Annotated in this window: 225 protein-coding genes, 10 tRNA genes, 2 pseudogenes and 1 riboswitch (1 of these 238 running past the window's edge); of the genes and pseudogenes, 140 read left to right on the forward strand and 97 right to left on the reverse strand. The window is 60.3% G+C overall.

Annotated features, from left to right (window positions below; all coding sequences use genetic code 11):
* From hupB to RLCC275e_RS06745, 3 genes are all read left to right on the forward strand, one after another.
* Positions 1–26, forward strand: partial view of a DNA-binding protein HupB gene (gene hupB / locus RLCC275e_RS06735; RefSeq protein WP_003558438.1) — the 3' portion only. 250 nt of this gene lie to the left of the window's left edge; 26 of the gene's 276 nt are visible here — the last part of the coding sequence; the start codon falls outside the window, past its left edge; it ends in the stop codon at positions 24–26.
* A gap of 122 nt (positions 27–148) precedes the next feature.
* Positions 149–303: riboswitch (FMN riboswitch) on the forward strand.
* 84 nt (positions 304–387) lie between these two features.
* Positions 388–1,296 (forward strand): riboflavin transporter RibN, encoded by a 909-nt coding sequence (gene ribN, locus RLCC275e_RS06740; RefSeq protein ID WP_033180341.1) that lies wholly within the window; start codon positions 388–390, stop codon positions 1,294–1,296.
* A gap of 83 nt (positions 1,297–1,379) precedes the next feature.
* Positions 1,380–3,590 carry an esterase-like activity of phytase family protein gene (locus RLCC275e_RS06745; RefSeq protein WP_171816900.1) on the forward strand — a complete coding sequence of 737 codons (2,211 nt, stop codon included), beginning with the start codon at positions 1,380–1,382 and terminating at the stop codon, positions 3,588–3,590.
* Between the two features lie 84 nt (positions 3,591–3,674).
* On the opposite strand, the gene RLCC275e_RS06750 is transcribed toward RLCC275e_RS06745, so the two are convergent.
* Positions 3,675–4,661: an aldo/keto reductase gene (locus RLCC275e_RS06750; RefSeq protein WP_033180340.1), complete on the reverse strand. Its 987-nt coding sequence runs from the start codon at positions 4,659–4,661 to the stop codon at positions 3,675–3,677.
* 237 nt (positions 4,662–4,898) lie between these two features.
* On the opposite strand from RLCC275e_RS06750, the gene RLCC275e_RS06755 reads away from it, so the two are divergent.
* Positions 4,899–5,300, forward strand: a complete 402-nt coding sequence (locus tag RLCC275e_RS06755) for a (R)-mandelonitrile lyase (RefSeq protein ID WP_171816899.1) — start codon at positions 4,899–4,901, stop codon at positions 5,298–5,300.
* A gap of 5 nt (positions 5,301–5,305) precedes the next feature.
* Here the strand turns inward: RLCC275e_RS06755 and RLCC275e_RS06760 are convergent, their stop codons facing one another.
* Positions 5,306–5,911: a class I SAM-dependent methyltransferase gene (locus tag RLCC275e_RS06760; RefSeq protein WP_033180338.1), complete on the reverse strand. Its 606-nt coding sequence runs from the start codon at positions 5,909–5,911 to the stop codon at positions 5,306–5,308.
* Positions 5,912–6,079: 168 nt separating this feature from the next.
* On the opposite strand from RLCC275e_RS06760, the gene RLCC275e_RS06765 reads away from it, so the two are divergent.
* Both RLCC275e_RS06765 and RLCC275e_RS06770 read left to right on the forward strand, forming a co-directional pair.
* Positions 6,080–6,433, forward strand: coding sequence for a hypothetical protein (locus tag RLCC275e_RS06765; protein WP_033180337.1), 354 nt, complete (start codon positions 6,080–6,082; stop codon positions 6,431–6,433).
* Positions 6,434–6,565: 132 nt separating this feature from the next.
* A complete protein-coding gene (locus RLCC275e_RS06770) occupies positions 6,566–7,114 on the forward strand; it encodes a glutathione peroxidase (protein WP_033180678.1) in 549 nt (182 codons plus the stop codon).
* Between the two features lie 111 nt (positions 7,115–7,225).
* Here RLCC275e_RS06770 and RLCC275e_RS06775 read toward each other — a convergent pair whose 3' ends face one another.
* The 3 genes from RLCC275e_RS06775 to RLCC275e_RS06785 form a co-directional block, all read right to left on the reverse strand.
* Positions 7,226–7,438: a hypothetical protein gene (locus RLCC275e_RS06775; protein WP_033180336.1), complete on the reverse strand. Its 213-nt coding sequence runs from the start codon at positions 7,436–7,438 to the stop codon at positions 7,226–7,228.
* Positions 7,439–7,915: 477 nt separating this feature from the next.
* A complete protein-coding gene (locus RLCC275e_RS06780; RefSeq protein WP_033180335.1) occupies positions 7,916–8,314 on the reverse strand; it encodes a hypothetical protein in 399 nt (132 codons plus the stop codon).
* Positions 8,315–8,415: 101 nt separating this feature from the next.
* Positions 8,416–8,491 (reverse strand) — tRNA-Val (locus RLCC275e_RS06785).
* 404 nt (positions 8,492–8,895) lie between these two features.
* Here RLCC275e_RS06785 and RLCC275e_RS06790 point away from each other — a divergent pair.
* The 25 genes from RLCC275e_RS06790 to RLCC275e_RS06910 all read left to right on the forward strand — a co-directional run bounded on the left by RLCC275e_RS06790 (position 8,896) and on the right by RLCC275e_RS06910 (position 32,792).
* A tRNA-Asp gene (locus tag RLCC275e_RS06790) sits at positions 8,896–8,972 on the forward strand.
* Positions 8,973–9,056: 84 nt separating this feature from the next.
* Positions 9,057–9,133 (forward strand) — tRNA-Asp (locus RLCC275e_RS06795).
* Between the two features lie 246 nt (positions 9,134–9,379).
* On the forward strand, positions 9,380–9,745 hold the full coding sequence (locus tag RLCC275e_RS06800) for an NADH-quinone oxidoreductase subunit A (protein WP_010055493.1): 366 nt from the start codon (positions 9,380–9,382) through the stop codon (positions 9,743–9,745).
* Positions 9,736–10,320 (forward strand): NuoB/complex I 20 kDa subunit family protein, encoded by a 585-nt coding sequence (locus RLCC275e_RS06805; RefSeq protein ID WP_003547368.1) that lies wholly within the window; start codon positions 9,736–9,738, stop codon positions 10,318–10,320. The genes RLCC275e_RS06800 and RLCC275e_RS06805 overlap by 10 nt, the downstream gene beginning before the upstream one ends.
* A gap of 19 nt (positions 10,321–10,339) precedes the next feature.
* Positions 10,340–10,942, forward strand: coding sequence for an NADH-quinone oxidoreductase subunit C (locus RLCC275e_RS06810; RefSeq protein WP_027665364.1), 603 nt, complete (start codon positions 10,340–10,342; stop codon positions 10,940–10,942).
* Between the two features lie 65 nt (positions 10,943–11,007).
* Complete coding sequence (locus RLCC275e_RS06815; protein WP_003547372.1) at positions 11,008–12,198, forward strand: NADH-quinone oxidoreductase subunit D; 1,191 nt, start codon at positions 11,008–11,010, stop codon at positions 12,196–12,198.
* Positions 12,198–12,470 (forward strand): hypothetical protein, encoded by a 273-nt coding sequence (locus RLCC275e_RS06820; RefSeq protein WP_012756961.1) that lies wholly within the window; start codon positions 12,198–12,200, stop codon positions 12,468–12,470. The genes RLCC275e_RS06815 and RLCC275e_RS06820 overlap by 1 nt, the downstream gene beginning before the upstream one ends.
* A gap of 16 nt (positions 12,471–12,486) precedes the next feature.
* Entirely contained in the window at positions 12,487–13,653 is a 1,167-nt protein-coding gene (locus RLCC275e_RS06825; protein WP_033180334.1) for an NADH-quinone oxidoreductase subunit E, read from the forward strand.
* A 10-nt stretch (positions 13,654–13,663) separates the two neighbouring features.
* Entirely contained in the window at positions 13,664–14,968 is a 1,305-nt protein-coding gene (nuoF, locus tag RLCC275e_RS06830; RefSeq protein WP_003547378.1) for an NADH-quinone oxidoreductase subunit NuoF, read from the forward strand.
* 2 nt (positions 14,969–14,970) lie between these two features.
* On the forward strand, positions 14,971–15,651 hold the full coding sequence (locus RLCC275e_RS06835) for a helix-hairpin-helix domain-containing protein (protein WP_033180333.1): 681 nt from the start codon (positions 14,971–14,973) through the stop codon (positions 15,649–15,651).
* A gap of 218 nt (positions 15,652–15,869) precedes the next feature.
* On the forward strand, positions 15,870–17,951 hold the full coding sequence (gene nuoG / locus RLCC275e_RS06840; RefSeq protein ID WP_033180332.1) for an NADH-quinone oxidoreductase subunit NuoG: 2,082 nt from the start codon (positions 15,870–15,872) through the stop codon (positions 17,949–17,951).
* Positions 17,952–17,963: 12 nt separating this feature from the next.
* Positions 17,964–19,007, forward strand: a complete 1,044-nt coding sequence (gene nuoH / locus RLCC275e_RS06845; RefSeq protein WP_012756965.1) for an NADH-quinone oxidoreductase subunit NuoH — start codon at positions 17,964–17,966, stop codon at positions 19,005–19,007.
* 40 nt (positions 19,008–19,047) lie between these two features.
* Entirely contained in the window at positions 19,048–19,539 is a 492-nt protein-coding gene (nuoI, locus tag RLCC275e_RS06850) for an NADH-quinone oxidoreductase subunit NuoI (RefSeq protein ID WP_033180331.1), read from the forward strand.
* A gap of 144 nt (positions 19,540–19,683) precedes the next feature.
* Complete coding sequence (locus RLCC275e_RS06855) at positions 19,684–20,298, forward strand: NADH-quinone oxidoreductase subunit J (protein ID WP_033180330.1); 615 nt, start codon at positions 19,684–19,686, stop codon at positions 20,296–20,298.
* Between the two features lie 23 nt (positions 20,299–20,321).
* Positions 20,322–20,630, forward strand: a complete 309-nt coding sequence (nuoK, locus tag RLCC275e_RS06860; RefSeq protein WP_027685143.1) for an NADH-quinone oxidoreductase subunit NuoK — start codon at positions 20,322–20,324, stop codon at positions 20,628–20,630.
* 7 nt (positions 20,631–20,637) lie between these two features.
* Positions 20,638–22,638, forward strand: coding sequence for an NADH-quinone oxidoreductase subunit L (nuoL, locus tag RLCC275e_RS06865; protein ID WP_033180329.1), 2,001 nt, complete (start codon positions 20,638–20,640; stop codon positions 22,636–22,638).
* Positions 22,638–24,149: an NADH-quinone oxidoreductase subunit M gene (locus RLCC275e_RS06870; RefSeq protein ID WP_033180328.1), complete on the forward strand. Its 1,512-nt coding sequence runs from the start codon at positions 22,638–22,640 to the stop codon at positions 24,147–24,149. Before nuoL ends, RLCC275e_RS06870 begins: the two co-directional genes overlap by 1 nt.
* A gap of 18 nt (positions 24,150–24,167) precedes the next feature.
* On the forward strand, positions 24,168–25,613 hold the full coding sequence (gene nuoN / locus RLCC275e_RS06875) for an NADH-quinone oxidoreductase subunit NuoN (RefSeq protein ID WP_033180327.1): 1,446 nt from the start codon (positions 24,168–24,170) through the stop codon (positions 25,611–25,613).
* Positions 25,613–26,377, forward strand: a complete 765-nt coding sequence (locus tag RLCC275e_RS06880; RefSeq protein ID WP_033180326.1) for a biotin--[acetyl-CoA-carboxylase] ligase — start codon at positions 25,613–25,615, stop codon at positions 26,375–26,377. Before nuoN ends, RLCC275e_RS06880 begins: the two co-directional genes overlap by 1 nt.
* Before the next feature lie 17 nt (positions 26,378–26,394).
* Positions 26,395–28,065 carry a ribonuclease J gene (locus RLCC275e_RS06885; RefSeq protein ID WP_033180325.1) on the forward strand — a complete coding sequence of 557 codons (1,671 nt, stop codon included), beginning with the start codon at positions 26,395–26,397 and terminating at the stop codon, positions 28,063–28,065.
* A 2-nt stretch (positions 28,066–28,067) separates the two neighbouring features.
* A complete protein-coding gene (gene mce / locus RLCC275e_RS06890) occupies positions 28,068–28,472 on the forward strand; it encodes a methylmalonyl-CoA epimerase (protein ID WP_033180324.1) in 405 nt (134 codons plus the stop codon).
* 113 nt (positions 28,473–28,585) lie between these two features.
* Positions 28,586–28,861, forward strand: a complete 276-nt coding sequence (locus RLCC275e_RS06895) for a DUF1467 family protein (protein ID WP_033180323.1) — start codon at positions 28,586–28,588, stop codon at positions 28,859–28,861.
* A gap of 590 nt (positions 28,862–29,451) precedes the next feature.
* Positions 29,452–30,774: a proline--tRNA ligase gene (proS, locus tag RLCC275e_RS06900; RefSeq protein ID WP_033180322.1), complete on the forward strand. Its 1,323-nt coding sequence runs from the start codon at positions 29,452–29,454 to the stop codon at positions 30,772–30,774.
* Between the two features lie 15 nt (positions 30,775–30,789).
* Positions 30,790–32,094, forward strand: coding sequence for a lipoprotein-releasing ABC transporter permease subunit (locus RLCC275e_RS06905; protein WP_033180321.1), 1,305 nt, complete (start codon positions 30,790–30,792; stop codon positions 32,092–32,094).
* 14 nt (positions 32,095–32,108) lie between these two features.
* Entirely contained in the window at positions 32,109–32,792 is a 684-nt protein-coding gene (locus tag RLCC275e_RS06910; RefSeq protein WP_033180320.1) for an ABC transporter ATP-binding protein, read from the forward strand.
* A 111-nt stretch (positions 32,793–32,903) separates the two neighbouring features.
* Here RLCC275e_RS06910 and RLCC275e_RS06915 read toward each other — a convergent pair whose 3' ends face one another.
* Entirely contained in the window at positions 32,904–33,368 is a 465-nt protein-coding gene (locus RLCC275e_RS06915) for a DUF5680 domain-containing protein (RefSeq protein ID WP_033180319.1), read from the reverse strand.
* Positions 33,369–33,838: 470 nt separating this feature from the next.
* Here RLCC275e_RS06915 and dnaE point away from each other — a divergent pair, with 470 nt between their 5' ends.
* Positions 33,839–37,336 carry a DNA polymerase III subunit alpha gene (gene dnaE, locus RLCC275e_RS06920; protein ID WP_033180318.1) on the forward strand — a complete coding sequence of 1,166 codons (3,498 nt, stop codon included), beginning with the start codon at positions 33,839–33,841 and terminating at the stop codon, positions 37,334–37,336.
* On the opposite strand, the gene RLCC275e_RS06925 is transcribed toward dnaE, so the two are convergent.
* On the reverse strand, positions 37,337–38,596 hold the full coding sequence (locus RLCC275e_RS06925; protein ID WP_033180317.1) for a L,D-transpeptidase family protein: 1,260 nt from the start codon (positions 38,594–38,596) through the stop codon (positions 37,337–37,339).
* Positions 38,597–38,688: 92 nt separating this feature from the next.
* Entirely contained in the window at positions 38,689–39,981 is a 1,293-nt protein-coding gene (locus RLCC275e_RS06930) for a DNA polymerase IV (RefSeq protein ID WP_033180316.1), read from the reverse strand.
* A gap of 76 nt (positions 39,982–40,057) precedes the next feature.
* Here RLCC275e_RS06930 and RLCC275e_RS06935 point away from each other — a divergent pair, with 76 nt between their 5' ends.
* Entirely contained in the window at positions 40,058–40,645 is a 588-nt protein-coding gene (locus tag RLCC275e_RS06935; protein WP_033180315.1) for a hypothetical protein, read from the forward strand.
* On the opposite strand, the gene RLCC275e_RS06940 is transcribed toward RLCC275e_RS06935, so the two are convergent.
* Both RLCC275e_RS06940 and RLCC275e_RS06945 read right to left on the reverse strand, forming a co-directional pair.
* Positions 40,620–41,294, reverse strand: coding sequence for a hypothetical protein (locus RLCC275e_RS06940; RefSeq protein ID WP_033180314.1), 675 nt, complete (start codon positions 41,292–41,294; stop codon positions 40,620–40,622). The two genes, RLCC275e_RS06935 and RLCC275e_RS06940, sit on opposite strands and share 26 nt — an antisense overlap.
* A 2-nt stretch (positions 41,295–41,296) precedes the next feature.
* Positions 41,297–41,605: a DUF3572 domain-containing protein gene (locus RLCC275e_RS06945; protein ID WP_003558471.1), complete on the reverse strand. Its 309-nt coding sequence runs from the start codon at positions 41,603–41,605 to the stop codon at positions 41,297–41,299.
* 132 nt (positions 41,606–41,737) lie between these two features.
* Between RLCC275e_RS06945 and RLCC275e_RS06950 the strand changes: the two genes are divergently transcribed.
* Positions 41,738–42,109: a response regulator gene (locus tag RLCC275e_RS06950; protein ID WP_003547430.1), complete on the forward strand. Its 372-nt coding sequence runs from the start codon at positions 41,738–41,740 to the stop codon at positions 42,107–42,109.
* Between the two features lie 18 nt (positions 42,110–42,127).
* Positions 42,128–43,501, forward strand: coding sequence for a PleD family two-component system response regulator (locus RLCC275e_RS06955; RefSeq protein WP_033180313.1), 1,374 nt, complete (start codon positions 42,128–42,130; stop codon positions 43,499–43,501).
* Between the two features lie 738 nt (positions 43,502–44,239).
* Here the strand turns inward: RLCC275e_RS06955 and rpmG are convergent.
* From rpmG to RLCC275e_RS07000, 9 genes are all read right to left on the reverse strand, one after another.
* On the reverse strand, positions 44,240–44,407 hold the full coding sequence (rpmG, locus tag RLCC275e_RS06960; protein ID WP_003547442.1) for a 50S ribosomal protein L33: 168 nt from the start codon (positions 44,405–44,407) through the stop codon (positions 44,240–44,242).
* Between the two features lie 92 nt (positions 44,408–44,499).
* Positions 44,500–45,684 (reverse strand): MFS transporter, encoded by a 1,185-nt coding sequence (locus RLCC275e_RS06965; RefSeq protein ID WP_003558476.1) that lies wholly within the window; start codon positions 45,682–45,684, stop codon positions 44,500–44,502.
* Between the two features lie 254 nt (positions 45,685–45,938).
* Positions 45,939–46,391, reverse strand: a complete 453-nt coding sequence (locus tag RLCC275e_RS06970; RefSeq protein ID WP_033180312.1) for a DUF983 domain-containing protein — start codon at positions 46,389–46,391, stop codon at positions 45,939–45,941.
* A 123-nt stretch (positions 46,392–46,514) separates the two neighbouring features.
* Complete coding sequence (rnr, locus tag RLCC275e_RS06975) at positions 46,515–48,887, reverse strand: ribonuclease R (protein ID WP_033180311.1); 2,373 nt, start codon at positions 48,885–48,887, stop codon at positions 46,515–46,517.
* A 1-nt stretch (position 48,888) separates the two neighbouring features.
* A complete protein-coding gene (gene topA, locus RLCC275e_RS06980) occupies positions 48,889–51,543 on the reverse strand; it encodes a type I DNA topoisomerase (protein ID WP_033180310.1) in 2,655 nt (884 codons plus the stop codon).
* A gap of 248 nt (positions 51,544–51,791) precedes the next feature.
* Entirely contained in the window at positions 51,792–52,934 is a 1,143-nt protein-coding gene (dprA, locus tag RLCC275e_RS06985; protein WP_033180309.1) for a DNA-processing protein DprA, read from the reverse strand.
* Positions 52,934–53,554, reverse strand: a complete 621-nt coding sequence (gene plsY, locus RLCC275e_RS06990; protein ID WP_003558484.1) for a glycerol-3-phosphate 1-O-acyltransferase PlsY — start codon at positions 53,552–53,554, stop codon at positions 52,934–52,936. The genes dprA and plsY overlap by 1 nt, the downstream gene beginning before the upstream one ends.
* Before the next feature lie 71 nt (positions 53,555–53,625).
* Positions 53,626–54,915, reverse strand: coding sequence for a dihydroorotase (locus tag RLCC275e_RS06995; RefSeq protein WP_033180308.1), 1,290 nt, complete (start codon positions 54,913–54,915; stop codon positions 53,626–53,628).
* Positions 54,912–55,868 (reverse strand): aspartate carbamoyltransferase catalytic subunit, encoded by a 957-nt coding sequence (locus RLCC275e_RS07000; RefSeq protein WP_018241622.1) that lies wholly within the window; start codon positions 55,866–55,868, stop codon positions 54,912–54,914. The genes RLCC275e_RS06995 and RLCC275e_RS07000 overlap by 4 nt, the downstream gene beginning before the upstream one ends.
* Before the next feature lie 179 nt (positions 55,869–56,047).
* Between RLCC275e_RS07000 and RLCC275e_RS07005 the strand changes: the two genes are divergently transcribed.
* Complete coding sequence (locus tag RLCC275e_RS07005; protein ID WP_003558489.1) at positions 56,048–57,706, forward strand: acyl-CoA dehydrogenase family protein; 1,659 nt, start codon at positions 56,048–56,050, stop codon at positions 57,704–57,706.
* 63 nt (positions 57,707–57,769) lie between these two features.
* Here RLCC275e_RS07005 and RLCC275e_RS07010 read toward each other — a convergent pair whose 3' ends face one another.
* Both RLCC275e_RS07010 and RLCC275e_RS07015 read right to left on the reverse strand, forming a co-directional pair.
* Positions 57,770–57,970 carry a type II toxin-antitoxin system VapB family antitoxin gene (locus RLCC275e_RS07010; protein ID WP_033180307.1) on the reverse strand — a complete coding sequence of 67 codons (201 nt, stop codon included), beginning with the start codon at positions 57,968–57,970 and terminating at the stop codon, positions 57,770–57,772.
* A gap of 144 nt (positions 57,971–58,114) precedes the next feature.
* Entirely contained in the window at positions 58,115–60,976 is a 2,862-nt protein-coding gene (locus RLCC275e_RS07015) for an Rne/Rng family ribonuclease (protein ID WP_033180306.1), read from the reverse strand.
* 624 nt (positions 60,977–61,600) lie between these two features.
* Here RLCC275e_RS07015 and RLCC275e_RS07020 point away from each other — a divergent pair.
* The 3 genes from RLCC275e_RS07020 to prfB all read left to right on the forward strand — a co-directional run bounded on the left by RLCC275e_RS07020 (position 61,601) and on the right by prfB (position 66,909).
* On the forward strand, positions 61,601–62,857 hold the full coding sequence (locus RLCC275e_RS07020) for an N-acetylmuramoyl-L-alanine amidase (RefSeq protein ID WP_033180305.1): 1,257 nt from the start codon (positions 61,601–61,603) through the stop codon (positions 62,855–62,857).
* Positions 62,858–63,216: 359 nt separating this feature from the next.
* On the forward strand, positions 63,217–65,676 hold the full coding sequence (locus RLCC275e_RS07025) for a penicillin-binding protein 1A (protein ID WP_033180303.1): 2,460 nt from the start codon (positions 63,217–63,219) through the stop codon (positions 65,674–65,676).
* 101 nt (positions 65,677–65,777) lie between these two features.
* A protein-coding gene (gene prfB / locus RLCC275e_RS07030) for a peptide chain release factor 2 (RefSeq protein WP_003558502.1) occupies positions 65,778–66,909 on the forward strand; the annotation gives its coding sequence in 2 pieces (ribosomal slippage) (positions 65,778–65,846 and positions 65,848–66,909; 1,131 coding nt in all).
* A gap of 55 nt (positions 66,910–66,964) precedes the next feature.
* Here the strand turns inward: prfB and RLCC275e_RS07035 are convergent.
* The 3 genes from RLCC275e_RS07035 to RLCC275e_RS07045 are packed head-to-tail and all read right to left on the reverse strand — an operon-like array spanning position 66,965 to position 69,309.
* Positions 66,965–67,981: an alpha/beta hydrolase family protein gene (locus tag RLCC275e_RS07035; protein WP_033180301.1), complete on the reverse strand. Its 1,017-nt coding sequence runs from the start codon at positions 67,979–67,981 to the stop codon at positions 66,965–66,967.
* 34 nt (positions 67,982–68,015) lie between these two features.
* On the reverse strand, positions 68,016–68,531 hold the full coding sequence (locus RLCC275e_RS07040; protein WP_033180300.1) for a hypothetical protein: 516 nt from the start codon (positions 68,529–68,531) through the stop codon (positions 68,016–68,018).
* Between the two features lie 4 nt (positions 68,532–68,535).
* Complete coding sequence (locus tag RLCC275e_RS07045) at positions 68,536–69,309, reverse strand: NAD kinase (RefSeq protein ID WP_033180299.1); 774 nt, start codon at positions 69,307–69,309, stop codon at positions 68,536–68,538.
* Positions 69,310–69,467: 158 nt separating this feature from the next.
* On the opposite strand from RLCC275e_RS07045, the gene RLCC275e_RS07050 reads away from it, so the two are divergent.
* A tRNA-Thr gene (locus RLCC275e_RS07050) sits at positions 69,468–69,543 on the forward strand.
* A 160-nt stretch (positions 69,544–69,703) separates the two neighbouring features.
* Positions 69,704–70,243 (forward strand): hypothetical protein, encoded by a 540-nt coding sequence (locus tag RLCC275e_RS07055; RefSeq protein WP_141653412.1) that lies wholly within the window; start codon positions 69,704–69,706, stop codon positions 70,241–70,243.
* 253 nt (positions 70,244–70,496) lie between these two features.
* Here RLCC275e_RS07055 and RLCC275e_RS07060 read toward each other — a convergent pair.
* Positions 70,497–70,574 (reverse strand) — tRNA-OTHER (locus RLCC275e_RS07060).
* Positions 70,575–70,581: 7 nt separating this feature from the next.
* Entirely contained in the window at positions 70,582–70,989 is a 408-nt protein-coding gene (locus RLCC275e_RS07065; protein WP_033180297.1) for a hypothetical protein, read from the reverse strand.
* Positions 70,990–71,084: 95 nt separating this feature from the next.
* On the opposite strand from RLCC275e_RS07065, the gene RLCC275e_RS07070 reads away from it, so the two are divergent.
* Positions 71,085–71,312, forward strand: coding sequence for a helix-turn-helix domain-containing protein (locus RLCC275e_RS07070; protein ID WP_171816897.1), 228 nt, complete (start codon positions 71,085–71,087; stop codon positions 71,310–71,312).
* A 52-nt stretch (positions 71,313–71,364) separates the two neighbouring features.
* Positions 71,365–71,769 carry a hypothetical protein gene (locus tag RLCC275e_RS07075; RefSeq protein ID WP_171891355.1) on the forward strand — a complete coding sequence of 135 codons (405 nt, stop codon included), beginning with the start codon at positions 71,365–71,367 and terminating at the stop codon, positions 71,767–71,769.
* 556 nt (positions 71,770–72,325) lie between these two features.
* Here RLCC275e_RS07075 and RLCC275e_RS07080 read toward each other — a convergent pair.
* The 5 genes from RLCC275e_RS07080 to RLCC275e_RS07100 form a co-directional block, all read right to left on the reverse strand.
* The gene (locus tag RLCC275e_RS07080) at positions 72,326–73,186 is read right to left on the reverse strand and encodes a sialate O-acetylesterase (RefSeq protein WP_033184452.1); all 861 of its coding nucleotides are present in this window, start codon (positions 73,184–73,186) and stop codon (positions 72,326–72,328) included.
* Positions 73,187–74,014: a hypothetical protein gene (locus RLCC275e_RS07085; RefSeq protein WP_141653439.1), complete on the reverse strand. Its 828-nt coding sequence runs from the start codon at positions 74,012–74,014 to the stop codon at positions 73,187–73,189.
* A gap of 1 nt (position 74,015) precedes the next feature.
* On the reverse strand, positions 74,016–75,776 hold the full coding sequence (locus RLCC275e_RS07090) for a hypothetical protein (RefSeq protein ID WP_033184454.1): 1,761 nt from the start codon (positions 75,774–75,776) through the stop codon (positions 74,016–74,018).
* A gap of 69 nt (positions 75,777–75,845) precedes the next feature.
* Positions 75,846–76,571 (reverse strand): hypothetical protein, encoded by a 726-nt coding sequence (locus RLCC275e_RS07095; RefSeq protein WP_033184455.1) that lies wholly within the window; start codon positions 76,569–76,571, stop codon positions 75,846–75,848.
* A complete protein-coding gene (locus RLCC275e_RS07100; protein ID WP_033184456.1) occupies positions 76,568–77,974 on the reverse strand; it encodes a tape measure protein in 1,407 nt (468 codons plus the stop codon). The genes RLCC275e_RS07095 and RLCC275e_RS07100 overlap by 4 nt, the downstream gene beginning before the upstream one ends.
* Before the next feature lie 204 nt (positions 77,975–78,178).
* On the opposite strand from RLCC275e_RS07100, the gene RLCC275e_RS07105 reads away from it, so the two are divergent.
* Entirely contained in the window at positions 78,179–78,553 is a 375-nt protein-coding gene (locus tag RLCC275e_RS07105; protein WP_050516881.1) for a PadR family transcriptional regulator, read from the forward strand.
* A 362-nt stretch (positions 78,554–78,915) separates the two neighbouring features.
* Here the strand turns inward: RLCC275e_RS07105 and RLCC275e_RS07110 are convergent, their stop codons facing one another.
* From RLCC275e_RS07110 to RLCC275e_RS07130, 5 genes are all read right to left on the reverse strand, one after another.
* Positions 78,916–79,122: a hypothetical protein gene (locus RLCC275e_RS07110; protein ID WP_033184458.1), complete on the reverse strand. Its 207-nt coding sequence runs from the start codon at positions 79,120–79,122 to the stop codon at positions 78,916–78,918.
* A complete protein-coding gene (locus RLCC275e_RS07115) occupies positions 79,122–79,745 on the reverse strand; it encodes a hypothetical protein (RefSeq protein ID WP_246723425.1) in 624 nt (207 codons plus the stop codon). Before RLCC275e_RS07115 ends, RLCC275e_RS07110 begins: the two co-directional genes overlap by 1 nt.
* A complete protein-coding gene (locus tag RLCC275e_RS07120) occupies positions 79,742–80,095 on the reverse strand; it encodes a hypothetical protein (protein ID WP_246723426.1) in 354 nt (117 codons plus the stop codon). Before RLCC275e_RS07120 ends, RLCC275e_RS07115 begins: the two co-directional genes overlap by 4 nt.
* A gap of 160 nt (positions 80,096–80,255) precedes the next feature.
* Positions 80,256–80,570, reverse strand: a complete 315-nt coding sequence (locus tag RLCC275e_RS07125) for a hypothetical protein (protein ID WP_033184460.1) — start codon at positions 80,568–80,570, stop codon at positions 80,256–80,258.
* 235 nt (positions 80,571–80,805) lie between these two features.
* Entirely contained in the window at positions 80,806–81,534 is a 729-nt protein-coding gene (locus RLCC275e_RS07130) for a hypothetical protein (protein WP_033184461.1), read from the reverse strand.
* 772 nt (positions 81,535–82,306) lie between these two features.
* Between RLCC275e_RS07130 and RLCC275e_RS07135 the strand changes: the two genes are divergently transcribed.
* Positions 82,307–83,671 (forward strand): AAA family ATPase, encoded by a 1,365-nt coding sequence (locus tag RLCC275e_RS07135; protein WP_141653440.1) that lies wholly within the window; start codon positions 82,307–82,309, stop codon positions 83,669–83,671.
* Between the two features lie 219 nt (positions 83,672–83,890).
* On the opposite strand, the gene RLCC275e_RS07140 is transcribed toward RLCC275e_RS07135, so the two are convergent.
* Genes RLCC275e_RS07140 through RLCC275e_RS07155 form a run of 4 tightly spaced genes read right to left on the reverse strand, consistent with a single transcriptional unit; the run spans position 83,891 to position 86,145 of the window.
* Positions 83,891–85,483, reverse strand: coding sequence for an AAA family ATPase (locus tag RLCC275e_RS07140; RefSeq protein WP_050516883.1), 1,593 nt, complete (start codon positions 85,481–85,483; stop codon positions 83,891–83,893).
* A complete protein-coding gene (locus tag RLCC275e_RS07145; protein ID WP_050516884.1) occupies positions 85,461–85,712 on the reverse strand; it encodes a hypothetical protein in 252 nt (83 codons plus the stop codon). Before RLCC275e_RS07145 ends, RLCC275e_RS07140 begins: the two co-directional genes overlap by 23 nt.
* A gap of 20 nt (positions 85,713–85,732) precedes the next feature.
* Positions 85,733–85,942, reverse strand: coding sequence for a hypothetical protein (locus RLCC275e_RS07150; RefSeq protein WP_027689771.1), 210 nt, complete (start codon positions 85,940–85,942; stop codon positions 85,733–85,735).
* The gene (locus tag RLCC275e_RS07155; protein WP_033184462.1) at positions 85,939–86,145 is read right to left on the reverse strand and encodes a helix-turn-helix domain-containing protein; all 207 of its coding nucleotides are present in this window, start codon (positions 86,143–86,145) and stop codon (positions 85,939–85,941) included. Before RLCC275e_RS07155 ends, RLCC275e_RS07150 begins: the two co-directional genes overlap by 4 nt.
* A 176-nt stretch (positions 86,146–86,321) precedes the next feature.
* On the opposite strand from RLCC275e_RS07155, the gene RLCC275e_RS07160 reads away from it, so the two are divergent.
* From RLCC275e_RS07160 to RLCC275e_RS07170, 3 genes are all read left to right on the forward strand, one after another.
* The gene (locus RLCC275e_RS07160) at positions 86,322–87,560 is read left to right on the forward strand and encodes a tyrosine-type recombinase/integrase (protein ID WP_050516885.1); all 1,239 of its coding nucleotides are present in this window, start codon (positions 86,322–86,324) and stop codon (positions 87,558–87,560) included.
* A tRNA-Thr gene (locus tag RLCC275e_RS07165) sits at positions 87,543–87,625 on the forward strand. Before RLCC275e_RS07160 ends, RLCC275e_RS07165 begins: the two co-directional genes overlap by 18 nt.
* 231 nt (positions 87,626–87,856) lie before the next feature.
* Positions 87,857–88,243, forward strand: coding sequence for a hypothetical protein (locus tag RLCC275e_RS07170; RefSeq protein ID WP_171816998.1), 387 nt, complete (start codon positions 87,857–87,859; stop codon positions 88,241–88,243).
* A gap of 32 nt (positions 88,244–88,275) precedes the next feature.
* Here the strand turns inward: RLCC275e_RS07170 and RLCC275e_RS07175 are convergent, their stop codons facing one another.
* The 4 genes from RLCC275e_RS07175 to rlmB form a co-directional block, all read right to left on the reverse strand.
* Positions 88,276–88,413 (reverse strand): hypothetical protein, encoded by a 138-nt coding sequence (locus RLCC275e_RS07175; protein ID WP_003558511.1) that lies wholly within the window; start codon positions 88,411–88,413, stop codon positions 88,276–88,278.
* Positions 88,414–88,477: 64 nt separating this feature from the next.
* The gene (locus tag RLCC275e_RS07180; protein WP_003558513.1) at positions 88,478–88,636 is read right to left on the reverse strand and encodes a hypothetical protein; all 159 of its coding nucleotides are present in this window, start codon (positions 88,634–88,636) and stop codon (positions 88,478–88,480) included.
* A gap of 125 nt (positions 88,637–88,761) precedes the next feature.
* A complete protein-coding gene (locus RLCC275e_RS07185; RefSeq protein ID WP_033184465.1) occupies positions 88,762–89,454 on the reverse strand; it encodes a protease inhibitor Inh/omp19 family protein in 693 nt (230 codons plus the stop codon).
* A gap of 93 nt (positions 89,455–89,547) precedes the next feature.
* The gene (gene rlmB / locus RLCC275e_RS07190) at positions 89,548–90,438 is read right to left on the reverse strand and encodes a 23S rRNA (guanosine(2251)-2'-O)-methyltransferase RlmB (RefSeq protein WP_033184466.1); all 891 of its coding nucleotides are present in this window, start codon (positions 90,436–90,438) and stop codon (positions 89,548–89,550) included.
* A gap of 203 nt (positions 90,439–90,641) precedes the next feature.
* Between rlmB and RLCC275e_RS07195 the strand changes: the two genes are divergently transcribed.
* The 13 genes from RLCC275e_RS07195 to rpoC all read left to right on the forward strand — a co-directional run bounded on the left by RLCC275e_RS07195 (position 90,642) and on the right by rpoC (position 106,338).
* Positions 90,642–90,726, forward strand: a tRNA-Tyr gene (locus RLCC275e_RS07195).
* A 24-nt stretch (positions 90,727–90,750) separates the two neighbouring features.
* Positions 90,751–90,824 (forward strand) — tRNA-Gly (locus RLCC275e_RS07200).
* A 347-nt stretch (positions 90,825–91,171) separates the two neighbouring features.
* Positions 91,172–92,347, forward strand: coding sequence for an elongation factor Tu (gene tuf, locus RLCC275e_RS07205; RefSeq protein WP_020049533.1), 1,176 nt, complete (start codon positions 91,172–91,174; stop codon positions 92,345–92,347).
* A gap of 508 nt (positions 92,348–92,855) precedes the next feature.
* Complete coding sequence (locus RLCC275e_RS07210) at positions 92,856–93,749, forward strand: NAD-dependent epimerase/dehydratase family protein (protein ID WP_033179557.1); 894 nt, start codon at positions 92,856–92,858, stop codon at positions 93,747–93,749.
* Positions 93,750–93,917: 168 nt separating this feature from the next.
* Positions 93,918–93,993, forward strand: a tRNA-Trp gene (locus RLCC275e_RS07215).
* Between the two features lie 195 nt (positions 93,994–94,188).
* The gene (secE, locus tag RLCC275e_RS07220) at positions 94,189–94,389 is read left to right on the forward strand and encodes a preprotein translocase subunit SecE (RefSeq protein ID WP_003558522.1); all 201 of its coding nucleotides are present in this window, start codon (positions 94,189–94,191) and stop codon (positions 94,387–94,389) included.
* Between the two features lie 17 nt (positions 94,390–94,406).
* Complete coding sequence (gene nusG, locus RLCC275e_RS07225) at positions 94,407–94,937, forward strand: transcription termination/antitermination protein NusG (protein ID WP_003547516.1); 531 nt, start codon at positions 94,407–94,409, stop codon at positions 94,935–94,937.
* Between the two features lie 177 nt (positions 94,938–95,114).
* On the forward strand, positions 95,115–95,546 hold the full coding sequence (gene rplK, locus RLCC275e_RS07230; RefSeq protein WP_003547518.1) for a 50S ribosomal protein L11: 432 nt from the start codon (positions 95,115–95,117) through the stop codon (positions 95,544–95,546).
* Between the two features lie 4 nt (positions 95,547–95,550).
* Positions 95,551–96,252 (forward strand): 50S ribosomal protein L1, encoded by a 702-nt coding sequence (gene rplA / locus RLCC275e_RS07235; RefSeq protein WP_003558525.1) that lies wholly within the window; start codon positions 95,551–95,553, stop codon positions 96,250–96,252.
* Positions 96,253–96,581: 329 nt separating this feature from the next.
* Positions 96,582–97,100, forward strand: a complete 519-nt coding sequence (gene rplJ, locus RLCC275e_RS07240; RefSeq protein WP_003547522.1) for a 50S ribosomal protein L10 — start codon at positions 96,582–96,584, stop codon at positions 97,098–97,100.
* 58 nt (positions 97,101–97,158) lie between these two features.
* Positions 97,159–97,536 carry a 50S ribosomal protein L7/L12 gene (gene rplL / locus RLCC275e_RS07245; protein WP_020049535.1) on the forward strand — a complete coding sequence of 126 codons (378 nt, stop codon included), beginning with the start codon at positions 97,159–97,161 and terminating at the stop codon, positions 97,534–97,536.
* A gap of 263 nt (positions 97,537–97,799) precedes the next feature.
* A complete protein-coding gene (gene rpoB, locus RLCC275e_RS07250; RefSeq protein ID WP_003547525.1) occupies positions 97,800–101,939 on the forward strand; it encodes a DNA-directed RNA polymerase subunit beta in 4,140 nt (1,379 codons plus the stop codon).
* 190 nt (positions 101,940–102,129) lie between these two features.
* A complete protein-coding gene (gene rpoC, locus RLCC275e_RS07255) occupies positions 102,130–106,338 on the forward strand; it encodes a DNA-directed RNA polymerase subunit beta' (RefSeq protein WP_003558528.1) in 4,209 nt (1,402 codons plus the stop codon).
* A gap of 141 nt (positions 106,339–106,479) precedes the next feature.
* On the opposite strand, the gene RLCC275e_RS07260 is transcribed toward rpoC, so the two are convergent.
* Complete coding sequence (locus tag RLCC275e_RS07260; protein WP_012757018.1) at positions 106,480–106,773, reverse strand: hypothetical protein; 294 nt, start codon at positions 106,771–106,773, stop codon at positions 106,480–106,482.
* 497 nt (positions 106,774–107,270) lie between these two features.
* Here RLCC275e_RS07260 and rpsL point away from each other — a divergent pair, with 497 nt between their 5' ends.
* From rpsL to RLCC275e_RS07420, 32 genes are all read left to right on the forward strand, one after another.
* On the forward strand, positions 107,271–107,642 hold the full coding sequence (gene rpsL / locus RLCC275e_RS07265) for a 30S ribosomal protein S12 (protein ID WP_003547537.1): 372 nt from the start codon (positions 107,271–107,273) through the stop codon (positions 107,640–107,642).
* Positions 107,643–107,718: 76 nt separating this feature from the next.
* Entirely contained in the window at positions 107,719–108,189 is a 471-nt protein-coding gene (gene rpsG / locus RLCC275e_RS07270; protein WP_003547538.1) for a 30S ribosomal protein S7, read from the forward strand.
* 29 nt (positions 108,190–108,218) lie between these two features.
* Positions 108,219–110,318, forward strand: coding sequence for an elongation factor G (fusA, locus tag RLCC275e_RS07275; RefSeq protein WP_012757019.1), 2,100 nt, complete (start codon positions 108,219–108,221; stop codon positions 110,316–110,318).
* A 68-nt stretch (positions 110,319–110,386) separates the two neighbouring features.
* A complete protein-coding gene (tuf, locus tag RLCC275e_RS07280) occupies positions 110,387–111,562 on the forward strand; it encodes an elongation factor Tu (RefSeq protein WP_020049533.1) in 1,176 nt (391 codons plus the stop codon).
* A gap of 154 nt (positions 111,563–111,716) precedes the next feature.
* Entirely contained in the window at positions 111,717–112,025 is a 309-nt protein-coding gene (gene rpsJ / locus RLCC275e_RS07285) for a 30S ribosomal protein S10 (protein ID WP_003547547.1), read from the forward strand.
* A 39-nt stretch (positions 112,026–112,064) separates the two neighbouring features.
* A complete protein-coding gene (gene rplC / locus RLCC275e_RS07290; protein WP_003558542.1) occupies positions 112,065–112,706 on the forward strand; it encodes a 50S ribosomal protein L3 in 642 nt (213 codons plus the stop codon).
* 13 nt (positions 112,707–112,719) lie between these two features.
* Entirely contained in the window at positions 112,720–113,340 is a 621-nt protein-coding gene (rplD, locus tag RLCC275e_RS07295) for a 50S ribosomal protein L4 (protein WP_003547549.1), read from the forward strand.
* Positions 113,337–113,630, forward strand: coding sequence for a 50S ribosomal protein L23 (locus tag RLCC275e_RS07300; protein ID WP_003547550.1), 294 nt, complete (start codon positions 113,337–113,339; stop codon positions 113,628–113,630). The genes rplD and RLCC275e_RS07300 overlap by 4 nt, the downstream gene beginning before the upstream one ends.
* Before the next feature lie 11 nt (positions 113,631–113,641).
* The gene (gene rplB, locus RLCC275e_RS07305; RefSeq protein WP_003547551.1) at positions 113,642–114,478 is read left to right on the forward strand and encodes a 50S ribosomal protein L2; all 837 of its coding nucleotides are present in this window, start codon (positions 113,642–113,644) and stop codon (positions 114,476–114,478) included.
* Positions 114,479–114,493: 15 nt separating this feature from the next.
* Positions 114,494–114,772 carry a 30S ribosomal protein S19 gene (gene rpsS / locus RLCC275e_RS07310; protein ID WP_003547552.1) on the forward strand — a complete coding sequence of 93 codons (279 nt, stop codon included), beginning with the start codon at positions 114,494–114,496 and terminating at the stop codon, positions 114,770–114,772.
* Positions 114,773–114,774: 2 nt separating this feature from the next.
* Positions 114,775–115,164: a 50S ribosomal protein L22 gene (gene rplV, locus RLCC275e_RS07315; protein WP_003547553.1), complete on the forward strand. Its 390-nt coding sequence runs from the start codon at positions 114,775–114,777 to the stop codon at positions 115,162–115,164.
* On the forward strand, positions 115,164–115,895 hold the full coding sequence (gene rpsC / locus RLCC275e_RS07320) for a 30S ribosomal protein S3 (protein WP_003547554.1): 732 nt from the start codon (positions 115,164–115,166) through the stop codon (positions 115,893–115,895). Before rplV ends, rpsC begins: the two co-directional genes overlap by 1 nt.
* Positions 115,896–115,931: 36 nt before the next feature.
* Entirely contained in the window at positions 115,932–116,345 is a 414-nt protein-coding gene (gene rplP / locus RLCC275e_RS07325) for a 50S ribosomal protein L16 (RefSeq protein WP_003547555.1), read from the forward strand.
* A gap of 11 nt (positions 116,346–116,356) precedes the next feature.
* A complete protein-coding gene (gene rpmC / locus RLCC275e_RS07330; RefSeq protein ID WP_003558545.1) occupies positions 116,357–116,557 on the forward strand; it encodes a 50S ribosomal protein L29 in 201 nt (66 codons plus the stop codon).
* Positions 116,558–116,569: 12 nt separating this feature from the next.
* Positions 116,570–116,809: a 30S ribosomal protein S17 gene (gene rpsQ, locus RLCC275e_RS07335; RefSeq protein ID WP_003547557.1), complete on the forward strand. Its 240-nt coding sequence runs from the start codon at positions 116,570–116,572 to the stop codon at positions 116,807–116,809.
* Between the two features lie 258 nt (positions 116,810–117,067).
* Positions 117,068–117,436 carry a 50S ribosomal protein L14 gene (rplN, locus tag RLCC275e_RS07340; RefSeq protein WP_003547558.1) on the forward strand — a complete coding sequence of 123 codons (369 nt, stop codon included), beginning with the start codon at positions 117,068–117,070 and terminating at the stop codon, positions 117,434–117,436.
* 11 nt (positions 117,437–117,447) lie between these two features.
* On the forward strand, positions 117,448–117,756 hold the full coding sequence (gene rplX, locus RLCC275e_RS07345) for a 50S ribosomal protein L24 (protein ID WP_003547559.1): 309 nt from the start codon (positions 117,448–117,450) through the stop codon (positions 117,754–117,756).
* Positions 117,749–118,306: a 50S ribosomal protein L5 gene (rplE, locus tag RLCC275e_RS07350; protein ID WP_003547560.1), complete on the forward strand. Its 558-nt coding sequence runs from the start codon at positions 117,749–117,751 to the stop codon at positions 118,304–118,306. Before rplX ends, rplE begins: the two co-directional genes overlap by 8 nt.
* 32 nt (positions 118,307–118,338) lie before the next feature.
* The gene (rpsN, locus tag RLCC275e_RS07355; protein WP_003547561.1) at positions 118,339–118,644 is read left to right on the forward strand and encodes a 30S ribosomal protein S14; all 306 of its coding nucleotides are present in this window, start codon (positions 118,339–118,341) and stop codon (positions 118,642–118,644) included.
* Between the two features lie 12 nt (positions 118,645–118,656).
* A complete protein-coding gene (gene rpsH / locus RLCC275e_RS07360) occupies positions 118,657–119,055 on the forward strand; it encodes a 30S ribosomal protein S8 (RefSeq protein WP_003547562.1) in 399 nt (132 codons plus the stop codon).
* Between the two features lie 42 nt (positions 119,056–119,097).
* Positions 119,098–119,631: a 50S ribosomal protein L6 gene (gene rplF / locus RLCC275e_RS07365; protein ID WP_003547563.1), complete on the forward strand. Its 534-nt coding sequence runs from the start codon at positions 119,098–119,100 to the stop codon at positions 119,629–119,631.
* A 12-nt stretch (positions 119,632–119,643) separates the two neighbouring features.
* Positions 119,644–120,006 (forward strand): 50S ribosomal protein L18, encoded by a 363-nt coding sequence (rplR, locus tag RLCC275e_RS07370; RefSeq protein WP_003547564.1) that lies wholly within the window; start codon positions 119,644–119,646, stop codon positions 120,004–120,006.
* A gap of 131 nt (positions 120,007–120,137) precedes the next feature.
* The gene (gene rpsE / locus RLCC275e_RS07375) at positions 120,138–120,707 is read left to right on the forward strand and encodes a 30S ribosomal protein S5 (RefSeq protein ID WP_003547565.1); all 570 of its coding nucleotides are present in this window, start codon (positions 120,138–120,140) and stop codon (positions 120,705–120,707) included.
* Between the two features lie 14 nt (positions 120,708–120,721).
* A complete protein-coding gene (gene rpmD / locus RLCC275e_RS07380) occupies positions 120,722–120,931 on the forward strand; it encodes a 50S ribosomal protein L30 (protein WP_003547566.1) in 210 nt (69 codons plus the stop codon).
* Positions 120,932–120,947: 16 nt separating this feature from the next.
* Positions 120,948–121,424: a 50S ribosomal protein L15 gene (gene rplO / locus RLCC275e_RS07385; protein WP_003547567.1), complete on the forward strand. Its 477-nt coding sequence runs from the start codon at positions 120,948–120,950 to the stop codon at positions 121,422–121,424.
* A 235-nt stretch (positions 121,425–121,659) separates the two neighbouring features.
* On the forward strand, positions 121,660–123,000 hold the full coding sequence (gene secY, locus RLCC275e_RS07390; protein ID WP_003558551.1) for a preprotein translocase subunit SecY: 1,341 nt from the start codon (positions 121,660–121,662) through the stop codon (positions 122,998–123,000).
* Positions 122,997–123,647, forward strand: a complete 651-nt coding sequence (locus tag RLCC275e_RS07395) for an adenylate kinase (RefSeq protein ID WP_033179506.1) — start codon at positions 122,997–122,999, stop codon at positions 123,645–123,647. Before secY ends, RLCC275e_RS07395 begins: the two co-directional genes overlap by 4 nt.
* Positions 123,648–123,868: 221 nt before the next feature.
* On the forward strand, positions 123,869–124,237 hold the full coding sequence (gene rpsM / locus RLCC275e_RS07400; protein WP_003547573.1) for a 30S ribosomal protein S13: 369 nt from the start codon (positions 123,869–123,871) through the stop codon (positions 124,235–124,237).
* A 133-nt stretch (positions 124,238–124,370) separates the two neighbouring features.
* Entirely contained in the window at positions 124,371–124,760 is a 390-nt protein-coding gene (gene rpsK, locus RLCC275e_RS07405; RefSeq protein ID WP_003547577.1) for a 30S ribosomal protein S11, read from the forward strand.
* Positions 124,761–124,857: 97 nt separating this feature from the next.
* Entirely contained in the window at positions 124,858–125,868 is a 1,011-nt protein-coding gene (locus RLCC275e_RS07410; RefSeq protein ID WP_003547579.1) for a DNA-directed RNA polymerase subunit alpha, read from the forward strand.
* Between the two features lie 123 nt (positions 125,869–125,991).
* On the forward strand, positions 125,992–126,414 hold the full coding sequence (rplQ, locus tag RLCC275e_RS07415; protein WP_003558556.1) for a 50S ribosomal protein L17: 423 nt from the start codon (positions 125,992–125,994) through the stop codon (positions 126,412–126,414).
* An 84-nt stretch (positions 126,415–126,498) separates the two neighbouring features.
* Complete coding sequence (locus RLCC275e_RS07420; protein WP_033179528.1) at positions 126,499–126,915, forward strand: ribosomal maturation YjgA family protein; 417 nt, start codon at positions 126,499–126,501, stop codon at positions 126,913–126,915.
* A gap of 99 nt (positions 126,916–127,014) precedes the next feature.
* Here the strand turns inward: RLCC275e_RS07420 and msrQ are convergent, their stop codons facing one another.
* Both msrQ and msrP read right to left on the reverse strand, forming a co-directional pair.
* Complete coding sequence (gene msrQ / locus RLCC275e_RS07425; RefSeq protein WP_033179507.1) at positions 127,015–127,683, reverse strand: protein-methionine-sulfoxide reductase heme-binding subunit MsrQ; 669 nt, start codon at positions 127,681–127,683, stop codon at positions 127,015–127,017.
* Positions 127,683–128,630 (reverse strand): protein-methionine-sulfoxide reductase catalytic subunit MsrP, encoded by a 948-nt coding sequence (gene msrP / locus RLCC275e_RS07430; RefSeq protein ID WP_033179508.1) that lies wholly within the window; start codon positions 128,628–128,630, stop codon positions 127,683–127,685. The genes msrQ and msrP overlap by 1 nt, the downstream gene beginning before the upstream one ends.
* 335 nt (positions 128,631–128,965) lie before the next feature.
* Between msrP and ilvD the strand changes: the two genes are divergently transcribed.
* Positions 128,966–130,804, forward strand: coding sequence for a dihydroxy-acid dehydratase (gene ilvD, locus RLCC275e_RS07435; RefSeq protein ID WP_033179509.1), 1,839 nt, complete (start codon positions 128,966–128,968; stop codon positions 130,802–130,804).
* 51 nt (positions 130,805–130,855) lie between these two features.
* On the opposite strand, the gene RLCC275e_RS07440 is transcribed toward ilvD, so the two are convergent.
* On the reverse strand, positions 130,856–131,209 hold the full coding sequence (locus tag RLCC275e_RS07440) for a lysozyme inhibitor LprI family protein (protein ID WP_033179510.1): 354 nt from the start codon (positions 131,207–131,209) through the stop codon (positions 130,856–130,858).
* A 23-nt stretch (positions 131,210–131,232) separates the two neighbouring features.
* Positions 131,233–131,613 (reverse strand): YkvA family protein, encoded by a 381-nt coding sequence (locus RLCC275e_RS07445; RefSeq protein WP_033179511.1) that lies wholly within the window; start codon positions 131,611–131,613, stop codon positions 131,233–131,235.
* A gap of 254 nt (positions 131,614–131,867) precedes the next feature.
* Between RLCC275e_RS07445 and RLCC275e_RS07450 the strand changes: the two genes are divergently transcribed.
* Positions 131,868–133,271 (forward strand): DegQ family serine endoprotease, encoded by a 1,404-nt coding sequence (locus tag RLCC275e_RS07450; protein ID WP_033179512.1) that lies wholly within the window; start codon positions 131,868–131,870, stop codon positions 133,269–133,271.
* Positions 133,268–134,584, forward strand: a complete 1,317-nt coding sequence (locus RLCC275e_RS07455) for a replication-associated recombination protein A (protein ID WP_003558572.1) — start codon at positions 133,268–133,270, stop codon at positions 134,582–134,584. The genes RLCC275e_RS07450 and RLCC275e_RS07455 overlap by 4 nt, the downstream gene beginning before the upstream one ends.
* Positions 134,585–134,597: 13 nt before the next feature.
* On the opposite strand, the gene RLCC275e_RS07460 is transcribed toward RLCC275e_RS07455, so the two are convergent.
* From RLCC275e_RS07460 to RLCC275e_RS07480, 5 genes are all read right to left on the reverse strand, one after another.
* Positions 134,598–134,909, reverse strand: coding sequence for a DUF1883 domain-containing protein (locus RLCC275e_RS07460; RefSeq protein ID WP_003547605.1), 312 nt, complete (start codon positions 134,907–134,909; stop codon positions 134,598–134,600).
* 132 nt (positions 134,910–135,041) lie between these two features.
* On the reverse strand, positions 135,042–135,305 hold the full coding sequence (locus RLCC275e_RS07465; protein ID WP_033179513.1) for a hypothetical protein: 264 nt from the start codon (positions 135,303–135,305) through the stop codon (positions 135,042–135,044).
* A 26-nt stretch (positions 135,306–135,331) separates the two neighbouring features.
* Entirely contained in the window at positions 135,332–135,514 is a 183-nt protein-coding gene (locus tag RLCC275e_RS07470; RefSeq protein ID WP_033179514.1) for a hypothetical protein, read from the reverse strand.
* Positions 135,515–135,631: 117 nt separating this feature from the next.
* A complete protein-coding gene (gene dapA, locus RLCC275e_RS07475; protein WP_033179515.1) occupies positions 135,632–136,552 on the reverse strand; it encodes a 4-hydroxy-tetrahydrodipicolinate synthase in 921 nt (306 codons plus the stop codon).
* Between the two features lie 9 nt (positions 136,553–136,561).
* Positions 136,562–136,708, reverse strand: coding sequence for a hypothetical protein (locus RLCC275e_RS07480; protein WP_164902883.1), 147 nt, complete (start codon positions 136,706–136,708; stop codon positions 136,562–136,564).
* A gap of 196 nt (positions 136,709–136,904) precedes the next feature.
* Here RLCC275e_RS07480 and RLCC275e_RS07485 point away from each other — a divergent pair, with 196 nt between their 5' ends.
* The gene (locus RLCC275e_RS07485; RefSeq protein ID WP_033179516.1) at positions 136,905–137,852 is read left to right on the forward strand and encodes an alpha/beta fold hydrolase; all 948 of its coding nucleotides are present in this window, start codon (positions 136,905–136,907) and stop codon (positions 137,850–137,852) included.
* Between the two features lie 43 nt (positions 137,853–137,895).
* Here RLCC275e_RS07485 and RLCC275e_RS07490 read toward each other — a convergent pair whose 3' ends face one another.
* Both RLCC275e_RS07490 and RLCC275e_RS07495 read right to left on the reverse strand, forming a co-directional pair.
* Positions 137,896–138,900, reverse strand: a complete 1,005-nt coding sequence (locus RLCC275e_RS07490; RefSeq protein WP_033179517.1) for a ketopantoate reductase family protein — start codon at positions 138,898–138,900, stop codon at positions 137,896–137,898.
* A 148-nt stretch (positions 138,901–139,048) separates the two neighbouring features.
* Complete coding sequence (locus RLCC275e_RS07495; protein WP_033179518.1) at positions 139,049–139,900, reverse strand: oxidoreductase; 852 nt, start codon at positions 139,898–139,900, stop codon at positions 139,049–139,051.
* Between the two features lie 126 nt (positions 139,901–140,026).
* On the opposite strand from RLCC275e_RS07495, the gene RLCC275e_RS07500 reads away from it, so the two are divergent.
* Positions 140,027–140,914, forward strand: a complete 888-nt coding sequence (locus tag RLCC275e_RS07500; protein WP_033179519.1) for a LysR family transcriptional regulator — start codon at positions 140,027–140,029, stop codon at positions 140,912–140,914.
* On the opposite strand, the gene RLCC275e_RS07505 is transcribed toward RLCC275e_RS07500, so the two are convergent.
* The gene (locus RLCC275e_RS07505) at positions 140,889–141,479 is read right to left on the reverse strand and encodes a nucleoside 2-deoxyribosyltransferase (RefSeq protein WP_033179520.1); all 591 of its coding nucleotides are present in this window, start codon (positions 141,477–141,479) and stop codon (positions 140,889–140,891) included. The two genes, RLCC275e_RS07500 and RLCC275e_RS07505, sit on opposite strands and share 26 nt — an antisense overlap.
* A 469-nt stretch (positions 141,480–141,948) precedes the next feature.
* Between RLCC275e_RS07505 and RLCC275e_RS07510 the strand changes: the two genes are divergently transcribed.
* Entirely contained in the window at positions 141,949–142,923 is a 975-nt protein-coding gene (locus tag RLCC275e_RS07510; protein WP_171816877.1) for an alpha/beta hydrolase, read from the forward strand.
* A 40-nt stretch (positions 142,924–142,963) separates the two neighbouring features.
* On the opposite strand, the gene RLCC275e_RS07515 is transcribed toward RLCC275e_RS07510, so the two are convergent.
* Positions 142,964–143,581, reverse strand: coding sequence for a carboxymuconolactone decarboxylase family protein (locus RLCC275e_RS07515; protein ID WP_033179522.1), 618 nt, complete (start codon positions 143,579–143,581; stop codon positions 142,964–142,966).
* Positions 143,582–143,644: 63 nt separating this feature from the next.
* Positions 143,645–145,180: a sensor histidine kinase gene (locus tag RLCC275e_RS07520; RefSeq protein WP_033179523.1), complete on the reverse strand. Its 1,536-nt coding sequence runs from the start codon at positions 145,178–145,180 to the stop codon at positions 143,645–143,647.
* Positions 145,181–145,769: 589 nt separating this feature from the next.
* Between RLCC275e_RS07520 and RLCC275e_RS07525 the strand changes: the two genes are divergently transcribed.
* From RLCC275e_RS07525 to RLCC275e_RS07580, 12 genes are all read left to right on the forward strand, one after another.
* Positions 145,770–146,816 (forward strand): LacI family DNA-binding transcriptional regulator, encoded by a 1,047-nt coding sequence (locus RLCC275e_RS07525; RefSeq protein ID WP_012757046.1) that lies wholly within the window; start codon positions 145,770–145,772, stop codon positions 146,814–146,816.
* 9 nt (positions 146,817–146,825) lie between these two features.
* On the forward strand, positions 146,826–148,439 hold the full coding sequence (locus RLCC275e_RS07530) for an acyl CoA:acetate/3-ketoacid CoA transferase (RefSeq protein WP_033179525.1): 1,614 nt from the start codon (positions 146,826–146,828) through the stop codon (positions 148,437–148,439).
* Positions 148,432–149,211, forward strand: coding sequence for an enoyl-CoA hydratase/isomerase family protein (locus tag RLCC275e_RS07535; RefSeq protein WP_012757048.1), 780 nt, complete (start codon positions 148,432–148,434; stop codon positions 149,209–149,211). Before RLCC275e_RS07530 ends, RLCC275e_RS07535 begins: the two co-directional genes overlap by 8 nt.
* Complete coding sequence (locus RLCC275e_RS07540) at positions 149,211–150,731, forward strand: aldehyde dehydrogenase family protein (RefSeq protein ID WP_033179526.1); 1,521 nt, start codon at positions 149,211–149,213, stop codon at positions 150,729–150,731. Before RLCC275e_RS07535 ends, RLCC275e_RS07540 begins: the two co-directional genes overlap by 1 nt.
* Before the next feature lie 88 nt (positions 150,732–150,819).
* Positions 150,820–152,082 carry an ABC transporter substrate-binding protein gene (locus tag RLCC275e_RS07545; protein WP_012757050.1) on the forward strand — a complete coding sequence of 421 codons (1,263 nt, stop codon included), beginning with the start codon at positions 150,820–150,822 and terminating at the stop codon, positions 152,080–152,082.
* 142 nt (positions 152,083–152,224) lie between these two features.
* Positions 152,225–153,178, forward strand: coding sequence for a carbohydrate ABC transporter permease (locus RLCC275e_RS07550; RefSeq protein ID WP_033179813.1), 954 nt, complete (start codon positions 152,225–152,227; stop codon positions 153,176–153,178).
* Entirely contained in the window at positions 153,175–154,119 is a 945-nt protein-coding gene (locus tag RLCC275e_RS07555; protein ID WP_171891356.1) for a carbohydrate ABC transporter permease, read from the forward strand. Before RLCC275e_RS07550 ends, RLCC275e_RS07555 begins: the two co-directional genes overlap by 4 nt.
* Positions 154,120–154,122: 3 nt before the next feature.
* The gene (locus tag RLCC275e_RS07560; protein ID WP_130711973.1) at positions 154,123–155,238 is read left to right on the forward strand and encodes an ABC transporter ATP-binding protein; all 1,116 of its coding nucleotides are present in this window, start codon (positions 154,123–154,125) and stop codon (positions 155,236–155,238) included.
* A 15-nt stretch (positions 155,239–155,253) separates the two neighbouring features.
* Entirely contained in the window at positions 155,254–156,804 is a 1,551-nt protein-coding gene (locus RLCC275e_RS07565) for a GMC oxidoreductase (protein WP_033179815.1), read from the forward strand.
* A 1-nt stretch (position 156,805) separates the two neighbouring features.
* Positions 156,806–158,461 carry a GMC family oxidoreductase gene (locus tag RLCC275e_RS07570; RefSeq protein WP_033179816.1) on the forward strand — a complete coding sequence of 552 codons (1,656 nt, stop codon included), beginning with the start codon at positions 156,806–156,808 and terminating at the stop codon, positions 158,459–158,461.
* Between the two features lie 24 nt (positions 158,462–158,485).
* Positions 158,486–159,655: a Gfo/Idh/MocA family protein gene (locus RLCC275e_RS07575; RefSeq protein ID WP_033179817.1), complete on the forward strand. Its 1,170-nt coding sequence runs from the start codon at positions 158,486–158,488 to the stop codon at positions 159,653–159,655.
* 5 nt (positions 159,656–159,660) lie between these two features.
* Positions 159,661–161,745 (forward strand): FAD-dependent oxidoreductase, encoded by a 2,085-nt coding sequence (locus RLCC275e_RS07580; RefSeq protein WP_033179818.1) that lies wholly within the window; start codon positions 159,661–159,663, stop codon positions 161,743–161,745.
* Positions 161,746–161,792: 47 nt separating this feature from the next.
* Here the strand turns inward: RLCC275e_RS07580 and RLCC275e_RS07585 are convergent, their stop codons facing one another.
* The 3 genes from RLCC275e_RS07585 to RLCC275e_RS07595 all read right to left on the reverse strand — a co-directional run bounded on the left by RLCC275e_RS07585 (position 161,793) and on the right by RLCC275e_RS07595 (position 163,551).
* Entirely contained in the window at positions 161,793–161,975 is a 183-nt protein-coding gene (locus RLCC275e_RS07585; protein ID WP_033180633.1) for a hypothetical protein, read from the reverse strand.
* A 122-nt stretch (positions 161,976–162,097) separates the two neighbouring features.
* Positions 162,098–162,892 (reverse strand): exodeoxyribonuclease III, encoded by a 795-nt coding sequence (gene xth, locus RLCC275e_RS07590; protein ID WP_033179819.1) that lies wholly within the window; start codon positions 162,890–162,892, stop codon positions 162,098–162,100.
* A 161-nt stretch (positions 162,893–163,053) separates the two neighbouring features.
* Entirely contained in the window at positions 163,054–163,551 is a 498-nt protein-coding gene (locus RLCC275e_RS07595) for a hypothetical protein (protein WP_033179820.1), read from the reverse strand.
* A gap of 288 nt (positions 163,552–163,839) precedes the next feature.
* Here RLCC275e_RS07595 and RLCC275e_RS07600 point away from each other — a divergent pair, with 288 nt between their 5' ends.
* Positions 163,840–164,346 (forward strand): hypothetical protein, encoded by a 507-nt coding sequence (locus RLCC275e_RS07600; protein ID WP_082229710.1) that lies wholly within the window; start codon positions 163,840–163,842, stop codon positions 164,344–164,346.
* Between the two features lie 6 nt (positions 164,347–164,352).
* Here the strand turns inward: RLCC275e_RS07600 and RLCC275e_RS07605 are convergent, their stop codons facing one another.
* The 3 genes from RLCC275e_RS07605 to RLCC275e_RS07615 all read right to left on the reverse strand — a co-directional run bounded on the left by RLCC275e_RS07605 (position 164,353) and on the right by RLCC275e_RS07615 (position 166,606).
* Positions 164,353–164,976: a response regulator gene (locus tag RLCC275e_RS07605; protein WP_033179821.1), complete on the reverse strand. Its 624-nt coding sequence runs from the start codon at positions 164,974–164,976 to the stop codon at positions 164,353–164,355.
* 2 nt (positions 164,977–164,978) lie between these two features.
* Positions 164,979–166,367: a sensor histidine kinase gene (locus RLCC275e_RS07610; protein ID WP_033179822.1), complete on the reverse strand. Its 1,389-nt coding sequence runs from the start codon at positions 166,365–166,367 to the stop codon at positions 164,979–164,981.
* A gap of 62 nt (positions 166,368–166,429) precedes the next feature.
* Positions 166,430–166,606 (reverse strand): hypothetical protein, encoded by a 177-nt coding sequence (locus tag RLCC275e_RS07615; RefSeq protein WP_033179823.1) that lies wholly within the window; start codon positions 166,604–166,606, stop codon positions 166,430–166,432.
* A gap of 166 nt (positions 166,607–166,772) precedes the next feature.
* On the opposite strand from RLCC275e_RS07615, the pseudogene RLCC275e_RS07620 reads away from it, so the two are divergent.
* Positions 166,773–166,925, forward strand: a pseudogene (locus RLCC275e_RS07620) (ubiquinone biosynthesis methyltransferase UbiE); the annotation flags it as partial.
* Positions 166,926–166,998: 73 nt separating this feature from the next.
* Here RLCC275e_RS07620 and RLCC275e_RS07625 read toward each other — a convergent pair.
* Positions 166,999–167,265 (reverse strand): hypothetical protein, encoded by a 267-nt coding sequence (locus RLCC275e_RS07625; RefSeq protein ID WP_033179824.1) that lies wholly within the window; start codon positions 167,263–167,265, stop codon positions 166,999–167,001.
* 298 nt (positions 167,266–167,563) lie between these two features.
* On the opposite strand from RLCC275e_RS07625, the gene RLCC275e_RS07630 reads away from it, so the two are divergent.
* The 4 genes from RLCC275e_RS07630 (at position 167,564) to RLCC275e_RS07645 (ending at position 169,305) form a co-directional block, all read left to right on the forward strand.
* Positions 167,564–167,962 carry a DUF1236 domain-containing protein gene (locus tag RLCC275e_RS07630; RefSeq protein ID WP_033180634.1) on the forward strand — a complete coding sequence of 133 codons (399 nt, stop codon included), beginning with the start codon at positions 167,564–167,566 and terminating at the stop codon, positions 167,960–167,962.
* 161 nt (positions 167,963–168,123) lie between these two features.
* On the forward strand, positions 168,124–168,291 hold the full coding sequence (locus RLCC275e_RS07635) for a hypothetical protein (protein WP_165402792.1): 168 nt from the start codon (positions 168,124–168,126) through the stop codon (positions 168,289–168,291).
* Positions 168,288–168,869, forward strand: a complete 582-nt coding sequence (locus RLCC275e_RS07640; RefSeq protein WP_033179826.1) for a BA14K family protein — start codon at positions 168,288–168,290, stop codon at positions 168,867–168,869. Before RLCC275e_RS07635 ends, RLCC275e_RS07640 begins: the two co-directional genes overlap by 4 nt.
* Positions 168,870–168,990: 121 nt before the next feature.
* Positions 168,991–169,305 (forward strand): hypothetical protein, encoded by a 315-nt coding sequence (locus RLCC275e_RS07645; protein ID WP_003558640.1) that lies wholly within the window; start codon positions 168,991–168,993, stop codon positions 169,303–169,305.
* Positions 169,306–169,439: 134 nt separating this feature from the next.
* Here the strand turns inward: RLCC275e_RS07645 and RLCC275e_RS07650 are convergent, their stop codons facing one another.
* Positions 169,440–170,333: a LysR family transcriptional regulator gene (locus tag RLCC275e_RS07650; protein WP_033179827.1), complete on the reverse strand. Its 894-nt coding sequence runs from the start codon at positions 170,331–170,333 to the stop codon at positions 169,440–169,442.
* A gap of 119 nt (positions 170,334–170,452) precedes the next feature.
* Here RLCC275e_RS07650 and RLCC275e_RS07655 point away from each other — a divergent pair, with 119 nt between their 5' ends.
* Entirely contained in the window at positions 170,453–171,466 is a 1,014-nt protein-coding gene (locus RLCC275e_RS07655; RefSeq protein WP_033179828.1) for a L,D-transpeptidase family protein, read from the forward strand.
* A 108-nt stretch (positions 171,467–171,574) separates the two neighbouring features.
* Here RLCC275e_RS07655 and RLCC275e_RS07660 read toward each other — a convergent pair whose 3' ends face one another.
* Entirely contained in the window at positions 171,575–172,231 is a 657-nt protein-coding gene (locus RLCC275e_RS07660; protein WP_033179829.1) for a response regulator transcription factor, read from the reverse strand.
* A 273-nt stretch (positions 172,232–172,504) separates the two neighbouring features.
* On the opposite strand from RLCC275e_RS07660, the gene RLCC275e_RS07665 reads away from it, so the two are divergent.
* Positions 172,505–175,351 (forward strand): ATP-binding protein, encoded by a 2,847-nt coding sequence (locus RLCC275e_RS07665; RefSeq protein ID WP_033179830.1) that lies wholly within the window; start codon positions 172,505–172,507, stop codon positions 175,349–175,351.
* Positions 175,352–175,447: 96 nt separating this feature from the next.
* On the opposite strand, the pseudogene RLCC275e_RS07670 reads toward RLCC275e_RS07665, so the two are convergent.
* The 7 genes and pseudogenes from RLCC275e_RS07670 to RLCC275e_RS07700 all read right to left on the reverse strand — a co-directional run.
* Positions 175,448–176,137: pseudogene (locus tag RLCC275e_RS07670) on the reverse strand (epoxide hydrolase); the annotation flags it as partial.
* A gap of 164 nt (positions 176,138–176,301) precedes the next feature.
* A complete protein-coding gene (locus RLCC275e_RS07675; protein ID WP_033179831.1) occupies positions 176,302–176,973 on the reverse strand; it encodes a VOC family protein in 672 nt (223 codons plus the stop codon).
* Positions 176,974–177,153: 180 nt separating this feature from the next.
* The gene (locus RLCC275e_RS07680; protein ID WP_033179832.1) at positions 177,154–177,777 is read right to left on the reverse strand and encodes a cysteine hydrolase family protein; all 624 of its coding nucleotides are present in this window, start codon (positions 177,775–177,777) and stop codon (positions 177,154–177,156) included.
* Between the two features lie 34 nt (positions 177,778–177,811).
* A complete protein-coding gene (locus RLCC275e_RS07685; RefSeq protein WP_033179833.1) occupies positions 177,812–178,345 on the reverse strand; it encodes a hypothetical protein in 534 nt (177 codons plus the stop codon).
* Between the two features lie 154 nt (positions 178,346–178,499).
* Complete coding sequence (locus tag RLCC275e_RS07690) at positions 178,500–179,510, reverse strand: enoyl-CoA hydratase/isomerase family protein (protein ID WP_033179834.1); 1,011 nt, start codon at positions 179,508–179,510, stop codon at positions 178,500–178,502.
* Between the two features lie 153 nt (positions 179,511–179,663).
* Entirely contained in the window at positions 179,664–180,134 is a 471-nt protein-coding gene (locus RLCC275e_RS07695) for a RidA family protein (protein WP_003558658.1), read from the reverse strand.
* Positions 180,128–180,853, reverse strand: a complete 726-nt coding sequence (locus RLCC275e_RS07700; protein ID WP_033179835.1) for an SDR family NAD(P)-dependent oxidoreductase — start codon at positions 180,851–180,853, stop codon at positions 180,128–180,130. The genes RLCC275e_RS07695 and RLCC275e_RS07700 overlap by 7 nt, the downstream gene beginning before the upstream one ends.
* A 356-nt stretch (positions 180,854–181,209) precedes the next feature.
* On the opposite strand from RLCC275e_RS07700, the gene RLCC275e_RS07705 reads away from it, so the two are divergent.
* Together RLCC275e_RS07705 and RLCC275e_RS07710 are read left to right on the forward strand one after the other, a co-directional pair.
* Entirely contained in the window at positions 181,210–181,683 is a 474-nt protein-coding gene (locus tag RLCC275e_RS07705) for a YybH family protein (RefSeq protein WP_033179836.1), read from the forward strand.
* A 225-nt stretch (positions 181,684–181,908) separates the two neighbouring features.
* Positions 181,909–182,613, forward strand: a complete 705-nt coding sequence (locus tag RLCC275e_RS07710) for a type 1 glutamine amidotransferase domain-containing protein (RefSeq protein WP_033179837.1) — start codon at positions 181,909–181,911, stop codon at positions 182,611–182,613.
* A gap of 116 nt (positions 182,614–182,729) precedes the next feature.
* Here RLCC275e_RS07710 and RLCC275e_RS07715 read toward each other — a convergent pair whose 3' ends face one another.
* Positions 182,730–183,521 carry a phenylalanine 4-monooxygenase gene (locus tag RLCC275e_RS07715; RefSeq protein WP_033179838.1) on the reverse strand — a complete coding sequence of 264 codons (792 nt, stop codon included), beginning with the start codon at positions 183,519–183,521 and terminating at the stop codon, positions 182,730–182,732.
* Positions 183,522–183,644: 123 nt separating this feature from the next.
* Here RLCC275e_RS07715 and RLCC275e_RS07720 point away from each other — a divergent pair, with 123 nt between their 5' ends.
* Entirely contained in the window at positions 183,645–184,106 is a 462-nt protein-coding gene (locus tag RLCC275e_RS07720; RefSeq protein ID WP_003558669.1) for an Lrp/AsnC family transcriptional regulator, read from the forward strand.
* 111 nt (positions 184,107–184,217) lie between these two features.
* Here RLCC275e_RS07720 and RLCC275e_RS07725 read toward each other — a convergent pair whose 3' ends face one another.
* Positions 184,218–184,697, reverse strand: a complete 480-nt coding sequence (locus RLCC275e_RS07725) for an Lrp/AsnC family transcriptional regulator (protein WP_003558671.1) — start codon at positions 184,695–184,697, stop codon at positions 184,218–184,220.
* Between the two features lie 130 nt (positions 184,698–184,827).
* On the opposite strand from RLCC275e_RS07725, the gene hppD reads away from it, so the two are divergent.
* The 4 genes from hppD (at position 184,828) to maiA (ending at position 189,052) form a co-directional block, all read left to right on the forward strand.
* On the forward strand, positions 184,828–185,937 hold the full coding sequence (gene hppD / locus RLCC275e_RS07730) for a 4-hydroxyphenylpyruvate dioxygenase (RefSeq protein ID WP_033179839.1): 1,110 nt from the start codon (positions 184,828–184,830) through the stop codon (positions 185,935–185,937).
* Between the two features lie 61 nt (positions 185,938–185,998).
* Positions 185,999–187,360, forward strand: a complete 1,362-nt coding sequence (gene hmgA, locus RLCC275e_RS07735; protein ID WP_033179840.1) for a homogentisate 1,2-dioxygenase — start codon at positions 185,999–186,001, stop codon at positions 187,358–187,360.
* 40 nt (positions 187,361–187,400) lie between these two features.
* Positions 187,401–188,426, forward strand: coding sequence for a fumarylacetoacetate hydrolase family protein (locus tag RLCC275e_RS07740; RefSeq protein WP_033179841.1), 1,026 nt, complete (start codon positions 187,401–187,403; stop codon positions 188,424–188,426).
* Positions 188,423–189,052, forward strand: a complete 630-nt coding sequence (gene maiA / locus RLCC275e_RS07745) for a maleylacetoacetate isomerase (RefSeq protein ID WP_033179842.1) — start codon at positions 188,423–188,425, stop codon at positions 189,050–189,052. The genes RLCC275e_RS07740 and maiA overlap by 4 nt, the downstream gene beginning before the upstream one ends.
* Positions 189,053–189,816: 764 nt before the next feature.
* Here the strand turns inward: maiA and RLCC275e_RS07750 are convergent.
* Positions 189,817–191,421, reverse strand: coding sequence for an anti-phage dCTP deaminase (locus RLCC275e_RS07750; RefSeq protein WP_082229711.1), 1,605 nt, complete (start codon positions 191,419–191,421; stop codon positions 189,817–189,819).
* A gap of 103 nt (positions 191,422–191,524) precedes the next feature.
* On the opposite strand from RLCC275e_RS07750, the gene RLCC275e_RS07755 reads away from it, so the two are divergent.
* Positions 191,525–191,692 (forward strand): hypothetical protein, encoded by a 168-nt coding sequence (locus tag RLCC275e_RS07755; protein ID WP_165418915.1) that lies wholly within the window; start codon positions 191,525–191,527, stop codon positions 191,690–191,692.
* Positions 191,693–192,257: 565 nt separating this feature from the next.
* On the opposite strand, the gene RLCC275e_RS07760 is transcribed toward RLCC275e_RS07755, so the two are convergent.
* The 3 genes from RLCC275e_RS07760 to RLCC275e_RS07770 form a co-directional block, all read right to left on the reverse strand.
* Positions 192,258–193,898: a tetratricopeptide repeat protein gene (locus RLCC275e_RS07760; RefSeq protein WP_141653410.1), complete on the reverse strand. Its 1,641-nt coding sequence runs from the start codon at positions 193,896–193,898 to the stop codon at positions 192,258–192,260.
* Complete coding sequence (locus tag RLCC275e_RS07765) at positions 193,899–194,993, reverse strand: protein kinase domain-containing protein (RefSeq protein WP_130668023.1); 1,095 nt, start codon at positions 194,991–194,993, stop codon at positions 193,899–193,901. It abuts the gene before it with no gap.
* A gap of 227 nt (positions 194,994–195,220) precedes the next feature.
* Complete coding sequence (locus RLCC275e_RS07770) at positions 195,221–199,036, reverse strand: vitamin B12-dependent ribonucleotide reductase (protein WP_130707538.1); 3,816 nt, start codon at positions 199,034–199,036, stop codon at positions 195,221–195,223.
* A 121-nt stretch (positions 199,037–199,157) separates the two neighbouring features.
* On the opposite strand from RLCC275e_RS07770, the gene RLCC275e_RS07775 reads away from it, so the two are divergent.
* Positions 199,158–199,439 (forward strand): hypothetical protein, encoded by a 282-nt coding sequence (locus RLCC275e_RS07775; protein ID WP_171816884.1) that lies wholly within the window; start codon positions 199,158–199,160, stop codon positions 199,437–199,439.
* A gap of 235 nt (positions 199,440–199,674) precedes the next feature.
* Here RLCC275e_RS07775 and RLCC275e_RS07780 read toward each other — a convergent pair whose 3' ends face one another.
* The 4 genes from RLCC275e_RS07780 to RLCC275e_RS07795 all read right to left on the reverse strand — a co-directional run bounded on the left by RLCC275e_RS07780 (position 199,675) and on the right by RLCC275e_RS07795 (position 202,861).
* On the reverse strand, positions 199,675–200,265 hold the full coding sequence (locus tag RLCC275e_RS07780) for a hypothetical protein (RefSeq protein ID WP_033179846.1): 591 nt from the start codon (positions 200,263–200,265) through the stop codon (positions 199,675–199,677).
* Between the two features lie 193 nt (positions 200,266–200,458).
* Positions 200,459–200,953 carry a xanthine phosphoribosyltransferase gene (gene gpt / locus RLCC275e_RS07785; protein ID WP_033179847.1) on the reverse strand — a complete coding sequence of 165 codons (495 nt, stop codon included), beginning with the start codon at positions 200,951–200,953 and terminating at the stop codon, positions 200,459–200,461.
* 181 nt (positions 200,954–201,134) lie between these two features.
* Positions 201,135–201,977 carry a universal stress protein gene (locus tag RLCC275e_RS07790; protein WP_003558693.1) on the reverse strand — a complete coding sequence of 281 codons (843 nt, stop codon included), beginning with the start codon at positions 201,975–201,977 and terminating at the stop codon, positions 201,135–201,137.
* A gap of 107 nt (positions 201,978–202,084) precedes the next feature.
* A complete protein-coding gene (locus tag RLCC275e_RS07795) occupies positions 202,085–202,861 on the reverse strand; it encodes a competence/damage-inducible protein A (protein ID WP_033179848.1) in 777 nt (258 codons plus the stop codon).
* 223 nt (positions 202,862–203,084) lie between these two features.
* On the opposite strand from RLCC275e_RS07795, the gene wrbA reads away from it, so the two are divergent.
* Together wrbA and RLCC275e_RS07805 are read left to right on the forward strand one after the other, a co-directional pair.
* Entirely contained in the window at positions 203,085–203,681 is a 597-nt protein-coding gene (gene wrbA, locus RLCC275e_RS07800; RefSeq protein WP_003558697.1) for an NAD(P)H:quinone oxidoreductase type IV, read from the forward strand.
* Between the two features lie 151 nt (positions 203,682–203,832).
* Positions 203,833–203,917 (forward strand) — tRNA-Leu (locus RLCC275e_RS07805).
* 282 nt (positions 203,918–204,199) lie between these two features.
* Here the strand turns inward: RLCC275e_RS07805 and RLCC275e_RS07810 are convergent.
* On the reverse strand, positions 204,200–204,634 hold the full coding sequence (locus tag RLCC275e_RS07810) for a VanZ family protein (RefSeq protein ID WP_171816908.1): 435 nt from the start codon (positions 204,632–204,634) through the stop codon (positions 204,200–204,202).
* A 137-nt stretch (positions 204,635–204,771) separates the two neighbouring features.
* Here RLCC275e_RS07810 and ilvA point away from each other — a divergent pair, with 137 nt between their 5' ends.
* From ilvA to RLCC275e_RS07830, 4 genes are all read left to right on the forward strand, one after another.
* Positions 204,772–206,022: a threonine ammonia-lyase gene (gene ilvA, locus RLCC275e_RS07815; protein ID WP_033179849.1), complete on the forward strand. Its 1,251-nt coding sequence runs from the start codon at positions 204,772–204,774 to the stop codon at positions 206,020–206,022.
* 37 nt (positions 206,023–206,059) lie between these two features.
* Positions 206,060–206,386, forward strand: a complete 327-nt coding sequence (locus RLCC275e_RS07820; protein ID WP_033179850.1) for an HlyU family transcriptional regulator — start codon at positions 206,060–206,062, stop codon at positions 206,384–206,386.
* Between the two features lie 234 nt (positions 206,387–206,620).
* The gene (locus tag RLCC275e_RS07825; protein WP_033179851.1) at positions 206,621–207,892 is read left to right on the forward strand and encodes a GGDEF domain-containing protein; all 1,272 of its coding nucleotides are present in this window, start codon (positions 206,621–206,623) and stop codon (positions 207,890–207,892) included.
* Between the two features lie 197 nt (positions 207,893–208,089).
* Positions 208,090–209,319 (forward strand): MFS transporter, encoded by a 1,230-nt coding sequence (locus tag RLCC275e_RS07830; RefSeq protein ID WP_033180638.1) that lies wholly within the window; start codon positions 208,090–208,092, stop codon positions 209,317–209,319.
* Between the two features lie 58 nt (positions 209,320–209,377).
* Here the strand turns inward: RLCC275e_RS07830 and RLCC275e_RS07835 are convergent, their stop codons facing one another.
* Positions 209,378–210,154 (reverse strand): SDR family oxidoreductase, encoded by a 777-nt coding sequence (locus tag RLCC275e_RS07835; protein WP_033179852.1) that lies wholly within the window; start codon positions 210,152–210,154, stop codon positions 209,378–209,380.
* Positions 210,155–210,262: 108 nt separating this feature from the next.
* Here RLCC275e_RS07835 and RLCC275e_RS07840 point away from each other — a divergent pair, with 108 nt between their 5' ends.
* Positions 210,263–210,838 carry a TetR/AcrR family transcriptional regulator gene (locus RLCC275e_RS07840; protein ID WP_033179853.1) on the forward strand — a complete coding sequence of 192 codons (576 nt, stop codon included), beginning with the start codon at positions 210,263–210,265 and terminating at the stop codon, positions 210,836–210,838.
* A gap of 48 nt (positions 210,839–210,886) precedes the next feature.
* Here the strand turns inward: RLCC275e_RS07840 and RLCC275e_RS07845 are convergent, their stop codons facing one another.
* Positions 210,887–211,501, reverse strand: coding sequence for an FMN-dependent NADH-azoreductase (locus RLCC275e_RS07845; RefSeq protein ID WP_003558716.1), 615 nt, complete (start codon positions 211,499–211,501; stop codon positions 210,887–210,889).
* Positions 211,502–211,640: 139 nt separating this feature from the next.
* On the opposite strand from RLCC275e_RS07845, the gene RLCC275e_RS07850 reads away from it, so the two are divergent.
* On the forward strand, positions 211,641–212,609 hold the full coding sequence (locus tag RLCC275e_RS07850) for a LysR family transcriptional regulator (RefSeq protein WP_033179854.1): 969 nt from the start codon (positions 211,641–211,643) through the stop codon (positions 212,607–212,609).
* 42 nt (positions 212,610–212,651) lie between these two features.
* Here the strand turns inward: RLCC275e_RS07850 and RLCC275e_RS07855 are convergent, their stop codons facing one another.
* The 4 genes from RLCC275e_RS07855 to RLCC275e_RS07870 all read right to left on the reverse strand — a co-directional run bounded on the left by RLCC275e_RS07855 (position 212,652) and on the right by RLCC275e_RS07870 (position 216,798).
* The gene (locus RLCC275e_RS07855) at positions 212,652–214,640 is read right to left on the reverse strand and encodes a bifunctional 2',3'-cyclic-nucleotide 2'-phosphodiesterase/3'-nucleotidase (RefSeq protein ID WP_033179855.1); all 1,989 of its coding nucleotides are present in this window, start codon (positions 214,638–214,640) and stop codon (positions 212,652–212,654) included.
* Positions 214,641–214,892: 252 nt separating this feature from the next.
* On the reverse strand, positions 214,893–215,297 hold the full coding sequence (locus RLCC275e_RS07860; protein WP_033179856.1) for a PilZ domain-containing protein: 405 nt from the start codon (positions 215,295–215,297) through the stop codon (positions 214,893–214,895).
* Positions 215,298–215,382: 85 nt separating this feature from the next.
* Entirely contained in the window at positions 215,383–216,264 is an 882-nt protein-coding gene (locus tag RLCC275e_RS07865; protein WP_033179857.1) for a DMT family transporter, read from the reverse strand.
* Between the two features lie 72 nt (positions 216,265–216,336).
* On the reverse strand, positions 216,337–216,798 hold the full coding sequence (locus RLCC275e_RS07870) for an Lrp/AsnC family transcriptional regulator (RefSeq protein WP_033179858.1): 462 nt from the start codon (positions 216,796–216,798) through the stop codon (positions 216,337–216,339).
* A 157-nt stretch (positions 216,799–216,955) separates the two neighbouring features.
* On the opposite strand from RLCC275e_RS07870, the gene ald reads away from it, so the two are divergent.
* Positions 216,956–218,074 carry an alanine dehydrogenase gene (gene ald / locus RLCC275e_RS07875; RefSeq protein ID WP_020049625.1) on the forward strand — a complete coding sequence of 373 codons (1,119 nt, stop codon included), beginning with the start codon at positions 216,956–216,958 and terminating at the stop codon, positions 218,072–218,074.
* A gap of 16 nt (positions 218,075–218,090) precedes the next feature.
* On the opposite strand, the gene RLCC275e_RS07880 is transcribed toward ald, so the two are convergent.
* Positions 218,091–218,594: a DUF1203 domain-containing protein gene (locus RLCC275e_RS07880; protein WP_033179859.1), complete on the reverse strand. Its 504-nt coding sequence runs from the start codon at positions 218,592–218,594 to the stop codon at positions 218,091–218,093.
* A 288-nt stretch (positions 218,595–218,882) separates the two neighbouring features.
* Between RLCC275e_RS07880 and RLCC275e_RS07885 the strand changes: the two genes are divergently transcribed.
* Together RLCC275e_RS07885 and RLCC275e_RS07890 are read left to right on the forward strand one after the other, a co-directional pair.
* On the forward strand, positions 218,883–219,692 hold the full coding sequence (locus RLCC275e_RS07885) for a class I SAM-dependent methyltransferase (RefSeq protein WP_130670283.1): 810 nt from the start codon (positions 218,883–218,885) through the stop codon (positions 219,690–219,692).
* Between the two features lie 96 nt (positions 219,693–219,788).
* Complete coding sequence (locus tag RLCC275e_RS07890) at positions 219,789–219,956, forward strand: hypothetical protein (RefSeq protein ID WP_165402020.1); 168 nt, start codon at positions 219,789–219,791, stop codon at positions 219,954–219,956.
* A 29-nt stretch (positions 219,957–219,985) separates the two neighbouring features.
* On the opposite strand, the gene RLCC275e_RS07895 is transcribed toward RLCC275e_RS07890, so the two are convergent.
* The 4 genes from RLCC275e_RS07895 to RLCC275e_RS07910 are packed head-to-tail and all read right to left on the reverse strand — an operon-like array spanning position 219,986 to position 223,221.
* Positions 219,986–220,546, reverse strand: coding sequence for a GNAT family N-acetyltransferase (locus RLCC275e_RS07895; protein ID WP_011651594.1), 561 nt, complete (start codon positions 220,544–220,546; stop codon positions 219,986–219,988).
* A gap of 5 nt (positions 220,547–220,551) precedes the next feature.
* The gene (sseA, locus tag RLCC275e_RS07900) at positions 220,552–221,421 is read right to left on the reverse strand and encodes a 3-mercaptopyruvate sulfurtransferase (RefSeq protein ID WP_033179860.1); all 870 of its coding nucleotides are present in this window, start codon (positions 221,419–221,421) and stop codon (positions 220,552–220,554) included.
* Positions 221,422–221,439: 18 nt separating this feature from the next.
* Positions 221,440–222,177 carry an alanyl-tRNA editing protein gene (locus RLCC275e_RS07905; protein ID WP_033179861.1) on the reverse strand — a complete coding sequence of 246 codons (738 nt, stop codon included), beginning with the start codon at positions 222,175–222,177 and terminating at the stop codon, positions 221,440–221,442.
* A gap of 6 nt (positions 222,178–222,183) precedes the next feature.
* Positions 222,184–223,221 (reverse strand): cysteine synthase A, encoded by a 1,038-nt coding sequence (locus tag RLCC275e_RS07910; protein WP_033179862.1) that lies wholly within the window; start codon positions 223,219–223,221, stop codon positions 222,184–222,186.
* Positions 223,222–223,446: 225 nt separating this feature from the next.
* On the opposite strand from RLCC275e_RS07910, the gene RLCC275e_RS07915 reads away from it, so the two are divergent.
* Positions 223,447–224,106, forward strand: coding sequence for a ChrR family anti-sigma-E factor (locus tag RLCC275e_RS07915; RefSeq protein ID WP_171816885.1), 660 nt, complete (start codon positions 223,447–223,449; stop codon positions 224,104–224,106).
* Positions 224,107–224,154 lie beyond the last annotated feature (48 nt).

Here is a 224,154-nt window from a genome sequence, read left to right on the forward strand (position 1 = left end):
GCCTGAAGGACGCCGTCAACGGTTGATCTGAGATTATCCACCAGCCGGAAACGAGACCGGCTGTGCAGGATTTGAGAGGGGTTCGGCTTTGCCGAACCCCTTTTGTTTAGGCGGATCTTGCCGTCGCCGGGGCTTTGATCTACGACAGTTCTGTTCTCAGGGCGGGGTGAAACTCCCCACCGGCGGTAAGGGTTTCGGCCTGAGCCCGCGAGCGCCTTCTTTCGCGCCGATGCGGAGGAGGGGTCAGCAGATCCGGTGTGATTCCGGAGCCGACGGTTAAAGTCCGGATGGAAGAGAATGAGTGTTCGGTCGTGCGAAGGGCGGGGTCCGCCGTGTCGCTCGTGTCCGTGCCTCATGCGTCCTGATTTATGTTGGTCCCTGTTATGGATGAAAGACATGAATCAGACTTCCCTTGCCGTCGAGCCGTCCCGCGCCGTTGTCGGTGCCATCTGGATGGTCCTTGCCGGCATTGCCTTTTCGCTTCTCAACGTCGTCACCCAATGGCTGACGATGAAGCTTGCCTTTCCCTCGGCGTCGGCAGCCTTCTGGCAATATGGCTTCGCCTTCCTGTTTTCGCTGCCGTTCCTGAAGAGGCTCGGCATTGCGGCGATGCGCACGCACTATCCCTGGCGTCACCTCGCGCGCGTCGCGCTTGCCGCGCTCGGCGTCGAGGCTTGGGTCGCCGGCCTTGCCGCGGTGCCGATCTGGCAGGCGATCGCACTGGTGATGACCTCGCCCTTCTTCATCATTCTGGGCGCCCGGCTTTTCCTCGGTGAGCGCGTCGGCCCGGCCCGCTGGGCTGCGACGGCGGCGGGCTTCACCGGAGCGATGATCATTTTGCAGCCATGGTCTGATGGTTTTGGCTGGGCGGCTCTCTTGCCTGTGCTTTCGGCGCTGCTGTGGGGCGCCTCGTCGCTGATCACCAAGAGCCTGACGGGCATCGAACGACCGGAGACGATCACCGTCTGGCTGCTCGTTCTGCTGACGCCGATAAATGGCGGGCTGGCGCTCGCGGCAGGTTTTGCAGTGCCGACGGGTGCAACCCTTGCCCTGTTCCTGCTGGCGGGGCTGCTGACCGCTGCAGCGCAGTATTTCCTGACGCTTGCCTATGCCGCAGCGGATGCCGCCTACGTCCAGCCGTTCGACGATCTGAAGCTGCCGTTGAACGTGCTGGCCGGTTGGCTGTTCTTTGGTTATGCGCCGGCGGGTTACCTGTGGTTGGGAGCGGCTCTCATCCTGTCTGCTTCGCTGTTCATCATGCGAAACGAGATGCGCCGGGAGCGCAAACCAGCCTGACATGATCTGGCGCAAAATGCCGAATCTGTCATGCCTCTGTCATGCCGCTCGCGCAGAAAACTCATGTTTCGAATGTTCGACACATGGGGGACTTCATGACAATTTCATCGCGCAAGGCAGCGCTCGCTGCCGTGCTTCTCGCGTCCGTCGCCTTTCCGGCTGCGGCCGAGCCGGTTTTCAACCGCATCGCGTCCTTCCCGGTCGCAGAGAACCTGCCTGTTGATAAGGACAAGCTTTCGGTGAGCTCCGCCGAAATCATCACCGCGACCGACGACGGCAACACGCTGATCTATAGCGACAGCCCGCTCGGCGCGATCGGCTTCATCGACATTACTGATGCCAAGGCTCCGAAGGCCGGCGGCGCGGTGATGATGGACGGCGAGCCGACATCAGTCACCTCGAGCGCCGGCAAGGCGCTCGTTGCCGTCAACACCTCCGAAAGCAAGGCGAAGCCCTCGGGTCGTCTGGCGATCGTCGACGTGGCGACCAAGAAGATCGAGAACAGCTGCGATCTCGGCGGCCAGCCGGATTCGATCGCCCTCAACAAGGACAAGACGATCGGCGCCATCGCAATCGAAAACGAGCGCGACGAAGACGTCAATGACGGCAAGATCCCACAAATGCCGGTCGGCGACCTCGTCGTCTTCCAGGTCAAGAACGGCACCGTCGATTGCGGCACTATCAAGCATGTGGCGCTGACCGGGCTTGCCGGCGTCGCCCCTGAAGATCCGGAGCCTGAATTCGTCGCCTTCAACGGCCTGAACGAGATTGCCCTGACACTGCAGGAAAACAATGAGATCGTCATCATCGACGCCAACACGGCTGAAGTGAAGACGCATTTCTCCGCCGGCAGCGTCGATCTCATGGGTATCGACACCAAGCGTGACGGCGCCCTGAAATTCTCAGGCGAAGCCAAGGGCGTGCTGCGCGAACCGGACGCCGTGAAGTGGCTGGACGACAACCGCCTGGTCGTCGCCAATGAAGGCGACTACCAGGGCGGCTCGCGCGGCTTCACCATCTTCGACAAGACGGGTAAGCTTCTCTACGAATCGGGCGCATCCTTCGAACGCGCCGTCGCCCATATCGGCCACTATCCGGAAAGCCGCTCGGGATCGAAGGGCGTCGAGCCGGAAGGCCTCGAAGCCGCCAAGTTCGGCGACGACAAGTATTTCTTCCTGCTCGCCGAGCGCGCCTCGGTCGTCGGCGTTTTCAAGGATACCGGCGCCGATCCCGAACTCGTCCAGCTGCTGCCATCAGGCATTTCGCCGGAAGGCGCGATCGCCATTCCCGCCCGCAATCTCTTTGCGACCGCCAACGAGCTCGACCTCGGCAAGGATGGCGGCGCGCGCTCGCATGTGATGATCTACGAGCGCTCGGAAGGCGAAAAGGCCTATCCGCAGATCGTTTCCGCCGAGAAGGACGGTAATCCGATCGGCTTTGCAGCCCTTTCGGGTCTCGCCGCCGTTCCAGGCAAGCCGGGCATGCTCTACGCCGTCAGCGACAGCGTTCTGGGTTCGCAGCCGACGATCTACACGATCGATGCCAGCAAGAAGCCGGCCGTCATCACCGACGCCCTCGTCGTCAAGCGTGACGGCGCCCCGGCCCAGAAGCTCGACATTGAAGGCATCGCGGCTGCCGCCGACGGCTCCTTCTGGCTCGCCTCGGAAGGTTACAGCGAGCGTCTTGTCCCGCACGCCCTCTACAACGTCAATGCCAAGGGCGACATCAAGGCCGAGATCGCCCTGCCGAAGGAGCTCGTCGCCAACGAAATCCGCTACGGCTTCGAAGGCGTGACCATTGTCGGCACCGGCGACGATGCAACGCTGTGGATGGCGGTCCAGCGTGAGTGGAGCGATGACGAGAAGGGCTTCGTCAAGCTCGTCTCCTATAATCCGAAGAAGAAGGAATGGGGTGCTGTGCGCTATCCGCTCGACAAGACAGAAAGCGGCTGGGTCGGCCTGTCGGAAATTTCCGCCCAGGGCGACAGCGTCTACATCATCGAGCGCGACAACCTTGTCGGTGACGCCGCCAGGCTGAAGAAGCTCTACAAGGTCGCGATTTCGGAGCTGAAGCCGGCCAAGCTCGGCGGCGAGCTGCCGGTCGTCAAGAAGACCGAGGCCCACGACTTCCTCGGTGAGCTGAAGTCTGCGACCAACGGTTACGTGCTGGACAAGCTTGAAGGCTTCACCTTCGACGCATCGGGCAAGCCCTATGCGGTCACCGATAATGACGGCGTCAGCGACTCCTCCGGCGAGACCCTGTTCTTTGCGGTCGATCTCGTCGGCACCAACTGAGCCCACCAACTGACCTTGACGGATCGCTGATATGAAAATGGCCGGGCGAAAACCCGGCCATTTGCATTTTGGAGTGTTGGACGCCTACCAGCGCTGATGCACATGCGGCGCGATCAGCCGCTCGTAGATCTGGCGCGTTGCGGCCATGACATCGGCCGAAAGCGGCGCAAGGTCGGCGGCGGCCGCATTGCCCTTGGCCTGCTCGGCGTTACGCGCGCCGGGGATGACGACGGTGACGGCGTCGCTCATCAGGATCCACCGGAGCGCGAAGGCGGCCATCGTGGCGCCCCCGGGCACCAGCTTGCGCACCTCTTCCACCGCCTGCAGGCCGACCTCGAAGGGCACGCCGGCAAAGGTCTCGCCGACATCGAAGGCTTCGCCGTTGCGGTTGAAATTGCGGTGGTCGTCGCTGGCGAAATGCGTGTCCCGGGTGATCTTGCCGGAGAGAAGACCGCTTGCGAGCGGCACACGGGCGATGATCGCCACATTCCTGCGGCGTGCTTCCTGGAAGAACAGGTGATCGGGGCGCTGGCGGAAGATGTTGTAGATGATCTGGATGCTGACGACGCCGGGATATTCGATCGCCTTCAGCGCGTCTTCGACCTTTTCGACGCTGACGCCGTAACCCTTGATCTTGCCGGCCTTCTGCAGCGCGTCCAGAGCCCCGAAGACCTCCGGCTGGTAAAGCACGTCGCGCGGCGGGCAGTGGAGCTGCACGAGGTCGAGGCTGTCGACGGCAAGATTCGTCAGGCTGCGGTCGATAAAGCCTTCGAGATTAACTTTTGTGTAGCCTTCGGCGACATGCGGGTTGAGACGGCGGCCCGCCTTGGTGGCGACCATCGGCCGTTCACCGCCACGCGTCTTCAGCACGTCGGCAATGATCTTTTCCGAGCGGCCGTCGCCATAGACATCCGCCGTGTCGATGAATGTCATGCCGGCATCGAGTGCGGCATTCAGCGCCGCGCGTCCGTCCGCCTCGCTGATATCGCCCCAGGAGCCGCCGATCTGCCAGGCGCCGAAGCCGACATTGGTGACGGTGAAGGGCATGCGGCCAAAAGCATGGTGTTTCATGAAAAATCCTCCCTACTGCATGTCGCCCGGAAGTGTGCGGGGAACAACGACATGCATAAAAACAAAGAGCCAAAGCGCGTCGCATGATTCAAGCAAGGTGCGACGCGCTGATGAAAGACAATGGCACTATCAGCCGGGTGACTTTGCGGCAATTGTCGATCCGGCTTTGATTGGTCGCTCCGATGAAATATCGTTCTGCTACAAGGCTTCAACCGCATGGATGGAAAAGGACAGATCATGGAGATCAAACCCGTCGGCTCTCGCCCCTCGACGAAGCCACCGGCCGACTATTTCACCGGCGCCGTTCGCCAGGATCCGCTGATGGAGACGCCGCCGCCGGCACGGGCGAGGGCGGTCTCCGTCACCTTCGAGCCTGGCGCCCGCACGGCCTGGCATACGCATCCGCTGGGACAGACGCTGATCGTGACATCAGGCAAGGGCATCGCCCAGAGCTGGGGCGGGGGCATTCGCGAGATCCGCGCCGGCGATACCGTCTGGTTCTCGCCGGGCGAAAAACATTGGCACGGTGCTGCCCCGGATACGGCGATGACGCATATCGCCATCCATGAGGCGCTGGACGGCAACCACGTCGACTGGATGGAAAAGGTCAGCGACGAGCAATATTCCGGTAAAGTGTGAGCTGATCAGAGCCGCTTCAGGCAATAGGAAAAATGCGCGTGCGATTCGACTGTCAGAAACTCGAATTGCCAGCCGTAATCCCTGCAGAACTTGGTGACCGCCTCGACGACGCCATAGACGATCGGCTTGACCGTATTGCCGGTGCAGAAATCATGCCCGGCAATGCGCCCCGTCCGCTTCACCTTCTTTTCGCAGAGCAGCAGTTCCTGCCAGGTGAGATCGAAGGAATGATCGGTATCGATATAGGCCCAGTCGAGGAAATCGTCTTCGAATTCGGCAAGCTTTTCGAGTGAGGTGCCTTGCATCAGGTGCAGTCGGCCGGCCTCGATCTCGGCCGCGAAATTCGTGTGGATCGAGTCGAGCCCGGAGCTGTAGCGATCCATCGACCAGGGATCGATGAGATAGAGCTGCGCCGGTCGGTTCTTTTCCAGGATCTCGGCCGTATATTCGCCGAAGGCTGCTCCCACCTCGACGCCGATGCCGCCGTTCGGAATCCGATAAAGCAGCTCGCCGCGATCCGGCAGCAGACGGGCATTTTCCATGTGGTGGGCGCTGAGCGGGGTGCGCGGCATGCTCGCCCGGAGCGCCTGCCTTTCTTCACGTGTCTTCATCTCTGATCTCGGGATTGCGGGCGACTGACGGCGGCCCTGATGCGGTTTGACGGGAAGGTAGGAGCAGCCGGCACCGATGACAACCGCATGACAGGAATTTGCTTCTTTCGAACAAACCGCTAAGTTCCATCTGTGAACTGACGAAAAAGCCTCGGGAGGAGCGATTTCATGAAACGCATGTGGCCTGAAGAATTCAACGCCATCATCAGCGGAGCTGAGGAGGTGATGTTGGAAACACCAGCCGAGGCCGGCGAAGCGCCGCTGCAGCGCAAGGCGCTGAAGGCGCGAATCACCATGCAGGATTACGAGCGGATCTGGCCGCTCGCCGAGATGCGCTTCCGGCTTGGCGAAAGAGATGGCAAGGCCATCACGCTGATCACCACCAACCCCCACTATCATCCCTGGCACCCGAAGGACGGCGGCAGTGTCGATTCCGTGTCGGACAGTGGCCGCCATTACAAGACGGAATATCTCGTCGTGCACTTCTTGCTCGACGACGTGAAGGAAACGTCTCCCGCCTGAGGTGCTGAGGCCCGGTGCGGCCGGAAGCCGCACCGGCGTCCTGTGGAAGCCAAGTTGATCCCGACGCTGATGACAACAGCGGCGATATCGCTAAGCTTGGCGAAACATATCCTTACGAAATCGGAGGTTCCCGTGACGGGCAATGTGCTGGATATCCCGGTCAAGACTGTGGATGGTCGTGAGACCACGCTCAACGAATACAAGGGCAGGGTGCTCTTGGTCGTCAATGTCGCCTCGAAATGTGGGCTCACCGTCCAATATGGGGGGCTGGAAAAGCTCTATGGGGAAAAGCGCGAGCGCGGCTTCGTCATCGCCGCCTTTCCCGCCAACGACTTCAAGGGCCAGGAGCCCGGCACCGACGCCGAGATTCTCGATTTCTGCACCAGCACCTACGACGTCACCTTCCCGATCTTCTCGAAGATCTCGGTCAAGGGCGAGGCCCAACACCCGCTTTACCGGCAGCTGACCAAGTCGGGTGTCGCGACGACGGGCGACGGCCCGATGCGCGAACGCCTGAAATCCCATGGCATGACCGGCGGCGATGAGGACGACATCCTCTGGAACTTCGAAAAATTCCTGATCGGCCGCGACGGCAAAGTCGCCGCCCGATTCGCGCCGGATGTGACGGCGGACGATTCGCGGCTGGTTTCCGCTGTGGATAAAGAACTGGCGAAGGGATGAATGGTGGGCGATGAGCACCCCACGGACAGCGGGATGCTCATTACCCCGATCACGCTCTCACATCTCAGTCGGAGAAAATGAGAAAGCGCATCCGGTGCCGTTCCAAGATCCTCAGATCCCGAGCACGGTCACAAGCGGGGGCGTAAAGTCCTTGAAGCCCACTCTGGGCCAGTCGCACCTCTTGTCGAATTTCGTCTTTGCTTCGTGGCGCTGGCATTGCGGATGCGTCTTGAATGCATATCCGGGCAGGGTGACATACCGTGCACTTGTGGTGCAAAGGGCAATCGCGATGCACAGCGTCAATGCGGAGCGCAGGGTCCTCATGGCACACCTCCAGGCGTGATGAACCTTCGAGCGCGGAGACTTTCCGGGCGGCGAATTCTCCCACTTTTGCCGGCCCCTATCCATTCGCCCAATAGGAGGTGGCGCGGCGGTTGGGAGTAGTCCGTTTTATGGAGCGCTGGCTTTCTGACGGCGCTCATCTGCCGGATGTAACGCCTTGCTGCGCCGGAACGTTTCGCCGAATCCACCTGGAGAACGCAGACCTGCCCACAACTCGGACCGTGGGGTGCCGCCGAGCGGAGCATCGGCCAGCCGATTGCACCGGGCACGGAGAGTCGTGACGAACCGATAGGCGGCGGGTGGGTTTTAGCAATGATCACCGCTTCGCTTTGCGTCGGATCTAGCGGCGGACGATTCGCGGCTGGTGTCGGCGGTGAATCCAGAACTGGCGAAGCGATGAGATGGTGGCGATGAGTGCCCGCCAGACGGCAAGGCGTGCCCATCACCCCAATCACATGGTCACATCTGCGTCAGAGAAAATGAGAAGGCGCATCGGGCGCCGCTCATAAACGAAACGCGGTTTTGGAAAAACGAAAACGTATATTCATCGCCGCTTTGACCGCTGTCTTTGAAAGATGCGGGGAATCGGCTGATTGTGCTTAAGACGCCGCGCTGGCTGGTTTTCTTGATTTCTAGGCTGCAGGCTGAATTGTCGGCATCGACCGACAAATTAATCGGCAGATCTGACGGCATTTTCAGGAGATAGGTCCTGGCTTCACGCGCCGGGGTTTCTCCTGAGGTCGTCATCGTCTGGTCCCCAGTAGATAGGAAAACCTCTTGCGCCGGCTCTCTGGCAATGCACGGCGGCGCAGCCACGCTGGCGAGAAGCAGCGTAGAGATGATCGCAACGGTTTTCATGAGGTGTCTCCTGACGAAACACCTTGCGCAGATCGTGACCGGATTAGCGAGCTAATTCGGGAGCCTAAGTCTGATGAACAAGCAGCAGGAAGGTTTGGAAATGGTGGGCGATGACGGACTCGAACCGCCGACATCCTCGGTGTAAACGAGGCGCTCTACCAACTGAGCTAATCGCCCATCGCAAACGAAGCCGGATCGGCCTGCCGCGTTGGTGGCCGTGATCTATGCGGATCGCGGCAAAACCGCAAGAGTGTTTGTGAAGATTTTTTGATTTTTTTGGTGGTGGTCCCGTGTCTTGCAATGCCGCTTAGGTTCGGCTCGGTTGTGGAAAAGTGAGGGGAGGGTGGAGAGCATCTCTGTTTCGAAGGCGCTGCGTCTGCGCCTGAGCATCGCTGCGGAAGACGGAAGTGCCGGCTTTTGTTCGTCTGGCACCCAACCCGCCGAAACAATTCGCGAACTGTCATGGTTTTGTCTCCAAACCTGCTTGACACTAAAAGGCGAACCCCGTAGTTAGCCGCTCATCGAAACGGGCAGCCGTTTTGGAGAGGGTGCTAGGGCATCCGGACTGCTTGAAATGAATTGCGGGTGTAGCTCAGTTGGTTAGAGTGCCGGCCTGTCACGCCGGAGGTCGCGGGTTCGAGCCCCGTCACTCGCGCCATTTCAAGTCTTGTAAAACGCAAATGCGATTTGTCGTTTGTCCGGTTGTCTTTATTCTCGCGGCCGCAAAATGGCCGATCAATGCGCGGGTGTAGCTCAGTCGGTTAGAGTGCCGGCCTGTCACGCCGGAGGTCGCGGGTTCGAGCCCCGTCACTCGCGCCATTTCTTCCGAAAGCCATGCAGTTTCCAATGGTCAGGCATGCAGGTTCAAACGGCTTGCACGGATTTGTCGCGACATCGTTGCATCTGCTTGATAATGTCCGCGCGACACGCGTCGAATTGCCTCTGTAAAAGTCTTGCGCCGGGGCCTCGGCTGCGCTAACCACGGCTTGTTGCAACGCACGTTCGCTTGTCGGGCATTTGCCCAAATGCGCCGCCTGGCGTCACCGGCAAGCAGGGATGAACATGATGACTGAACTGCTCAGTTCTTATATTCCGATCGCTATCTTCATTGCTATTGCGCTCGTCATCGGCCTGGCTCTGCTCATTGCGCCGTTCGCCGTGGCTTTCAAAGCGCCTGATTCGGAAAAGCTCTCGGCTTACGAATGCGGCTTCAACGCTTTCGACGACGCCCGCATGAAGTTCGACATCCGCTTCTACCTCGTGTCGATTCTCTTCATCATCTTCGATCTCGAAGTCGCCTTCCTCTTCCCTTGGGCCGTTTCCTTCGGCGCCATCGGCTGGTTCGGCTTCTGGTCCATGATGGTCTTCCTTCTCGTGCTGACCATCGGCTTTATCTATGAATGGAAGAAGGGAGCCCTGGAATGGGAGTAGCCCCTGTGAGCAATCAGCCGCTTGTCGCCCAGCAGCCGAAGGGGATCATCGATCCCTCGACCGGCAAGCCGATCGGCAGCAACGACCCATTTTTCGGCGAGATCAACAATGAGCTCGCCGACAAGGGTTTCCTCGTCACTTCGACCGACGAGCTGATCAACTGGGCCCGCACCGGCTCGCTGATGTGGATGACTTTCGGTCTTGCCTGCTGCGCCGTCGAAATGATGCAGCTGTCCATGCCGCGTTATGATGTCGAGCGCTTCGGCTTTGCGCCGCGCGCCTCGCCGCGCCAATCCGACGTGATGATCGTCGCCGGCACGCTCACCAACAAGATGGCGCCCGCTCTACGCAAGGTCTACGACCAGATGCCTGAGCCGCGCTACGTCATCTCGATGGGCTCCTGCGCCAATGGCGGCGGCTATTATCACTATTCCTATTCGGTGGTACGCGGCTGTGACCGCATCGTGCCGATCGACATCTACGTGCCGGGCTGTCCCCCCACGGCAGAGGCGCTGCTTTACGGCGTGCTTCTGCTGCAGAAGAAGATCCGGCGTACCGGCACGATCGAACGCTAAGGGTTAAGGACAAGGCAATATGAGTGAAGCCCTGACTGAGCTTGCGTCCTACCTTGGCGAAGCGCGCGGCAACTTGATCGCCGCATCGCAGATGAAGTATGGCGAACTGACGCTGACGACGACGGGTGAAAACCTGGTCGCGCTTCTGACTTTCCTGCGCGACGACGCCAAATGCGGTTTCGTCAACCTGATCGATATTTGCGGGGTCGATTGGCCGCAGCGCGAGCTGCGTTTCGACGTCGTCTACCACCTGCTGTCGCCGAAGAAGAACCTGCGCATCCGCATCAAGGTCGCAACGGATGAAGATACGCCGGTTCCGTCTGCCTGCCCCGTCTATCCCGGTGCCGACTGGTTCGAGCGCGAGACCTGGGACATGTACGGCGTGCTCTTCACCGGTCATCCGGACCTGCGCCGCATCCTGACCGACTACGGCTTTGAAGGTCATCCGCTGCGCAAGGATTTCCCGACCACCGGCTTCGTTGAAGTGCGCTACGACGACGCGGCAAAGCGCGTCGTCTACGAGCCAGTCGAGCTGAAGCAGGAATTCCGTAACTTCGACTTTATGTCGCCATGGGAAGGCACGGAGTATGTGCTGCCGGGCGACGAGAAAGCGAAGCAATAAATTCAAGGTGGTTAGTGGGCTTAGCCCGCCATTCACTAGTTATCTGAGAACGCGAGCCCATCGCCATGACAGAACATAACGTCCGCAACTTCAATATCAATTTCGGACCGCAGCATCCGGCGGCGCACGGCGTTCTTCGTCTTGTCCTGGAGCTTGACGGCGAAATTGTGGAGCGGGTCGATCCGCATATCGGCCTTTTGCATCGCGGCACCGAAAAGCTGATCGAGACCAAGACCTATCTTCAGGCCGTGCCCTATTTCGATCGCCTCGACTACGTCGCGCCGATGAACCAGGAACATGCCTATGCGATGGCCGTCGAAAAGCTGCTCGGCATCGAGATCCCGATTCGCGGCCAGCTGATCCGCGTTCTCTATTCGGAAATCGGTCGCATCCTGTCGCACCTCCTGAACGTCACGACGCAGGCCATGGACGTCGGCGCGCTGACGCCGCCGCTCTGGGGCTTCGAAGAGCGTGAAAAGCTGATGGTGTTCTACGAGCGCGCCAGCGGCTCACGCATGCATGCCGCTTATATCCGTCCGGGCGGCGTCCACCAGGATCTGCCCGAACAGCTCGTGCAGGATATCGGCGCCTGGTGCGACCCGTTCCTGAAGGCGCTTGACGACATCGACAACCTGTTGACCGGCAACCGCATCTTCAAGCAGCGCAACGTCGATATCGGCGTCGTCTCGCTGGAGGAATGCTGGGCCTGGGGCTTCTCCGGCGTCATGGTGCGCGGTTCCGGTGCGGCCTGGGATCTGCGTCGCGCCCAGCCCTATGAATGTTATTCCGATCTCGAATTCGATATCCCGATCGGCAAGAATGGCGACAACTACGACCGTTATCTGATCCGCATGATCGAGATGCGCGAATCGGTCCGCATCATGAAGCAATGCGTCAACCGTCTGCTCTCGGATGCGAAGACCGGTCCTTTCTCGTCGATCGACGGCAAGGTCGTGCCGCCGAAGCGCGGCGAGATGAAGCGCTCGATGGAAGCGCTGATCCACCACTTCAAGCTCTATACCGAAGGCTATCATGTGCCGGCCGGCGAGGTTTATGCCGCCGTCGAAGCGCCGAAGGGCGAATTCGGCGTCTATCTCGTCTCCGACGGCACCAACAAGCCCTATCGCTGCAAGATCCGCGCCCCCGGTTATGCCCATCTGCAGGCGATGGACTTCATGTGCCGCGGCCACCAGCTTGCCGACGTCGCGGCCGTCCTCGGCTCGCTCGACATCGTCTTCGGCGAGGTGGATCGCTGATGCAGCTTCTGCCGCTGGCCGTCGTTATTCTTCTTTCGGCATCCGGGGTTTCGGCTCAGGAATCCGATAGCCTCGGCACGCCGCTCGGCCATAAGGAAGAGACGCCGCCGGCGCAGCAATCGTCCATGGGTGAGCTTTTGTCCAAGGGCTATCAGATCAAGGCTGCCATTCCGAACGGCAGCAAATTCGTAGTGTTTATGCAAAAAGACCAGTCGGCCTATGCCTGCGAAATGCAGTCTTTGACCGCTTCGCGGTGTGGAACCCTAAACTGACAAGGCGTGAGAAAGAATGTCCGTTCGTCGATTAGCCGAAGATCAATTTCAGCCTGCCGCATTCGCCTTCAGCGATGAGAATGCGGTCTGGGCGGACAAGACGATCCAGAAATACCCCGCCGGCCGCCAGCAATCGGCGGTCATTCCGCTGTTGATGCGGGCGCAGGAGCAGGACGGCTGGGTCACGCGCGCGGCGATCGAAAAGATCGCCGACATGCTTGATATGGCCTATATCCGCGTGCTCGAGGTCGCGACCTTCTATACGCAGTTTCAGCTGCATCCTGTGGGTACCCGCGCCCATGTCCAGGTCTGCGGCACGACGCCCTGCATGCTGCGCGGCTCGGAAGCGCTGATGTCGGTCTGCAAGAGCAAGATCCATGCCCATGCCTTCGAGCGCAATGCCGAAGGTACGCTATCCTGGGAAGAGGTCGAATGTCTCGGGGCCTGCGTCAACGCCCCGATGGTGATGATCGGCAAGGACACCTATGAAGACCTGACGCCCGCGCGTCTTGAAGAGATCATCGACGTCTTTGCCGCCGGCAATGGCGCCAGCATCAAGCCCGGCACCCAAATCGACCGGGTGTTTTCGGCGCCCGAAGGCGGCCTGACCTCGCTGACGACGGAAGAGCCGAAGGCAAGGACCCGCTCCAAGAAGGCCGATGCCGAAACCGTATCGGCTCCAGTCGACGCCGCGCCGGTTCCGCCCTCCGAGGCCGCCCGCCCGAAGAGCACCGATGCCGAGACCAATGCTGCCCTGAAGACGCCGGCAACGGCGCCGAAGGCGGCTGCGAAAAACGCAAAGGCAGCCGAGCAGCAGCCGATATCAGGCACTGCGGCTGCCGAACCGGCGCCGAAAGCTGCCGTCACGGCTGAAGTCGCCCCGGCGGCAAAGCCTGCTCTGACCGACAAAAATCGGCCGGCCGGCATCGAAAAGCCCGCCGCACCGGATGATCTGAAGATGATCTCGGGTGTCGGCCCGAAGATCGAGGCGACGTTGAACGAAATCGGCATCTTCACCTTCGCGCAGGTCGCAGGCTGGAAGAAGGCCGAACGCGAATGGGTCGACGGCTATTTGAATTTCCGCGGCCGCATCGAGCGCGATGACTGGGTCAAGCAGGCCAAGGCGCTCGCCAAGGGCGGGGAAGCGGAATATATCAAGGTCTTCGGCAAGAAGCCGCGGTAAGAGGTGAAGCATGTTACAAGATAAAGACCGCATCTTTACCAACATCTACGGCCTCAAGGACAAATCCCTGAAGGGCGCGATGAGCCGCGGCCACTGGGACGGCACCAAGCAGATCCTCGAAAAGGGCCGCGACTGGATCATCAACGAGATGAAGGCGTCTGGCCTTCGCGGTCGTGGCGGCGCCGGTTTCCCGACCGGCCTCAAATGGTCCTTCATGCCGAAGGAAAGCGACGGCCGGCCGCATTACCTCGTCGTCAACGCCGACGAATCCGAGCCCGGCACCTGTAAAGACCGCGACATCATGCGCCACGATCCGCATACGCTGATCGAAGGCTGCGTCATCGCGAGTTTCGCGATGGGCGCCAATGCGGCTTACATCTACGTGCGCGGCGAATATATCCGCGAGCGCGAAGCGCTGCAGGCGGCGATCGACGAATGCTATGATTACGGCCTGCTCGGCAAGAACAACAAGCTCGGCTGGGACATGGATATCTTCGTCCATCACGGCGCCGGCGCCTATATTTGCGGCGAAGAAACCGCGCTGCTCGAAAGCCTTGAAGGCAAGAAGGGCCAGCCGCGCCTGAAGCCGCCGTTCCCGGCCAATATGGGCCTCTACGGCTGCCCGACGACGGTCAACAACGTCGAATCGATCGCTGTTGCGCCGACCATCCTGCGCCGCGGCGCCGGCTGGTTCTCGGCCATCGGCCGTCCGAACAATGTCGGCACCAAGCTGTTCATGCTCTCCGGCCACGTCAACAAGCCGTGCACGGTTGAAGAGGAAATGGGCATCACCTTCCGCGAACTGGTCGACCGCCATGCCGGCGGCATTCGCGGCGGCTGGGACAACCTGCTTGCCGTCATTCCGGGCGGGGCATCCTGCCCGATCGTTCCGGCCAAGGACATCATCGATTGCCCGATGGATTTCGACGGCCTGCGCGGCGTCGGCTCTTCCTTCGGTACGGCCGCCGCGATCGTCATGGACAAGTCCACCGACGTCATCAAGGCGATCGCTCGTATCTCCGCCTTCTTCAAGCATGAGAGCTGCGGCCAGTGCACGCCCTGCCGCGAAGGCACGGGCTGGATGTGGCGCGTGATGGAGCGCATGGCCAAGGGCAATGCCCAGAAGCGCGAAATCGACATGCTGTTCCAGGTAACGAAGCAGATCGAAGGCCACACCATCTGTGCGCTCGGCGATGCCGCAGCATGGCCGGTGCAGGGTCTGATCCGTAACTTCCGTCCCGAGATCGAAAAGCGCATCGACCAGTATACGGCGAGCGCGCTTGATCACGGAGCGGTTCTGGAGGCGGCTGAATAATCATGGCGGACAACGCATCCAAGAGTGGGAAGAAGGAAGACGCCGCCGATTTCGCGGCCGGTTTCGGCCGTCTAGCCGCCGAGATGCTGGAAAATGCACGGGCGATGCCGGTGCATCCGCTGATGGCGCAGCCCGCGGCAGCCTTTGCCGCCGCAACGGCGATCGGCTTTGGTTTCTCGACCCAGATGGCCGGCGCTTTCTTCGGTGCCTGGCAGAGCGCCCTGGAAACGACCGGCAAGGTCGCCGCCGCCCTCGATGACACGCCGCCGGACGAACTGAAGCCCGATGTCGATATCCGGCCGGAGAATATTCGCTCGGAGGTCAAGGCTTTCACCAAGCCGCCGGCTGAGAAGAAGGCAAGGCCGACATTGACTGTCGTCAGGCCGGTCAGCGAGCCGATCCCACCCAGCCAAACGAAGGCCAGCCAGCCAAAGCCGGCGGTGAAGGCAAAAACGGTTGCGCGGGGGAAGGCCGACGATCTCAAGTTGATTGCCGGCATCGGCCCGAAGCTGGAGCAGGTGCTGAACGACAAAGGCATCCGCAGCTTCGCCGACATCGCTGCCTGGACCGACGAGGAAATCGCCCGGTTCGACGCTGAACTCGGCTTCGACGGCCGCATCGGCCGTGACGATTGGACCGGCCAGGCGAAAGTTCTGGCAGGGCGGGGCCGCAGAAAGAAATGAACTGTCCGGCCGTGTCGATCGGCCGGAAAGACGGGCAGGTCGGCGGACGGGCGGGGGCCTGAAGATGCCGGTGCGGGTTCCTGATCTGGAATGCGCGACAGAGAATTTGGGCGACATCAAATGTCGGCAGGACGAAAGATCCGGCTTGGCAATGAGAGTGTTGCAAAAATAGGTTTGTTTGCCGTCATCAGGCAAACGGGAAACAGGACTGAGCGACGATGGCAAAACTGAGGATTGACGGCAACGAGATCGAAGTTCCGGATCATTTCACGCTATTGCAGGCGTGTGAGGATGCCGGTGCCGAGGTTCCGCGCTTCTGCTTCCATGAGCGCCTGTCGGTTGCCGGCAATTGCCGCATGTGCCTTGTCGAGGTGAAGGGCGGCCCGCCGAAGCCGCAGGCTTCCTGCGCCATGAGCGTGCGCGACATCCGCGGCGGCCCGAACGGCGAACTGCCCGAGGTCTTCACCAACACGCCCATGGTCAAGAAGGCCCGCGAAGGCGTGATGGAATTTCTGCTGATCAACCATCCGCTCGATTGCCCGATCTGCGACCAGGGCGGCGAATGCGACCTGCAGGACCAGGCGATGGCCTTCGGCATCGACACCTCGCGCTATCAGGAGGACAAGCGTGCCGTCGAGGACAAGTATATCGGCCCGCTCGTCAAGACGGTGATGAACCGCTGCATCCACTGCACGCGCTGCGTCCGCTTCACCACCGAGGTCGCCGGCATTTCCGAACTCGGCCTGATCGGCCGCGGCGAGGATGCCGAGATCACCACCTATCTCGAACAGGCGATGACCTCAGAATTGCAGGGCAACGTCGTCGACCTTTGCCCGGTCGGCGCGCTGACCTCGAAGCCCTTCGCCTTCACCGCGCGTCCGTGGGAATTGAACAAGACCGAATCGATCGACGTCATGGATGCCGTCGGTTCGGCGATCCGCGTCGACACCCGTGGCCGCGAAGTCATGCGCATCCTGCCGCGCGTCAATGAGGCGATCAACGAGGAGTGGATTTCCGACAAGAGCCGCTTCATCTGGGACGGCCTGAAGACCCAGCGCCTCGACCGGCCCTATGTTCGCCGCGACGGCCGCCTGCAGCCCGCCACCTGGGCCGAAGCCTTCGGCGCCATCAAGGCCGCCGTCGGCACCACCTCGGGCGACAAGATAGGCGCGATATCAGGCGACCTCGCTTCCGTCGAGGAAATGTTTGCACTCTCTGAACTGGTGAAGTCGCTAGGGTCGGTCAATCTCGACTGTCGCCAGGATGGGGCGGCACTCGATCCGTCGCTCGGCCGTTCTAGCTACCTGTTCAACCCGACGATCTCGGGCATCGACCAGGCCGACGCGCTGTTGATCATCGGCGCCAATCCGCGCTTCGAGGCAGCCATCCTCAACGCCCGCATCCGCAAGCGCTGGCGCCGCGGCAAGTTCCCGATCGGCGTCATCGGCGAGCGTGCTGAACTGCGCTACAGCTATGATTACCTCGGCGGCGGTCCCGACACGCTGAAGGATCTGGTCGACGGCACCCACGCCTTCGCGGACGTGCTGAAGAATGCCGCCAAGCCGATGATCATCATCGGCCAGGGCGCGCTGTCGCGCACCGACGGCGCCGGCGTTCTCGCCAGTGCTGCCAAGCTTGCCGGTTCGGTCGGTGCGGTCGCCGACGGCTGGAACGGCTTTGCCGTCCTCCACACCGCGGCCTCGCGTGTCGGCGGCCTCGACCTCGGCTTCGTGCCGGGCGCCAAGGGCGTCAATGCCGCCGAGATGCTGACCGCGATGGACGTGCTCTTCCTGCTCGGCGCCGACGAACTCGACTTCACCGCCAAGAAGGCCAAGCTCACCGTCTATATCGGCTCGCATGGCGACAACGGCGCGCACCATGCCGACGTCATCCTGCCGGCCGCAGCCTATACCGAAAAGTCCGGCACCTGGGTCAACACCGAAGGCCGCGTCCAGATGGGCAACCGAGCAGGTTTTGCGCCGGGTGATGCCCGCGAGGACTGGGCGATCATCCGTGCCCTTTCCGACGTGCTCGGCAAGAAGCTTCCCTTCGATTCGCTCAGTGAATTGCGTGTCCGGCTCTATGCCGCTTTCCCGCATTTCGCTGCCATCGACGAGATCGCTGAAACCGATAGCGCCCAAATTGCCGCAGTAGCGAAAAAAGCCGGCAAGATGAACAAATCCGGGTTTGCGTCGCCGGTGAAAGACTTCTATTTGACGAACCCGATAGCGCGTGCCTCGGCTGTCATGGCGGAGTGCTCGGCATTGGCCCGCAACAACTTCAAAGTCGCGGCAGAGTAAGGGCAGGGGACTATGGATTCTTTCTTTTCGACCTATGTCTGGCCGGCGATCATCATGATCGGTCAGTCGCTGCTGCTTCTCGTCTGCCTGCTCGTCTTCATCGCCTACGTGCTGCTCGCCGATCGCAAGATCTGGGCGGCCGTGCAGCTGCGCCGCGGCCCGAACGTCGTCGGTCCCTTCGGCCTGTTCCAGTCCTTCGCCGATCTTTTGAAGTTCGTCTTCAAGGAACCGGTCATTCCGGCTGGCGCCAACAAGGCGGTGTTCCTGCTTGCCCCGCTGGTGACGGTGCTTCTGGCGCTGTCCACCTGGGCGGTTGTGCCGCTGGCCGACGGATGGGTGATCGCCAACATCAATGTCGGCATCCTCTATATTTTCGCGATCTCCTCGCTCGAGGTTTACGGCATCATCATGGGCGGCTGGGCTTCGAACTCGAAGTATCCGTTCCTCGGCGCGCTACGCTCGGCGGCGCAGATGGTGTCCTATGAAGTCTCGATCGGCTTCGTCATCGTCACCGTGCTTCTCTGCGTCGGCTCGTTGAACCTGACCGATATCGTCAATGCGCAGCATACCGGCCTCGGCACCATGCTCGGCCTGCCGGCGTCGTTCCTCGACTGGCACTGGCTGTCGCTCTTCCCGATGTTCATCATCTTCTTCATTTCGGCGCTCGCCGAAACGAACCGCCCGCCCTTCGACCTTCCGGAAGCCGAATCGGAACTCGTCGCCGGCTTCATGGTCGAATACGGCTCCTCGCCATACATGATGTTCATGCTCGGCGAATATGCGGCCGTCTGCCTGATGTGCGCGCTGACGACGATCCTCTTCCTCGGCGGCTGGCTGCCCCCGGTCGATATCTGGATCCTCAACTGGGTCCCAGGCATCATCTGGTTCACGCTGAAGGCCTGCCTGGTGTTCTTCATGTTCGCGATGGTCAAGGCCTTCGTTCCGCGCTACCGCTACGATCAGCTCATGCGCCTCGGCTGGAAGGTATTCCTGCCGCTGTCGCTCGCCATGGTCGTCATCGTTGCATTCGTGCTGAAACTGATGGGTTGGGCATGATTATGCCCGCTCTCGTTTCCGGCAAAATTGGAGGTTGAAGATGGCAAGCTTGTCCGGCTCCATCAGCTCGCTGTTTCTCAAGGAATTCATCGGCGCGTTCTTTCTGTCGATGCGCTATTTCTTCCGCCAGAAGGCGACGATCAACTATCCCTTCGAAAAGGGTCCGGTATCCCCGCGTTTCCGCGGCGAGCATGCGTTGCGCCGTTATCCGAACGGCGAGGAACGCTGCATCGCCTGCAAGCTCTGCGAGGCGATCTGTCCTGCCCAGGCGATCACCATCGAGGCCGGTCCGCGCCGCAATGACGGCACGCGCCGTACGGTGCGCTACGACATCGACATGGTGAAGTGCATCTATTGCGGCTTCTGCCAGGAAGCCTGCCCGGTCGACGCGATCGTCGAAGGCCCGAATTTCGAATTTGCGACGGAAACCCGCGAAGAGCTCTACTTCGACAAGGCGCGGCTTCTGGATAACGGAGACCGGTGGGAGCGCGAAATCGCCCGCAACATCGCGATCGACTCGCCGTACCGCTGATTGAGATTTTGAAATGCCGCGATGGAGCGCAGGTGCTCCTGTCGCGGTCAATATGCACAGGAGCTTTGCCGGTTAGCGCCAGCGAAAGCTCCATCGGGCAGGGAAACTCCCGGCTGCCCGGGGGAAGATGAAAAAGGCACCAACATGGGTCTGCAGGCTCTATTTTTCTATCTTTTCGCCTTTGTCGCGGTGGCGTCGGCGTTCATGGTCATCTGGGCGAAGAACCCGGTTCACTCGGTTCTCTTCCTGATCCTGGTGTTCTTCAACGCGGCCGGCCTCTTCCTGCTGGCCGGTGCCGAATTCCTGGCGATGATCCTGCTCGTCGTCTATGTCGGCGCCGTCGCCGTTCTCTTCCTCTTCGTGGTGATGATGCTCGATATCGACTTCACCGAACTGAGGGCAGGGGTTCTCGAATATGCGCCGATCGGCGGGCTGATCGGGGTGATCCTGGCGGCCGAACTGATCGTCGTCATCGGCGGCAGCGTCATCTCGCCTGAGATCGCCAAATCAGTCGCCATGCCGATCCCGGCGCTGAGCGAGCGCACCAATACCGCCGCTCTCGGCGACGTGCTCTATACCAACTACGTCTATTTCTTCCAGATCGCTGGTCTGGTGCTCCTGGTCGCCATGATCGGCGCGATCGTGCTGACGTTGAGACACCGCACCAACATCAAGCGGCAGAATATTCCCAGGCAGGTTGCCCGCACGCCCGCCACCGCCGTCGAGGTGGTTTCGGTCAAGCCCGGGCAGGGCGTCTAAAGGTAGGTCAAGGAACAAAGAACATGGTCATCGGACTTTCCCACTACCTGACGGTCAGCGCCATCCTCTTCACGCTCGGCGTCTTCGGCATCTTCCTGAACCGGAAGAACGTCATCGTCATCCTGATGTCGATCGAACTGATCCTGCTTGCCGTCAACATCAACATGGTCGCCTTCTCCCATTTCCTGAACGACATCGTCGGCCAGGTCTTCGCGCTGTTCATCCTGACGGTCGCGGCTGCCGAAGCGGCGATCGGTCTTGCAATTCTCGTTGTCTTCTACCGCAACCGCGGCTCGATCGCGGTCGAAGACGTCAATATGATGAAGGGCTGAGTGGCTCATGTTCCTCTATAAGGCTATCGTCTTTCTTCCCTTGATCGGTGCGATCGTCGCCGGCCTTTTCGGCCGCGCCATCGGCGCCAAGGCTTCGGAATATGTCACCAGCGGCCTGATGATCATCGCCGCCATCTTGTCCTGGGTCGTCTTCTTCACCGTCGGCATGGGCCATGCCGAAGGCGGTCCGATCAAGGTCGAGGTGCTGCGCTGGATCCAGTCCGGCGGCATCGACGTCTCCTGGTCGCTGCGCGTGGATACGCTGACATCAGTCATGCTGATCGTCGTCAACACGGTCTCGACGCTGGTGCATGTCTATTCGATCGGTTACATGCATACCGATCCGCATCGCCCGCGCTTCTTCGCCTATCTCTCGCTCTTCACCTTCGCCATGCTGATGCTGGTGACCGCCGACAACCTTGCCCAGATGTTCTTCGGCTGGGAAGGCGTCGGTCTCGCCTCCTATCTGCTGATCGGCTTCTGGTTCAAGAAACCGTCGGCGACGGCCGCAGCGATGAAGGCCTTCATCGTCAACCGCGTCGGCGACTTCGGCTTCGTGCTCGGCATTGCCGGCGTGTTCGTGCTGTTCGGCTCGATCAACTTCGACACGATCTTCGCCAATGCCTCGAACTTCGCCCCGCATGAAGGCGGCGGCGAGGCGAGCGAGGTGATCCTCAACCTCTTCGGCATGCAGCTCGACAAGGCGCATGCGCTGACCGGCATCTGCCTGCTGCTCTTCATGGGCGCGATGGGCAAGTCGGCGCAGTTCCTGCTGCACACCTGGCTGCCGGACGCCATGGAAGGCCCGACCCCGGTCTCGGCCCTCATCCATGCCGCCACCATGGTCACCGCCGGCGTCTTCCTCGTCGCGCGCATGTCGCCGCTCTTCGAACTGTCGCACGATGCGCTTGTCGTCGTCACCGTGATCGGCGCCATCACTGCCTTCTTCGCGGCAACCGTCGGCCTCGTGCAGAACGACATCAAGCGCGTCATCGCCTATTCCACCTGTTCGCAGCTCGGTTACATGTTCGTGGCGCTCGGGGTAGGGGCCTATGGCGCGGCGATCTTCCATCTCTTCACGCACGCCTTCTTCAAGGCGCTGCTCTTCCTTTGCGCCGGCTCGGTCATCCATGCCGTCGATGGCGAGCAGGACATGCGCTACATGGGCGGCCTGCGGCCGCATATTAAGTGGACGTTCCGTATGATGATTGTCGGTACGCTGGCGATCACCGGCGTCGGCATTCCCTTCACGCCGATCGGTTTTGCCGGCTTCTTCTCCAAGGACGTGATTATCGAGGCGACCTACGCTTCGCATTCGCCGGTCTCGGGCTTTGCCTTCTCGCTGCTGGTCATTGCGGCTCTGTTCACCAGCTTCTATTCCTGGCGCCTGATATTCATGACCTTCTTCGGCAAGCCGCGCGCTTCCCACGAGGTGATGCACCATGTCCACGAGTCGCCGCAGGTCATGCTGGTGCCGCTCTATCTGCTGGCGATCGGCGCGGTGCTTGCCGGCTACTTCTTCGAAGGCCGGTTCTATGGCGAGGAATATGCCGAGTTCTGGAAGGGGGCGCTCTTTACCGGCGCCGAGAACGAACTGGTCGAAGAGTTCCACCATGTTCCGGCGCTCGTGGCTTTGAGCCCGTTCATCGCCATGGTGCTCGGCTTCGTCACCGCCTGGTACATGTATATCCGCTCGCCGCAGACGCCGCGCATCCTGGCGCAGCAGCACCGCGTGCTCTACCAGTTCCTGTTGAACAAGTGGTATTTCGACGAACTCTACGACTTCCTCTTCGTCCGCTCCGCCAAGGCGCTCGGTCGCTTCCTGTGGAAGAAGGGTGATGTCGGCGTCATCGACACCTACGGCCCGAACGGCGTCGCCGCTCGTGTCGTCGCCGTCACCGATCGCGTGGTTCGACTGCAGACCGGTTACCTCTATCACTACGCCTTCGCCATGCTGATCGGCATAGCGGCGCTCGTTACCTGGATGATGCTCGGGAGTTCCTTCTGATGACCGATTGGCCTATTCTTTCAACGGTCACCTTCCTGCCGCTCGTCGGCGTGGTGCTCCTGCTGCTGATGAACGGCGAGAGCGAAACCGGCCGCAAGAACGTGCTGTGGATCTCGCTGATCACCACCGTCTTCACCTTCGTCGTCTCGCTCTTCATCTGGACCGGCTTCGACAATGCCAATCCGGGCTTCCAGATGATCCAGAAGCTTGACTGGCTCGGCACCGGCATCGGCTACCACGTCGGCGTCGACGGTATCTCGATGCTGTTCGTCATCCTGTCGACCTTCCTCATGCCCTTCTGCGTGCTGGCGAGCTGGCTCTCGATCGAGAAGCGCCTGAAGGAATATATGATCGCCTTCCTCATCCTTGAAACGATGATGATCGGCGTCTTCGTCTCGCTCGATATCGTGCTCTTCTACGTCTTCTTCGAGGCGGGCCTCATTCCGATGTTCCTGATCATCGGTGTCTGGGGTGGCAAGGACCGCGTCTATGCGAGCTACAAGTTCTTCCTCTACACGCTGCTCGGCTCGGTGCTGATGCTGCTTGCCATCATGGCGATGTACTGGCAGGCCGGCACGACCGACATCACCGCGCTGCTCGCCTACAAGTTCCCGCCGGCGCTGCAGACCTGGTTATGGCTTGCCTTCTTCGCCTCCTTTGCGGTGAAGATGCCGATGTGGCCGGTCCATACCTGGCTTCCCGATGCCCACGTTCAGGCGCCGACGGCTGGCTCGGTGATCCTGGCCGGCGTGCTGCTGAAGCTCGGCGGCTACGGTCTCATCCGCTTCTCGCTCGGCATGTTCCCGGTCGCGTCCGATTATTTCGCGCCGCTCGTCTTTGCCATGTCCGTCATCGCCATCATCTACACCTCTCTGGTGGCGATGATGCAGGACGATATCAAGAAGCTGATCGCCTATTCCTCCGTGGCCCACATGGGCTATGTGACCATGGGCATCTTTGCCGCCAACATGCAGGGTGTTCAGGGGTCGATCTTCCAGATGCTCTCGCACGGTATCGTCTCCGGCGCGCTCTTCCTCTGCGTCGGCGTCGTCTACGATCGCACCCATACCCGCGAGATCAACGCCTATGGCGGCCTCGTCAACAACATGCCGAAATATGCCGTGGCGATGATGGTCTTCACCATGGCCAATGTCGGGCTTCCCGGCACGTCGGGCTTCGTCGGCGAATTCCTGACGCTGATCGGTGTCTTCCGGGTCAATACCTGGGTAGCGCTCTTTGCCGCCACCGGCGTCATCCTCTCGGCCGCCTACGCGCTCTGGCTTTATCGCCGGGTGATCTTCGGCGCGCTGGAGAAGGAAAAGCTGAAGGCGCTGCTTGATCTTTCTCCGCGCGAGCAGCTGATCCTTTACCCGCTGGTCGCGCTGACCATCTTCTTCGGCGTTTACCCGGCTCCGGTCTTCGACGCGACGGCCGCCTCGGTGGATCTGCTGGTCAACAACTACACGGCCGCCGTGCACGCAGCGCAGAATGTTGCGCTGTCTATGAAATGATGACGGGACTTATTGGACATGACCGCTGAAACAATTCTCCTCAGTCTGCATCTTTCCGCGCCGGAGCTCATCCTCGCGGTCGGCGCCCTTGTCCTGTTGATGGTCGGCGTCTTCTCAGGCGAGCGGTCGGGCCTTGTCGTCACCGGCCTGGCGATCGTCCTGCTGCTGGCCTCCGGCCTGTGGCTGCTCTTCGTGCCCGCAGAAGGCCTTGCCTATGGCGGCGTCTACATGGCCGACGGCTTCTCGCGCTTCATGAAGCTGGTGGCGCTGATCGGTTCGCTAGTCGCCATATTCATGTCGATCGGCCACGCCCGTGAAAATCAGCTCGACAAGTTCGAGTTCCCGGTTCTCCTGGTGCTTGCGACCCTTGGCATCCTGCTGATGATCTCGGCCAACGACCTGATCTCGCTCTATCTCGCGCTGGAACTGCAGTCGCTGGCGCTCTATGTCGTCGCAGCGATCAACCGTGACAGCCTGAAGTCGACCGAAGCCGGTCTGAAATATTTCGTCCTCGGCGCGCTTTCCTCCGGCATGCTGCTCTACGGCATGTCGCTGGTCTACGGTTTCACCGGCCACACCCACTTTCCCGAAATCGCCCAGGCGCTGTCCGTCGAGGGCGCGCGTTCGCTTGGTTTGATCTTCGGCCTGGTCTTCATCCTCGCCGGCATCGCCTTCAAGATCTCGGCCGTTCCCTTCCATATGTGGACGCCGGATGTTTATGAAGGCGCGCCGACGCCGGTCACCGCCTTCCTTGCCGCAGCACCCAAGGTCGCCGCCATGGCGATGATGACCCGCATCGTCATCACCGCTTTCCAGCCGGTTCTGGCAGACTGGCAGCAGGTCGTCGTCTTCATCTCGATCGCCTCGATGCTGCTCGGTTCGTTTGCCGCGATCGGCCAGAAGAATATTAAGCGACTGATGGCCTATTCCTCGATCGGCCACATGGGTTATGCGCTGGTCGGCCTTGCCGCCGGCAACCAGACCGGCGTCACCGGCGTCATGCTTTACATGGTCATCTACATGGTCATGACGCTTGGCACCTTTGCGATCATCATGTCGATGCGCCGAAAGGACGGCACCGTCGTCGAAAATGTCGACGATCTCGCCGGCCTCTCCACAACGAACCCGTTCATGGCCGTGGTGCTGACGGCGCTGATGTTCTCGCTCGCCGGCATCCCGCCGCTCGCCGGCTTCTTCGCGAAGTACTTCGTCTTCGTTGCCGCCATCGAGGCCAAGCTCTATGCGCTCGCCATCATCGGCGTTCTCGCCTCGGTCGTCGGCGCTTACTATTATCTGCGTGTCATCAAGCTGATGTGGTTCGATGAGGCGACCGGCGAATTCGCCCGTGTCTCTGGAGCGCTGCGTCTGGTCTTCGGTCTCTCCGGTCTCTTCGTCACCGCCTATGTCCTCATCGGCGGCCCGATCGGCGGCGCGGCAGAGCTTGCCGCTGCGACGCTCTTCTGATGGCTTCCGACGGACGGCGCCGGATATCGCTCGGCGATTTCAGGCACGAGGCTCTGTCGGAAACATCGTCTACCAACAGCGAATGCCTCGCCCGGGCTCGGGCGGGCGATGGCGGTAATCTCTGGGTGACCGCCGAGAAGCAGACGGGCGGTCGCGGCCGCCGCGGCAGGCTCTGGGTTTCCGAGCGCGGCAATCTCTACGCTTCTCTTCTCCTGATCGACCCGGCGCCGATGGAGCGGCTGGGCTCGCTGCCGCTGGCGATCGCCGTTGCCGTGCACCAGGCGATCCGCAGGGTGTTGCCACTGGGCGCCGAACCGCTCGAGGTCAAATGGCCGAACGATATCCTCATCGGCCGAAAGAAGACCTGCGGTATTCTCGTCGAAGGCGAGGGGCTCCCGGATGGCCATTACGCGCTGATCGTCGGCATCGGCATCAATATCTCGGTAATGCCCGACAATCCGCTCTACCCCGTTACCTGTCTGCGTCAGCAGGGAAGTGCGGCTTCGCCGGAAGAACTCTTCGCGCATCTCTTCGCCGCCGCGGCGGAAGTGCTTGAAATATGGGACCAGGGCCGTGGCGTCGGCGAGATCACGACGCTCTGGCGCGCCATCGCCTGCGGCATCGGCGAAAAGATTACGGTCAATTTGCCCGACCGATCGATTTCCGGACAATTCGCCGGAATTGATGATAATGGCTTGTTGATGCTCGATACCGGCGCTGGCAGGATAATGCCCATTGCTGCCGGTGATGTGTTTTTTGGATAGCGGAAAAAACGAAAATTATGGCGAAACAGGACGAACTGGTATTCCTGCCTCTGGGCGGCGTCGGTGAGATTGGCATGAATCTCGCTCTCTACGGCTACGGCCCGCCCGAGCATCGCCAGTGGATCATGGTCGATTGTGGCGTCACTTTTCCCGGGCCTGACCTGCCGGGCGTCGACCTCGTATTGCCCGATATCCGCTTCCTCGCCAGCGAACGAAAGAACCTCAAGGCGATCATCATCACCCATGCGCATGAAGACCATTATGGTGCGCTCGCCGACCTCTGGCCCGGCCTCAACGTGCCGGTCTATGCCTCTGGTTTTACATCAGGTCTGCTCGAAGCCAAGCGCAATTTCGAGAAGGCTAAGATCGGCGAAGTGCCGGTGACGCCGTTCAAGGCCGGCGATACGATCAATGTCGGCCCCTTCAGCATCGAAGGCGTCGCCGTCAACCATTCGATCCCCGAGCCGATGTCGCTGATGATCCGCACGCCGGTCGGCAATGTCATCCATACCGGCGACTGGAAGATCGACCACGAGCCTTCGCTCGGGCCGCTGACCGACGAGACACGTTTCCGCCAGCTCGGCGATGAGGGCGTGCTAGCGCTGATGTGCGATTCCACCAATGCGCTACGCGACGGTGTTTCGCCCTCCGAGAAGGATGTGTCGGAAAGCCTGCGCAAGATCATCGAGAATGCCGAGGGCCGGGTGGCGATCACCACCTTCTCTTCGAATGTCGGGCGTATCCGCACCGTTGCCGAAGCTGCCGAGGCGGCAGGCCGCGAAGTGCTGCTGCTCGGCAGTTCGCTCAAGCGCGTCGTCAACGTCGCCCAGGATATCGGCCTGATGGAAGGCGTGAAGCCCTTCATCTCCGAGGACGAATACGGCTACATCCCGCGTGACAAGGTCGTCGTCATCCTGACCGGCAGCCAGGGCGAGGCGCGGGCTGCCCTTGCCAAGCTCTCGCGCGACGAGATGCGCAATGTGGCGTTTGCGGCGGGCGATATCGTCGTCTTTTCCTCGCGCGCCATTCCCGGCAACGAGAAGGCGATCCAGGACATCAAGAACGGCCTCGTCGAGCAGGGTGTGCACATCATCACGGATACCGAGGCGCTGGTCCACGTTTCCGGTCATCCGCGCCGCAACGAGTTGCAGCGGATGTATGAGTGGACGCGGCCGAAGATCGTCGTGCCGGTGCATGGCGAGGCAACACATCTGACGGCGCATAAGGAACTTGCCGAGCAATCCGGCATCGCACTGGTGCCGCGGGTGCGCAACGGCGATATCCTGCGGCTGGCGCCGGGTCCCGTCGAGGTGATCGGCGAGGCGCCGCATGGCCGGATTTATAAGGATGGCACGCTGATCGGCGATTTCGACGAGATGGGCATCGGCGAGCGCAAGAAGCTCTCCTATGTCGGCCATGTCGCGGTCAACGTCGTGCTCGACGCCCGCTATGACATCGTCGGCGAACCAGACCTCATTTCGATCGGCCTGCCGACCTACGATGACGAGGGCGAGGATATGGAGGATACGCTCTTCGACGCGGCGGTCAGCGCCATCGAGAGCATTCCGCGCGCCCGCCGCAAGGATATCGACATGCTGCAGGAGGCCGTGCGCCGCGCCATCCGCTCGGCCGCGAACAACACCTGGGGCAAGAAACCTCTTGTCACCGCCTTCGTCACCAAGGTTTGACCATGCTCGGCCGGGTCAACCATATCGCCATCGCAGTGCCCGATCTGGCCGCGGCGACGGCCGCCTATCGCGATACGCTGGGCGCTGCCGTATCGCAGCCGCAGGCTCTGCCGGAACACGGCGTTACCGTCGTCTTCGTCGAATTGCCGAACACCAAGGTCGAATTGCTGCAACCGCTCGGCGATACTTCGCCGATCGCAGCCTTCCTCGAAAAGAACCCATCCGGCGGCATGCATCACATCTGCTACGAGGTGGACGATATCCTTCTTGCCCGTGACCGGCTGGTCGCGGCGGGCGCAAGGGTGCTTGGCGATGGCCAGCCGAAGATCGGCGCGCATGGCAAGCCGGTACTCTTTCTGCACCCCAAGGATTTCTTCGGCACGCTGATCGAACTCGAACAGGCCTGAGCCCTGCTGCGGCAGAGTGACCCGAGGGCGGCTAAACGTTTCGCCGGCTTTGAATTGGTCGCCATTCCGCCGTATAAGGACGCGATATCAGCGCGGCATCAACGGGAACCATAATGCTCCAGATCGTTCTTCAGGGATTTGCCGTCTACTTCATCATCTGGTGGATGACGCTTTTTGCCGTCCTGCCGATCGGCCTGCGCACCCAGGCGGACGACAATGATGTCGTGCTCGGCACCGTTCCGAGCGCGCCTACCCGGTTTCGCGCCGCTTTCGTGTTTTCGCTGACGACGCTGATTTCGGCCCTGGTCTACGGCCTGTGGTACGTCTGCGACACCTATTTCGGCTGGGGCTTCGATGCCCTGCCACAACTCGGCCCCAGCTTCTATTGAGCGTGGCTTTTGCTCAAACTTTGAGCAGATGTAAACCTATTGAAAGTGAATTTTGTCATACCGGCGTCATACTGTTGCGGCAAAGAGCTCTCGTAACGGAATGATGGCCATCCCCTTACGGAAGCCGGCTTGATTTCTGGATGGGGTGGAGGCCGAAAAGCCAAAAAAAAACAAGGCTAAAAGCCTTGTTTTAAGTATCGCGTGATCTGTAACCGTTGCCGGGGCTGCGACGAGCGCGCCTAAGATCTGATCCTCCCAAGACTTGACCGCGAATTCGGCAAGAATTTAACTTCCTGCCTGTTTTGTGAGCTAAAACTAGCTCAAAGATTGGGCTTTGTCATCAGCTTTTTTTGCATTTTTGCTACACTCTAGCAAAATTTTTCTGTTGACAAGATTTTCGTTCAAGTCCTTATAAACACGCGCTTTTTCAGCCCCTTTCATTTTGCGGGTGCGAACATGCGCTTCCGGGAGGTTGCCGGCATCCGTTGCGGGTTTCCTTCCTGCCGCGAAGCGGCTATGAACGCTCCCGACATTAACAATGGTCTTTCGATTCCGCCTACTGCGGGATCTCAACCGCTCCGGAATCCGCCATGCGTCTGTCCCGCTATTTCATGCCCATCCTCAAGGAAAACCCCAAGGAAGCGGAAATCGTCTCCCACCGGCTGATGCTGCGCGCCGGCATGATCCGCCAGCAGTCGCAGGGCATCTATTCCTGGCTGCCGCTCGGCAAGCGCGTGCTCGACAAGGTCAACGCGATTATCCGCGACGAGCAGAACCGCGCCGGCGCCATCGAGCTGTCGATGCCGACGTTGCAATCGGCCGAACTCTGGCAGGAAAGCGGCCGCTACGACGCCTATGGCAAGGAGATGCTGCGCATCAAGGACCGTCAGGATCGGCCGATGCTTTACGGCCCGACCAACGAAGAGATGGTGACGGATATTTTCCGCTCCTCCGTCAAGTCCTACAAGGACCTGCCGCTCAATCTCTATCATATCCAGCTGAAGTTCCGTGACGAGATCCGTCCGCGCTTCGGCACCATGCGCTCGCGCGAATTCATGATGAAGGATGCCTATTCCTTCGATCTGACGCGCGAAGGGGCGGAGCATTCCTATAACAAGATGTTCGCCGCCTATCTCAGAACCTTCGACCGGCTCGGCCTGCGCGCCATCCCGATGCGCGCCGACACCGGCCCGATCGGCGGCAAGCTCAGCCATGAATTCATCATCCTCGCCGATACCGGCGAATCCGAAGTCTTCTGCCACAAGGATTTCGTCGATTTCGATATTCCTGGCGAACACACCGATTTCGACAGTGTCGAGGGCCTGCAGGCGATCTTCGATAAATGGACCTCGCTCTACGCGGCGACCTCGGAAATGCACGACGAGGCGGCTTTCAACGCCGTTCCGGAAGGCGACCGCCTGTCGGCGCGCGGCATCGAAGTCGGCCACATCTTCTATTTTGGCACGAAATATTCCGAGCCGATGGGCGCGAAAGTGCAGGGACCTGACGGCAAGGAACACTTCGTTCATATGGGTTCCTACGGTATCGGCCCGACACGCCTTGTTCCCGCCATCATCGAAGCATCGCATGATGATAACGGAATCATTTGGCCGGCATCGGTCGCGCCCTTCGATGTCGTCGTGATCAACATGAAGGCGGGCGATCAGGCCTGTGACGATACTTGCGAGCTGATCTATGCCGCGCTGACCAGGGCCGGCAAGGATGTGCTCTATGACGATACCGACGATCGGGCCGGCACGAAATTCGCGACCGCCGACCTGATCGGTGTGCCCGTCCAGATCATCGCCGGCCCGCGCGCGGTCGCGAGCGGCGAAGTGGAAGTGAAAGACCGCAAGACCGGCGCCCGCGAAACGATGACCATCGAAGCGGCGATCAACAGGTTCGTGGCTTAAGGAGACGGAGGCAAAATGGCGGAGGCAGCAGTGGACCGGAGTTCAAAATCCGGCTTGGGTCCGGCTAGCAAGCCATTTTCCACCTTCGAGCGCCTCGTGGCGTGGCGCTATCTGCGGGCCCGCCGCAAGGAGGCTTTCATATCGGTCATCGCCGGGTTCTCCTTCGTCGGCATCATGCTCGGCGTTGCGACGCTGATCATCGTCATGGCCGTCATGAACGGCTTCCGTACAGAGCTCGTCTCGCGCATCCTCGGCATCAACGGCCATATGATCGTCCAGCCGGTCGACGGCCCCTTCACCGATTATCCTATCCTCAGCAGCAAACTCGCCGCCGTACCGGGCGTCAAGATGGCGCTACCCCTGGTGGAAGGTCAGGTGCTCGCCTCGGCCCAGGCCGGCGGCAGCACCGGCGCTCTGGTGCGCGGCGCCCGCGCCGAGGACCTGACCAAGCTCAAAACGATCTCCGACAACATCAAATCCGGCGACATGGTGGGTTATGCCTCCGGCCAGGGCGTGCTGATCGGAACCCGCATGGCCGATCAGCTCGGTCTGCGCGTCGGCGACCTCATTACGTTGACGTCGCCAGATGGTGACATTACGCCGATGGGGGTCAGCCCGCGCATCAAGTCCTACAAGATTTCCGGCCTCTTCGAGATCGGCATGTCGGAATATGATTCCTCGATCATCTTCATGCCGCTCGAGGAAGCGCAGCTCTATTTCAATGCCGAGGGACTGGTGCAGTCGATCGAGCTCTTCGTCGATGACCCCGACGATATCGACAATCTCAGGCCCAAGGTGGAAGAGGCGGCCGGCCGCCAGATCGCCATCACCGACTGGCGCCAGCGCAACCAGACCTTCTTCTCGGCGCTGCAGGTCGAGCGCAACGTCATGTTCATGATCCTGACGCTGATCGTGCTCGTCGCGGCGCTGAACATCATCTCCGGCCTCATCATGCTGGTGAAGGACAAGGGCAGCGATATCGCCATCCTGCGCACCATGGGTGCCAGCGCCGGCGCAATCATGCGCATCTTCTTCATGACCGGCGCGGCGATCGGCATCGTCGGCACCATTGCCGGTGTGCTGCTCGGCGTTCTCGTCTGCGTCAACATCGAATCCGTCCGCCAGTTCTTCTCCTGGATTTCAGGCACCGTGCTCTTCAATCCGCAGGTCTATTTCCTCAGCCAGCTGCCGGCCGAGATGGATCTCAGCGAAACGATCTCGATCGTCGCCATGGCGCTGACGCTCTCCTTCATCGCGACCATCTTCCCGGCCTGGCGTGCCTCCAGGCTCGATCCGGTGCAGGCCCTGCGCTACGAATAAGGAATGCCGCCTTCATGAAACGCAACGTCGTTCTCAAGCTTACCGGCGTCGAGCGCCATTACGGGCAGGGCGATACGCTGCTCTCGATCCTCAAGGGCGCAGATTTTTCGATATCGAAGGGGGAGACTGTCGCTCTCGTCGCCCCTTCCGGCACCGGCAAGTCGACACTGCTGCATATCGCCGGCCTGCTGGAGCATCCGGACGGCGGTGAAGTCAACATCAACGGCCATGCCTGCGACGGCCTGAGCGATGACAAACGCACCGCCATCCGCCGTGGCGAAATCGGCTTCGTCTACCAGTTCCATCACCTGCTGCCGGAATTTTCGGCACTCGAAAATATCATGATGCCGCAGCTGATCGCCGGGCTGTCCTGGAAGGAAGCCGGAGAGCGGGCCGGCCAGCTTCTCGATTATATGCGCATCGGCCATCGTGGCTCGCATCGCCCCGGCGAGCTTTCCGGCGGCGAGCAGCAGCGCGTTGCGATTGCCCGCGCCGTCGCCAATGCGCCGACCCTGCTTCTTGCCGACGAGCCGACCGGCAATCTCGACCCGGAAACGGCGAGCTACGTCTTCGAGGCGCTGGAAGCGCTGGTGCGCCAGTCCGGCCTTGCTGCCCTCATCGCCACCCATAACCACGAGCTCGCCCGCCGCATGGATCGGCGTGTGACGATCTCCGACGGCAAGATCGTCGATTTCTGATGCATATCGCCCAAAAGTGTGCAGCGGTTTCGGGATAACGACACGCATAAATCAAAGACCTAAAGCGCGTCGCATGAATCCAGATTGACGCGATGCGCTTTAAGGCTGCGATCAGGGAACGATCAGTCCGCCGCGATAGTCGAGCATATAGGCTTTCTGGTTATCGACCATGATGCATTCGCTGCCGCTGAACCGCTCGCAGGCGCCTTCGCTGCGGTCGATATAGCGGCCGGACGGATGGTCGAATTCCATTCCGCCAAGAAACCGGCCGTCTCGATACATTGCCGAAAGTGCAGCCTTGATCACCGCTCCGGCTGCTGTGCCGTCGATGAGCTCAGGCCTAATGACGCAGCCGAAATAATTCATCGCCCAGACGGGCTCGTCGGCAAGCCACACCACTTCCTGTCCGGCGAAATCGGTCCCGCCGAAATAGCTGTCGAGATAGCGCCAATCGCCGCGTTCGTAACCGATATCGTGGGAACTCGGCCGGCAGGGCGCGCGCGCCGCGCCGCCGCCCACATAGGTCGTAGCCTTCGCCTCCACGATGAATTCGTTCAGCATCGCAATATCGAGCATGTCATTCTCCTCTCGGCCCGATGTTGGCAAACATACCCTGGCATGTAAAGAACATAAAGTGAACGAAGGCCGGCAGTAATTAGAGTCGCCCTGCGGCGGATCGAGAAAGGGCAAGGCTGCTGCCGATCACATCGAACGACGGCCCTTTAGCCGATTCCTCGCCTAGTTCCTGTGATTTTCAAACGCAAGAAAGGAGGAAAAGATTCCTGTTGACAATGGAACATACATGGAACAAATTGAAAACATAACGAGTAAAGGAGAGCCCGATGACTGACATGATCCGTGATATCGCAGCATTCACCTCCATCGCAATGTTCGTTGCCAGCTTCTCGCTCATCGTCATGGCGCTCTAAAGTTTTCAGGGGACCGCATGGAAATCATGCGGTCCGGACGCGGGACTTCTTCTGGACATCATCGCCCTCTATGCCGACAATGCGTCCGATTCATTCGGATGATTGGGAAGGCATGTCATGGCGGATACGGCAAAGGGTTCAACGGGTGAGGCGATCGGCGGTACGCCGGGTTTCATCCACCTGAGGGTCCATTCCGCCTATTCGCTTCTCGAGGGCGCGCTGCCGCTGAAGAAGATCCTCTACAAGGCGACCGGCGACAGCCAGCCGGCGATTGCGATTACCGACACCAACAACCTGTTCGTCGCCCTCGAATTCTCCCAGAAGGCGATGGAGGAAGGCCTGCAGCCGATCATCGGCTGTCAGGTCTCGATCGATATGGGAGACGGGTTGGAAACGGAAAAGCGCGGCGGCCAGCAGGCCCTGGTCAAGCTGCCGGCGATCGTTCTTCTTGCCGCGACGGATGCCGGTTACGAACGGCTGGTCGATCTTGTCAGCCGGGCCTATCTCGGCGGCGAGAGCAACCAGGCTGTTCATATCAGTGCCTCCTGGCTGGAGGAGGCAGGCACGGAAGGGCTGATCGCATTGACCGGCGCGCTGACCGGGCCGGTCGACGTGGCCATCAAGGAAGGCCATCCCGCTCAGGCGGAAGCCCGGCTGCTCACGCTGAAGCGCCTCTTCGGCGACAGGCTCTATGTCGAACTGCAGCGGCACGGCACCTATGACAAGCGGCACGAGCAGAAGATTATCGGGCTCGCCTATGCCCACGACCTGCCGCTGGTTGCGACCAACGAGGCCTTCTTTCCGACCCGCGACGATTACGACGCCCATGATGCGCTCATGGCGGTCGCGCACAACGCCATCGTCTCCGACGACAGCCGCTTTCGCCTGACGCCGGATCACTATCTGAAGAGCCGGGCCGAGATGGTCAAGCTCTTCGCCGACCTGCCGGAAGCGCTGGAAAATACGATCGAGATCGCCACGCGCTGCTCCTTCGTGCTGAAGACCAGAAAGCCGATCCTGCCACGCTTCACCGGTGCGACCGACGATGCCGAGGAGGCCGAACGCGCCGAGGCGAGCGAGCTGCGCCGCCAGGCGGTCGAAGGGCTGGACATGCGACTTTCAACGCTCGGCATGTCGGCGGGTTACGAGGAAAAGGATTATCGCGAACGGCTGGATTTCGAACTCAGCGTCATCGAGCGCATGCGTTTCCCCGGTTACTTTCTGATCGTTGCCGACTTCATCAAATGGGCCAAGCAGCATGACATTCCGGTCGGTCCCGGCCGTGGTTCGGGCGCCGGTTCGCTGGTCGCCTATGCCTTGACGATCACCGACGTCGATCCCTTGCGTTTTTCGCTGCTCTTCGAGCGCTTCCTCAATCCGGAACGCGTCTCGATGCCGGACTTCGACATCGATTTCTGCCAGGACCGCCGCGAAGAGGTGATCCGCTACGTCCAGGCCAAGTATGGCCGCGAGCAGGTGGCGCAGATCATCACTTTCGGTTCGCTGCAGGCGCGCGCCGCCCTTCGTGACGTCGGCCGTGTGCTGGAAATGCCCTACGGCCAGGTCGACAAGATCTGCAAACTCGTGCCGAACAACCCGGCCAATCCGACGCCGCTGTCCAAAGCGATCGAGGAGGAGCCGAAGCTGCAGGAGGAGGCGGCGAAGGAACCCGTTGTCGCGCGCCTGCTCGATATCGCCCAGAAGATCGAGGGGCTTTACCGCCACGCCTCGACTCACGCCGCCGGTATCGTCATCGGCGACCGGCCGCTTTCCAAGCTGGTGCCGATGTATCGCGATCCGCGCTCCGATATGCCGGTCACCCAGTTCAACATGAAATGGGTCGAGCAGGCGGGCTTGGTCAAATTCGACTTCCTCGGCCTGAAGACGCTGACGGTGCTGAAGGTCGCGGTCGATTTCGTCGCCAAGCTCGGCGTCAAGGTCGATCTCGCGGCCATTCCTCTCGATGACAAGAAGACCTACGAGATGCTGTCGCGCGGTGAGACGGTCGGCGTGTTCCAGGTGGAAAGTGCCGGCATGCGCAAGGCGCTGATCGGCATGAAGCCGGACTGCATCGAGGACATCATCGCGCTGGTGGCGCTCTACCGTCCCGGCCCGATGGAGAATATCCCGACCTACAATGCCCGCAAGCACGGCGACGAAGAGCTGGAATCGATCCATCCGATGATCGACCACCTGCTCAAGGAAACCCAGGGCGTCATCGTCTATCAGGAACAGGTGATGCAGATCGCCCAGGTGCTGTCTGGCTATTCGCTGGGGGAAGCCGACCTTCTGCGTCGCGCCATGGGTAAGAAGATCAAGGCTGAGATGGACCAGCAGCGCGAACGCTTCGTCGTTGGCGCCGTCAAGAATGGCGTATCGAAGCCGCAGGCCGACAATATCTTCGAACTGCTGGCGAAGTTCGCCAATTACGGCTTCAACAAGTCGCATGCCGCCGCCTATGCCATCGTCTCTTACCAGACGGCCTACATGAAGGCGCATTATCCGGTCGAATTCCTCGCTGCATCGATGACGCTCGACATGTCCAACACCGAAAAGGTCAATGATTTCCGCCAGGATGCCAAGCGCCTCGGCATCGAAGTGATCGCACCCTCGGTGCAGAGCTCCTTCCGCCATTTCGAGACCGGCGACAACCGCATCTATTACGCGCTCGCCGCCCTCAAGGGCGTCGGGGAATCCGCCGTCGACCATATCGTCGAGGTGCGTGGCAACAAGCCCTTTGCCAGCATCGAGGATTTCTGCCTGCGCATCGATCCGCGTCAGGTCAATCGTCGCGTGCTCGAAAGCCTGATCTATGCCGGCGCCTTCGATTGTTTCGACATGGACCGCGCCCAGCTGGCAGCCGGCCTCGACCGTGTTCTCGGTTATGCCCAGCGCGCCCAGGAGAACAAGCTGAGCGGCCAGTCGGACATTTTCGGCAGCACGCTGACGTCGGGGCCTGAGAAGATCTCCCTGCCGCCGTTCTCGCCCTGGCTCCCCTCCGAGCGGCTGCTCAAGGAATTCCAGGTGCTGGGCTTCTATCTCACAGCCCACCCGCTCGATTCCTACAACAACATCCTGCAGAAGATGCGGGTGCAGACCTTTGCCGAGTTTTCCGCCGCCATCAAACAGGGCGCGGCCAATGCGCGACTTGCCGGTACCGTCATCTCGAAGCAGGAGCGCAAGACCCGCACCGGCAACAAGATGGGCATCATCGTCTTCTCCGATTCTTCGGGCCAGTTCGAAGCTGTGCTGTTTTCGGAAATGCTGAACCAGTATCGCGACGTGCTCGAGTCGGGAAAATCCTTCGTGCTGACCGCGACGGGCGAGGAGCGGCCGGAGGGCATCGGCCTGCGCATCCAGACGATCCAGTCGCTGGAGGAAAAGTCGCTGCAGATGCAGAAGGCACTACGCGTCTATGTCCGTGACTCCGGACCGCTGCGGATGGTTGCCGGCCATCTGAACGCCAAGGGCGACGGCCTGGTTTCCTTCATCGTCATCAAGGAGGATGGCAAACGCGAGGTGGAAGTGGCGCTGTCGGAGAAATACCGCATCACGCCGGAGATTGCCGCCGCCCTTCGCGCCGCTCCTGGCGTCGTCGACGTCGAGCTCGTCTGATTACCCGCGGGTGATTGTGATGAAATCCGTGCCTTCGCCGGTCTCCCGGCCGAGGCCGGTATCGGAGATCGTCAGCGTCGAGCCGGGCGCGATGAGGGCGTCGATCTTGCGGCGGGTCTCATCGGGGATGGTAATCCGGCTGAGCGAACGGGCGATCGGCTTGCCTGTAATGATTGAGCTTTCCTGATTGCTGATGCCGAGCCGCTTCATCGTCTCGCGGGAGAGATTGTTCTCGAGCGTGATGCCGAGCCAGTCCGCCGTGCCGGCTTTTTCATCGATCGCATGCAGCGTGAAGAAATGTGTGCCGAGCGCCAGTCCCGGATCGGCGATCGTCACCGGCGCTTCGAAGATCGGCTTGAAGGACTGCCGCACCATGATAACGCCGTTGGGCGGCTCTCCCTTGCCAGCCGCGGCATAGGCTTCTCTGAGGAGCGTGTCGGAAACCAGGCTCCTGTCGGCGGCAAATTCCGCCGGCCGCAGCGTCTTGAAAGCCTTGATCGCCTGCACCGTCGACGGACCGAGCAAGCCGTCCGGACTGCCGGCGGAAAAGCCGAGCTGGTTGAGCAGGGTTTGGATGTCGATCACCGTCTCGCGCAGCGTCCGGCGCGTGACGAGCATGCTGATCGGCTCGGACGGCGGCTCTGGTTCTGTCGCTGCAATCGGCTGCACTGCCGGCATCGGCATCGCAGCGGTATCGTTCATCGCCACCTGGACCGGCTTCTCGGGGCTGTCGAGCATCGAGGGCCGCAGTTCGACATCCGAAAGCAGCGGCATTGCCGTCGGCGTATCTGGACGGAAAAGGGTCGGATGGTCGATTGGCCGCGGCACCAGCTCACCGTCGCTGATGATGACGGGGACACTGAGGTCGGTCATGCCATAGAGCATTTTTGCGAAGGAGCCGGGCATGCGCACGCAGCCATGCGAGGCTGGATAACGCGGCACGGAATTGGATTCATGCAGCGCGATGCCGGACCAGGTCAGCCTTTGCATGAACGGCATCGGGGCTGCCGAGTAGAGATTGGATTCGTGGTATTTCTGCTTTTCCAGCACCGAGAAGATGCCACTCGGCGTCGTGTGGCCGTCCTTGCCGGTCGAGACCTTCGAGGTCGCGACGACCTCGGTGCCATCATAGACCGCAAGCGACTGCTTGTCCTTCGAGACGAAGATCTGCAGCGTGCGCGCAGCATCCGCGGCAAGAGCGGGGTGCACGAGTGCGGTGGCCGACAGCAAGCCGAGGCCGAAGACGAGACGCGAGAACATGAGACCCAACCATACGCAATACTTGCCCGGCACATTATGGGACGAAGTTTAAGGAAGATTTTATGGGCCGCCTGGCTGGCAGGCCTCACGCGTTAGTGATCGCGCTTGCTGTTGCCGAACGTATAGCCGGTCTCGACCGTCCGCTTGCCGAATTTGTCGCGCAGCTTGTCCATCGCCGCTTCGGCCGCCGCCCGCCGGCCCGACTGCTGGTCGATCAGATCGGGCGGATCGGCGCGGGCGGCATCGCCGAGATCGGTGACCCCGATGCCGATCAGACGGAACTTCGTGCCATCAGTCTCTTTTTCGAGAAGCTCGAGCCCGGTGCGGAAGATCTTGTCGGCAAGCTGGGTCGGGTCTTCGAGCTTGCGGTTGCGGGTGCGCGATTTGAAATCGGCGCTCTTCATCTTCAGAACCACGGTCTGGCCGGCAATGCCGTTTTTCTTCAGCCGCCAGGAGACCTTTTCGGAGAGGTTGCGCAGGATCGGCACCAGATCGTCATAACGCGAGATGTCATCGAAGAAGGTGGTCTCCGACGAAACGCTCTTGGCGGCATCGTTGAGATGCACTTCTCGGTCGTCGATGCCGCGCGACAGCCGTGCGAGCCGTTGGCCGATGCTGCCGTAGCGGCGCATCAGGTCGTTTTCTTCCATCTGCTGCAACTGGCTGATGGTGCGGATGCCGTCCGCCTCCAGCGTCGCCGCAAAGGCCTTGCCGACGCCCCAGATCGTAGTGACGGGACGCGGCGCCAGGAACTCGACCGCTTCCTCGCGGCCGATGACCGAAAAGCCGCGCGGCTTCTGCAGATCGGAGGCGACCTTGGCGAGGAATTTGCAATAGGAAAGCCCGACCGAAACGGTGATGCCGATCTCCTTTTCGATGCGACGGGCGAATTTGGCCAGCGTGCGCGCCGGCGGATCGTGATGCAGCCTCTCGGTGCCGCCGAGCTCCAGGAAGGCCTCGTCGATCGATAGCGGCTGCACCAGCGGCGTCAGATCCTGCATCATGGTGCGCACCTGGCGCCCAACCCGGACATATTTCTCCATGTCCGGACGGATGACGATCGCTTGAGGGCAGGCCTCCAGCGCCTTGAACATCGGCATGGCCGAACGCACGCCGTGGATACGGGCGATATAGCAGGCGGTGGAAACCACACCGCGTTTGCCGCCGCCGATGATGACAGGTTTGTCGGCAAGATCAGGATTGTCGCGTTTCTCCACGGCTGCGTAGAAGGCGTCGCAATCGATATGCGCAAGCGTCAATGCGTAGAGTTCGCGATGGCGCACGAGACGGGGGCTGCCGCAGGAAACGCAACGGCGCGCCTCGCCCTTCTGCTCGGCAAGGCAGTCGCGACAGAAGCCGGGTGTCTTGTCAGGCGCGGGCGTCATGATGAGAACAAAGATTGAACGTCGTGAAGTTACGCCTTATGCTTCCGAGTCACAAGAGAGGGTGGGAGCTTTGCCTTTGGATAACGACCTTCTTTTCGAGCCGGTGAAGGCGGGACGCTGGGAAGACTTCGAAACCTTGTTCGGTCCGCAAGGGGCCTTCTACAATTGCTGGTGCGTCGCGCTGCGCCTGCCTCATGCGGTGAGGACGAAGATGGCGGCAGACGAGCGCAAGGCGCATATGCGGGAGCGGATCAAGGCCGGCCCGCCGCCTGGTATCCTCTGTTATGCCGGCGGCGCGCCGGTCGCCTGGGTGCAGGTCGGGCCGCGCCACGACGTGCCGCAGTTCAATTCGCCGCGCACCGTCTCGCGGCCACTGGAGGAGGGCGATGCGCATGATCCATCAATCTGGGCCGTCAGTTGCTTTTTCCTGCTGCCCAAACTGCGCGGCACGGGAATGAGCCATCGGCTGCGCGCCGGCGCGATCGACCATGCGCGGCGCCAGGGAGCGCGGCTGCTCGAAGCCTGTCCGATCGATCATGTGACGCAGTCGAAATCCGTAACGCTTTGCATCGGCTCGACGGCGATCTTCGATGCCGCCGGTTTCGAAACGGTAGCTCGGCGCAAGGACGGCCGTCCGCTCATGCGGCTGGAACTGCGTGCGTGACAGTGCCGGAAACAAAATGCGCCTCGATCAGCTCGGCCGCATGCGTCCAGTCGGTGGCGCGGGTGATGTCGTCGGCGGCGGCCGGTGCGAAACGATGGACGGGCGAGTTCGGCATCAGGTGAATCAGCAGACAATCGGCGACGTGATCCCTGACGGAATGCAGATTGCGCGCCATATCATCGATGAAGACGACGGGAAGGGAGCGGCTGGCATGCAATGCGTGAACGATCGGCCCCTTGGGTTGTTCGGTGGCAAGCAGCGGAAAGACGAGACCCATCCTGTCCAGCAGGCGTCGGCGCTGGTCCTGGAAACGCGGCCTCATGGCTGTGAGGAAAAGCACATCGGCCTCTTCGGAAAGTCGGTCGAGCGTTTCGACCACGCGGTCGAGCGGCGTCTGCCACAGCTCTTGGGCCTCGAAGAATTCCTCGATCAGCCGGCTAACCTCTCGATCTTCGATCTCCACGCCGTCGGCCTGCGAGACGATATTGCCGTGAAGCCGGAACGATCGCGGCAGAAACGCGTGACCCTGGCTCTGAAGGAAAAGCTGGAAGGGACCGATGAACTGCAGCACGACGTCGTCGACGTCACAGACGATCAACGGCCGTTCGCCAAGGCGGATATGCGAGATATCGAATTCTTCGGAGGCCACGATCAGTATTCTCCGGAATCGAGGCCCGGCGAAGAAAAATGCCGCCAGGCGGCTGTCACCGTCTCCGGGCTTATGCCGCTCGCCGCGCAGAAAGCCATGGCCGTCGGTTCGTGGTTCATCAGAAAATCCATCAAGCCGGCAAGGAATCCCGGATCGTTGACGGCGTTGCGCACCTGGCCGGGCGCCACACCCGTCAGGGCGAGAAAGCGGCCGAACATGTCGGGATCGTCGGCAAGCCAGCCGAGCACAGCGATCGCCGTCTCGTGCGGATCGGCAGCCTGTTGTTTCGAAGTCTTGAAGTTGCTTTGCATTTCGCTGGGTAAGTTACCTTTTCTTCAACCAAATACCGGTAGCGTGCGCTATCGGTTTCACGAGCTATTTGTCCGCATGTGCCTTTCTCATGGGACGAACCGCTGCGCGAACGGACGTAGGGACAGCTTGTCATGCCCAAACAGGTGATGATTGTAGAAGATAACGAGCTCAACATGAAGCTCTTTCGCGACCTCATCGAGGCGTCCGGTTATACGACGATCCAGACCCGAAACGGTATGGAGGCGCTCGATCTGGCGCGCAAGCATCGCCCCGACCTCATCCTGATGGATATTCAGCTTCCCGAGGTCTCCGGCCTCGAAGTTACCAAATGGCTGAAGGAAGACGACGAGCTGCATGTGATTCCCGTCATCGCCGTTACGGCTTTCGCGATGAAGGGCGACGAGGAGCGGATCCGCCAGGGCGGCTGCGAGGCCTATGTTTCCAAGCCGATCTCGGTTCCGAAATTCATCGAGACGATCAAGACCTATCTGGGCGATGCCTGACGCATCGGAAAGACGCTGATGACTGCGCGAATACTGGTGGTTGACGATATTCCGGCCAACGTAAAGCTGCTCGAAGCGCGGCTGCTTGCGGAGTATTTCGACGTGATGACCGCGGCCGATGGTTACACGGCCCTGGCGATCTGCGAGCGCAACCAGGTCGATCTCATCCTGCTCGATATCATGATGCCCGGCATAGACGGTTTCGAGGTCTGCGAGCGGCTGAAGGCCAGCCAGAAGACCGCCCATATTCCAGTCGTCATGGTCACCGCGCTCGACCAGCCGACCGATCGTGTGCGCGGCCTGAAGGCGGGTGCCGACGATTTTCTCACCAAGCCGGTCAACGATCTGCAGCTGATCTCACGGGTGAAGAGCCTGCTACGGCTGAAGACGTTGAGCGATGAGCTGCGCATCCGAGCCGACACCGCCCATACGATGGGCATCGACGACCTCACGCGGGCAGGCGAGGGCCGTGCCGACGAGACGGCTCAGGTCCTGCTCGTCGACGGCCGCGCCAATTCGCAGGAGCGCATCATCAAGGCGCTGAAGCCCGTCGCCGACGTGCTTGCCCTCTCCGATCCGCAGGCCGCCCTCTTCGAAGCGGCCGAAAGCGCGTTCGATCTCGTTATCGTCAACGCCAACTTCGACGATTACGATCCGCTTCGCCTCTGCTCACAGCTGCGCTCGCTGGAGCGCACACGCTTCCTGCCGATCCTGATCATCACCGAGCAGGGCGCTGACGACATGGTCGTGCGCGCGCTCGATCTCGGCGTCAACGACTACATTATCCGCCCGGTCGATCCCAACGAACTGGTCGCCCGCAGCCTGACGCAGATCCGCCGCAAGCGCTACAACGACCGCCTGCGCGCCAGCGTCAAGCAGACGATCGAGCTTGCCGTGACCGATCCGCTGACCGGCCTTTATAACCGGCGCTATCTCGACAATCACCTGAACGTGCTCTTCAACCGTTCGATGGCGCGCGGCCGGCCGCTTTCGGTGCTGATCACCGATATCGACCGCTTCAAGCATGTGAACGACACCTATGGCCATGACGGCGGCGACGAGGTGCTGCGGGAATTTTCAAGTCGCGTCCGTTCGACCATCCGCGGTGCCGATCTCGCCTGCCGCTACGGTGGAGAGGAATTCGTCGTCGTGATGCCCGACACCTCCCCAGAAATTGCCGCCGCCGTCGCCGAGCGCCTGCGCGCGGCGATCGAAACTGCTCCCTTCATGCTGAAACACTCCGGGGAAGCGCTGAACGTCACTGCTTCCTTCGGCATCGCTTCGCGTATTGCGTCGGTGCTGACCCCGGGCCAGCTGATGAAACAGGCGGATCTGGCTCTTTACGAGGCCAAGAATACCGGCCGCAACCGTGTGGTCGCTGCGGCCGCGTGACGAATCATTTGCCGCCATATGCGGGTTTTCCACCGCGGTAAGCCAATTGTTACCGATTTTTAATCTTCGCCTGTGCAGGGCGGAACGAAAAATTTGCAGTTCAATAGCCCAAAAATGGACACGCTGCGTTGCTGCGGATGTGTTGCCGCACGATAGTCTTGAGAGCATCAGCCCGTAGCTCAAAATGAAATGGAGAATATAAAAACTGCCTGCCGCCGACAGGGTCAAATAGATTGCGGCGGCATCACCCCACGTAAGGGGAGGGGTGGCTTAAGTTATTAAGTTTAATTGTCGAATTTCTTCGAAAGGTCAGGCGCTACGCTTCGAGTCCAAGCAGAGCCGATAAATCTTTGTATGTCCCAAAACTGGACTTTTAACCATAGAATCAAGCTGCAAACATTCACCATTAAGAATTTGTTGATTTTCTTTCATTTTTGCGCAAATTATCGGCTCATAAGAGAAGCGCTCCCGTTGAGGAGTTGTCGATACCCCATGATGCTCAGGTCCGCCGCATCTCCTGGGTCGTGGGGTCGGTCGGCTAGTAGGCAAGTTATAGCGGTTCCTCGTGCCGTTTTGCATGCTGGCCGACCCCCTTTCAAGAAAACGCCGCCACTTCCCGAAGATGGAAGGGCGGCGTTTTTCTGTTTGCGCTATCACTTTTGAAGACGATCAATCCAGGCAATAAAAAACGCGCAACCCGAGGGCGCGCGCTTTTTTGAAATCCGTCAGGCCAAGTGATTACTTGATCTTGGTTTCCTTGAACTCGACATGCTTCTTTGCAACCGGGTCGTACTTCGTCTTCGTCATCTTGTCCGTCATCGTACGGCTGTTCTTCGTGGTGACGTAGAAGAAACCGGTGTCGGCTGTCGACAGCAGCTTGATCTTGATTGTTGTAGCCTTGGCCATGGTCGTCCTGCCTTTAAGAAAATGAAAGCCGTGGAAGCCGGATGGGCTCCACGGCAAATCCTAGCGCGAAACTACGAATCCCGCCCGAAAAGTCAAGCCCGTTTTCGGATGAACATCAGTCTGATGCCGGAAAGTAGGGCGTAAAGACCGAAGAATGCCGCAATCGCCCAGGCAAAACCGTTATTTCCAGCGACATCGATCGCCGCGCCGATCGCCTGCGGGCCGGCCACGGTTCCCATCGCATAACAGAAGACAAAGGCAGCATTGGCCGCAGCAAGATCGGACCCGGTCAGCCGCGAGCCGAGATGGCTGAGGCCGACCGTATAGAGTCCTGAGACGCAGCCGCCCCAGAAAAGCAGGAGCCCGGCCATCAGCAGCCAGTTGTCGAGCAACAGCGGCAACATCATCGAGCCGATGAAGCCCATCAGCGCCATGCCGGCCAGAAGCGGCCGCTTGTCGGCGATGCGGTCGGAAAGCAGACCGAGCGGGATCTGAAAGATGACGTTGCCGACACCCATCATGGTGAGCAGCAGTGCGGCCTGCGATTCGGTGAAATGGGCGCGCACCGCAAAGATCGGAAAAAGCGACAGCCCGCCCGCTTCGACCGCGCCGAAGATGAAGACCGCCGCCGTCGCCGTCGGCACCAGGAAAACGTAGCGCATGAAATGCAGCTCCGGTTTTTCCTCGAGCACCGGGCTTTCGTCGCGGGCGATGAAGATCGGGATGGCCGCAAGCAGGATGGCGGCGGCGCCGATCAGGAAGGGGAAGATGCCGTCGCTGCCGAGGATCGAAAAGAGCAGTGGTCCGGCCGCGAAGCCAAGGGAAAGCACCGTCGCATAGATGCCGAGCACGAAACCGCGCTTGGAAGGCGGCGAGGCGGCGTTGATCCAGAATTCGGAGAGGATGAACAGCGTCGTCGTCGCGCCATGGAAGGCGAAACGCAGCGGAAACCACATCCAGAAATCCTGCGCGTAATAGAAACCGAGCGCGCTCAGCGCCGAAATCAGCACGGCCCAGAGCATCGTCGGCGCAACGCCGTATTTATGGGCAAGCCGGGTGGTAACAGGTGCGGCGGCCATCGCCGCGACCCCGGCCATCGCCGTGTTGAGCCCGATCAGGGTGGACGAGATGCCGCGTTTTTCGAGGATGATGCTGAGGAGGGGCAGACCGAGGCCGATTGCTATGCCGACGGCGGATATGGACGAGATGGCTGCCACCAGAGAAGGCCAATGGATTTCTTCGACATCGCCCGGTGTGCCGGTTCTCGGCTGAGACATTTATCCATCCTTAGAGAGCTGCGCGAACGAAGCGGTCGGTCCCATCAGATAGATAGACACGGACGTGCCAAATCCAGGTGACGGATGCCGCTTCGCAGTATTTCCGATGTGAGTGACCATCTGCGGAATGTAAAGCCCGTTCGGGCAAGAAATGCTAACCATGTCAGGTCTTGAGGATCGTTGGCTCCCGCATTTGGGTGGTGGTCGGTGGAGGGCTGGCACTACACGTTAAATATGTCTGGAAGGTGAAGGCGCTAATTCGACCGGCCGGGGATGTCATAATCGTCCGGACCATCACTCTCTCCGCCGAAGCCGTGCATGCGCAGCGCCCATTGCAGACCGATAACCCCGCCCTTGATCGGCTGGATCGAGGCAAGCGCGGTAATGACGGTGATCGGCGCCCAGATGGCGAGATGCACCCAGACCGGCAGCACGAAGGTCATGTCGGTCAGCATATAGCCGCCGACCACGACGTGGCCGAGGACGAGGATGACGATATAGGGTGGCAGGTCGTCGGCGCGTTGGTGATGCATCGCCTCGCCGCAGGCCGCGCAATGATCGACCGGCTTCAGGAAGGCACGAAAGAGCTTGCCGTTGCCGCAGGCAGGGCAGCGGTTCATCAACCCGCGCATGATGGAGCGCCCAAGCGGACGCTCGACCTCGGGCGTACCCCCGTAGCGGGCAGCCGGATCGGTCGGTGTGCTCATCGCATGTTCCTCTTCGGATCTAAAGCATATCGCGCGAAACTGTGCTGCGGTTTCGCCGTAACGACATGCGTAAACACAAGGACCTACGGCGCGGGGAGCCAATCTGAACGATTGCGACGCGCTTTAGTGCCGTCCGCGCGGCGGCCTCGTTCCGGGCTTCTTGCGGACCTGGCCCCTGTCGCGGCGGCCCGCCTTGTGGAAGGAGCGCACCGCCGCCGGCATCTCGCGGCCCTCGCTGACCATTTCGAAACGCAGCGCGCCGGCAAGCGGGATCGCTTCGGCAAGCTTCACGGTGACGCTGTCGCCCAGGCGATAGCCGAGCCCCGTCTTTTCACCGGAAAGCGCCTGATGCGCCTCGTCATAGATGAAGTAATCGGTGCCGAGCGTAGATATAGGGACGAAACCGTCGGCACCATAGTCCGGTAGGGCCACAAAAAGCCCCGATTTCGTCACGCCCGAGACCCGCCCGGCAAATTCCTCGCCGACCCGGCCGCTGAGGTGATGCGCGATCAGCCGGTCGACGGTCTCGCGCTCGGCTGCCATGGCCCGGCGCTCGAAGGTCGAGATTTCGGCGGCGATATCGTCGAGCGCTGCCTCTTCTTCGGGCGTGATGCCACCTTCGCCGAAGCCGAGCGAGCCGACGAGGGCGCGATGCACGATGAGATCGGCGTAGCGGCGGATCGGCGAAGTGAAGTGGGCATATTTCATCAAGTTGAGGCCGAAATGGCCGATATTCTCCGGACCGTAGATCGCCTGGCTCTGCGAACGCAGCACCATCTCGCTCACCATGGTTTGATGCGGCGTGCCGTCCGCCTTCGCCAGAATGCCATTGAAGTTGTTGGCGCGCATGTTTCCGCCCTTGGCAAGCGAGATGCCGAGCGTGGCGAGGAACTCGCGCAGGATCTCCTGCTTGGCAAGCGTCGGACCGTCGTGGATGCGGTAGATCAGCGGCTGACGCTTCTTTTCCAGGGTCTCGGCGGCGCAGACGTTCGCCTGGATCATCATCTCTTCGATCAGCTTATGCGCATCGAGACGTGGCGGCACGACGACCCGGTCGACAGTGCCGTCGGGCTTCAGCAGGATCTTGCGCTCCGGCATGTCGAGTTCCAGCGGCTGGCGCCGGTCGCGTCCGCGCTTCATCACCTCATAGGCGTGCCAGAGCGGCTTCAGGATCGGTTCGAGCATCGGGCCGGTCTGATCGTCCGGCTTTCCGTCGATTGCCGCCTGCGCCTGCTGGTAGGAGAGCTTGGCGGCACTCTTCATCATGATGCGATGAAAGATGTGGCCGATCTTGCGGCCTTCCCCGGAAAAGCTCATGCGCACGGCGAGCGCCGGGCGGTCGACGCCTTCTTTCAGCGAGCAGAGATCGTTAGAGATACGCTCGGGCAGCATCGGCACGACACGATCCGGAAAATAGACCGAATTGCCGCGCTTCAGCGCCTCGCGGTCGAGCGGCGAATTGGGTCGGACATACCAGGAGACGTCGGCGATCGCGACGGTGACGAGGACGCCGCCGGGATTGTCGGGCGAGGGATCGAGCTCGGCATAGACGGCGTCGTCATGGTCCTTGGCATCGGCCGGGTCGATGGTGATCAGCGGCACGTCGCGCCAATCCTCGCGATGCGACATGGTGGCGGGCCTTGCGGCTTCCGCTTCGGCGATGACGGCCGGCGGGAAGACATGCGGAATGCCGTGCGCATGGATTGCGATCATCGAGAGCGCTTTTTCCGAACCGACGGAACCGACGACGGAAAGCACCTTGGCGCGCGGCAGGCCGAAGCGGCCGAGACGGGCGATTTCGACCTCGACCAGATCGCCGTCCTTGGCGCCGCCGGTGAAATCAGGATCGATCACCATCTCCTCGCCGCGCCGCTCGATCGGCAGCAGCCGGCCGGCACCGCCCGGTTCTGTTCGGAAGACGCCCATCGAGGCGCCGCGGCGCCTGTCGATCACCTTGATGATCCGCGCCGTATACGCCGGCCCGCCGCGATCGGCGGCCGGGAAGATCTTTGCCAGGATGCGGTCGCCGAGCCCGGCGACGGGCGCCTTGCCCTTGCCCTGGCGGCCTGCGGGCGATTGCTGGCGGATGGCGACGGCGGGTGCTACGCCCTGATCCTCAGGCCATTCCGCTGGCCGGCCGATCAGATCGCCATCCTTGTCGCGTGTGGTGATATCGAGAACGGTGACAGGCGGCAGCGCACCGGGACGGATCAGCGACTTGCGGTTCTTCTGCAGCATGCCTTCCTGCTCGAGCTCCTGCAGCATCTGCTTGAGCTCGACGCGGCTATCGCCTTTCAGGCCGAAAGCCTTGGCGAGTTCACGCTTGGACGCCTTCTGCGGATGATCGGCGATGAAGCGCAGAACCACCTCGCGTGAAGGCAGAGCGCCGTGGACTATGTTCAGCGGCTCGACGGCGGGAGCATCCTTGCCCGGGCGGCCGATCTTGCCCGGGCGCTTGCCCGCGGGATTTGTTCTTTCGCGCGGTATCCTGCTCACGTCAGCTCTTTTTCGATTTCGCGGGCGCCTTCGCCTTCGTTGCCTTCGGCTTGGCGGCCGTCTTGGTGCTCTTGGCCTCGGCGGCCGCCGCCTTCGGCTTGGCTTTCGTCTTGGCCGCTTTGCCCACAGGTGTCTTTCCGGCCTTCTCGGCGATCAAGGCGAGCGCCTCCTCGACGGTTATCGCCTGGGGATCCTTGCCCTTCGGCAGTGTGGCGTTGACCTTGCCCCAGTTGACATAGGGGCCGTATTTGCCGTCGCGAACGGTAATGGCGCCGCCATCAGGATGATCGCCGAGCGTCTTCAGCGCTGCCGGCGTACCGCGCGCGCCCCGGCCGGGTGCCTGGTTCGCCTTTTCGGCGATAACAGTCACGGCGCGGTTGAGGCCGACCGAGAACACGTCCTCGACGGTCTCCAGATTGGCATAGGAACCGTCATGGAGGAGGAACGGCCCATAGCGGCCGATGCCGGACGAGATCATTTTGCCCGATTCGGGATGTTTGCCGATATCGCGCGGCAGCGAGATCAGCGCCATCGCCTTTTCATAATCGATGTCCTCGGGCTTCCAGCCCTTCGGCAGCGAGGCGCGTTTGGCTTCCTTGCCGTCGCCGCGCTGGATATAGGGGCCGAAGCGGCCGGAACGCAGCGTCAGTTCCTCGCCGGTGGTCGGATCGGTGCCGAGGTTCTTCGGCTCGTTGAGCGCTGCGCCGTCCGCTTCTCCGCCGTTTTCGGAGGAGAGCTGGCGGGTGTAGTTGCAGTCCGGATAGTTCGAGCAGCCGACGAAGGCGCCGTATTTGCCGAGCTTCAGCGACAGGTTGCCGGTGCCGCAGACCTGACAGATTCTGGGGTCGCTGCCGTCCTCCCGTTTCGGGAAAACGAGCGGTGCCAGCGCTTCGTTCAGCGAATCCAGCACGTTGGTGACGCGCAGTTCCTTGGTGTCCTCGATCTGGGCAAAGAAATCCTTCCAGAAATCGCGCAGCACCTGCTTCCAGTTCAACTCGCCGGCGGAAATCCGGTCAAGCTTCTCTTCGAGATCGGCGGTGAAGTCGTATTCGACATATTTGGTGAAGAAGCTCTCGAGGAAAGCCGTCACCAGCCGGCCCTTGGCCTGCGGGATCAGCTTGCGCTTGTCGATCGTCACATAGTCGCGGTCGCGCAGCGTTGCCAGAGTCGCGGCATAGGTGGAGGGGCGGCCGATGCCGAGCTCTTCCATCTTCTTGATCAGCGTCGCTTCCGAATAGCGCGGCGGCGGTTCGGTGAAATGCTGCGTCGAATTGATCTTCTGCTTGGCGAGCGCTTCGCGCGCATTGATCTCTGGCAGGCGGCCATCCTCGTCGCCGTCGTCGCTCTGTTCGCCGTCCTCTTTCTGGTCGGTATAGGCGGCGATGAAGCCGTCGAAACGGATGACGGAACCAACGGCGCGCAGCCCGGCCTTCTCGCCTTTGTTGTCGGCTGTGATTTCAGCCGTCGTGCGCTCGATCTCGGCCGACGCCATCTGGCTGGCGATGCCGCGCTTCCAGATCAGCTCGTAGAGCCGGATCTGGTCGGCATCGAGGAATTTGCGCACACGGTCGGGCGACCGATAGAAATCGGTCGGACGGATCGCCTCGTGGGCTTCCTGGGCATTTTTCGCCTTGGTCGAGTAGAAGCGCGGCTTCTCCGGCATGTAGCGCGCGCCGAACTGGTCGACGATGGCGCTGCGTGCCGCATCGATCGCTTCGGGCGCCATCTGCACGCCGTCGGTTCGCATATAGGTAATGAGACCGACCGTCTCACCGCCGATATCGACGCCCTCATAGAGCTTCTGGGCAACCTGCATGGTGCGCGAGGCCGAGAAGCCGAGGTTGGAGGAGGCGGCCTGTTGCAGCGTCGAGGTCGTGAAGGGCGGTCCGGGATTGCGTTTGACCGGTTTCGCCTCGACCGAGTCGACGACGTAGCTCGCGCCTTCGAGCAAGGCCTTCAACCGGCCGGCATCCTCGCCGTTGCCGATTGCGCGCGGCTGCAGCCGTTTGCCATTCGCCGAAACCAGTCTTGCCTCGAACTCGTCTCCGCGCGGCGTCTTCAGGTGCGCCGAGATGTTCCAGTATTCTTCCGAAATGAAGCGCTCGATCTCGGATTCGCGGTCGCAGACGAGGCGAAGCGCCACAGACTGGACGCGGCCGGCCGAACGTGCGCCGGGCAGCTTGCGCCAGAGCACCGGCGAAAGATTGAAGCCGACGAGATAATCGAGCGCGCGGCGCGCGAGATAGGCATCGACCAGCGGCACGTCGATGTCGCGCGGATCGGCCATCGCGTCGAGCACCGCCTTCTTGGTGATGGCATTGAAGACGACGCGCTTGACCGGTTTACCGTTCAGCACCCGCTTCTTGTTCAGCATGTCGAGAACGTGCCAGGAAATCGCTTCGCCTTCGCGATCGGGGTCGGTCGCGAGAAACAGGCCATCGGCGGACTTCACCGCGTCGGCAATGTCCTTCATGCGCTTGGCGGAGGCGCTATCGACCTCCCAAATCATTTCGAAATCCTGATCAGGAAGAACTGAACCGTCCTTGGCAGGCAGATCGCGCACATGGCCGAAGGAGGCGAGCACTTTGTATCCCGGACCCAGATACTTATTGATCGTCTTGGCCTTGGCAGGCGATTCCACCACTACAACATTCATGATGATTCTCTAAAAAGGAAACGACGCCAGCGTTGAAGCCAGCGCGACACACACCGCAACATGGATATCGGCCCTCCGACATGGACAGGGAAATCGCCGCGGTCAAGGGGTTTGCTACAATTTTACCTCTTGTGTCTTCTGCAGCCGAAGGAAGAGCGTTTGGAAAATACAATTCCAGATGGGTTGCCAAAGGTCTTCGACTCAGGGTTCGGCAATTCGCAAAGCCGCCGCCTCATGTGTACCCAGGTTCAATCGGAAAGCGAGACAAGACCACCCTGATGCCGGTGCAGCCTTCCCGATATATCGAGTTCCAGAAGGATGAGATAGACCGCGGATGCCGACAGGCCGGTATGGCGGATGACATCGTCGATTTCGACCGGCGTCGGCCCGAGCGCATCGATGATGCGGTTTCGATCGGAATCGCCGGGCGGCATCGACATCGGCTTGCCGTCAGGCGCGGGTTCCTCCGCCATCGATGACGGGAACAGGTCGAATTGCGCAAGCGGCGCCAGGGCCTCGACGACATCGGCGGGTGCGGTGACGATCGAAGCACCGTCCTTCAGCAGGCCGTTGGTGCCATGGCAGCGCGGATCGAGCGGTGAGCCGGGCACGGCAAACACCAGGCGGCCGAACTCGCCGGCAAGCCGCGCCGTGATCAGCGAGCCCGAACGCGCCGCCGCTTCGATGACGACGAGGCCGAGCCCGATGCCGGCGATCAGCCGGTTTCGGCGTGGGAAGTCGCGGGCGCGGGGTTCCCAGCCGAAGGGCATCTCGCTCACCGCCAGGCCGTTGCCGCCGGTTATCTCTTCGAGCAGGCCGATATTCTCCGGCGGGTAGGGCTGGTCGAGACCGCCGGCGAGCGCCGCGATCGTGCCTGTATCGAGGCTTGCCCGGTGGGCTGATGTGTCGATGCCGCGTGCTAGCCCCGAGACCACTGTGTAACCCGCCCGACCGCAGTCGCGCGCCACCATCGCCGCGAATTTCGCGCCTGCGATCGAGGCATTGCGCGAGCCGACGATGCCGACGGCCGGCCGTTTGGCAGCGGCAAGTGTGCCCTTGACGGCCAGAAGCGGCGGCGCGCCGTCGATCTGTTTCAGCGCTTGCGGGTAGTCCGGCTCGCCGATGCCGACGAAGCGGGCGCCGAAGCGATGCGCCGCCTCGAGTTCCCGATGCGCCTCGCCCTCACTGGCGATGCGGATTGCTCGCGTAGCGCCACCGCGTGCCGAAAGCTCCGGCAGTGCGGCAAGTGCTGCCTCGGCCGAACCGAAATGATTGATGAGGTCGCGAAAGGTGGCAGGGCCGATATTGTCGGAACGGATGAGGCGCAGCCAGGCAATTCTTTGCCGTTCGGTCAGAACAACGCCTTTTGGTCCGGCGCTCAGCGCATCCATTACCCCTTTGCCCCGATCTTGCTTTCCGTCCCGCCCATCAGGCGCGAAATATTCGCTTTGTGCTTCCAGTAGGAGATGAGGGTCATGATCGCCATCACAGCTGCAACCTTTTCGTTGCCCAGTATCCACAGCGCAACCGGAATGACAAGCATGGCAACCAGCGCCGACAGCGAGGAGTAGCGGGTAGTGAAAGCGACCGCCAGCCAGACGGCGGCGAAGAGCACGACCATGATCGGCGCGACGCCGAGCAGGGTGCCGATATAGGTGGCGACACCCTTGCCGCCCTTGAAGCCGATCCAGACCGGGAAGAGATGGCCGATGAAGGCGAAGAAGCCGGCGATGATAGCGGCCTCCTCACCGAGGAAATAGCTGACGACCCAGGCGGCAGCCGATGCCTTCAGCGCATCGAGCAGCAGCGTCGCCGCAGCGAGCGTCCGGTTTCCTGTTCTCAGCACATTGGTCGCACCGATATTGCCGGAGCCGATGCTGCGCACGTCGCCGAGGCCGGCGGCGCGCGTCAGGATCAGGCCGAACGGGATCGAGCCGAAGAGATAGCCGATAACGGCGGCGGCAAGCGCGATCGGCAGCGTGATCTGCCATGACATGAGATTGGATAACATATGCCCCCTCAGCCTCTCCATCCTCGAGTCAGCCTTCTCCCGCTGGGGGATGGACGGCGATTGTGTCGGTTCTAAATTGCGTGGACAAGCTTTCCCGAGACGTATGTTGCGACCGCCCGCCCACTGAAGCGCGCATCCTCGAACGGCGTATTCTTCGAGCGGGAGAGAAGCATGTCTTTGGCGACAAGCCAAGGCTCATCGAGATCGATCAGCGCGATATCGGCGGCAGCGCCTGGCTTCAGCGTGCCGGCCGCGAGGCCGAAGATTTGCGCGGGGCGGGTCGACATGGCGTCGATCAGCCGCATCAGGCTCACCTGGCCGCCATGGTGAAGCCTGAGCGCTGCCGCCAGCATGGTTTCGAGGCCGATCGCGCCGTCCTCCGCCTCGCCGAAGGGCAGACGCTTCGTATCGACGTCCTGCGGGTCGTGCGAGGAGACGATGATATCGATCGCGCCGCTCGCAAGGGCGTCGGCCATCGCCACCCGGTCGTCTTCCGGACGCAGCGGCGGATAGAGCTTGAAGAAGGTGCGGTATTCGCCGATGTCGTTTTCGTTGAGCGCCAGATTGTTGATCGAGATGCCGCAGGTCACCTTGGCACCGCGGCTGCGGGCGCGTTCAATCGCCTCGACCGATTCCGGCACTGAGATCATCGCGGCGTGATAACGACCGCGCGTCAGCTGCGCGATCCTCAGATCGCGCTCGAGCGGGATGAGTTCGGCTTCTTTTGGAATGCCGGAGAGCCCGAGCCAGCTGGCGAAAAGCCCCTCATGCATGACGCCGTTGGCGCCGAGATATTTGTCGCGCGTTTCGCAGCAGACGACGGCGCCGAATTCGCGCGCATAGGTCATGATCCGGCGCAGCACCTGTGTGTCGTGGACGCTGGAATGGGCATCGGTAAAAGCGACGGCGCCTGCCTGCATCAACAGGCCGATCTCCGTCATCTCCTCACCGGCAAGGCCCTTGGTGACGGCGGCTGCGGGATAGACGTTGACGGCGGCCGTATCCCGCGCCGTCTTCTTGACGAATTCGACGAGCGCAATGTCGTCGATAACAGGATCGGTGTCCGGCATCATGATGATCGAGGTGACGCCGCCGGCCGCCGCCGCCCGGCTCACTGAGGCGATCGTCTCACGGTGTTCGCCGCCGGGTTCGCCGACATGGACGCGCGCATCGACGAGGCCGGGCGTCGCGACAAGGCCCGTGCAGTCGCGGATGACGGCTCCATCAGGGGCGCCCTGGTTCTGCGCCTTATGGCCGGCGGCGAGAATCACGCCGTTTTCGGCGATGATCGTTCCGACTTCGTCGAGATTGCGCGAGGGATCGATGATGCGGACGTTCTTGAGGACGATCGGGTTGCTCATGCCATCATTCCATCGCTTCGGGGACCCTGGTTCTGCGAGACGAGCAGCGTCTCCATGACGGCCATACGCACCGCGACCCCCATTTCCACCTGTTCGGCGATGACGCTCTGCGGCCCGTCCGCCACTTCCGAGGCGATCTCGACGCCGCGGTTCATCGGGCCGGGATGCATGACCAGCGCATCGTCCTTCGCCGCCTTCAGCGTTTCGGCGTCGAGTCCGTAGAAGTGATAGTATTCGCGCACCGAAGGCACGAACGCGCCGGACATGCGCTCGCGCTGCAGCCGCAGCATCATCACCACATCGGCGTCCTTCAGCCCTTCCTGCATCGAATGGAAGACCTCGACGCCCATCTCGGCGATGCCGGCAGGCAGGAGGGTCGCGGGCGCGACGACACGGACGCGGGCGCCCATCGCGTTGAGCAGCAGGATATTGGAGCGCGCCACCCGCGAATGCAGCACGTCGCCGCAAATCGCCACGATGATGCGCGACAGCTTGCCCTTGGCGCGGCGGATCGTCAGCGCGTCGAGCAGCGCCTGGGTCGGATGTTCGTGCTGCCCGTCGCCGGCATTGACGACTGAGCAGGAGACCTTCTGGGCGAGAAGGGCGGCGGCACCGGCGCTCGAATGGCGGATCACCAGCACGTCGGGGCGCATCGCATTCAGCGTCATCGCCGTGTCGATCAGCGTTTCGCCTTTCTTCACCGAGGAATTGCCAACCGACATGTTCATGACGTCGGCGCCGAGCCGCTTGCCGGCAAGCTCGAAGGAGGCCTGCGTGCGGGTCGATGCCTCGAAGAAGAGGTTGATCTGCGTCAGCCCGCGCAGCGTCGACGTTTTCTTTTCTCTCTGGCGGCTGATCTTGACGGCCTCATCGGCCTTGTCGAGAAGATAGGTAATATCCTGCTCGGTGAGGCCTTTGATGCCGATGAGGTGGCGGTGGGGGAAAAAGACCATGACCCTGCCTCTTGCTGTCTCTGGCGGGTCTATAAAGAGTGCTGCCCGCCGGGGCAAGCATGTGCTGTGGGCAAAGGCTTATGTCCCCATGCATTTTCGCCCGAATTCCGATAGAGCAGAATGAACCGAATCATAACTTCCGGTTTCCCTTTGCCGGGTTCTTACACTAGAAGCGAATTATGACCTCCGCCAACCGGACAGACGACAAACTCGCAGAACTCAACCAGCCGAGCCTGTGGTCCGGCATCAACGCCTATCGGTCCGATCCGCTGATCGTCGACCTGACGGCGGCCCTGCCGCGCGGCATCCGCGAAGACCTGGAAAACATGGGCCGCTACGTCACCTCGCCGGAGGCGCAGGAGATGGCGCGCATGGCAAACCAGGGCGCACCGCAGCTGCGCACCCACGGTCCGCGTGGCGAGCGCCTTGACGTCGTCGAATTCCATCCTGCCTGGCATGCGCTGATGCGCCGCTCCATGTCGGTCGGCCTGCATTCCTCCGTCTGGGATCCCCAGGCCGATACCGAGGCCAAGGACGAGGCCCATAAGGTTCGCGCTGCGCGGTTTTATCTGACGTCGCAGCTGGAATCCGGCCATCTCTGCCCGCTGACCATGACGAGCGCCTCCGTTGCGGCGCTCTCGGCCTCGCCCGCGGTCCAGAAGGACTGGGCGCCCAAAATTCTCTCGCGTAAATATGATTCGTCGAACAAGCCCGCCATGCAGAAATCCGCTGTGACCATCGGCATGGGCATGACGGAAAAGCAGGGCGGCACGGATGTGCGCGCCAACAGGAGCGCTGCCGAAAAGGTCAGCGAGGGCATCTACCGGCTGTCCGGGCACAAATGGTTCATGTCGGCGCCGATGAGCGATGCCTTCATTATGCTGGCGCAGACGAAGGAGGGCATGGGCTGCTTTCTCGTGCCGCGCCTTCTGGAGGATGGTTCCGCCAACGGCCTGCAGTTCCAGCGGCTGAAGGACAAGGTCGGCAATCGCTCCAACGCCTCTTCAGAGGTCGAGTTCACTGACACGTTCGGTTTCTTGCTCGGTGGTCCGGATGCCGGCATCCGCACAATCCTCGACATGGTGACGCTGACCCGGCTCGACTGCGCGCTGGCTTCGTCAGGCATGATGCGCGCCTCGCTCGCCGAAGCCGTGCACCACACCCGCGGCCGCAGCGTCTTCGGCAAGATGCTCGTCAACCAGCCGATCATGACGCGCGTGCTCGCCGACATGGCGCTCGATGTTGCCGCCGCGACGGCACTGTCCTTCCGTCTTGCCGACGCCTTCGACAAGGCGCGCGGCAATGCCGAGGACGCGGCCTATGCCCGTGTCATGACGCCGGTCGCCAAATACTGGTGCTGCAAGATCGCGCCCGCGCTGATCTACGAGGCGATGGAGTGCATTGGCGGCAATGGCTACATCGAAGAGCGCCCGATCGCTCGCCATTACCGCGAGGCTCCCGTCAATGCCATCTGGGAAGGCTCCGGCAACGTCATGGCGCTTGACGTGCTGCGCGTGCTCAACCGCGGCAAGGATCTGTTCGAAACGGTCTTCGCCGGCCTTGCCCGCGATCTCGGCCCTGCCGGCAAGAAGACCATCGACGTGCTGCGCGCCGCAATTGCGCTGTGTGAACAGGATGAGGGCGCCGCGCGCCTGCTCGTCGAACAGCTGGCGCTCGCCGCCGGTGCCGCCGAACTCTATCGCCTTGGGGCAGGGCGCATTGCCGATGCCTTCATCGAGACGCGTCTTGCCGGCGGCTGGCGCTCCACCTACGGCATGCTCGATTCCCGCTTCGACGCCGGCTACATCGTCGACCTGCTCTATCCGCCAGCGGCCTGATCGCCGCGGGGTCAGACGATCCCTGAGGCCAAGACGCTGGGCCATCGGATTGTCCTACGACGATCACCGTTTATCGTCCGGCCGGTCGCGACGTATCGCGCCGAGGTCGCCTTCCCAGCCTATCACTGCAAGATCTACGATCGCATTTTTGCGGCGGTGCCTCTCAACGAGGCTTCGCAAAGCCGGGTCGACGGTGGCCTTTTTTCCCGTGGTGGTCATTGCCGCGTCGAGCAAGGCATCATCGATACCGATATTCGTCCGCATGATCGCGCCCCATGAGTATGATTATCATAGAGATACACATCCACGTCGCGGCGGTTCAAGCTCGGCGACGAGTCACCGCCATAAACGAAAATCCGGCCGCGTCGCCGCGGCCGGATTTCAGTGTTTACGTCCGAATATCAGCGTTCAGAAGAAGCCACGGCGCTGCCACCAACCGGCTTTCTTCGGCTTGCCGTCATCGCCTTCGACATTCTCGACGCGGGTGGATTTCACCGTCGGCTCGGAGGAGGAGATGTTGGATTCGCGGTTGGCGCGAACCGGTTTTGCTTCTTCCTGAACGGATGTTTCGAGATCGGCGGAGGCTTCCACCAATTCCGGTTCGGGCTCGGCCACAGGTGCCGTCTCGGCAACCGGTTCCTCGACCGGCACTGCGGCCGGTTTACGGCGGCCGCGGGCACGGGCGGGCTTTACCTCTTCGGTTATGACAGGCGCGCTCTCGACAGCTGCCATCGCGGCCTGGCCTTCGTCGGCCTGTTCGGCAATCGCTTCGACCGCTACAGCTTCGCTCGGAGCGCCGTCGTTCGAAACGTCGTCGCCTTCGTCCTCGTCGCTGCCATTGTCTTCACCGGCTTCGCCAGCCGCCAGTTCGGAACCATCCTCGGCGCGATTGCGGCGACCGCCACGCTTGCCGCGACGGCGGCGCTTGCGGCGCTGCGACTCTTCGCTTTCAGCGCGTGTCTCGGTCGTGGCTTCGGTGTTTTCATCATCTTCGCCGCCCTCGTCGTCACCGTCCTCATCCTCGTCGCCGGCTTCGCCTGCCGATACCGACTGCTCGGCATTTCCGTTGCGGCCGCGGCGGCGCCTGCGGCGCTTGCGCTTGCGGTTGCCGTCGGCTTCGCCTTCCGCGCGGGCCGCGACGGGCCGTTCGGAAACAGCCGGCTTTTCCTCGAGTTCTTCGTCTTCCTCCTCATCCACTTCGATGACGATATCGTCGTCGTCATCCTCGGGAATGGCTGCGAAGTTGAAGAGCGTTTCGATCTTGACCGGGTTTTCCACCGGTTCGCCGCGATCGATCGCGAAATGTTGCGCGCCGACCGAGCCGTCCGCATCGATGATGATCGCAACGCCGAAGCGGCTCTCATAATCGATGATCGTCTGGCGCTTGTGGTTGAGAAGGTAGAGCGCGATGTCAGGCGTGGTGCGCACGGTGATGTTGTGCGTGGTGTTCTTGAGCAGATATTCCTCGATGCCGCGCAAGACATGCAGGGCGACGGAGGACTGCGAACGCACATGGCCGCTGCCGCCGCAATGCGAGCAGACTTGCGTGGTGGATTCGAGAACCGAAGCGCGGATGCGCTGACGCGACATTTCGAGCAGGCCGAAATGCGAGATCCGGCCGACCTGGATGCGGGCGCGGTCGTTCTTCAGGCATTCCTTCAGCTTCTTCTCGACAGCGCGGTTGTTGCGCTTCTCTTCCATGTCGATGAAGTCGATGACGATCAGGCCGGCAAGGTCGCGAAGGCGAAGCTGGCGGGCGACTTCGTCTGCAGCCTCGAGATTCGTCTGTAGTGCGGTGTCCTCGATCGAATGTTCGCGGGTCGAGCGGCCGGAGTTGACGTCGATCGAGACCAGCGCTTCGGTCTGGTTCATGATCAGGTAACCGCCGGACTTCAGCGTCACCTGCGGCTGCAGCATGCGGTCGAGCTGAGCCTCGATGCCGGAACGCGAAAAGATCGGATGGATGTCGCGGTAGGGCTGAACCACCTTGGCATGGCTCGGCATTAGCATCTTCATGAAGTCTTTCGCTTCACGATAGCCTTCTTCACCGGAAACGATGACTTCGCTGATGTCCTTGTTGTAGAGGTCGCGGATCGAGCGCTTGATCAGCGAGCCTTCCTCATAGACGAGGCAGGGAGCCGTGGACGCCAGCGTCAGGGTGCGCACATTCTCCCAGAGGCGCATCAGATATTCGAAGTCGCGCTTGACCTCGACCTTGGTGCGGTTGGCACCGGCGGTGCGAAGGATGACGCCCATGCCCTGCGGCACCTCAAGCAGGCGCGCAATTTCCTTCAGGCGCTTGCGGTCGGCAGGGTTGGTGATCTTGCGGGAAATGCCGCCGCCGCGCGCCGTGTTCGGCATCAGCACGGAATAGCGGCCGGCGAGCGAGAGATAGGTGGTAAGGGCTGCACCCTTGTTGCCGCGCTCTTCTTTGGCGACCTGCACGAGCAGGATCTGGCGGCGCTTGATGACTTCCTGAATGCGGTACTGCTTGCGCGGCTTGCGCTGCACGCGGTCCGGCACTTCTTCCATCGCGTCTTCGGCGCCGACCGATTCGATGACTTCCTCTTCGCCGTGATCGTCATCGTCGTCGTCGTCATCGTGACGACGCTTGCTGGTATCGACGTCCTCGGAGATCGAGTCGGTTTCCACCATCGCGGCCATCGCGCCGCCGGTCGAACCGTCATCCTCATTGTCGACGCTCGAAGCGCCTTCGGCTTCGACGTCTGTGGGAACGGCATCCTCGGTCGCGGTCGTTTCGGCAACCGGTTCTACGACCTTCTTGCGGCTGCGGCGCGGCCTTGCCTTCTTGGCCGGCGCTCCCTCGGTGGCCTCGGGTGATGCCGCGGCCTCTACTGCTGCGGTCTCTTCAGCCGCTTCCGGCGCCTCCGCCGGAGCGATGCCGACATCCGGCTGATCCTGCTTGGAAAGATCGACCATCGGCGCGGTTTCGACATGCTCGACGTCTTCGTCGCGGCGATGCTCCTCGGCTTCGGCCCGAAGCAGTGCCTGACGGTCGGCAAGCGGTATCTGATAATAATCGGGATGGATTTCGGCGAAGGCCAGGAAGCCGTGCCGGTTGCCGCCGTAATCGACGAAGGCGGCTTGCAGCGAGGGTTCGACCCTCGTTACCTTTGCAAGATAGATGTTGCCGCGGATCTGCTTCTTGTGCTGGGACTCGAAGTCAAATTCTTCTATGCGGTTCCCGCGAACGACAACGACGCGCGTCTCTTCCTCGTGAGACGCATCGATAAGCATTTTGTCTGCCATGTAAGCTGTGCTCCTCGGCGTGGCCGCGAGAGCGCATTCCCGACTGCTGTTGAGACAGAAAGAATGCGGTCCACTGTAGCCGCGCCGGATAATGAAAGTCGCGCCTGATGCGAGGGGGAGGGCAGCAGCCAGACCGCAGCCGGAACCATTTCGGTCCGGGGCCTGTACACTTCAGATAAAACCTGCTGCGAAACCATCAACAACCAAGCGTGATCGACAAATACGAAGACCCGTTCGGGTCCGATGAGTTTGCTCCCTGAGAGCGTGGTGGCTGATCCACCAATGAATTCCGACAATAAGCCGGAAAATCAGGATCGAGTTCTAGGGATTAAGTGCATGAGACGGCGGACGATGACCGGTGTGGCGCCAGGTCCTGATCTGGCTGGCAGCCTTTGCGGCGACTCTATCCCGTCAACACTTTACCCTGAAATTCGTTGTATGTTTTCTGTGTCACAATAGCAAGGGAAAAGCCAAATGTGCCATAATATTGATGGATTTCGCAACGCATAGAAGCTCGGGATAAAGTGATCGCGATTCGGCAGGCCGCAGCGGGTGTTTCGTCATGGGGACGTTGGCCGCAGCCGCGTTGGGTCCATCGCAATACAGATAGGGTGTGGCGGTTTATTGTTTAAGAGGGCTCGGATCGCGGCGAAATCCGCAGCGCGGCGATCGACATTCGCAAGGCGGGTTCTGGCGGCGCTTCTGGCCGCTAGTCTGCTGCCGGCCGCTGCCAGCTCTGTCGAGGCCAGGGATCCGCTGCTTGCCTATGGCGCGCGCATCGTCGGCGACGACGCAAGGACCCGCATCGTCATCGATTTCGATCGCGAGCCGCGTTTCTCCGTCCACTATATCGCCAATCCGGAACGCATCGTCGTCGACCTTCCGGCGACCGCTTTCGGTTTTCCGGCGAAGGATCTTGCCGCCCGCGGCCTGTTCAAGGATATCCGCTACGGCAAGATGGACGAGGAGAGCGCCCGCATCGTGCTGACGACGACTGGACCGGTGAAGCTGGCACTTGCCAAAGTGCAGGCCGACGAGGCCGGCAAGGGGCATCGCCTCGTGCTCGATGCCGAGATGATCGACAAGCGAGCCTTTGCGGAACTGGTGAAGACACAATCCTGGAGCGATCGGACTGACGCGGCTCAGACGACGAGCGCCATTCCGGCACCGGAAAAAGCCGCCCCCGGCGATTTTGTCATCGCCGTCGATGCAGGCCATGGCGGCATCGATACCGGCGCGATCGGCGTCGACACCAAGACCGAAGAAAAGCAGGTGACGCTTGCCTTTGCCAAGGCTTTGACCGACCGGCTGAACAAGGAGCCTGGCATCAAGGCTTTCCTGACGCGTGAGGATGACGAGTTCCTGTCGCTTTCGCAGCGTGTGCTGATTGCCCGTCAGAACCATGCCGGCCTTTTCATTTCGCTGCATGCCGACACGTTGAAGCAGAAGGACATCCGCGGAGCCACCGTCTACACGATCTCCGACAAGGCATCCGACAAGCTCGCCGCCGACCTTGCCGAACGGGAAAACCTCTCCGACCAGATCGCCGGCAAGGAGACGGTCGCCGAGCCGCCCGAGGTCGCCGACATCCTGCTCGATCTGACGCGGCGCGAGACGCAGGCCTTCTCGATCTCGCTGGCCGAGAGCGTGCTGAATTCTTTCAAGGATCAGGTTGGCACCATCAACAATCCGCACCGTCATGCCGGCTTCCGCGTGCTGCAGGCCCCTGACGTGCCCTCGATCCTTCTCGAGATCGGGTTCCTCTCGAATGCCGAGGACGAGAAACTGCTGCTCGACGAGGCCTGGCGCGGGAAGATCGTCGGTCTCTTGACCGACGCAGTCAAGCGATACCGCGCCGCCGTCATGGCGAATGGCGGCTGACGGCCGCCGCCTAAAAATCTGTAGCGGTTGCAGTACGGCGACATGCATGAAAACAAAGATTTAAGTACGCCGCATGAATCAAATTCTGAGCAAGATACCTCAGATTGACGGCGGCGACGGGCGTTGCTTGGATGTGACAGTTCTAATGAAACGCTGCCGCAGCGGTGAATGCGGCGCAGACAGCCCTATTTTGCTCACATTCGCGCCGTTACTCCGGCTTATGTTTCGCAGCCTGAGGCGCGAAATCGGCTTGTGGCGGTAGCGCTCATAGAGTAAGCCGCGCAACGTGCAAATTGCCTTGATCTGTGCAATCGTTGCGGCTGCGCCGATTGAAGATCGAAGAGACCGGTAGCTGAAATATGGTTAGACTTTTTGGATATTTCTTCGGAATCGCCAGCGTCCTGTTTCTGGTCGCGGCGGCGGGTATTGCCATCTATCTCGCCAATGTCGCGAAGGATCTCCCGGACTATGCCGTTTTGAACAGCTATGCGCCGCCGGTGACCACCCGCGTCCATGCCGGAAACGGCGCTCTGATGGCCGAATACGCCAAGGAAAAGCGTCTCTTCCTGCCGATTCAAGCCATTCCCGACCGCGTGAAGGCCGCTTTCCTGTCGGCCGAAGACAAAAATTTCTACAATCACCCTGGCGTCGATCTGACCGGCCTCGGCCGCGCAATCCTCGTCAACCTGCAGAATTTCGGTTCCGGCCGCCGCCCGGTCGGTGCCTCGACCATCACCCAGCAGGTGGCCAAGAACTTCCTTTTGAGCTCGGACCAGACGATCGACCGCAAGATCAAGGAAGCGATCCTCTCCTTCCGTATCGAGCAGGCCTACAGCAAGGACAAGATTCTCGAACTCTACCTGAACGAGATCTTCTTCGGTCTGAATTCCTATGGCATCGCCGGCGCAGCACTCACCTATTTCAACAAATCCGTCACCGAACTGACCGTCGCCGAAGCCGCTTATCTGGCATCGCTGCCGAAAGGCCCGGCCAATTATCATCCGTTCCGCCATCCGGAAGCTGCGCTCGAGCGCCGTAACTGGGTGATCGACCGGATGGTCGAGAACGGCTACGTCAGCCAGAGCGACGGCGAGGAAGCCAAGAAGCAGCCGCTCGGCGTCACGGCTCGCACCACCGGCCCTTCGCTCTTCGCGTCGGATTATTTCGCCGAAGCTGTGCGCCGCCAGCTGATCGACCAATACGGCGAAAAGGTCCTCTATGAGGGCGGCCTTTCGGTGCGCACGTCGCTCGATCCCCAGATGCAGCTCGCTGCCCGCAAGGCGCTGCAGGACGGTCTGGTCACCTATGATGAGCGCCGCGGTTTCCACGGCCCGATCAAGCAGATCGATGCAAACGGTGACTGGGGTAAGGCGCTTGCCGATATTCCCACCCTGTCCGACGTTCCGGAATGGCGGCTTGCCGTCGTGCTTGCCGTGTCCGACTCGACCGTCGACATCGGCCTGCAGCCGGGCAAGGATGGAAGCGGCAAGGTTGCAGCCGACCGCCAGCGCGGCACGATCGACGCCAAGAACATGCAATGGGCCTTCCGTTCGGCCGACGGCGCCCGCAAGACCACGAAATCGCCGGTCGGCGCCGTAGCCCCTGGTGACGTCGTTTATGTCGAAAAGCTCGGCGACGACACGTCGACCTCCTACCGCCTGCAGCAGCCGCCGAAGGTCCAGGGCGGCCTAGTCGCCATGGACCCGAAGACCGGCCGCGTGCTCGCCATGGTCGGCGGCTTCTCCTACTCCCAGTCCGAATTCAACCGTGCTACCCAGGCGATGCGCCAGCCGGGCTCCTCATTCAAGCCCTTCGTCTATGCCGCGGCGATGGACAATGGTTACACGCCGGCCTCCGTTATCATGGATGCGCCGATCGAGATCGTCTCGGGCGGCCAGGTCTGGAAGCCGGAAAACTACGGCGGCGAAGTCGGCGGCCCATCGACGCTTCGCTCGGGCATCGAGCATTCGCGCAACCTGATGACGGTGCGCCTCGCCAACGATCTCGGCATGAATATCGTCGCGGAATATGCCGAGCGCTTCGGCATCTACGATCACATGCTGCCGGTTCTCTCCATGTCGCTCGGCGCCGGCGACACGACGGTATTGCGCATGGTCTCGGCCTATTCGGTCATTGCCAATGGCGGCAAGCAGATCAAGCCGACATTGATCGACCGCATCCAGGACCGCTACGGCAAGACGATCTTCAAGCATGAGGAGCGTCTCTGCGAGGGCTGCAATGCCGGTGACTGGCAGAACCAGGAAGAGCCGAATATCGTCGACAACCGCGAAACCGTTCTCGACCCGATGACCGCCTACCAGATCACCTCGATGATGCAGGGCGTTATCCAGCGCGGCACCGCTGCTGGCAAGATTGATCTCGGCGGTCGCGACGTCGCCGGCAAGACCGGCACCACCAACGACGAGAAGGATGCCTGGTTCGTCGGCTTCACGCCGGATCTGGTCGCAGGCCTTTATATGGGCTTTGATACGCCGGCCCCGCTCGGCCGCGGCGGCACCGGCGGCGTTCTCTCCGCCCCGATCTTCAACGAATTCATGCAGGCTGCCGTCAAGGACACGCCGGAATCGAAGTTCGTCATTCCATCAGGCATGAACCTGATTTCGATCGACCGCAAGACCGGCATGGCGGCTGGCGACGGCGATCCGAACACCATCATCGAGGCCTTCAAGCCCGGCACCGGCCCAGCCGACAGCTTCTCGGTGATTGGTATGGACAGCACCATGGCGCCCGAGGAAATCCTGAAGACCTCGCCGCAGGCGAACCAGGCTGTCCAGACGGGCACGCCCGGCCTGTTCTGACCGTCGCCGAATTTTTGAACGCCCGCTGCGGCCCTTTACATCCGCGGTGGGCGTCTTTATGTCACCAGCACCTGAGAAGACCGAGACAGAGAAGCAGGAAAATGCGAGCGGAAATCGAAAATGTGGTCGATGAAACCAAGCAGGCTATCACCCTGCTGAGGAGGCATCTTTGACTGGGACCAGGCGATAAGACGGCTGGACTGGTTGAACAACAAGGCAGAGGATCCGAACCTCTGGAACGACGCTTCCGAAGCGCAGAAGCTGATGCGCGAACGCCAGCAGCTCGATGACGGCATCAACGGCGTCAAGCAGCTCGAACAGCAGCTCAACGACAATATCGAGCTGATCGAGCTTGGCGAGGAAGAGGGCGACCAGAGCGTCGTCAAGGAAGCCGAAGACTCGTTGAAGGCCTTGAAGGCCGAGGCCGCGCGTCGCCAAGTGGAAGCCATGCTCTCCGGCGAAGCCGATGGCAACGATACTTATCTCGAAGTCCATTCCGGCGCCGGCGGCACCGAAAGCCAGGACTGGGCGAACATGCTTTTGCGCATGTACACCCGCTGGGCCGAACGCCAGCGCTTCAAGGTCGAGCTTCTCGAAGTCCATGACGGCGAAGAGGCGGGCATCAAGTCCGCGACCCTGCTCGTCAAGGGCCACAATGCCTATGGCTGGCTGAAGACGGAATCGGGCGTGCACCGCCTGGTGCGCATCTCGCCCTACGACAGCAATGCGCGTCGCCATACCTCCTTCTCGTCGATCTGGGTCTATCCGGTAGTCGACGACTCGATCCAGATCGAGATCAACGAAAGCGACTGCCGCATCGATACCTATCGTTCGTCGGGCGCCGGCGGCCAGCACGTCAACACCACCGACTCTGCCGTACGCATCACGCATATCCCGACCGGTATCGTCGTGCAGTGCCAGCAGGAGCGCTCGCAGCACAAGAACCGCGCCAAGGCCTGGGACATGCTGCGTGCCCGCATGTATGAAGCCGAATTGAAGAAGCGTGAGGACGCCGCCAGTGCCGAAGCCGCTTCCAAGACGGAGATCGGCTGGGGCCACCAGATCCGCTCCTACGTGTTGCAGCCCTACCAGATGGTCAAAGACCTGCGCACCGGTGTCGCCAGCAGCGCGCCGGACGACGTTCTCGACGGCGACCTGAACGAGTTCATGGAAGCAGCACTTGCTCACCGCATCAGCGGCGCCGCCGACGCGGTCGTCGATGATGTCGACTAATAGGCTTTAGTCAGATCGAGACGCTAAAGCCCCGGAAACGGGGCTTTTCCTTTACTCAAGCCATCGCGCTGATGTCGTTGTCTTGAAACAGCGCCGCCGACAGATCGGCGATCTCGTCATGAACGACTGCGCGCTCGATGCCCGGGGGATCGGTAAAGAGTTCTGCCGCAAAGGCAAGGCCGAGCGCCGTGCCCTCTGGCACGAAGACATAATGCCCAAGGCCGCCGCCGAAGATTTTAAGGACGCTGCGCCGCAGCCGCGCCTGTAGCCACGACGAACATTCTTCGGCCGGAGCTGCCTTGTCGGCATCACCGACCAGGATAAGGGCGGGCGCATCGACAGCTTTCAGGCTTTCCTCGCTGAAACCGAGAACGGACCGACCCGGCGCGCAGATGAGGGCGGCCCTGATTCTGTCGTCTCGGTAGGACTTCGACATCCGGGACCACGAATCGCGAAACACATCGCTGGTGCGCAGCAATGCCGGGATATGATCGGCAAGGTCGGGAAATTCTCTCGGTCCGCGCGCGCTCCCCGGCTTCATCCTCGATGGTTCGAACTGCGAGAACTGGGCGACAGCCCCAAGAAGCAGCATCACGCTATAGGCTCCGGCTGAAAATCCGGCTGCGAAGACGCTGTTCGTATCGATATGGCCCGAGAGATCGCTGAGCCACGCATCCCGGTGATCAAGCATGTAGCTTAGGTCAGGCGCCCGCTCCCAGAGGCAGGCAAAGGCTTCAGCGCGATAGGGCTCGATGCCGGTATTGCCGTGATGGCTGACGCCGAGCGCGGCAAATCCGCGATCGACCAGGCGTCGCGCCAGCCACTCCAGTCCGGCCGCGGATCCGCCGGTGCCATGCGACAACAGGACAAGGGGATAGAGCCTGGCCGCCGGCCGGATGGGTGCATCGCGGGCGACAGCCGGCTTATGGAACCAGCTTCTTTCCGGGACTTCGCTTTGCGAGTCGTCGGCGGCGGGATACCAGAGGGACCAACTGATGGGTCTGGGTCCGGCGGCATCCCAGTCCGACCTTTTCTCGTCGTAGAGGACGCCGTCACGAAAGCCCAGTTTCATCTCTTAGATGCCCCCCTGAACAATTCCCAGCCGTTCAATTCGTCGCCTTCTCAACGGTGATGTCGCCGAATTCGTCGATCAGCACGGTCCAGCCATCCGGCTCCGCGGCGGGGTCGGTCTTCAGATAGACCGTGGCGAAGAGCCCCGGCTCCTTGATGATGCCGTTCGAATTCTCGGGGCGGATATCGGTCACGTAAGGCTTCAGGTCGCTGAACTCCTGCAACTCGATGGTCGAGCCGACCGCCGGGCCGGTCTCGGTCTGGGCGACCTGCTGCAGATAGACCTTCGAGGTCCTGTCCGGCTGGCGCACGGCAAAGAGCTTGTAGTAGCCGTGGCGCTGCGCGGCCTTTCCCTCGGGATTGGCGACGCTCTCGGCGCCTGTCGGCACCCGCTCGACATCAGGTGCATTGCCGTCGTCCTCCCAGTAGCCGGTGCTGGTCGCGAAAATCACCGATGCCGGCAGGAGGGCATCCTGCGCCGGCGCAGCCTCGGCTGTGACGCTCCATCCAGCAAGCAGGAGGCTGGTCATCAATATCCGTAGCATGGCCATCGTCTCAATCCTTGAACTGCTCGGCGAGAATACGGTCGGACCAGGAGCGGTCGGGATCAGAAAGGATGCGCGCCGTCACATACTCCGACTGGGCGATGCGGATATGCAGCACCGACTTGACCTCGGTATTGTCGGCCACCGCATTCACCGGCCGCTTCTCCGGCTCGAGAATGTCGATATCGACGGTCACCTTGTTCGGCAGCAGAGCACCCCTCCAGCGCCGCGGCCTGAAAGCGCTGACCGGCGTCATGGCGAGCAGCGGCGCCTCGAGCGGCAGGATCGGGCCATGGGCGGAAAGATTATAAGCCGTCGATCCGGCAGGTGTCGCCACCATCAGCCCGTCGCAGATCAGTTCTTCCAGACGGACGCGCCCGTCCACCATGACCCTCAGATTCGCGGCTTGATAGGACTGGCGAAAAAGATAGACCTCGTTGATGGCGAGCGCCGTCGAGTTGGTGCCATCGGCGTTGGCCGTCGTCATCTGCAATGGCCGGAAGACGTTTTCGACGGCGACGCAGATGCGCTCCTGAAGCCGGTCTGTACGATAGTCGTTCATCAGGAAGCCGACAGAGCCGCGATTCATGCCGTAAACCAGCTTGCCGGAGTTCATGGTGTTGTGCAGCGTCTGCAGCATGAACCCGTCGCCACCGAGCGCGACGATGACGTCGGCTTCGTCAGCCGGGACGTCACCATAGAGGCCAATCAACTCCTCGCGCGCGGCAAGCGCCTCCGTCGTCGGTGAGGCGAGAAAGGAAAGCGTCTGAAATGAACGGCCCATGCAATGCCCTTTATGATGCTGCCCTAGCTAAAGGATAAAGGCCTTGCGCGACAAGGACGTTTTCTATCGCCAAGCGTTTTGAGCTGCAGCCGACCAGTCCGCGCAGACACGGATTTCCCCTTTACAGAATCATAGAATCTGCTAGTTGGGCAATTATTGCCCTTGTAGCTCAGTTGGTAGAGCACCTGATTTGTAATCAGGGGGTCCCGGGTTCGAACCCTGGCGGGGGCACCAAAATTCTACAATCGAGTCAATGACTTAAAGGAGAGCCCGCCCTTAGAGGCGGGTTTTTCATGCGCCACTAATTTAACCAGAATTACCATGTTTTCCGGGCTTTTCCCTAGAGTAGCGGGGATTCCGTGGAACATGAATGGCGCATGGTATGGGGACGAGCATGAATGAGGATTTCCATGAAACCGACGCGGGCAAGTTTATTAGTAGAGCGAAATGCTTCCTCGAAGCCGCCCGTGTCCTCGATAACAAAATGGTCGATGGGCGCAGCCATATGCTTTTTGCTCCTGCGCTTCACCTCGCTGGGCACGGTCTTGAACTACTGTTGAAGGGATGCCTCATTCACAATGGCCAATCGAAGGTCAGGGCGTTCGGTCACCGAATCAATGAGATGTGGGCGGTGGATCTCGTTGAGCCACTCAGACTGGCCGCCGGGCGCAATGCCGACATCACGCACTTAGAGGCTGTTGCAAGCGGCATGTTTCCTGACGCCGAGAACATCAACAATCCTCGTGAGGTATTCGAGGAATATCGCTCAGCGCTCGGTGAATTGCACGCCGAGACCAAGGTCTTCCCAATTCGTTATCCTACCGACGACGATCGAGTTGGTCCTAAGACACCGCTGTTAGTTGGCACCCTTTGGCTGACTGCTGACGACTACGTGAAGCGGCCCGACGAATTCCGCGCACGAAACGCTATCTAAACATGAAATACCGCCGGCTGGTGAGGCCGACGGCGCGCTGTGGTGGCGTGATGAACCGGGGGAGCCCCGTTATCACGCGAGGCTCCGTGCCGGCCACGGCGCCGTTGTGACGCGGCGTCGCTACCCTGTCGTCTTCGTGGATCGACAGGATTTGAACTGTATCGAACCTAGTGCAGTAGATGTCGATTTCAAATACCGGCCAGCGCGCGTCTGATATTCGCGACGGTGGTGATCGCGCTGGCCATTGGTAACTTGGAGCCCTCGGCCAGATTCGAACTGGCGTTATCCTCTACGGCTTCGCGGGGTAGAACTCCCGGACCGATACGAGGGCGAAACGGTTAATTCTGCTGGGCTGTGCGCTGCGGCAAATAGAAGTCAAGACGCGTGGCGTGCATGTCGATGGCGTAGGCATCGGCAAGCCCTTGGGCAGTACCCCGCAGCAACCCCTCCAGCTTCTTGATAACCTCATCGATCTCAAGCCCCCGGTATGCGCGGTCATAGACCGTATCGAGCAACTGGTGGGCGCAGCCGATGCGGTGGAGAACGTTCTCGATATCCCGCGGGACGATATCGACCGCAGCGTCGAGGATGGCGTCGACGGTCGCGTATCCAATGTCGCGCGTGACTTCGCAGCCAGCCGCATCGGCTTCATCGACCTTTGCGACCGCCTCGGCGAAAATCGGAAAGATGTCGAGGTGCTGCGAGCAGACATTGGCGCGCAATTTATTAATCGTGATCTGCGTCATTTCGGTGCCCTCGTTGCGTCTGTTCTGAAATCGGTATAATGTACTGATAACCGAACAAGATCGGGACGTCAACAGGAAATCGGTACATTGTCACGATGAACGCAATTCAATGCAAGATGGCGCGTGCGGCGCTGGGGCTCGGCGTGAGGGATTTGGCGAAGCTCGCCGATGTCTCCGTCGACACCTTGTCCAGATTAGAAAGAGGCGAAGAGCTCATGCCCCGCACCATGGCCGCAATTCGCTCCGCGCTGGAAACGGCCGGGGTCATCTTCATCGATGAAAACGGTGAAGGGCCAGGCGTTCGATTGCGGAAAGAGAGATAGACAACTTTTCAGATGCATGGCATTTTCCGCCTCGCAGGATGGGGCATGCCAATTGACCGAAATAAAGAAAATACCTCGCTTCAAGCCGTTGATGCTTGGGGAACTTCCAGTTCATCACTTAAAAACGTTTGGGTTAGAGCTTCCGGAAGGTAACGTCACATTCACCATTCCAGCACAACAGCATGCGCTTAAGTCGCATCCTGACAGCTTCATGTCCTGCGTACCCTACTTGTCGCAGACCATCGTCGATCCGACCCACGTCGGGCAATCGCCAAAACACGCTGAGAAGGGATTTGAACTAGTCAGGGAGGTGAATGAAGCCGGCCTGATCATTTTGGTGGCTGTGCTGATTAGGCCGACGGGTCGCGGAATCTACATGGTGAAATCGACATATCCAATAGACAGCGATAAGCTTGAAAACCGCGTTCGAAAAGGCCATCTCATATCAACCAAATAAAAAACCCCGCATCAGAGCGGGGCTTTCTATTTTCGCCAGGGTGCCAAGTCCTAGATCTCTTCACCTTTCGGCTACTAACCCTTTCGGGTGCGTGGGGAGGCCGTTCCCACCTCGAAACTGTTGATCTGTATATGGGCTATGTACGAGTGTTTGTCAACCAAATGTTGACTGCAAAAGAGGGGACTTAAATCCCAGGTGTCGGTGGATCCTGACCGGTAAATTACGGCAAGGGTTCTGTTTTCTGTGAGCATTTGGGGGAAAACAGGGATTTCGCTTGGACGGACCATCGCCGCCGCTTGATTTTGGGCTGTGATGCTGTCTCACTCAAGATCCTGGCAACGGGGAATACGGCATCAGCTTGCAGGCAAACCGTATTCTCCCGCGCTAGGTGGCTCCTCGGGGCGAGATCAGCGCGAATGCTGGTCTCGCCGACAGCCAAGACAACAGTGCTACAAGCAAACCTTCCAATCAACGACAAATATCGGACTAGACCGAATTCGATGTGGACGAACGTCCGCGCGACCAAAACCGTGAAGCGAGCGGCCGAAGCCCGCCCCTAACTCGCCAGTGCTGCCATCAACGCCGCCACTGCCAGCGTCGCGCGCTGATCCGCCCCGGTTTCATTCAAATGGGTGTTGTCGTAACGCCCGCCCGAACCGATAGAGTCGACGTTCTCGCCCGCGAAGACAGTCGTGCCATTCACGACGCTAGCTTGTGCGGCCAGAACAGCCGCACTCGTGGCGCCGTAATAGTAGCTCTCCTGGGCGACCAAGATTGGACAATTCGGGATCGCGTGATTGAACTCGGCGATCACCTTCTGCAGACTCGCCGCATACGACGCTTGCGATGTTCCTGCGATGGTGTCACTCTCGCCTTGCCCCCACATAATAGCAGTGCACGGCAGGCCCGCGTCGCGCAGGCGCAACGCCACAACGTTGATTTTGTTGAATAGATATGGCGCCGTTGTTTCACTCGCCCACTGATCGGCTCGCGTATTGCCGACCGCCATCGGCACTAAGATCACGCGATCGAAATGGCCGGCATCGACGAGCTTGTCGGCCATACGCAACATCCATGTGCCGCGGAGATCGGTCACCGCACCGCCTGAAACGTTGATACCGAGAAGCGGGTCTTTCGCCCGGTAGAGCTTGCCGTCGAAGATGTTGAGCTGATCGATCGCCCCGCCATGTACCGGAATGTATACGGTCGGCACTTCGTTCACGCTGAGCGATTGCCCGATGACGACAATCACTGCCGTGCGCGGCCCTATGTCTCCTCGCGCAACCTCAATGCGTCCAGTCAGATCCAGAACCGGATCTGCTCCAGTGATCACATCGCCGGCCGGATAGATGTAGAACGCGGCCGGGCTCGCGAAGTTGTTTTGCGCCAAGCCGGCGCCACCAAAAACCATCGCCATTCAGATTACCACCGAGCCGATAATGCCGGTCTGGTAGCCATTAGCCTGGCCACCGTCACCGTACCAAGTCTGCGCGCCTCCCGTGCCACGCTCGAGCCACCGGAGTTCATGGTATCCGAGGCCGAGATAACCACTGTAGCTCGCCGCAGAGGGAAGGATTGGAAACACGTTCGACGCCGCGCCTGGCCGCTTTGTTTGCGAGCTATCGGCTGACGAGCTATCGATGCCGATGCCTGTGAAGCCGGCGACAACAGTGCCGGTTCCGTTTAGCATGTAGCCCGATGCTTCGACGCGAACCATTCTTCCGGAAACGCCGTTGAAGACCTCAATTTGGTTGAGCGCGCTGCCGTTCGCCTGCCGCCATGCAGCAGCGCTATAAGACCAACTATCCGTAGCATCCGTGCGGCTTACCGGCATGATCACCGCACCGCCCAGGCTCCAGACTAACCGCGACTGCAGCGTGCTTCGCGTCTGGCCGGCGGCATGGCATCGGAAACCGCCGACAAGCTCGCCGGCTTCCGCGGCGAGCGAACCAATTGCATCTGCGTTGACGAAGCGGCCATCGACCTCGAGGACAGCCATGGCGCGAGTCACCGAGTTGGTCCACGCTGGCCCGATCACGAGAACACCACCCGGCGACAGAAAAACGTCGTAGTTCTTCCCGGCCTCGGCAGATGAGATGTCGAGTGTGGTGCCGCCATAGTACAACGTCGAGGTCGTAAGATCGGTCTCGGGGTAGCTGTCGGCGGAGACGGAAAGCCTTGTGCCGCCTCCGCCAGTGCCAACATTCCCATCGATCATAACTGCTGGAATTTTCGTAAGTGTCATATTAGATCCTTCCTCGACGGTCGATGTAGCCACGCGTTGCGATATAGAGGCTGCCCGCAGCGCCCGCCTTATGGCGTACCTGGCCTGATGCATTTGTTCGCACCTCGATGCCGGCCGAGGCGTTCTCGCTCGCGTTCTGCATGTTGGTAATGTTGAAGAGCGAATTGCCGACGCCTAGCGCCTGATCACCCTCGTCGGGCGAGCTAATGAAGGCCCCGGCGCTGTCGCTTGCCGACGTGTACGTGGCATTTAGAATGGCGCGAACCTTAAACCCGGAAGGCACGCCGGCCAGCGTCACCAAGGCAGCGGTCGTCCCGGTGCTGTAGGCAGCGCCGCCGTTTTCCTTGACTGCCGTCTGCCAGAGCACTTCGTCGCCATCCTGGGAGTCCGCAATGATGTTCCCGCTGCCATCGGTCTTGGTGCTTCGGATCCGGCGATACTTTGTGTACGCTGCCGGGATGTTCCCGCCGATCGTAGGCGCTGAAGCGCTTGCCGAGCAGCAGACGTCGACGACGCCCGTGTCGGGCCGCTTTATCACGTACCAGTGCAGCCAACTGGTCGTTGGCTTCGTGCCTGTGTCCATGGCACCGTTGCCGCTACCGACAGCCCATGCGGCGTCAGATCGCTTCGTGATGGCGGACGCAAGAACCATGATGACGGGAGACGCGCCGGCGCTGGCGGCTTCGCCAGTGGCAAAGTCCATATCATTTGCCGCGTCTGTGGCGTTCTGCGAACCTGCCAGACCGTAGAGGCGGCCAGCAACTCCAGAAGAAACCGCGACAGCCGAATCAACCTCAGCCTTGCTGTAGACGCTGAGCTTGGTGCGGATCGCGGCGATGTCGGTCGCCTTTATCTTGTCGGCGTCGACGGTTTCGCTGCCCGGGACATTGATGTTAATGCGGCCGCCGAACGAGACTTCGATGTTGTTTTCGATGCCATCGCCGGGAGGCGCTTCGCTGAAAGTCAAAGTCGTGCCCGAGATCGAGTAAGACGATTTGAACTGCAGCACGCCGTCGAGGTTGACATCGGTGTTGTTTTTCGAGCCGGGATCAATGGAAAGCGTGAATACCGTTTGAGTGCCGTTGCCCGCGAAAGTGTTCAAAACTTGGTCATTCAGTGCCAATGCCGCATAGTCGGCGGCAAGGTCTGCAGCAGCTTCGGCCGCCGCGACGATCGCAGATGAAGCTTGGTCGCTGATCAGGCGGAACTCTGCACCCTGTTGGCGGCCGAGAACGATCATTCCGGCAGGAAGTCCGCCGACGACAACGTCGTTGCCCGGATTCGTTTTGACGGTGAGTGGCGAGGCGCCATTGAACGCGACTGTTACAGGTGACGCCGTGTTCGTTGCGAAGATCGGCAGCCACACGAGCGCCGTTTCGGAGATCGGAATGTCAGTCGTGGCCTGCAGAGCGTTAGGCGTGCCGGCGCCGACGTTCGATGCTGGAATAAATGGATACGGCAGATCGGCGACGCGATTCCACGTACCGAGACCTGACGCGCCAACCTTCTCATAGATGCCGTTGTAGGCGGTCGTCGGGTCGGTGATGACCCAAGCCATCGTACTTTCTTCGTGATCCACATCGGCAAGAAGAAGCGCACGCGTCGTCTTTATGAGGCTGTTGACGACAGACGAGCCCGCGATAAAACTTTCCAGATAGCCACCCCAACTGCGAATATCCGCTTTCGTGGGCTTGTGGTTGCCGGACGATGGGATGCCATCGGTCACGAAGTCTCGGTAGACCTGCCTCGCGGTCAGAACCATTGAATTCTCCAATAAAAAAGCCGCTCAGAGGCGGCTGTGAAACTGTGATTGTGGTGACGAGGCTCTGGTCTATGCCCAGCCCGTGCCGTCGCTGAACATCGAGCCGTCGTCGAACGGCACGCCGGTGTCTTCGGGCGGATTGGGGTCAATCCGTTCGCCGACGACGTCTGGCCACGTCAGGAGCAGGCGTCGTTCGTAGCCGTCGGAACGAACGACGGTGAGATCGAGATGGCCGCCGATGGAATAGATTAGCTCGGCGTCCGGATAGGCAGGATTTTGCCTCTTTCGAGCTCGCATGTACTCGAAGAGAAAAGGCCCATACTCGGCAAGCGGTGCGCTGTGGCTCCAGCCCGCAGCCACCATTTCCTCAGGTGGCGGATATTCACCCTGGCCAAAACCGAACGGCCGGTCATGCAGCTCAAATGGTGCCGCTGCTTCATCTTCGAACGTCGAGAAGAACAGCGTCAATGGCCCGCGCGTTTCGGAGATGGCTCCGATGGCCATCCTGGCCGGGCTGTCTCCAGCAAAGCCTTTCGCCCTGATGGCGCTCAGCGACTCGGCGAGAATCGCCAGTGTGTCGTCAACGGATTCAGTTACCTTAGCAGCAACGAAGATCATGTCAGAAAGCACATCGATGACCGGCACCGATCCACTGCCGACGACCGCCAGGGGTAAGATCGGAGAGGTTTTCACCTTCTCTCGTATGTCAACGACCGTGCCGTCGGGCAGGTAGTTGGCGCCATCCGACAGAATCTCAACGCGGTCGAAAAACGGCTTTAGAATATAACCGGTCATTGGTGCTCCAGTTCGAAAATGACGCCGTTTATGGATTCCTGCGCTGCGGTCTCTGCTTGCAGTGCCGCCGTGCGCTCCTTGATCTGCTCAATCTCGCGCTGGTATTCGTCAGCACTCTTGCTGCCTCCTCCGCCCTTGCTTTTACTGCCGCCTCCGGACGACGTTCCGGTAACGGGATAGTCTGCCAGCGATATCGGCCTAACCTTTGGCGTCTCCGGAAGCCGGCCAGCCTTCGGTGTTGTGGCCTCTCCACCACCGATGACGCTTTTCTTCACGGCGTCGGCAGTAAGATCACCGGTTTGCCGGATAGCGCTGTCGATCGTTTCGGTGAACGCATCATTGATTCGGTCGGTGATGAGGCCGTCTTGTTTGATGACGAGGCCGCCACCAAGGTAACTCTTGACCGTATCGCCCGGCAGCGAGCCCACAATGGCCTTGCCGACGTTTGCGAGACCGACGGCTTCCCCGAAGGCGCGCGCCGTTGCCGCCGCACTCTCGAATTGCGCCCCCACGGCCTGTAGCTGCGTGATGATTTGGTCGAAGTTCAAGCCGTTGACGAATGCGGCCGTGCGGTCGATCTCGGCGCCGAACGTTTCCCCAGCCTTCGCCGAAGAGTTGAACTCCCGGGCGGCATTGATGAGCGCGGTTTGCAAGTTGCCGAGCCTCTGGTCGATCGTGAGAACGGAGCCCGCGACTTTCTGCGCAAGGATCGGCGCACCGGCTTGGAAACCGTCAAAAAACGCCTTGGATGACAGACTGCCGTCTAGCATAATTTGGCGTAGCTTCGCGACCGATCCGTCAGCCTCTTTGATGCCCGCTGCAGCGGCCTGCAGGATGGTCGGCGCGCCTTCGAGGATAGAATTGAACTCTTCCGCCCGAACAACGCCGCCGCCCAAGGTCTGGCTCAACTGCAGTAGCGCGCCGCTGGCCTCGGTTGCGGACGTTCCGCCGACGCGCAACGCGAGTGCGATGTTATCCGCGAACGTCACGATTTGTTGCTGGGAGACACCCAGTTCGTTCTGAACGAGAGAAAGACGGCTATAGAGCTGCACCAGTGTCTCGATCGGCGCAGCGTTTTTTGTCGCCGACGCGAAAAGCGACTGATAAACCTTCTCGAGTTCCGCACCGGAAAGACCTGCAACCTTCAGCGCATTGTCGATGCCGGTCGCGGCGTCGCTGAGTGTCTTGAACCCTTGCACCCCGCCGATCAGGGCAAATGCCCGAGCCGCGCCAGTGGTCAACGTGTTGAAGCCGCCGCTTATCTTTTTGTTCAGACCGGCGAAACGCGTCTCGATCGACTTCGCCGCCTTATTGGTTTGGCCCATCGCGCGGTTGAGCGAGTTCTCATATTTTCGAATGTCGGCCGACAGGGACACCACGAGTTTTTCGAGGTCAGTTGCCATCGGTTGCTCCGTGCGCTCGGCAAGCAACGGCGACCCGCGTGATTGGCACGGTCAAAATGTCCATTCAAATTCTCCAGCTAATTCTGATGTTTAGTGGTCGACGGGACGATCATTATGAGACGTCCTTGTAATCATCCACACCGTGTTATATATATACGCTGTGCAGCCAATTCCGGCTGCACGTAACAAGGAAGGAGCTTCCATGTGCAAAGCACAATTACACACACGTTGGCGGAGGCAGAGGTTCACGAAGTAGGTTCGTTTGAACTCAAACTCTTAGCAACCATCAACAAGCTAAAAGAGCAATCTTGGGGGTCCAAACTTCAAGCAGAACTTAGCCAGCTACTCGGGCGAGATGTGGCCGTGGGCCAACTCTACCTTGCGCTCTCCAAGTTGGAGAAAAAGGGGATGATCTCGGCCGAGATAAAGGATCCAGAGCCCGTTCGTGGCGGCCGTTCGAAGAAGGTGTTCCGACTTGAGACACCAGGTGCGAGGGCTCTGGCTAGGACCGCCGCGATTGTGAATGCACCAGGTGTTCTCCGTCCAATGGAGAATTACCATGGCGAGACAGCCACATAAAATCGTTCGATTTCTCGTCTGGTCATCAGCGAGTCGCGAATACAAAGAAGATGCTCTCATTGCCTTTGATGAAGCATTCGAGCAGGTATACTTCAGCTTTGGGCCGATCTATGCCCATTGGTGGAGCGTTAGCCAAGCAATTCGGTCATTGCCGTATGGCATGATAATTACTCTCGCGAAGGTAGGCACCACAATTGCCGCACTTGTGAGCTAGCAACCGAGGGTGAGAAGCGGCGCTTCTTACCCTCGCTCTCTTTGCCGACCTATACTGCCGACCCTCATATTTTCAATCGTGGCGTTGCGTACGAATGCCCAATGCCGGTACCCAGGGCGAGCGAACGTCAAAGGCGACCCACCCCCGGCTAGACCGGGATGCCTCGCGCCTTCATCGCCGCCTCGGCCTTCGCCTTGACCGATTTCGCGTCCCGCTTACTGAGACGGCGCTCTCGGAGGATTAGTGCGATCTTGATCGGATCGTTAGGCAAGTCTGGATCAAGCTTGCCGTTCACGCGGATTTCGTTCTTGACGCGCGGATAGCCGCCTCGTTTAGGTTGGCTGGCTCGTTCCATTAGACTTTGAGCTCCTGCGGAATGTCAGATTGTTTGATGAAGCCCGCAGCACCAGCGTCCTTCAGCCAGATGGCAAGCTTGCCGCCCTCGTGCCCGAAAATGCCGTGAGCCTGGAGCGGAGCCAGGTGGCCAGTCCAGGCAACGTCCTGGGCCGACAGTTCATTCGTCATAGACAGTAGAGCCGCGTGTGCCGCGTGCGCGGCCAGCAAGGCGTCGGCAAGGGCTTTAACGAGTTCCGCGTAGGTCGGCGCCACTTCTGCGCAGATCGCCCTGCTTGCGCCAAAGCGAGCCTTTGCGAGGCGCTGCTGCGCGATCTCGATCGCGGCACGCAGATCGACCCGCTCGCCTGCGATTGTCTTAAGGCGAGCACGCACGCCGTCCGGCGCTTCGTCTTCTTCCGGGGTTGCGTCGCCAAGGAGGGCAGCAACGCGGCCGGTCTTTTCGGCGGAAGGCGGGCGGTTGGCGAGCCGGTGCATGAGCTCGCTTTCCTCGGTGTCAAGCTTCGCGCTCGAAGCTTTGAGGCGGGTGACAAGCTCTTTCGCGGCCGCATAATTTTGATCGGCCTCCGCCAGGCTGCGCACGCGGATTGCCGGCTTTGCCGGCGCTGATTTTTGCATTTTCATGTCCTTGAATATCGGTCGCGCAGCCGCGGGCGGCCGGCGCGCACTTCCGGAGCTGCGGCGATGGCCGCGGCGAGCTTGATGAAGACTTCAGGCCCAAGCCTCACCTCGCGATCGAAGGCCGGCCTCGGTTTTGGGAGGACCGGATAGAAGGCGATGGTGGAGACGCCGTGATCGACGCCTCGAAACGTCACGGAAGCGCCGGGCGCCAACGTGTCGATTGTGATCTCAAGTAAGTCGTTCGGTTTTTCGACGAAGCCGGCAAGCACCTCTCCGAAGGTCGGCCCGCCTGTGCCTGGCCGAAGATTGAGGTAATCATCGATGAGGGGCGAGCCGACCGCGATTGCAATCATGATGGCTGCCACGTGTTCGCTACTGATTTGGGTGGGCAGTCCCTGTACCGCAGGCAGGTATCCTGCCGACCGTAGCCGCTGTGCGTGCCCCCGTGCTGCGGAAGGTGGCAGGCGCAAAACCTCGTCCAGCGCCGCGCACGTTTGGCGGAGCGTCGCCATATTACGCGGCCTGCCACATGAACTTGTCGCCGGGCTCCGGATAGACGTCGACGTCGGTGTTTGCCGGGATGGCTACGCGGACGGCGCCAGCGGAGTTGGGAGACTTCCCATACGACAGCCATGAGTCGGCCGCCCCGCGGGCACGGAAGATTGCGGCGCCAGAGGCGTCATTAATGTCAGGCGCGATGCTGGTGGATGGTACACCCGTGCTGGGCGCTTCCTGCCACACAAGCTTGCCGATGAGCGAGTGAGACGCATAGCGCGCGGCGCTAGATCCTGCGTAGCCGCAGGTCACGGTGAATGAAGGTAAAGCCATTTTTGATTCCTTATTGTGTGAGGTTTTGTGAAAGCGTAAGCGCCCCGCAGGTGCCTAACCCGCAGGGCGCTCGATCGACCGGCATTACCAAAAGAGATGCCGGGATTTGACGGTGGGACACCCCGTAGGGCAGCCCACCGGCAAGCCGGTGATAGGCGGCTTGCAATAAAAAGGGCCGCCGAAGCGACCCTGGTTCCTGCCTATAGCTCTTGGGATTCGAGAATGAGGTACCCCTTCATGCCGCTCGTCGTTGCCAGAAGCGATCGACGATCTGAAAACCGTCGAACACCCAGGCGCGAGCCGCGCCTTTTGCGCCCTTGCTTCCCGCGCCTAATGCCCGGCCGATTGCTTCGAGGGTGTCGCCGTCTAAGACGGCCATTTCGAAGGCGGAGATGATGTTATCAGTCACGGCTAGCCGCGCTCTGAGATATGCGAGTTCGCGGCCTGCATCGATCTTTGCGATTAAAGGCATGTCGCCTTGCCACGTCTTGGGTACGGGAGCGGCCCGCCTCTTCGTTTCGCTGGTCATCGCCGCGGCGCGTGTTGGAGCCGTGTCGACGTTTGCTCGCTTGCCGGTGACCACCTTGATCTCCTTCGGCCTCCCTTCTGCATCCTCCTTGTGGAGGATGTACACGTTGTCTGCCGCATCGGTCCCGATAAGCTCGGTGGGCAGGGTGGCTACGTCGTGGAGGTGTCGATAGCGCCTTGCCAGCCGAAGGCAGTGATCGTTCTGTTCGGTATTCAAAAGCTTCTCGAGCGGCCAGTCCCGTCGGTCGTTCGCGTGCTGGTCTCTGTAGAAATTTGAGGAATACCAAGCCTTGCCGCGGTCGATGAATTCGAGTTCATCGCCGCAGCCGGTGGCGATCGGGCGGAAATTATCGTTGGCCGCGGCGTGTAGTCGAGGCGGTGCCTCCCAGATCTGGCCGTCGGTATTCTTGCGCGCGAAAGTTATTCTCGTCGTCATGCTATCACTCATGAATCGAGGACGTCTGACCGCTTAGGCGGTCGGCGATATGTTTCCGTGCGGTGATGATGGCTGCAATGACAAGATATAGTGTAAACAGCGGAAAATATCCAGCCGGGCGAGTAGAAATGCGGCCGCGCCTTTTTCGGGCACTTGTCGTTGGCGGCCTTCGTACCCACCTCAGTTTCAACACGGAACAGCCGCGTGACGATGACCACCGCCCAGCTGTTTTAACGGGAAATAGTCATCGACATTGGTCCAACTGTGCATGGGCGGATACCAAAGACCACGCACGACGATATGAAAGGAGGCGTCATGAACGCTCTCTTCCTTATCGAGGCCAATCAGTCGGAAAAGACTTTCCGGTTGTGCTTCGCTGTGAAAATCAGCTGGGCCTCAATCGTTGGGTTCTTCTCCTAACTGAGACAGAAGGCCCTCTTGCGAAAGCAAGAGGGTTTTTTGTTTTTGCGAATTTTGCGGATGCAAGAAATTTGCTGCCAGACCGGTCCCGCGGCAGAACGGCCGAGAACGCCGATGCCCCCCCCCTCCGGCATGCCAAAAAACGTAGTGTTTTCTCGCGCGCGCGTTACGCGTGATCGCGCGCGTGGAAAAAACTGTAATTGCATTAGTGATGAGGGAGGGCGCCGGTACGGCTGATGCGGCAGGGAGCGATCGGAGGTACCCCTATAGAAACATGTGTATTGGACATCGCAATAGTTGTGATGACGAAAGTGAAACGTCATATTTGACGAACAAACGGCTGGGGGGACAGATGGCTATTACATTAACCGAAGTTGCGGACAGTGTGCTGGGGCTGAGAACCAAGTTGGTAGCCGCTTTTACATCTCAGGGGTGGCCAGAGGATCGGATGCTGAATACGATTCAGGGATACCTGCCGGCATACAGCGCGTCGTTCGTCTTTGACTATATCACCTTCACGGCTGACAGAATTCGTGGCCTTTCGGACGGTGATATGAAGAAAGGGAAGCTCGGGCAATATCTAGCTACCTTGCCAGAGACTTTGTCCAATGTGAGCTATGGTCAATTGCCTAGTGATCCGAACACCGGGTTTAACGGCTTGATGATGACCCTCCAAATGATCAACGCCAGGCTTCCCACCGAAGCAAAAGGCCCGGTACCCTTGGATTGGGAAAGTGTACAGGACAAGTCCACCCTTCCTAAGGATTTATCGCGAAGGCTTCGCGCGGTGGAAGCAAATCTTGAGCGGCTTGAACCAAAATCACTAGAACTGGAAATGAAGATCTCCGACATTGATGCTGCGCATGCAGCCGCGGAGCAGTTGCCAGAAGATCTCGCGGAGCTTGCGTCAAAACGAGAGGAGGTCGCGACGATAATCCATGATGTCCAAGTGCTGTTTGAGGCAGCCCAAAAGAATCTGATTAACATCGAAAATATCAAGGATGGAGCTGCGGCGGCATCGTCGCGGATCGACGAAGCAGAGGTTCGCGCTGATAAACTCGTGGAGAGAAGTGAGCAAGCGCTGCGCGGTTCAACCGGAGTGGGTCTGGCCACGGCTTTCGAGACAAGAAAAGCCAGCCTTTCCTGGGCTGGCTCTGCTTGGGTGATCGGTCTGCTGGCCGCGCTCATAGCGGCCTTTTTGATTGGCTCTGAGCGAGTGACCACACTTCAGGCCCTGTTGAAAAATGACAGCCCCGTCCACGTCATTTGGATGAATTTGGCGCTGACCTTGTTTGGTGTCGGCGGACCAATATGGTTTGCATGGCTGTCTACCAAACAGATCGCAGTGAGCTTTAAACTTGCGGAGGATTATGCTTTCAAAGCCGCAGTCTCGCGCGCCTACGAGGGCTACAGAAAGGAAGCGATTGAGATCGATCCATCCCTGCAAAAACGCCTGTTTTCTTCGGCGCTTGATCGTCTTGAAGAGGCTCCTATTCGCCTTATGGAAAAGGAGACGCATAGTTCTCCTCTCCAAGAGTTGCTTTCGAATCCAGGCATTAGAAAAAGCCTAGAAAGTATTCCGGGCATTGCTGACAAAATTATCGCTTTGATACCGTCAAAAGGTTCCGCTGCAGTTTTGGCTCCGGCCGCGGCAGTTGCGGCTGCCGCGGGGGTTTTGAACGGAAGTTCGAGCAAGAACGCCGAAAACGCCGAGTGAGTTATCGCGGCGCGGGACGAGGACGCGTCATGCGCAACCTTCGGTATCCTACCCAGTCAGCAGTCGTTTATTTTGGGAGTGCGAACAACCGGTAGGGCTTCCACCCTACCAGGGGTGTTCCACCCCTATGGGGGTTATAGGGGGTGGAAGGAACAGGGGGTGGAACAGGGGTAGTAGGGGGGTGGAACGTGGGGTGGAAATAAGAACCAAGTGCCAGGTTTACTCCGCCGCCCCGTAGCATTCCGCCTCCAGTATGAGCCGCTGCCTCGGCTTTGACGGCGGTCCTTCCATAACAACCCGGAGCTCCCCCGCAGCGAGTAATCGCTGCATTGCGGCTTCCAGTAACTTCGCGGAAAGCCCCTCTGCATCGGGCCGCTCGGCCATCACCTTCGGCGCATAATTGAGGCCCTTGGTCTTCGCTACACGCTCGCCGGATCTGTTTATTGCCGACAGCACGTCGCGAAAGATGCGTTCGGCCCGCACGTTAACGAGGGCGGAGCTAGGCGACGGTTTGCCATCGTCTAGGACAAAGATGCCGTCCTTCCACTTGATGCGAATTTCGTCGCCCGTCTTGCCGTAGTTCGACTTCATGGTCTTCAAAATGCGAATGTCAGGATCAGCGTCCTTGTCGCCCTTGGTCAAATAGAGGCGAGAGCGCACCGAGTTGTTCCACGCCGTTGAGCCAGACGAGCCGGTGCCGCTTGCCATGCCTTGCACCGATGGGTGCGCCAACAGGACGACGGCGCAATCAATCTCCATCGCAAGCTTGCGAAGCATGGCGATGAACTGCCGAACCTGAGAACGTTTGATTTCGTCGCCGCCGAAGAGGTCGGCCGCCGTATCCAATATGATAAGCTTGGGTTTGAAATCCCGCGCATATGTTTCGATCCCGCGCCAAAGCGGCGTCGGCTGCATCACCTGTGCGCGATCGGGAACGGCTAGCAGCGCATCCCGATCGGCCAATGGGATTAGGCGTAGCATGGATAGGACGTCGAGTTCCTTGCCGTGAGCCCTCGCGATATCGTCAAGGCGGCGCTGGAACTCGTCTGCATCATCCTCGGCGCCCAACACAAGCGTACGACCAGCGAGCGGCTCCATGCTTAGCGTGTCAAGGCTCATGGCACCAGCCGCGGCGAGCTGCAACGCGAGCAGGGACTTGCCGACACCGCCATCGCCGTTGAGGATGGTCACGGTCCTCATCGGGATAAGACCCTCGCAATACCATTCCCTCGTCGGAACTGGCTCACCGTGCCAATCGGCAGGGTTGATGACCTGTACGACGGTGGCGCCGGCTGTTTTCGCGGCGGGCGCCTGTTGTGGCGCGGGCTTGTTGTCGTTAGCGGCGATGGGCTTCTCCCTATCGCGTCGCGCAATGAACTCGTCCATGCTCTTGAGCAGGGCGCTTGGCTCATTGTCTTGTACGGGCGGCGCTGCGCCGATATCGCGCGCGATGATCCGCATCGCGATGTCGGCATCGGCCGCCGGTCCGGACACCTGCTCAAGCGTCGGGTTGCCGGTTTCATGGTTAACCCAGAAGATGAGAGAGGTTTGCGGTTCGCATGCATCTATGTCGTCGATGAGCACAACCCAACGCAGCGCCTCGGCCATATCAAACGGCCCGCTATCGCTCGACGGGCTCGCCATGTTGACGGGATGCGCTTTGCCGTGATCGGGCGAGCCGTCGTCCTTGGCCGGCACAACGGCTATGTTCGCCGAGGCGTGCCCCCAGTCGATTATCTGGTCGCAAATTTCGTAAAGGCGCTGCGCGATCTCATCGTGCTCGGCTAACTTAGGCTGCGTTGCTGCGGTCAAGGTTTTCTCCTGCAAGTGCTGCCAAGGCGGCGCAGATCATGGATTCGGCGAACGCGGGCGCGAAAGTGGCGCAGTTGTGCGTCGAGGTGTGCGGCGGGTACACTCGGTGCCCGCGAGCCGTGGCGACCAACTTCATGCCGAACATCCGAATGTCTGGCGTTAGTTGCACGTCGAAGCGCGCAAGTGTGTTTCCGCCCGTTGTTTCCGGGCGGATTGATATGATGTGCATATTGTCTCCTGGTGGTGAGGTTATCTCTGCCGTCGCTTGGCTTCTTCGAAGGTCGCTCCGATAATCTGCTCTCGGAGGGCCGGGTCCGCGCCGTTCACATTGATAGATGTACCGTTGTCGATGACATCGACATCTCGGAGTATGGTGCCGTCGTCGAGTTCGACGTCTACCGAAAACCACGAGATTGATGGGTTGCTAGAGAAGACATTTTCGATGCGGATGACCTTCATGCTGCAGTCCTCTCGGCTTCGGCCATCCATTTTGTGAGGGACGATCGCCGAGCCGCAACGCTCCCACCCAGTTTGAAATGCGGCATTATCCCATCATAGGTGAGCCGATAGACCTGCCGGCTCGATACGCCGAGGAATTTCGCAATTGCGCTGGCCCCGATAAGGAGGTCGCCGCCAAAATTATTATCGTTATCAGACTTCATTTTTTCTCCTCATTGGGATTGACATAATTTTTGTAAACATGCTATTTCTGAACGTGGATAAGTGTGCCTTATCCAGTTTCCCCACATTGCTGTAAACTTACAAATTTAGCAAGGATTAACCTTGCTTACGTTTCCGTGCCATGCTTTCATGTGCCATTCAATCAGGGGGTCATGGAATGGCGACAATCACCAAACGAAAATGGAAGACAAGCAAGGGTGTCGAGCGCGAGGCCTGGGTGCTCGCTTACACTGATGCGGGCGGTAAGCGGCACAAAGAGCAATTCGAGAAGAAGCGGGACGCCGAGGCCCGCCGCACAGAAGTAACGCATCAGGTCGTCAGCGGCACATATCGAGCCGATGCGGCCAGCACCACGATCGACGAAGCTGTTGCTGACTACCTCAAGCTGCTCGCCGACAGGCGAGACCGCGGCGAACATGTGACAGAACATTATTATAGGACCGTCGAAGGACAGTTGCGGAATTACGTTGCCCCGACCGAAGAGCACCGAGCAAAGCAGCCGGAGAAGACCAGGATAATTTTCGATGGCGGAATCGGTGCTGTAAAGCTTTCCCAAGCATCCGCGAAGGTGATCGGGGATTTCCGTGACCGTTTGCGCGCGGCCGGGGTCGGCGTGGTGACGACTCGGCGCATCCTCGGAAGTCTCTCTAGGGCGCTTCAGAACGCTGTTGGCAATGATCTTATGGCGATCAATCCGGCGGCTACCATCCGCGTAACCGGCAAGCGAGGCGAGGGGTCTAAGAAGGTTATCTCGCCATCGAAGGCGGATCTAGCGGCGGCGCTCGCCGAAGCAGTGGGAAGCTTGAGGGTTCGTATGCGTCTCTCGGCGTCGTCAGGCGTGCGTGCTTCCGAACTCTATGCACTTCGCTGGAAGCACGCGGCGTTCAACGCTGGCGAGCTCACCGTCGACGGTCGTGTCGACGCTTACAAAAATGAGGACACCACTAAGTCGACCGCAGGCATCCGGCGCGTGCCACTCTCCTCAGCTATGTTGGCCGAGTTGCGAGCATGGAAAGAAGCAGCCATGAGCTCGGAAGCAGAAGATCTGATTTTCCCAAATGCCAAGGGCGGATTCCTCGATCATAAAAACATCTTGAAGCGCGAGTTCCGGCCGCTGCTTATCGCTGCTGCCAAGAAGGCTACAGATGAAGGCAGGAAGTTCACGCCGTTCAATTGGCATGCGCTCCGCCACTTCGCGATCAGCACATGGATCGAAGCCGGTATGCAGCCGAAGACGGTTCAAACCTTTGCCGGTCATTCGTCACTCGCCGTCACCATGAGCCGGTATGGGCACATGTTTCCGAGCGATACTCACCGCAACATCATGGATCAGATTTCGACGTCCATTTTCGGCGATGGCGCACATATGGCGCATGAAGCCGAAGAAGCACTGTGAAACATAGTTTTTACACCTGATTTGTAATCAGGGGGTCCCGGGTTCGAACCCTGGCGGGGGCACCAGCCTAGCTCTGTGAGCTTCGGCTCGGCGAGCCGAAGAGAGCAGCTAAGCGGAGGCTGTCGCGTCGTAGTTACGTTACGAACGAAGGCGGCCTGGTTCGAGAATGCTCTGGTTGGCTGCACCATCTTTTCCCTACGATACCGCCTTCTAAACCGTAGCCTGGGTTCGACGTTGCTTCGATCGATCGCACCAGCAGACTTTTCAGACAGCACGTATCGCTTGATGAACCGCGCGTGAAGGGCTGCTTCACTGCCAATTCAGCCGCATCCGCTTATCTTCGCCTCATCATCAATGAGGAAACAGCCATGAAGCTCGCACATCTCTTTCTCGCCGCAACCATTTCCGTCGGTGCGGCTTTCGCGTCCGTTGCACCGGCCGCCGCCATGCCGGCCGAGCGGCCGGCGGTGTCGACGCAGGGCGATATCGTTCAAATTCGTGATGGCTGGCGAGGTGATCGCGACCGTGATGACCGTGGCTGGAGCGATGGGCGCGATTGGCGCCGATCCGACTGGCGCGATGATCGCCGTCACTCACGGCGGTGGCGCGCCGAGCGTTGGCAGGAGCGTCGCGACTGGCGCCATCGCGATCGCGGCATGCCGTTCTGGCTCTACCGCAGCTGACAATAATGGCCCGGATCACCCGGGCCATTATTTTAATGAGTGACGGGTTCGTTGACGCTCGCCTCGATCCTGTCGCCATTGCCGGTCTGTCCGGCGCCGGAGGGCGACATGATCGCGATGCTTAGCACGGAGACAATCATGAAGGCGACGACGGCGATCATTATGCGCATAAGCGTTCAATCCTCGTTCGATTCCGGGATTAACGCATGATCGCCGTCCGCGTTCCTGCCAGTATTATTGTACCTGTCCCGGCGTCGCGGGGCCGGGCGCCGTCGGCGACAGGGGATCGGGCTGGTGGATGGGGTGCGATGTGTCCACCCAGATGATGCTGATGATAATCACGACGAAGACCGCGATGAAGAGGATACCGAAAATCAGCGGTCGAATGGCCATGATAGGGATCGTTCCTTCTTGCTTCTGAGCTGGTCGCTACAACCGGACATCGCCCGATCATAGTGCCCCGGGGCGTCATTCCAAGGCAAAAGTGGATTTTTCCGTCATCGGAGCCTGGCTGCGGGTTAGCGGCGGACGAGCGAAAGCGGCTTGCCGCCTTCCTCCTTCGACTTATCGAAATTGCCGTCGGCGCGCATGTCGAAGCCAAGCGACGAACCGTCACGGCCCATCAGCGTCAGCCCGAAACCCTCGATATGCCAGACTGCGAGCTTCAGTCTGGCGACATTGGCAGCGCAATCTTCGGAAAGTGACAGCAGCGCGTTGCCGTCCGTATCGACATCGCTGTTGAGCGTCACGCCGCAGAGCCTTTCGCCGTCCGGTCTTTGCATCGTCCATGTCCCGGCAAGGCTGCTGGCGGTCGGCAGGCGATCGACGCCGTCAGGGGCCGCGATCAGCAACAGCGCCGCACCATTTTCCGTCTTCATCGGCGAACCTTCGTTCTCGACGAAGCGAGCGAGCACCTTGCGCGTCGCATCGATCAGGATGACGCCGCCATTGCCGTCGAAATTCCAGGAATAGGCTTCAGCAAGTGCCGGCAGCGGCTTGATGCAGGAGTCCTGACCGGAGAGCGAATAGCCGCCGATCGCTTCGCCGGTTTCCAGCGTCAGCCGGCATCCGGCTCCTCCGTCTTCCGGGGCAACGAGATATGTCCCGGCCTGCGCTTTGAGAATATCGGGATCGATATCCTGCCCGTATGCGAAACCGCAGACGAGGAGTGCTGCCGCCGAAGCCGCAAGCCTAGGGATGAAACGGATCATGACAATTCCCCTTTGTCGCGACGACAGCGCTGCGCGTCTTTTCAGACGCGCAAAAGGCTCTGTAGCAATTTGAATGACTGCCTGCGGGCCAGCCTATGCCTTTAGGTGGAGCCGCGCCGCATAAAGCGCGATTGCCGCTGCGTTCGAGACGTTGAGCGATTTGATCGCGCCCGGCATGTCGAGACGGGCAAGTGCGTTGACGGTTTCCCGTGTCTTCTGCCGAAGTCCCTTGCCCTCGGAGCCGAGCACGAGCGCCACCTTCTCGCCCGAGAAGGTGCCTTCGAGTGGCGCCGGCCCTTCCGAATCGAGGCCGATGGTGGAGAAACCGAGCTTGTGCAATTCACCGAGTGCATCGGCGAGATTGGTGACCTGTATATAAGGTATCAGTTCCAGCGCGCCGGAGGCGGACTTGGCGAGCACGCCCGATTCGGTCGGGCTATGTCTCTGGGTGGTGATGACCGCACCCGCATTGAAGGCGACGGCCGAGCGCATGATCGCGCCGACATTGTGCGGATCGGTCACCTGATCGAGGACGAGCAGGAGAGGGCTTTCCTTCAGCGCTTCGAGCCGGCGGACCGGAAGCGGCCGTGTTTCCAGCATGACACCTTGATGGATCGCCTCAGGGCCGAGCACCTTATCGATCTCCTGCGGCGAGACGAGCTCGTAGGGAATGCCGAGCGCTTCGACGTCGACTTCGAGGCGCGCCAGTGCGTTCTGCGTTACGAACAGCTTGATCTTCTTGCGCTCGGGATTGTCGAGCGCGGCACGCACCGTATGCAGGCCATAGAGATGCACTTGGTCGGGCGCAAGCGCCGGCGGCTTCCAGTCTTCGCCGCCGCGCTTTCGCTTCTGCGGCTGAGGTGTCGGAATTTCCCCGCGTTCGCGCTTGGCGTCACGGTGGGCGCGCCGCAGAGTGGCGTAATGCGTATCCTTAGCGGATGGGTCTGTCGCGGTCTTGCCGCCGGATTTGTTGTCTTTGCTCATGCAGCTTTATAGCCATGGCGCTCGCTGCCGCATAGGCTTTCTTTCATATGCCGGCTTTCGGCGGCGAATGAAATTTTTCGTGTTTTTTCCGTTGTCATCGTGTTGACAGACTGAAATGCTCCGGTCATATACGCGGCGCAGACGACGGGCGGCAACGCTTCGAAGTCTGACGAACTTGGTCTTGCGATCCGGACGAAAAAACTGGAGAGATGCCCGAGTGGTTAAAGGGGACGGACTGTAAATCCGTTGGCTCAGCCTACGTTGGTTCAAATCCAACTCTCTCCACCATTCGTCATCGGATCGGACCACCCCGCGGGTATAGCTCAATGGTAGAGCAGCAGCCTTCCAAGCTGAATACGCGGGTTCGATTCCCGCTACCCGCTCCAGTTTCCGCTACACGACTTCATACGACCGCTGCAGCGATTGTCCCGAGACGTCTCCGGCGCTGGCGGAGAAGCTGACGATTGCAGTTATCGGTTGGCAGGGAAGGGCGCTCGACGCCGAACGTCTATGGCGCGTCTCAGGCGGCCCATGCGATTTTCTCTAAGATTTCAGCGATTTTCGAGGGGGCTTTGGCGAATCGCCTTGCAGGCGGCGAATTGTCTCCCATATGCGCTGTCAGGCCAAGAATGGCGTCTGCAATTAAGTCTTGCGCAATGTCGCCGAAAGCCTTAAACGGCGGCACTAAACCGGTTCGCCGGGGCCACCATTTTCGTTCACAGGAAGCATTCAAATGGGAAAGAGTAAGTTTGAGCGCAACAAGCCGCACGTCAACATTGGCACGATTGGCCACGTTGACCACGGTAAGACGTCTCTGACGGCAGCGATCACGAAGTACTTCGGTGAGTACAAGGCGTACGACCAGATCGACGCGGCTCCGGAAGAAAAGGCGCGTGGCATCACGATTTCGACGGCTCACGTTGAATATGAGACGCCGGCCCGCCACTACGCCCACGTCGACTGCCCCGGCCACGCCGACTACGTCAAGAACATGATCACCGGTGCTGCCCAGATGGACGGCGCGATCCTTGTGTGCTCGGCCGCTGACGGCCCGATGCCGCAGACACGCGAACACATTCTGCTGGCTCGCCAGGTTGGCGTTCCGGCAATCGTGGTGTTCCTGAACAAGGTCGACCAGGTTGACGACGCCGAGCTTCTCGAACTGGTCGAGCTCGAAGTTCGCGAACTGCTGTCGTCCTACGACTTCCCGGGCGACGATATCCCGATCGTCAAGGGTTCGGCGCTGGCCGCTCTCGAAGATTCGGACAAGAAGATCGGCGAAGACGCGATCCGCGAGCTGATGGCTGCTGTTGACGCCTACATCCCGACGCCTGAGCGTCCGATCAACCTGCCGTTCCTGCTGCCGATCGAAGACGTGTTCTCGATCTCGGGCCGCGGTACGGTTGTGACCGGCCGCGTCGAGCGTGGCATCGTCAAGGTTGGCGAGGAAGTCGAGATCGTCGGCATCCGCCCGACGACGAAGACGACGGTGACCGGCGTTGAAATGTTCCGCAAGCTGCTCGATCAGGGCCAGGCTGGCGACAACATCGGCGCGCTGATCCGCGGCGTTACCCGTGATGGTGTTGAGCGTGGCCAGATTCTGTGCAAGCCGGGTTCGGTCAAGCCGCACAAGAAGTTCATGGCTGAAGCCTACATCCTGACGAAGGAAGAGGGTGGCCGTCATACGCCGTTCTTCACCAACTACCGTCCGCAGTTCTACTTCCGCACGACCGACGTGACCGGCATCGTAACGCTGCCGGAAGGCACGGAGATGGTCATGCCGGGCGACAACGTCACGGTATCGGTCGAGCTGATCGTTCCGATCGCGATGGAAGAAAAGCTGCGCTTCGCCATCCGCGAAGGCGGCCGCACCGTCGGCGCCGGTATCGTCGCGTCGATCGTCGAGTAACTTTCGAGTTATCCGCAATTATGAAGACCCCGCTGGAAACAGCGGGGTTTTTCATTTTGATGGCTTCCTGTAGGTTTAACAGGTGTTGTAAAAATATCGTTAAGTTGGCCTGTCACAGTATTTTGTTCATCTCACGTTCAGAAACCGGTTTGTGATTGGACCAATGTAGTCCAGACTCCTCCTTGCAAAGAGGAGAGCCCGGATGATTCCAAAGGCCACATTCGCTGCGACGATATTCGCGATGTATGTTTTCACGATGTTTTTCATCGCTGCAATACCGCAAGAAGTTGTTCAGTCTGCCGTAGTGCAGATTGGCGAGGTAAGTGTCGTCAAGTGACGACCTTTGCCGAACATCGCAGGGTTCTGCGGTGATCGGAAATAATCGGTCAGGTGCTCCCGGATAGGATGCTCCTGGCGACGCGGGGGTGAACCCTTGCAGGACGCTCGCTTGCTCTTCGCGCGGAAGCGTCTATCTATGCCTCCGATTTCATGACGCGGAGGATATTCCATGAAGAGACGTATTCTATTCACCGGCGGTTCGGGCAAGGCAGGTCGCCATGCGGTGCCGTGGCTCGTCAATGCCGGCTACGAGGTTCACAACCTCGATCTCGTGCCGCTCGATAGCCCCGGCGTCACCAATCTCATCGCCGACATCACCGATAGCGGTCAGGTCTTCAACGCGCTTTCGATGCATCGCGATTTTCCCGATCTCGACGCGGGCAGGGGCGTGCAGCCCTTCGACGCCGTCGTGCATTTCGCCGCCATCCCGCGCATCCTGATCAAGCCCGACAACGAAACCTTCCGCATCAACACGATGGGCACATATAATGTCATCGAGGCGGCGGTAAAGCTCGGCATCCGGAAGATCATCGTCGCATCGAGCGAGACGACCTACGGCGTCTGCTTCGCCGAAGGCCATCGCGATTTCCACCAGTTCCCGCTGGAGGAGGACTACGACGTCAATCCGATGGATTCCTACGGCCTTTCCAAAGTGGTCAACGAAAAGACGGCGCGCGCCTTTGCCGAACGTTCGGGTTTCGACATTTATGCGCTACGCATCGGCAACGTCATCGAGCCTGACGAATACGAGAAGTTTCCGACCTATTTCGCCAATCCCGAGTTGCGCAAGCGAATCGCCTGGAGCTATATCGACGCCCGCGACCTCGGGCAGATCTGCCATCTCTGCATCGAGAAGGACGGCCTCGGCTACCAGGTCTTCAACGCCGCCAACGACACCGTCTCGGCCAATACGCCATCGAAAGAGCTTGCGAAGCGATTCTTTCCGAACGTGCCTTTCACCCGCGAGATCGGCGAATATGAGGGCCTGCTCTCCAACCGCAAGATCCGCGAGGTGCTGGGTTTTAAGGAAGAACACGATTGGCGGAAGTATGTGAAGGTCTGAATGGACCGTGGTTCCGCGACTGAAAGGCCGATCGCTCGCATATCAGGAGAATGGCCTTGAAAATCGAAAATCGTGCTTGCCAATCCCGTGTCGTCGTCTTAAAGGGAGCGCCATGCTTTTCAGCAGCGATTTGCGGGCCTTGGCCCAGGCGCTGAATGATCGGTATGAAGGGGTATAGCTCAGTTGGTAGAGCGGCGGTCTCCAAAACCGCAGGTCGTAGGTTCGAGCCCTACTGCCCCTGCCATTTTCCTGGATGCGGGACAGCGCGGACATGCTCGCGGCATTTCCGGCTGGGGATTGATTGGTGGCAAGTAATTTCGTTAAACTTCGGTTTCCCTCTTGTGTATTCGGAAATCGGTGTTTATTTAGGGTTCAACAGACACGCGGTGCGTGGGGCTGATAGTTTCAGCTTTACGCGCCGTAATTGCGTGGGCAGTCGATGGCATCCAAATCCAATCCGTTTACGTTTCTGCAGCAGGTTCGCTCCGAGACGTCCAAAGTTACATGGCCGTCGCGCCGCGAGACCATGATCTCGACGGTCATGGTGCTGGTGATGGTGGTTTTCGCCGCGCTGTTTTTCTTTGCCGCTGACCAGCTGATCGGCTGGGCTCTGAGCTTCGTGCTGAATACCGGCAACTGATACGGGTGGAGATGAAAATGGCGGCACGTTGGTACATCGTCCACGCATATTCCAATTTTGAAAAGAAGGTGGCTGAAGATATCGAGAACAAGGCTCGCCAGAAGGGGCTTGAGCACCTGTTCGAGAAGATCCTCGTGCCGACCGAAAAGGTGGTGGAAGTGCGTCGCGGCCGCAAGGTCGATTCCGAGCGCAAGTTTTTCCCGGGCTATGTCATGGTTCGCGCCAATCTGACGGACGAAGCCTACCACCTGATCAAGAATACGCCGAAGGTCACGGGTTTCCTCGGCTCCGACAACAAGCCAGTTCCGATTCCGGACTATGAGGCCGAGCGCATTCTCGGTCAGGTCCAGGAAGGTGTCGAGCGGCCGAAGGCCTCGATTACCTTCGAGATCGGCGAGCAGGTCCGCGTTTCCGACGGCCCGTTCGCTTCGTTCAACGGCACGGTTCAGGATGTGGACGAAGAGCGTTCGCGCCTGAAGGTGGAAGTGTCGATCTTCGGCCGCGCAACGCCGGTCGAGTTGGAATACGCTCAGGTCGAGAAGGTCTGATTGCGAGAGACTGGAGGCTGGCCCTTGCGGCCTGTCTCCTGCGGACCTTGTCCGCATCCGCGTGGAAGGTGAGGGGTCTTAGCCGGACCCTAATGATCCGCACCACGCAACCGCAGCCGCCGGAGAGATCCGGCATCACGGGCCGGGCGACCGGCCGTTCATGAAAGGCAGAGAGATATGGCTAAGAAAGTTGCAGGCCAGCTCAAGCTTCAGGTCAAGGCAGGATCGGCAAACCCGTCCCCGCCGATTGGTCCGGCGCTTGGTCAGCGTGGCATTAACATCATGGAATTCTGCAAGGCGTTCAATGCCGCCACGCAGGAAATGGAAAAGGGCATGCCGATTCCGGTCGTCATCACCTATTACCAGGACAAGTCCTTCACCTTCGCGATGAAGCAGCCGCCGGTCAGCTACTGGCTGAAGAAGGAAGCGAAGATCACGTCCGGTTCCAAGACCCCCGGCAAGGGCGCCAAGGCCGGCTCCCTCACCAAGGCTCAGATCAAGTCGATCGCAGAAGCCAAGATGAAGGATCTGAACGCAGCGGATATCGAAGGTGCAATGGCGATGATCGAGGGCTCTGCCCGCGCCATGGGCCTGGAAGTGGTGGGTTAAGATCATGGCTGGTAAGCGCACGCAGAAGATCAACGAAGGTGTTGATCCCACCAAGCTCTACGCTCTGACCCTGGCCATCGGCATGGTCAAGGAACGGGCTGTCGCCAAGTTCGACGAAACCATCGAAGTCTCGATGAACCTCGGCGTCGACCCGCGCCATGCGGACCAGATGGTCCGCGGCGTCGTCAATCTGCCGAACGGCACGGGCCGTACGGTTCGCGTCGCCGTCTTCGCTCGTGGCGCCAAGGCTGACGAAGCCAAGGCCGCCGGTGCCGATATCGTCGGTGCCGAAGAGCTTGTCGAAATCGTCCAGGGCGGCAAGATCGAATTCGATCGCTGCATTGCCACCCCCGATATGATGCCGCTCGTCGGCCGTCTCGGTAAGGTTCTCGGCCCCCGCGGCATGATGCCGAACCCGAAGGTCGGCACCGTCACCATGGATGTCGCCGGAGCCGTCAAGGCTTCCAAGGGCGGCGCTGTCGAGTTCCGCGTCGAGAAGGCTGGCATCGTCCATGCCGGTATCGGCAAGGCCTCGTTCGACGCCAAGGCTCTGGAAGAAAACATCCGCGCCTTTGCTGACGCCGTCATCAAGGCGAAGCCGGCTGGCGCCAAGGGCAACTATGTCAAGCGCGTGGCGATTTCCTCGACCATGGGCCCGGGCGTCAAGATCGAGCCCGGCTCGGTCACCGGAGCTTCGGCTGCGTAAGTTTATGGCCGGGCTTTAAGCCCGGCGACTGAATTTCCGGCCTCGCAAGGGGCCGGAATATTCCGGAGAAATCCGGAATCCTGTCCGAGATTGCAGGTGGTTTTCCCTTAATCACTGTGCCTGCATGAGACGGGTAAGACCCGATTTGCATGAAGTTCGCTTCTAGGAACTCGGTTCGAGCCTTGGATGCCTTGTGCCTCTTTAGCCTTGATTGGCGCGAGAGCGCGGGGGGACAGGATCCTCAAGCGTCGCTTGGGATCTCGCATGATCCCAGGAGGCAAAAGGCAACCGGCGGGCCCATTTTCGGTCCCGCCAACTGGAGATAGGCAGTGGAAAGAGCGGAAAAACGCGAATTCGTCACGGAACTGAACGAAGTCTTCAAGGCTTCGGGCTCAGTTGTCGTGGCCCACTATGCTGGTGCCACAGTCGCGCAGATGAACGATTTTCGTTCGAAGATGCGCGCAGCTGGCGGCACCGTCAAAGTCGCGAAGAACCGCCTGGCCAAGATTGCCCTTCAGGGTACGGAAGCGGAAGGGATGTCCAATCTCTTCAAGGGTCAGACGCTGATTGCATACAGCACCGATCCGATCACCGCTCCGAAGGTCGTCATGGATTTCGCCAAGACCAATGACAAGATCATTGTTCTGGGCGGCGCCATGGGAACAACCACGCTCAACGCCGATGCAGTCAAGTCGCTTGCGACCCTGCCTTCGCTCGATGAGTTGCGTGCGAAGCTGCTGGGCATGATCCAGACACCGGCTACCCGCATCGCTGGGGTTGTTGCAGCACCGGCAAGCCAGCTTGCTCGCGTGTTTGCGGCCTACGCCAAGAAGGACGAAGCCGCGTAAGGCGGTTTTTCGCTGTTTATAATCAACCGGTTCGAACCGAACAAAAGGAACTAGTAAAATGGCTGATCTCGCAAAGATCGTTGACGACCTCTCCTCGCTGACCGTTCTGGAAGCTGCAGAACTGTCGAAGCTTCTCGAAGAAAAGTGGGGCGTTTCCGCTGCTGCTCCGGTAGCTGTTGCTGCCGCTGCCGGCGGTGCTGCTGCTGCTGTCGTTGAAGAAGAAAAGACCGAGTTCGACGTCATCCTCACGGATGTCGGTGCCAACAAGATCAACGTCATCAAGGAAGTCCGCGCCATCACTGGTCTCGGCCTCAAGGAAGCCAAGGATCTCGTTGAAGCCGCTCCGAAGGCTGTCAAGGAAGGCGTCAACAAGGCTGAAGCCGCTGACATCAAGAAGAAGCTTGAAGACGCTGGCGCAAAGGCCGACGTCAAGTAATCTTGAACTGCTTTTGGGAGGCAGTATCTCTACTGCCTCCCATTTGCCGTTTTTCTGAACGAATTACCCAAAAGCCGCGTCGAAACGGCTTTTGGGTAATGGGTTCTTCAAAAGGATGGTCTCGCACCGAGGGCAGCACAGCAATCCGAGCTGAGCGTTTTCTGGGGTCGGACGAGATTGAATTACTCATTGATTGACGGGATCGACTGGCCATCGGTTCCCGTCCGTTGCAGGCCCGGGTGCAAGATTTTGAAGGAGCGACGATGGCTCAGACCCTTTCGTTCAACGGTCGCAGGCGCGTACGCAAGTTTTTTGGTAAGATCCCCGAAGTCGCAGAAATGCCGAACCTCATCGAGGTTCAGAAGGCATCCTACGACCAGTTTCTGATGGTTGAAGAGCCGAAGGGCGGCCGACCCGACGAGGGTCTTCAGGCCGTTTTCAAGTCGGTTTTCCCGATCACCGATTTCTCCGGCGCATCCATGCTGGAATTCGTGTCCTACGAGTTCGAACCGCCGAAGTTCGACGTTGACGAATGCCGTCAGCGCGACCTGACCTATGCTGCGCCGCTGAAGGTGACGCTGCGCCTCATCGTGTTCGATATCGACGAGGATACCGGCGCGAAGTCGATCAAGGACATCAAGGAACAGTCCGTTTACATGGGCGACATGCCGCTCATGACCAACAACGGCACGTTCATCGTCAACGGCACCGAGCGCGTCATCGTCTCCCAGATGCACCGTTCGCCGGGCGTCTTCTTCGACCACGACAAGGGCAAAAGCCATTCGTCCGGCAAGCTGCTCTTTGCTGCGCGCGTCATCCCCTATCGCGGTTCCTGGCTCGATATCGAATTCGACGCCAAGGACATCGTCTACGCCCGTATCGACCGCCGCCGTAAGATCCCTGTCACTTCGCTGCTGATGGCGCTCGGCATGGACGGCGAGGAAATCCTCGACACCTTCTACACGAAGTCGCTCTACAAGCGCGACGGCGAAGGCTGGCGCATTCCCTTCAAGCCGGAAACGCTGAAGGGTGCCAAGGCGATCACCGAGATGGTCGACGCCGATACCGGCGAAGTCGTCGTCGAAGCCGGCAAGAAGCTGACCCCGCGCCTGTTGCGCACGCTGTCCGATAAGGGTCTGAAGGCCCTCAAGGCCGCCGACGACGATCTGTATGGCAACTACCTTGCCGGCGATATCGTCAACTACTCGACGGGTGAAATCTACCTCGAGGCCGGCGACGAAATCGACGAGAAGACGCTTGGTATCATTCTGGCGAACGGCTTCGATGAGATCCCTGTTCTCGGCATCGATCACATCAATGTCGGCGCCTATATCCGCAACACGCTGACAGCCGACAAGAACGAGAACCGTCAGGACGCTCTGTTCGACATCTACCGCGTCATGCGTCCGGGTGAACCGCCGACCATGGAATCGGCCGAAGCCATGTTCAACTCGCTGTTCTTCGATGCGGAGCGTTACGACCTCTCCGCCGTTGGCCGCGTCAAGATGAACATGCGCCTCGACCTGACGGTCGAAGACACTGTCCGCATCCTGCGCAAGGACGACATCCTGGCCGTGGTCAGGATGCTGGTCGAACTGCGCGACGGCAAGGGCGAGATCGACGACATCGATAACCTCGGCAACCGCCGCGTCCGTTCGGTCGGCGAACTGATGGAAAACCAGTACCGTCTCGGCCTGCTTCGCATGGAGCGCGCGATCAAGGAACGCATGTCCTCGATCGAGATCGACACGGTCATGCCGCAGGATCTGATCAACGCCAAGCCGGCCGCCGCTGCCGTGCGCGAATTCTTCGGTTCCTCGCAGCTCTCGCAGTTCATGGACCAGGTCAACCCGCTCTCGGAAATCACCCACAAGCGTCGTCTTTCGGCTCTTGGCCCGGGCGGTCTGACCCGGGAGCGCGCCGGCTTCGAAGTCCGCGACGTGCATCCGACCCACTATGGCCGCATTTGCCCGATCGAAACGCCGGAAGGCCCGAACATCGGTCTCATCAACTCGCTTGCGACCTTTGCCCGCGTCAACAAGTACGGCTTCATCGAAAGCCCGTACCGCCGCATCGTCGACGGCAAGGTGACGAGCGACGTGCTCTACCTCTCCGCCATGGAAGAGGCGAAGTATTACGTCGCCCAGGCCAACGCCGAGATGAACGCTGACGGTTCCTTCGTCGACGAATTCGTCGTCTGCCGTCATGCCGGCGAAGTCATGCTCGCCCCGCGCGACAGCATGAACTTGATGGACGTCTCGCCGAAGCAGGTCGTTTCGGTCGCAGCCGCGCTCATCCCGTTCCTGGAAAACGACGACGCCAACCGCGCGCTCATGGGCTCGAACATGCAGCGTCAGGCAGTGCCGCTGCTGCGTGCCGAAGCTCCGTTCGTCGGTACCGGCATGGAGCCGGTCGTTGCCCGTGACTCCGGTGCCGCCATCGGCGCCCGCCGCGGCGGCGTGGTCGACCAGGTCGACGCGACGCGTATCGTTATCCGCGCAACGGAAGACCTCGAAGCCGGCAAATCCGGCGTCGATATCTACCGCCTGCAGAAGTTCCAGCGTTCGAACCAGAACACCTGCGTCAACCAGCGTCCGCTGGTCACCGTCGGTGACGAGGTCAACCGCGGCGACATCCTCGCCGACGGCCCGTCGACCGATCTCGGCGACCTGGCACTAGGCCGCAATGCGCTCGTCGCGTTCATGCCCTGGAACGGCTACAATTACGAAGACTCGATCCTGCTCTCCGAGCGTATCGTTGCCGACGACGTGTTCACCTCCATCCACATCGAGGAATTCGAAGTGATGGCGCGCGACACCAAGCTTGGTCCTGAGGAAATCACCCGCGATATTCCGAACGTTTCGGAAGAAGCGCTGAAGAACCTCGACGAAGCCGGCATCGTCTATATCGGCGCCGAAGTTCAGCCGGGCGATATCCTCGTAGGCAAGATCACGCCGAAGGGCGAAAGCCCGATGACGCCGGAAGAAAAGCTTCTGCGCGCCATCTTCGGCGAAAAGGCCTCCGACGTGCGCGACACCTCTATGCGCATGCCGCCCGGCACCTACGGCACGATCGTCGAAGTCCGCGTCTTCAACCGCCACGGCGTTGAAAAGGACGAGCGCGCGATGGCGATCGAGCGCGAAGAAATCGAGCGTCTGGCAAAGGACCGCGACGACGAGCAGGCGATCCTCGACCGTAACGTCTACGGCCGTCTGATCGAGATGCTGCGTGGCCAGGCCTCTATTGCCGGCCCGAAGGGCTTCAAGAAGGGAGCCGAGCTGTCGAACGCCGTCGTCTCCGAATATCCCCGCTCGCAGTGGTGGATGTTCGCGGTCGAAGACGAAAAGGTCCAGAGCGAACTCGAAGCGCTCCGTGGTCAGTACGACGAATCCAAGTCGCGCCTTGAACAGCGCTTCATGGACAAGGTCGAAAAGGTCCAGCGCGGCGATGAAATGCCTCCTGGCGTCATGAAGATGGTCAAGGTCTTTGTCGCGGTAAAGCGCAAGATCCAGCCGGGCGACAAGATGGCCGGTCGTCACGGGAACAAGGGCGTCGTCTCGCGCATTGTTCCGGTGGAGGACATGCCGTTCCTCGAAGACGGCACGCATGTCGACGTCGTTCTGAACCCGCTCGGCGTGCCTTCGCGCATGAACGTCGGCCAGATCCTGGAAACGCATCTGGGTTGGGCTTGCGCCGGCATGGGTCGCCAGATCGGCGAACTGATCGAAGCATACAAGGCCAATGGCAACATTGAGCCGCTGCGCAAGACCATCGGCGATGTCGTCGGAGACGGCCCGAAGGCCGAACAGGTCCATGAGTTCGACGACGACTCGGTTCTGCGTCTCGCCGACCAGTGGAAGCGTGGCGTTTCGATTGCGACGCCTGTTTTCGACGGCGCGAACGAAGCCGACGTCAACGACATGCTGCGTCTGGCAGGTCTCAAGGATAGCGGTCAGTCGACGCTCTATGACGGCCGTACCGGCGAGCAGTTCGACCGTCAGGTGACGGTGGGCTACATCTACATGCTGAAGCTCAACCACCTAGTCGACGACAAGATCCATGCTCGTTCGATCGGTCCCTACTCGCTCGTGACCCAGCAGCCGCTAGGCGGCAAGGCGCAGTTCGGCGGCCAGCGCTTCGGCGAAATGGAAGTCTGGGCGCTCGAAGCATACGGCGCGGCCTACACGCTGCAGGAAATGCTGACGGTGAAGTCGGACGACGTCGCCGGCCGCACCAAGGTCTACGAAGCCATCGTCCGCGGAGACGACACGTTCGAAGCCGGTATTCCGGAAAGCTTCAACGTTCTCGTCAAGGAAATGCGCTCACTGGGCCTCAGCGTCGAGCTCGAGAACACCAAGCTTGACGAGGCGCAGGCAGCTCAGCTGCCCGACGCGGCCGAGTAAGCACTTGATAGGGCGTGCGCTGCCAATGCGGCGCACGCCGGTCCCACCGGGCGCCGTATCCGTGTCGGCCCGGGAGGGAAGTTTCGCCGCATCCAGCGGTTATTCTCGTTTAAGCGAGGGAGGCGGCTCCCGGGAAATTGCCGCCGATCATCGCATTTTGAGGGCGCTTTAGCCCATGAAGGAGACAGGCATGAACCAAGAGGTCATGAATCTTTTCAATCCGCAGGTGCCTGCACAGAATTTCGATTCCATTCGGATTTCGATCGCGTCTCCGGAGAAGATCCTCTCCTGGTCTTACGGTGAGATCAAGAAGCCGGAAACCATCAACTACCGTACGTTCAAGCCGGAACGTGACGGTCTGTTCTGCGCGCGCATCTTCGGGCCGATCAAGGACTACGAATGCCTGTGCGGTAAGTACAAGCGCATGAAGTACAAGGGCATCATCTGCGAAAAGTGCGGCGTCGAAGTTACGCTGTCGCGCGTTCGCCGTGAGCGCATGGGCCATATTGAGCTCGCCGCTCCCGTTGCCCACATCTGGTTCCTGAAGTCGCTGCCATCACGCATTTCGACGTTGCTCGACATGACGCTGAAGGATGTCGAGCGCGTCCTCTACTTCGAAAATTACATCGTCACCGAGCCGGGCCTGACCGCCCTGAAGGAGCACCAGCTCCTCTCGGAAGAAGAGTACATGCTCGCTGTCGACGAATACGGCGAAGACCAGTTCACCGCGATGATCGGCGCCGAGGCGATCTACGAGATGCTGGCCTCGATGAACCTCGAAAAGATCGCTGGCGACCTGCGTGCCGAGCTTGCCGACACCACGTCGGATCTCAAGCAGAAGAAGCTGATGAAGCGCCTGAAGATCGTCGAGAACTTCATGGAGTCGGGCAACCGCCCGGAATGGATGATCATGAAGGTCGTTCCGGTCATCCCGCCGGACCTGCGTCCGCTGGTTCCGCTCGACGGCGGCCGTTTCGCGACGTCGGATCTGAACGATCTCTATCGCCGCGTCATCAACCGTAACAACCGTCTGAAGCGCCTGATCGAGCTTCGTGCCCCTGGCATCATCATCCGCAACGAAAAGCGCATGCTGCAGGAATCCGTTGACGCGCTATTCGACAACGGTCGTCGCGGCCGCGTCATCACCGGTGCCAACAAGCGTCCGCTGAAGTCGCTCTCCGATATGCTGAAGGGCAAGCAGGGCCGCTTCCGCCAGAACCTGCTCGGCAAGCGCGTCGACTATTCCGGCCGTTCGGTCATCGTCACCGGTCCGGAACTGAAGCTGCACCAGTGCGGCCTGCCGAAGAAGATGGCGCTTGAGCTCTTCAAGCCGTTCATCTATGCCCGCCTCGACGCCAAGGGTTACTCCTCGACCGTCAAGCAGGCCAAGAAGCTGGTCGAAAAGGAAAAGCCGGAAGTCTGGGATATCCTCGACGAGGTCATCCGTGAGCATCCGGTTCTCTTGAACCGCGCACCGACGCTGCACCGCCTGGGCATCCAGGCCTTCGAACCCATCCTGGTCGAAGGCAAGGCGATCCAGCTGCATCCGCTCGTCTGCACGGCCTTCAACGCCGACTTCGACGGCGACCAGATGGCCGTTCACGTGCCGCTGTCGCTCGAAGCTCAGCTCGAAGCCCGCGTGTTGATGATGTCGACCAACAACATCCTGCACCCGGCCAACGGCGCGCCGATCATCGTTCCCTCGCAGGACATGGTTCTCGGCCTCTACTATCTGTCGATCCTCAACCAGAACGAGCCGGGCGAAGGCATGGCCTTCTCCGATCTCGGCGAGTTGCATCACGCCCTAGAAAGCAAGGTCGTGACGCTGCACACCAAGATCCGCGGCCGCTTCAAGTCGGTCGACGAGGATGGCAAGCCTTACTCGAAGATCTATGAGACGACGCCTGGCCGTCTGCTCATCGGCGAACTGTTGCCGAAGAACGGGAAGGTGCCCTTCGATATCTGCAACCAGGAAATGACCAAGAAGAACATCTCGAAGATGATCGACACGGTCTATCGCCATTGCGGCCAGAAGGACACGGTCATTTTCTGCGACCGCATCATGCAGCTCGGCTTCGCCCACGCCTGCCGCGCCGGCATTTCGTTCGGCAAGGACGACATGGTCATTCCGGATGCCAAGGCCAAGATCGTTGCCGACACCGAAAACCTGGTGAAGGAATACGAGCAGCAGTACAATGACGGCCTCATCACCCAGGGCGAGAAGTACAACAAGGTTGTCGACGCCTGGGGTAAGGCGACCGAAAAGGTCGCCGAAGAGATGATGGCCCGCATTAAGGCGGTCGAATTCGACGAGAAGACCGGTCGCCAGAAGCCGATGAACTCGATCTACATGATGAGCCACTCCGGTGCCCGCGGTTCTCCGAACCAGATGCGCCAGCTGGGCGGCATGCGTGGCCTCATGGCCAAGCCGTCGGGCGAAATCATCGAGACCCCGATCATCTCGAACTTCAAGGAAGGCCTGACCGTCAACGAGTACTTCAACTCGACGCACGGCGCCCGTAAGGGTCTGGCAGACACCGCCCTGAAGACCGCCAACTCCGGCTACCTGACCCGCCGTCTCGTCGACGTCGCGCAGGATTGCATCGTCACGCATGTCGATTGCGGAACGCAGACGGGCCTCACCATGACCGCCATCGTCGATGCCGGCCAGGTGGTTGCTTCGATCGGCGTCCGTATCCTCGGCCGCACGGCGCTCGACGACATCGATCATCCGGTCACGGGTGAGCGCATCGTCGATGCCGGCAGGATGATCCTCGAGCCCGACGTCGTCGAAATCGAGAAGGCCGGCATCCAGTCGATCCGCATCCGCTCGGCACTGACCTGCGAAATCCAGACGGGCGTCTGCTCGGTCTGCTACGGCCGCGACCTCGCGCGCGGTACGCCGGTCAATATGGGCGAAGCCGTCGGCGTCATCGCTGCTCAGTCGATCGGCGAGCCGGGCACCCAGCTCACCATGCGTACCTTCCACCTTGGCGGTACTGCAACCGTGGTCGACCAGTCGTTCCTCGAAGCCTCGTACGAAGGTACGGTGCAGATCAAGAACCGCAACATCCTGCGCAACTCCGATGGCAACCTCGTTGCCATGGGCCGCAACATGACCGTCCAGATCTTGGACGAACGCGGTGTCGAGCGGTCGTCGCAGCGTGTGGCCTACGGTTCGAAGCTGCATGTCGACGAAGGCGACAAGGTCAAGCGCGGCCAGCGCTTGGCAGAGTGGGACCCCTACACCCGTCCGATGATGACGGAAGTGGCCGGTACCGTTCAGTTTGAAGATCTGGTCGACGGCCTCTCCGTTCTGGAAGCGACCGACGAATCGACCGGCATCACCAAGCGCCAGGTTATCGATTGGCGTTCGACCCCGCGCGGCTCGGACCTCAAGCCGGCGATCGTCATCAAGGATGCCAGCGGCAATATCGCGAAGCTCTCCCGTGGTGGTGACGCCCGCTTCTTCCTCTCGGTCGATGCGATCCTGTCGGTCGAGCCGGGCACGAAGGTCTCCCAGGGTGACGTTCTCGCCCGTTCGCCGCTCGAAAGCGCCAAGACCAAGGACATCACCGGCGGTCTGCCGCGTGTTGCCGAGCTGTTCGAAGCCCGCCGTCCGAAGGACCACGCCATCATCGCAGAGATCGATGGTACGATCCGCCTCGGCCGCGACTACAAGAACAAGCGTCGCGTCATCATCGAGCCGGCGGAAGACGGTGTCGAGCCTGTCGAATACCTGATCCCGAAGGGCAAGCCCTTCCACCTTCAGGAAGGCGACTATATCGAAAAGGGTGACTACATCCTCGACGGTAACCCGGCTCCGCACGACATCCTGGCGATCAAGGGCGTGGAGGCTCTGGCCTCCTACCTCGTCAACGAGATCCAGGAAGTCTACCGCCTGCAGGGCGTCGTCATCAACGACAAGCACATCGAGGTGATTGTCCGTCAGATGCTGCAGAAGGTGGAAATCACCGATGCAGGCGACTCGACCTATATCGTCGGCGACAATGTCGACCGGATCGAGCTCGAAGACGTCAACGATCACCTGATCGAGCAGGGCAAGAAGCCAGCCTATGGCGATCCGGTTCTTCTCGGCATCACCAAGGCATCGCTGCAGACGCCGTCCTTCATCTCGGCCGCATCCTTCCAGGAAACGACCAAGGTGCTGACGGAAGCTGCGATCGCCGGCAAGACCGACGGTCTGCAGGGTCTGAAGGAAAACGTCATCGTCGGCCGTCTCATTCCGGCCGGCACCGGCGGCACTATGACCCAGATCCGCCGCATCGCCACGTCGCGCGACGAGATGATCCTCGAAGAGCGCCGCAAGGGCACGGGTGCTGCCGTTGCCACGCCGATGCTGCAGGACATGGCCGAAAAGGCTCCGGCTGCGGAATAACCCGCCGCTGAAGTCTATGAAATTGAAAAACCGCCCGGAGCGATCCGGGCGGTTTTTGTTTTATCTGCTCTGATTATCTGGCGGGGAGGGAGGCTGCTTCCGCTTATGCTGCCTTGACGGCGCCAGCGGTGGCTCCCAACCTCAGTTGAACCGGATGATCGCGACTTCGCCTTCGATGGCGCCCTGGTAGGCCGATGCGTGCGGCTCTTCGGCCGGGACCTCGGTCAGCATGCCGATCTGGTCGAGGTCTGCCTCGATGAAGCCTTCCTCGGCAAGGGCGTTCAAGGCCTCGCGTACGGCAGTGTCGTCGTCAGGCGCCTTCAGCATGATGTGCAGGTCGATGCCTTCGCTGGCGTCGGACTCGTAGCCCTTGCCGATGATGATGAAGATCATCGGGCCGTCGAAATTATTGTCGTTATCAGGTGTCGTGATCATCGCCTGTCCTTCGGCTCTTTGACGATTCGGTCGCTCGAATCCGGCTGGGAGGGCCGAACGCCGCAATTGCTGATTCCTTAACTGCTTTTGCTGCAATGCCCAAGTTTTTATCTTGGGGCACAGCCGTGAATTCGTCTAGAAGGATGAAACAGGGCGTTCGGCCGCCATATCAAGGCGATACGGCGAGTTTATTTCTTAACCGGCCTTGACGAGACGGGAGGAAACCAGTAGTACCCCGGCCATCAGATCCCATGTGAGGCTTGGCTGTTCGGGGCGACTCGCCCTGAAGTTCACCTCAAACAAGGTTCTAAACGCACGTTGAAGTCATGATGCTGCACGCACGACGCATATTCTATGCGTCCTCTGCTCCTTGTGGTCCATCTGCGGAAGCGGATCGGGCCATATTTTGCGCATTGACGGAAAGCGCGCGTCACTGCCGGAGACGGCGCGAGTTCAAGCCCGCAAGGGTACTGAGATAAAACGTAAGGGATGGTTGAATGCCTACCGTAAACCAGCTGATCCGCAAGCCTCGCCAGGCGAACGTAAAGCGTAACAAGGTTCCCGCACTCCAGGAGAACCCGCAGAAGCGCGGCGTTTGCACGCGCGTCTACACGACGACGCCGAAGAAGCCGAACTCGGCTCTGCGTAAGGTCGCAAAGATCCGCCTGACCAACGGCTTCGAAGTCATTGGTTACATCCCCGGCGAAGGTCACAACCTTCAGGAACACTCCGTCGTCATGATCCGTGGCGGCCGCGTCAAGGACCTTCCGGGTGTCCGTTATCACATCATCCGCGGCGTTCTCGATACCCAGGGTGTCAAGAACCGCAAGCAGCGCCGCTCCAAGTACGGCGCGAAGCGTCCGAAGTAATTCGGTTTTTGAATAATCCGGCGCTGCGCGAGGTCCTCCGCGTCATGAAGCGCCTTAACGGTTGAAGAGACAAAATATGTCCAGACGTCATAAAGCAGAAAAGCGCGAGATCAATCCGGACCCGAAGTTCGGTGATCTCGTTGTCACCAAGTTCATGAATGCCATCATGCTCGACGGCAAGAAGTCCGTTGCTGAAAACATCGTCTACGGTGCGTTCGACGTTGTTCACGGCAAGTCCAAGCAGGAGCCGCTCACGGTTTTCCATTCTGCGCTTGAGAACATTGCCCCGCACGTTGAAGTTCGCTCGCGTCGTGTCGGTGGTGCGACCTATCAGGTCCCGGTCGACGTCCGTCCGGAGCGCCGCCAGGCTCTTGCCATTCGCTGGCTGATCGCTGCTGCCCGCAAGCGCAATGAAACGACTATGGTTGACCGCCTTTCCGGCGAACTGCTCGATGCGTCCAACAACCGCGGCTCCGCCGTCAAGAAGCGCGAAGACACGCACAAGATGGCTGACGCCAACCGCGCGTTCTCGCACTATCGCTGGTAATTCCGAACGGTATCGAAAGGCAGTCCACAATGGCTCGCGAATATAAGATCGAAGACTACCGTAATTTCGGTATCATGGCGCATATCGACGCCGGCAAGACCACGACCACCGAGCGTATTCTTTATTACACCGGCAAGTCGCATAAGATCGGCGAAGTCCACGACGGCGCAGCCACCATGGACTGGATGGAGCAGGAGCAGGAGCGTGGCATCACGATCACCTCTGCTGCCACCACGACCTACTGGAAGGGTCGTGACGGCAAAACGCGCCGCTTCAACATCATCGACACTCCCGGCCACGTCGACTTCACCATCGAAGTCGAGCGTTCGCTGCGCGTTCTCGACGGCGCCATTGCGCTGCTCGACGCCAACGCCGGTGTTGAGCCGCAGACGGAAACCGTCTGGCGTCAGGCCGAGAAGTACAATGTCCCGCGGATGATCTTCTGCAACAAGATGGACAAGACCGGTGCGGACTTCTACCGCTCCGTCGAGATGATTAAGACCCGTCTCGGCGCAACGGCTGTCGTCATGCAGCTCCCGATCGGCGCAGAAACGGAATTCAAGGGCGTCATCGACCTGGTTGAGATGAACGCACTCATCTGGCGCGACGAGTCGCTCGGCGCCCAGTGGGATGTTGTCGAGATCCCCGAGGACATGAAGGCCAAGGCTGAAGAATATCGCGAAAAGCTGATCGAGACGGTCGTCGACATCGATGAAGCCGCCACCGAAGCTTATCTCGAAGGTATTCTGCCCGACAACGATCAGATCCGTGCGCTGGTTCGCCGCGGCACGATCGACGTCAAGTTCCATCCGATGTTCTGCGGCACCGCATTCAAGAACAAGGGCGTGCAGCCGCTGCTCGACGCCGTCGTCGACTACCTGCCGTCGCCGATGGACATTCCGGCGATCAAGGGCATCGATTTCAAGACGGAAGCCGAAATCGAGCGTCATGCCGATGACAGCGAGCCGCTTTCCATGCTCGCCTTCAAGATCATGAACGACCCCTTCGTCGGTTCGCTGACCTTCGCCCGCATCTACTCGGGCAAGCTCGAGAAGGGCACGTCGGTCATCAACACGGTCAAGGACAAGCGCGAGCGCGTCGGCCGTATGCTGCAGATGCACTCCAACTCGCGTGAAGACATCGAAGAAGCCTTCGCAGGCGATATCGTCGCTCTCGCTGGCCTCAAGGAAACCACGACGGGCGACACGCTCTGCGATCCGTTGAAGCCGGTTATCCTCGAGCGCATGGAATTCCCGGAGCCGGTCATCCAGATCGCCATCGAGCCGAAGACCAAGGGCGACCAGGAAAAGATGGGCCTCGCGCTCAACCGCCTGGCTGCTGAAGATCCGTCCTTCCGCGTCAAGACCGACCAGGAATCCGGCCAGACCATCATCGCCGGCATGGGCGAACTGCATCTCGACATCATCGTCGACCGCATGCGTCGTGAATTCAAGGTCGAAGCAACTGTCGGCGCGCCGCAGGTTGCCTACCGCGAAACCATCACCAGGACGCATGAAGAAGACTACACGCACAAGAAGCAGTCCGGTGGTACCGGCCAGTTCGCGCGCGTCAAGATCGTCTTCGAACCGAACCCGGAAGGCGACGAATTCAAGTTCGAATCGAAGATCGTCGGCGGTTCCGTTCCGAAGGAATACATCCCCGGCGTCCAGAAGGGCATCGAAAGCGTTCTGTCTTCGGGTCCGCTCGCAGGCTTCCCGATGCTCGGCGTCAAGGCGACCCTCATCGATGGCGCCTTCCACGACGTCGACTCCTCGGTTCTCGCCTTCGAAATCGCATCGCGTGCCTGCTTCCGTGAAGCAGCCAGGAAGGCCGGCGCTCAGCTGCTCGAGCCGATGATGAAGGTCGAAGTCGTCACCCCGGAAGATTACGTCGGCGACGTTATCGGCGACCTGAACTCCCGTCGCGGTCAGATCCAGGGCCAGGAAAGCCGTGGTATCGCCGTCGTCATCAACGCGAACGTCCCGCTCGCGAACATGTTCAAGTACGTCGACAACCTGCGCTCCATGTCCCAGGGCCGCGCCCAGTACACGATGACCTTCGATCACTATTCGCCGGTCCCGTCGAACGTCGCAACTGAAATCCAGGCAAAGTATTCCGGTCAGAAGTGACCGGAATACCAATTGACCGATAACAAGAATTAGATCCCTTCGGGGACTAGCAAAACGGAGACCCGAAAATGGGAAAGAGTAAGTTTGAGCGCAACAAGCCGCACGTCAACATTGGCACGATTGGCCACGTTGACCACGGTAAGACGTCTCTGACGGCAGCGATCACGAAGTACTTCGGTGAGTACAAGGCGTACGACCAGATCGACGCGGCTCCGGAAGAAAAGGCGCGTGGCATCACGATTTCGACGGCTCACGTTGAATATGAGACGCCGGCCCGCCACTACGCCCACGTCGACTGCCCCGGCCACGCCGACTACGTCAAGAACATGATCACCGGTGCTGCCCAGATGGACGGCGCGATCCTTGTGTGCTCGGCCGCTGACGGCCCGATGCCGCAGACACGCGAACACATTCTGCTGGCTCGCCAGGTTGGCGTTCCGGCAATCGTGGTGTTCCTGAACAAGGTCGACCAGGTTGACGACGCCGAGCTTCTCGAACTGGTCGAGCTCGAAGTTCGCGAACTGCTGTCGTCCTACGACTTCCCGGGCGACGATATCCCGATCGTCAAGGGTTCCGCACTTGCTGCTCTCGAAGATTCGGACAAGAAGATTGGCGAAGACGCGATCCGCGAGCTGATGGCTGCTGTTGACGCCTACATCCCGACGCCTGAGCGTCCGATCAACCTGCCGTTCCTGCTGCCGATCGAAGACGTGTTCTCGATCTCGGGCCGCGGTACGGTTGTGACCGGCCGCGTCGAGCGTGGCATCGTCAAGGTTGGCGAGGAAGTCGAGATCGTCGGCATCCGCCCGACGACGAAGACGACGGTGACCGGCGTTGAAATGTTCCGCAAGCTGCTCGATCAGGGCCAGGCTGGCGACAACATCGGCGCGCTGATCCGCGGCGTTACCCGTGATGGCGTTGAGCGTGGCCAGATTCTGTGCAAGCCGGGTTCGGTCAAGCCGCACAAGAAGTTCATGGCTGAAGCCTACATCCTGACGAAGGAAGAGGGTGGCCGTCATACGCCGTTCTTCACCAACTACCGTCCGCAGTTCTACTTCCGCACGACCGACGTGACCGGCATCGTAACGCTGCCGGAGGGCACGGAGATGGTCATGCCGGGCGACAACGTCACGGTATCGGTCGAGCTGATCGTTCCGATCGCGATGGAAGAAAAGCTGCGCTTCGCCATCCGCGAAGGCGGCCGCACTGTCGGCGCCGGTATCGTCGCGTCGATCGTCGAGTAATTAGCGGCTGGGCCACCTGGCCCAAGGAAAGGATAGGGACGCCGATCTCGGTGTCCCTCTCGATCTTTGAAACCGGTGGCCCGCTAACGTAACTGAAGGTAAGTCGTGTCCCTAAGTGGTGACACGCGGATAACAGACACAAGGATAAAGTCGAATGAACGGCCAGAATATCCGCATCCGCCTGAAGGCGTTCGATCACCGGATTCTCGACGCCTCCACGCGTGAGATCGTATCGACGGCTAAGCGCACAGGTGCAAGCGTCCGGGGCCCCGTTCCGCTTCCGACCCGCATCGAGAAGTTTACGGTCAACCGGTCCCCGCACATCGACAAGAAGAGCCGCGAACAGTTCGAGATGCGCACGCATAAGCGCCTTCTCGATATCGTTGACCCGACCCCGCAGACGGTAGACGCGCTGATGAAGCTCGATCTCGCCGCCGGTGTCGATGTTGAGATCAAGCTCTGAGACCTCGGGTCTTCGGGCTGAGTGAGAAGGATTGAACCGATGCGTTCAGGTGTGATTGCACAGAAGGTGGGAATGACCCGCGTCTATAACGACGCCGGCGAGCATGTCCCGGTAACGGTACTGCGCATGGAGGCCGTCCAGGTCGTTGCCACGCGCACTGTCGAAAAGAATGGCTATACCGCAGTTCAGCTCGGTGCCGGCCAGGCGAAGGTAAAGAACACGTCGAAGGCGATGCGCGGCAACTTTGCCATTGCCAACGTCGAGCCGAAGGCCAAGGTCACGGAATTCCGCGTTTCGGAAGACAACCTGCTGGAGATCGGCACGGAGATCAAGGCGGGCCACTTCGCAGCTGGCCAGCTGGTCGACGTGACGGGTACGACGATCGGCAAGGGCTTTGCCGGCGCCATGAAGCGTCACGGCTTCGGCGGTCTGCGCGCCACGCACGGTGTGTCGGTGTCGCACCGCTCGCACGGTTCGACTGGCTCGCGCCAGGATCCGGGCAAGGTTTTCAAGAACAAGAAGATGGCTGGTCACATGGGCCAGACGCGCGTCACGACGCAGAACCTGGAAGTGGTTTCGACCGACGAAGATCGTGGTCTGATCCTGATCAAGGGTGCTGTTCCTGGTTCCAAGGGTGCTTGGATCATCGTGCGCGACGCCGTCAAGTCGGCCGCGAAGTAAGGGAGCCAGATCAATGGAATTCAACGTCAAGACCCTCGAGGGAAAAGACGCCGGGAAGGTTTCCCTTTCGGACGCGATTTTCGGCCTCGAGCCCCGCGAAGACATTCTCGCCCGCGTCATCCGCTGGCAGCTTGCCAAGAAGCAGCAGGGCACGCACAAGGCTAAGGGCCGCGCGGAAGTTTCGCGCACCGGCGCCAAGATGTACAAGCAGAAGGGTACGGGCCGCGCCCGCCACCACTCGGCTCGCGCGCCGCAGTTCCGCGGCGGCGGCAAGGCTCACGGCCCGGTTGTCCGCAGCCACGAGCACGATCTTCCGAAGAAGGTTCGCGCACTCGGCCTTCGCCACGCCCTTTCGGCCAAGATCAAGGCCGATGACGTCATCGTCATCGACAACCTGGTTGCCGCTGAAGCCAAGACCAAGTCGCTCGCGTCCGTTTTCGAGACGCTCGGCCTGACCAACGCCCTCTTCATCGGCGGCGCAGAGCTTGATGGCAACTTCAAGCTCGCAGCTCAGAACATCCCGAACATCGATGTTCTGCCGATCCAGGGCATCAACGTTTACGATATCGTGCGCCGCGGTAAGCTTGTGCTTTCCAAGGCTGCGGTTGAAGCGCTAGAGGAGCGATTCAAGTGACCGATCTTCGCCACTACGATGTGATCGTCTCTCCGGCGATCACCGAAAAGTCCACGCTGGTATCCGAAAACAACCAGGTTGTTTTCAATGTCGCCAAGCAGGCGACGAAGCCGGAAATCAAGGCTGCGGTCGAGGCGCTGTTCGGCGTCAAGGTCACGGCTGTCAACACTCTGCTGCGCAAGGGCAAGACCAAGCGGTTCCGCGGTTTTGTCGGCAAGCAGAAGGACGTGAAGAAGGCTGTTGTGACGCTGGCTGAAGGCCAGACGATCGACGTCTCCACCGGTCTCTGAGGTATAAGAAAATGGCATTGAAAACTTTCAATCCGATCACCCCGAGCCAGCGCCAGCTGGTCATCGTCGACCGCTCGGCCCTTTACAAGGGCAAGCCGGTCAAGGCGCTGACGGAAGGTCTGACCAAGAGCGGCGGTCGTAACAACCTCGGTCGCATCACCGCCCGCTTCATCGGCGGTGGTCACAAGCGCACCTATCGTCTGATCGACTTCAAGCGTCGCAAGTTCGACGTCGAAGGCACGGTCGAGCGTATCGAATACGATCCGAACCGCACGGCTTTCATCGCGCTGGTGAATTATGCTGACGGCGAGAAGGCTTATATCCTCGCTCCTCAGCGCCTCGCTGCCGGTGACAAGGTTATCGCTTCCGAGAAGGCTGTCGACGTCAAGCCCGGCAACACCATGCCGCTGCAGTTCATCCCGGTCGGCTCCATCATCCACAATGTGGAAATGAAGCCGGGCAAGGGTGGTCAGATCGCTCGCTCCGCCGGTGGCTACGCACAGCTCGTCGGCCGCGACCAGGGCATGGCGATCCTTCGCCTGAACTCAGGTGAACAGCGTCTCGTTCATGGCTCCTGCCTTGCTTCGATCGGCGCCGTCTCCAACCCTGATCACGCCAACATCAACGACGGAAAGGCCGGTCGTACCGTTTGGCGCGGCAAGCGTCCGCATAACCGCGGTGTCGTCATGAACCCGGTCGACCATCCGCACGGCGGTGGTGAAGGCCGCACCTCCGGTGGTCGCCATCCGGTGACACCGTGGGGCAAGCCGACCAAGGGCAAGCGCACCCGGTCGAACAAGTCGACCGACAAGATGATCATGCGCTCGCGTCATCAGCGTAAGAAGTAAGAGAGGAAGTCTCCAATGGCTCGTTCAGTATGGAAAGGTCCGTTCGTTGACGGCTATCTTCTCAAGAAGGCTGAGAAGGTTCGTGAAGGCGGTCGCAGTGAAGTGATCAAGATCTGGAGCCGTCGCTCCACGATCCTGCCGCAGTTCGTCGGTCTCACCTTCGGCGTCTACAACGGCAGCAAGCATATCCCGGTCAGCGTCAATGAAGACATGGTCGGTCACAAATTCGGTGAATTCTCTCCGACCCGCACCTACTACGGTCACGGCGCGGACAAGAAGGCGAAGAGGAAGTAACAATGGGCAAGGCAAAAGCCGAACGCCGGCTGAAGGACAACGAGGCGCAAGCAGTCGCCCGCACGCTCCGCGTCAGCCCCCAGAAGCTCAACCTGGTTGCTGCGGCTATCCGCGGCAAGAAGGTCGAGCGCGCACTCGCTGAGCTGGAGTTCTCCCGCAAGCGCATCGCAGGCGCCGTCAAAAAGACGCTTGAATCTGCGATCGCCAACGCCGAGAACAACCACGATCTCGACGTCGACTCGCTGGTTGTCGCCGAGGCCTATGTCGGCAAGTCGATCGTCATGAAGCGTTTTCACGCTCGTGGCCGCGGTCGCGCGTCGCGCATTGAAAAGCCCTTCGCGCACCTGACGATCGTCGTTCGTGAAGTGCAGGCAGCAGAGGAGGCCGCATAATGGGTCAGAAAATCAATCCAATCGGTTTCCGCCTCGGCATCAACCGTACCTGGGATAGCCGCTGGTTTGCGGACAATGCCGAGTACGGCCAGCTGCTGCACGAAGACCTGAAGATGCGCAAGTTCGTCATGAGCGAACTGAAGCAGGCCGGGATCTCCAAGGTGGTTATCGAGCGTCCGCACAAGAAGTGCCGCGTCACGATCCACTCGGCGCGTCCGGGCCTGATCATCGGCCGCAAGGGCGCAGACATCGACAAGCTCCGCAAGAAGCTGTCGGAGATGACGAATTCGGAAACGCACCTCAACATCGTCGAAGTGCGCAAGCCCGAAGTCGATGCGACGCTGGTCGCTCAGTCGATCGCCCAGCAGCTCGAGCGTCGCGTGGCTTTCCGCCGCGCGATGAAGCGCGCCGTTCAGTCCGCGATGCGTCTTGGCGCCGAGGGCATCAAGATCACCTGCGCCGGCCGTCTCGGCGGCGCTGAAATCGCCCGTACGGAATGGTACCGCGAAGGTCGTGTGCCGCTGCACACGCTGCGCGCCGACATCGACTACGGCACGGCTGAAGCAGAAACCGCTTTCGGCATCTGCGGCATCAAGGTCTGGATCTTCAAGGGCGAAATCCTTGAGCACGATCCGATGGCTTCCGAGCGCCGCGCGATGGAAGGTGACGCCCAGGGTCCGGCAAGCCGTGATCGTGACCGCGACAGAGACCGTCGCCGCGACAACGCTTGATAGCGCGCGTGGCAGAGAAGTTCGGAGAATAAGAAAATGTTGCAGCCAAAGCGTACCAAGTACCGCAAGCAGTTCAAGGGCCGCATCAAGGGCGTCGCCAAGGGCGGTTCTGACCTGGCATTCGGCGAATTCGGCCTGAAGGCACAGGAACCCAACCGCGTCAACGCGCGCGAGATCGAAGCGGCCCGCCGTGCGATCACGCGTTATATGAAGCGCGCCGGCCGTGTATGGATCCGCGTGTTCCCGGACGTTCCGGTAACCAAAAAGCCGACCGAAGTCCGTATGGGTAAGGGTAAGGGCTCCGTTGAATACTGGGCATGCAAGGTCAAGCCCGGCCGTATGATGTTCGAGATCGACGGTGTCAGCGAAGAAATCGCCCGTGAGGCGCTTCGCCTCGGCTCTGCCAAGCTCTCGGTCAAGACGCGCTTCGTTCAGCGCATTGCAGAGTAAGGAATGAGCTCATGAAAGCCTCAGACGTTCGCGCGTTCACCGCCGACCAACTCAAGGACGAGCTTGCCAAGCTGAAGAAGGAGCAGTTTAACCTGCGCTTTCAGAAGGCGACCGGCCAGCTCGAAAAGTCCTCGCGCATCAACGAAGTTCGCAAGGACATCGCCCGCGTGAAAACCATTGCCCGCCAGAAGGCGGCAGAAGTTAAGGCCTAAAGGAAGAAAAATATGCCGAAGCGCATCCTGCAGGGCGTCGTCGTTGGCGACAAGAACGAGAAGACGGTAGTGGTTCGTGTCGAGCGTCGTTTCGCTCACCCGCTGCTCCAGAAGACCGTTCGTCGTTCCAAGAAGTACAAGGCCCACGACGAGAACAACCAGTACAAGATCGGCGATACCGTATCCATCGAGGAATGCGCGCCCATCTCCAAGGACAAGCGCTGGACGGTGATTTCCGCCCAGGGCAAGTAACAGAATTTTGCGCGAGGCCTTGCGTCTCGCCGAAATATCTGTATGAAGCAGCGTCAGAACGCTCGAATGCCGGGCGTTCTTTTGCTTTGAGCGCACGGAAGGTCCCGTTCGGGAAACCACCCTGGCACGATCGACCCCGCGCTATTCAGCTATTGCCGCGTCTGTGCTGCCTCACGGCAGCTCGGCCGGCGAAAATTTTCATAAGCCGGAGTAGGGGGCTAGCCCAACCATTCCGGTAAACCAAGAAGGCGACCTGATATGATTCAGATGCAAACAAACCTCGACGTCGCGGATAATTCCGGCGCACGTCGTGTCATGTGCATCAAGGTGCTGGGCGGCTCGAAGCGCAAGTATGCCTCGATCGGCGACGTCATCGTCGTTTCGATCAAGGAAGCGATCCCGCGCGGCCGTGTGAAGAAGGGTGACGTGATGAAGGCGGTTGTCGTTCGCACCGCCAAGGACATCCGTCGTGCGGATGGCTCCGTCATCCGCTTCGACACCAACGCAGCAGTCCTCATCGACAACAAAAAAGAGCCGATCGGCACCCGTATCTTCGGACCGGTTCCGCGCGAACTTCGCGCCAAGAACCACATGAAGATCATCTCGCTGGCTCCCGAAGTACTGTAAGGAGCGAAGCGATGCAGAAGATTCGTAAGGGCGACAAGGTCGTCATGCTCGCTGGCAAGGACAAGGGCCGTACCGGCGAAGTTGTCCAGGTCATGCCGAAGGAAGATCGTGCCGTTGTTCGTGGCGTCAACGTCGTCAAGCGCCACCAGCGCCAGACGCAGACCCAGGAAGCCGGCATCATCAACAAGGAAGCCCCGGTTCACCTGTCCAACGTTGCAATCATCGACAAGGACGGCAAGCCGACCCGCGTCGGTTTCAAGGTCGTTGACGGCAAGAAGGTCCGTGTGGCCAAGCGTTCTGGAGAAGTGATCGATGGCTGAGGCAAAATATGAGCCGCGGCTCAAGAAGGAATATGTCGAGCGCATCCGCAAGGCGTTGCAGGAGCAGTTCTCCTACGCCAACGAGATGATGATCCCGAAGCTCGACAAGATCGTGATCAACATGGGTGTCGGCGAAGCGACCGCCGACTCGAAGAAGCCGACGGTAGCTGCCGCCGACCTCGCAGCGATCGCCGGCCAGAAGCCGGTCATCACCCGCGCACGCAACTCTATCGCAGGCTTCAAGGTCCGCGAACAGATGCCGATCGGCGCCAAGGTCACCCTGCGCGGCGCCCGCATGTACGAGTTCATGGACCGTCTCGTGAACATCGCGCTCCCGCGCGTTCGCGACTTCCGCGGCCTGAACCCGAAAAGCTTTGACGGCCGTGGCAACTTCGCCATGGGCATCAAGGAGCACATTGTGTTCCCTGAGATCAACTACGACAAGGTTGATCAGATGTGGGGCATGGACATCATCGTTTGCACGACGGCGACGACCGACGACGAAGCACGGGCTCTTCTGAAAGAGTTCAGCTTCCCGTTCCGTCAATAACCGTAACGACGAGCGTAGAAAAGGAACCTGACATGGCGAAGACAAGCGCAGTTGAAAAGAACAAGCGCCGCCGTACTACGGTCGCTAACCAGGCCGCTAAGCGGGCTGGGTTGAAGGCGATCATCATGAACCAGGCTCTTCCGATCGAAGAGCGGTTCAAGGCCTCGATCAAGCTGGCATCCCTGCCGCGTGATGGATCGAAGACCCGTATTCGCAACCGGTGCGAAGTTTCGGGGCGTCCGCGCGCATATTACCGCAAACTGCGCATGTCGCGTATTGCGCTGCGTGAACTCGGCAATCTCGGCAAGGTGCCGGGTATCGTCAAGTCGAGCTGGTAAGGAGCAGGTTACATGACAATGACTGATCCGTTGGGCGATATGCTCACTCGCATCCGTAACGGCGCTTCCCGCCGCAAGTCGTCGGTTTCGACGCCTGCTTCGAAGCTCCGTGCACGTGTTCTCGATGTTCTGCAGTCCGAAGGCTACATCCGTGGCTATTCCGTTGTCGATTTCGGCAATGGCAAGTCGGAACTCAGCATCGAGCTGAAATATTATGAAGGCGCATCGGTGATCCGCGAGATCGGCCGTGTGTCCAAGCCGGGCCGCCGGGTTTATGTCTCGGTCAAGTCCATTCCGCAGGTCGCGAACGGTCTCGGCATCACCATCCTTTCGACTCCGAAGGGTGTGATGGCCGATCACCAGGCTCGCGAACAGAACGTTGGTGGCGAGGTTCTTTGCTCGGTCTTCTAAGATCGGGCAGGGATCTCCATAGCGAACAGACAGGATTGAAACATGTCTCGTATCGGTAAAAAGCCCGTTCAGGTGCCTGCTGGGATCACGGCTACGGTCGATGGCCAGAAGGTGACTGCAAAGGGCCCGAAGGGCGAGCTGTTTTTCGTTGCTAACGACGAAATCAGCCTCAAGCTTGAAAATAACGCCGTCGTCGTGACGCCGGTGAACCAGACCAAGGATGCGCGCTCAAAGTGGGGCATGTCCCGCACGATGATCGAAGGCATCTTCAAGGGCGTCAAGGACGGTTTCGAGCGCAAGCTTGAAATCAACGGCGTCGGTTACCGCGCCGCCATGCAGGGCAAGAACCTGCAGTTGGCCCTCGGTTTCAGCCATGACGTGATCTACGAGCCGCCGGTCGGTATCTCGATCGTTGTTCCGAAGCCGACGGAAATCGTCGTCAGCGGCATCAACAAGCAGCAGGTCGGTCAGGTTGCCGCCGAAATCCGCGAATATCGCGGTCCCGAGCCCTACAAGGGCAAGGGCGTCAAGTACGCTGACGAGCGGATCGTCCGCAAAGAAGGCAAGAAGAAGTAAGGATCACGCGAAATGGCTAGCAGGAAAGAAGCACTTGCACGTCGTGCCAACCGCGTGCGCCGTCATCTCAAGTCGGTGGCCAATGGCCGTCCGCGCCTGTCGGTTCATCGCTCCTCGAAGAACATCTACGCCCAGGTCATCGATGATGTGGCCGGCAAGACGCTTGCGTCTGCCTCCACTCTCGAGAAGGATCTGCGCGGTTCTCTGAAGACCGGTGCCGATACCGCCGCCGCTACCGTTGTGGGCAAGCTCCTCGCAGAGCGCGCCTCCAAGGCCGGTGTTACGGAAGTCGTGTTCGACCGTGGCGCTTTCATCTATCACGGCCGCATCAAGGCTCTCGCCGAAGCGGCCCGCGAAGGCGGTCTCACCTTCTGATCAGTTTCCGGCCGGACGCCTCAAGCGCCGGCCGGATTTTCGCCGGACCGCAGGCACTCTCCGAAAGGGGAGGCTGATGCGGTCCACATTTGTTTGCCGATTGCACCCGGAAAAGAAAAAGGAAGAGGACAATGGCACAGGAAAGAAGGCCGCAGCGGGACGACCGCCAGAGCCGTGAAGAGCGCGATAGCGAATTCGTCGACAAGCTTGTCGCGATCAACCGCGTCGCCAAGGTCGTCAAGGGCGGCCGTCGTTTCGGTTTCGCAGCACTCGTCGTCGTCGGCGACCAGAAGGGCCGCGTTGGCTTCGGCCATGGCAAGGCGCGTGAAGTGCCGGAAGCCATCCGCAAGGCAACCGAAGCCGCCAAGCGCGAACTGATCTTCGTACCGCTGCGTGACGGCCGTACGCTGCATCACGACGTTCACGGCCGCCACGGCGCCGGCAAGGTTCTGCTGCGCTCGGCCAAGGTCGGTACCGGCATCATCGCCGGCGGTCCGATGCGCGCCGTATTCGAAACACTCGGCATGCACGACGTCGTCGCCAAGTCGACCGGTTCGTCGAACCCCTACAACATGGTTCGCGCCACCTTCGACGCTCTGAAGCACCAGGTTCACCCGAAGGACATCGCAGCTCAGCGCGGCATCAAGTATGCAACGCTGCAGGCTCGTCGTAGCGCCTCCGGCAACGCCTCTGAAGAATAAGAGGAGTTTGACAGATGGCCAAGGCTACTAAGAAGGCTGAAGCGAAGACTGTCACGATCGAACAGATCGGCAGCCCGATTCGCCGTCCGGATGTCCAGCAGCGCACGCTGATCGGTCTCGGACTGAACAAGATGCACCGTCGCCGCACGCTGGAGGATACCCCTTCCGTTCGTGGCATGATCCGTGCTGTCCAGCATCTTGTTCGCGTCGTCGACGAGAAGTGAGACGGAGGAAACGCTCATGAAACTCAATGAAATCAAAGACAACGAAGGCTCGACTCACAGCCGCAAGCGCCTCGGCCGCGGTATCGGCTCGGGCTCGGGCAAGACTGGTGGTCGCGGCGTGAAGGGTCAGAAGTCCCGTTCAGGCGTCGCCATCAATGGCTTCGAAGGCGGCCAGATGCCGATCTATCGTCGCCTGCCGAAGCGCGGCTTCAACAACATTTTCGCTTCCGATTTTGTTGTCGTGTCGCTGGCCCGTATCCAGACGGCGATCGACGCCGGCAAGCTCGATGCCAAGACGACCGTTGACGCAGCTGCCCTCAAGGCTGCTGGTGTCATCCGCCGCGTCAAGGACGGCGTTCGCGTTCTCGCCGACGGCGAGATCAAGGCCAAGATCACCATCGTCGTTGCAGGTGCCTCCAAGCCTGCCGTCGAGAAGATCGAAAAGGCCGGCGGCACGGTGACGCTGCTTTCGGCTCCCGCTGCAGCCGAATAAATAATCTGATGATATCTCGCCCGGGGTGCTTCACACCGGGCGATTTTGCTCCCATATGTGGGCCTCACAAAAACTTGGCTGGCGCGCCCGCGTCATGCCGGTAAGACTCGAAAACAAGGGTGAGGCAAGGGGTTGCGCCGCAATCCGTCCTGAGCCCGGTTTTGAATAATTTCATACTGATTCCGGGTCCGGTCTGTCCCCCAGAGACGCCGGAATTGGTAGCGCGGAGAAACGCATGGCTTCTGCAGCGGAACAATTGGCATCCAACCTCAATTTTTCGACCTTCGCTAAAGCCGAGGATTTGAAGAAGCGCTTGTGGTTCACACTGGCAGCTCTCCTCGTCTACCGACTCGGCACGCATATTCCGCTTCCGGGTCTCAATCCCGAAGCCTATGCCCAGGCTTTCCGCGGCCAGGCAGGCGGCATTCTCGGCCTTTTCAACATGTTCTCGGGCGGCGCTGTTCAGCGCATGGCGATCTTCGCGCTCGGCATCATGCCCTATATCTCCGCTTCGATCATCGTCCAGCTCATGACCTCGGTCGTGCCGGCGCTCGAAAACCTCAAGAAGGAAGGCGAGCAGGGCCGTAAGATCATCAATCAGTATACCCGCTATGGTACTGTCATCCTCGGTGCACTCCAGGCCTATGGCATTGCCGCCGGCCTCGAAAGCGGCCAGGGCCTCGTCGTCGAGCCGGGCTGGTTCTTCCGTGTTTCCACCGTTCTGACGCTGCTCGGCGGCACGATGTTCCTGATGTGGCTCGGCGAGCAGATCACCTCGCGCGGCATCGGCAACGGCATCTCGCTGATCATTTTCGCCGGCATTGCCGCCGGCCTTCCGACAGCCCTTGCCGGCACGCTCGAACTCGGCCGCACCGGTGCGCTGTCGACCTTCCTCATCCTGCTCGTCATCATCGTCGCGATCGCCGTCATCGGCATCATCGTCTTCGTCGAGCGCGCCCAGCGCCGGCTACTGATTCAGTATCCGAAGCGTCAGGTTGGCAATCGGATGTTCCAGGGCGATACCTCGCATCTGCCGCTGAAGCTGAACACGTCAGGCGTCATTCCGGCGATCTTCGCGTCGTCGCTGCTGCTGCTGCCGGCAACGGTCGCCGGTTTCGCCAACACCTCGGCAATGCCCTCCTGGGTGACGTCGATCGTCGCGGCCCTCGGTCATGGCCAGCCGCTCTATATGGCGCTGTACGGCGCGCTGATCGCCTTCTTCGCCTTCTTCTATACGGCCATCGTCTTCAATCCGAAGGACACGGCCGACAATCTGAAGAAGCATGGCGGCTTCATTCCCGGCATCCGTCCGGGTGAGCGTACCGCCGAATATATCGACTACGTGCTGACCCGCATCACGGTGATCGGCGCGCTCTATCTCGTCTTCGTCTGCATCCTGCCGGAGATATTGGTGTCGCAAACCGGCATTCCATTAGCCCTTGGTGGGACTTCGCTTTTGATCGTGGTTAGCGTAACTCTTGATACGGTTGCACAGATCCAGGGTCACCTGATCGCGCAGCAGTACGAAGGCCTGATCAAGAAATCGAAGTTGCGTGGAGGAAAGAGGGGGCGATGAGACTTATCCTTTTGGGGCCGCCGGGCGCGGGTAAGGGAACCCAGGCCCAGCGGATCGTGGAAAAGCACGGCATTCCGCAGCTTTCCACTGGAGACATGCTGCGTGCTGCTACCGAAGCTGGCACTGAGGTGGGGAAACGCGCCAAGGCGGTCATGGACGCCGGCAAACTCGTCTCTGATGAGATCGTCATCGCCATCGTCTCTGAGCGAATCGATCAGCCCGATTGCGCCAACGGCTTCATTCTCGATGGTTTTCCTCGCACACTCGTGCAGGCCGATGCCACCGAGGGGATGCTAAAGTCCAAGGGCCTTGACCTCTCAGTGGTTATAGAGTTTCGCGTCGACGACAAGGAACTCATCCGTCGGGTGGATGGTCGATATACCTGCGTTCAGTGTGGCACTGTCTATCATGACACTGACAAGCTCCCGGCCAAGGAAGGTGTTTGCGACAAGTGCGGTTCGACTCACTTCAAACGCCGTCCTGACGACAACGCCGAGACCATGATCAAGCGTCTCGAGGTCTACTACAAGGAAACCTCGCCGCTGATCGGCTATTACCATGCCAAGGGCAAACTCAAGTCCGTGGACGGCATGGCAGAGATTGATCAGGTGACGGCCGAGGTCGAAAGCATTCTTTCCAAGCTTTAACGCTTTGAAAATAAACTTGGCGGACTGGTTGCTTTTCAGCAGTGATTCCGCTAAACACCGCGCCAACTCGCGACATTCCATGCGATCGGCGCGGATTTCCCAGGGAAGTCCGGGTGCGGTCGTTTTGACATGTTACGGACGTAAATCTGAACGGGCGGTTCTCAAGACCGCATAACGAAGCCCACTTGCCGGATGGCAACTGGAATGCAAGGAGAATAGGCGTGGCACGTATCGCTGGCGTCAACATCCCGACTGCGAAGCGCGTTGTCATCGCGCTGACCTACATTCACGGGATCGGTTCGAAATTCGCACAGGAAATCGTCGAAAAGGTCGGTATCCCGGCTGAACGTCGTGTGCATCAGCTGACGGACGCAGAAGTCCTTCAGATCCGCGAAGCCATCGACCGCGACTATCAGGTCGAAGGCGATCTTCGTCGCGATACCGCGATGAACATCAAGCGTCTGATGGACCTCGGCTGCTACCGTGGCCTGCGTCATCGCCGCGGCCTTCCGGTTCGCGGTCAGCGCACGCATACCAATGCCCGCACCCGCAAGGGTCCGGCAAAGGCAATCGCTGGCAAGAAGAAGTAATTTCCGGGAAACCGGGGTGGGGAGGCTGGCGGTCTGCGCCGGCCTCTTTTGAGTTTGGAGCGGGACCATATAGGCGCCGTTCCGGTGTAGCCGCTGGCATTACGGCGGTGAAGAGATCAACGAAAGGAATACCATGGCTAAGGAAGCCGTCCGCGTTCGCCGTCGCGAGCGCAAGAACATCTCGTCGGGTGTCGCTCACGTCAACTCGACCTTCAACAACACGATGATCACCATCACCGATGCGCAGGGCAACGCGATCGCCTGGTCGTCGGCTGGCGCCAAGGGCTTCAAGGGCTCGCGCAAGTCGACGCCGTTCGCCGCCCAGATCGCTGCCGAAGACTGCGCCAAGAAGGCCCAGGAGCACGGCATGAAGTCGCTGGAAGTCGAAGTCTGCGGTCCGGGTTCGGGTCGTGAATCGGCTCTGCGCGCGCTCCAGGCTGCAGGTTTCATGATCACGTCCATCCGCGACGTGACCCCGATCCCGCACAATGGCTGCCGTCCGCGCAAGAAGCGCCGCGTCTGATCATCGCTCTCGTCACCGGTGAGCGCCTTCGCGCTCCCGGTGGTTTTCAAGCTCGGTTGCCACGATTGGATGGTGGCAACGAACGGAAGGCAAACTCATGATTCAGAAGAACTGGCAGGAACTGATAAAGCCGAACAAGGTGGAGTTCTCTTCGAGCTCGCGCACCAGGGCGACGCTTGTTGCCGAACCGCTGGAGCGCGGCTTCGGCCTCACCCTCGGCAACGCGCTTCGCCGCGTTCTGCTCTCCTCGCTGCGCGGTGCTGCCGTCACGGCGGTGCAGATCGATGGCGTGCTGCATGAATTCTCCTCGATTCCGGGCGTCCGCGAAGACGTGACGGACATCGTGCTCAACATCAAGGAAATCGCCATCAAGATGGATGGCGACGATGCAAAGCGCATGGTCGTGCGTAAGCAGGGCCCTGGCGTTGTCACGGCTGGCGACATTCAGACGGTCGGCGATATCGAAATCCTCAACCCCGAGCATGTCATCTGCACGCTCGACGAGGGTGCCGAGATCCGCATGGAATTCACCGTCAACAACGGCAAGGGCTACGTTCCGGCCGAACGCAATCGTGCGGAAGATGCTCCGATCGGTCTCATTCCGGTCGACAGCCTCTATTCGCCGGTCAAGAAGGTGTCCTACAAGGTTGAAAATACCCGCGAAGGACAGGTTCTCGACTACGACAAGCTGAACATGACCATCGAAACCGATGGCTCGATCACCGGCGAAGACGCCGTCGCTTTTGCGGCGCGCATTCTCCAGGATCAGCTTGGCGTCTTCGTCAACTTCGACGAGCCGCAGAAGGAAACCGAAGAGGAAGCAGTCACCGAACTCGCTTTCAACCCGGCTCTCCTGAAGAAGGTGGACGAACTCGAACTGTCGGTCCGTTCGGCAAACTGCCTGAAGAACGACAACATCGTCTACATCGGCGACCTCATTCAGAAGACCGAAGCAGAAATGCTCCGCACACCGAATTTTGGTCGCAAGTCGCTGAACGAAATCAAGGAAGTTCTCGCTTCCATGGGCCTGCACCTCGGCATGGAAGTGCCGGCATGGCCGCCCGAGAACATCGAAGATCTCGCCAAGCGTTACGAAGATCAATACTGAAAAAACAAAAGGCAGGCTCTTTCGGCTGCCTTTCCCCGTCAAACAGCAGGCCGATCGCCTGCATGTGCCAGGAAACGGCAGGCCCACTTAGCGTAAGGGCACCTGCATTAAAGGAGAATAGCAATGCGCCATGGTAAAGCCGGCCGCAAGCTGAATAGAACTGCAAGCCACCGCAAGGCGATGTTCGCCAACATGGCGGCTTCGCTGATTACCCACGAGCAGATCGTCACGACCCTGCCGAAGGCCAAGGAAATCCGTCCGATCGTCGAGAAGCTCGTCACGCTCGGCAAGCGCGGCGACCTGCATGCTCGCCGTCAGGCGATCTCGCAGATCCGCGATGCGGCTGTCGTCTCGAAGCTGTTCGACACGATCGCAACGCGCTACGCCACCCGCAACGGCGGCTACCTGCGCATCATGAAAGCCGGCTTCCGTCAGGGCGACAATGCTGCCATGGCTGTGATCGAATTCGTTGACCGCGATGCCTATGCCAAGGGCGCAGCCGACAAGGCCCGCGTCGCTGCCGAAGAGCAGGCCGTCGCCGCTTAAATCTTCCGCTTCGGCGGAAACAGAACAGCCGGGCTGGAAAGCCCGGCTGTTTTTGTTTCTGATATAGTGACGGGACCGGCTTCATTGCGCAAAATCATTCAGACTCGCTCTCCGCAGTTCCTTCGTCTGGCCGCCCTGTTTCTCGTTATCGTTCTCGGGCTGGTGCTGCGCAGGTTTGGCTATGAGGCTGATCTGCCTTTTATCGTTGTCAAATATGGCGGATCGGCACTCTGGGGAGCGATGGTCTATCTGCTCGTGGCGTTCCTGGTCGCAAGATCACGCCCGGCAGTAATTGCCGTCACAGCGCTGTTCATAGCGATCTCAGTGGAATTGTTCCGGCTTTATCACACGCCGTGGCTCGACGCGTTTCGGCTGACCACGGCAGGCGCGCTGCTGCTTGGTCGAGTCTTTTCGCTTTGGAATATGCTGGCTTATGCAATCGGCATAGCTGCGGCCTGCGCCTTCGATCTGGCACGCTGGAGTGCGCTGCGTCCTTGCTAAAGCGCCGCGCGTCTTCTCAGACGCGCTAAGGACGCTCTATCACTTTGAATCTGCGCATAATCCTTTCCGAAAATCGATTCCGATTTTCCGGGTTATGCGCTAACCTGCCGTCTCACGAACAGACGCCACTGCGCGATTGCGCGTCCGCCCTTTGCCCTTCTGCCTGTTGCGTGCGATCGGTCGGTAGGAGCGGTAGAGGATGAGCGCGATGATCAGCCCGACATAGATATACTGCTCGAGATCGAGGATCTTGGTCGAGAGCGCGAAGTGCAGCGCCCCGCAGGCGGCGATGATGTAGACGAGGCGATGCAGCCAGATCCAGTTCTTGCCGAGGCGGCGGATCGAGAAATTGTTGGATGTCAGGGCCAGCGGAATGAGCATCGTAAGGGCTGCCATGCCGAACATGATGAAGGGGCGCTTCAGCACGTCGTTGATGACGGCGGGAATATCCATCGCCTGGTCGAGCACCATGTAGACGGTGAAATGCATCAGTGCGTAGTAGAAGGTCAGCAGGCCAAGCGCGCGGCGATAGCGCAGGTAGTTCCAGCCGAAGAGCTCACGGGCAGGGGAAACGGCAAGGGTCAGGATCAGGAAACGGATCGTCCAGATGCCGAGGAAGAGCTCGAAGCTCTTGACCGGATCGGCGCCGAGCTGATCGGTCGCGCCGAGATAGAACGTCCAGGCCGCAGGCACGAGCCCGACGACATAAAGCAGCCAGATGGAGGCGGGCTGCCAGCGCTTCGGGATGGCGAGCGACAGTTCCGCCATCAGAAATTCGCCTTCAAGTCCATGCCGGCATAAAGGCTTGCCACCTCGTCGGCATAACCGTTGAAGGGCAGGGTGGGATGGCGGCTCGCGCCGAAGAAGCCGCTCTCGCCGATGCGCCGTTCGCTCGCCTGGCTCCAGCGGGGATGGTCGACCGCCGGATTGACGTTAGCATAGAAGCCGTATTCCTGCGCATTGGTGACCTGCCAGGTATTCTTGGGCTGCTGGTCGGTGAGTGTAATCCTGACGATCGACTTGATGCCCTTGAAGCCGTATTTCCACGGCACGACGAGCCGGATCGGCGCGCCGTTCTGGTTCGGCAGCGTTTCGCCATAGAGCCCGACGGCAAGCAGCGCCAGCGGATGGCGCGCCTCATCGAGGCGCAGACCCTCGACATAGGGCCAATCGAGCGACTGGAAGAAACCCTTCTGACCAGGCATCTCCTCTGGCCGCACGACGGTTTCGAAGGCGACGTATTTGGCGCTGCCGAGCGGCTCAACCTTGTCGAGCAGCGATGCCAGCGGAAAGCCGTCCCAGGGGATGACCATCGACCAGGCCTCGACGCAGCGCATCCGGTAGGTGCGCTCCTCAATCGGGAATTCCTTCATCAGCGCCTCGAGGTCGAAGGTGCCTGGCTTGTTGACCATGCCGTCAACCTTGATCGTCCACGGCAGCGGCTTGAAATCGCCGGAAAGAGCTGCGGGATCGCCCTTGTCGAGGCCGAACTCATAGAAATTATTGTAGGTCGTGACGTCCTTGATCGGCGTCGCCTTCTCGTCGACCTTGTACTTGCTCTCAACGGCGGAGAGAGCCGCAGCACTCGCCTTGCCGGCGCTGTAGAGCGCCATGGCGCCAAGCGCTGCCGCACCGAGGAATTCACGACGGCGCACATAGATCTGGCGCGGCGTAATCTCCGATGACGCGATCTTCGGTGGGCGATAGCTTGGCATGTCGAAACCTCCTCGGCGGATATCCTGAAATATAGCCCTTAAACGAACCGCCGGCATGTCTAGATTAGTGTCTAAGCCTTGAATATTGCTGACGGGAAGCCAATTTTTTGTGTTCGGTCGTGATGGAATAGGCTGTAACAAAATGCCGCTTCGAACCGTATATCATCGATGGGCCTCATGGCGCTTCTCCCCGGCGTACCGGATTTGGGCTTCCCGGTAGTGACAGCCCCCGTCGATTGGATTAGGACAATTCCAAAAAGCAGCGTTTGCCCGGCCCGCAGGCTCCATGCCGCCCGGCTTCGCCTGATAATTCCGACACGTTGAGGAAGACACCGATGCCAGTTTACCGTTCCAGAACCACGACCCATGGCCGCAACATGGCGGGCGCCCGCGGCCTTTGGCGCGCCACGGGCATGAAGGATTCGGATTTCGGCAAGCCGATCATCGCGGTGGTGAATTCCTTCACCCAGTTCGTGCCCGGACACGTGCACCTGAAGGACCTTGGCCAGCTCGTTGCCCGCGAAATCGAGGCGGCCGGCGGTGTCGCCAAGGAATTCAACACCATCGCCGTCGATGACGGCATCGCCATGGGCCATGACGGCATGCTTTATTCGCTGCCCTCGCGTGAGCTCATCGCCGACAGCGTCGAATACATGGTCAATGCCCATTGCGCCGACGCCATGGTCTGCATCTCCAACTGCGACAAGATCACCCCCGGCATGCTGATGGCGTCGCTGCGCCTCAATATCCCGACCGTCTTCGTCTCGGGCGGTCCGATGGAAGCCGGCAAGGTCGTGCTGCACGGCAAGACGCATGCGCTCGACCTGGTCGATGCCATGGTCGCCGCAGCCGATGACAAGATCAGCGACGAGGACGTCCAGACCATCGAACGCTCGGCCTGTCCGACCTGTGGTTCCTGCTCCGGCATGTTCACTGCCAATTCGATGAACTGCCTGACGGAAGCCCTCGGCCTGTCGCTGCCCGGCAACGGCTCGACGCTTGCCACCCATCTCGACCGCAAGCGCCTCTTCGTCGAGGCCGGTCATCTGATTGTCGATCTCGCCCGCCGTTATTACGAGCAGGATGACGTCAAGGCGCTGCCGCGCACCATTGCCTCCAAGCAGGCCTTCGAGAATGCCATGACGCTCGATATCGCCATGGGTGGCTCGACCAATACGGTCCTGCACATTCTTGCCGCCGCCCATGAAGGCGAGATCGATTTCAACATGGCCGATATCGACGCGCTGTCGCGCCGGGTGCCGTGCCTGTCGAAGGTCGCCCCCGCCAAGAGCGATGTCCATATGGAAGACGTCCATCGCGCCGGCGGCATCATGTCGATCCTCGGCGAACTCGACAAGGGCGGTCTCTTGAACCGCGATTGCCCGACCGTGCATGCAGAAACGCTGGGCGACGCGATCGATCGCTGGGATATCACCCGCACCAACAGCGAAACTGTCCGTAAATTCTATCGTGCCGCTCCGGGTGGCATCCCAACCCAGGTCGCCTTCAGCCAGGAAGCCCGCTGGGACGAACTCGACACCGACCGCGAGAACGGCGTCATCCGCTCGGTCGAACATCCCTTCTCCAAGGATGGTGGTCTTGCCGTGCTCAAGGGCAACCTTGCGATCGACGGCTGCATCGTCAAGACTGCCGGCGTCGATGAATCGATCCTGAAATTCTCCGGCCCCGCCCGCGTCTTCGAAAGCCAGGATGCGTCGGTCAAGGCGATCCTTGCCAACGAGGTGAAGGCCGGCGACGTCGTCGTCATCCGCTACGAAGGTCCGAAGGGCGGCCCGGGCATGCAGGAAATGCTCTATCCGACGAGCTATCTGAAGTCGAAGGGCCTCGGCAAGGCCTGTGCGCTCATCACCGACGGCCGCTTCTCCGGCGGCACCTCCGGCCTCTCCATCGGCCACGCCTCGCCGGAAGCGGCAAATGGCGGCACGATCGGCCTGGTGCGCGAAGGCGACATGATCGACATCGACATCCCCAACCGTACGATCAGCCTGCGTGTCAGCGAGACTGAACTCGCCGCCCGCCGCGCCGAGCAGGACGCCAAGGGCTGGTATCCCACAGAAGTCCGCAAGCGCAACGTCACGACCGCCCTGAGGGCCTACGCGGCCTTCGCAACGAGCGCCGATCGCGGCGCCGTGCGGGATCTGAACGCCCGCTGAGTCGCTCGAACCGACGACCCCAGAGTTAGCTGCTTTTCCAACCGGTCGCCTTCAAAGCGGCCGGTTGATGTTTTTATAGGTCTCGCCAAGCTGTTTCAGCCGCTCGTCATAGGCGGCCTTGATACAGGCCGCATCTGCAGCGCATTCCTGCCGTTTCTTCAGCCATGCCGTCTGCTCGTCCTGCAAGGTTCCGCGCGAGCCCATCGCCAGCAGGCCGGAGAGCAGCTCGAAGGTCGTCGCCATCTTCACGTCGGCATCGTTGAGCGCGCGGTTGTCGCAGATCGCTTTTTCATCCGCCTTCAATTCTTTCGCATCGCAATCGAAGCTTGCTGCCTGTGCCAGGTTCGATGCAATGAGCAGGATCGCAAAGCCGAGGGCCGCTGTCGTCGTTCTTGTCTTCATCATTCATATGTTCCTATTGCTGCCGGTCAGGCTAGCTTCCGCAGTGCCAGAGCCAGGAAGATGATGCAGATGAGCCAGACGGCAAGGATGAAGATCAGTCCGACCCGGCTGGAGGGACGCTCGGTGCGCCCTGTCGCCTCCGTACGAAGCTCGTTCATCACCTCTACTGGCACGAGCCGGATCGCCAGCATGATACCGAGCGGCACGATAAGGAGGTCGTCGAGATAGCCGAGGACGGGGATGAAATCGGGGATGAGATCGATGGGCGAGAGCGCATAGGCGGCAACGGCGCCGGCCACCGCTTTGGCATGCCATGGCACGCGGGGATCGCGGGCCGCAAGCCATAGAGCCACGATGTCACGCTTCAGTGACTTCGCCCAGATTTTGGCTTTTGACATCAGTTGCATGGCCAATCTTCCTGAATCAAATTCATAATGACTTCAACCAGTTTCCAAGACGCTCTCTCGCCTTGTTCTTCCATGCTTCCGCCCTCTTTCCTTTCTAGCGTCGGGCCGCAGAACAGGATGATTTTAGGCCGTCGGCCTAAAATCTGAATCCTGTTCGCAATTAAATAGTTAGAGCATGATGTCGTCCGAAAACCGCTCACACTTTTCGGCATCATGCTCTAAAACGTCCTCAAGAGGATTTAAAAGGGATACCCATGCAAGGCCTGTTCAAGCGCGCCTCCGTCTCGCTATTTGCTGTCATGCTCGTTCTGCCGCTTGCTGCGCATGCGCAGACGGCAAAGACCGTACCCGAGAGCCAGATGCAGATGCAGCTCTCCTTCGCGCCGCTCGTCAAACAGACGTCGGGCGCCGTCGTCAACGTTTATGCGGAAAAGATCGTCCAGCGGCAGTCGCCCTTTGCCGGCGATCCTTTCTTCGAGCAGTTTTTCGGCCAGCAGATGCCGAACCGTTCGGAGAAGCAGTCCTCGCTCGGTTCCGGCGTCATCGTCGAGGCGAACGGCACTGTCGTGACCAACAATCACGTCGTCGAAGGCGCCGATGACATCAAGATTGCGCTGTCGGATGGCCGCGAATTCCCCTGCAAGGTGGTGCTGCGCGACGACCGAGTCGATCTCGCCGTGCTGAAGATCGACACCAGGGAGAGCTTTCCAACATTGCCGATCGGCAATTCCGACGCGGTCGAGGTCGGCGATCTCGTGCTGGCGATCGGCAACCCCTTCGGCGTCGGCCAGACGGTGACGAGCGGGATCGTCTCAGCGCTTGCCCGCAACCAGGTGGTCAGAAACGAATTCGGCTTCTTCATCCAGACCGATGCCTCGATCAATCCCGGCAATTCCGGCGGCGCGCTGATGAACATGCAAGGCGAGCTGATCGGCATCAACACGGCGATCTTCTCGCGCGGCGGCGGCTCGAACGGTATCGGTTTCGCCATTCCTGCCAATCTGGTCAAGGTCTTCCTCACCTCTGCCGATGCCGGCGTCAAATCCTTCGAACGGCCCTATATCGGCGCGAGCTTCGATGCCGTGACCTCGGAAGTGGCCGAGGCGCTGGGGCTGAACAAGGCCCGCGGCGCGCTCGTCGTCAAGGTTTCGGAAGGTGGGCCAGCCGCCAAGGCGGGGCTGAAGGCCGGCGAAATCGTCACCGCCGTCGATGGAATTTCCGTCGAGCATCCGGATGCGCTGCTCTACCGGCTGACCACCGCCGGTCTCGGCAATTCGGTCAAGCTCACCGTCATCGAGAACGGCCGCGAGGAGCAACTGCCGCTGACGCTCGCCCGCGCCCCGGAAACCTCGCCGCGCGACCAGCGCACCATCGGCGGACGCACGCCGTTTAGCGGTGCCGTCGTCGAGAACCTGTCGCCGCGGGTCGCTGACGAGCTGCGCATGCCGCCGGAATCGGCGGGCGTCGTCGTATCCGAGGTGAAGGAGGATTCGCCTGCTGCCCGTCTCGGTTTCGAACCGAAGGATATCATCGTCTCGATCAACGGCACGGAGGTGAAGACGACCAGCGAACTGTCGGAAATCGCCGATAGCGACCCCGGCCTCTGGCGGGTCGAGATCGAGCGCGACGGCCAGCGCATCCGGCAATTCTTCCGATGAGTAACGATCTCTTCGCGCCGCGTGTTCCGGAGGAGGTCGCCGCCAGGCGGCCGCTTGCCGACCGGCTGCGGCCGAAGACGCTTGCCGATGTCACCGGTCAGGAACACCTGACCGGTGAGGATGGCGTGCTGAAAAGGATGATCGAAAGCGGCTCGCTTGGCTCGATGATCTTCTGGGGTCCGCCCGGCACCGGCAAGACGACGGTGGCACGGCTGCTTTCGGGCGAGGCGGGCCTGGCCTTCGAGCAGATATCGGCGATTTTCTCAGGCGTCGCCGATCTGAAGAAGGTGTTCGAGACAGCCCGCCTGCGGCGTATGGACGGCCGTCAGACGCTGCTCTTCGTCGATGAGATCCATCGTTTCAACCGAGCCCAGCAGGACAGTTTCCTGCCCGTCATGGAGGATGGCACCGTCATCCTCGTCGGTGCCACCACCGAGAACCCTTCCTTTGAGCTCAACGCCGCTCTGCTGTCGCGTGCCCGTGTGCTCACCTTCAAGTCGCATGACGAAGAGAGCCTCGAGGAACTGCTGAAGCGTGCCGAGGCGATCGAGCAGAAGCCTCTGCCGCTGACGGAGGATGCCCGCGTCAGCTTGGTGCGCATGGCCGACGGCGACGGCCGCGCGGTGCTGACGCTCGCCGAAGAAGTCTGGCGCGCGGCGCGCGAAGGCGAGAGCTTCGACACTGAAGGCCTGACGCGCATCGTCCAGCGCCGTGCCCCGGTCTACGACAAGGCCCAGGATGGCCACTACAATCTGATCTCGGCGCTGCATAAATCCGTACGCGGCTCGGATCCCGATGCCGCGCTCTATTATCTCGCCCGCATGTTCGATGCCGGCGAGGACCCGCTCTATCTCGGCCGGCGGCTGGTGCGCATGGCGGTGGAGGATATCGGTCTTGCCGATCCGCAGGCGCTGGTGATCTGCAATGCCGCCAAGGATGCCTATGAGTATCTCGGCTCGCCGGAAGGCGAACTGGCGCTGGCGCAGGCCTGCGTCTATCTCGCCACCGCGCCGAAATCGAATGCCGTCTACACCGCCTTCAAGGCGGCAAGTCAGGCGGCAAAGCAGAACGGCTCGTTGCTGCCGCCGAAGCATATCCTCAACGCGCCGACCAAGCTGATGAAGGGCGAGGGGTACGGCGACGGCTATCGCTACGATCACGACGAGCCGGATGCCTTTTCTGGCCAGGATTATTTCCCGGAGAAGATGGGACGCCAGATCTTTTACGATCCGCCGGAACGCGGCTTCGAGCGCGATATTCGCAAGCGGCTGGAATGGTGGGCGAAGCTTCGCAAGGAGCGCAATCCGCGCTGAAGCCCGGCGAAACTCAGGAGGCGCGCGGCGTCTTCTGATTTGCCGGCGCGGCGATCACCTTGACGGAAGATTCCGCAAGACCGTGATGACCTTCCATATCGACGATGACATGCCAGTGACCGCTTTCCGGAACGGCGATCTTGATCGGCGATTTGCGTGCCACGCCACCGATATATTTGAAATCGAGAACCTCGGTGAATCGCTGGAAATTCGGGGCTGTCATCAGGCGGACATTGTTCACCGCATTCAACGACACCTCGATGATCGTTCCGGCGCGTTGTTCCTTGAGATCGTAATGGGTGAAGCGGAAATTCGGTTTCGGCATCGGTCTCATGGCGTCTGAAGTCTCTGCGCCAGGATTTTACCAGAATCTGGGTTAAGGAAAAGTTGGAAATCGGCCGTTCAGCTCATGTCTTCGTACTCCCGCTGCACGAAAACAGCGGGAGTACGGCAAGATTTAGTGGATATTCGCGGTGCCGTGCGCAAGGGGCGCGAATTCGAGCACCATGCCTGCGGCCGCCCTATGGATATCGGCGGAGGGGCAGTTGCATTCCCCAGCTGCGAAATGGAGGGCGGCCGCTTCATTGATGAAGAGCCCGCCGACGAGGCCTTCGCGGTCGTGGACGATCCAGCGGCCGCTTCTGTCGCGGCCGACGGTGAAGCGGGCGGAAGGCGAGGGTGCTGCAGCGGGAAGGCTGCGGCGTTGCTGTGCATTTGCCATTGTGGTGATCCTTCGGTCCTGACGCTTCAACGGGAGATGAGGTCGAACATCATCTGGACCAGGCCAGCAAAGGCCAGCGTCACCGCAAGGCGGGGCGCAATCGCGGCAAGGCCGGAGAGCATCGAATGGGAGGGATCGGCGGCTAGTGTGCTGAGGTGGCTGCGTTGCAGCGGGTCGCTCTCGGCACTCGGTTCAGTCAGGCGTGACATCGGTTTGTCCTTTCGAAGTCTCAACCGCCACTTGATCGAGCGGCGGTGTCACGCTTCAAAAATAAGCTCGGGCGGATAGGGTTTCCATTTGGCGGCGAAAACAAAAATATAAAAATCTCATAGGGATAACGCCATCTCCGCGCAGCTTTCGTCTAGGAAGGGCGCAAGCGCCTTGCCGATGGCGAAACGCATTTCCGGCTCAGCAGCGACAAGCGGGAGGCGAAGCTCGCTCTCCAGGCTGCGCATCAGCCGGAGCGCGTGTTTGATCCTCACCGCATCGCCCTCCGGCCCAAGCGCCGATATCAGCGGCAGCAGCCGATCCTGCAGAGAACGCGCGGCTGAAAGATTTCCGGCCCGTGCTGCCTGCTGCATCGAGGTGAAGAGCTTTGGCAGAACGTTGGCGCCCGGCGAGATCACGCCGTCGCCGCCGGCGATGGTGAAGGCGAGTGCGGAAGGATCATGCCCGGAAAAGAAGCGGAAGCGCTGCCGCAGGAACGGCGAGAGGCCGGCAAAGCGGGCGATATCGCCCGTGGCGTCGCAGATGCCAAAAATTCCTGGTATGGCCGCCAGCCTGCCGAGCGTTTCCGTCGAAAGATCGCTCGCCGTTTGCGCCGGCGCATGGTCGATGATGACAGGCAGTCGGCTCGCCGCTGCCACCTGCTCGAAGTGGTGGACGATGCCTTTCTGCCCGGGCTTGGAATAATAGGGCACGGTGACGAGTGCGGCGGCGGCGCCGAGCGCTTCCGCCTCTCGGGTGAGCACGATCGTGCTTTCGGTGGAATTGGTGCCGGTGGCGGCGATGACGGGCACGCGGCCGGTCGCAGACCGGATGACGAGATCAATCACCTCTCCGCGCTCCTGCGGCGAAAGCGTCGGGCCTTCCCCCGTCGTCGAGCAGACGGTTAGCCCGTCGACGCCGCTGAGGATCTGCCATTCCGCAAGCGCCCGAAGCGCCGGCCTGTCGAGACCGTCACGACGAAACGGTGTAACGAGGGCGGTGATCGCGCCGCCAAGGCGCGGCATTCTCGCCGTTTCCACGGGCCAGCCTCAGAGCCAGCCGAAAATGACGTAGAGCTCGACGCAGGCGAGCACCACGCCGAAGACGATCAGCGCCTGGGCGGTGCGTTTCTCGCGCATCTGCCGGCTGCCGCGCGTGATCCTGTGCGGGCGAAGGGGCTGGAAACCGGAAGACATGACATCTCGCATGGCATTTGACCTTTGCAGTGATGACGAAAGGCTACTGCCGCTTGCGATAGGAAATCCATTCGGAGCGAGGCGTGAAAATATAGGAATGACATAAAGACCAATGCGAGAAATTTCGAAGTGCGGTGTCGGAAAGACATGAGCGCCGCCGTCCTTGCGGTATCGACGCAAACATGGGAGCAAGGACATGTCGAAGATGACGCTGATTTCGATGATCGCAACCGCTGCCGCATTCCTGGCTGCGCCCGATATATCAGGCGCCGACAGCAGCACGCCTGTTATCGAGGAGAAGAAGGCTGCAGCGCCGATCGTCAGGAAGGGAAGTCTGCCGGTCAACGGCATCGACTATTATTACGAGATCCGCGGCGAGGGCGAGCCGCTGCTGCTCCTTTACGGCGGCCTCGGGCAGATCGAGATGTTCGCGCCGGTCATGCCTGTTTTCACCGACCACCGGCAGGTGATCGCCGTCGATCTGCAGGGCCATGGCCGCACGCCCCTCGGCAAGCGGCCGATCGAGCTTCCGGCCATCGGCGCCGATCTCGCAATCCTGATGAAGCAGCTCGGTTACGACAAGCTCGACGTCTTCGGCTATTCCTTCGGCGGCGGGGTGGGGTTGAACATGGCGGCGAATGCACCCGACCGGGTGCGCCGGCTAGTGATACTCTCGGCTCCCTATGCGCAGAACGGCTTTTTCCCGGAGATGCTGCCGCAGCAGGCGGCCGTCGGTGCCGCTATGGCCGACATGATGAAGGACACGCCGATGTTCCTCACCTACAAGGCGGTAGCGCCTGACGTTTCCGAATTTCCGAAGCTGCTCGACGCCATGGGCGCACTGATGCGCGAACCCATCGATTATAGCGATGCCGTCGCCAAGCTCACCATGCCGGTTATGCTGATCTATGGCGATGCCGACATGATCCGGCCCGAGCATATGATCGACTTCTACCACAAGCTCGGCGGCGGTCTGCGCGATGCGGGCTGGATGCGGGAAAACATGTCGAAGAACCGGCTGGCGATCCTGCCCGATCTCACCCACTACGAGACCTTCGCTTCGCCCCTCATGGCGAATATGGCGATGACCTTCCTCGATGGTGGCGGCAAGGCGCCGAACTGGGCCGAGCAGGTCGGAAAGTAAGGGAAGGCGGCCGGGTTTTCCCCGGCCGCCCTTTCCTCCGCGATCAGCTGCCGCGCTGGTTTTCCCGATCCAATCGGGTCACCAGCGCCAAGATCGTTTCCGAAACCGGCGTCGGCACGGCGCTCAGGCGTCCGAGCGCCACCACCATGCCGACCAGCGGCGTGATTTCGAGCGCTTTGCCGCCGATCAGGTCCTGCAGCATCGACGTCCGCACGCCGCCGATATGGCGCGATTGTTCCAGCCGCTGCTCGACGCTCATGCTGAACCGCGCACCCAGGGCCTCGCCGACGGCGCGGACCTCACTCATCACCTTGCCGACCGTAGCCGAAAGGGCGGGATCCGCCATGATGTCGGTCATCAGCGCCTTGGTCAAAGCGCTGATCGGGTTGAAGGCGGCATTACCCATCAACTTGCTCCAGATCTCGCCGCGAATATCAGGTGTCGTCGTAATGTTGAGGCCGGCGCCGGTCAGCAGCGCGGCGATTGCCTCGAGATCGGGCGAGATTTCGCCGGAGGGCTCGCCGAGCACGAAGCGGCCGTTGTTGGCAAGCTGGATCTCGCCGGGGTTGATCACCTCGGCACCCTGATAAGCGACGCAGCCGATGACGCGCTCCGGCCCGATCAGCCGCCAGAGCCTGCCGCCGGGATCGAGCTCATCGAACTGCAGCTCGGCATGCCGGCTCTGGGTATCGCGGTGAAAATACCACCACGGAATGCCGTTGAGGATCATGATGACGCGGGTGCCCTCCTTGAGGAGGGCTGCAATGCCTTCGGCAGCGGGTGCCAGCTGATGCCCCTTTAGGCCGGTGATGACGAGATCCTGCGGCGACAATGTCCCGGGATCGTCGGTCGCGGTAAGGCGGACATTGAGCGGCCTTTCCGAATCGGCTTCGTGCAGGCTGAGACCGTTGTCGCGGATGGCGTCGAGATGGGCTCCACGCGCAACGACGGAGATGATGGTGTTGTTTCCTGCTTGGCTTGCAAGTTTGGCGGCCATAGCGCCGCCGAGTGCGCCAGCGCCATAGATGCAGATGGACTTGATGGACATGCTCGCCTCTTCATGGTGGTGATCGAACCTAGATCTAGGTCATTCCAGGTGTGAGGCGAATGCTAATTTGCCGCATCATGCGTTTTCCTGCGGTCACAGCGGCGCTGCCGCCGCATCCCGAGATCTGGGATGCGGCGGGCAGTGCCTTTCAGGCCAAGGCCGTTGCATCGCTTGGAAAATCCGTGGACAGCGCGAGCTGGCGCCAGGCGGCAAGTTCCTGTTCGACGCTGGCATGCTGCTGCTCGATGACGGCCACCGTGTCGCTGCCGAACGGCATGCGCAGCGGCGGATTGGGCGAATTGGCGAGTGTCATGATGCCGGCGGCAAGCTTGGCGGGATTGCCGGGCTGGGCATGGTTTGCGTCGGCAGCGAAACTACGCATGTTGCCGGCCGGCGTACCCTCGTAGTCCGCGATGGAGGCCGGGCTGATCGCCAGCGAGGTCTCGGCGAGGAAGTCGGTGCGGAAGAAGCCCGGCTCGACGATCGTCACCTTGATGCCGAAAGGTTCGAGTTCGGCGGCCATCGATTCGGACAAGCCTTCGACAGCGAACTTCGTCGAGCCGTAGACGCCCCAGCCGGGATAGCCGAAGTAACCGCCGATCGAGGAAAAGTTCAGGATGTGGCCGGAGCGCTGGCGGCGCATATAGGGCAGCACGGCGCGCGTTACTTTCAAGAGGCCGAAGACATTCGTGGCATAGAGCTTTTCGACCTCTTCGGCGGTGGCTTCCTCGACAGCGCCGAGCAGGCCGTAGCCGGCATTGTTGGCGAGGACGTCGATACGGCCGAAGCGGGCGATGCCGGCAGCCGCTGCCTCCTTGGCCTGCGCCTCGTTGGTGACGTCGAGGGCAACGGCCAGCAGGTTCGGATGCTCGCCGAACTGCTCGGTGATGGTCTTCGGGTTGCGGGCAGTGGCGATAACGGCATCGCCTGACGCAAGGGCTTCCTTGGCCATCAGCGCGCCGAAGCCGCGGGATGCACCAGTGATGAACCATACTTTCATGACGAATTCCTTTCGAGAGCTATTCGGTTGGCGTCGCATCTCTGTGCTGACCGGTTGAATTTGACCAAAAATCCGTTGCTGTATAAGATTTGTTATTCTTGAAACTATGATGAGTGACATTCAGGAATGCGCGCCACCGAACTTTCCGAACTCGCGGCCTTCGCTGCCGTCGCCCGGCATAAAAGCTTCCGCAAGGCGGGCGAGGAGAGGGGTGTCACCGCCTCCGCGGTCAGCCACGCCGTGCTCAATCTCGAAGACCGGATCGGCATCCGCCTGCTCAACCGCACGACGCGCAGCGTTTCGCTGACCGAGGCCGGCGAACTCCTGGTCTCGCATCTCGACCCGGCCTTCGGCGAAATGGCTGCGGCGCTGGATGCGCTGAACCGCTACCGCGACACGCCGTTCGGCAAGGTGCGGATCAACGTTCCGAACTCGATCGGCCCCTTCGTCATCGGTCGTGTCGTCGGTCCGTTGCTCAAAAAGAATCCCAATTTGCAGCTGGAGATCAACGCCACGGACCGGCTGGTCGATATCGTCGAAGAGGGCTTCGATGCCGGCATCCGCTTCGGCGAACGCGTCACCGAGGGCATGATCGCGCTGCGTATCAAGCCGCGCATCCGCTTGGTCGTCGTCGGCTCGCCCGCCTATTTCGAGACCCGGCCGAAACCGGCGACACCGCACGAACTCAAGCGCCATCTCTGCATCCAGAACATGTTTCCTTCAGGCGCGCGTTACGCCTGGGAATTCGAGAAGGACGGCCAGGCGGTGAGCTTTCAGCCGACCGGACCGCTGTCGCTCGACGATCACGAGCTGATGATGCAGGCAGCGCTCGGCGGCGTCGGCCTTGCCTATGTCTGGGAGCCGCGCGTGGAGAAGGCGATCGCCGACGGCGAGTTGATCCAGGTGCTGGACGACTGGTGCCAGCCGGAGGAACCGCTCTATCTCTACTATCCGAGCCGCCGCCACATGTCGGCGGGCTTCAGGGCTCTCATCGACGCGATGAAGGCGGAGTAAAAGAGGCCAGCATGCCGGCGATGGTCTGAAGCGCCTCGAAGTAAACCGCAAGGTCGCGGGCAGGGTCCGCCGGGAGTGCGGCCGCACGAAACACCTTGCCTCCCGTCGCCTCAACCCCTCCGTCGATCATCAGGTTGTCGGCCATGCCGTGATTTTCGATCGCAATGCCATCCGGTCCGCGTGGGCGCCCGCTCGTCTCATCGATATCGAGTCCCGCATACCAGATCGAGCGAACACGCAGACCATAGTCGTCGGGGTGATTGGTATAGGCGAAGACCGCTTTTCCCAGCGCAATCATAAAGCCAATCTCGTAGACCGTACCCGGATCGGCGCTGACGCCTCGAAAGGGAGTGATGTTGGCAAGGCAGATCTCGGCTCGACGCATGGCGTCGTCGTTGCGTGCGTAGATCTCTGCGGCCGTCCGCTTCACCGGCGTCTGGTTTTCGTCGCTGCCGGGACCGGTCGGCTCGAAGCCGAACTGGCGCGCCAATCGGCGTTTCTCGGCCATTGTGGGCATGGCTTCCGGAAGAAAGACTTCCGGGCCGGCAAGGTAAATGGTGGTCATCGGTATCCTTCACTCACAAGCAAGACGAGGCGCCGGGGGTAGGGGGACAGCCAGGCACGTCGTCCATTTCCGACGGAAGCGCGGCAAATGGCAAGCCGTGCAGGCAGGCATTGTTCAATTTTTTAAGAGCAGTCTGACGAATCCACAGTGAACGGGCAGCCGCTGACTTTCATTCCAGGCAGAGTGGAGGGACGTCCAGAGGATCCGCCCTATCTCCGTCATCGAGTCGCGGCCTGATGTGGACGGCCCTCAAGGCGGCCATCGACCGCACCCAGGCCCGGACGGGTGCGGCGATGTTCGTGGAACGAAAAAGCTTGGGGTTTGCGCCTGTCACCCTTTTGACTCCGGTGGACGAACCGGCCAAAGATGCCGCCATGGCCAGCATCGTCGGGAGAGGTTGATGAACGGTCGGATTTTGCCAGCTGGTATTGGAAGAGCCCCAAAGCGGCTCAAATGTCTGTTCCCCGCATTGGCTGCGCTGATGCTGCTCGCCTCGGCGGCGGTCGGGCGGGACATTGGGCCGCAAAGCCCGGCCTCGCGCGAACAGGTCGAAAAACTCGTCGGCCTCTGGAAGGATCACTTTGCCGGCGCCGATAGCCTGCAGCAGCGGCGAACGGCCTTCAGGACGCTGATGGAGACGACGCCGGGACCGACGCGCATCCAGGTCCGGCAGGTCGATGCCGACGGCGTCGACGCCGAGCTGATGTGGCCTGCCCGTCTTCATCACCCGATCGGCCAAAGGGTGATCCTCTATATCCATGGCGGCGGCTTTTCCAGCGGCTCCATTCGCACGCATAGCCTGCTTGCCGGCTCGCTCGCCAAGGCCGCATCCAGCGACATTCTTCTCATTGATTATCGGCTGATGCCCGAATATGCCTATCCCGCGCAGATCAACGACGCGCTGACCGCCTATCGCTGGCTTCTCGACAACGGCTATCGGAGCGAGAATGTCATCGTGGCCGGAGACGGCGCCGGCGGCAATATCGCGATCGAGACGGTGCTGAGGCAGATGCAGGCGGCAAAGCCGTTGCCGTCGGCTGTGATTGCGCTCAGCCCCATCACCGATCTTGCCGCGACAGGCGGATCCATGACATCAAACGCCGGAAGCGATCCGCTGGTCGGCAAGGACTGGATCGAGACCTTGCGCAAGACCTATCTCCGCAGCCGGTCTCCGACCGATCCCCAGGCATCGCCGCTTTATGCTGACATGACCGGCTTTCCGCCGCTGTTGTTGCAGGTCGGCTCCGGCGAAGTCCTGCTGGACGATACACTGCGGCTCGCCGACAAGGCGCGCCAGGCGGGCGTGGATGTCACCACCGAGGTATGGCCCGGCATGCCGCATCAGTGGCAGCTGTTTCCCTCGCTGCTCGACGATGCCGATCGGTCGAGCCAGAATATCGCCGAGTTTGCGATCCGGCATTTTGCCGACAAACCGCAGGAATAGGGGCCGCAGGACCAAGCGTCCTGACGCCTCCGTCATCGCATCATTGCGCGCGAGACGGTGACGGCGCCAGAGGCCGCTCGACCTCTCGGCCGACGCTGAGCGCCTTTCGCACATTCGGCTCCAGCCGCTCTATATAGGCGTGGTCGGGTGCAGCACCCAGCGCATCCAGCATTTTCGAGAAGAAACACCGGGCCGCTGCCGCAGCCGTGACGTCGAAGACATCGGCATCGCTCAGCCCGTGTTTCTTCAGCCCGTCTATGTCCTGCTGGGTCACCGACGTCGCATCGCGCGCCACCTTGGCGGCAAAGGCCATGATCGCGCGTTCGCCGGCATCGATCGGCGCCTTGTCCGTCTCGTTGACAACAGCCGTCAGCCCGTCGCTGGTGAAACCCTCGCGCAGCAGCACTGAGCCGTGCGCCAGCATGCAATAGGAGGATTTGAGCTCCTTGGCCGCTGCCAGCGTCACCAGTTCGTAGCGCCGCAAGCTCATATGGCCGCGAATGCTCGAAAGCAGCGCCGCCCAACTCTCCATCACTTCAGGCCGATGGCCGAAGGCCCGATACATGTTCGGCAGATAACCATAATTCGCCTCGGCCGACGCATACATCGACGTCGTCTTCTCGCTGGCGGATGCGTTGGGGGTGTGAATGAAAGCCATGGCATGATCCTCCTCTATTGGGAGAAGGATAGGGTAGATATGCAGGACAGCAATCCTGAAACGTCAGGCAGCGCTATTGACCGCGGAAACGTCGCCGTTTCTCTTGATTGGAAGAGTTACGGTGAATGTCGATCCGCATCCTCTTGCACTTCGGACCTCTATCGAGCCGTTGTGCAATTCGATGATCTGCTTCACCAGATTGAGGCCGATACCCGTGCCAGCAATCCCGGTCGACGTCCGGGCCCGAAAATAGCGCTGGAACAGCCGGGGCACGTCTTCGGCATCGATCCCCACGCCATCATCGCTGATCGAAACTTTGACGTTTCCCGTCTCTGCCCATGCGGTGACGCGAATTTCTGAGGTTCCGGGCGCGTACTTGACGGCATTGGAAAGCAGGTTGGTAAAGACCTGTGCCAAACTACGGGGATCGGCATCTATGAACTCCGGCAGTCCATCGATATCCAACACAAAGCTGTGCGATTTTGAGATCGTCGACTGCCGCTCGCAACAGGTTTTTATCAATGATCTCAATGCGCATGCGTCGTAGCTGATGTCGATCTTGCCGGTATCAAGGCGTCCGGCTGACAGGATGCTCTCCATGAGATCGACAATCCGGGTCACCGATGCGCGGATTTGATCGACCTTGTCACTGAGAAATTCGGGCTCGACCGCCCCCTTTTTTCGCAACAGCCGCTGGGCAGCAGCGTCGATGATTGCAAGCGGGGTCCTGAATTCATGCGATGCCATCGCCACGAATTGCCGTTGCAGTTCGTTGATGTTCCGCTCCTGCGCCAGCATGCGCTCGAGTTCCCGCGCCTGCCGCTCGACTTCCGCCGTGCGGCTCTGCACTGTCGCTTCGAGCTGATCGTGATGCCGGCGCAGCTCTTCCGCAAGTCGAACGGTCTTGGTCACGTCCTCATGGGTGGCCACGTATCCACCGTTTTGCATCGGATTGTGGGTGATCTTGATAACGCGCCCATCGGCCAGGACGATGTTTTGGCTGGCCGGCGCACCGCGGGTTGTCGCTTCGAAGACCACATCAAAATAGGTCGTGGTATCGGCCGGGCCGTTTCCCTCCCGGCTGCGATAGGCCAGGATATCCACAAGTGGTGTCCCCGGTTGCGTTAGCAGGTCCGGCAGATTGTACATCCGCGCGTAGGAGGCGTTGCACAATATCAGGTTCTTGGTCGAATCGAACATGCACAGCCCATGCGGCATGTTGCTGAGCGCTGCGTCGAACCGGCGATGTTGTTCGGTCAGGCTGTCTTCGACACGAATGAGAGTCGAGATGTCTTCGTAACTGAGGATCCAGCCTCCATCCCGCGATGGGGCGCAGGTCAGTGAGACCATGCCGCCGTCGGAAAGGGCAAACTGAGACGTCGGCGGTCCACCGGTCGTCGACCGCCGGGATGCCACTGAACGGCAGTCTGCAGCGCCCGGCAATCCGTCGATATTCATGCCTTTGCGGATAGCGCCGTGCGGAAGGCCGAGAATATCAAGCGAGCGTGAATTGAAAGCCGTCACCATACCGGCAGGATCAAGCAGAACGATGCCCTGAGGCAGGCTCTCCAGAATGGATTCAAACGAGTGTGACATCATCCGGCCCTGCTTCAGATCTGGCGCGTTGCACGTATTCGTAGCATTCGTCACAAACGATAAAGTTTCGCTAATGTCTATCGAAGCGAGGGATGTTCGAGTGCGCATCGATAAACAAGGGACGATCCTCTCCGACCATGTCGGCGAATTCGTGGAGAAGCCGTAGCGCCAGAACGGTCAACTCGGCGCGCAGTTTCATGTCTCCATCTGCTCCACTGGGTTTGTCGCAGCGTCTATGAACGCAGAATAGCAGCCCTTCGTGCTTTTGCCGGAATGTCCGCCCATTGCGCCGCATAGATCGCTTTCGACGGAGATACCGGGCGAGCCCGAATCTTCCACATTCTTGCTCCCAACGCATCGGTCGGTCGTGCGCCACGCACGATTTTGCGGATCGAAAAATATCGAAACATGCCTCTCAGTCGTGATCATCTTTTAGATCGTTCCAATTTTCAGAGTAAGATTCCGGCGGTTGCGGAGGAGAAAATTGCAGCAGATGCTTCTAATAGATAACAGTTCGTATAAATTTCGCTTGACTTAATTGGAACGTTCCAAATATTAGGCAACCATTCGACGTTGGCGTCGGGGAGGAGAAATGACAAAGGCGCGGGTAACCGTCATCGACATTGCGAAGGCCGCCGGCGTCTCGAAATCGACGGTTTCGCTGGTGCTTCAGGGCTCTTCCCTGGTCAATGAGGGGACGCGCACCAAGGTCAACGCCGTGATGCGTGAGCTGGGCTACGTCTACAATCGCGGCGCAGCCAATCTCCGGCAGGCCGGCGCCAAATCGAGGATCATCGGGGTCGTCGTCAACGACCTGACGAACAGCTTCTTCGCGGAACTGGCGGTTGGCGTCGATATGGTCGTTCAGTCGGCCGGATTTGTGCAGTTCCTGTCGAACACCAGCGAGAGCATCGACAGGCAGCGCGAAGTTGTCGCATCGATGCGGGAACATGGCATTTCGGGGCTCATCGTGTCGCCGGCGCGCGCCACCGATGCCGCAGATTTCAAACCACTCGTCGCCGCAGGGATTCCGGTGGTGGTCGTCGTCAGAAACCTGCCTGGCGCCAAAGTCTCGTCCGTCGTCTCCGACAACCGGGCTGGCATGATGTCTGCAGTCAAGCACTTGGCGGACCTTGGTCACAAGCGCATCGCTTTTCTCGGCGGCTTTCCCGACACCGCTGTCTTCGACGACCGCCTTGCCGGTTACCGAAGCGGCATGGAGGCAGCCGGTCTCGACTATCACCAAGAACTTGTCATCTCGTCGGCGCCTTCGCGAGCCGGCGGGGTAGAGGCGATCGGAAAAGCAATCGTTCTTGCCGACAAACCCTCAGCAGCCGTCTGCTTCAACGATGCCGTAGCCTTCGGTGTTTGCGACGGATTGCGTGCGCGCCGTCTGGAACCCGGCTCCGACTTCGCGGTCGTGGGTTTCGACGACGTCATCGAGGCTCAGGCGGCGGTTCCGGCGCTGACGACCGTCTCGGTCGATCCGCAGGGCATCGGGCGCCGCGGCGCCCAACTGCTTCTCAAGCAGATTAATGCGGGCAAGGCCGAGGCGGAGACGGTGACGACAGCTGTTCGGCTGGTTGTTCGCGAGAGCTGCGGAGCCCGCAAGAGCGTGAAAATTGAAACAGGACTCTGAGTAAGGCCCATGAAGAAGCATCTCACCCCGACCGAAGCAGCCGCGCTGATCCCGGATGGCGCTGTTGTAACGGTATCGTCCTCGAGCGGTCTCGGTTGCCCGGACCTCATGCTGAAGGCGATTGGCGAACGTTTCGACGCGACCGGCCATCCCCGTGATATCACGACCCTTCATCCCATCGCCGCCGGCGACATGAGCGGCATCAAAGGCGTCGACCATATCGCCAAGAAGGGCCTGCTCGCGCGCATCATCGGTGGCTCCTATCCGTCCGGCCCGTCGTCATCCGAGCCGCCGCTGATCTGGCAAATGATCACCAACAACGAAATCCCCGCTTACAACATTCCATCGGGTATCCTCTTCGACATCCATCGCGAGGCCGCCGCGAAGCGGCCGGGCGTCCTGACCAAGATCGGCATCGATACATTCGTCGATCCCGAGCGGCAGGGTTGCGCGATGAACGGCCTGGCGTCGGAAAATCCGGTGGTCAAGCGCGTGCGCTTCGAGGGCGACGACTGGCTGTTCTTTCCCTCGATCGTCCCGGAGGTCGCCATCATCCGCGCTACCACCGCCGACGAGCGCGGCAACCTGACATACGAACATGAAGGCGCCTATCTCGGCGGCCTCGATCAGGCGCTGGCCGCACGCAACAACGGCGGCATCGTCATCGCCCAGGTCAAGCGGATCACCAAGGAAGGCTCGCTGAAGCCCCACGACGTTCGGGTTCCTGGAATGCTGGTCGACTATGTGGTCATCGATCCGGAGCAGAAGCAGACGACGCAGACGCAATATGATCCGGCGATTTCCGGGGAGATCTTCCGTCCGCTCGATAGCTTCAGCGTTCCGGAGTTCAATGTTCAGAAAGTCATCGCGCGCCGTGTTGCGCAGGAACTTCAGGCTGGAAGCTGCGTCAATCTCGGTTTCGGCATATCGGCCAACGTGCCGCGAATTCTGCTGGAGGAAGGGCTCCATGGCGCGGTCACCTGGGTCATCGAGCAAGGCGCGGTCGGTGGCGTGCCGCTGCTCGACTTCGCCTTTGGCTGCGCCTCCAATGCCGACGCCTACATGCCGTCCCCCTATCAGTTCACCTACTTCCAGGGTGCAGGCTTCGATGCATCGCTGCTGTCCTTTCTCGAGATCGGCAAAGACGGTTCGGTCAACGTCTCCAAGCTCTCCTTCCGGCCGCATGTGACGGCGGGCGCCGGAGGCTTCGTCGACATCACGGCGCGGGCGAAGAAGATCGTCTTCTCCGGCATGTTCAATGCCGGAGCGAAGCTTTCGATTGCCGATGGAGCTCTTCTCATCGACAAGGAAGGCAAGTTGAAGAAACTCGTGAAGGAGGTCGAACACGTCACTTTCAGCGGCAGGCGCGCGATCGAGCAGGGGCAGGAGATCACCTATGTCACCGAGCGGTGCGTGATGAAACTGACGCCCGATGGCGTCGTCCTCACCGAGATTGCGCCCGGCGTCGATCTCCAAGCCCACATCCTCGATCAGTCGGAGTTTCCGCTGATGGTGGCGCCCGACCTGAAGGTCATGGACGCGGCGCTCTTCGCGGAGGCAAACATCGGCCTGTCGCTTCCAGAAAAGAAGGCGCGGACGCTGGAGGGCAGCTTCAATGGCTAGCGGAACAGTCAGAATTGACGTCGATGGACATGTTGCGACGCTGACGATTTCTCGTCCGGAGAAGCTGAACGCGCTCGACCTCGATATGCTCAAGGCGTTGGCGGATGCGGCCGACGAGGTGGAGGCCAACGCCAATGTGCGCGCTGCCATTCTCACGGGCGAAGGAAAGGGCTTTTCCGCCGGAGGCGATATCAAGGCCTGGGGCGGAATGTTGCCTCAGGAGTTCGGTCATCTCTGGGTTCGCCACGGCCACCGTATCTTCGAAAGACTGGCGACGCTCAGGGTGCCGCTGATCGCGGCTCTGAACGGCCATGCCCTCGGAGGAGGACTTGAACTTGCAGGCGTCGCGGACATTCGCCTCGCCGAGGAACAGATCAAGATCGGCCTGCCGGAGACCGGCCTTGGAATGGTGCCGGGCTGGTCCGGGACCCAGCGTCTTGTGCGCCGGTTCAGTGCGCAGGCCGTCCGGCGTATGGCTTTGGGCGGCGAGATATTCACCGCCGAGGAGGCACGCCTGCTCGGGATCGTAGACGCGGTCGTTCCCACAGGAAACGCGCTCGCCGCCGCCCGGGAATATGCGCAGCGGATCGCCGCAAGGGGGCCGGCTGCGACCGAGATCGCGAAGTTGATGATCGCATCGGCGAACGGCGAAGACAATGGAACCGCGGTCGAAGCCCTGGGCTCGATCCTCGCTGCGAAGACCGGCGATCTGAAGGAGGGCGTCGCATCATTCAGCGAGAAGCGCCCGGCAACGTTCAAGGGAGAATGGTAATGACGGTTCTCGTCAACCCCACCGCGCTCAACGACCACAAAGCGCGTGATTTCAAGATGCTCATCGACGGCAGATGGGAGGCTGGTGCCTCCGATCCGATCGAGCGTGTCGCGCCGAGCCATGGTGTCGTGGTCAGCCGGTTTCCGACCGGCAGCAGGAAGGACGCCGAGCGTGCGATTTCCGCGGCACGCAAGGCTTTCGATCTTGGGCCGTGGCCCCGAATGACCGCTTCCGAACGTTCCGCCATCCTGCTCAAGGCGGCCGATCTGATCGCAGCGCGCGCAGAGGAGCTGGCATTTCTCGATGCTATCGAGGCAGGAAAGCCGATCACGCAGGTGCGGGGAGAAATTGCAGGCTCCGTTGACATATGGCGTTACGCGGCGGCACTTGCCCGCGACCTTCACGGTGAAAGCTACAACACGCTCGGCGACGGCACGCTCGGCGTCGTCTTGCGCGAAGCGATCGGCGTGGTGTCGATCATCACGCCTTGGAACTTTCCGTTCCTGATCGTCGGCCAGAAGCTGCCATTCGCCTTGGCCGCTGGCTGCACGACCGTCGTCAAGCCCTCGGAACTGACCTCGGGATCGACGCTGGTGCTGGGAGAGATCCTGCAGCAGGCTGGCATTCCGGATGGTGTCGTCAACATTGTCACCGGCACGGGACCAGAGGTCGGTGCGATCATGACCTCCCATCCCGACGTCGACATGGTGTCCTTCACCGGCTCGACCGGCGTGGGAAAGCTGACCATGTCGAATGCCGCACAGACGCTGAAGAAGGTCTCGCTGGAATTGGGTGGGAAGAACCCGCAGATCGTGTTTCCGGATGCCGATCTCGGTGCCTTCATCGATGCCGCGGTCTTCGGCGCATACTTCAATGCCGGCGAGTGCTGCAATGCCGGTTCGCGGCTGATCCTTCACAAATCAATCGCTTCCGATGTCGTCAAGCGGATTGCCGAATTGTCGAAGGCAGTGAAGGTCGGTGACCCGCTCGATCCCTCGACGCAGGTCGGCGCCATCATCACGCCACAGCATCTGGAGAAAATATCAGGATACGTTGCCGGCGCGAGGAGCAGCGGTGCCCGGGTCGCGCATGGCGGCGAGACGCTCGACCTCGGCATGGGGCAGTTCATGTCGCCGACGATCCTCGAAGAGGTCACCCCTGATATGGCCATGGCGCGCGAGGAAGTCTTTGGCCCGGTGCTTTCGGTCCTGACATTCGAGACATCAGCAGAAGCCATCAGGATTGCGAATTCCATCGACTACGGCCTGTCGGCCGGTGTCTGGAGCCGCGATTTCGACACGTGCCTGACGATCGGCCGATCGGTGCGGGCGGGCACGGTCTGGATGAACACCTTCATGGACGGCGCCTCGGAACTTCCCTTTGGCGGCTACAAGCAAAGCGGCCTCGGCCGCGAACTCGGCCGCCATGCGGTCGAAGATTACACGGAGACCAAGACGCTGAACATGCATATCGGCAAACGCACCAGCTGGTGGATGCCGCAGACGGAAAAGCCGGCTTAGCCGGCGGCCGAACTACGCTCGAGGAGGGCGGGTGATTGGTGCGGGAATGGGTCCCGCATCTTCCAAACTGGAACTGGGAGGTTCTTCGATGAACAAGTTTTTGACCACGACCGCAATGATCGCGTTGGCTCTGGCCGGCGCTGGCGTGTCCGCCCACGCCGCCGACGTCAAGGAAGTGCAGATGCTGCACTGGTGGACGTCGGGCGGTGAGGCAGCGGCGCTGAACGTCTTGAAGCAGGATCTTTCCAAGGAAGGTTTTGCCTGGAAGGACGTTCCGGTTGCCGGCGGTGGCGGCGATGCGGCGATGACGGCGCTGAAGGCGATGGTTGCGGCCGGCACCTATCCGACAGCCTCGCAGATGCTGGGCTATACCGTGCTCGACTATGCCCAGGCCGGTGTCATGGGCGATCTGACCGAGACGGCGAAGAAGGAAGGCTGGGACAAGTCGGTTCCGGCAGCCCTGCAGAAGTTCTCGGTCTATGACGGCAAGTGGGTCGCAGCCCCGGTCAATGTTCACTCGGTCAACTGGCTGTGGATCAACAAGGCGGTGATGGACAAGATCGGCGGCACCCAGCCGAAGACCTTCGACGAGCTGATCGCGCTGCTCGACAAGGCCAAGGCCGCCGGCGTCATCCCGCTGGCTCTCGGCGGCCAGAACTGGCAGGAAGCGACGATGTTCGATTCCATCGTGCTGTCGACCGGCGGTCCGGAGTTCTACAAGAAGGCCTTCAACGACCTCGACGAGGAATCGCTGAAGTCCGACACGATGAAGAAGTCGTTCGATAACCTGGCCACGATCATCAAATATGTCGACCCGAACTTCTCGGGCCGCGACTGGAACCTGGCAACCGCCATGGTCATCAAGGGTGATGCGCTGGTGCAGGTGATGGGCGACTGGGCCAAGGGCGAATTCGTCGCCGCCAAGAAGACGCCGGACACCGACTTCCTGTGCTACCGCTTCCCCGGAACCGACGGCAGCGTGGTCTACAACTCCGACATGTTCGGCATGTTCAACGTTCCCGATGACCGCAAGGCGGCCCAGGTGGCGCTGGCAACCGCAACGCTGTCGAAGAGCTTCCAGTCGGCCTTCAACGTCGTCAAGGGATCGGTGCCGGCTCGCACCGACGTTCCCGATACCGACTTCGACGCCTGCGGCAAGAAGGGCATCGCCGACCTGAAGGCTGCCAACGAAGGCGGCACGCTGTTCGGCTCGCTGGCGCAAGGCTACGGCGCCCCGCCGGCCATCGCCAATGCCTACAAGGATGTCGTCTCGAAGTTCGTCCACGGCCAGATCAAGACCTCCGACGAAGCCGTCAAGCAGCTCGTCCAGGCGATCGACGACGCCCGCTGAGATCACGTGTGATGACAAATGCTTCCCCGCCTGCTGGCGGGGAAGCTTCAGGCTCCGCGCCGATCATGCCCCGACAATTATGCGGGGATGATCATGCGGGGCCGATTGCCCGGACGATTATGCAGGCAGGAGATGACATTCCATGAGCACCGTTGCGACCACCGATCCGGTTCTGACGCCGAGGCAATCGACGGGGATCTCGTTGAGGGGCCGGCTGCAGGATGCGCTGCCGAAGATCGTGCTGGCGCCGAGCTTCGTCATCACCATCATCTTCGTCTACGGCTTCATCGTCTGGACGGCCTATCTGTCGTTCACCAATTCCAAGACCTTTCCCTCCTATGCGCTGACGGGGCCACGCGCCTATCAGCGGCTGTGGCGCTGGACCTTCGAGAGCGATCCGCCGTCTTCCTGGTACACCTCGATCACCAACATGGCGATCTTCGGCTTCCTCTATATCGGCATCTGCCTGGCGCTCGGCCTGTTCCTCGCCATCCTGCTCGACCAGAAGATCCGCGGCGAGAGCGTGTTGCGGCCGATCTTCCTCTATCCGATGGCGCTGTCCTTCATCGTCACAGGCGTTGCCTGGAAATGGTTCCTCGATCCCGGCCTCGGGCTGGAACAGACGCTGCACCACTTTGGCTGGACAAGCTTCCACTTCGACTGGATCAAGAACAAGGACTTTGTCATCTACACCGTCGTCATCGCCGGTGTCTGGCAGGCGTCCGGCTTCGTCATGGCGATGTTCCTGGCGGGCCTGCGCGGCATCGACGGCGAGATCATGAAGGCCGCCCAGATCGACGGCGCCTCGTCCTTCCAGCTCTATCGGCGCATCGTCATCCCGCTGCTGCGGCCGATCTTTCTGTCCGCCTTCATCGTGCTCGCCCATATGGCGATCAAGTCCTATGACCTGGTGGTGGCGCTGACCTCGGGCGGCCCCGGCGGATCGGCCTGGCTGCCGTCCAACTTCATGTATGAATACACCTTCAAGCGCAACGAGATGGCCGTCGGTTCGGCCAGCGCCATCATCATGCTGATGACGATCTCGGCGATCATCGTTCCCTATCTCTATTCCGAACTGAAGGAGAAGGCGCGATGAGCAGCGTGACCTCTCCGACAGCAACCTCGCAAAACAGCAACAATACCCGCTGGATCGGCCGCACCGTCATCTACGGCCTGCTGCTGGTCTTTGCCGTCCTCTATCTGATGCCGCTCTTCGTCATGCTGACGACCTCGTTCAAGACCATGGACGAGATCCAGAACGGCAACATGCTGGCGCTGCCGCAATCGCCGACCTTAGACCCCTGGATCAAGGCCTGGGGCGAGACCTGCGTCGGGCTGACCTGCGCCGGCATCAAGGGTTATTTCTGGAACTCGATCAAGATGGTCGTGCCGGCTGTGGCGATCTCCACCATCATGGGCGCGCTCAACGGCTATGTCCTGACCAAATGGCGTTTCCCGGGCCACACGCTGGTGTTCGGGCTGATGCTGTTTGCCTGCTTCATCCCGTTCCAGTCGGTGCTGTTGCCGATGGCAACGATCCTCGGCAGCCTCGGCCGCTTCGGCATGACGTTGCAGAATGCCACGGGCTGGAACTTCGGCTTCGGCAATCCGACCGTCAATCTGGTCTTCGTCCATGTCGTCTATGGCCTCGGCTTCACGACGCTGTTCTTCCGCAATTTCTACGAGGCCTTTCCGACCGAACTGGTCAGAGCCGCCCAGGTCGATGGCGCCAGCTTCTTCCAGATCTTCCGCCGCATCATGCTGCCGAACTCGCTGCCGATCATCGTCGTCACCGTCATCTACCAGTTCACCAATATCTGGAACGACTTCCTGTTTGCCTCGGCCTATGCCGGCACCGGTGACACCATGCCGATGACGGTGGCGCTGAACAATGTCGTCAACACCTCGACCGGCGTCGTCGAATACAATGTCAACATGGCGGCTGCGATGATCGCAGCCGTGCCGACGCTCATCGTCTATATCCTCGCCGGCCGCTACTTCGTGCGCGGTCTGATGGCGGGCGCTGTCAAAGGGTAATCCATGGCCTTCCTCGAAATCTCCGGTCTCAAAAAGCGCTTCGGCGCCGTCGACATTCTCAAGGGGATCGACCTCGAACTCGAAAAGGGCGGCTTTCTCGTGCTGGTCGGCCCGTCCGGCTGCGGCAAGTCGACGCTGCTCAACACCATTGCCGGGCTGGAGACGATCACCTCCGGCGATATCAAGATCGACGGGCGCGACATCAGCGGTCTGCATCCCTCCAAGCGCGACATCGCCATGGTGTTCCAGTCCTATGCGCTCTATCCGAACATGACGGTGGCGGGCAACATCGCCTTCGGCATGGAGATCCGCGGCGTTCCCAAGGAGGAGCGTGTCAAGGCGATTGCCCAAGTCTCCGACATGCTGCAGATCGGCCATCTGCTTGACCGCAAGCCGAGCCAGCTCTCCGGCGGCCAGCGCCAGCGTGTCGCCATGGGGAGGGCGCTGGTGCGCAATCCGCAGGTCTTCCTGTTCGACGAGCCGCTCTCCAATCTCGACGCCAAGCTGCGCGTCGACATGCGCACCGAGATCAAGCGGCTGCATCAGCGCATGGGCACCACCTTTGTCTATGTCACCCATGACCAGATCGAGGCGATGACGCTGGCGACCAAGATCGCCGTGCTGAAGGATGGCGTGTTGCAGCAGTTCGGCACGCCGGCCGAGATCTATAACAGCCCTTCCAATATCTTCGTCGCCGACTTCATGGGATCGCCGGCGATGAACCTGCTCAACGCCACCGTCGAAAACGGCGCCGGCGGGCTCGAAGTCTCGCTGGAGCGGCCCCATGCCACACCGCTGAGGCTCCCGGTCATCTCAGGCAACGACGGCCTGACCGCCTATACCGGCAGACAGGTGATCTTCGGCATCCGGCCTGAGGCCTTGACCGATCCCGATGGCGCCGACCGCAAGGCGCGCTCGCTGACCGAAGGCGATTGCCTGATCGAGGTGGTCGAACCCGCCGGCTCCGACACCTTCGCCGTCACCAAGCTCGGCGGCAAATCTGTCGTCGCCCGCCTGCGCGCTGATACCGGCATCGCTCCAGGACAAAACACCCGCCTCGCATTCAATCTCGACAAGGCCGTCTTCTTCGATCCCGAAACACAGGCGCGGATCGTGTGATGGCCAGGTGCTAACATGAGCAGTTCACCTGACATCGTCATCATCGGTTCAGGAGTCGGCGGCGCCACGGTCGCAGCCGGCCTGGCTGCGACCGGTGCGCAGATATTGATCCTCGAAGCCGGCGACCATATCGCCGACCTTCCTGTTAACCGCGACCAACGCGCGATCTTCCAGCGGGGACATTTTCGACCGAAGGAAACCTGGTACGAGGCGAACGGCAAGGGATTCAATCCCGGCAATTACTACAATGTCGGCGGGAATTCGAAGTTCTATGGCGCAGTATTGTCTCGCTATCGCAGCCAAGATTTCGCAGTCATCGAACACCGCGAGGGTGTTTCGCCGGCCTGGCCGTTTCCGTATGAGGTGCTGGAGCCGTGGTATTGCCAGGCCGAACGCATGTACCAGGTCCGCGGCAGTCTCGGCGAAGATCCCACGGAACCGCACCACTCGGCGGCCTACGAGTACCCGCCCGTCCCGGACGAGGCGCCGATTGCCGATATCAGGGCGCGCCTCAAGCAGAAAGGCCTGCATCCGTTTTCCCTGCCGCTCGGCCTCGATCTTGACGCCTGGCTTTCCAAAGCACGCACACCATGGGATGCGCATCCAAACGCCCGCGACGGCAAGATCGACGCCGAGACCGCAGCCCTCGCAGTGGCGCTGAAACACGAGAATGTGCGGCTCGAAACCAACGCGCGTGTGACGAGGCTCGACACGGGAGCGGGGAGCCGGATCGACCGGGTGACCTACATCAAGAACGGGCAGACGGTGACTGTTTCGCCTGAGATCGTGATCCTCTCCGCCGGGGCGGTGCAGTCGTCCGTGCTTTTGCTGCGCTCGAAAAACGACCGCTTCCCAAAGGGTCTGGCGAACTCTTCCGACCAGGTGGGCCGCAACTTCATGAATCACAATGCGTCCGCCGTCATCGGGGTCTCACCGCGGTTCAGGAATACCTCCATCTACCAGAAGACGTTTGCCTTCAACGACTTCTATCTCTCCGACGGGGAGGGCGGACCGCCCCTCGGCAACGTGCAGCTCCTGGGCCGCATCTCTGAAAAGGTTCTCAAGGGCTCTCTGCCGCAGGCTCCGGAATGGCTTTTGCGCTTCATCACCGGCCATGCCATCGACTTCTATGCGATGAGCGAGGACGTTCCAAACCCTGAAAGCCGCGTCATGGTGGACGGAGATCGGATTATTCTCCAATGGCAGCGAACCAACTGGGATGCTCATCTCGCCCTTGTCGCCAGGCTGAAGGCGATCCTGAAGTCGATCGGATTTCCGATCGTGCTGTCGAGACCCTTCGACAAGCGCACGCCTTCCCATCAATGCGGAACGATCCGCATCGGAAACGATCCCGCGACGGCGCCGCTGAACGCGTACTGCCGTTCGTATGATCACGAAAACCTCTTCGTCGTCGACGCCAGTTTCCTCCCCACCTCGGCCGCGGTGAACCCCGCGCTCACTGTCGCCGCCCAGGCGCTGAGAGTGGCAGATCACATCGCGTCGAAGGACTTTGCAGGCATGACACAGGCGCTGGCGGTCGCCAGGCCGGATGCAACAGGACAATAAAATGGGATTCGATTACATCATCACTGGCGCCGGTCCGGCAGGATGCGTTCTTGCGAGCCGGCTGAGCGAAGATCCCGATGTCAGCGTCCTCCTGCTCGAAGCGGGCGGAGGCGACTGGAATCCGCTCTTTCACATGCCGGCAGGCTTCGCCAAGATGACCAAAGGCGTCGCCAGCTGGGGATGGGAAACTGTTCCCCAGAAGCACATGAAAGGCCGGGTGCTTCGTTATACCCAGGCGAAAGTCATCGGCGGTGGCTCGTCCATCAATGCCCAGCTCTATACACGCGGAAACGCGGCGGATTATGACCTCTGGGCTCGTGAAGACGGTTGCGAGGGCTGGGACTATCGTTCGATCCTTCCCTATTTCAAACGCGCGGAGGACAATCAGCGCTTCGCCGACGACTATCACTCCTATGGCGGTCCGCTCGGCGTCTCGATGCCGGCAGCACCGCTGCCGATCTGCGACGCCTATATCCGTGCAGGGCAGGAGCTTGGCATTCCCTATAATCACGACTTCAACGGACGCCAGCAGGCCGGAGTGGGATTTTATCAGCTGACGCAGCGCAACCGCCGCCGGTCGTCGGCTTCGCTCGCCTATCTCTCGCCGATCAAGAACCGCAAGAACCTGACGGTCCGGACAGGCGCGCGCGTCGCGCGTATTATCGTGGAGGGAGGCCGTGCGACAGGCGTCGAGATCGTGACCTCGCGCGGCTCGGAGATCGTGCGCGCCGAACGCGAGGTATTGGTTTCGTCGGGCGCAATCGGATCGCCGAAGCTGCTTTTGCAGTCCGGCATAGGACCGGCCGATCATCTGCGGTCGGCGGGCGTCAAGGTGCTCCACGATCTGCCGGGTGTCGGCGGCAACCTCCAGGATCACCTGGATCTTTTCGTCATTGCCGAATGCACAGGCGATCACACTTATGACGGCGTCGCAAAATTCCACCGGACACTTTGGGCCGGGGTCCAATACGTGCTGTTCCGGACCGGTCCGGTTGCCTCGTCGCTCTTCGAGACCGGCGGCTTTTGGTATGCCGATCCTGAAGCCCGTTCTCCTGATATCCAGTTCCACCTCGGCCTGGGTTCGGGCATCGAAGCGGGTGTCGAGCGGCTCAAGAATGCCGGCGTGACCCTTAACTCCGCCTATCTGCATCCGCGGTCGCGCGGGACAGTCCGTCTGTCATCCTCGGACCCGGCTGCCGCTCCATTGATCGACCCCAACTACTGGTCCGATCCGCACGACAGGACGATGTCCCTGGAAGGGCTGAAGATCGCACGCGAGATCATGCAGCAGGCGGCGCTGAAGCCCTATGTCATGGCCGAAAGGCTTCCCGGACCGAAGGTGATGACCGACGAGCAGCTTTTCGACTATGGCTGCGCCAACGCAAAGACCGACCATCATCCGGTTGGCACCTGCAAGATGGGAACGGGACCCGATGCGGTTGTCGGGCTTGATCTCAAGGTCCATGGCCTGGAAGGCCTCAGGGTCTGCGATTCATCCGTCATGCCGCGCGTGCCGTCATGCAACACCAACGCGCCGACGATCATGGTCGGCGAAAAGGGATCGGACCTCATCCGGGGCTTGCCTGCACTTTCCCCCACCATCTTCACCTACGAACGCAACGATGCGAGGCCTCGGTCCCGCGCCGAAATCCGGTAAGCCATGTCGAGAGGAGAGACGACAATGTCTGAAGTCAGAGTTGCAGTGCTTGGCGCCTCGGGCTGGATGGGAAAGGTCCACACCATGGCCTACCAGACCTTTCCGCATTTCTTCGGAGTGTCGGACGGAACGGCGCGGATCGTGGCACTCGTCGAAGGTCCCTCGAAGGCAGCCGCGGATCTTTCCCACAGGGCGCAGGGTGCAAGAATTCTTCAGGATTGGAATCTCGCGGTCGCGGATCCGGGTGTCGATCTGATCGATATCTGCCTGCCTGACCACCTTCATTACCAAGTAGCCAAGGCGGCCTTGCTGGCCGGCAAACATGTCTATTGCGAGAAGCCGTTGGCAAATACCGCCGCCGAGGCGCGGGAACTGGCCGACATCGCCCGGGCGAAGGGTGTCATTACCCGCGTTGGACACGCCTTTCCTCGCAATCCCGTCCATGATCTGGCGAAAGACATTATCGAATCCGGCGAAATCGGCGAGATCAAGCTGTTCCGCGGCTGCCAGCACGTCGACATGTATGGCGATCCGAACGCGCCCTTCATGTGGCGCGCCGACGGAAAGCTTGCGCCGACCGGGATCGTCGGTGATACCGGCTCGCATATCTTCAGCTTCATGGATTTCCTGGTCGGCCGCGTCAGTTCCCTGATCGCCGACAATCTCATTGTGACGCCGCGCCGGCCTGTCGTTGAGGGCCTTGCCTATGGCGAGCAGGTGAAACTGTCAGGCAATGAGACCTGGGCTGATATCACCAATCCTGATGCAACCAATCTGCTGTGCCGGTTCGAGAACGGTGCCGGCGGTATCGTCGATTTCAGCCGTGTCGCGACCGGTCGCAAGTTCATGCAGACCTACGAAATCTATGGAACGAAAGGCAGCATCGCCTATACCTATGACGAGATAAACCGGCTGCGCTTCTATTCCAACGACGACCGGACGGGACGGCGCGGCTTTCGCGAGATCGACGTGGGTCCGGAGAACCCCACCTTCAGGGCTTTCCTTCCTCTGCCGAATTTCGGCCTGGGCTACAATGAAAGCAAGATCATCGAGGTGGCCGAAGTGATCCGCTCGATCGTTGCAAACAGGCCGATGTGGCCGACATTCGATACCGGCCATCACATCTGCCAGATTGTCGACGCATGCATGGAGTCCTCCCGGCAAAAGCGCTGGGTCGACATCCCGCTGGGCTGAGCGCAATGACCATAGACGTTCCGCAGGAAATTCTTGACGCACTGACCGATGTCGACATGCCGCGGCTCCCAACCGAGCCCGCCCCTTCGGACGTGGTCCGGCTCGCCGGCGTCGAGGCGCCGATCTATCGAGCCGGTTGCGTCGTCGTCGGATCCGGCGCGGCAGGTCTGCGTGCCGCGGTGGAAATGAAGCGGCGCGGCGACGACGTCGTCATTATCAGCCAAAGCGCATGGGGTGGAACCTCGGCCTGTTCGGGATCCGACAAGCAGACCCTTCACACGGCAAATACGGCGGATCAGGGCGACAATTACAAGGCAATGGCCCGAGCCATCCGCAGCGGCGGCGCAATGGACGAGGACACGGCCTATGTCGAGGCTGTGGGCTCGTCCCGGATGATGGCGTCGCTCCAGTTCCTGGGCCTGCCGCTGCCTCAGGATCCGCTTGGCGGGACGCTCAGATATCAGACCGATCATGACGAGGTCGGTCGCGCCACCAGCTGCGGCCCGCGCACCTCGCGCCTGATGGTCAAGGTGCTGGCCGAGGAGGCGATCCGGCTCGGAGTGCCGTTCTATAACCAGACCACCGCGGTAAAGATCCTCACCAAGGACGATGGTGCTGACCGCCACGTGGTCGGGATAGTCGCCATGCGCGCCAGTAACCGCACGGAGGAGAACCCGCTGGGCATCGCGCTGTTCGTCAGTGGCGTGATCGTGCTCGCCGCCGGCGGGCCGGGCGAACTCTACCGCGACAGTGTTTATCCCAACGGTTGCTTCGGCTCTCTCGGATTGGCGCTCGAGGCAGGCGTCGACCTCGTCAACCTGACCGAAAGCCAGTTTGGGATCGGCACCCGCCGGGAAGGGTTCCCATGGAATCTGTCGGGCACCTACGTCCAGGCGATCCCGCATATCTATTCGCTCGATAGCGAAGGCGCCGAGCACCACTTCCTGGCAGAATATTACCGCAGCACGCAGGAGTTGGCGTCGAATGTCTTCCGCAAAGGCTATCAGTGGCCCTTTCACGCGACGCGCATGCTCGATTTCGGCTCAAGCCTGGTCGACCTTGCCATCTCTCGCGAAACGGCAGCAGGGCGGCGCGTCTTTATGGATTTCAATCGCAATCCCCTATCCGTGCCGGGCGATCTGCCGTTCAGCCTGGAAAGACTGGATGAAGACGTCCGCGCATATCTCGGCAAGGCCGGCGCCGATCAGGACATGCCGATCGATCGTTTGAAGCATATGAACCCGCTCGCGATCGAGCTCTACCGCCGCTACAAGATCGACATCGCCGAAGAGCCGTTGGAATTTGCCGTCAACAACCAGCACATGAACGGCGGCATCATGGTCGATACCTGGGGCCGCAGCAATCTCGGCGGGTGTTACGCGGTCGGAGAAGCAGCGGGCACACACGGCGTGACGAGACCGGGTGGAGCAGCACTCAACGCCGGGCAAGTCTTCGGTACGCGCGCAGCCGAGCACATCAGCGCGAGCGGCAGGGCAAAGCGGTCGGCAGTAGAGGACAGAGCCGATATCGCGGAGGCGGGCATCGCCGATCTCCTTGCCGCACTTCGAACCGAGAGCCAGCTCACCGTCAAATCGATCCGTTCGCAAGTGCAGGCGCGAATGAGCGAGAAGGCTGGCATCATCTGCGATCAGGACAGCGTAGGCCGAGCCTTGATCGAAGCGCGGAAACTGAACGCCGAAATTCGCGAAAACGGCGTCGCCTATGGTCGTGCAGCGGAGGCGGTTCGAGGCGTGCAATGGCGGCATATGGCGCTCGCCTCGGAAGCCGTGCTCAACGCGCTTGATTTCTTCATTCGCCATGGAGGGGGCAGCCGTGGGGCGCGCGCGATATGCGATACGGAGGGCGAATCCCTTCCTCTTGCGAACGCAGGCCCGTTACAGGATTATCGCTTTCGGAAGGAACGGGAAGCGCATCAGCAAGAGCAGATCGTCGTTCGGCTCGATCGAGATGAGATCAGGCTTTCAACGCGTGCAAACCGCATTTTGGATGAAAACGCCAGGTCCTTCTTCGAGCGAGACTGGCCGGCCTGGTTGACAGGGCGCATCTACGATCTGGGCGCAGACGAATGAGGCGATGCCAGTGATAGGATTGCCTTCGAGAAGGGCAATCCGCTCGATCAATCGGGATTCGCAACGGGAGGAGGAACCCGGATGCGCTCGGTATCGTCAGCGCCTTCGGCGATGGCTTCCTCGCTTCTGCGCACCCGCCTTGGCGGATCCTTTCCTTCGACCGGTTTCGGCGACAGCTGATCGTCGGCCTGGATCTCGTCGGTGTTCAGGTAGTTCTTGCTTTCGTCCACATCGGTCACATCAGGTTGGAGAATGGCGAGGCAGGAATGTGATTCTTCGCATCGGCGCTTTACAAGCTAACTCCCGGCGACATGACAGGTTCCCTCGCTTGTCGGCGAGCGGCGCCTGAGGCTCATAGGTCGGCTCCAGCTTCGGAAACATCGAGTTCGATCATGACCGGCGCGTGGTCGCTCGTATGCTCCCAGCTGCGCGGCTTTGTCCTGACGGTTGCCGATCGAAGCCACGGTGCGACTGCCGGACTGAGCAGGAAATGGTCGATCCGAAGCCCTGCGTCACGTTCGAAGCTGTTCCGCCAGTATTTCCAGAAGGTGTAGATCCGCTCCTCTGGATGCAAATGCCTGACGGCATCGGTCCAGCCCTGAGCGACGAGACGGGCATAGGCCTTGCGCACTTCCGGCCTGAAGAGGGCGTCGTCCAACCAGCGTTCAGGCTTGTAGACGTCGATCTCCGTCGGCACGACGTTGAAGTCGCCGGCCAGGATCGAAGGCACCCCCAGCTCCAGGAGTTCGGCGGCGTAGTCCTGCAGGCGACGGAACCAGCGCAGCTTGTACTCGAACTTTGCTCCCGGGAACGGATTGCCGTTGGGAAGATACAGGCATCCGATCAGGATGCCGTCGACGGCAGCTTCGATATACCGGCTGTGAGTATCGTCAGGATCGCCGGGAAGACCGCGACGCGTCAGGATCGGTGTCTTGTCTTTCGCCAGGATGGCCGCCCCGTTCCAGGATCTCTGTCCGTGCCAGATGGCGCCGTAGCCGGCCCGTTCGATCTCCTTTCGCGGAAAGCCGGCATCGTCTGTCTTCAGTTCCTGGAGGCAGACTACATCAGGGACATCCTCCTTGAGCCAGCGCAGCAGGATGTCCAGCCGCCCATTGATCCCGTTGACATTGTAGGTTGCGATTTTCACGATGCCCTCGGAAGTCGAAGCACGGACAGGCTCAAGAAGCGCTCCTCCTCAGGAAATCTCCGCCCGCAATCGTCCCAATGGAGGCGGCTCTCCACACCGTAATGGTCCGCCGGTCGAATCCTCACGGGGTTTATCGAGCGAGCCGACTGTGACTTGGCTCCTCAACGCGTCGCGCCGAAGACGAAGGCGATGCCGGCGACAATCGCTGCGGCTGTCAGCGGCTGCCGGCGGATGCGATCCTCAAAGTCATGGACGAATGTGCGTGCTTCCGCCTTTGCCAGGCGGGCTGTTCCAGACGCCAGTTCCGAAGCGGTTTCGGTCATCCGACCGGCTTCTTTCTGAAGCGCGCGCATTTTCTCGCGATTGGCATCCAGCCCTTCCGAGGAACGGTCAGTTTCGCCGGTCGAGCGCAGGGCTTGATCCACCAGGGGAAACTGCTCATCGAGCTTGGTGGGATCGGGCTCGCGCTTCACGCGCTCAGCCGCCTCGACGTCGCTGCGGCCGGCGGAAATTGAAGTGTGAGTGGCTGACACCGGGTCGGACGCCGGAAAGGTATTCTCGATGTCCTTGTCGAGTTGGCCGTCTCGGGTTTGCTTCCGCTGCTCTGCCTGCTCTTTTCGCATGGATTGGACTGCGGGGGATTCGTTCGGGTTTGCCATTGGGGTTTCCTCTGTTGCACGTTGACAGACAAAGCGACGACGAGGGCAGAAGTTCCATAGAATGCTTGCGCCCTTTTCAAAGCACAGGGGGCAACGGTGAGTATGCGGCGCTTATGAGCACACCGTTGGACTCTTCCCGACGTCGAGCGCGGCAATTGGTTGGCCCGGACCAAAGTCTTGCTGGCGCCTACTACCTAGGTCGGTTGCATTTTGTCTTGAGAACAGCGAGAAATCTTATGCGTCATATATGATCGGAAACGGCGAAGAACGGACGAATGAGGCCATTGCATGAGTATCCGGAAACGCGATTTTCTGAGGTTGGGCGGTAGCGCGGCCGTGGCTCTCTTCGCTGCTGCCTCACCAGTCACACTGAAACTCGGCGGGTTTCTTCCTGTTCTGGCGGTGGCACGCGCGCAGGCAAAGGACGGCAACAACGGGAATGGCAACGGCAACGGTAATGGCGGAGGGAATGGCAACGGCGGCGGTAACGGCAATGGCAACGGGGGAGGGAATGGCAATGGCGGCGGCAACGGCAACAATGGGTCAGGAAACGGCAATAGTGGTAATTCCTCCAATGGCGCGGGATCCTCTTCGTCTACCACAGGGTCATCTGTAGGATCGGGAACGAGAGCGACCGCAGCTGCCGATGGCTCCATCGACGTCCGTCATTCGAATGGTATCACTGAAACGCTGCAGCGCGGCCGCTACATCATGAAGGACTCGAAGGGCCGGACGATTATAAGTCGGCAGGCGACGGCCAGTGATGCCCGGCGGCTGAGCCGCTTCCTTCGCTAACCTCTTTCAGCGCCGTTCGCGCCATTGCAGAGCCGCTTCAGTCCTGTTCGAGGCACCAAGCTTGCTCAGAATCTGGGTCATATGGTGCTTCACAGTCTTTTCCTGCAGGCTGAGACGCAAGCCGATATGCTTGTTTGACAGGCCTTGAGCGACAAGATCCATCACCTCGCGTTCCCGTGGCGTCAGATTGTTCTTGTCGGAGGTTCCGCCATGCAGCGAATTCTCCATGACCTTTGCCGACATCGTCGGCGAGACATATCGCGAGCCACGCAGGACGGTCTGGATTGCTTCGGCGAGGCCACGCGAACCGACACCTTTCAGAACATAACCCATCGCGCCCCGTTGCAGAGCTCCAAGCAGCGTGTCCACCTCCTCGGATACCGTCAACATCAGCACTTTCGTTGTGGGGCTCCGCGCCAGGACGCCACTGACCGCAGACAGCCCGCCGCCGGGCATCGAGACGTCGAGAAGCATGATGTCGGGGTGGTTGTCCGAGGCGATCATCGCCGCGTCGTCGCTGCTGGCGCCCTCACCAACGACGACAAAGCCGCTGATCTCGGAGAGGCTACGCGTTACACCCTCTCGAAAAAGCGGATGATCGTCCACGACGCCGATGGTGATTGATGTCATCGCTACTCTCCCACTTCCATTGGCTCGAAGATCATGGTCACGGTGGTTCCTCCTTCGCCTGTCTTGATGTCGAAGGATCCTCCCAGACTGTCGACGCGCTCCCGCAACCCCACGAGGCCGAGGCTCGTCGGTCTCACCTCGGTCGGATCGAAGCCGTCGCCGTGATCGCTGACTTCAACACGAACATGACCCTTGCGCGAGGCAGCCCTGACAGCCTGTTGAACGCCGCCGCCGTGGCGATAGGCGTTGTTCAAGGCTTCCTGAATGAAGCGGTAGATACAGATCTTCACGGCGGGAGGAAGGTCCGGTCCATCCTCATCGATGACAGTTTCGACATGGCTTTCGGTCTTGTGCTGATGCGCGTCGATGACCCGCGTGACGATCTCGGTAATTGAGGATTTCTCGATCTGCGGAAGCACCAGTCCGCTGCAGATATTGCGGATCTCCGTCATCGCCTCGGCAAGGCTCGAGCGTATCCAGGCAAGCTCTTTTTCGCGCGCATCGGGCGGGGTGGACGCATTGATCAACATGTCGCTGTCCAGGCGCAGTGAGGCATAGGCAATGTGTTGGGCTGGACCGTCATGCAGATCTGCACCGATGCTGCGCAAATACGTTTCGTTCAGCGCTGCCGCCCGCTGGGAGGCGCGCTGCAGCCGGCGCTGGAGCCCGCGGTTTTCCGTCAGCAGCGCAGACAGCTCATCGACCCGTTCTTTGAGATCCTTGCGTTGCGCCTCGATCGTGCGGCTACCCCGAAACACCAGAACGGAGAGAACAAGAAAAAAAGTCGCCGTGAGAGCGGTGACGGCGCCCCAGCTCCGGAGCCTGGCATGGGCCAGACTATCGCCCAGTCCTTCTGCTGTCTCGTAGAATTCAAGGACGGCGACCGCTTGTCCGGACCACGGCTGGAGCACGGGGTTATAGATCTCCATCAGCGGCTTGCCGAGCGCGCGCTCCTTGTCGCTTTCCGGATCGCTGGCGATTTCGTAGCGCGCGACGAGAGATCCTGCGAATGCCCTCTGGAGCTTGTCGCTTATCGCAAACTTCCTGCCCACCAGCTCCTTCTCGTTGGAATAGAGGATGGTGCCGTCGCCTCGCCACAATTTGAACGAAACAAGGCGCTTGCCGAGTGCACCTTGACCGAGCGTCTCGTCCAGGGCTTGTGCACTCGCTTCATCAAGCAATGACTCTGTTTGCATATCGGGAAGTAGCGGCGCGATCACGCTGTCTACATACAGCGCTGTCGCTGCGCCTGAATTGTGGATGACAGCCTCCTCTATCAGGTGGCTTACAAATAAACCCACCACGAACATGGCGGCGATCGATATGAGCCCACCCGCGATGAAGAACTGCGAGGCGAGTGAGCGGGCATTCCAGCGACGAAGCCAATTCATTTTGATACCGGTAAGAGACTGCCCGATTAACCTACCGCGTCTTTAGAGTTTTCCAAACAGCGTCAGGGCACATTCCTGGTGTCGAAGACCTCGGCGCCTCTTATGCTCTGGGTCAACCCGACGGTATCGCCGGATATGGCTGCGCCGAAGACGTAGAGAAGGGCGGCCAGAACGATGACTAGTGCGAAGACGGACGCGTTACAGGCGCCATTCACTCGGGATCTATGACGCTGGCTCATCTTCGGATCTCCTTCAGTATCGTTCGAAACGGCGCGAGTCCGATGCGCGTTCCACCCCAGGGACTTCGGTCGGAGGAGGTTAGGACCAAGGTCTGAGCCCCGTATACATCAGCAGATTCAGGCATATTTCCTGGCCGACCGACTTGGGTTTGGAGGCTTGGGAGTGATGATTTCCATGGACTTCGAAGGCAGCGCCCGCGCCGCATCTATCGCTTCTCTCAAGCCGTTCGAGGAAGGTGTCGCCGAATTTTACGATAGCCTTCTCGTGCCGATCCTCTTCGAGCCCTATGCCTTGGAGTTGGCGATCGTCGCCGAGCGTTAGCGGACCAATCGCGCGATTTTTCTAATGGAATTCCAAAGCTCTGTCCGCCAAGGTGTGACGGCGCAGGGATTCAGTTCGTGCGCTGCGTATAGGAAGGTTCTTGCATTGCGCGGATGACGTGCTGCTCGATCTCGAAGCAGGTCTCGTCGTATTCCCGTACCAGCTTCGAATTGGATGGCCGTCCTCGAAGTGTGTCGCGCGCTTCGACTGCCATCTGGTAGGCCTCGAAGAGCTCGAGCTGCAACGGGTCGCGCGCTGCCATGATCAGCGTCCGCATATGCGGCAAACGCATCGCCAGGCGCCGGCGTCCAGCTTCCCGGCGGTTGGATCGTGCCATCTCCTTCAGTCTCCTGCCTCCTGCATAATTCCTCAAATCGGCATCGACTTAAGGATAAATTATGCAGCAATTCAAAGTGTTAAAGCGACCTTTACGCGTCTGAAAAGACGCGTGGCGCTGTAAGCCCGTGTGTGCGGTCTTTCGATCCTGAAATAGCGCCGGCGACGGGTTTTGACATAGGTTTGGGACCAAAGGCCGGGGTCTATCAGACTGAGGTCGGGGCCGTGGAACGACCCCGCCTTCAACTAGTTTGTTGGCAGCGGTCGCGAAGGCCGCCTCGAAACAGAAGGAGGAGAAAATGATCTCCAAGCTTATCGTCGGTGCGGCAACTGCCGCGACTCTCATGTCGGGCGTTGCATTCGCCCAGTCCTCGACCGTCAACGGTGCCGCCGGTGGCGCAGTCACTGGGGCGATCGTCGGCGGCCCCGTTGGCGCTGCTGTCGGCGGCGTTGCCGGCGCAGTCGTTGGAACCGTGATCGATCCGCCGCCGCAGAAGGTCGTCACCTATGTCCGCGAGGTTCCGGCACCATCGGCGCGCGTGGTCGTGAAGGAGAAGGTTGTCGTCGGTCAACCCCTGCCGGAGACGGTTGTCGTAACGCCTATTCCGGATGACCCGACTTATGCTTACGCGATGGTCAATGATGAACGTGTCATCGTCGAACCGTCATCCCGCAAGGTGATCCAGGTTATCAAGTGATCTGATCCTTCGCGCGGCCCCTGCCGCGTCCTCCATCCGGAAATCATCGCTCAAAGTCCGGGAACCGCCGCACGACCGACGGCAGCGTCGTCGTGCGGCCAAAAACAGCCGATGCCCCCGGCGGCGACCTCCGCCGCCGGAGCGCCAGCAAGGAGAGGAACATGATTTATTCCGAAGAGAAATCCGGTGGTCTGGCCGTGCCGCTGATCGCCATCCTGCTGGCGATCGCCGGCATTCTCGCCGTACTTGTCGCCACCGGCGGCCGACATAGCAGTGCCGCCGGCCGTGTCTGGGTTCCACAGGCTCAACTGCAGGGGGCGGGACAATGAAAGCCATCGCATCCGTTGCCTTTGGCATCGTAAGCTCGGTCGCGGCCTGCGTCGCTGCCGCATCCGTCGCATCCTATGTCGTGGCGGATTCCGAACATCACGCCTTCAAGGAGCTCGCAGCGCGCGATCTATGGACGACGACGCCGGTGAAAGTCGATCCTCGGCTGCAGCCCTATGAACGAATTGCGCCTCTCTATTCCAGCTATGTGACCGCGGCGTCGGCCAGCATGGCGTCAGCGGCGAGGCCGGATTCGGCTCGCCCGCCAGCCGAACTTCAGACACCGCAGCCCAGAATTTCGGCCGCGCATCTCGCCTGGTGTGGGGAACATTATCGCTCTTTCAATCCCGCGACCAACAGCTATCGATCCTATAGCGGTGAGACCCGCGAATGCTCTTCGCCGTTCCAGCCGACTGTGGCCGAGGCCGATGAAGGCGTCGGCACGAACGTGAATGCACAAGCGGCAGCCCGGTGCGCGGCTCGCTACAAGTCGTATCGACCGGAAGACAATACGTATCAACCATGGGAAGGACCGCGGCGCAGCTGCGACATGCCGGATCTCGTTGCGACGAGCAATTGATTATCGGCGGTGGTCGCGCGGTGCGGATCAAGCTACACCAAGCTGATGGGCCAGACCAAAGTCCGTGTTACAAACGCAACGGTTGTGATACCCGGTTGTGTTCGAGTGTTGGAGATCAGGGATGGTAACGGCGCTGATAACAGAAATCCAGCAGGCACAGGCAAGCCTTCCGTTCTTGAGCAGGGCCGACCGGGGAGCCCTTATCATTCGCATCCTCCGCGAACTGAAGACACATCGGCAGGAGGCTCTTGGAAATGTTCCGGCCGAACACTGTGTTTGGATCGACAGGCTGATTGCGTCCGTGTCCTCGACGATATCGGAAATCGCCAACATGCAGGACGCCGAGTTCCATCGGGTCTTGAACGAGTTCGAGAAGCTGATCGCGACGCTCGATGACATTTCGCATGCCGAGAAGCGGTCGAAGACAATTCACTGAAAGGGTCGCCAGCGGCGGCCAAACTGGCGCCCCACCGGAACCCGATCACTGCGCCTCAGCGTTTTCCTTCCATGAAGCGTTAAATCGAATATGCAGCCCTTCAACAGGCGCAGTAGAAAAGAGGATGACCATCGTCAGGCTCGGTGGCGCAGGGCGTCCACCAGCGCCACGAAAGCTGGAGAGGACTGCCTTCTGCTGGGATAGTAGAGATGGTAGCCATCCCATTGCGGCGAAAAGGCTTCCAGCACGCGTCTCAGACGGCCCTCCGCGATATGAAGAAGAGCGACGTCTTCCGGTACGTATGCCAGGCCAAGTCCGTCCAGCGCCGCTTCCACACTCTGATAGGAGTTATTGAAGGCAAGCTGTCCCTCGACCCGGATCCTGATCTCTTTCCCGTTATCTTCGAACTCCCATGCCCAGAAGCCGCCATATGTGGGCAGGCGCTGGTTGATGCAGTTGTGGCGGACGAGGTCCTGCGGATGCTCCGGAACCCCCTTGCCCTCGAAATATGAGGGTGCGCCGACGACGGCAAACGGGAAATCAGGTCCAATGCGCGTCGAGATCATGTCTTTGGCCACCTGCTCCCCCATCCGGACGCCGCCGTCGAAGCGCTCCGTCACGATGTCGGACAGCCCGTTTTCGCGGATCAGCTCCACCTTGATGTCAGGGTTGTTCGGTAGGAAGCGCTGGAGCTTCGGCCAGATGATCCACCTTATTGCGTGGTCTGATGCCGTGATGCGGATGTTCCCGGCTGGCTTTTCCCTGAACTCGGTGATGGTCTCGAGTTGCGCCTCGATCTCGTCGAAATGGGGCCCCACGCCTTGGAACAACCGTTCTCCAGCGTCGGTGAGCGAAACGGCCCGCGTGGTACGGGTCAGAAGCCGGATTCCGAGCCGCGTCTCAAGCTGGCGGACAACGTGGCTGAGCGCCGATTGAGACACGCCCAGCTTTGCAGCCGCCCGCGTAAAGCTCTTCTCTCGGGCGACCGCCAGAAAAGCCATCAGGTCATTGACGCTCTCGCGCGGCATTCACGAGCTCCTTCGGATCAAATGGCCGTTGTACTGAATTTGCTGAGGCTGGACATTGAAATCATCGTGAACACCCGCCTGGCTCTGTTCGCACTGGAACAAGTTGCGGCGCCGGCCATTTGTCGTCCATGAAAACAGTCCTGCCGATGTCGCTGCTCGCTCTGGCCTTCTCCGTTGGCGGTGCCGCCGCGCGGGAGCTCCGACCCGAAGCAATCAATACCGCGTCGATTGCGTCCATTGGGACTGCGAAGCCTGCGCCGGGAGATCCAGACCCGGCGATCGTCCGCCTTCAGGTCCTGCTCGACCGTGCAGGCTCGTCTCCCGGCGTGATCGATGGCCTCTCCGGCGAAAACGTCGACAAGGCCGTGGCCGGCTTCGAGGCGATGAACAATCTTCCTGTCGATGGGAGGCTGGATCCAGAGGTCGCCTCCCGCCTTGAAGGCAATGCCGCCATCGTTGCCCCAGTCGTTGAAAGCTATGTCGTCTCGGCAGAGGATGCCAAAGGCCTCGTCGACAAGATCCCTGAAGACTATGGCGAGAAGGCGAAGATGGAGAGCTTGGGATATACCAGCGTTGCCGAGAAGTTATCCGAGCGATTCCACATGGGTATCGATCTGGTAAATGCGCTCAACCCGGCTTCGCAGTTTGCTCCCGGCGATACGGTGTGGGTCGTGACCCCCGGTGCTCTAAGGGAAGGAAAGGTCAAGAAGATCGAGGCCAACAAGAAGACGGGGCAGGTGCTGGCCTTTGCCGAAGATGGATCGCTTCTGGCAGTCTATCCCGCTACGATCGGAAGCGAAGACAATCCGGCGCCGTCAGGCAAGCACAAGGTCAAGGGCGTCGCAAGGATGCCGGTCTACCGGTATGACCCAAAGCGCAACTTCAAACAGGGAAAGAACGACAGGGTTCTGACAATCCCGAAAGGACCGAACGGTCCGGTCGGCACGGTCTGGATCGACCTGACCGAGCCGACCTATGGGATACATGGGACACCGGAGCCAAAGCTCATCGACAAGGTTGGCTCGCACGGTTGCGTGCGGCTGACGAATTGGGACGCCGAAGAACTGGCCGGCATGGTCAAGCCCGGTGTGCTGGTGGACTTCGTCAATCGAAGTTCAGCCACCCCGAAGTGAGGGGAATACGTCGCGATCCCACTCTTTTCTCCGACTTGTCGTCGACAGATGTGGCCTGCGGCGCTTCGACGACGATCATTTGCAATCGCTTGGCGGCCGCCAGTCAGCTCACACTAATGCAAGGCCAGCGCCAATATCGAGTTTCGCTGCCATATTTACCAGGTGCGGCAAGGTCCGGGCGTTCATCTTCCTCATAACCTGACCGCGGTGAGCCTTCACCGTAATCTCGCTGATGTTTAATTCGAACGCCACCTGCTTGTTCAGTAGACCCTCGGCGACGAACTTCATGACCTCTCGCTCCCGCGGTGTTAGCGTTCGGTAGCAATCTTCGAGGCGACCTATTTCCATTGTGGCTTGTATGGCCGCATGAATTTCCTCCGCGAGAGCGTTTAGGTCGCAGGGTCTTGGCACGAAGATAACCCGAAATTTCGTTGCGTTTACGGTCATCGCCGGACCGCCATGACCTGTGACAACAATCACCGGGCAACGGACTGCATGCAGACAAATAAGGTGTGTCAGATCAGGGGCGGTCAGATCAGTCAGACTTGCGTCGAGAACGATGCACCCGAGAAAGTCCGCTCGTGGGCGTTTCAGGAATTCGATTGTCGAACCGTAGAGATCCGGTCGCCATCCCCGCGAGCGGATGTTAGCTTGCAAGGCCGAACGAAGAGCATCATCGTCGCTCAAAACGATCACTGTCGGATCGTCTGACGCGCATTTTTCTGCTTTGCGCGGCGGGTCCTGTAGAGAGTTTCCAATGTACATTGCCATTCTCCTTTATCTGGGAGTGAGAACTTCTGCGGTGCAAAGATCTTGGAAATGGATTGTACTTGCGTCCGACTGTTGTCGATCGCGCTATGCTGCTGGCATTTCTTTTAGAGAACGGTGACACGCAACGCCACTTAAGCGGTATGAGAGAATCTGAAAAATCCTGAAGTACTGCTTATGGGACGCTTCGGTGCTCCTGGAGTAAGTCGCGTGCTTGTGATTTGATAGCCCCTAAATTATTATGGTTTCGACGAATGAGGTCGGATCGCTTTGGGACAGATCGAGTTAGGCCTATTCGAGTGCTGCGGTTGGGAGCTCGATCTCGCGAAGCGAGAGCTGCGTGCTTTGGGAGCCCCGGTCCCGATCGGTAGTCGGGCCTTCGAAATCCTGGAAACGCTTATCGTTTCGGCCGGCGAAATCGTATCCAAAGACGAGCTTATGAAGCGGGTCTGGCCAGGACTCGTTGTCGAGGACAATACGATTCAAGTTCACATATCGGCCATTCGCAAGGCGCTCGGCAAGGATAGGAACTTGCTGAAGACCATCTCGGGCCGAGGCTATCGGATTCTCGGTGATTGGACGTGCCACGGCGAACCAGCAAACACTCGGGCACCGGCGCCTCCCATGCGCTTGCGATCGACCGAGAGTTCATTTTTTACGAACATTCCTGCCTCAATGTCGGATCTGGTAGGCCGGCAGACGACCATCGCCCAGGTTCTGAACCTTATTTCTGCTTACCGTGTTGTGACTCTGACTGGCCCAGGCGGTATCGGAAAGACGGTGCTTGCGTCGGAAATCGCCCGCCACTTGCTACCATCGCTCAATGGTGACGCCTTCTTCGTCGAACTTGTATCCCTGTCTGATCCAGACCTCGTTCCGACCACCCTGGCTCAAACGCTGGATTTGCATCTTCAAGGAGATGAGATTTCCGCCGATCTGGTGGCGCGAGCCATCGGAGCGAGGAAGATGTTGTTGGTCATTGATAACTGCGAACATGTCATCGACGCGGCCGCTGCGATGGTCGAGGCGATCGTGCGCGCTTGCCGGAACGTATCGGTGCTCGCGACAAGTCGAGAGCTTCTGCGTATCGAAGGAGAATTCGCCTATCGCGTACCTCCGCTCGAGGTTCCTGCGAGCGAGGACGTCGGCAACGCCCTGGAACACAGCGCGGTCCAGCTCTTCATCGCCCGCACCCGCGCCTTGCTGTGGGATTTCGCGCCAAGCCAGGAGAAGCTGTCCGCTATCGCCGCAATATGTCGGCATCTGGACGGCATCCCACTTGCCATAGAATTTGCCGCCGCACGCGCTGCGACCCTTGGCATCCAACAGATCGCCGGCCGATTGGACGATCGCTTTGTACTCCTTACCGGCGGACGCAGGACGGCTCTGCCTCGTCACCAGACGTTACGTGCGGCGCTGGACTGGAGCTATGAATTGTTGCCGGAAACCGAACGCCAGCTTCTTCGCAATCTGGCGATATTCCCGGCCGGCTTTACCTTGGACGCCGCCGTGGCGGTCAGTGGGGAAGCCGAGGCGGAAACGGCCCTCGGAATCTCCAATCTTGTCTCGAAGTCGCTGGTGACATTCGAGGGGGCGGAAACAGGTCCTCGCTGGCGTCTACTCGAAACGGTGCGCGCTTACGCGCTCGAAAAGCTCGGGGATCGCGAACATTACCAACGCACCATGCGCAGGCTGACGAAGTATTTTCTTTCGTTCTTTCGCCCGTTTTCGGAGGAGCGTCATCTTCAGGCCGCGATCGAAGAAATTGGCCGCTATCGCCGGGAAATCGACAATGTGCGTGCCGCGTTGAGATGGGCTCTCTCGCCCGACGGGGACGGAGTTCTGGGCGCAAGACTCGCCGCCACCACGAGCGATTTCTGGACGGCCATATCGCTTGTTTCCGAAGCTGGCGACTGGGCGCAAAAGGCGCTCGAATATATCGGAGAAGAGAGCGGGAGCCGTACGGAGATGGTCCTGCGATGTGCCCTGGGATTTGCGCTGATCTATACCCAGGGCATGAGCCATCGCGGCAGGGAAGTGCTGACGGGCGCCCTCCAGCTGGCGAAAGAATTCGATGACTTTGACTACCAGCAGCGGGTGACATGCGCTCTATGGCTCTTTTCCGCCCGATCGATGGAATTGGAAGACGCGCTGGCTTTCGCTCGAGAATACGAGCAGGTAGCCAAGGGGCGAGATCTACAGTCGCGGGCTACGGCCGCATGGCTCGTGGGAATCCCTCAGACCTACCAGGCGGAGCACCAGGAAGCTGGCGAGCGCCTTGAATGGGCGGCGAGGCACTTTCCCTTCGACAATCGCCGCAAGGATATGCTGAGGCTAGGAGCAGACGTTCGGACGTCGTCCTTGGCCCACAATACAGTGAACCTGGTCTCACGGGGGCAATTGGATACGGCGGTTCGAACCGCAGAGGACTCCATCCGGGAAGCACGCGAAACACGGCAGCCCTTCGTCCTATGTGTCGCTCTTGCATGGGCGGCTGCCTTCGTTTCGCTTAGCCTTGACGAAGTGCATCGAGCCAAAGAGTACGGCGAGGAATTGCTCGATCACGCATTCCAGCATGGCCTGCGCCCTTTTCACGCGGTGGGCTTGTGCGTCACGGGCAGTCTGGCGTCCAGGGCAGGCAAGCCCAGAGATGGGATCGATGCACTTCGATCTGGCCTCGGCGACATGCGTGAAGCAGCATACCTGCTATTCTATCCCTTTTTCCTGTGCGAGCTCGCGTCCGCGATGCAGGCCACGGGCCGTTTCGATGAGGGCCTTCAGGAAATCGAAAATGCTTTTCATTTCTCAAAGGACAAGGGCTACCGCTGGATGGTGCCCGAGATCCTGAGAAGGAAGGGGGAGATATTGGCAGCTCAGAACACCAGCGATGCCTTTTTGGTCAAGAACCTATTCCGGCAGGCGATGCAACAGGCCTCGGCACAAGGCGGTATCTATTGGCAAATTGCAGCAGGCAACAGCCTCGTTGAGTTCCTCGATGGGAATGGTGAACGCTGCTCGGCTCGCGGCATCCTCCTTCCGATCTACGAGCAGTTCACGGAAGGGTTTTCCAGCGCCAAACTGTCACGAGCAAAGATCCTGATTGAGGGGCTAGGTTGAACCAAAAGCCGGCAACACTGCCGCAGCCACCCCGCAACCAACGCAAGGAGCAAGGCCGCCGGGAGACCGGCGACCATGCAGGCGGCTGAAACGCGCTTAGGCTCTCACTGCGCGGAACGCAGTCCGGAGCTCTTCACAGAGCACCTTCGTCTGCTCCCACGCCGCGAAGTGCCCTCCCTTCGCGAGCCTGTTGTAGTGAATCAGATTGGGATAGGCCCGCTCCGTCCAGCTGCACGGCGCGGCATAGATTTCGTCGGGAAACACGCTGACCGCAACCGGAATCTTGACGTTCTTCACGGCGAAGAATTCAAGCTTATTCTCCCAGTAAAGGCGTGCCGATGAGACGGCCGTGTTCGTGAGCCAGTAAAGGGTCACGTTGTCAAGGATGTCGTCTCGCGTCAGGCCTGCCGCCTCGCCGTCGAATACGCGGGCGATCAGCTCATAACTTCGGATGTCGTGATCAATCATCCATGCGGCAAGGCCAACGGGTGAATCCGCAATGCCGATCAAGGTCTGCGGACGGTTTGCCATTTCAATCGCGTAGCCGAGGCCATGTTTATAGAAGTCGTCGAGCTGGTTGTAGGCGTGTTCCTCGTCGGCTGATAGTCCGGCAGGCTTGGCGCCTCCCGGCCGTAGAGCGGCCGCGATGTCGTCCGGGACAGTGGCGGGCATATTGACGTGAATGCCGACCAGTTCCGGCGGGGCGATCAGCGCCATCTGCTCAGTCACGGCGTCACCCCAATCGCCGCCTTGGGCAACATATTTCGAGTAGCCGAGGCGTTTCATCGCGGAATGCTTGAGCACGTTCACGTCGAGGCATGCCGTCGGGTTCTGATCGGTCGGCGCTCATTGTCGCCCTTCCGCAGGTCGCTCACTCTCCAAATCGCGTTCAAAGGGCCTCACGTCCCACTTGTCTGGGAAGAGCTCCGTTTGGCGAGGCTCCCCTCAACCTACGCGGGCAACGTAGATCCGGACTGCTCGGCGACCATGTATTCAGCGTACCAATCGGGCCAGGCTTCATCGTGGCGGCCGCCGTCGCGTTTCTCATGCTCGCCGTGTGCGGCAGCAGCCCTCTTTAGAGCGTTGGCGAGATCGCTTGCAGAGGCAAACAAGGCGCCGGTTGCTTCGATGCGTCCGGGAAGGCGTGCGGTCACCTCCTGGAACACCCAACCGTTGCCATCCGGATCGGAGAAGGATGCGAAAGAGGAATAGCTGCTGCGCGAGGGGTGGGGACCTGCGAGGCGGCCTTCATCGTTCTTGTGGTGGAATACGCCACCCTCGTCGTGGAAGACGCCGCTTACTTTGGCGCCACGCGAAGCAACGGCGGTCCGCGCCGTCTCGATGTCGGAGACGATGAGGTGGAGCCCCTGCGCGGAACCTGGGTCCGCGGACGTGAGGCCACTGCCAAAAATGACGGAACATGGCGAACCAGGGGGAGTGACCTGAACGACCCGAAAGCCGCCCTCGCCAGATACGTCGGCATCCAGCCTCCAGCCGAGACCTGTATAGAAACTCTTTGCCCGGTCGACGTCGGACACCGGAATAACAACAACTTCGAGCTTCATGTCGACTTTGTCTGACAGTCCGTTCGTAACGGCTACGTTGCGCTCTTGGATGGTCACGTTGTTTCTCCTTGGATCGGTTGCTTCACTAGGTTGTGGCGGGACGATAAGGCGGCCGATCAGCTGCGTCTGTTGTCTGATGGTATCGGCGAGGCAGGGTTCGGATCGGATAGAACCCGCAACCCACTGTTCCTATCGGCAGAAGACAAAGGCGAAGGGCATCACGACATCAGCCGTTGGTCAAACCGCAAGAGCGGCCACGATGTCATGCGTGGTCACGATCGCACTGGCGTAGTTGGGCATGTTGATTTCCAGAGCCGCGTGCATCATCTCGTCCGAGTAGTCCGCAACTGCGTCTCTGACCACTGTGACGTCATAACCGAGTTCGGCCGCAAAGCGGACCGTGGCTTCGATACAGGTATGGGCGACCAGGCCGATGACGATAATCCTCTGGATGCTGTGCCGCTTCAGTTCCAGATCGAGATCGGTGTTGGCAAAGCCGCTTGAGCACCAGTGTTCCGACGCGACGATCTCACCTGGCGCCGGAACGAACTCGGCGCGGAATTCGCCGCCCCAGGTGCCGTACTCGAAACTCCTGCGGTGCCAAGCTGCCCGTTGTATGGGAGCGAGGTATTTCCAATTCTCGTAGTCTCCCTCGCGAAACCGGTGATGCATGGCGAAGAATACGCGAAATTTCGCAGCGCGTGCGGTTGTCAGAACTTCGAGCATGTGCGGAACGCAGTTGTTCGCTTCCGCAACGTCCTTGATACGAGGCCAGATTTTGCCGCCCTCGGAGATGAAATCGTTATAGGGGTCGACCACCACCAAGCCGGTGTTGTCAGGATCATAGGACAAGGGTGTCATGGTGTTCTCCGTGCGGCGGGGACCGCTTCGATGATCAGATCTCACCGAGCGCAGCGCGCTCGATGTTCGCGGCGAAGAGCGGTGTCTCGCCCTTATTGTGCGCGATGGACATCGGCTGGCGCTGCGTTCGGAATATGTCGAATGGAATTCCCTGGCGGTCGAGGAAGGCGAGCATCTCGTCCGTCGCGTAGGACCTGACGCGGTTGGTGAATTCGCACCTCGCCTCGTCGATCTTCTTGACGCTCAACTCCCAGGTCACGTGGATGGTCGTGCGGCCCGACGGCGTGAACACATCCGAGTCAGAGTCGAGGATCAGGTGATCCTTCTCAGCCAGCGTCTCGACGTAGTGTTGGACCATAAGGCTGCCTCCAATGGTCTCGACGTTGATTGACATCCGCCTGCCGTCCGGCGCCTTCGTGAAGCCGGCCGCGATGTGGGCTGGAGAGCAGCCCTGGTAATCCTTCTCGGATAAGGTGAAGCACCACTGGGGGATGTCGACCTTCTCGATCGGCGCGTTGATGATTGCGGAAAAGCTTGAATCAACGATCTGGGTCTCAACACTGCGCATGTCGTCTCTCCATTGTTCATCTGACGGGCGCGGCCGCAGGTCGAGGCCTGCGATACGCGCGAAGCGGATTCTCCGGCATTACCAGGCCACTCGCTACAGCAGACACCGTAGGTGCCCGCGAGACCTGCTGTTCACGCATGGGCACCTCTTCGGCCTACTTGTCGGCCAAGGTCTGCGTGTAGTGGCCGAGCCTCGATTCGATGTCGGAATTCGTCTGCAGGCCTATGCCCATCAACCGCCCGATATTCTTCTGCGCGACGGGCCGCTGGACCGAGCTGATGAAGGCGTCCCAGCCGGCGCCAATCTCGGGGTCGGACGGAAGGCTGGCGAAGTCGACAAGTCGTTTCGTATCCGCGATGGCCTGCCGGTCGAAACCGGAGATCCGCTTCGCCAGAGCGTCGACGAACGGATCGAGTTTGTCGTCAGGGAACGAACGGTTGACGTAACCGTACTGCTCCGCAAGGTCGCCATTGACGTCGTCCGATCCGAGCAGCACTTCAAGCGCGCGCCCTCTGCCCATGAGTCTGGGAAGGCGTGCCATCGGACCGCCGCCCGGAACGAAGCCAGCGCCGACTTCCCATTGTGACAGGATGGCCTTTTCTCGGCTGGCAAAACGCATGTCGCTCGCCAGGGCGAGTTCACTTCCGACTCCCGTGGCCCGTCCTCGGATCAACGCGATGGATACGACCGGCGCCTTGCTCAATCGCACCAGCATGTCCGGAAGAGGATGAAGGCCGGTGCGCCCCGACGGAAGGCTTGTCGACTCCTCCAGAGGTGGCGTGAAGTTGTAATGCGTCAGGAAGAAGCCCGGCACGTCACTGTCGAACACGACGACCCGAAGGCCTGGATCCGTCTCGATGTCGGCAATGACTTTTTCGAGCTGCGGAATGGTCTCCGGACCAAAGATGTTGAATGGAGGGTTGTCGAATGTGACCCGCCAGTAGGCCGGCGTCCTCTTGTCAACTTTGACCTCGGACTTTTGCGCGGTGTCGGATGCCGGCTTCGATTGAGCCGTACTGTCAGCCTTGACAGGAGCCGGCGACTGACCGGCGAGCGCAAGTGCCGGGAGCATCACGAGCGTCGCGGCTGTAAGGAACTTGGACGAGAGGGCGACGATGCCCGGAACCAGCTGGGACTGGAACCTTTCCGATGATCTGATCTTCATGATAGTCTCCATATCGAGGGTGGGACAGCGAAACTCTTCGCTAGAGCATGATGCCGAAAAGTGTGCGCGGTTTTCGGACGACATCATGCTCTATTTCTTTGATTTGGATCAGGATTCAGATTTTAGGCCGATCGGGCCTAAAATCATCCTGATCTAGGGTTCGATCTCGAGGACGAGTTCGATTTCGACCGGCATTCCCAGCGGGATGCTGGAGACGCCGAGAACGACGCGTGGCGGAATCCTTTCCGCTCCGAAGATATCGAGCAGGAGCTCTGAGGCTCCGTCTGCCACTTTCGGATGTTCGCGGAACTTGTCAGGCGCCGCGATGTAGACGCCGAGCTTCGCGACCCGGCGAACCCGGTTCAGCGATCCCAAGTGCGACCTGGCGGCGGCGAGGCCGCTGAGGCATGCGGTGCGTGCGGCATCATAGCCTTCCAGGATCGAAAGCTCTTCACCGACGCGTCCGAAGTAGACGGGATCGTGGCCAACCACTGGAAGCATGCCGCTGAGGAACAATAGCGGCCCTGACTGGATTGCCTCGACATAGGCGCCGAAAGGCGTCGGCGGGGAAGGGAGGGTAATGGCGAGTTCCGCCAGGCGCGCCTCCGCGTCACGGGCTACCATTTCCCGAGATGTGCGCCGTTGTCGACGTGCAGCACCTCCCCAGTGATATTCGCGGCCTCGGTCAGATACACAACGCCGTCGACGATCTCCTGGATGGCCGTGATCGTTCCCATCGGCGAAAGGGACTTGAGAAAGTCTCTAGGATTCGTTGCATGCAGCGGCGTATCGACGACGCCCGGCGACACCGCATTTATGCGGATATTGTCCCTGGCGAATTCCATCGCAAGGTTCTTGGTGATCGCATTGAGGCCGCCTTTCGTGATCATGGCGACCGATGCCATCACGCCGGCAATGGGGTGGTCCGTCAGCGACGACGTAATGGTGACGACGCTTCCTCCGGACTTCTGACGTTGCATCTGCCTGACGGCTTGCTGCGTGAAATGGATGAACCCTTCGACATTCGTCGCGGAGAGGCGCCGGTAGTCGTCGATCGTAAAATCGAGAAAGGGCTTGGTGAGGAAAACGCCTGCATTGTTGACAAGCGCGTCGATCGAACCGAATTTTTCGACGGCCTGCTGCGCCACACGCTCCGCGGTCTTCGGGTCGGCGACATCGCCATCGACCAACGCCAGCCGGTCCGTGCGCTCGAATGCTGTCGTCTCGCCGATGCGTCTCGATGTCCCGACGACGTTGTATCCCCTGTCGAGGAAGCTCTTCACCAGCCCGGCGCCAATCCCTTGGGATGCCCCGGTGATCACCACAGTCTTGTGCACGCTCATTTCCGCCTCCGTTGCCGCACGCATCGACCAGTCCCTGCCGCCAAAGGCCGCGGGTGCCCGCTCGATCGCCAGATTCTTGTGCTGTTACCGGCCTTCGGCCGGGAACGGTTTCGACGCTTCCGTGATCCGTTCTGCCAAGACCATCGCGCCAAAAGCGGTTCCCGCCTATTGTACGAAGGTGTCGCCGATACCTTTGGGTCGGCTGGCGAAACCGGCCGCCGATCATTGCAGCAGAAATCGAACGCGCGCGGTTGCCGACACCATCGTACAATGGAATCCGCATTTCCCTTTCCTCATCCTCGGCGAGCCCACCCCAGCTGGCGCTCCCTTGAAATCAAACGGAAAGAGGTCACGACATGCAGCAGAGACATTTCATTGAGATCACGGGAAAAGAGCCGAGGGCTGGCAATGGTGATCCCCTCGACGCGCTGAAAGACTTCTACAGTGCGTTCAACACCGCCGACATGCCGGCGCTGGAAGCCATCTGGGTCGAGGGTGAGGCCCCGAGCATGGATAATCCTATCGGTGGAATCAGACGCGGGTGGGGTGCGATTGCCGAAGGGTACTCCAAGCTCTTCGAAGGTCATGCGAAGGTGCAGGTGACTTTCCACGACTTCACGAGCCAGGGCGGCGAAGACTGGCACCTCTTTGTCGGTCGTGAACGAGGCCAATGCGAGACGCTTAAGGAGACGCTCGATGTCGCTTTCCGCACGACACGCTGGTTCATTCGAACAAATGGTCTTTGGCGGCAACTCCACCATCACGGTTCCGTCGAGGACCCCAAGATGCTTGCCGACTACCAAAGACTGATCTTCGGGGAGAGCCGATAGAGCTTTTGCGACCGTCGCCTCCTCGCGGTCTCGATCGCCACGCGGTTCCCTCGGCCGTCCTGCGGGAAAGCGAACGTTGTTGCCATGAATGCAGGCAGCGCACAGGGCAACCAACACTAAGGTATCGCCGATACCAAGGTGCAACTGTGGCGGGGTGGGAAACTTGACATATTTACTCTCACGCAGCCGGCTTTGACTGCGGTCGAACAAAGAAGGAGTGCACAGATGAAGATCCTGATGGTGTTTACGTCCCACGATATTCTTGGCAAGACCGGGCGAAAAACCGGGTTCTGGCTCGAGGAGGGCGCGGCCCCCTATTACGTGTTTCGTGATGCGGGCGTTGAACTGACACTCGCTTCTCCGAAGGGCGGCCAGCCGCCGGTCGATCCGAAGAGCGACCTGCCGGAAAACCAGACGCTGCCCATGGCGCGGTTCAAGCAGGATCCGGCAGCACAGAGAGTGTTCGCGACGACAGAGAAGCTAAGCGATATGCGCTCCGAGAACTTCGACGCCGTGTTCTATCCGGGCGGCCACGGACCGATGTGGGACCTGGTCGACAACACGGACTCAATCTCCCTGATTGAGTCCTTTTATAATTCCGGGAAGCCGGTCGCGGCGGTCTGCCACGCACCTGCTGTTCTGCATCGGGTGACCTACAAGGGCGCGCCGATCGTCAAAGGAAAACGCGTCACAGGATTCGCAAATAGCGAAGAGGAAGAGGTTCAGCTCACGGACGTCGTGCCGTTCCTGGTCGAAGATGAATTGAAGCGGCTCGGCGGACTTTATGAAAAAGCGCCGAACTGGCAGAGCTTCGCCATTACGGACGGCCGGTTGATCACCGGACAGAACCCGGCTTCTTCGACTGCCGGGGCGCAGGCCCTCGTCGAACTGCTTGCCAAGCAGTCTACGGCCGGTTCGAATGCTGCGTGAGTGACGACTGAGGTGGCCAGGCTGACAAATGCAGGATGCGTGGTCGCAAGCCCTTTGATTTGCGACCACGAAAACGCGTCTTAGGCAGCTGATCGTCCCGGCCTGTCATCCGCAACTCACGACGCTTTGGCTTCGAAAGCCGGGGCGAAATCACCCAGCGATTTTGCCTTGAGGATCGTGGCCTCGATATCCTGATCCACGATCGCTTCAAGATCGGCGAAGCCGTCGATGACATAATAGATCGGCTGAAGGATATCGATCCGGTAGGGCGTCCTGAGAACGCTCAGCAGATCGAACCGCCGGAATTCGCAAGCCTTGCCCTCCATTGCCGCCTTCGCTTCGCTGGGAGATGAGACGATGCCCGCGCCGAAGCAGCGGCGGCCTTGCGGCGTATTGATCAGGCCGAATTCGACGGTGAACCAGAAGATCCGGAACAGGTGCCATGAATAGCCCTTGCCGAGGCGGACGGCGGTTTCGCCGAAATGCCGGACGAAATTGGCGTAACTCTGGTTGGTGAGCATGGGGCAGTGGCCGAAAACCTCGTGGAACAGGTCCGGTTCCTCGATATAGTCGATATGCTCGCGACGGCGGAGGAAAGTTGCTAGCGGGAATTTGCCTTGCGACAGAAGCTCGTAAAAGCGCGAGGGCGGAATGAGCGCCGGCACGCCTTCGACGCCAAAGCCGGTGGTCTCGTTCAGGCGTCTGTTGACGTCGAGAAGCTGAGGCACCTTATCGGGTTTCAGCCCCAGCATTTTGACGCCGTCCAGATACTCGCGGCAGGCGGTATCGGAAAGCAGCGTCATCTGACGCCGGTAGAGTTCACCCCAGATAACATCTTCATCCGGGGTGTAGTCGTACAAACCGTCCGGGCCGGCCAGTTTGGCGGTGTAACTGCTTTCCTTGGTCATAGGCTGATCCTCCCACGCAGGGCGCTATTCCTGCCATTATGATCCGGGTTTGGAGGATTTTCTTTTCTTTCATGCTGGCTATCGCCATAATGGTGGCAAATATTCCCGAATGAGATGCAAAAAATGAAAGAACCTGGGAACTTTCGCCGTAAGCTTCTGCAGCTCGTCCAGGCCGACGGCAGCCTTTCGCTGGCCGACCTGGCGGAAAAGGCCGGCATGTCGCAGAGCTCGGCCTGGCGGAAGATCCAGGAACTGGAAGCCGACGGCGTCATCCGCAAGCGTGTGACATTGCTTGATCCTGGAAAACTCGATCTCAAGCTCTGCGTCATCGCGCATGTCACGCTGGAGGATCACCATGAGGAGGCAGTCGCATCTTTCGCTTCGATGGTGTTGGAGCGGCCGGAGATCATGGAGTGTTACGCCTTGTCGGGCGCCTTCGACTATATGCTGAAGATAAGGGCAAGCGACGTGGAAAGCTACGAAGCGTTCATGACCCGCTATCTGATGCGCAACCCGCATGTGCGCACGGTCGTCTCGAGCTTTGTGCTGCGCGAGCTGAAATTCTCGACCGAACTGCCGATCTAAAGCAATTCCAGGAAAAGTGTGAAGCGGTTTTCCGTCCGGAATTGCGTAAAAAGGGTGATGTGACGTTTATCGCCGCACGAGGCAGCGGAATCATCGAGTGCTGTCGCCATGTCAATGGCCCGGCATGAGCACTGGAAAGCCTTCGAATGTCTTCAGCGTGTCGAGGACGATCGACGTCTTCACGTGCTGCACCGACTCATGGGGCAACAGCACGTCGTTGACGAATTTGGAGAGGTCGGCGAGCCCGCGGGTCGCCACCGTCAGGTGATAATCCATTTCACCGGTCAGCGCATAGGCTTCGAGAACTTCCGGCAGTCCGTTGATCAGCTGCGAAAATCGGCGGGCATTGTCTCTGTTGTGGGTCGCAAGCGTCACGGAAATGACCACCAGCATATCGAGGCCCAGCTTCTGCCGATCGAGGTAAGCGCGGTAGCTGCGGATATATCCTTCAGCCTCCAGTCTCGTCCGCCGGCGCGAGCATTGCGATGGTGAAAGCGCGATCCGCTCGCCCAACTCGTTGTTCGTCAGCCTGCCGTCTTTTTGAAGTTCCTGGAGCAGGCGCAGATCCAATTTGTCGAGCGGTTCATCCATTGCACGAAATCTCCAAAACACTCACGGATCGTGCATAATCTCTTCCTGGAGCATAAAGATTGCAAGAACTTTGCACGCGTTTTGGGCCACACTTTGCGTATCAAATGCAATCTCCTCTGGAGGAAAGAAAATGGGTCCTTTCCCGCATGACGCGCCGCCCTCGGAAATCACCGCCGACAATCCGGCCGGTACCGACGGCTTCGAATTCGTAGAGTTCGCCCATCCTGAGCCCGAGACGCTGCGCGAGCTCTTCACGCGCATGGGCTATGTTGCGGTCGCCAGGCACAAGACGAAAGACATCACCGTCTGGCGCCAGGGTGACATCAACTATGTCCTGAACGCCGAACCCGGCAGCCACGCCGCGCGTTTCGTCGCAAATCATGGTCCCTGCGCCCCATCGATGGCCTGGCGCGTCGTCGACGCCAAGCACGCTTTCGACCACGCGGTGTCAAAAGGCGCTGTTCCCTATCAAGGGGATGACAAGATGCTCGACGTCCCGGCGATTGTCGGCATCGGCGGCTCGCTGCTCTATTTCGTCGAGACCTATGGTGCCAAGGGATCGGCCTACGAGGCCGAGTTCGACTGGCTTGGCGAGAGCAACCCGAATCCCCAGGGGATCGGCTTCTATTATCTCGACCATCTGACGCACAACGTCTTCCGCGGCAACATGGACAAGTGGTGGGATTTTTACCGCAACCTGTTCAATTTCAAGCAGATCCACTTCTTCGATATCGATGGGCGCATCACCGGTCTGGTGAGCCGCGCCATCACCTCGCCCTGTGGCAAAATCCGCATTCCGTTGAATGAATCGAAGGACGACACCAGCCAGATCGAGGAATATCTGAAGAAGTACAAGGGCGAAGGCATTCAGCACATCGCCGTTGGAACGGAGGATATTTACGACGCCACCGACAGGCTTGCCGACAACGGCTTGCGCTTCATGCCGGGTCCGCCGGAGACCTATTACGATATGTCCTATGAGCGCGTGAACGGCCATAGTGAACCTGTCGAACGCATGAAGAAGCACGGCATCCTCATCGATGGCGAAGGTGTGGTGAATGGCGGCATGACGAAAATCCTGCTGCAGATCTTCTCCAAGACCGTCATCGGCCCGATCTTCTTCGAATTCATCCAGCGCAAGGGCGACGAAGGCTTCGGCGAAGGCAACTTCCGGGCGCTTTTCGAGTCGATCGAGGCCGATCAGATCAAGCGTGGTGTCATCGGGACTGCAGCGGAGTAAACTCACTAGCGCCGCGCATCTTTCAGACGCGTGGCGCTGGAGTGTTCGGGGAGGAGTGAGCATGGACCAGACATCGATCCAGACGTCGGATGGTGAAGCCGCAACGGGAAACACGCTGAAATATATGCCGGGGTTCGGCAATGATTTCGAAACCGAGTCGCTTCCCGGCGCCTTGCCGCAGGGCCAGAACAGCCCGCAGAAATGCAACTATGGTCTCTATGCGGAGCAGCTTTCCGGCTCGCCGTTCACTGCGCCGCGCGGGACCAACGAACGGTCCTGGCTTTACCGCATCCGCCCGAGCGTGCGTCACACCCGCCGCTTCTCCAACGCGTCCTATCCGCTCTGGAAAACCGCGCCCTGTCTCGACGAACATTCGCTTCCTCTCGGCCAGCTTCGCTGGGATCCCATCCCCGCACCCGCGGAGAGGCTGACATTCCTCGAAGGGGTGCGGACCATCACGACGGCAGGCGATGCCGCCACCCAGGTGGGCATGTCAGCCCATGCCTATGTCTTTAATGAGGACATGGTCGACGACTACTTCTTCAATGCCGATGGTGAATTGCTGATCGTGCCGCAGCTCGGCGCCATCAGAGTGTTCACCGAGATGGGCATCATGGATGTCGAGCCCCTGGAAATATGCCTGATCCCGCGCGGCATGATGTTCAAGATCATGAGGGGTGGCGACCAGACGGTCTGGCGTGGCTATATCTGCGAGAATTACGGCGCGAAATTTACCCTGCCGGACCGTGGGCCGATCGGCGCCAACTGCCTGGCAAACCCGCGCGACTTCAAGACGCCTGTCGCCGCATTCGAGGACAAGGAAACGCCGTGCCGCGTCCATGTGAAGTGGTGCGGGAAATTCTATGTCACTGACATCGGCCACTCGCCGCTTGATGTGGTGGCCTGGCACGGCAACTACGCCCCGTTCAAATACGACCTGCGGACGTTCTCGCCGGTTGGCGCCATCCGCTTCGATCATCCCGATCCGTCGATTTTTTCGGTGCTGACCGCGCCGACCGAAGATGCGGGGACAGCGAATGTCGATTTCGTGATCTTTCCGCCGCGCTGGCTGGTCGCCGAGCACACGTTTCGTCCGCCCTGGTACCACCGCAACATCATGAGCGAATTCATGGGGCTGATCCACGGCCAGTATGATGCCAAGGAGGAGGGCTTCGTGCCTGGTGGCATGAGCCTGCACAACATGATGCTTCCGCACGGGCCGGATGCGCTCGCCTTCGAAAAGGCATCCAATACCGAGCTCAAACCCGTGAAGCTCGATCACACCATGGCCTTCATGTTCGAGACCCGGTACCCGCAGCAACTGACGAAATACGCAGCCGAACTCAAGACGCTGCAGGATAATTACCTGGAATGCTGGGATGGCCTGGAACGCAAGTTCGACGGAACCCCCGGTATCAAGTGATGCATCAACTGAAGTCATCCTCCGGCACGGGATCTCGGACATGAAGCTTGCGACGTTAAAAGACTCCACGCGGGACGGCCGGCTCGTCGTCGTTTCCCGCGACCTGACCCGCTGTTCCGAGGTCGGTCATATCGCCCGCACATTGCAGGCAGCACTCGATGACTGGGAGCATGTGGCTCCGAGGCTCGCGCTGATTGCCGAAGGGCTTGAGACCGGCGCCCAGCCGACGATCCGGTTTCACGAACATGACGCAACGTCACCTCTGCCGCGGGCCTATCAATGGGCCGATGGTTCCGCTTACGTCAACCATGTCGAACTGGTGCGCAAGGCGCGCGGCGCCGAGATGCCGGCGAGCTTCTGGACCGATCCGCTGATCTATCAAGGCGGGTCGGACGCGTTCCTTGCGCCTCGCGACCCGATCTTGGCGGCTGACGAGGCTTATGGGATTGACATGGAGGGCGAGGTCGCCGTCATCACCGGCGACGTTGCCATGGGTTCCAGTCCGGAGGCCGCACGCGACGCCATCTGCCTAGTGATGCTCGTCAACGACGTGTCGCTGCGCGGTCTGATCCCGGGCGAATTGGCGAAGGGATTTGGTTTCTTCCAGTCCAAGCCGGCATCGGCATTTTCTCCGGTCGCCGTGACGCCGGACGAGCTCGGAGATGCTTGGGACGGCGGCAAGCTGCATCTTCCGCTGCTGGTGAGCTTGAACGGCAAGCCATTCGGCAAGGCCAACGCCGGCATCGACATGACCTTCGATTTTGGCCAGTTGATCGCCCATGCCGCCAAAACCCGCAATCTCGCGGCCGGAACGATCATCGGCTCGGGAACGGTGTCCAACAAGCTCGACGGCGGCCCGGGCAAGCCGGTGGAAGGCGGCGGAAGCGGTTACTCCTGCATCGCCGAACTCAGGATGATCGAGACGATCGAGACCGGATCGCCGAAGACCCCCTTCATGAGGTTCGGGGATCAAGTCCGCATCGAGATGAAGGATCATGCCGGCCATTCGATCTTCGGGGCGATCGAGCAGACGGTCGAAAAATACCAAGGGGCCGACCGGCGATGAGCGAGGTCGTCCTTTACGACTACTGGCGATCATCGGCGAGCTATCGCGTCCGCATCGCGCTCAATCTCTTGGGCGTCGATTATCAGACCGTGCCCATCAACCTGTTGGAAGGGGAGCACAAGACGCCAGAATATCTGGCGCTCAACCCGCAGGGACTGGTGCCGACATTGGTGATCGACGGAAGAATCCTGACGCAATCGCTGGCAATCATCGAATATCTGGCCGAGCTTCAGCCGGAAAGCGGACTAATGCCGCTTGATATTGCCGATCGCCAGAAAGTCCGCGCCCTCGCATATGCAGTCGCCATGGACATCCATCCGATCTGCAACCTGCATGTCGTGTCGCATCTGATGAGCATGACCGAGAAGCCCGACGCCCGCGAGGAATGGATGAAGCATTTCATTGCCGACGGACTGCGCAAACTGGAAGCGATGATCGGCGAAGCCGGCGCGTTCAGCTTTGGGGATGCGCCGACCATGGCCGACCTCTGTCTCGTTCCCCAGGTCTACAACGCCCGCCGCTGGGGCGTTGAGTTGACCGCTTTCAAGCGCATCGTCGACATCGACGGCAGATGCGCCGAACTGCTGGCATTTCAGGCGGCGCATCCCGACCGTGTGAAACCGTAACGGCAGAGCGGGGCCTGGGACAAAATTCGAAGAAGCGCCCCTTCTTCCTGCGGCTCTCGATCGATTGTCGGCACGCACCGGATCGCGTGGACTGGGATCTCCCGATCGCGGCGAGGAGCCGGCGTTTACTTGTATCAACACTTCTGATTGTGCCGCTTGTCAGAAGATTGTCCCTTGTGCATTGATCAGATGCTTGGGATCGCCGGTCCGCAGACGAGATGCGGCAATTGTTTGGGCGAGGCGGTCATCGCGGTGACCGTCGTAAAGCGACGGCGCTCTAACACTTTCAATCAACACGTCCTGCTTTCCGAAAATCGATTCCGATTTCGGGCCGATGCGTTAGCAGCCGTCAAGCACTTTGAGGTCTTGCCAAACATATAGGTGGTCTGGACATCGGCGCGACCCTGGCAGCGACGGCCGTCACTGGTGACGTATTGGTACGAAACCCTGACATCATTATTGCCGCGCAGCGCCGTGCCTGTGAGTTTGAGCGGCTGCGACATCGCGCCGAAGAAGGCGTGGATCGACACTTCGTTGAAGGCCCCCTGGCCGCGCTTCTCCGGAATGACCAGCGCTGAGGCGGTTTCACCAAAAGGATGATGCGCTCGAATTCGATTGCGACGGCCAATTGAGATATTGCGATTACGCGTCAGAGATCCGATTGACAGACAATGACCGTAGGTTTGGGCCGGGCCTCGGTTCGATTATCGCGCGTCGGCTCCGACGAAGCGTCCTTCGGTAGGTCCAACTTGAATTGATAGAGTCTATGAGATGTCGGTGAAAGCCTTTGTCTTTCTTCGGCCGCGCGGCGGCCCCTTTTTGCTTGGTGTCGCCCCGGCCCGATCAGCGGATTGCTTCGCAAGTTCCAGGATGTTGTCCACCACCAGCGATATCGCTGGCTCTTCGTTGGCGATGTAGGACGGGCTCTTATCCTCGATCCTAGGGACCGGCTTTTTCTCCGCCCACTGCAATGCCTTCCCATCGGAAGTCTTGCGTTTCTTCTTCTCGAAGATGTCGCGATATCGACGCGGAGAAATCCCGATGAAGGGTTCGAAGAGCACTTTGGTGTATTGTTCGGAAGGTGAAAAGGTGATCGAGTCCTCGTGAAGATCCTTGGCGTGGCTTTTCGGGTAGGGTTCTAGAAACACGACACGTCGTATGCCGGAGGACACGATGTGCTTCGCACACATGTGGCACGGGAACGTGGTCGTGAAGAGAATGGAGTCGGCCAACGCTTTGCCCTTGCGGGCCGCATCCGTAATCGCCGACATCTCCGCATGGATGATGCGGCCGAACTCGATGATGTCCATCACGCGGGAGTCGGAGATGAGTCCTTCGGACATCATCTTCTTCACTTGGTTGGACGTCGCGCCTTCCTTCTCGAGCTTGTCGGAGAGGTAGCCTAGCTGCCCCATACGATCCACGAGGTCGTGAAGCAGACGAAGCTTTCGGCTATGGTTTCCGTCCTCGCCTTCTTCGAAATCGCGATGGGGAGCGCCCGCATCGTCGCACCAATAAGTGCCGCCGAATGCTTTCGGCACCTCGTTGCAGCCAAGCGTGATGATCTCACCACGATCCGAGAAGATCGCCGCGCCGATCTGTCGAGAGAGGTCGAGTGAGCGGAGAGATGCGCCGGCCGCGGCGTACATTCCATACTCGCCCTTTGTGGGAGACAGCCCGTTATGACCGAAGAAGGCGTGGACGAATCTTTCGACGACCTCCTTCGCCTCGCCCCCGCCCTGACCGGGAACGAAGACATCGCCGAGGTGAAAGACGTCGGAGACACGCTGCCCGAAGATCTCTGCGACCTCGTTATGATCGCGAGCGATGAGGTCGATGGCCTCCTTTTCCGCTTTGTCGTCTTCAACGATCTCAGTGCCGAATCCTTTGATCTTCTTCATGAGCTGCCGACGGCGCTCGTCGGGATCGGAGTAGATCGAGACTTGTACGAACTTCCGGCCATAAACCGCGCGAAGAAGGCTGATTTCTTCCTCCCGCTTGAGTTGACGAATGATGTAGGCAGTTCCGAGTGCAGGCTGATCCGGGCCTTTGCCGGTCAGGCGAGCTCTTCTACGTCGAATGTCGCTGATGGCGAGGCAGGCGAGAGCACCGTTGTTATTCACCTTTCGGCGAACCTCGTCGGCATGACCGATGAGCGATCTGTACCGATTGCCGTAGGTGTCTTCATCAACGACGATATGGGGAAGGACGTCGCGCATCACCTGTGTGATGTGGACCATCTCGCTCCTGTACTGGACATCCGCTAGCGCTTCCTTCAAGAAGCGTACGATCGCATCAAGGTCGACGCCGATTGGCCCGACAAGTCCAATAACGATCTCCGGGTCGTCGACGGTGGCTGCAGTGGTCAATCGTGGCTCCTAAGGGGAACATTAAGGACTGTGGTGCGATTATCATATCGCGCCTTTGTTAATACGAGTATTATCGAGTCGGGATCACTTGGAGGGTGTAGTGATGAAAGCCAACCTAGCCGTGCAGGACACATCCACAAGCAAAGAGCGCGGAGATGAGCTGCGCGCGATCATGAAGAATGCCGTCAAAAACGTTCTGGAGCGTCCGGAAACTCTTCGCGGACCATACGTCATTCGCGACGCTGATTTGAAGCTCAGCGAGCAGCGCTGAAGCTTTCGCGCGAGCGATACCCGCTCGCGCCTCAAAACACCATTTTCCCTTCAAGCGGTTTGCTCGCGGTGGCTCGAGCGATGATGCCTTGCAATGTGCGGCAGTGGCTGGTTCGAGCAACGTCGAGGAAGTCAACCTCGGACCTTATTGATCACCACCCTGCTGATAAGAAGCTTACCGCCGCTGAACTGGGAAGTGCCAAAGAGACGGAGCGCGGGTTGAAGTTCATCTCCGCCTCAAGATTTCGCGCATCGCGGCCGAGCCATCGGCCGAGGCGCATGGCAGCGCTCGATTGCCCGGCGCGCAAGGCCGCCCGCAAGGATGGGATGATGTGCCGCGTGGCAGCCATCGCATACAGGGTCACTAGATTGAAGAGGTCGCCGGAGCCGCCCGTCGAGCGAGGGACGAGATGATGGAATGTCAGCGTCGCACGAGTTGATTTTCGTCGAGCATGAGACGCAACGGAACTGGTTTCTCGCCAGAACAAAGGCGTCGGTTGCCTTCCCAATTATCTAACTTCAAGATTCGTTCGTTGAGCGGCGTGGTGCTCGGAAGGCGAGCTCGTCTAGTCGTCGCCGAGAACGCGAGGGCTGTCATCTCCGATCACATCGTCCCATTTGACCGCGCCGATCGACGCAAGCGCTTGCGACTTGATCGCACTGACACGAACACCATCGGCGACCTGCTTGCGAAGCACGGCGATATCTTTGGGAATGGTGAAGCCTCTTTTCGTCGCCAGTTCCAGGTTGCTGTCAATCTTCCCGAGTAGGGACTCACCCTGGCTGAGATCCAAGCGAGAGACTTCGCGCGAGAGATAGCAAATAGCTCGGAACGCCAGCCCCCGATTCTTGGCCGCGAGTGCTTTCTCGATCGCAGCCATGTAATTGGCCGCACCGGCTTCATAATTGCCTTCGCGAAAATTGATCAACCCCCCGGTTGCTATGACCACGACGTCGTCATCGTCTTCGCCCAGGGAAGCTTGTGCCTTCCCGATGAGGTGGCGAGCGTCGTCGAACCGGCCTTGCAGCGCTTTGACGGCGGCAAGGTTGTTGAGAAGCGTCTTGTTCTTTGGGTTTGCAAGCAGACCGTAGGCGCCGATTGTCGCGGCACTGTCGAGCGCTTCCATTGTGACGCAGCCTATGAACGTGGCGAGAATGGCTGGGCGCGCACTGAAGGGCTCGATTTTCCGCCAGTCTCCGCAATGAGCGACGGCCTCCTCCCAGGATGAGCGTTCGTAAGCAGAATATGCCGAAGCCTCCTGGGACAGTGAGACGTCGACGTTGAGTTCCGCGTGCTTAAAATCAGCCCTGTGACGGGCGACCCAATCGATCTGCGCAATAGCATTCTCCGTCGGGCTTTCCGCACCTCGACGAAGCATCCGAATCGCTTGCTTTCGAGAGCCTGCCTCGTACTCCATGCTTCCCATCTGAACGGCAAGTTCAGAGACGTCACGAGAAGAAAATCTGGCATCGCCGAGCAGGGACTTAGCCCCACGCCAGCCGGTCGGAACGCGTCCAGACGCTGCCTGGATCGCGAAAAGCGCAGATCTGAGCCATGGGTCGGAGAGCGTCGCGTCGGATGCATTCAGGAAGTGTAGCGCCTCGTCAGGATCGCCGACATGCATGAAGAAGCGTGAAGTAGCCCTGAGGACGTATCTGTCGTCTGGACGGAGGATGAGCGCACGGCGGAGGAGCGACCATGCGGATTTCCTCTGACCGACGTTTGCGTATAGGAGCGCAGACTCTGCCAACCGTAGAGCGTCGCGTGGATTGAGTTCTAGCAGGCGTTTCCGCTTGGCGATCTCGACCCTGATCTGCGCCTCCTCGACCGGAAGGTTGGCATCACCCTCGCCATTGGTATTGCGGGCCAGAACTCGACGAACGAAGTTCATCCTGGCGTCGTCCTCGCTGCCCCTCTCGATTAGCGATAGGCCTGCACGTTCCGCTCGCGGGTCATCCAGCCGGTCCGCGAGGAGAGCAAGGCCTATCAGTTCTTCTGCGTCTTCGAGCGTATTCGTCGCGAGCCATCTCTCGGCCGATCGATTGAATTCGGTCTCGAGAAAGTGGCTCGCTTCCTCAACGAGGCCCGTCTGCAATGGCGACGCCGCGCGCGAGGTTGCGCCGAGTTCTCCAAGAAGCCGCGACTCTTTAATTGAGAGCCATCGAGGAATGGTCTGACGATTCGACTGGTCGTCGCTGTCGATCACTTATACAGCCATTCGGTGAACAAGATCGGCGCGCTTCGCGAGCCGATCGAAAATCGCAATGTAGCGCTCCAGCGAGAATCGGTTGCCGGCCTTTACCCTGTCCAAGGGATGGCCTCGGAATGCGGGGTCGGGGTTGCAAAGCTCTGAAGCCGCCTTTGTGAGGTCTTCGGCAACCATTGGATCCAACGCCCCATTCAACTCCGAGAGCAAGTCGGTGAAGTGATGCTGAACTACAGGCAGGGCTGCGAGGTATGTCCCGTTCCACGTCCCGTGGATGGTCTGCGGACGTTCAGATACTGCAAGGCGAGATACCAGTTGCTGCGTGCAGCCGAAGCCGGTCGCGAAGAAGAAAATCATGCTGCCGAGGAGGTAGAGGTCGCATCCAAGACGTCGCGTGGCGAAGTCCGGATCAAGCTGCGCATAGAGGATCTCAGGAGGCGCATAACCGAAGTCGCCTGAGAAGAGCAGGTCGTCGTGAGGACCCGCGGTCCCATCGTAGATCGCGCGGCCGAGGTCTGCGACGCGGAAATCACGTGTGTTGCCGAACGCGAGGACATTCGACGGCTTCAAGTCTTGATGTGCGATCCGCCGGGAGTGCAGCTGCTGCAGTCCGACCGCAATCTGGTGCATCGCATGAAGCCACCAGGAAAGTCGGAGAGAGTCGTTAACCCGTTGGACACGGCGCCGGACGTCGCCATCAGCCAGTTCGAATATAAGATAGGGGGCCTTGTCCTGCAGATTCACGCCGACCGAGACCTGGCCACTCTCAAGAGCGATCACGACCCTGTCCATCTTCTCGCCCTCACAGATTTTCAGCAGCAGAGCTTCGAAGCTGTGTGCCGACGTGATCTGGTGAAGCTCCATGAGCATATTCGGCGAATGCATCGCCGATGTAAGGTCTATCGCTTTGAGGAAAGCCCGCCTGCCGTCCTTCTCGACGATGTAAGGAACTGAAAAGTGGCCGCCGGTTCCGTTATAGTGATCACTGCCGAGACCGGTGCAGGGATCCCAGCCGACGGTTTCAACAACCTTCCACCCGCTCGATAGCTGCTTGCCCAAGAGCTTCCAGGCTCCGGCGAGATGTTCGACTGTCATTCCTAACTCCCGTTTAAGATAGATCCCTCCGTCCCGGATCACGTCGCTTCTCACTTTTCAGGCGTTGTTTCCGGTCGCTCTCGCAGCCGGAAACTTTATCTTTTGGTTACTAGGCGGCATTTCAGTGTCGCCGTAGGTCGCTCTACACATTATATTATTAGCGCGTCCTAGTTTTCTGCTGTGTCGAACCTAGTGGCACGACACAATAGGCGTGACAACAGCCTCCCTCAGCTGCACCCGCTCGTAGCACCACACGTGTCGCACTTCTCACAAGTCCCGTTCCGCACCATCGTGAAGTTCTGGCACTCCGAGCACATGTTGCCGGTATAGCCCTGCATGATCGAGCGCTGGCGGCGTTCGGCTTCGCGCTTCTTGGCTTCGGATTTTGCCGTTGCCGCGTCTGCCGCCGCCTTGTCGGAGAAGAGGGCCGTTGCGTCGCTGGTGAGTTCCTCGGTCACCTCTTCGGCGATCTCTTCCGCCAGTTCCTTGGCGCGCTCTTCGTAATCGCGCTTGAAGGCGACGATTTCGGAGGTGGCGATGGCGACCGTCGGCTCCAGCTTGCGGGCAGCCGCGCCTGCAAAGGCGGTCACGGTGCCGGTGGAAGCGGCGCGGGCAGGGGCGGCGGTGGCCGCACCTTTGGGTTCGCCTGCCTGGCGTTCGCCGCCGGTGCCGGACACCAGGGTCGGCTTGTAGCCGCGGGTCCAGCCGGTGGAGAGCAGGTTGGTCTTGCCTTCCTGGATGCCCTTGCCAAGCGCGGTGTTCGAGAAATCCGACGTATCGACATGCGCCAGGTCATGGCGGCCGAGATAGGAAACGGCAAGCTCGCGGAAGACATAGTCGAGGATCGAGGTAGCGTTCTTGATCGCGTCATTGCCGATGACCATGCCGGCCGGCTCGAACTTGGTGAAGGTGAAGGCCTCGACATATTCCTCGAGCGGCACGCCATATTGCAGGCCGAGCGAGATGGCGATGGCGAAATTGTTCATCATCGCACGGAAGGCAGCGCCTTCCTTGTGCATGTCGATGAAGATCTCGCCGATGCGGCCGTCGCCGAATTCACCGGTGCGCAGATAGACCTTGTGTCCGCCGACGGCGGCCTTCTGGGTATAGCCCTGGCGGCGGTTCGGCAGCTTCTCGCGTTCGCGCGAAACTCGTTCGATCACCCGCTCGATGATCTTCTCGGTGACGGTAACGGCCTGGGCGGCCAGCGGCGCCTGCAGTAGTTCCTCCAGCGCATCCTCGTCGTCTTCGTCCTCGATCAGCGAGGAGTTGAGCGGCTGCGACAGTTTCGAGCCGTCGCGATAGAGCGCGTTGGCCTTGAGGCCAAGCTTCCAGGAGAGCATGTAGGCGTTCTTGCAATCCTCGACGGTCGCCTCGTTCGGCATGTTGATCGTCTTGGAAATCGCGCCGGAGATGAACGGCTGGGCAGCCGCCATCATGCGGATATGGCTTTCCACCGAGAGGTAGCGCTTGCCGACCTTGCCGCACGGATTGGCGCAATCGAAGACCGGCAGGTGCTCATTCTTGAGGAAGGGCGCGCCTTCCAGTGTCATCGCACCGCAGACATGGATGTTGGCGGCTTCGATGTCCTTCTTCGAGAAGCCGATATGGTCAAGCAGGCTGAAGCTCATGTCGGCGAGCTGTTCGTCGGAAACCTTCAGCGTTTCCTTCAGGAAGTCGGCGCCGAGCGTCCACTGGTTGAAGACGAATTTGATGTCGAAGGCGCTCTTCAGCGCGGCGTTGACGGCTTCGACCTTCTCGTCGGTGAAGCCCTTGGTCTTCAGCGTCGACGGATTGACAGCCGGCGCCTGGTTCAGGTTGCCGTGGCCGACGGCATAGGCCTCGATCTCGGCGATCTGGCTTTCCGAATAGCCGAGCGTGCGCAGCGCGTCGGGCACGGCGCGGTTGATGATCTTGAAGTAGCCGCCGCCGGCGAGCTTCTTGAACTTGACGAGGGCAAAGTCGGGCTCGATGCCTGTCGTGTCGCAATCCATGACGAGACCGATCGTGCCGGTGGGCGCGATGACCGAGACCTGCGCATTGCGGTAGCCATGCTGTTCACCAAGCTCGAGCGCCTTGTCCCAGGCCGATTTGGCGTGGGCGACGAGATCCTGGTCCGGGTTTTCCGAATGGATCAGGGCGACCGGGTTGATCGACAGCGCTTCATAGCCGGAGCTCTCGCCATGCGCGGCACGGCGATGGTTGCGAATGACCTTGAGCATGCTCTCGCGGTTCGGCGCGAAGTTCGGGAAGGGCCCAAGCTCGGCAGCCATTTCGGCCGAGGTCGCATAGCAGATGCCGGTCATGATCGCGGTCAGCGACCCAGCGATGGCGCGGGCTTCAGCGGAGTCATAGGGAATGCCAGTCGACATCAGCAGGCCGCCGATATTGGCGTAGCCGAGACCGAGCGTGCGGTATTCGTAGGAGAGTTCGGCAATGCGCTTCGACGGGAACTGCGCCATCATCACCGAAACTTCGAGCACGACGGTCCAGAGCCGAACCGCGTGTTCGTAATCGGCGATGTTGATGCGCTTGGTGGCCTTGTCCTTGAACTGCAGCAGGTTCAGCGAGGCAAGGTTGCAGGCGGTGTCGTCGAGGAACATGTATTCCGAGCACGGGTTCGAGCCGCGGATCGGGCCGCCGGCCGGCGAAGTGTGCCAGTCGTTCATCGTCGTGTTGAAGTGGATGCCCGGATCGGCCGAGGCCCAGGCTGCGTAGGAAATGGTTTCCCAGAGGTCGCGCGCCTTCAGCGTCTTCATCACTCGGCCGTCCTTGCGGGCGGTCAGGTTCCATTCGCCATCATTCTCGACGGCGCGAAGGAAGTCGTCCTTGATCGAGACGGAGTTGTTGGAGTTCTGGCCGGATACCGTGAGGTAGGCTTCCGAATCCCAATCCGTGTCGTAGGTCTTGAATTGGAGATCCTTGTAGCCCTGGCGGGCGAACTGTATGACGCGCTGGACGTAGTTCTCCGGAACCTGGTCCTTCTTGGCGGCGCGGATTTCGCGCTTCAGGGCAGGGTTCTTGTTGGGGTCGTAGCAATCGCCGTTATCGCCGCCTTCGCAATTTAAGCAGGCCTTCATGATCGTCTTCAGATGCTTGGCGACAACCTTGGAGCCGGTCACGAGAGCCGCAACCTTCTGCTCTTCCTTGACCTTCCAGTTGATGTATTCCTCGATATCGGGATGGTCGATGTCGACGACCACCATCTTGGCGGCGCGGCGCGTCGTGCCGCCCGATTTGATGGCGCCGGCGGCGCGGTCGCCGATCTTCAGGAAGCTCATCAGGCCGGAGGAACGGCCGCCGCCGGAAAGCTTTTCGCCTTCGCCGCGCAGCATCGAGAAGTTGGAGCCGGTGCCGGAGCCGTATTTGAACAGGCGCGCTTCACGCACCCAAAGGTCCATGATGCCGCCTTCGTTGACGAGATCGTCTTCGACAGACTGGATGAAGCAGGCATGCGGCTGCGGGTGTTCGTAGGCCGACTTGGACTTGGTCAGCTTGCCGGTGAAAGGATCGACATAGAAATGGCCCTGGCCGGGGCCGTCGATGCCGTAGGCCCAGTGCAGGCCGGTGTTGAACCATTGCGGCGAGTTCGGGGCGACGCGCTGGGTGGCGAGCATATAGGCAAGCTCGTCCTTGAAGGCCGAGGCGTCTTCCTCGGAGGAGAAATAGCCGCCCTTCCAGCCCCAATAGGTCCAGGTCCCGGCAAGACGGTCGAAGACCTGGCGCGCATCGATTTCGGAGCCGGTCTGTTCGTCCTTAGACAGGGTCTTCAGCGCAGCATCGTCGGGAACGGAGCGCCACAGGAAGGAAGGAACATCGTTTTCCTCGACCTTCTTCAGCCGGGTGGGAACGCCGGCCTTACGGAAATACTTCTGCGCCAGCACGTCGGTGGCGACCTGGGAGAACTGCGCGGGAACGTCGATGTTCTCGAGGCGGAACACGATCGAACCGTCGGGGTTCTTGATCTCGCTCGTCGCCTTGCGGAATTCGATCTCCGCATAGGCGCCTTGGCCGGCCTTTGTGAAACGACGTTCGATGCGCATTGTCTTGACCTCGTGTTGGCGCCTGGTCCCCGCGACCTCGGCACAAAATTCCTATCCGGCGGCACTTTGTCGTCGCGCAGCCAGTCTCGTTTCCGTATTGTGACAGGGGTGTCATCCGGAGATGTCCTTCCTGTATCTTGTGGTGATGGTGGCTGCAAACACTAAATATAGTATTAACAGCTTATTATCGCCAGCCCCGATGTCACTTTTTTTGGAGGCTGAAAACCGCGCAGAAATCCTGTCGGGCCTGCACCGTTTTCGGTCCATCGCCCTGATTCCGCGTCCTAATTTTCAAAAGGGAACCGGGCTCGTAACCTCCGGTCCTGTCGCCGCCGCAACATCAGGATCAGTAAAGTTTGAAACAGCTGATTCCGTCAAGGGCTGGCTTTTAATTGATTGCTAACCACAACATGTTGTGGATGCGCCTGTGGAGATTGGGGAAAGCCGGGGAGCGCTGATATTACAATGGCTTGCAGGCGTTGCCGGCTAAGGAAAACCTCGGAATGGCAAAAAACCACCCTATGGCAAATCTTATGATGGCATTTCCGGCGCAAATGAGCATGCCGATTCGTCGGTGAAATCAGTGCTCCTAAAGCGCGTCGTTATCGCAAAACCGCAAACTTTTGCGCGACATGCTGTTAGAGCGCATCAATGGCGATGGTGACGATGGCGACGCCGATCGGCCTGTTCTCTTCGTCCATGACGACAAAGCTCGCCTGCGTCTCGAGATTTTGGCTGGATTCATTGCGTTCCGCCCGGTCGATGAAGATCTCGCGGGAGCCGCTGGCGAAGGTTTGGAGATATTTCTCCTCGTCGCCCTGCCAGAAGTCGGCGGTGATGGTGCTCTGCCCGACATTCAGCCCACGCGAGTCCGTGACGAAAAATTCGAGAATTGCGCCGTGCGAGGCATCCTGTTTTTCCCTCAGGTAATGCGACACGGATTTGTCGAGCAGCAGCTTGACCATCTGCAGGTGGTGCTGGTTGACCTCCGACCGGTAGGTCTCGTCGAGCACCCGCATATCCATTTCGCTGACATTGCCGAATTTCGTGTTCTGTTCGGCAATGGCTTTCAGCACCAATGGCGTTTCCACTATGGGTCGGATCCGCTTCTCGACATAGTCGCGCACGAGGGGAATGTAGGCAGGCTCAGCATGGACGGGCGCCAGCGGCAAAAGAAAGGCCGCCAGCCCGACAGTCACAACCGCTCCTATATGCCCCCATCGAGCCATCTTGCTTCCCTATACCGTATTGTCCGATGCACGCTTTAGGTGCAATCTGACACGATTCGCATCTGTCGAGTTTATGAGCAAAAGATAAAATAGATGTGCAGATCCCGATAGCGGATTCAGGAAGCCTTGCTGACAAAATCTGGAACAATTTCAAGTGGTAAATGCGATGGTTGCGCGCCGCGATCGGTGGCGATCAGCCCGCGCCCTTGGCGATCGGTTCCTGATAGGTGAAGCCCATGTCCCAGGGGAAATAGATCCACGTGTCCTGGCTCACCTCGGTGATGAAGGTGTCGACGGTCGGCACGCCTTTCGGCTTGGCGTAGACGCAGGCGAAATGTGCCTTCGGCAGCATGGTGCGCACCTGTGCAGCGGTCTTGCCGGTATCCGTCAGATCGTCGACGACCAGCACGCTTTCTCCGCCATTTTCCATAAGTTCGGGTGCTATTCCCTTGAGCAGCACCATGTCGCCCTGGTTCACATAGTCATGATAGGACGCGACGCAGACGGTCTCGATCAGCCGGATGTTCAGTTCGCGCGAGATGATCGCGGCCGGAACGAGGCCGCCGCGGGTGATGCAGACGATCGCCTTGAACGTCTGATTCAAGCCGGCAAGCCGCCAGGCAAGGGCGCGCGCATCGCGGTGGAACTGATCCCAGGAAACGGGAAAGGCTTTATCGGGAAGGGACATCGGGCTGCTCCGCGGCATGAAAAAACGACACGCCGTTTGCCGGCGACCGGACAGGCTTGAAGCGGCGATTGGCAAAACGCAAATCGCGCAGCCGGAACTGCGCGAGATGGGGCCGAGGCTCGAAGCTGTCATCGGTCGCCGCAATTAGCGGGATTTGCCGGCAAAAGGCAAGAGCAGCCAATCAACGCGATAACAGGGTCAGCGCCGTCATCGATTGCAGCAGGGTCTTGGTCGTGCCGCCGAAGATCATCTGCCAGAGCCAGGAATGGGTATAGGCGCCCATGACGAGAAGATCGATGCTGCTGTCCGAAAGCCGGTTTTCGATGACATGCGATGCGCTCTTGTCCACACTTTGGGCCGTCGAAAGCGTCGTCTTGACGCCATGACGCGCAAGCGTCGCGGCGATGTCGGCGCCTGCGGTCAGCGGCGATTGCAGCGCCGTGTCGGCCGGATCGACTGAGAAGATCTCCACCTCATCGGCGGCTTTGAGGATCGGCAACGCGTCAAAGGTCGCGCGCGCAGCCTCCTTCGAGCCGTTCCAGGCGATCAGCACGCGCTTGATCGGCTTCGGCTGGCGGATGATATAGGGGATCATCAGCACTGGCCGGCCCGTTTCGAAAAGGAAACTGTCGACGTCGACGTGGCTGTCGGAAGGTCTGGCCGGGTCGGCCTGCGAGGCGATCAGGAGGTCGGCGCTGCGCGCACTTTCGATCAGCGGCGCGGAGCCGTATCCGGTTGATGTGGCAAAGCTGCGCCATTCGAAGGAGGCGCCAGCCGCCTCCGCTTTGGCCCGAAAAATGCGCTCAACCGCGATCGTTTCGCTGTGCGCCATGTCCTGCAGCGCCTGTACGGCGACGGGATCGGGGATTTCCATCGGCGCCACCAGCGGCACGGCGGAGATGATTTCGGCATGCAGGCCGATCACATGGGCGCCGCTTTCAGCGGCGATGGCGAAGGCGAAATCGGCAACCGCGGTACTATTGTCTGATGTATCGAGAATGGCGAGAATGGTTTTGTAAGACATATCAATTCTCCTTGCGCTGAAATGGCTTGCGCGAGGGAAGGAATGCGCCGGACCGTTCTCCTGTTCCTTGATAGGGATCAAGGATGCCCCAGGTTCCGGCGTTGCCCTCAAGCCTCGGCGGAATGGTTTTCGGCAATGTCCTTCCTTTGGCGGATGGCGTCGATCATCGCCCGCACCTCGGCGCCGGCCGCATCGATAACCGCCTGCGAGCGGCCGCGCACGACGATCTCGGTCGAAAATTTCTGGCCGATATAGCGCGGGTAAGAACCAATGCTGGTTTCCGGATGTGCTTTCTGGATCGCGGTCAAGGGCGTGCCGATCTCACCTTCGCCGTAAGGGCAGGCAATGGCGAGCGAGAGCACCGGCGTGCCGGTTCGAAGTGTCGGCAGCACATTGTCGACCATCGCCTGGAAGACCTGCGGCACGCCGGCCATGACGTAGACGTTGCCGATGATGAAGCCGGGCGCTGTCGAGACCGGATTGGCGATATGCGCAGCCCCGCGCGGCATGCGCGCCATGCGCTGGCGCGCCGCGGTGAATTCCATCTCGCGGCGCCGGTACATCTCGGCAAGCAGCGTCATCGCCGTCTCGTCGTATTCGCAGGGCACGCCGAAAGCCTTGGCGATGGCATCGGCGGTGATGTCGTCATGCGTCGGCCCGATACCGCCCGAGGTGAAGACATAATCATATTTACCGCGAAGCGCGTTCAGCGCCTCGACGATCGCGTCCTCGTCGTCGGCGACGATGCGCACTTCCTTGAGATCGATGCCGGACAGCGTCAGCAAATCGGCAAGATGGCCGATATTTTTATCCTTGGTGCGGCCGGAGAGAAGTTCGTCGCCGATGGCGAGCATGGCGGCGGTGACGACGATGTCTTGGCTCATGGGATGTTCCGTGATCTGAGGCTGGTGAATAGGTAGTGCCCTTCGGCCGCTTTGCAAACAGCCGCCGGATACGTTCATTTTTGCTGAAATGAAAACGCAAGTGAATTTTCGTCCACGGATGTTGAACACTGAGTTCTTCAAGCCATGGCTGTGTTCGGAAATGCGCGCTGATAGAACTCCCTCGGTTCACGAAATTCAACCAGTGCTCCAAGGGAGATTGAAGATGGCGAAGGTTCTCGTCCTTTATTATTCGGCTTACGGCCATATCGAAACCATGGCCTATGCGGTCGCCGAAGGCGCGAAGTCGGCCGGTGCCGACGTCACCGTCAAGCGCGTTCCGGAACTGGTTCCGGAAGACGTTGCCAAGGCTTCCTATTACAAGGTCGATCAGGCGGCTCCGATCGCCACCGTTGACGAACTGGCGGACTATGACGCGATCATCGTCGGCGCCGGCACCCGCTTCGGCACGGTCGCCTCGCAGATGCGCAATTTCTGGGATCAGACGGGCGGCCTCTGGTTCGCCGGCAAACTCGTCGGCAAGCTCGGTTCGGTCTTCACCTCTTCGGCAACCCAGCACGGCGGCCAGGAATCGACCATCCTCGGCTTCATCCCGACCTTCCTGCACCAGGGCATGGTCGTTGCCGGCCTGCCTTATGCCTTCCAGGGCCAGATGGGCACCGAGGAAGTCAAGGGCGGCTCGCCTTACGGCGCTTCCACGATCACCAACGGCGACGGCTCGCGCCAGCCTTCCGAGATCGAGCTGGAAGGCGCAAAATACCAAGGCGCCCACATCGCCAAGCTTGCAGCCAAGCTCGCGTGATCCTCGTCACTGAAATGAGAAAGGCGCGGCGGGCGTGGGCTCGCCGCGCCTTTTCTGTTTTCTGATAGGCACGCCTGCAGATCAGGCGTGATTTTTTACGCCTCGCGGCCCTTCCCATCGCCAGTGACGCAAGATATTGAAAACGCCGCAAGCGGGCGTGGCGAAACTGGTAGACGCAAGGGACTTAAAATCCCTCGGCCTTGGCTATACGGGTTCGAGCCCCGTCGCCCGCACCACCTTCATAATCCTGTTCGAATATGCTTGTATTAACCCTGTATATTGTGGATAAAAGCGCAATATCGCTTGCATAGGGGTTTTTCGGTGCAAGGATCGCGCCACGGCGGTTGAGTAAGTATTGTCTTGTGGGAGTAAGACGATGGTTTACGATTGGAATGGGACCAGGGTTCGGCGCATCCGAATCTTCAAGACCAGCGTCGCACTTGTTCTCGGAACTGCGATAGCTGCGATACCATTGTTCTTCTGGGCAGTGCAGTTGGGCGATTTCTAACTCGAGATAATCAGCGTTCTGCGAAAGGAAGCGCGTTTGGCGCTTTGGTCTCGCGCCACCTGTTGATCACCCAGCCAGCCAGTAGCCCCAGGGTTGCGCCCATCGCCTTGATGCTCGCGTCATGCAGGCGCGGATGGCGGGTGGGCGCGAAATATTGCAGCCATTCGATGGCGAATGCGCCGACGATCAGCAGCACGGCCACCGTTTTCCATTGTTTCGGATAGGCAAGCGCGAAGGCGAGGCCGAGAAGTAGATAGGCAACCGCGCGGTCGACATCGACCATCGTGACCGTATCCGGCCTTTCTCCGATCGGCGAAACCGTGACGAAGATGATGAAGGCGAGCAACAGCCAGGCGAGCGGTTTTGCGAATTTGAAGATCATCATAGCTTCATATAAGTGGCCGCCCTTTTCATTGACAGTTAAAATCAGTTCATGTGCCGCCAATTTTGCGATTGGATTAAGAAAGCCTTCCTCGGAGCGAGCCGGTTCGGGAGCGAACCGGAAACGGCCGAAACGGGCTTTCTTTTGCCGGTCGGCTCGTGCCATAGCGGCGGTGGTATTCTTGAGGATGGACCACGCCCGTGACGAAACTTGATGTCGAAAGCGCCGAAGAGGCAATGCGCAGCCTGTTTCCGGCAACGCCGCTGCAGCTCAATGATCATCTGTCGGCTCGCTACGGGGCCGATATCTGGCTGAAGCGCGAGGATCTGTCGCCGGTGCGCTCCTACAAGATCCGCGGCGCCTTCAATTTCTTTCGCAAGGCGATCGGGCAGGGTGCTGCCGGCAAGACCTTCGTCTGCGCCTCGGCCGGCAATCACGCCCAGGGCTTTGCCTTCGTCTGCCGCCATTTCGGCGTGCCGGGCGTCGTCTTCATGCCGGTGACGACACCGCAGCAGAAGATCGACAAGACCCGCATGTTCGGCGCCGAATTCATCACCATCCGGCTGTTCGGCGACTTCTTCGACCAGTGCTACCAGGCCGCCCGCGAACACGTAGAGGCGGTCGGCGGCGTCATGGTGCCGCCCTTCGATCATGCCGACATCATCGAAGGCCAGGCAACCGTCGCCGCCGAAATCATGCAGCAGCTGCCGGAAGGAACGGTGCCGGACATGGTCGTCCTGCCGGTTGGCGGCGGTGGACTTGCCGCCGGCATCACCGGTTATCTCGACGGCACGGTGCCGAAATCGGCTTTCGTCTTCACTGAGCCAGCCGGCGCGCCGAGCCTTAAGCGCAGCATCGAGGCGGGCGCGGTAGTAACACTTGCGAAGGTCGATAATTTCGTCGACGGCGCGGCGGTGGGGCGCATTGGCGACCTGAACTTCGCGGCTCTTCGCGATTTTCCGGCAAGCCAAGTGCAACTGATGCCTGAGAACGCCATCTGCGTCACCATTCAGGAAATGCTGAATGTCGAAGGCGTCGTGTTGGAGCCGGCTGGCGCCCTGTCGCTGACGGCGATCGCCGCGATGGACGGCCAAGCGATCCGCGGCAAGACCATCGTTGCCGTCGTCTCCGGCGGCAATTTCGATTTCGAGCGTCTTCCTGACGTAAAGGAAAGAGCCATGCGTTACGCAGGGCTGAAGAAATACTTCATCCTGCGGCTCGCCCAGCGCCCTGGCGCGCTCCGGGATTTCCTCAATCTGCTTGGCCCCGACGACGATATCGCCCGCTTCGAATATCTGAAGAAATCGGCGCGTAATTTCGGCTCGATCCTGATCGGCATCGAAACCAAGGCGCCTGAGAATTTCGCCCGGCTGATCGGAAATTTCGAAGCAGCCGGCATGGGTTACGAGGATATCACCGAGAACGAGATCCTCGCCAACCTGATCATTTGACTTGGCGACAGCGATATCGCCGTGCTAAAGGCGGAGCATGGCTTCGTTCATTTCAAATATCTTCTCGATGTTCTCCGGCGGCGGCAAGCCGGCTTCGGAGGCGGCCGGCCCTTCCGGCGAGCCGCAGCTTTACGGCGATTGCACGATCTTTGCCGAGCCGCGCAAGGAAGGCGGCCAGTATCGCCTTGCCGGTCGCATCGAAAAGAAGGTCGGCGACGAGGTACTGGTGCGCAATTTCATCCGCGCCGATCTGTTTTCCTCCTCCGATGACGCGCTCGAATGCACGGTGCGCAAGGCGCAGCAGATCATCGATCAGCATGGTTCGTCGCTCTTTGGCGACGGCGAGAAGCTTCGTCAGGTCTGAAATCGGGATCCGGGGATGGGTCCTTGATACCGGCTGTAACTGTTCCTGTGTGACCGGGGTGCTCTCCAGCGAGCGCGTTCTCACTCACGCAATCTTAAAGGATTGCGGTGAAAGGTATCGCCTGCAGGATTTGCAGGACACCCCCGTGTTTGACTGTTTCGGACGATTGACTAAAGGATTCTCTGTCGCGATCACCGCGCCAGCAGGAGGCCGAACGTCCGGAGCCGAGGTCTCATGATGGAGACACTCAACCTCGCTCTGTTCGTCGTCGAAGCCATCGCCTATTTCGTGCTGATGGTGACGCTTCTGCATTTCCGTCACCGGCTCGGCCTCGGGGTTTTCCTGACGGCGCTCGGCGTCATGCATTTCATGGAGACCTATCTGGCGGCGGTGTTTTATGTTTCGCTGCCGTTCGGAGATGTGTCGCCGGGTTCATCCGTCTTCTTCTCCGGCAAGCTGATGATGATCCTGATGCTTTACCTGCAGGAGGATGCCGCGACGGTGCGCCAGCCGATATACGGTCTCTTCCTCGGCAACCTGCTCACCGTCGGTATTGCCTGGGTGCTGCAACTGCACCAACCGCTGCAGATATCGACCAACCACACACCCGACGTCGATTTCCTCAAGGAGATGGGCTGGCTGATGGTCTGGGGCACGGCGCTGCTCTATGTCGATTCGCTCGGCATCATCCTGCTTTACGAAAAACTCGGCGATTTCTTCCGTCGCCGGGTCGTCCTGCGTTTCCTGATTTCGGGCTTCGTGCTGCTGACCTTCGACCAGATCGGCTTCTTCGCCGCGCTGCATTACTTCCTGGATGTGCCGATCGCCGCATTCTGGGGCGGATGGAAGGCAAAAATGCTTGCCGTCTGCCTCTACGCGGCGATGTTCGCATTCTATGAATATCGTATTCGCCGCGTCGGTGCGGGCGGGTCCGCACGCTCGATTAGCGACGTATTCGGCGACCTGACGTTTCGCGAGCGCTACAACGATCTTCTTGAGCGCACCGGCCGCGACATGCTCACCGGCGTTTACGATCGGACGCGCATGGAAATGGAAGCGCCGCTGATGCTGCGCGAGGCACTGAAGCAGGGGCTATTCGCCACCGTCCTCATTATCGACGCCGATCACTTCAAGGATGTCAATGACGGCTACGGCCATCTCCAGGGCGACGAGGTGCTGAAAGCCATCGCCGCTCGGATCGGTACGACGCTGCGTTCCAGCGACCGTGTCTTCCGCTTCGGCGGCGAGGAATTCGTTGCCGTCTGTCCAGGCACCGACCACGAGGAAGGTCTGCTGCTTGCCGAGCGCCTTCGCTGGACGATTGCAACCAGCGTCAAGACGCCGGATGACAGGCCGATCACGGTCAGCATCGGTGTTGCGACTGCCGACGAGGACGGCGTCGATTTGACCGCCGTGCTGACGGCTGCCGACGGCAGGCTCTATGTGGCCAAGAAGAGCGGCCGCAACTGCGTCGTCGGCCGCTCCGGCGTGGTGAAACTCAGTTAGGCCTGGTGGGCTCGTCGATCAGCGCAGTGCGGTCGGCCGCAGGTGTTTAGGATGTTGCGTAAACAGAAACACATTCCCATATATTTGCGTATTTTCAACAGGTTATGAGATCCACAAAAACGGCTTGTTAGCGTAACGTAAACGTGATCTCCATTGCCGCAGCATTCCGGATGAGCTTTCCGGCAAGGGGCGTGGACATGAGTGATTCAGTTGCAGGACAGAAAGTCGATGGCGGCGAGTTTGCCGTTTTGTGTATCGGCGGGTTTCTTCTTTCGATTGCCTATGGCGTGACCTTTCTGATCCCGGTGCTGGTGGGTGAGCGCGGCGGCGACGAGGCGCTGGCCGGCCTGATCATTTCGGCTGCGACTGTCAGCACCGTCATTCTCGTGATCCTGTCCGGCCACATCGCGGATGCCATTGGCTCGGCGCGGGCGGTGGCTGTTTCGGGATTGTTTCTTGCCGCGTCAGCGCTCGGATTCGTCATGGTTCCCTCAGCTGGGCTGAGCCTGATGGCGGTCGGTTTCATCCTCGGCATAGGCTGGGGCACCTTCTATGCGCTCGGACCCATTCTGGTCGCCGCGATCGTCGAACCCGAACATCGGATCAGGTTTTTTGCTCTGCTTTCGGGATCGATGATGTCGGGCATCGGCGCCGGACCGATCATTGGCCGCATCGCCACCAATTGGTCGATGCCGATTGAGGCGGCCTTCGCGTTTGCGTTCCTTGCCAGTCTCGCCGGCGGTGCGCTTTACTTTTTGCTCCATATCCGGCTGACCAAGGCCGGCAAGATTTTGCCTCATGTCAACAAGATCTCATTTGGCTCAGCACGCGAGGTGATCGGCTCGCGGGCCATCTATTCCATCATTATGGTCGGCATCGGTGGCGCGATTTTCGGCGGGTTGTCCAGCTTTCAGACTAGCTACGCCAAGGCGCATGGGTTCGACTACTCGCTGTTCTTCATCGGCTTCATGTCCGCCGCGATTCTGAGCCGGCTGTTCGTGGCGGGATATGTGGTCAAGAAAGACCCACTCTATTCGCTTGTGGTCCTGACAAGTCTGACGCTGGTATCGATCGTGCTGTTCCTGATGCTGACATCAAATCAGTTTGCCTATCTGGGAGGCGCGGCAATGCTGGGGGTGGGCTACGGCTTGACTTATTCCGTCATCAACGGCCTGGCGGCCAATGAGGCTCCTGCCGGCCTTATGCCGCAATCGCTGCTGTTATTTTCGCTCGCCTATTCCATCGGCGTCTTCGGCTTTCCACTGATCGCCGGCAATCTGATCGTTTCCTCCGGCGTGCAGACCATGCTGTACGTCGTGCTCCTGCTTGCCGTCCTGAATTTTGCAATCGTCCTGTTTCGTGTTGCCCACCGTGCAACGCAAGAACGAAACAAAGCATTCGTAGGAGACAATACAAGCACTCTGTGACCGGTGACCGAGGCCGGCGAAGGGGCCGGCAAGTTTAACCTGCCCAGCCCCGGCTCACTCAGGCAGCGCGGAAGATCTTGGCGCCGGAGGGGGCACTCGTCATGCCGCCGTCGACAGTGATCTCGATGCCGGTGACATTGGCCGAATCATCCGAAGCCAGATAGAGCGCCGCCTTGGCGATTTCGTCGGCTTCGCTCATGCGGCCGAGCGGGCTCATGCCGCCGATGCGGGCCTCAAGCGCTGACATTGCGTCTTCCGTCTGAGCCATCGGCGACCAGATCGGCGTCTTCGTGCCGCCGGGCGTCACTTGATTGACGCGGATGCCGCGCGGCGCGAGTTCGGACGCCATATTGCGCGTCATCGCGCGGACCGCCGCCTTGGTCGCCGCATAGGCCGACCAGCCGGGAGCGCCGAGCACGGCATGCACGGAACCGTTGAGGATCACCGAAGCGCCGTCATTGAGATGCGGTAGGGCCGACTGCACGGTGAAGAAAACCGCCGTGAGGTTGGTGCTGATAATCTGGTTAAATTGCTCCGGCGATGTTTCGCCGAGCGGCGTCGCGCCGCCGATGCCGGCATTGGCGAAGACGATGTCGAACTTGCCGAGCTTTCCGGCGGCTTCCGCAAAGGCCTTCTCGGTGGCGGCGACATCGGTGACGTCGACCTTCAGTGCCAGCACGCCGGCTCCCAGCGCCTTTTCGGCGGCAGCGAGCGTTTCCGGGTTGCGGCCGGTGATCACCACCCTGGCACCCTCGTCGATGAAGACCCTGGCGGTCGCAAGACCGATGCCGCTGTTTCCGCCGGTGATCAGGGCGACCTTGTTTCTTAGACGCATGATTCATGCTCCTCTTGGAATTGGCAACGATCTAGATTATGATCGTTATCTACAAGGATTATGATTATAATCTACATGAGTCAAGAGGCAGTGCCGGGGAGATGTCCGATGGGCCGTTCGCAGCTGGAAAAACAGAAGACGCACGAGAAGATTGTCGAGACCGCGTCGAAGCGGCTGCGCGAGGAGGGGCTCGAAGGTATTGGCGTCGCCGACCTGATGAAGGAAGCCGGATTGACCGTCGGGGGCTTCTACAAGCATTTCGCCTCCCGCGACGATCTGGTCGCCGAGGCGATCCAGTCCGCTTTCGATTCATGGGGACGCAAGCTGGAGGCCGAGGGGGTGAACCCGGCGGAGATGGCGGCCGCCGATGTCGCCGATCGTTATGTGAGCGCCTATCATCGCGACAATCCCGGTGAGGGCTGCCCTTTTGCCGCGCTGATCTCCGATATATCACGCAGCGGCGAGAAGGCGCGGGGGATTGCGACGGACGGGCTCAGGCGGAATTTCGCGTCACTGGCGAGCAAGGCTGCGGGAGCGGACGAAGGAGAAAGACGGCGCAAGGCAATCATGGCCTTCGCGATGATGGCCGGTGGCGTCGGCCTTGCCCGGATTTCGTCCGATGAAAAGCTCTCGGCTGAAATCCTGGCGACGGTCCGGGATTTTGTCGCCGATATCGACAAATGAAAAACGGCCGGCAAAGGCCGACCGTTCCATGGAGCGTTCAGCAGCCGATCAGGCGGCCAGTGCGATTTCCTGGACGCGCGACTTGGCGGCGTCGATCGCCTTTTCGGCAGCTTCCGGACCGAAGGCCAGGCCTTCGACATAGATGGTCTCGATATCGCTGATGCCGAGGAAGCCGAGAACCGACTTCAGGTACGGCACTGCATGGTTCAAGGGAGCGGCCGGGCCCTGTGAGTAGACGCCACCCGAGGCGAGCACGACATAAACCTTCTTGCCGGTTGCGAGGCCGACCGGGCCGCTTTCCGTGTACTTGAAGGTCAGGCCGGCGCGGGCGACGTTGTCGATCCAGGTCTTCAGCGACGAATAGATGTTGAAGTTGATGAGGCCGGTGCTGATGACGATCGTATCGGCGGCAAGCAGTTCGTTGACAAGCTCGTCGGAAGTCTTGACGGCCGCGGTTTCCTCAGCGGTGCGGGCCTCGGCCGGCTTGCGGATTGCGCCGGTGAAGAGGTCATCGATATGCGGCAGCGGGGTAGCGGCAAGATCGCGGCGGACGACGACGCTGCCCGGATTCTGGTTCTTCAGCTTTTCGGCGAGATCGACAGCGATCGGCGTCGAGAGCGATTCGGCACGCGGGCTGGACGTCAGAAGAAGGATGGACGACATGGTGCATTTCCTTTCGAATGGAATTTGACGGCCCGTTGCTGGGAGGTGAGCCGCAGTCTCGATGAGGAAAATAGGTCTGGCCTGCTATCGAAAAAACGGTGATAATGTCGATCGAAACTATCGATGGAATGGATAGAAGATGGTGCCAAACCCCACTCTGGACCAATTGCAGGTGTTTCTGACCGTTGCCGAGACTGGCAGCTTCTCGGCCGCTTCGCGGGCGCTGAACCGGGCGCAGTCGGTCGTCAGCTATACGATTGCCAATCTGGAGGCACAGCTGGAAGTGCCGCTTTTCGAGCGCTCCGGCGCCCGCCAGCCGAAGCTGACGGAGGCGGGCAAGGCGATGCTGGAGGATGCGAGGCGCATTCTGGGCAACCTGCAGGTCATGCGGGCGCGCGTCAAGAGCCTGAGGGAAGGGCTCGAAGCGGAGGTATCCGTCGCCATCAGCGTCATGGTGCCTTCACGAGCCCTGGTGGATGTACTCCACGAATTCCGCGAGATGTTTCCATCCGTTTCGTTGAGCCTCAATGTCGGCGAACTCGGAATGGTCATGGATCTCGTCCTGAGCGGCAAGGCGACGATCGGGATTGGTGGCGCGGTCGTCCAGCAGGACGATTCGATCGTCACGGAACGAATCGGTCACTCCTTCATGTTGCCGGTTGCCGCGCGCAACCACCCGCTTGCCGGGATCGGCCGGCCGCTGACGCTCGGCGACGTCCGCGAGGAAGTGCAACTCGTTGTCACCGATGCGTCGGGCCGGACGAAGGGGCGCGATTTCAACGTTCTGTCCTACAAGACATGGCGCGTCAGCGATATTGCGACGAAGCACCAGCTCATCAGGGCCGGCCTTGGCTGGGGCGGCCTTCCGGCTTCCGTGATTCATGACGATCTGACGAGCGGCAGGCTCGTCCATCTCGATCTGGATGCCTACGAACAGGGAGAGTATCCCATATATTCGGTCCGTCAGCTCGCCAACCCGCCCGGACCTGCCGCCACCTGGATGATCGACGCGTTCCGCACGCGGCTTTCCGCCTGCCCGAGCCAAGTCGATTTCCATGCTCAGATAGCGGAACTGCAGGAAGCTGGTACGCCGCTTGCGGCCGAATGACGAAGGCGCGGGTGCCGCGCCTTCGCTGATATTGTGCTCGGCCTAAAGAACCAGCCTGAACTTCGAGAACCCGTCGGCCCCTTCGCCGGCATCCTCGATCTTGACGCTTTTGACCTCGGTGAGGAACTGCTTCGCCTTCGGGCCGCTTTCAAAGGTCGCGGTCGTGCCTGGGAGCGGCTTGAAGGTCCAGTTTGCGTCGGCCGACGGATTGATCGTGCCCTGATCATGGATATAGCGGACGATGACGTCGCGGTTGGTATCCGGCGCCTGGAAGATCACCTTATCAGCGGTGATCTCAGGGAAATTGCCGCCGCCGCCGGCGCGGTAGTTGTTCGAGACGACGACGAACTTCTGAGCCGGATCGATCGGCTTGCCGTCGAAGGCGAGGTTCTGAATGCGGTTGGCGTCCGGATGGATCGGTTTGCCGGACGAATCATATTTCGGCGGCTGCGACAGGTCGATCTGGTAGGTGACGCCGTCGATCACGTCGAAATTGTAGGACGGGAAATCGTTGTTGAGCAGGGCCGCATCTTTTGAGCCGGCCTCGATGTGATTGAACATGCCGGCCGACATTTCGAGCCAGTTCTTCACCTGGGCGCCGGTAATGGTGACAGCCTGCACCGTGTTCGGGTAGAGATAGAGGTCGGCGACGTTCTTGATGGCGATATCGCCGGCCGGAACGTCGGTATAGTAGTCGGCGCCGCCGCGACCGCCGGCCTTGAAGGGGGCCGCCGCCGAAAGCACCGGCAGGTCCTTGAACTCGGTGTCGGCGAGCATCTGCTTGATGTACCAGGTCTGGGCTTGGCTGACGACCTGCACCGAGGGATCGTCGGCGACGAGTGCGAAGTAGGAATAGAGCGGTGCTGACGTCTTGCCGACCGGGGTGCGGACATAGGCAAGTGTCGCCTCGTGCTCGGCCTTAGCGGCTTCGATCACGTCCTTCTTGTCGGCGTAGTCGGCAACCACCTTCTTCTTGTCGTCGCGATGATAGATCGGCCGTGCTTCCGAGGTGAAATCGACGATCTTCCAGCTGTTGCCGTCCTTTTCGAGCAGCAGGTCGATAAGGCCGAGATGCGAGCCCCAGAAGCCGGCCATCACGGCGGGCTTGCCGTGCAGCGTGCCCTTGACGGGGTCGGCATTGGTGACGCCGTCCCAGCTCTTCGGGCCGGGGAAGACGAGATGCTGGTGGCCGGTGAAGATCGCGTCGATCCCATCGACGGCGGCGAGATGCAGCGAGGCGTTCTCCATCTTTTCGGATGGTGCGCTGCCGTCGATGCCGGAATGCGAGAGCGCAATGATGATATCGGCGCCGGCTTCCTTCATGGCGGGAACCCAGGCCTTGGCGGCCTCGACGATGTCGCGCGTCTGCGCCTTGCCTTCAAGGTTCTTGATGTCCCAGAGCATGATCTGCGGCGGTACGAAACCGATGAAGCCGATCTTGACGGGGCTTTCGTTGCCGGCGCCATCCTTGATCTGCTTTTCGACGATAATGTAGGGCTTGAAGAAGAGATCGTCCTGCTTCGGGTCCGAGGCGAGTTGACCCTTGGTCAGGTTGGCGCAGACGAAGGGGAAATTCGCGCCTGATAGGACCTTGAACATGAAGTCGAGGCCGTAGTTGAACTCGTGATTGCCGAGCGTGCCAACCGTATAGCCGAGCGTGTTCATCGCCTTGATTACCGGATGGACGTCGCCATCCTTCATGCCATGCTGATAGGCCATGTAATCGCCCATCGGATTGCCCTGCAGCACGTCACCATTGTCGATCAGCAGCGAGTTGATAGCCTCGGCGCGGATACCGTCGATGATCGTCCCGGTGCGCGACAGGCCCATCGTGTCGTTAGGCTTGTCGGCATAATAGTCATAGGGGAAGACGTTGACGTGAATGTCGGTCGTTTCCATCAACCTGAGATGCGCCTGGTTGGCGCTGGCGCGGGCGCTGAAAGGATGCAGCAGCACCAGGGCGGAAGTGGCGGCGAGGCCACCGAGCAGGGAACGGCGGCTCATTACACCAACATCGAAAATGGAAGACATGGAAACTCTCCTTAGGATCATGCATCGTCCGGCCCGTCAAAATTAGGACGATTTGGCGAGGAGTACACTGCGAAAATGACAGGACGTCAAAACAATCCGCCGGAAAAGCGTCATGGCTCAGAAATGCAATTTATGATATATTTATTCGGCACCAGGCTGCAGCAGACGTAAGGCCACGGTCACCCTCGGCGTCAGTGTCAACCGCAGCCGTTGGAGCGATCTCAGCCGCTCCGGCGCAAAGGTGGGGCAGCCTTACGGGTTTGGCGTCGATGTCGCTGAGTGAGGCGTCCGCTCGACGTTGGCGGTGGGTCTAACCAGCGGGCGTACCGCCAGCACAGGCCGCATCTCCTTGTGGAAAAAGCGGAAATAGGAGGAGATCTGTGCCCGCGCATTTGAATTCACGTCGAACTGGATGCCGACGCGGCCATTGTGCTTCCAGCGGATGACGCCTTCGAGCAGCCCGAGGTTTTCGGCCTCGATGCGCACCTTGCTGCCGGAGGCGGCATGGAACGGCCCCTTCATCTCCAGGGCGGCACCGGTTGGCGATAGGTCGAGGATGCGGGCGTCCACCTGGCTGTTCAGATATTTGACATGGCCGAACACGCGGCAGTTTTTCCGATCAGTCTTTCGGGCCGTGATTTTCAAGTTGCGGGTCATATTGTCTCCCTTGGTATAGCCGGGGAGCATAGCGCGGGAAAATTGAAATGGTTTTAGGGGCTTGGCTAAAATTGCAGTGAAACCGTCAATTGGCGGCGGCCGCTCTGCGTCCCACGACATGTTCGCGCCAGACGGTGAAGATGCCGGCAGCGACCACGATCGCCGAGCCGACGATCATGTTGAAGCTGAGCGTTTCGCCATAGATTACCATGCCGATGATAGAGGCGTAGACAAGTGACAGATAGGTCAGCGGTTGGACGGCGGCGGCATCGAGAACATCATAGGCGCGGATCAGGAAATAATGGCTGGAGATGCTGGTCATGCAGACGAGCGCCATCCAGCCCCAGTCGCCCGGCGCCATCCAACTCCAGTAGAACGGCCCAACCAGCGTCATCGTGACGCCGCCGACGACGCCGGTATAGAAGAAGCTGGTCATCGACGAATCGTCGCGGCTGACCAGGCGGGTGGCGATAACGTAGAAGGCGAAGTTGAAGCAGGAAATGACGGCGAGAAGCAGCTTCACGTCGAAAAACTCGCCTTCCGGCTTCAGGATCAGCAGCACCCCGAAAAGTCCGGCGCCGATCGCTGCCCACCGCCGCCACCCGACCCGTTCGCCGAGGATCGGCATCGCCAGCAGAGCAATCAGGATCGGCGTCGCGGAAAAGATCGCCTGTGAACGGGCAAGGCCGATCACGGCAAAACACGTGATGGCCAGAACCACCTGAACCGCAAGCAGAACGCCGCGCGTCACCTGCAGGAAGGGGCGTTTGGTGCGGGCCGTCGCCTTGATCCCGCCGCGCATCTTCGACGCGAGGATGATCGTGAAAAGCGCGAAGGCCCAGTAGCGGATCATCGTCACGAAGATCGGCGGATAGGCCGTCGCCAGATGTTTCGAGATGGCGTCCTGCAGCGAAAATATGGTGAGCGCCAATAGGGCGAAAATATAGCCTTGGGTCTTCGATGTCATGACTTGCCAATGAGCGGGAAACGCCCGCACGCATCGAAAGTCTGGACAGGCTTTCGCCAAAGATGCAAGGCCTCAAAGGCCGACATTCGGCTTGTCGATGATTTCTCTGAGCGCGAAGCTGGAATTGATCTTGACGACGTGGGGAAGGGCCGACAGCCAGTCGCGGTGGATGCGCTCATAATCCTCGAGATCACGGGCGGCGACCCTGAGGATATAGTCGTATTCGCCCGACATCAGGTAACAGACGAGCACGTTCGGGCAGAGCTTCACCGCTGCCTCGAATTCCGCCAGCGTCTTGGCGAACTGGCCGGAGAGCGAGATATGCACGATGGCGATCATCTTGTAGTCGAGCGCCTTGTGTGAAAGCCGCGCATGGTAGCCGCCGATGACGCCGCTTCTTTCCAAGATGTCGAGCCGGCGCGAACAGGCCGAAGGCGACAATCCGATCCTTTCGGCAAGCTCGGCATTGGTCATGCGGGCATTGGCCTGCAGCGCCTTAAGAATCGCAAGATCGATGGTGTCGAGATCGACCATTCGAAGAACCTTCGAAAAAACATAGGAAGATTGCAATAATCGTCGAAAAATCGCGTCTTCGCAAATCGTCTTTGCAAGGACATTTCACTGTCTTGATGGTTGGATTCCTCATCTGAAAAAATCCGCTGCCGCGGAGATAAAATTGAGAGGAACGCGCATGCGTGTCGGTTGCCCGAAGGAAATCAAGAATCATGAATATCGCGTCGGCCTGACGCCGGCTTCGGTGCGCGAATATGTTGCCCACGGCCACGAGGTCTGGGTGGAGACCAAGGCAGGCGTCGGTATCGGCGCTGATGATGCCGCTTATGCCGCGGCTGGCGCCAAGATCGCCGCCTCCGCCAAGGATATCTTCGAAAAGTGCGACATGATCGTCAAGGTGAAGGAGCCGCAGCCTGCCGAATGGGCGCAGCTCCGCGACGGTCAGCTTCTCTACACCTATCTGCATCTGGCGCCGGATCCCGAACAGACCAAAGGCCTCATCGCCTCCGGCGTCACCGCGATCGCCTATGAGACGGTGACCGACGAGCGCGGCGGCCTGCCGTTGCTGGCGCCGATGTCGGAGGTCGCCGGTCGCCTGTCGATCCAGGCAGGAGCGACCGCCCTGCAGAAGGCCAATGGCGGCCTCGGCGTCCTGCTTGGCGGCGTGCCCGGCGTGCTGCCGGCCAAGGTCGCAGTCATCGGCGGCGGCGTCGTCGGCCTGCATGCGGCCAGGATGGCCGCCGGCCTTGGCGCCGATGTCAGCATCCTTGACAAGTCGCTGCCGCGCTTGCGCCAGCTTGACGATATCTTCGCCGGCCGCATCCACACCCGTTATTCCAGCATCCAGGCGTTGGAGGAGGAAGTCTTCTCGGCCGATCTCATTATCGGCGCCGTGCTGATCCCGGGCGCTGCCGCTCCGAAGCTCGTTACCCGCGAGATGCTCTCCGGCATGAAGAAGGGCTCCGTCATCGTCGACGTCGCCATCGACCAGGGCGGCTGCTTCGAGACCTCGCATGCGACGACCCATTCCGATCCGACTTACGAAGTCGACGGCGTCGTGCATTATTGCGTCGCCAACATGCCAGGCGCCGTGCCGGTCACCTCGGCGCACGCGCTGAACAATGCCACATTGGTTCATGGCCTGGCGCTTGCCGATCGCGGCCTTCGCGCTATTGCCGAAGACAAGCATCTGAGGAACGGCCTCAACGTGCATAAGGGCCGCATTACCAGTAAGCCCGTCGCCGACGCGCTGGGCTACGAAGCCTTTGCGCCGGAGAGCGTACTGAACGTAGCGTAAGCTCGCTGACTCCAGGTCAGGCGCCGGTCTCAGCAACGGCCGGCGCCTTTACCTTGTCGATCCGGCATTGGAAGCAGTTGTTGCGAGCTGAACGCACATGCACATAGGCGATATCAGATCGTCTCAGCAGTTCTTCGCCATAGGCTGGAATATCGCCGATCTCAGTCACCGCGCCGGTGCCGTAGACGATGCGGTCGTTCTCGCTATAGCCGCGGACGATGAAGTCACGGCTCGTCGTCAGCACCGGCGGCATGATTTCTTCGGCGGTATAGCGTGCGCAACGCTGCTTGTGCAGGAAGATCGGGCCGGTTTCGGCATAGGGCTGCAGCTTGGGGAAGGGCCGGTAGGCGAAGACCAGCAACTCCTCGCCCGCATCGATATTTTCGAGGCAATGGCGGCAGGGATGACCGGGACCATCGGAAACGATCGTCTCGGGCAGCCTGTCATAGGCGTCGCGGCCGCCGTTCCAGAGGAGTTCGGCGTCGGTCGTTGGCATGGCGACAAAACGAATGGCGGTCATGGCAGATCTCCTTTGTGATTGCCATGAAGTGCACCCGGACGAGTGTGCAAGCCACCCGATTCTTGCGCACCGCAGGCATTGGGCGATCGAGTGAAACGCGGAGTATGCTTCTTTCGCAAAGCGCGCGCCCCACCTCCTCGTAACCTCAGACACTGCGGGAATGCGCCGGGTGTATTGGGCGTCTTCATACCGTGGTACACGATCGGGTGGCACATGGTCGGGCCACTGCTCGGTTTTGAGAGGGTGCGCTGGCTGGCGGCCCTCACGAATTTCGGTTTGGAGGGACAGCTGATGGCTGAAGAAGCAGCATTGAACTTCGCGGACTTCTATGATGCCGAGCTTGCTCGCCATAACGCGCATTTTCGGGTCGCCGCCGCGGTCGGGCCGTCTGATTGTGTGCTCGATATCGGTTGCGGTGCCGGACAAACCACACGTGACGCCGCTCGCGCCGCTGAAACAGGACGAGCGCACGGGATAGACCTGTCCGTCACGATGCTGGAGATTGCCCGCCGGCGCAGCGCCGAGGAGGGATTACTCAATGCCACGTTCGAAGTGGCGGATGCACAGTACCATGTCTTCGGAGATGCGGAATTCGACCTTTGCATCAGCCGATTTGGCGTCATGTTCTTCGCCGATCCGGCGGTGGCTTTCGCCAACATCGCCAACGCCCTGCGCCCGGGTGGACGTTTCATTTTCATGGTCTGGCAGGGCCGAGACCACAATGAGTGGGCGACCGCTATACATGAGGCGCTTGATCTGGATTCAACCGGTCCGGCCGCGGCCGGCAAAGCCTTTTCGCTAAGCGAACCCTCGGTAACGTCCGGACTGCTCGAAACGGCAGGGTTCACTGCCATCGAGTTTCGTGAAATCAACGAGCCTGTGTTCTACGGTCCGGATCCCGAGACTGCATTGGCGACGATTCAGACATTTGAAAATGTGAAGAACGCCCTCGATCGTCCCGCCACGACAGCCGAAATACGGGCGCGGCTGCTCGACATGCTGGAGGCGCACCAGACACCCCACGGAATTCAATTCGATTCGCGCGCATGGCTGATCACCGGCCGCCGGTACGGCGACAGTCCCCTGCGCGTTAAGTGATTTCCGCTCAGCGTGAATGTCGGCTTTTGGCTAAGCCGACATGGCTGGCATTTGCTATCGAATTCCGCAAAACTACATGACGAAAAGGAGAAGCCGATGCCCGACGTCGATCTCGCGCTGCTGGCGCAACAGAATGCGGAAATACTGGAAGAGCTCAGGGCTCTGCGCCGGGAAGTGGCGGAACTGAAGGAACAGTCGGGCCGCACGCTCGATTTCGAGCGCCGCAACGATCCGCGCCGCCCGAACAGCCTGACGCGGCGTTAGTCGCCTCGACTTGCGTCGGGAAAGAATCGTCAGCTTTTCCGCGCAATCTCCAGAAGCTCCTTGTCGCTGAGCGGCCGGACGATGCCGGTGCCGGTCGAGACGGGGGAGAAGCCGTACATCTGGTAGAGCTGCAGCGCACGCGGATGGTCGAGGTTGTTGGTGGTGGTGGTGACCCGCTTTGGATTGAGCGACCAGATGGCATAGAGCGCCTGCAGCAGGAACCATTTGCCGATGCCGAGACCGAGCGCATGTTCGATCAGGCCGAAATGGCTGAGCTCGATCATATCCTCGTCTTCGCAGAAATATTCGTAGAAGCCGGCGGGCGCGCCGTTCACATAGAGAACGCTGATATTGTTGCGCTTGTCGTTCAGCGTCTCGGCAAGCTGCTCGTCGCTCATGCGCAACCGGTCCACCCATTGCCAGCGCGCACCGACCTGCCGGTAGAGATAGCGGTAGAACGGCAATGGGATCTCGGGAGTGCGCATGATCGCCGTCTGGATATTGACGGGCACCGGCATGCTTGCCTTTGGCGGCGCCGTCATTTCGAGCCGGGTGATGTGAGCTTTCAGCGAAGCGGGTGCCTTTCCCATGGCGATCAGACTTTGACCGGCGTCGGCGGACCGGTGACGATGGGTGTATCGTCACGGCTGCCCCATTCGCTCCAAGAGCCGTCATAAAGCTTGTTGTCGTGATGGCCGAGCGATTCCAGCGCCAGCGTGATGATGGCGGCGGTGATTCCCGAGCCGCAGGAGGTGACGACAGGCTTGGACAAATCGATGCCGGCATCCTCGATCGTCTGCTTGAGTTCGGGCAGCGATTTGAAACGGCCCTGGCTGGCGAAGACGCCGGAGGGCAGGCTGCGGGCGCCCGGCATATGGCCGGAGCGCATGCCGACGCGCGGTTCGGGTTCGGCGGCGGCGAAGCGGCCGGCGCTGCGGGCATCGGCGATCTGCATCGCGCCGCTGGAGACGACGTCGCGCATCGTATTGAGCGTCACCACGCGGCTTTCGTCGAAATTCGGCGTGAAGGTCGCCGGCGCATGATTGGGTGCCGTGGTTTCCAGCGGACGACCCTCGGCCTTCCAGCCGTCGAGACCGCCATCGAGCACGAAGACATTTTTCGCGCCCATTACCCGGAACAGCCACCAGACGCGCGGCGAGGCGAACAGGCCGATACCGTCGTAGACAACGATCCGATCATTCTCGCTGATGCCGAGCCGGCCGACTTCGGCGGCGAAATAATCGGGCGAAGGGACCGTGTGCGGCAGCGACGTCGAATGGTCGGCGATCTTGTCCTGATCGAAGCGGATGGCGCCGGGAATATGGCCGGCTGCATATTCGGCATCGGCATCGCGCTTCTGCGCCGGCAGATAGAAGGAGGCGTCCAGCACACGCAGGTCAGCTTTCCCGAGTTCGGACTGCAGCCAGTCGGCCGAAACGACGAAACGGCTCTTGGTCTCACTCATGATGATCTCCCTTGATGGTCAGGCTTCGTCGCCGGGCGTGCCGAAGCGGATGCGGAAGCGCCGGTTCTCTTTGCCCTTCTTCTCGATTTTGGCGATATGGATCCGGCCGACTTCCTGAGTCTCGGAAACATGTGTGCCGCCGCAGGGTTGGCTGTCAATCGAGGAGTTCTCGCCGATGCAGACGAGGCTGACGCGCCCGAGCCCAATCGGCGGGCGGACGTTTTTCGATTTGACGATATCGGGATTGGCCACAAGCTCCTCGTCGGTGATCCATTGCAGAGTGACCGGATGGTTCTGCTCGACCAGTTCCATCAGCTTGGCCGTCACCGCGTCCTTGTCGATCGTCTCTGCCATGTCGAAGTCGACGCGGCTTTCCTCCTCGCCGACGGCGGCCCCGGTGATCGGATAGGAGCAGACGACGGAAAGCAGATGGCAGGCCGTGTGCATGCGCATCAGCCTGTAGCGGCGCGGCCAGTCGACATGCAGCACCAGCGTCTCGCCGACGACAGGCCGCGGCGCACCTTCGAGCGGCACATGGATGATGACATCCTTGCTCGGACCATGTTTCGTCTGGCCGAGCGCGATCTTGCTGCCGTCGGCACGCTCGAACTCTCCGGTGTCGCCGGGCTGGCCGCCTGATGTCGCATAGAAGCAGGTCTGGTCCAGTTCGATGCCCCCGTCTTCGTGAACGGCGGTGACGACCGCCTCGCACGTCGAGAGATAGAAGTCGTCACGATAAAGGGCATTGACGGGCATGGGGTCTCACACGGGCTCGTAGGGAACGCGGATATAGGGCGACTTGGCCATCCAGCCCGGAACGGGCAGTCCCTTCGACGTCAGGAAATCCGGGTTGAAGAGTTTTGACTGATAGCGGTTGCCGTAATCGCAGAGGATCGTCACCACCGTGTGACCAGGTCCGAGATCCCGTGCGAGATTGACCGCGCCGGCAATGTTGATCGCTGTCGAGCCGCCGAGGCAGAGGCCCTCGTTCTCGACGAGGTCGAAGAGATAGGGAAGCGCTTCGGCATCCGGGATCCGATAGGCATAGTCAGGCGTGAAACCCTCGAGATTGGCGGTGATGCGGCCCTGGCCGATGCCCTCGGTGATCGAGGACCCCTCGGATTTCAGCGCGCCGTTCTGGTAGAATTCATAGAGAGCGGCGCCATCGGGATCGGCGATGCCGATCTTGACGTCAGACTTGAAAGCCTTGAGGCCGGCCGCTACGCCTGCCAGCGTGCCGCCGGAGCCGACCGAGCAGATGAAGCCGTCGACCTTACCGTCGGTGTCTTTCCAGATTTCTTTTGCCGTTGTTTCGATATGCGCCTGACGGTTGGCGACGTTGTCGAACTGATTTGCCCAGATCGCCCCGTTTGGCTCGGTCTTCGCCAGCTGCTCTGCGAGCCGCCCGGATACCTTCACGTAGTTGTTCGGGTTCTTGTAGGCAACGGCGGGCACTTCGACGAGTTCGGCGCCGAGCAGCTTCAGCGCGTCCTTCTTTTCCTGGCTCTGCGTTTCCGGGATGACGATGACGGTGCGATAACCAAGCGCCTTGGCGACCAGCGTCAGGCCGATACCGGTATTGCCGGCCGTACCCTCGACGATGACGCCGCCCGGACGAAGCAATCCCTTCCGCTCTGCGTCGCGGATGATGTAGAGCGCGGCGCGATCCTTCACCGACTGGCCGGGGTTCAGGAACTCCGCCTTGCCGAGAATGGTGCAGCCGGTCGCCTCGGAGGCACCCTTGAGTTTGATCAGGGGCGTGTTGCCGATGGCTTCGAGGACGGAGGGGTGGAAGGTCATGGAATCTGCCTCTATTCGAACTCTTACTTTAGGAACGGTCTTTTCCCTTCACAAGGCTGAGTTGGCAAGAAATGCTATTCCACGCCTCTGGCGGACACGATAAAATTTGCTTTCCTCCCCCGAAATGACGCATGGCCGGCAATCCCGCGGTATGAGGGGTGATCCGAAGATTGACTTTCCCCGTACGGATGACGACAAAGCGAAAACGGAGCGCGGCAACAGGGCGTGACCGAAACCGACATGGTTCACGAGCAGATCGACACGATCGATGCATTGATGGCGCTTTATGTCGCCGGCTCCTTGCCTGAGCCGGCGCGTGTGCTGGTGCAGTCTCATCTCGAAATGAAACCGGATAATCGCAGCCTGGTGAACAGCCTCGAGCTGCTGGCCGGGGAGGCCTTGGAAGGCGTGCCTGAAGCAGCCATTGCCGATCGCGACGGGCGGCTTGCGGCGATCTTTTCTTCTGCGTCTCCGGTCAAGGCGCCGCAGACGACCACGCGGCCGGAAAATGCGCTGTTTCCTCAAGCGTTGCGCTCTCTCTTGGGCTTCGAGGCCGAGGATGTGCCTTGGCGCCGGCGGTTGCCGGGCTTCAGGGAATATTCGCTCGACATGGACGGCTGCGAGGTCAGCCTGATGTGGATCCGGCCGGGCCGCGCCTTGCCGGCGCACACCCACAAAGGTGTGGAACTGATCCTCATTCTCGACGGCGCTTTCAAAGATGAACGCGGCCGTTTCGGTCCCGGCGACATCTCCATTGCCGACGAGACGGTCGACCACCGGCCGGTCGCCGAAAAGGACAGGCCTTGCGTCGCCTTTGCCGTCTCGGATGGACCGGTCAAGCTCACCGGATCCTTTCGTCAGATGATCGGCGACCTGATCGGCTGAAAGCAGCCACAATGGTGTGATAGAGCCGTAAATCCGGAGGGGTCGAGG

It is taken from the genome of Rhizobium brockwellii, from assembly GCF_000769405.2.
Taxonomy (GTDB): Bacteria; Pseudomonadota; Alphaproteobacteria; order Rhizobiales; family Rhizobiaceae; genus Rhizobium; species Rhizobium brockwellii.

Excerpts from the sequence above, each read along its gene's own strand:
- ribN (WP_033180341.1), top strand. The coding sequence starts at position 388 with ATGAAAGACATGAATCAGACTTCCCTTGCCGTCGAGCCGTCCCGCGCC.
- RLCC275e_RS06745 (WP_171816900.1), top strand. The coding sequence starts at position 1,380 with ATGGGGGACTTCATGACAATTTCATCGCGCAAGGCAGCGCTCGCTGCC.
- RLCC275e_RS06750 (WP_033180340.1), bottom strand. The coding sequence starts at position 4,661 with ATGAAACACCATGCTTTTGGCCGCATGCCCTTCACCGTCACCAATGTC.
- RLCC275e_RS06755 (WP_171816899.1), top strand. The coding sequence starts at position 4,899 with ATGGAGATCAAACCCGTCGGCTCTCGCCCCTCGACGAAGCCACCGGCC.
- RLCC275e_RS06760 (WP_033180338.1), bottom strand. The coding sequence starts at position 5,911 with ATGAAGACACGTGAAGAAAGGCAGGCGCTCCGGGCGAGCATGCCGCGC.
- RLCC275e_RS06765 (WP_033180337.1), top strand. The coding sequence starts at position 6,080 with ATGAAACGCATGTGGCCTGAAGAATTCAACGCCATCATCAGCGGAGCT.
- RLCC275e_RS06775 (WP_033180336.1), bottom strand. The coding sequence starts at position 7,438 with ATGAGGACCCTGCGCTCCGCATTGACGCTGTGCATCGCGATTGCCCTT.
- RLCC275e_RS06780 (WP_033180335.1), bottom strand. The coding sequence starts at position 8,314 with ATGAAAACCGTTGCGATCATCTCTACGCTGCTTCTCGCCAGCGTGGCT.
- RLCC275e_RS06800 (WP_010055493.1), top strand. The coding sequence starts at position 9,380 with ATGACTGAACTGCTCAGTTCTTATATTCCGATCGCTATCTTCATTGCT.
- RLCC275e_RS06805 (WP_003547368.1), top strand. The coding sequence starts at position 9,736 with ATGGGAGTAGCCCCTGTGAGCAATCAGCCGCTTGTCGCCCAGCAGCCG.
- RLCC275e_RS06810 (WP_027665364.1), top strand. The coding sequence starts at position 10,340 with ATGAGTGAAGCCCTGACTGAGCTTGCGTCCTACCTTGGCGAAGCGCGC.
- RLCC275e_RS06815 (WP_003547372.1), top strand. The coding sequence starts at position 11,008 with ATGACAGAACATAACGTCCGCAACTTCAATATCAATTTCGGACCGCAG.
- RLCC275e_RS06820 (WP_012756961.1), top strand. The coding sequence starts at position 12,198 with ATGCAGCTTCTGCCGCTGGCCGTCGTTATTCTTCTTTCGGCATCCGGG.
- RLCC275e_RS06825 (WP_033180334.1), top strand. The coding sequence starts at position 12,487 with ATGTCCGTTCGTCGATTAGCCGAAGATCAATTTCAGCCTGCCGCATTC.
- nuoF (WP_003547378.1), top strand. The coding sequence starts at position 13,664 with ATGTTACAAGATAAAGACCGCATCTTTACCAACATCTACGGCCTCAAG.
- RLCC275e_RS06835 (WP_033180333.1), top strand. The coding sequence starts at position 14,971 with ATGGCGGACAACGCATCCAAGAGTGGGAAGAAGGAAGACGCCGCCGAT.
- nuoG (WP_033180332.1), top strand. The coding sequence starts at position 15,870 with ATGGCAAAACTGAGGATTGACGGCAACGAGATCGAAGTTCCGGATCAT.
- nuoH (WP_012756965.1), top strand. The coding sequence starts at position 17,964 with ATGGATTCTTTCTTTTCGACCTATGTCTGGCCGGCGATCATCATGATC.
- nuoI (WP_033180331.1), top strand. The coding sequence starts at position 19,048 with ATGGCAAGCTTGTCCGGCTCCATCAGCTCGCTGTTTCTCAAGGAATTC.
- RLCC275e_RS06855 (WP_033180330.1), top strand. The coding sequence starts at position 19,684 with ATGGGTCTGCAGGCTCTATTTTTCTATCTTTTCGCCTTTGTCGCGGTG.
- nuoK (WP_027685143.1), top strand. The coding sequence starts at position 20,322 with ATGGTCATCGGACTTTCCCACTACCTGACGGTCAGCGCCATCCTCTTC.
- nuoL (WP_033180329.1), top strand. The coding sequence starts at position 20,638 with ATGTTCCTCTATAAGGCTATCGTCTTTCTTCCCTTGATCGGTGCGATC.
- RLCC275e_RS06870 (WP_033180328.1), top strand. The coding sequence starts at position 22,638 with ATGACCGATTGGCCTATTCTTTCAACGGTCACCTTCCTGCCGCTCGTC.
- nuoN (WP_033180327.1), top strand. The coding sequence starts at position 24,168 with ATGACCGCTGAAACAATTCTCCTCAGTCTGCATCTTTCCGCGCCGGAG.
- RLCC275e_RS06880 (WP_033180326.1), top strand. The coding sequence starts at position 25,613 with ATGGCTTCCGACGGACGGCGCCGGATATCGCTCGGCGATTTCAGGCAC.
- RLCC275e_RS06885 (WP_033180325.1), top strand. The coding sequence starts at position 26,395 with ATGGCGAAACAGGACGAACTGGTATTCCTGCCTCTGGGCGGCGTCGGT.
- mce (WP_033180324.1), top strand. The coding sequence starts at position 28,068 with ATGCTCGGCCGGGTCAACCATATCGCCATCGCAGTGCCCGATCTGGCC.
- RLCC275e_RS06895 (WP_033180323.1), top strand. The coding sequence starts at position 28,586 with ATGCTCCAGATCGTTCTTCAGGGATTTGCCGTCTACTTCATCATCTGG.
- proS (WP_033180322.1), top strand. The coding sequence starts at position 29,452 with ATGCGTCTGTCCCGCTATTTCATGCCCATCCTCAAGGAAAACCCCAAG.
- RLCC275e_RS06905 (WP_033180321.1), top strand. The coding sequence starts at position 30,790 with ATGGCGGAGGCAGCAGTGGACCGGAGTTCAAAATCCGGCTTGGGTCCG.
- RLCC275e_RS06910 (WP_033180320.1), top strand. The coding sequence starts at position 32,109 with ATGAAACGCAACGTCGTTCTCAAGCTTACCGGCGTCGAGCGCCATTAC.
- RLCC275e_RS06915 (WP_033180319.1), bottom strand. The coding sequence starts at position 33,368 with ATGCTCGATATTGCGATGCTGAACGAATTCATCGTGGAGGCGAAGGCT.
- dnaE (WP_033180318.1), top strand. The coding sequence starts at position 33,839 with ATGGCGGATACGGCAAAGGGTTCAACGGGTGAGGCGATCGGCGGTACG.
- RLCC275e_RS06925 (WP_033180317.1), bottom strand. The coding sequence starts at position 38,596 with ATGTTCTCGCGTCTCGTCTTCGGCCTCGGCTTGCTGTCGGCCACCGCA.
- RLCC275e_RS06930 (WP_033180316.1), bottom strand. The coding sequence starts at position 39,981 with ATGACGCCCGCGCCTGACAAGACACCCGGCTTCTGTCGCGACTGCCTT.
- RLCC275e_RS06945 (WP_003558471.1), bottom strand. The coding sequence starts at position 41,605 with ATGCAAAGCAACTTCAAGACTTCGAAACAACAGGCTGCCGATCCGCAC.
- RLCC275e_RS06950 (WP_003547430.1), top strand. The coding sequence starts at position 41,738 with ATGCCCAAACAGGTGATGATTGTAGAAGATAACGAGCTCAACATGAAG.
- RLCC275e_RS06955 (WP_033180313.1), top strand. The coding sequence starts at position 42,128 with ATGACTGCGCGAATACTGGTGGTTGACGATATTCCGGCCAACGTAAAG.
- rpmG (WP_003547442.1), bottom strand. The coding sequence starts at position 44,407 with ATGGCCAAGGCTACAACAATCAAGATCAAGCTGCTGTCGACAGCCGAC.
- RLCC275e_RS06965 (WP_003558476.1), bottom strand. The coding sequence starts at position 45,684 with ATGTCTCAGCCGAGAACCGGCACACCGGGCGATGTCGAAGAAATCCAT.
- RLCC275e_RS06970 (WP_033180312.1), bottom strand. The coding sequence starts at position 46,391 with ATGAGCACACCGACCGATCCGGCTGCCCGCTACGGGGGTACGCCCGAG.
- topA (WP_033180310.1), bottom strand. The coding sequence starts at position 51,543 with ATGAATGTTGTAGTGGTGGAATCGCCTGCCAAGGCCAAGACGATCAAT.
- dprA (WP_033180309.1), bottom strand. The coding sequence starts at position 52,934 with ATGGATGCGCTGAGCGCCGGACCAAAAGGCGTTGTTCTGACCGAACGG.
- plsY (WP_003558484.1), bottom strand. The coding sequence starts at position 53,554 with ATGTTATCCAATCTCATGTCATGGCAGATCACGCTGCCGATCGCGCTT.
- RLCC275e_RS06995 (WP_033180308.1), bottom strand. The coding sequence starts at position 54,915 with ATGAGCAACCCGATCGTCCTCAAGAACGTCCGCATCATCGATCCCTCG.
- RLCC275e_RS07000 (WP_018241622.1), bottom strand. The coding sequence starts at position 55,868 with ATGGTCTTTTTCCCCCACCGCCACCTCATCGGCATCAAAGGCCTCACC.
- RLCC275e_RS07005 (WP_003558489.1), top strand. The coding sequence starts at position 56,048 with ATGACCTCCGCCAACCGGACAGACGACAAACTCGCAGAACTCAACCAG.
- RLCC275e_RS07010 (WP_033180307.1), bottom strand. The coding sequence starts at position 57,970 with ATGCGGACGAATATCGGTATCGATGATGCCTTGCTCGACGCGGCAATG.
- RLCC275e_RS07015 (WP_033180306.1), bottom strand. The coding sequence starts at position 60,976 with ATGGCAGACAAAATGCTTATCGATGCGTCTCACGAGGAAGAGACGCGC.
- RLCC275e_RS07025 (WP_033180303.1), top strand. The coding sequence starts at position 63,217 with ATGGTTAGACTTTTTGGATATTTCTTCGGAATCGCCAGCGTCCTGTTT.
- RLCC275e_RS07035 (WP_033180301.1), bottom strand. The coding sequence starts at position 67,981 with ATGAAACTGGGCTTTCGTGACGGCGTCCTCTACGACGAGAAAAGGTCG.
- RLCC275e_RS07040 (WP_033180300.1), bottom strand. The coding sequence starts at position 68,531 with ATGGCCATGCTACGGATATTGATGACCAGCCTCCTGCTTGCTGGATGG.
- RLCC275e_RS07045 (WP_033180299.1), bottom strand. The coding sequence starts at position 69,309 with ATGGGCCGTTCATTTCAGACGCTTTCCTTTCTCGCCTCACCGACGACG.
- RLCC275e_RS07055 (WP_141653412.1), top strand. The coding sequence starts at position 69,704 with ATGAATGAGGATTTCCATGAAACCGACGCGGGCAAGTTTATTAGTAGA.
- RLCC275e_RS07065 (WP_033180297.1), bottom strand. The coding sequence starts at position 70,989 with ATGACGCAGATCACGATTAATAAATTGCGCGCCAATGTCTGCTCGCAG.
- RLCC275e_RS07070 (WP_171816897.1), top strand. The coding sequence starts at position 71,085 with ATGAACGCAATTCAATGCAAGATGGCGCGTGCGGCGCTGGGGCTCGGC.
- RLCC275e_RS07080 (WP_033184452.1), bottom strand. The coding sequence starts at position 73,186 with ATGGCGATGGTTTTTGGTGGCGCCGGCTTGGCGCAAAACAACTTCGCG.
- RLCC275e_RS07085 (WP_141653439.1), bottom strand. The coding sequence starts at position 74,014 with ATGACACTTACGAAAATTCCAGCAGTTATGATCGATGGGAATGTTGGC.
- RLCC275e_RS07090 (WP_033184454.1), bottom strand. The coding sequence starts at position 75,776 with ATGGTTCTGACCGCGAGGCAGGTCTACCGAGACTTCGTGACCGATGGC.
- RLCC275e_RS07095 (WP_033184455.1), bottom strand. The coding sequence starts at position 76,571 with ATGACCGGTTATATTCTAAAGCCGTTTTTCGACCGCGTTGAGATTCTG.
- RLCC275e_RS07100 (WP_033184456.1), bottom strand. The coding sequence starts at position 77,974 with ATGGCAACTGACCTCGAAAAACTCGTGGTGTCCCTGTCGGCCGACATT.
- RLCC275e_RS07110 (WP_033184458.1), bottom strand. The coding sequence starts at position 79,122 with ATGGAACGAGCCAGCCAACCTAAACGAGGCGGCTATCCGCGCGTCAAG.
- RLCC275e_RS07115 (WP_246723425.1), bottom strand. The coding sequence starts at position 79,745 with ATGAAAATGCAAAAATCAGCGCCGGCAAAGCCGGCAATCCGCGTGCGC.
- RLCC275e_RS07120 (WP_246723426.1), bottom strand. The coding sequence starts at position 80,095 with ATGATTGCAATCGCGGTCGGCTCGCCCCTCATCGATGATTACCTCAAT.
- RLCC275e_RS07125 (WP_033184460.1), bottom strand. The coding sequence starts at position 80,570 with ATGGCTTTACCTTCATTCACCGTGACCTGCGGCTACGCAGGATCTAGC.
- RLCC275e_RS07130 (WP_033184461.1), bottom strand. The coding sequence starts at position 81,534 with ATGACGACGAGAATAACTTTCGCGCGCAAGAATACCGACGGCCAGATC.
- RLCC275e_RS07135 (WP_141653440.1), top strand. The coding sequence starts at position 82,307 with ATGGCTATTACATTAACCGAAGTTGCGGACAGTGTGCTGGGGCTGAGA.
- RLCC275e_RS07145 (WP_050516884.1), bottom strand. The coding sequence starts at position 85,712 with ATGCACATCATATCAATCCGCCCGGAAACAACGGGCGGAAACACACTT.
- RLCC275e_RS07150 (WP_027689771.1), bottom strand. The coding sequence starts at position 85,942 with ATGAAGGTCATCCGCATCGAAAATGTCTTCTCTAGCAACCCATCAATC.
- RLCC275e_RS07155 (WP_033184462.1), bottom strand. The coding sequence starts at position 86,145 with ATGAAGTCTGATAACGATAATAATTTTGGCGGCGACCTCCTTATCGGG.
- RLCC275e_RS07160 (WP_050516885.1), top strand. The coding sequence starts at position 86,322 with ATGGCGACAATCACCAAACGAAAATGGAAGACAAGCAAGGGTGTCGAG.
- RLCC275e_RS07175 (WP_003558511.1), bottom strand. The coding sequence starts at position 88,413 with ATGCGCATAATGATCGCCGTCGTCGCCTTCATGATTGTCTCCGTGCTA.
- RLCC275e_RS07180 (WP_003558513.1), bottom strand. The coding sequence starts at position 88,636 with ATGGCCATTCGACCGCTGATTTTCGGTATCCTCTTCATCGCGGTCTTC.
- RLCC275e_RS07185 (WP_033184465.1), bottom strand. The coding sequence starts at position 89,454 with ATGATCCGTTTCATCCCTAGGCTTGCGGCTTCGGCGGCAGCACTCCTC.
- rlmB (WP_033184466.1), bottom strand. The coding sequence starts at position 90,438 with ATGAGCAAAGACAACAAATCCGGCGGCAAGACCGCGACAGACCCATCC.
- tuf (WP_020049533.1), top strand. The coding sequence starts at position 91,172 with ATGGGAAAGAGTAAGTTTGAGCGCAACAAGCCGCACGTCAACATTGGC.
- RLCC275e_RS07210 (WP_033179557.1), top strand. The coding sequence starts at position 92,856 with ATGAAGAGACGTATTCTATTCACCGGCGGTTCGGGCAAGGCAGGTCGC.
- secE (WP_003558522.1), top strand. The coding sequence starts at position 94,189 with ATGGCATCCAAATCCAATCCGTTTACGTTTCTGCAGCAGGTTCGCTCC.
- nusG (WP_003547516.1), top strand. The coding sequence starts at position 94,407 with ATGGCGGCACGTTGGTACATCGTCCACGCATATTCCAATTTTGAAAAG.
- rplK (WP_003547518.1), top strand. The coding sequence starts at position 95,115 with ATGGCTAAGAAAGTTGCAGGCCAGCTCAAGCTTCAGGTCAAGGCAGGA.
- rplA (WP_003558525.1), top strand. The coding sequence starts at position 95,551 with ATGGCTGGTAAGCGCACGCAGAAGATCAACGAAGGTGTTGATCCCACC.
- rplL (WP_020049535.1), top strand. The coding sequence starts at position 97,159 with ATGGCTGATCTCGCAAAGATCGTTGACGACCTCTCCTCGCTGACCGTT.
- rpoB (WP_003547525.1), top strand. The coding sequence starts at position 97,800 with ATGGCTCAGACCCTTTCGTTCAACGGTCGCAGGCGCGTACGCAAGTTT.
- rpoC (WP_003558528.1), top strand. The coding sequence starts at position 102,130 with ATGAACCAAGAGGTCATGAATCTTTTCAATCCGCAGGTGCCTGCACAG.
- RLCC275e_RS07260 (WP_012757018.1), bottom strand. The coding sequence starts at position 106,773 with ATGATCACGACACCTGATAACGACAATAATTTCGACGGCCCGATGATC.
- rpsL (WP_003547537.1), top strand. The coding sequence starts at position 107,271 with ATGCCTACCGTAAACCAGCTGATCCGCAAGCCTCGCCAGGCGAACGTA.
- rpsG (WP_003547538.1), top strand. The coding sequence starts at position 107,719 with ATGTCCAGACGTCATAAAGCAGAAAAGCGCGAGATCAATCCGGACCCG.
- fusA (WP_012757019.1), top strand. The coding sequence starts at position 108,219 with ATGGCTCGCGAATATAAGATCGAAGACTACCGTAATTTCGGTATCATG.
- tuf (WP_020049533.1), top strand. The coding sequence starts at position 110,387 with ATGGGAAAGAGTAAGTTTGAGCGCAACAAGCCGCACGTCAACATTGGC.
- rpsJ (WP_003547547.1), top strand. The coding sequence starts at position 111,717 with ATGAACGGCCAGAATATCCGCATCCGCCTGAAGGCGTTCGATCACCGG.
- rplC (WP_003558542.1), top strand. The coding sequence starts at position 112,065 with ATGCGTTCAGGTGTGATTGCACAGAAGGTGGGAATGACCCGCGTCTAT.
- rplD (WP_003547549.1), top strand. The coding sequence starts at position 112,720 with ATGGAATTCAACGTCAAGACCCTCGAGGGAAAAGACGCCGGGAAGGTT.
- rplB (WP_003547551.1), top strand. The coding sequence starts at position 113,642 with ATGGCATTGAAAACTTTCAATCCGATCACCCCGAGCCAGCGCCAGCTG.
- rpsS (WP_003547552.1), top strand. The coding sequence starts at position 114,494 with ATGGCTCGTTCAGTATGGAAAGGTCCGTTCGTTGACGGCTATCTTCTC.
- rplV (WP_003547553.1), top strand. The coding sequence starts at position 114,775 with ATGGGCAAGGCAAAAGCCGAACGCCGGCTGAAGGACAACGAGGCGCAA.
- rpsC (WP_003547554.1), top strand. The coding sequence starts at position 115,164 with ATGGGTCAGAAAATCAATCCAATCGGTTTCCGCCTCGGCATCAACCGT.
- rplP (WP_003547555.1), top strand. The coding sequence starts at position 115,932 with ATGTTGCAGCCAAAGCGTACCAAGTACCGCAAGCAGTTCAAGGGCCGC.
- rpmC (WP_003558545.1), top strand. The coding sequence starts at position 116,357 with ATGAAAGCCTCAGACGTTCGCGCGTTCACCGCCGACCAACTCAAGGAC.
- rpsQ (WP_003547557.1), top strand. The coding sequence starts at position 116,570 with ATGCCGAAGCGCATCCTGCAGGGCGTCGTCGTTGGCGACAAGAACGAG.
- rplN (WP_003547558.1), top strand. The coding sequence starts at position 117,068 with ATGATTCAGATGCAAACAAACCTCGACGTCGCGGATAATTCCGGCGCA.
- rplX (WP_003547559.1), top strand. The coding sequence starts at position 117,448 with ATGCAGAAGATTCGTAAGGGCGACAAGGTCGTCATGCTCGCTGGCAAG.
- rplE (WP_003547560.1), top strand. The coding sequence starts at position 117,749 with ATGGCTGAGGCAAAATATGAGCCGCGGCTCAAGAAGGAATATGTCGAG.
- rpsN (WP_003547561.1), top strand. The coding sequence starts at position 118,339 with ATGGCGAAGACAAGCGCAGTTGAAAAGAACAAGCGCCGCCGTACTACG.
- rpsH (WP_003547562.1), top strand. The coding sequence starts at position 118,657 with ATGACAATGACTGATCCGTTGGGCGATATGCTCACTCGCATCCGTAAC.
- rplF (WP_003547563.1), top strand. The coding sequence starts at position 119,098 with ATGTCTCGTATCGGTAAAAAGCCCGTTCAGGTGCCTGCTGGGATCACG.
- rplR (WP_003547564.1), top strand. The coding sequence starts at position 119,644 with ATGGCTAGCAGGAAAGAAGCACTTGCACGTCGTGCCAACCGCGTGCGC.
- rpsE (WP_003547565.1), top strand. The coding sequence starts at position 120,138 with ATGGCACAGGAAAGAAGGCCGCAGCGGGACGACCGCCAGAGCCGTGAA.
- rpmD (WP_003547566.1), top strand. The coding sequence starts at position 120,722 with ATGGCCAAGGCTACTAAGAAGGCTGAAGCGAAGACTGTCACGATCGAA.
- rplO (WP_003547567.1), top strand. The coding sequence starts at position 120,948 with ATGAAACTCAATGAAATCAAAGACAACGAAGGCTCGACTCACAGCCGC.
- secY (WP_003558551.1), top strand. The coding sequence starts at position 121,660 with ATGGCTTCTGCAGCGGAACAATTGGCATCCAACCTCAATTTTTCGACC.
- RLCC275e_RS07395 (WP_033179506.1), top strand. The coding sequence starts at position 122,997 with ATGAGACTTATCCTTTTGGGGCCGCCGGGCGCGGGTAAGGGAACCCAG.
- rpsK (WP_003547577.1), top strand. The coding sequence starts at position 124,371 with ATGGCTAAGGAAGCCGTCCGCGTTCGCCGTCGCGAGCGCAAGAACATC.
- RLCC275e_RS07410 (WP_003547579.1), top strand. The coding sequence starts at position 124,858 with ATGATTCAGAAGAACTGGCAGGAACTGATAAAGCCGAACAAGGTGGAG.
- rplQ (WP_003558556.1), top strand. The coding sequence starts at position 125,992 with ATGCGCCATGGTAAAGCCGGCCGCAAGCTGAATAGAACTGCAAGCCAC.
- msrQ (WP_033179507.1), bottom strand. The coding sequence starts at position 127,683 with ATGGCGGAACTGTCGCTCGCCATCCCGAAGCGCTGGCAGCCCGCCTCC.
- msrP (WP_033179508.1), bottom strand. The coding sequence starts at position 128,630 with ATGCCAAGCTATCGCCCACCGAAGATCGCGTCATCGGAGATTACGCCG.
- ilvD (WP_033179509.1), top strand. The coding sequence starts at position 128,966 with ATGCCAGTTTACCGTTCCAGAACCACGACCCATGGCCGCAACATGGCG.
- RLCC275e_RS07440 (WP_033179510.1), bottom strand. The coding sequence starts at position 131,209 with ATGATGAAGACAAGAACGACGACAGCGGCCCTCGGCTTTGCGATCCTG.
- RLCC275e_RS07445 (WP_033179511.1), bottom strand. The coding sequence starts at position 131,613 with ATGCAACTGATGTCAAAAGCCAAAATCTGGGCGAAGTCACTGAAGCGT.
- RLCC275e_RS07450 (WP_033179512.1), top strand. The coding sequence starts at position 131,868 with ATGCAAGGCCTGTTCAAGCGCGCCTCCGTCTCGCTATTTGCTGTCATG.
- RLCC275e_RS07455 (WP_003558572.1), top strand. The coding sequence starts at position 133,268 with ATGAGTAACGATCTCTTCGCGCCGCGTGTTCCGGAGGAGGTCGCCGCC.
- RLCC275e_RS07460 (WP_003547605.1), bottom strand. The coding sequence starts at position 134,909 with ATGCCGAAACCGAATTTCCGCTTCACCCATTACGATCTCAAGGAACAA.
- RLCC275e_RS07465 (WP_033179513.1), bottom strand. The coding sequence starts at position 135,305 with ATGGCAAATGCACAGCAACGCCGCAGCCTTCCCGCTGCAGCACCCTCG.
- RLCC275e_RS07470 (WP_033179514.1), bottom strand. The coding sequence starts at position 135,514 with ATGTCACGCCTGACTGAACCGAGTGCCGAGAGCGACCCGCTGCAACGC.
- RLCC275e_RS07480 (WP_164902883.1), bottom strand. The coding sequence starts at position 136,708 with ATGTCTTCCGGTTTCCAGCCCCTTCGCCCGCACAGGATCACGCGCGGC.
- RLCC275e_RS07485 (WP_033179516.1), top strand. The coding sequence starts at position 136,905 with ATGTCGAAGATGACGCTGATTTCGATGATCGCAACCGCTGCCGCATTC.
- RLCC275e_RS07490 (WP_033179517.1), bottom strand. The coding sequence starts at position 138,900 with ATGTCCATCAAGTCCATCTGCATCTATGGCGCTGGCGCACTCGGCGGC.
- RLCC275e_RS07495 (WP_033179518.1), bottom strand. The coding sequence starts at position 139,900 with ATGAAAGTATGGTTCATCACTGGTGCATCCCGCGGCTTCGGCGCGCTG.
- RLCC275e_RS07500 (WP_033179519.1), top strand. The coding sequence starts at position 140,027 with ATGCGCGCCACCGAACTTTCCGAACTCGCGGCCTTCGCTGCCGTCGCC.
- RLCC275e_RS07505 (WP_033179520.1), bottom strand. The coding sequence starts at position 141,479 with ATGACCACCATTTACCTTGCCGGCCCGGAAGTCTTTCTTCCGGAAGCC.
- RLCC275e_RS07515 (WP_033179522.1), bottom strand. The coding sequence starts at position 143,581 with ATGGCTTTCATTCACACCCCCAACGCATCCGCCAGCGAGAAGACGACG.
- RLCC275e_RS07520 (WP_033179523.1), bottom strand. The coding sequence starts at position 145,180 with ATGATGTCACACTCGTTTGAATCCATTCTGGAGAGCCTGCCTCAGGGC.
- RLCC275e_RS07525 (WP_012757046.1), top strand. The coding sequence starts at position 145,770 with ATGACAAAGGCGCGGGTAACCGTCATCGACATTGCGAAGGCCGCCGGC.
- RLCC275e_RS07530 (WP_033179525.1), top strand. The coding sequence starts at position 146,826 with ATGAAGAAGCATCTCACCCCGACCGAAGCAGCCGCGCTGATCCCGGAT.
- RLCC275e_RS07535 (WP_012757048.1), top strand. The coding sequence starts at position 148,432 with ATGGCTAGCGGAACAGTCAGAATTGACGTCGATGGACATGTTGCGACG.
- RLCC275e_RS07540 (WP_033179526.1), top strand. The coding sequence starts at position 149,211 with ATGACGGTTCTCGTCAACCCCACCGCGCTCAACGACCACAAAGCGCGT.
- RLCC275e_RS07545 (WP_012757050.1), top strand. The coding sequence starts at position 150,820 with ATGAACAAGTTTTTGACCACGACCGCAATGATCGCGTTGGCTCTGGCC.
- RLCC275e_RS07550 (WP_033179813.1), top strand. The coding sequence starts at position 152,225 with ATGAGCACCGTTGCGACCACCGATCCGGTTCTGACGCCGAGGCAATCG.
- RLCC275e_RS07555 (WP_171891356.1), top strand. The coding sequence starts at position 153,175 with ATGAGCAGCGTGACCTCTCCGACAGCAACCTCGCAAAACAGCAACAAT.
- RLCC275e_RS07560 (WP_130711973.1), top strand. The coding sequence starts at position 154,123 with ATGGCCTTCCTCGAAATCTCCGGTCTCAAAAAGCGCTTCGGCGCCGTC.
- RLCC275e_RS07565 (WP_033179815.1), top strand. The coding sequence starts at position 155,254 with ATGAGCAGTTCACCTGACATCGTCATCATCGGTTCAGGAGTCGGCGGC.
- RLCC275e_RS07570 (WP_033179816.1), top strand. The coding sequence starts at position 156,806 with ATGGGATTCGATTACATCATCACTGGCGCCGGTCCGGCAGGATGCGTT.
- RLCC275e_RS07575 (WP_033179817.1), top strand. The coding sequence starts at position 158,486 with ATGTCTGAAGTCAGAGTTGCAGTGCTTGGCGCCTCGGGCTGGATGGGA.
- RLCC275e_RS07580 (WP_033179818.1), top strand. The coding sequence starts at position 159,661 with ATGACCATAGACGTTCCGCAGGAAATTCTTGACGCACTGACCGATGTC.
- RLCC275e_RS07595 (WP_033179820.1), bottom strand. The coding sequence starts at position 163,551 with ATGGCAAACCCGAACGAATCCCCCGCAGTCCAATCCATGCGAAAAGAG.
- RLCC275e_RS07600 (WP_082229710.1), top strand. The coding sequence starts at position 163,840 with ATGAGTATCCGGAAACGCGATTTTCTGAGGTTGGGCGGTAGCGCGGCC.
- RLCC275e_RS07605 (WP_033179821.1), bottom strand. The coding sequence starts at position 164,976 with ATGACATCAATCACCATCGGCGTCGTGGACGATCATCCGCTTTTTCGA.
- RLCC275e_RS07610 (WP_033179822.1), bottom strand. The coding sequence starts at position 166,367 with ATGAATTGGCTTCGTCGCTGGAATGCCCGCTCACTCGCCTCGCAGTTC.
- RLCC275e_RS07615 (WP_033179823.1), bottom strand. The coding sequence starts at position 166,606 with ATGAGCCAGCGTCATAGATCCCGAGTGAATGGCGCCTGTAACGCGTCC.
- RLCC275e_RS07625 (WP_033179824.1), bottom strand. The coding sequence starts at position 167,265 with ATGGCACGATCCAACCGCCGGGAAGCTGGACGCCGGCGCCTGGCGATG.
- RLCC275e_RS07630 (WP_033180634.1), top strand. The coding sequence starts at position 167,564 with ATGATCTCCAAGCTTATCGTCGGTGCGGCAACTGCCGCGACTCTCATG.
- RLCC275e_RS07635 (WP_165402792.1), top strand. The coding sequence starts at position 168,124 with ATGATTTATTCCGAAGAGAAATCCGGTGGTCTGGCCGTGCCGCTGATC.
- RLCC275e_RS07640 (WP_033179826.1), top strand. The coding sequence starts at position 168,288 with ATGAAAGCCATCGCATCCGTTGCCTTTGGCATCGTAAGCTCGGTCGCG.
- RLCC275e_RS07645 (WP_003558640.1), top strand. The coding sequence starts at position 168,991 with ATGGTAACGGCGCTGATAACAGAAATCCAGCAGGCACAGGCAAGCCTT.
- RLCC275e_RS07650 (WP_033179827.1), bottom strand. The coding sequence starts at position 170,333 with ATGCCGCGCGAGAGCGTCAATGACCTGATGGCTTTTCTGGCGGTCGCC.
- RLCC275e_RS07660 (WP_033179829.1), bottom strand. The coding sequence starts at position 172,231 with ATGTACATTGGAAACTCTCTACAGGACCCGCCGCGCAAAGCAGAAAAA.
- RLCC275e_RS07680 (WP_033179832.1), bottom strand. The coding sequence starts at position 177,777 with ATGACACCCTTGTCCTATGATCCTGACAACACCGGCTTGGTGGTGGTC.
- RLCC275e_RS07685 (WP_033179833.1), bottom strand. The coding sequence starts at position 178,345 with ATGCGCAGTGTTGAGACCCAGATCGTTGATTCAAGCTTTTCCGCAATC.
- RLCC275e_RS07690 (WP_033179834.1), bottom strand. The coding sequence starts at position 179,510 with ATGAAGATCAGATCATCGGAAAGGTTCCAGTCCCAGCTGGTTCCGGGC.
- RLCC275e_RS07695 (WP_003558658.1), bottom strand. The coding sequence starts at position 180,134 with ATGGTAGCCCGTGACGCGGAGGCGCGCCTGGCGGAACTCGCCATTACC.
- RLCC275e_RS07700 (WP_033179835.1), bottom strand. The coding sequence starts at position 180,853 with ATGAGCGTGCACAAGACTGTGGTGATCACCGGGGCATCCCAAGGGATT.
- RLCC275e_RS07705 (WP_033179836.1), top strand. The coding sequence starts at position 181,210 with ATGCAGCAGAGACATTTCATTGAGATCACGGGAAAAGAGCCGAGGGCT.
- RLCC275e_RS07710 (WP_033179837.1), top strand. The coding sequence starts at position 181,909 with ATGAAGATCCTGATGGTGTTTACGTCCCACGATATTCTTGGCAAGACC.
- RLCC275e_RS07715 (WP_033179838.1), bottom strand. The coding sequence starts at position 183,521 with ATGACCAAGGAAAGCAGTTACACCGCCAAACTGGCCGGCCCGGACGGT.
- RLCC275e_RS07720 (WP_003558669.1), top strand. The coding sequence starts at position 183,645 with ATGAAAGAACCTGGGAACTTTCGCCGTAAGCTTCTGCAGCTCGTCCAG.
- RLCC275e_RS07725 (WP_003558671.1), bottom strand. The coding sequence starts at position 184,697 with ATGGATGAACCGCTCGACAAATTGGATCTGCGCCTGCTCCAGGAACTT.
- hppD (WP_033179839.1), top strand. The coding sequence starts at position 184,828 with ATGGGTCCTTTCCCGCATGACGCGCCGCCCTCGGAAATCACCGCCGAC.
- hmgA (WP_033179840.1), top strand. The coding sequence starts at position 185,999 with ATGGACCAGACATCGATCCAGACGTCGGATGGTGAAGCCGCAACGGGA.
- RLCC275e_RS07740 (WP_033179841.1), top strand. The coding sequence starts at position 187,401 with ATGAAGCTTGCGACGTTAAAAGACTCCACGCGGGACGGCCGGCTCGTC.
- maiA (WP_033179842.1), top strand. The coding sequence starts at position 188,423 with ATGAGCGAGGTCGTCCTTTACGACTACTGGCGATCATCGGCGAGCTAT.
- RLCC275e_RS07755 (WP_165418915.1), top strand. The coding sequence starts at position 191,525 with ATGAAAGCCAACCTAGCCGTGCAGGACACATCCACAAGCAAAGAGCGC.
- RLCC275e_RS07765 (WP_130668023.1), bottom strand. The coding sequence starts at position 194,993 with ATGACAGTCGAACATCTCGCCGGAGCCTGGAAGCTCTTGGGCAAGCAG.
- RLCC275e_RS07770 (WP_130707538.1), bottom strand. The coding sequence starts at position 199,036 with ATGCGCATCGAACGTCGTTTCACAAAGGCCGGCCAAGGCGCCTATGCG.
- RLCC275e_RS07775 (WP_171816884.1), top strand. The coding sequence starts at position 199,158 with ATGTCCTTCCTGTATCTTGTGGTGATGGTGGCTGCAAACACTAAATAT.
- RLCC275e_RS07780 (WP_033179846.1), bottom strand. The coding sequence starts at position 200,265 with ATGGCTCGATGGGGGCATATAGGAGCGGTTGTGACTGTCGGGCTGGCG.
- gpt (WP_033179847.1), bottom strand. The coding sequence starts at position 200,953 with ATGTCCCTTCCCGATAAAGCCTTTCCCGTTTCCTGGGATCAGTTCCAC.
- RLCC275e_RS07790 (WP_003558693.1), bottom strand. The coding sequence starts at position 201,977 with ATGTCTTACAAAACCATTCTCGCCATTCTCGATACATCAGACAATAGT.
- RLCC275e_RS07795 (WP_033179848.1), bottom strand. The coding sequence starts at position 202,861 with ATGAGCCAAGACATCGTCGTCACCGCCGCCATGCTCGCCATCGGCGAC.
- wrbA (WP_003558697.1), top strand. The coding sequence starts at position 203,085 with ATGGCGAAGGTTCTCGTCCTTTATTATTCGGCTTACGGCCATATCGAA.
- RLCC275e_RS07820 (WP_033179850.1), top strand. The coding sequence starts at position 206,060 with ATGGCTTCGTTCATTTCAAATATCTTCTCGATGTTCTCCGGCGGCGGC.
- RLCC275e_RS07825 (WP_033179851.1), top strand. The coding sequence starts at position 206,621 with ATGATGGAGACACTCAACCTCGCTCTGTTCGTCGTCGAAGCCATCGCC.
- RLCC275e_RS07830 (WP_033180638.1), top strand. The coding sequence starts at position 208,090 with ATGAGTGATTCAGTTGCAGGACAGAAAGTCGATGGCGGCGAGTTTGCC.
- RLCC275e_RS07835 (WP_033179852.1), bottom strand. The coding sequence starts at position 210,154 with ATGCGTCTAAGAAACAAGGTCGCCCTGATCACCGGCGGAAACAGCGGC.
- RLCC275e_RS07840 (WP_033179853.1), top strand. The coding sequence starts at position 210,263 with ATGGGCCGTTCGCAGCTGGAAAAACAGAAGACGCACGAGAAGATTGTC.
- RLCC275e_RS07845 (WP_003558716.1), bottom strand. The coding sequence starts at position 211,501 with ATGTCGTCCATCCTTCTTCTGACGTCCAGCCCGCGTGCCGAATCGCTC.
- RLCC275e_RS07850 (WP_033179854.1), top strand. The coding sequence starts at position 211,641 with ATGGTGCCAAACCCCACTCTGGACCAATTGCAGGTGTTTCTGACCGTT.
- RLCC275e_RS07855 (WP_033179855.1), bottom strand. The coding sequence starts at position 214,640 with ATGTCTTCCATTTTCGATGTTGGTGTAATGAGCCGCCGTTCCCTGCTC.
- RLCC275e_RS07860 (WP_033179856.1), bottom strand. The coding sequence starts at position 215,297 with ATGACCCGCAACTTGAAAATCACGGCCCGAAAGACTGATCGGAAAAAC.
- RLCC275e_RS07865 (WP_033179857.1), bottom strand. The coding sequence starts at position 216,264 with ATGACATCGAAGACCCAAGGCTATATTTTCGCCCTATTGGCGCTCACC.
- RLCC275e_RS07870 (WP_033179858.1), bottom strand. The coding sequence starts at position 216,798 with ATGGTCGATCTCGACACCATCGATCTTGCGATTCTTAAGGCGCTGCAG.
- ald (WP_020049625.1), top strand. The coding sequence starts at position 216,956 with ATGCGTGTCGGTTGCCCGAAGGAAATCAAGAATCATGAATATCGCGTC.
- RLCC275e_RS07880 (WP_033179859.1), bottom strand. The coding sequence starts at position 218,594 with ATGACCGCCATTCGTTTTGTCGCCATGCCAACGACCGACGCCGAACTC.
- RLCC275e_RS07890 (WP_165402020.1), top strand. The coding sequence starts at position 219,789 with ATGCCCGACGTCGATCTCGCGCTGCTGGCGCAACAGAATGCGGAAATA.
- RLCC275e_RS07895 (WP_011651594.1), bottom strand. The coding sequence starts at position 220,546 with ATGGGAAAGGCACCCGCTTCGCTGAAAGCTCACATCACCCGGCTCGAA.
- sseA (WP_033179860.1), bottom strand. The coding sequence starts at position 221,421 with ATGAGTGAGACCAAGAGCCGTTTCGTCGTTTCGGCCGACTGGCTGCAG.
- RLCC275e_RS07905 (WP_033179861.1), bottom strand. The coding sequence starts at position 222,177 with ATGCCCGTCAATGCCCTTTATCGTGACGACTTCTATCTCTCGACGTGC.
- RLCC275e_RS07910 (WP_033179862.1), bottom strand. The coding sequence starts at position 223,221 with ATGACCTTCCACCCCTCCGTCCTCGAAGCCATCGGCAACACGCCCCTG.